The organism is Collinsella tanakaei, from assembly GCF_030373545.1.
Lineage (GTDB): Bacteria > Actinomycetota > Coriobacteriia > Coriobacteriales > Coriobacteriaceae > Collinsella > Collinsella tanakaei_C.
Genome location: NZ_JAUDCO010000001.1, coordinates 1 through 230,686, shown reverse-complemented (window position 1 = coordinate 230,686; position 230,686 = coordinate 1). Strand labels below are relative to the sequence as shown.

The following is a 230,686-nucleotide window of genomic DNA, read 5'->3' as shown; positions in this document are numbered from 1 at the left end:
CGCGCACAAAGCACGTGCACATCAAGCGCTCTTGCGCACGGGTATCCGGAACGCATCCTCCTGTGATCTCGTCCTTTTCGAGCACGGCTCGACCGGCGGGCTAACCGAGACGGCAATCTCATGACCGACCTCCTTCATCGCGATGGGAAGGAGATGATAGATGGTCAAATTGGACAGAAATTCAAAGGTATCCAACAGGGCACAAGACGGCGGTCCCGCGATTATCCAAAGCAACCCAACAACGGCTGGTGAAGGCAGGGCTCAAAGTTCATGGATAAAGACCTATCGGTACGGACATGCCGTCAAAACCGCGCCATATCAGCACAAATCTGAACCGTTGGGGCGAACTTGGCCCACGTCGATGGTGCCGCTGAGGTGTTCGTATGGGACAGCAGCAATTTTCCTGCGGTTCAAGGCTGTTTGCGGCACCCGCCTTGTCCGGCGAAAACCGGCACGCTATACTACACCGTACGCCGACGTCATCGGCACACATACGCGGGCATCGCCAAGTGGTAAGGCATCAGCTTCCCAAGCTGACACTCGCGGGTTCGAGTCCCGTTGCCCGCTCCAGAGCTTTTACGGCACCGACCGCGGTGCCGTTTCTTTTTCGGAGCCTCTTCCAGGGACTCGAACCCGTTGGGGTCGCGGAGCGTGGGAACGCGTGAGCGTTCCCCGCGCAGCGCGCAAGGCGCGAAGCGCCGCAGCGGGGGAGCCGGCGCAGCCGGCTCGAGTCCCGTTGCCCGCTCCAGAGCTTTTACGGCACCGACCACGGTGCCGTTTCCTTTTCCGAGCCCCTTTCGGGGACTCGAGCCCGTTGGAGTCGCGAGGCGACACATTTGTGCCCGGTTCCATCTTGTCGCGCTCATGCCTGGGGAAATGGTGCTTGCCCCTATTTTCCCATGCGAGCGCGTACAATATGTGCGTACCGTCAGCGTGCCAATACACAAAAAGGAGCCGCAATGATCGATCGCTACACCCGTCCTGAGATGGGCCACATCTTCTCGCTGGAGAACAAGTACGCCATCTGGCAGGAGATCGAGGTGCTTGCCTGCGAGGCTCAGGCAGAGCTCGGCAAGATCGGCATCACCAAGGAGGAGGCCGCTTGGATTCGCGAGCACGCCGCCTTCAACAAGGACGAGGTCGACGCTATCGAGGCCGTCACCAACCACGACGTCATCTCCTTCCTCACCAACATGGGTGAGTACATCGATAAGGAGGTCCCCGAGGGCGAGCCCAAGCCCAGCCGCTGGGTGCACTTTGGCATGACGTCCTCCGACCTCGGCGACACGGCCCTGTGCTACCAGCTTGTCCAGGCGACCGACATCATCATCGAGGACTGCCGCAAGCTCGGCGAGATCTGCAAGCGTCGTGCCTTCGAGGAGCGCGAGACCCTGTGCGTCGGCCGCACCCACGGCATCCATGCTGAGCCCATGACGTTCGGCATGAAGTTCGGCAGCTGGGCTTGGGAGCTCAAGCGCGACCTCGACCGTCTGATCGATGCCCGCGCCAATGTGGCGTTCGGCGCCATTTCCGGCGCGGTGGGCACCTACTCCTCCATCGACCCGTTTGTCGAGGAGTACGTCTGCGAGCATCTGGGCCTGGTCCACGATCCGCTGTCCACGCAGGTCATCTCCCGCGATCACCACGCCTACCTCGCCGGCGTGCTCGCCACCACGGCTGCCACCTGCGAGCGCATCGCCACCGAGATCCGCAACCTGCAGAAGACTGATACCCTTGAGGCCGAGGAGCCCTTCAAGAAGGGGCAGAAGGGCTCGAGCGCGATGCCGCACAAGCGCAACCCCATCACCATGGAGAAGGTCTGCGGCCTCTCCCGCGTGGTGAAGGCCAACGCGCAGGTCGCCTTTGACAATGTCGCCCTGTGGCACGAGCGCGACATCTCGCATTCCTCCGCCGAGCGCGTGGCGCAGGCCGACAGCTTCATCGCGCTCGACCACATGTTCCAGTGCCTTACCCGCGTGGTCGACGGCCTCATCCTGTATCCCGAGCAGATGAAGGCCAACCTCAACAAGACCCGCGGCCTCATCTTCTCGTCCAAGGTACTGCTCGCCCTCGTCGAGACGGGCATCACGCGCGAGGAGGCCTACGCCATCGTGCAGGAGAACGCCATGGCCACGTGGCGCGAGGTGCAGCAGTGCGCCGGCGGCACCACGTTCCGCGAGAAGCTCGAGGCCGATCCGCGCTGCACGGTCGCATCCGAGAAGCTCGACGAGATTTTCGATCCGTGGGACTTCCTGACCCGCATCGATCGCGTCTTCGACCGCCTGGATGAGCTGGAGTTTTAAGCTCGTAACGTCACCGCGAGGCGAGCGGTCCTGCCGACATCGGCGGGGCCGCTCGTTTTTGTAGGCGGCTCATCCTGTATACCACGTGTCGCCTGAAACCCATTACGTTTCTGTTCGAATGCGGACAGGCGAGGGGCCGCTGCTTGCCACGACCGCCTGCCACGACCGCCTGCCACGTCGGAATACCTATGGGGTTCGTGCGGGGTGGACGTCCCGACGGAGCGCCGCGTCTATAATGGCCAGCAGGAAACAGCGATAGGAGTCCATCATGATCGAGACCGACTACATCCCTCGCGGCGTCTGCTCGCGCCTGATCCACGTCGAGCTGTCCGACGACGGCAAGACCGTCGAGAACGTCGCGTTCACGGGCGGTTGCAACGGTAACCTCAAGGCCATCTCCAAGCTCGTCGCCGGCATGCCGGTCGAGCAGGTCGTCAAGATCCTCGCCGGCAACACGTGCGGCCCGCGTCCCACCTCCTGCGCCGATCAGCTCACGCGCGCGCTCACGGAGGCGGCTGCTAAGGCGACCGCATGAAGCTCTTCGGCAAGGACGGCATAACCCGCCGCCGCTTCGTGGCGGGAAGCGCTGCGGCCACCGCCGCGGCGGCCGCAGCGGTTTCGCTTGCCGGCTGCTCGGGAGACTCCAACGGAAACGAGACGACGGGCGAGCCCCAGGTCATCGAGGACGACTCGCTGATCATCGACGCGCTCGACGAGTACAAGGGCGTCGACAACACGCTCAAGGCGGTCAACACCTGGACGCTCCCGCTGGGCACGCAGCTGTTCCACAGCGACGGCGTCTGGAGCGCCGCCATGATGACGCCCGAGTCCGCGGTGTCCATCAACACCATCGGCGTCCTGTCCCTTACTTCGGGCAACCTCATCACGCTGGTGGAGACTCCCACGAAAGGCAGTCGCTACAGCTTCTTCGAGGTCCGCTGCGGCTCCGGCGTCTTCGCGTGGACCGAGATCGACTACGCCACGCTTTCGTGGTCGCTGCTCGCCGCCACCTATGCCGACGGGCAGATCGTGGGAGAGCCGATTGAGCTCGATAGCGGCGACGCCGATTGGGACCCCGCTCCCTTCACCGCGATCGGGTCGACCGTCTACTGGCTCAAGATGCCGAGTCTGTCGGGTTCGCACACCTCCGACGCGAGCCACTGCTATCGTCGCTCGATCGAGGACGACGCCCATCAGGAAATCTACGAGTCCCCCGGGCGTTTTGCCACGCATCCGCGCGTGTGCAACGGGATCCTCACCATCGCGCCGCGCGTGCGTGCCGACGAGGGAACCTACTACGGCATGACGGCGATCGACATCACGGACACCAACTTCCGTCGCGTCGACCAGCTCGTGCTGCCCGCCGGCGTCCGCCCCTTCGAGGCGGTCTACATGGGCGATTCGTTTGCCTTCGCCATCGAGGCGAGCTACAGCGGCAGCGGCAGCCTGGGCAACATGGGCACGTTCATCGGCCGCGAGGGCGGCCCCTTCATCTACGTGGGGCGCGAGCCCGCCGCCTGTCCTGCGGGCAAGGGTTCGGTCTATCTGGTCAAGACGCGCTCTTCGCACTTCGTGATCGACACCGAGGAGCAGACCTACGCCACGCTCTCGTGTCCGGACCGCTCGTTGGACTACGGCGACTATCCGGCCAGCGAGGGGACGTGCGACCAGTTCGTGACCTTCGCGACCATCAAGAACCGGGAAGGCATCCCGACTGACGTCATCGCCCGCGTCTTCGCGCTGTAGGCCGTCGGCCGCCGGGTGCGCTGCGCTGCCGGCGTGCGCTTCAGGCGGCGCAGGCGCGATCTGCGCCCCGCACGGTCGCCCTACGCGGTCAGGTCCTTTTCCATCCAGGTGACCGAAAGCCACTGCCCGAGCTTGTAGCCGCAGGTATGGTGCTCGCCGCAGATGCGGTACCCATGGCGTTCGTGGAAGGCGATCGAACCGGCATTGTCCGAGGTGATGCATGCCTCGCTCATGCGCATGCCCTGTTCGCGCATGCGGTGCTCGAGCTCGTCGAGCAGCTGGGAACCAAGTCCATGCCGCTGATGTGCAGGAGCGAGGTAGATCGATATCTCCGACGCGTAGCCGTACGCGGGGCGCGAGCGAAACGAGCTGTTGTAGGCGTATCCGGCAACCTCGCCGGTCTCGGCATCCTCAGCGACCAGGTAGGCATAGCGCGCGGCGGTCCGCTCAACCCGGTGCGTGAACTCCTCGAGGCTCGGGACCTCGAGCTCGAAACTGACGGTCGTGCCGGTGACGAAAGGCGCGTAGATGGCCAGCAGGTCGGCCGCGTCTTCGGGTCGCGCGTCGCGGATTGTGTAGCGCATGGAGCCCTCTCGATTCATACGGAAGAAAACGGTGTGCCTGGGAATAATGTACAGCAACGAGGCACACTCGTCGCCTTGTCGTGCGCATCCGTCGAGCGCCCGGAGCTCATAGGACGAAATGTGCGCTAGAATGAGCAGTTAGGTTTTGTACGTAAGAAGAAGGAGGCCTGGTATGGCTTCGGATGCACGAAAGATTCTGCTGGTCGAAGATGAAAAGGCGATCCGCGATGCCGTGGCCGCCTACCTTGAGCGTGAAGGATATTGGGTTGTCGGCGTCGGCGACGGTCAATCGGCTGTTGAGGAGTTCGAAAAGCATCAGTTCGACCTCATCGTGCTCGACCTCATGCTGCCCAAGCTGTCGGGCGAGCGCGTCTGCCGCGCCATCCGCGATACCTCCGACGTGCCTATCATCATGTTGACCGCCAAGGGCGAGGTCGAGGATCGCATCATCGGTCTGGAGCTCGGCGCCGACGACTACCTCATCAAGCCGTTCTCGCCGCGCGAGCTCGTCGCCCGCGTGCGCGCGCTGTTCCGCCGCACGCATCTTGCCGATGAGCCGCAGGTCGAGGTCCTGGACTTCGGCGACCTGGTCATCGACATCTCGGGTCACAAGATCCTGGTCGAGGGCAAGGAAGTCGACCTCACGGCTTCCGAGTTCAAGCTCCTGACCACGCTGGCGCGTCACCCCGGTCGCGTGTACAACCGCATGGAGCTCGTCGAGAAGGTGCTCGGCTACGACTTCGAGGGCTACGAGCGCACGATCGACAGCCACGTGAAGAACCTGCGAGCCAAGCTGGGCGACGACCCCAAGCATCCCAAGTGGCTCTTCACGGTGCACGGCGTCGGCTACCGCTTCGAGGCTCCCCAGCAGCCCAAGGCTGACGAGGGCAGCGCCAAGTAATGATGCCCGCCCGCATGGTGATCGGACAAAAGAATAAGCCGGAAAACGAGGCGAGTTCCCGCGCGAGCTGGAACACGCCTCGTTCCGATTCGCGTACGCGCATGTCGTACGGGTCGCGCATGGCGCTGTCCTTCGCACTGACTTCGCTCATGACCGTGGGTATTCTGGTGTGCGTGATCTCGGTGGTGTGGGGCGGCGTGTTCAGCGAGTACACGCGCGCCAACGTGACCGAGCTCGCCAGGCTCACGAGCGAGAAGCTCGCCAGCATCTATGAGACGAGCGGGGAGTGGACCCTGTCCGATCTCGCATCCCTTTCCGACTCCACCATGGTTTCGGACGATATCGGCTTGCAGATCATGGCGGCCGACGGCACGGTGCTCTACGACGACACGTGGCCCGCGGCTCCGGTCGCAGCTGAGCTCAAGCGCCTGCGCGAGCAAGAGGAAGCAGCTCAGCGGCGCGCCGAGCAGGCGGAGCAGGCTGCTGATTCCGCGGAGAACGAACAGGACGCCGAAGACGCGGCAGCCGCAGCAGCCGCGGCCGATGCGGCTGCCGCCGCAGCACGGGCGGACGCCAAGGCGGGCGAGGAGGAATGGATCGCCCAGGCGCACAGCTTGACCTCGTCGGCGCCGACGGATGCCGAGGGGGCGGTGACCGAGCCGGTCGTGACCTCCGACGGCGAGACCGTCGGGTCGGTCCGCCTGTGGGTCATGGGCAGCGACGTGCTGCTCACCAAGGCCGACGCGGCGTTTCGCGACCGCACCTTCAACGCCATCGTCATCGCGGCGGTCGTCGCGGTGACCATCTCGCTGCTCATCGGCCTTCTTGTCTCCCGCATGCTCGTGAAACCCATCGGGCGCATCACCAGCACGGCCAAGCAGATTCGCGACGGCGACCTGTCCGCGCGCACCAATCTGCGCGGCGAGGACGAGATCGACCAGCTCGGCGAGACGTTCGATGAGATGGCGACCTCGCTCGAGAAGGACCTCAAGCACGAGCGCCGCCTGACCTCGGACGTCGCCCATGAGCTGCGCACGCCGCTCATGGCCATGCTCGCCACGGTGGAGGCCATGCAAGACGGCGTGTACCCGACGGACGCGGAGCATCTCGAGACAGTCGCCTCCGAGACCCGGCGCCTTGCGCGCCTGGTCCAGCAGATGCTCGATCTCTCGCGCATGGAGAATCGCACCGCTCCGCTCAACCTGGAGCCGGTCGACGTGGTCTCGCTCACGCGCAACATCGTGAACGCGCAGGAACAGCTCTTCATCTCCCGCGATCTGCGCCTGCGCTTCTCCGACGAGACGGACGGGCGCTCGGCCACCATCGAGATCGACCCCGATATGATCACGCAGGCCATCATCAACCTCATGAGCAACGCGATGCGCTACACCCCCGAGGGCGGCTGGGTGGTCGTGTCGGTGATGCTCGACCGCAAAAACGTGCTCGTCTCGGTGGCCGACACGGGCATCGGCATCGCCAAGGAGGACCTGTCGCGCATCTTCGGGCGCTTCTGGCGCGCTGACTCCAGCCGCGCGCGCGAGGCGGGCGGCCTGGGCGTGGGCCTCGCGGTGACCAAGCAGATCATCGAGCGCCACCACGGGTTCATCTCGGTTGAATCCGAGCTCGGGAAGGGCACGACGTTCACGATCCACCTGCCGCGCGAGCACGTCTCCGAGTAGCAGCCGATGCGGCGACGGACGCGCGGCGATGCGTGCCCGTGACCCGGGGATCGGTCTTACTATTTTATGATTCAGGGAGCGCGCGCCTGCGCATGCGGCGCGCGTTCCACTACAATGAGGGGCTAGTTTGCACTTTGCCGGTCAAGGAGGGTCGCGTCCCTGCCGCTCCGCGCATGGTGCGGACAGCGTGCCGGTGCGCCGGTGCGATCGATTCAGCGTTTGTGTGAGGAGTTGACCAACGTGACTCAGATGGAGCGTCGTCCGGATTCCCGTGGCAAGGTTCGTGATATCTACGATGCCGGTGACAACCTGCTGATGGTCGCCACCGACCGCCTGTCGGCGTTTGACTACATCCTGCCCGACGAGATTCCCTATAAGGGCGAGGTCCTGAACCGTATCTCCGCGTTCTGGTTTGATAAGTTCGCCGACATCGTCCCCAATCACATGGTGACGATCGATGCCGAGCAGTTCCCCGAGGAGTTCGCCGAGTACCGCAGCTACCTGTCGGGCCGCGCGATGCTGGTCAAGAAGGCCGAGCCGATCATGATCGAGTGCATCGTTCGCGGCTACCTCACCGGCAGCGGCAAGAAGACCTACGATCAGGACGGCACCGTGTGCGGCATCAAGCTGCCCGCCGGTCTGGTCGAGGCGTCCAAGCTGCCCGAGCCGCTGTTCACCCCGTCCACCAAGGCGGCCATCGGCGACCATGACGAGAACATCTCCTATGAGCGCTGCGTCGAGATCGTCGGCGAGGATATCGCTTCGCAGATCCGCGACCTTTCGCTCAAGATCTACACCGCCGCAGCCGACTACGCGGCGACCCGCGGCATCATCATCGCCGACACGAAGTTCGAGTTCGGCATCATCGATGGCAAGGTGACGCTGATCGACGAGTGCCTGACTCCCGATTCGAGCCGTTTCTGGCCTGCCGCCGAGTACGAGGAGGGCAAGGTCCAGGGCAGCTACGACAAGCAGTACGTGCGCGATTGGCTGAAGGCCAACTGGGATATGACCGGCGACGCGCCGCACCTGCCCGCCGAGGTCATCGAGGGCACGTCCGCCCGTTACCGTGAGGCCTACGAGCTTCTCACCGGTACCGCATTTGAGTCCATGAAGGAGAACGACTAAGTGAGTACCCGCAACCCCCTGAACAAGCGCAGCCAGGCGCAGCAGACCGGCGAGGCCACCGGCTTTACGCGCAAGTCCGCCGCGTCCGCCAAGCCCGCCCGCAACGCCGGCTCGTCCGTGCGCGTTGTCCCCGCTTCCGCTAAGGACAAGCGTCGCCAGGCTCAGCGCGGCGAGTCGCTGGTGGGCCTCTCCAAGGAGGAGAAGCGCGCCCGCAAGAAGGAGGAGCGCCTGCGCGAGGACCGTCTTTACGCGGTGTCCAACGAGCTGCTGCGCGCCGACCCCGACTACAGGTCGAGGCGCAGGGTGTTCTGGGCGTTGCTCGCTGTCGGTATCGTGGCCACGCTGTTCGTGTGGATCATGATGGTCGCCGCGCCCACCACCGAGGTTGGCACCATGCAGATCGCGCAGATCGTAGGCCTGGTCGTGGCGTATGCGGCCATCATCGGCTCGTTCATCTTTGACATCGTGCGCGTCCGTCCGCTGCGCAACGACGCGCGCAGCCGCGCCGAGGGCATGTCTGAGGCCAAGCAGCTCGCGCTGCTCGAGGAGGTTGCTGCCAAGAGCAACAAGAAGCGCGATGCCAAGAAGGACGAGGCCGAGCAGGAGGCTGAGCCTGCCGCAGCTGCCAAACAGGGAAAGAAGCGCTCCAAGAAGAAGTAGCGCTGTCACATTATCGATGCTGGTACGGGGTGTGCGCCAAGGGCGTGCGCCCCGTTTTTGGCTGTCGGCCCTGAGGTGGCGGAGGTGCGCCGCGTTGCAGGGCCGCCCTGCGCCCGTTATCCGTTCGTCCACGCGTGCCGCCGGGCGAACCGGTCCCTTGCCGCCTGCCTGCTCGTTGGCCGGGGCGCCATCAAATCATGCGATAATGAAAGATGGACTGAAAGACGTACCGTTATCCGATGTTGGGAGCGCCCATGATCAAATCCGAGCTGACCGCCGAAGACGCCCGCATGGGCATGAGGACGCTCGACCCGCAGATTGATCGCTACGCCAGCCTGGTTGTCCGCACCGGCGTGAACGTCAAACCCGGACAGGAGCTGGTAATCCAGGCTCCCGTCGAGACGCAGGACTTTGTCCGCAAGCTCGTGAAGCACGGCTACGAGGCCGGTGCCGGCCACGTCACGGTCATCTGGGGTGACGACGTGGTGACACGCCTGACCTACGAGCATATGGACGTGTCGTACTTCGAGCAGACGCCCGAGTGGCAGCGCATCCAGCTGGAGTCTCTGGCCGAGATGGGCGCCTGCTTCATCTTCGTCGAGGGATCCGACCCGCAGGCGCTTGCCGGCATCGATCCCGCCAAGCCCGCGACCGCTTCCAAGGCGCGCAATACGCAGTGTCGCGCGTTTCGTCGTGGTCTCGACTTCAACATCAATCCGTGGTGCATCGCCGGCGCGCCGGTGGCCGCCTGGGCCAAGCAGGTCTTTCCCGACCTGTGCGAGGAAGCGGCGATCTACCGCCTGTGGTGCGCCATCCTGTCCGTCGCTCGCGCCGACGGCGACGACCCCGAGAGCGACTGGGAGCTGCACGACGCGACGTTCGAGAAGAACCTGCGGTTCCTGAACGAGCGCCACTTCGACTCGCTGCACTTCACTTCCGAAAACGGCACGGATCTGACGGTCGGCCTGACCGACAAGCACCTGTGGGCGGGCGGCTGCGGCGAGACGCCCGACGGCCATCCGTTCTTCCCCAACATCCCGACGGAGGAGGTCTTCACCTCGCCCGACTGCGAACGCGTGAACGGCATCGTGCACTCCGCGCTGCCGTTGATCCGCTACGGGAGCAAGGTCGATGGGTTCTGGCTGCGCTTTGAAAACGGCGTGGTGGTCGACTACGACGCCGTCGTCGGTCGCGACGTGCTGACGGCCATCCTGGATACCGACGAGGGCGCGCGCCGCCTGGGCGAGGTCGCGCTCATCTCAAAGAACACGCCGATCAGCGAGAGCGGCATCCTGTTCTACGACACGCTGTACGACGAGAACGCGAGCTGCCACTTGGCGCTCGGCATCGGGTTTGCCGAGTGCTACGAGGGCGGCTACGAGATGACGCCCGAGGAGCTGCGCGCGCACGGCGTGAACACGTCGAGCACGCACGTCGACTTCATGATCGGCACCGATGACATGGACATCATGGGTATCTGCGCTGACGGCACGGAGGTGCCGGTGTTCGTGAACGGCCAGTGGAGCTGGGAGTAGCGCGAGCGCCCCGCGTTCCGTTGTCCGCGCGGCGTGTGGCCCGCACCCGCGGTGCGTGGTACAATGCCTGTCGCGGGCCGTTAGCTCAGCTGGCAGAGCAGGGGACTTTTAATCCCAAGGTCTAGGGTTCGAACCCCTAACGGCCCACCCTTTGCATGATGAAAGCCCCGGCAACGGGGCTTTTTCGTACCGCAGGATGGCGCCAGGGCACGTCGCCGGCCGCCTGCGTTTTGTTGGAGGTGGAGGCATGACGCGCGACGAGGCGCTCAACGTGCTCGGGCTCGCTGCGGGTGCGAGCCGCGAGGAGATCTCTGCGGCGTATCGCGAGCTTGCCCAGATGCTTCACCCCGATAAATACGGCGACAACAAGCGCCTGCGCGCCCGTGCCGAGCAGCAGATGCGCACCATCAACGAGGCGCGCGACGTGCTGCTCAAGGGTGCGCGGAGCTCGCGGCGCACGGCGGGGGGAAGGACCTCCTCCGCGACGGCGAGCTCGCCCGCGTCCATCGCCTTCGAGGCCACCGCACGTGCCAACGCTGCCGAGACGGCGCGCCTGTCTGTCGTGGCCGACCTGCGCACCATGCGCGAACGGCGCCGGTCCATGCTCATGATGGCGGGGGTGGCGGCTGTGATCGCGTTTTTCTTCTCGCGGATGCGGGGAGGCATCGGTCTCACCATCTTTTCGGTCGCCTCGATGGTGGCGGTGTGGGGCGTCATCGATGCGGTGCTGCTCTCGAGTCAGGTTGACGCCCTGCAGAAGCGCTCGCGGGAGCTCCTGCAGACGCGGGACGCTGCGCGCAAGATCGCCGAGGAGGCCTCGCAGCTCGGTGCTTGATGGGGGCGCCGAGCGCGGATGGGGTCCGACGAGGGGCGCTCCGCCTGCCGCCCTCCCTCGTCAGGCGTCCTGCATCTGGCTATGCGCGTCGAGGGGTGCTGTGCGCTACAATGTTTCGTTAGCCCATGAGAGGGGAGTCTGGGATATGACCGACAATCAGCAGACAGCCGGCGCCGTATCGCCGGAACTCGACGCCATGACGTGCGACATGATCGGTCTGTTCCTCGACGCACTCGCCGAGGGCGAGAACCCCGGCGTCGTCATCTGCGTGGAAGATGCCCAGGGGAACCGCTACGAAGCGGCCTTTTCCGAGGACGGCGAGGAAGCCTGTCTCGCCGCCGCGCAGCAGTTCATCTCCTCCCACGCCGCCCACGGTGTGACCGACGAAGGTGTGGGCAAGATCGAGCGCTATGCGGTCGCCTACGCGGGCTGCGTGGATATCGATGGCGATTACGAGAACGCCGTACTCGTGAGTTTCTGCGAGCGCGGGCTGCCCTGCGGCTATTCGGCCTACGTGCTGTTCGACAACATGGGCGCAGGCGATAACTTTATGTGGAGCGACCCTGAACCTGCAGGTGAAGAGCCCCAGCTCTTCTAAGGTCCGCTACTATATAAGCGCTTTTTAAACCGGTTACCGATATTATCGCGCGCCTGCCGATTGAGGCTGGCGCGCGCTGCAGTGAGGAAGAGGGTACATGCGCGTCGAGAACCTGAGGAACATCGCCATCATCGCCCACGTCGACCACGGCAAGACCACGCTGGTCGACAAGCTGCTGCGCGCCACGGATGCCTTCCGTGCCAACCAGCAGGTTGAGGAGCGCGTGCTCGACTCCAACGATCAGGAGCGCGAGCGCGGCATCACCATTCTGGCCAAGAACATCTCCATCGAGTACAAGGGCGTCAAGATCAACGTCATCGACACCCCTGGCCACGCCGACTTCGGCGGCGAGGTCGAGCGCGTGCTGCGCATGGCCGACGGCGCGCTGCTGCTCGTCGACGCCTTCGAGGGCCCCATGCCCCAGACGCGCTTCGTATTGCGCCACGCCATCGACACCGGCCTGCGCATCATGATCGTCATCAACAAGATCGACCGCCCGGGCGCCGACCCCGAGCGCGCCTACAACGACTGCCTCGATCTCATGGCCGACCTGGGCGCCTCCGACGAGCAGCTTGAGTTCGCCATGGAGCACGTGGTGTACGCGAGCGCGGTGAACGGTTTTGCCCGCCTCGATCCCGAGGACGGCAACGACAACATGTACCCGCTGCTCGACATGATCCTCGACGACATGCCCGCGCCCGAGGTCGACGTCGACGGTCCGCTTGCCATGCAGTGCGTGACGGTCGACCACTCCAGCTACGTCGGCCGTATCGGCATCGGCCGCGTGTACTCCGGCACCATCCACGCCGGCGACCGCATCCTCGTGGTCAAGAACGACGGCGAGCGCGCGATCGCCACGGTCAAGCAGCTGTTCACCTTCGACTATCTGGGTCGCACGGAGTGCACCGAGGTCGGTGCGGGCGATATCGCCGCCGTCGTGGGCGTCGACTCCACCGACATCGGCGATGTGTACACCGATCCCGACAACCCCGTCGAGCTCGACCCGATCGAGATCGATCCGCCGACCCTGTCCGTCGTCTTCGAGGCCTCGACCTCGCCGCTCGTCGGTCGCGACGGCGACATCGTGGGCGCCCGTCAGCTCAAGGAGCGCTTGTTCAACGAGCGCGAGAACAACGTGACCATGCGCATCGAGGAGCTGCCCGACAAGAGCGGTGTCGAGGTGTCCGGCCGCGGCATCCTGCACCTGTCCGTCCTTATGGAGACCATGCGCCGCGAGGGCTACGAGTTCCAGGTCGGCCGTCCGCGCGTCCTGTTCAAGAAGGACGAGAACGGCAACCGCGTGGAGCCCATCGAGCAGGCGGTCGTGGAGTGCCCCGACGAGTACGCCGGCAAGGTCATCGAGCTGTTCGGCAACGCCGGCGGCACCATGACCAACATGCAGGCGGGCTCGACCGTCACCCACATCGAGTTCCGCATCCCCACGCGCGGCATCATGGGCCTCAAGAACCGCATCATGAACGTGAGCCACGGCGAGGGCGTGTTCTACCACACCTTCCTGGAGTACGGTCCGTACGCTGGTGAGATCGGCAACCGCAACAACGGCGCCATGATCTCCATGACGACCGAGAAGGCCGTGGCCTACGCGCTCGGCACGCTGCAGGAGCGCGGCCAGCTGTTCGTCGAGCCCGGTACCGAGTGCTACGAGGGCATGCTCGTGGGCGAGCGCTCCAAGCCCGGCGACATGGTGGTCAACATCGCACGCACGAAGAACCTGGGCAACCAGCGCTCCTCGACGGCCGATATCGCCGTGCAGCTGGTGCCGCCCCGCACCTTCTCGCTCGAGGAGGCCCTCGAGTACATTGCCGACGACGAGCTCGTCGAGATCACGCCCAAGAACATCCGTCTGCGCAAGCGCCTGCTGAACGCCACCGACCGCAAGAAGGCGGCCGCTCGCGCCATGAACGGCAAGTAAGGGCTTTTCTTAGAGACGCTCGGATTCGCGCCGCCGCATCGCACGATGTGGCGGCGTTTCGCGTTAAGGGGGTCGACAAGTTTGTACCTGGCACCATCTTGTCGCGACAAGATGGTGCCAGGTACAAACTTGTCGCTTAGCCGCTTTAGAGGTCGAGCTTTCGGTGGGCGCGCGCCTTGCGGTGGCGCTGCAGGCGGTCGAGCGCGGCCTTGCGGCGCTCGCGGTGGCGCCGGCGCTCGATATCGGCCTGCACGCGCTCGCGGCGGCCCTCAAGCTCCTCGGGGGAGCGGGTCGTCGTCTCGGGGCGCGTGGCGCGCATCTTGCGGCGCGAGCGATGGATCGCCTCGGCGATGTCCATGTCGGCAGGGCTTTTGATGTCGTAGGCAAGCGAGATGAAGCGCAAAAGCATCGTGGTGGCAACGCAGACGATGACGGCGATGATGTGGTCGATGCCCATGTCGGCAAGCAGCACGTACGCGATGGCGCCGGCGATTGCCGCGACGGCGTAGAGATTGCTGCGCTGGAAGATGCCGGGCGTGCGACCCAGGCAGATGTCGCGCAGCATGCCGCCGCCGACCGCTGTGAAGAAGCCCATGGTCACGCAGATGATGGGCTCGAAGCCGTAGACATAGGCCTTGTCGGCGCCAGTCGCGGCAAACAGGCCGACCGAGAAGATGTCGAGCACCGCGATGAGGCGGTCTTGCTTCTCGATGAGCGAGGGGATCATGAACGTGACGGCCGCGGTGATGACCGCGGACGGCAGCGCGAGGGGCTGGTCGAGGAAGTAGACGCTGCCGACCTGCAGGATGACATCACGGATCAGACCGCCGCCCAGGCTGCAGAAGACCGCGAGGGCGATGGCACCGACCAGGTCGAGCTTCTGCTTGCGTGCAGTGAGCGCACCGGTGACCGATGCGATGACGACGGCTGCCATCTCGAAGCCGATAGGGATGGGGACCATCTGGTAGTCGGCACCGCCTCCGGCGAACACGGTCGCTACGGCGGGAGCGGTGATGGCGAGCAGAGCGGGCATGGGCATCTTTCCGGTTGCGATACGGGGATAGACCATCGCTATCTTACACGCTTTATGGGGGATGGGGGATGTTGGTGCCCGGCGGTTGAGAAGGGGCGCGGAGCGGGCTTTCGCCGTCGGCCGGCGGCGGCGGAGAGAGAGGGATGTCGGCCGCCTGCTGCGCAGGCGACCTCCCGCTGCAGAGGCCCTGCGGGCCTCCTTGCGACTCATGCTGGCAAAGAGGCTCGCGCGCTTTGCGCAGCATGAGGCCCTACGGGTTCGAATCCCTCTGCCCGTGGCGGTAAAGGGCTCCGGTTTCAAACCTGTTGGGATGGAGCAGGTAGGCTGCTATGTTCCAATGCCGTGTCCTGATCGGGGCGGAGAGAGAGGGATGTCGGCCGCCTGCTGCGCAGGCCCTGCGGGCCTCCTTGCGCGCTTCGCTGGAAAATGCTCAACGCATTTTCTCAGCTTCGCGCCCTGCGGGTTCGAATCCCTCTCGCCCTCAGTTGAGAAGGGCTTCGGGCCTCGGGCTATTTCATTATCGTAAAGGTAACTGGCGGAGAGAGAGGGATTCGAACCCTCGGAACGCTCGCGCGCTCAACGGTTTTCAAGACCGCCGCATTCAACCGCTCTGCCATCTCTCCGTGAGTTGTAATGATAGCATCGAATCAATGCGGCTAAAGTCGGGAGGATTCGTGGACACAATCGAGATGGCCGAGCTTGATGAGCGCTTCATGCGCGAGGCGCTTGCCGAGGCGCGTGTTGCGGCGCAGATGGGGGAGGTCCCTATCGGTGCGGTGGTGGTCCACGAGGGAAAGATCATCGCCCGTGCCCACAACCTGCGCGAACACGACGAGGACCCCTCGGCGCATGCGGAGTTTTCGGCCATGGTCGCCGCGTCGCGCGCCCTCGGTCGCTGGCGCCTGACAGGTTGCACGGTCTACGTCACTCTCGAGCCCTGCACCATGTGCGCGGGCCTCATGGTCAACGCCCGCATCGACCGCTGCGTCTACGGTGCAGCCGATCCGAAAGGCGGCGCGCTGGGATCGCTGTACGACCTCAACGAAGACGACCGCCTAAACCATGCGTTCGAGGTCACCGCGGGTGTCCTGGAAGATGAATGCGCCGCGGAGCTTACGGCCTTTTTCTCGGACCTGCGGCGGCATGGCGTCACGGCTGCACGGCGGGATGCGTGCGCCGACGAGTGCTCTGCGGGTGCTGCGGTTTCGCCTGCGCGCCCGACCGCTGCCCGCAGGCGCGCGGCGTCCCGGCCCGGGCGCCCTGTTAAAAACGTCCTCCTCGCTCTGGACGCCTTCAAGGGCAGCGCCTCGAGCGCGCAGGTGGAGCAATGGGCCGCGGAGGGCATCGCCCGCGCCGACAAGGCGATTCAGGTCCAATGCGTCCCCGTCGCCGATGGCGGCGAGGGCACACTCGACGCCGTGCTGTCCATACCCGGCGCAGCCGAACGGCGCATGGAGGTGCGCGACGCCTTCGGCATCACCTGCTCGGCGCGGTATGCGTGGCTCGACGCAGGGAAGGCGGGCGCGCCTGAAGTCCCTGGCGAGCGGGGGCCGCGTTCAGCCGCGCCGGAAGGACTGCTTGCCGCTGCATCGGGCGGCGCGATCGCGGTTATCGAAATGGCGCAGGCGGCGGGCCTCGACCTTTCCCGGCGCTCCCACGAGGCGGCGCTTGCGGCGTCGACATACGGCGTGGGCCAGCTGGTGCGCGCTGCGGCGCAGGAAGGTGCCCGGACGATTTACCTGGGGCTGGGAGGTAGCGCGACCTGCGATGGCGGCTCGGGCTTCCTGCGCGCCCTCGGCGCCCGCCTGCTTGACGATGCGGGCCGTGAGGTCCGTGACGGCCTCGTGGGATTGCAGGACGTCGCGTATATCGACCTCTCGCCGGCGCTCGATGCCTTGGGCGGCACTCGCGTGGTGGCGCTTGCCGATGTGAAGAGTCCGCTGGTGGGGCCCCGTGGATCTATCGCGGTGTTCGGGCCGCAGAAGGGCTTGCCGGACGATGCGGACACGCTGCGTGCATACGATCGCTGGATGATTGCATACGGCGCGCTTCTGGACGAGGCGAGCAGACGTCTGGAGGACCGCGCGTTCCGCTCGCTGGGCGGCGTGCCTGGCGCGGGCGCTGCCGGCGGTCTGGGTGCCGCCGTCCTCGCTCTCGGCGGCGAGCTTGTCTCCGGAGTCGATGCCGTTTTGGATCTTGTCGGCTTTGACGCCAAGCTTGCGGACGCCGACCTCGTCATCACGGGCGAGGGGATGATGGACGAGCAGTCCGCGGCGGGCAAGGCACCGGTTGGCGTCGCGCGCCGGGCGCAGGCGGCGGGCGTTCCCGTCGTGGCGCTGGTCGGTGGCAGGGCCGACGAGCTCGACGCGCTCTACCGGGCGGGTATCAAGGCCGTCATCCCAGTCGTGCGACGTCCCATGTCGCTCGACGAGGCACTGCGTCCCGAGGAAGCGCGGCGCAATCTTACTTGCGCGGCGGAGACGCTCATGCGCCTGTACGGTTAGGAGCCTCTGCGTGGTACGATGCCTATCGTTTACCGGAAAACGATAGGAGCGCGTATGTCCGAGCACGTCACCTACAACTTCGACCAGGTTATCGACCGTCGCCACGACCGGTGGAGCTATTCGGAGAAATGGAGCGATTCCGTCGCGACGGCGGAGCACTGCGGCGTGCCGGCCATCACCGACGACCATATCGCCCTCTTTACCGCAGACATGGATTTCCGCTGTGCGCGGCCCATCCTCGACGCGCTCCACGCAACCGTCGACCACGGTATCTTCGGCTATTCGGGCATCGGGGGCAACGACCGCTACTTCTCCGCGGTGCGCGATTGGTTCGCACGGCGCGACGGCTGGGAGATCGACACGTCGCTCGTGGCGTACTCCGCCGGAACGGTTGCGGCGCTCAACGCCTGTGTGCGCGCGTTTACCGAGCCGGGCGACGCCATCATCATCCAGCGCCCCGTCTACCCGCCGTTTGCCAAGGCGGTGGAGGGCAACGGACGCACCCTGCTCGACAACCATCTGGTGCGCCATACCGCCGCCGACGAGCAGGGCGACCTGTACTACACGATGGATTTCGAGGGGCTGGAGGAGCTGGCGGCGCGCCCCGAGGCCCGCATGCTCATCCTGTGCAACCCGCACAACCCGGTCGGCCGCGTGTGGACGGAGGAGGAGATCGCGCGGCTCGCGGACATCTGCAGCCGTCATGACGCGCTGATCGTTGCCGACGAGATTCACGGCGACCTGCTGGCGCCGGGCGTGCGCATGCGCCACGTGGCCCAGGTTGCACCCGAGGCGCGCGTCGTCACCTGCACGGCCACCAACAAGACGTTCAACCTCGCCGGGCTTCCCGCCACCAATGTGGTCTTCAGCGATGCCGCCGACAAGGAATGCTTCGAGAGCGCCTTAGGACATGCGAACCCCTCGCCGTTTGCCATCAGCGCAGCGATTGCCGCCTACGAGGAGGGCGAGGACTGGCTCGAGCAGTGCCTGGCGTATCTGGACGGCAACATCCGCACGGTCGTCGCCTATATGGCCGAGCATCTGCCCGACGTGGGCGTGCGCGCGCCGGAGGGCACCTACATCCTGTGGCTCGACTTCACCGAGCGCTGCCGTGCCCTGGGTATCGATGGGGCTGAGCTGCACCGTCGCATCTACGAGGACGCCCGCGTGCTGCTGCAGGACGGTGTGAACTTCGACCCGCAAGGCGGCGAGTTCTTCCAGCGCATGGTGGTGCCGAGCCCGCGCCGCGTGCTGCTCGACGCCTGCGAGCGCATCGCCCGCGTCCTCTCGTAGCAGCATATGGGTTGGTTGGGGACGTGTTCCATCCAACCCATTCTGACCGGCGTCACCCGACAGGTTTGTACCTGGCACCATCTTGTCGCTCAACCCATTATGGGTTGGATGGAACACGTCCCCAACCAACCCATGTGCAGATGCGTGGGAGAATGGTCGTTGCTTCCATTTTCCGGTTCGAGTCGGGTATCATGTCGCTTACAGCGCTTGCGCGTTCGATGGGTTCGGGTGACGATATGTTCCGAACCTGGTCAGGTCCGGGAGGAAGCAGCCATAAGGAGCCTCTGCCGGGCACCCGTTCCCATCGAGTGCACAGGCGCTTCTTGCTGCGCCGACATCATGCGGGATTCGGCCAGGCGTTTTCACCCCCGCCCCTGTACCCTGCCGCCTTCAACGCTCGGTGAAATTACCTTCGCATTACCTGCGCGCAACCTCGATATCGTATGATTGAACCTCGGATTGTCTCCGCTGCAAGGTAAGGGTTCCCGCATGCTAGAGCTGCTCAGGCGTTTCTCCGGCGGATTCCGTCGCTACTTTATCATCGGTCCGGCGTGCAAGCTGCTCGAGGTCTTCTTCGACCTTCTGACGCCGCTGGTCATCGCCCGCATGATCGACGAGGGTGTCGGCACGCACGATGCCGGTCTTGTGCTGCGCTACGGCGCCCTGCTCATCGGCATGGCGGTCGTCGGCATGTGCTTCACCCTGGTCTGTCAGAAGATGGCGGCGCTCGCCTCGCAGGGCATGGGCACCCAGATCCGCTCGGCGCTCTTCCGCCGTATCAACGAGTTCTCCTATGCCGAGCTCGACCGCTTCGGCACGCCGTCGCTCATCACGCGCATCACCAACGACATCAACCAGGTGCAGCTCGCTGTGGCGCTCGGCGTGCGCCAGCTCATCCGCTGGCCCTTCCTGGCGGTGGGCTCCATGTGCGCCGCCCTGCTCATCGATCTGAAGCTCGGGCTCGTGTTCCTCATCTCCACGCCGCTGATCGGCCTGGTGTTCTGGCTGGTCATGGCGAGGTGCGTGCCGTACTTCAAGCAGATGCAGGCAAAACTCGACCGCATCGGCCTGATCACGCGCGAGGGCCTGTCGGGCATGCGCGTCGTGCGCGCCTTCGTGCGCGAGGACCACGAGCGCGAGCGCTTCCGCGCGGCGGCGTACGAGCAGTCGGCCGTGGCCATCGCGGTCGGCAAGCTCTCGAGCGTGCTGAACCCCGTCACCTTCCTGGTCATGAATCTCGGCGTATGCGCCATCCTGTGGATGGGCGGCATCCAGGTCGACACGGGCGTGCTCACGCAGGGCCAGGTCATGGCGTTCGTGAACTACATGACCCAGACCCTGCTCTCCATCGTCTACGTGGCGAACCTCGTGGTGGTGTTCACCAAGGCGAGCGCCTCCGCCTCGCGCGTCAACGACGTGCTGGACTGCGAGCCGAGCATCACCGATGACGGCAACGAGCCGGTCACCCTGCCGAGCGCCTCCGATGTGGAGCGCGGTACCGCACCGGCCGCGCTGCGCATGGACGGCGCCTGCTTCGCTTTCGGCGACGCCGAGGTCAACACCCTCGATCGCGTGAGCCTCACGCTGCAGCTGGGGCAGACGCTCGGCGTCATCGGCGGCACGGGCTCGGGCAAGTCGACGCTCGTCTCGCTCATCCCGCGCCTGTACGACGTGCGCTCCGGTTCGGTGGAGGTCATGGGCACCGATGTGCGCCGCTGGCCGCTCGACCAGCTCCGCCACGTGGTGGGCATCGTGCCGCAGCGGGCGTCGCTGCTCTCGGGCACCATCCGCTCCAACCTGACGTGGCGCGATGCCAAGGCGACCGACGATGAGCTGTGGGCCGCGCTTGCGATCGCGCAGGCCGAGGACTTCGTGCGCAAGCTGCCGCAGGGCCTGGACGCGCCGGTCGAGGCGGGCGGCAAGAACTTCTCGGGCGGTCAGCGCCAGCGTCTCACCATCGCGCGTGCGCTGGTGGGCAACCCGCTGCTGCTGATCCTGGACGATTCCGCCTCCGCGCTCGACTTCAAGACCGACGCGGCGCTGCGCCGTGCAATTCACCAGCGCTCCGTCGAGGGCGCTGCGGGCGGCGCGCTGCCGCTCACCACGGTCATCGTGAGCCAGCGCGTCTCGTCGGTGCGCGACGCGGACCTCATCTGCGTCATGTCGCACGGCAGCGTGGCCGGGCTCGGCACGCATGACGAGCTGCTGGCCAGCTGCCCGCTGTACGAGGAGATCTGTCTGTCCCAGCTCAAGCGCGAGGAGCTCGAGGGGGCTGGCGCCGCCACGCCCGGCCAGGCCGCGGATAAGGAGGCTGCCGAATGAATCCGTATGCATCCGCCGGTTCCGTCTCGACGGTCACGGCCAGCGTTTCCGGTAACGACAACCTGAACGGCGACGGCAAGGGTGCGCCGCGCGGCGACATCGGTGGCCGTCGCCTCACGACCGCCGAGGTCACGCGCCGTCTGCTGACCTACGTCCGACCGCACGCGGCGTCGTTCTCCATCTCGTTCATCTCCGCTGCCATCTCGGTGGTGCTACAGCTGTATACGCCGATCCTCATCGGCCGTGGCATCGACCTCATCATCGATACCGGCCGCGTGGACTTCGATGCGCTCATGCCGCTCGTGCAGACGCTGGCGCTCGTCGTCGTGGGTGCGGCCGCCTTCCAATGGCTGCAGGGCTACTGCGTGAACCGTCTGTGCTACGAGACGGTGCGCGACATGCGCATCGAGGCGAGCGAGAAGCTCAGCCGCATGCCGTTGTCGTTTATCGACGCGCATCCGCACGGCGACCTGATCTCGCGCGTGGTGAACGACGTCGACCAGGTGGGCGACGGCCTGCTCCAGGGATTCACCCAGCTGTTCACCGGTGTCGTGACCATTGTGGGCACGCTCGTGTTCATGTTGACCATCTCGGTGCCCATGGCTATCGTCGTGGTGCTCGTGACGCCGCTGTCCGTGCTCGCCGCGTCGCTCATCGCCAAGTTCTCCAACCGCAGCTTCAACGACCAGCAGCGCATTCAGGGCCAGCTGGGCGGCTATATCGAGGAGTACGTGGGCAACCAGAAGCTCGTGGAGGCCTTCGCGCACGGGGCTGAGGCCCGCGAGGGGTTTGACGGCATCAACGACGAGCTGTATACCGCCGGCGAGCGCGCGCAGTTCTTGAGTTCGCTTTCCAATCCCGGTACGCGTTTCATCAACAACATCATCTACGCGGTCGTGGCCATCATCGGCTGCGTCGGCGTGATCACGGGCGTGCCCGCCGCGCTGACGGTGGGCGAGGTCCAGACGTTTCTTTCCTACGCCAACCAGTACACCAAGCCCTTCAACGAGATCACGAGCGTCATCACGCAGATCCAGACGGCCTACGCCTCGGCGCGTCGCCTGTTTGCCCTGCTCGACGCTACCGAGGAGGTGCCCGACGCGCCGGATGCCGTAGAGCTTGCAGACGCCCGCGGCGACGTGTCGCTGTCGCACGTGGACTTCTCCTACGTGAAGGATCGCAAGCTGCTGCAGGATATCTGCATCGATGCCGCCGCCGGCAAGCGCTTTGCGCTCGTGGGTCCCACGGGCTGCGGCAAGACGACCCTCATCAACCTGCTGCTGCGCTTCTACGATGTGGATGCGGGCACGATCACGCTCGACGGCGTCGACACCGCCAGCATCACGCGTGCCAGCCTGCGCCGGAGCTTCGGCATGGTGCTGCAGGACACATGGCTGTTCGAGGGCACGGTGCACGACAATATCGCCTATGGCAAGCCCGATGCCACGCGCGAGGAGGTTATCGAGGCGGCGCGCCGGGCGCATGCCGACAAGTTCATCGCGGCGTTGCCCGACGGCTACGACACCGTGATCGGCGAGGACGGCGGTTCGTTCTCCGCCGGCCAGAAGCAGCTTATGTGCATCGCCCGCGTCATGCTTACCGACCCTGCGATCCTGCTGTTGGACGAGGCGACGTCGAGTATCGATACCCGTACCGAGCTGCAGGTCCAGGCGGCATTCGACGAGCTCATGGCCGGGCGCACGAGCTTTGTGGTGGCCCATCGCCTGAGTACGATTCGCAACTCGGATTGCATCCTGTACATGCGCGACGGCGTGATCGAGGAGCGCGGCACGCACGACGAGCTGCTCGCGCTGGGCGGTGCCTACGCGGAGCTGTACAATTCCCAGTTCGCCGAAGTCTAACCGACAAAAGCGACAAGAAGGGGCCGGGTGCAAACGCGTCGCGACACGTTTGCACCCGACCCCTTCTTGTCGGTCTACAGGACCTCGACGCCGTTGTTGGCGCAGGCCTGGAGGAAGTCGGCGGGCAGGTTGCCGTCGCTCACGACGATGTCGACGCGGTCGAGTCCGCAGACCGAAAACGTGCTGCGCACGCCCACCTTGCTGGAATCCATCAGCGCGATGACCTCGTCGGCGTGCTCGATGCAGGCGCGCTTCAGGCCCGCCTCCTCGCTTGCGCCGCAGGCAAAGCCGGTCTTGGGCGAGTATCCCGTGACGCCCATGAAGTACTGGTCGAAGGCAAGCCCTTGGATGGCGTCGACGCTCTGGCTGCCGTTGACACTCATGCTGTAGCGGTTGAGCTTTCCGCCGACCAGGTAGGCCGACGGGCGCTCGAGGCGCGCAAGCTCGGCGGCGCAGGTGAGGCCTGACGTGAAGATGAGCAGGTTCTCGTCGGGAAGCGCGGCGGCAAACGACGTCGTCGTGCTGCCGGAATCCAGGAAGACCGTCGTGTTGGGACGGATGAGCGACAGGGCCTTGCGGGCGATGAGGTTCTTGGCGTCGGTGTTTTTGGCGGTTCGCGTGCTGAGCAGGCCGTCGGTGCCGATGATCTGCTCGACGGAGCGCGCGCCGCCGTGTATGCGGACGATGCGGCCCTCGGCGTCGAGCGCCTTGAGGTCGGTGCGCAGCGTCATATCGGAGACGTTGGGGAAGACTTCCTTGAGCTGTCGGAACGAAACGGTTCCTTGCGCATTAACCAGATCGACGATGGCGTTGCGACGTTCCTCCATGGAAACCCCCTGTTGAAGCAGCTCGTAGAGCGCATGATCTCCTCATAGCATCATAGCAGCTTTTCGAAACGACAGTATGGTTGCCAGCAAGGGCAACGTTGCTGCAAACGGGTCGGTTGGGGACGTGTTCCGTTCAACCCATTTGCGGGCCTCCTTCGCCCGCGCTCCCTGGCCCCGTCTTCGCAGAGGGGGCGGCGCGCCTTGCCGCAGATGGGTTGAACGGAACACGTCCCCAACCGACCCGTTTGCGGTACCCCCGTTTAGGGGACGGTTTTGGAGGGACCCTTCGAGTAGGCGGCGCCTTCGCCCCGTGAAACCCGCAGGTAGACGGGGTGCGCGTTTTCGGTCTACTCGGGGCCCCGCCGCAAAACCGTCCCCTAAACGGGGGTATGCGTTCCGGGGGGTGCCGATGGGGCTCATCTGGTCGCGTCCGGAGGCGCGGACGGGGCAAACGGAGGTCCTTTGTGACGGAGTGGCGGCGGGCGATGGGGTTGCATGCCATCGCCCGCCGCCACGGTTCAAGAAGGTCAACAGGAGGGGGTGTGCTTAGGCCTCGGTCCAGTGCTCGAGCAGGTAGCGCTCGGCGGCGGGGCACCACAGGCCGCGGTTGGCCTCGACGATGTCGGCCAGGCCGGCGAAGCGCTCGTCCTCGGCGGCGCGATCGCGCAGCTCATCGAGGGCGGTCAGCGGCATGCTCACATGCGTGTAGATGAGCTTCTTACCGCCAGGGATCTTTGGCAGGTTGAGCGTCGTCTCGGCGACGGCGTCCAGGCCGCCCACGTGCGTCACCATGACGGAGGGGTCGACGCGGTCGGCCGCGGTGAGCTCGAGCGACTCGACCATGTCGGCGGTGTTGCCACCGGTGGTGCCCATGACGTGGTGGCTGCCGTAGTGCACCTCGTAGAAGTTGATCGGTGCGCTGAACTGCTTGTCGGTGGGGCCGGCGAAGAAGTTCAGGCAGCCGTCGCGTCCCATGATGGCAGAAGACAGCGTGACGACGGGCGCCACAGGCGCATAGCACAACACGTCGTCGAAGCCCTCGCCGCCGGCGATGGCGCGCAGCTCGGCTGCGGGGTCGGCCATCGTGCCATTGTTGGCAAACACGAGCTCGATGCCCGTCTGCTCCTTGATCTCCGCGGGCGGGAATAGCTCGGCGGCGCGGTCCAGACGGTCCTGATTGATGTCGGCGACGCACACGAGCGACGGGCGACGGTCGCAGTGCAGCGCGTAGGTGAGCGCGCCCAGGCCCATCGGGCCGGCGCCGGCCACGATGGCGAGCTTGCCGCCCTCGCGGATGCCCATCTCATGGGTGTAGACGCCCATCTGCGTGTGATACGCCGCATGGAACGCACCGATCGAGCAGCTCATGGGCTCGGCAAGAGAGGCCTGGTAGTAGGCCTCGCCGGTGTACTCGAGCAGGCAGTCGCACTCCATGACCTCTGCGGGCAGGATGCAGTAGGTGGCGTCGCCACCGCAGAACTCGTAGGAGTAGCCGGGGCTCCACATGGTGCCCTTGTAGTTCAAAGCGGGCTGGATCGTGAACTTCATGCCGGGCTTAAAGCGGTCGGCCCACTTGGCGCCGACCTCGACGATGTCGCCGGCGAACTCGTGACCCATGATGGCGGGGTGCTCGGCCACGTCCTCGTGGACGCGCTTGTGGTCGACACCCAGGGTGGCGCACTTGTAGGTGGACATGCAGATGCTGTCGGAGACGACGCGCACGAGCACCTCGTCGTCTTTGATCTGCGGAAGCTCGAACTCCTCGAGACGCAGGTCGTTGGCTGCGTGGAGACGCACTGCCTTGGCTTTCATGATGACTCCTTTCTCTCGCGCCCCGGCCGGGGCGCGCTCGTACCTGATTGGGTGGTCGCTCAAAATCGCGCCGGCGCGCAGGCGGGAATACGCCGTGCTGGCACGTACGACCTACAACTCCTCGACGTCTACCTGCGGCAGCAGCGCGTCGATATCCTCGCGGCGCGCCGGCTCGGTGCCGGGGCGCATGACGGTGGCAGCGCCCGTCGCCATGGCGAGCCGCGCTGCGTCGATCGGCTCCATGCCGGCGTCGAGCGCGTAGGCCAGCGCCGCCACGACGGAGTCGCCCGCGCCGACGGTCGAGACGACCTCGACTGCGGGCTGGCGCAGACGCCAGGCTCCCGCGGCGGTCACATACACCGCGCCCTCGCCGCCCATGGAGACCATGACCTGAGAAATCCCCTGGTCCTGCAGCTCGCGTGCCGCCTCGACGATCTTGTCGGTCGTGTCCAGCTCGCGCCCGAGCATGCGTCCGAGCTCGACTTCGTTGGGCTTGACGAGCTCGGGCTTGGCGGCAAGGCCCGCCTTGAGCACCTCGCCGTCGGCGTCGAGAAACACGCGCGCGCCCGCCTTGCGGCATGCCCGCGCCCAGGTGGCGTAGGTGTTGGTGGGGGCGCCCACCGGCAGGCTGCCCGAGAGCACGACGATGTCGCCGGGGGAGACCTGCAGGGCGAGGATGGCGAGCGCGTCGTCGAGCAGCGACTGGGTGACCGATGCGCCCGGCTCGTTGACGTCGGTGTAGGTTCCGAGTGCGAGATCGACGATCTTCGTGTTGGTGCGGGTGGACCCCAACCCCTCGAACACCTGCTTGGAAATGCCGAGCTTGTCGAGGGAGCTGGCGATTAGCGCACCGGTGGCGCCGCCGACGATGGCAAACGCCGTGCTCGTGCCCCCGAGCGCGCGGATGGTCTTGGAGACGTTGATGCCCTTGCCGCCGGGGTCCTGGCGGACCTTCGTGGCGCGGTTCACCGCGTCGATGGTGAAGCGGTCGACGTAGACCGTCTTGTCGATGGCCGGGTTGAGCGTGACGGTGTAGATCATGGCGGGTCCCTCTCTGTCGGGATCGCGTTCGCAGGCGGTTGTCCGCGGTCATGTCCGCCGCCCGCGTGCCGCTTGCGAAACGCACTCCGAAAGCGCCGATGGCTTTCGTAACAAAACTAAGCACATAGTAAATCGCAAAGAATCATTGTCAATACAACAGTCAAAAACTTTGAAAACAACGGCGAAATCGACCATCCACCGAGCGAAACATACCGCTCACAGCAGAAAATCCTCGATAATCACGATACTGTCGAAACAACAATCTACTATGCCAGCTATCGAACCGATAGCAACTATCGAAAGGGAGGACACGATGGCGATTAAAGACAAGGTGTCGTCATTCGGAAAGTTCCTGAGCGGTATGGTGATGCCGAACATCGGTGCCTTTATCGCATGGGGCTTTTTGACGGCGCTGTTCATCGAGACGGGATGGCTACCCAACGAGCAGTTCGCCAGCATCACGGGTCCGATGCTGAGCTATCTCATCCCGGTGCTCATCGCGGCCCAGGGCGGATTCCTCACGGGCGGGGACCGCGGACGCATCGTCGGCGCCATCGCGGTCATCGGCTGCATCGCGGGCGCGCCGGATACGACGATGCTCATGGGCGCCATGGTGATGGGTCCGTTTGCGGGCTGGATCATCAAGATGTTCGACAAGCTCATGGAGGGCAAGACGCCGGCGGGCTTCGAGATGCTGATCGATAACTTCTCGGTCGGTATCATCGGCATGCTGCTTGCCATGCTGGGCTACCTGGCGATTGGCCCGATCATGACGGCCATCCTCGCCGTGCTCATGGGCGGCGTCCAGATCCTCATCCAGTACGGCCTCATGCCGCTGCTCGCCATCTTCATCGAGCCGGCCAAGGTGCTGTTCCTCAACAACGCGATCAACCACGGCATCTTTACGCCAATCGGCATCGCGCAGGCCGAGGAGACGGGCCGCTCCATCATGTACATGCTCGAGGCCAACCCCGGCCCGGGCGTGGGTGTGCTGCTTGCGTACTGCTTCTTCTGCAAGGACGCCAAGACCCGCCAGTCCGCCCCTGGTGCGGTCATCATCCACTTCTTCGGCGGCATCCACGAGATCTACTTCCCGTATGTCCTCATGAACCCCAAGGTCATCATCGCCCCCATCGTGGGCAACATGTGCGCCATCGCGTGGTTCAGCTTCACGGGCACTGGTCTGACCTCGGCCGCCTCGCCCGGTTCGATCATCGCCTTCCTGTCGATGACGCCGCCTGAGTTCATGGTGACCAACATCATCGGCGTAGCCATCGCCGCGGGCGTCTCGTTTGCCATCGCCGTGCCGCTCGTGCGCTCTATGGCGGCAGCGGACCTGGACGCGGCGAGCGAGCAGATGCGCGAGATGAAGGGCACGACCGAGGCTGCGGTCATCTCCGACACGCAGGGCGGCAAGATCGTCTTCGCCTGCGACGCCGGCATGGGCTCCTCGGCCATGGGCGCCACGCGCTTCCGCAACCGCATCAAGGCGGAGCGCCCCGACCTCACCGTAGAGCACTCGAGTGTGGACACGGTGCCCGCCGACGCCGCCATCGTGGTCTGCCAGCGCGTGCTGTCCGAGCGCGCCCGCAAGAGCGCCCCGACCGCGCAGATCGTGACCATCGATAACTTCCTGGACGACCCCGCGCTCGATGCGCTCTACAAGGCGCTGACCGAGCTTGCCCGCGCCCATGAGCTGAAGGCCGGCGACGTCGCGGCTCCGGCGCTCAAGGAGGAGCCCGCGCCCGAGCTCGCACTCGAGGAGGCCCCTGTGCTGAGCGTGACCGTCGACGACATCCAGGTGGGCTGCGCGAGCCTGCCGCGCGAGGACGCCATTCGCGCCTCCGGCGAGCTGCTCGTCAAGAAGGGCTGCGTGGACGAGGCGTACGTCGACGCCATGGTTGAGCGCGACCGCCTGACGAGCGTCTACATGGGCATGGGCGTCGCCATCCCGCACGGGACCAACGAGGCCAAGGACGCGGTGAAGCAGACGGGCGTGGTGCTCCAGCAGTATCCCGACGGCATCGACTTCGACGGCGAGAAGGCATATCTGCTCTTCGGTATCGCCGGCAAGGGCAACGAGCACCTGGAGGTCCTGGCGGCCGTGTGCAAGGCCATCGAGGACGTGGCCGTGCTCGAGAAGATGAAGACCACCGATGACGTGGCGTGGATCGCCGAGGTGCTGAACGGGTAACGGCAGGGTCCCGTTACGGCGAGGGACAGGCGCGTTTTGTCGACACGATGTCGGCGGGGCGCGCCTGCTCCTTTGTTGTCGGCAAAGTGGGTACAACAGGGGTGCTTTGATGCCGAAGAAGATGGGAGCACACCATGAACGATACCGCTCGCAAAGCTATCGCCATCGCCTATAACAGCAACAGCGGCAACACGCGCACGGTCGCGGAGGCCCTCGAGCGCGCGCTCGCTGCCGACGGGGCGCAGGTGACATCGATTCAGGTCACGCCGGAGTCGGTCAAGCGCGCGTCGGTGCTCACCGAGGCCGCCGATACGGTTCTCGTTGGCTTTTGGTGCGACAAAGGGTCGTGCACCGATGAGGTGGCCGAGGTTTTGGCCGGGCTGTCGGGCAAGTGCGTGTTCCTGTTCGGAACGGCGGGCTTCGGCGGCGAGGCGGCCTACTTCGACCGCATCCTGTCGTCGGTGCGCGCCAAGCTGCCCGCCGACGCCGTCTATCTGGGCGGAGCCATGTGCCAGGGGCGCATGGGCGGCGGGGTGCTCGCGCGCTACGAGGCGATGCTTGCCGAGAAGCCGGGCGACGCGCGCATCATGTCGATGATCGACAACTTCCACGCCGCGGAGAGCCACCCTGACGATGCCGATCTGGCGGCTATCGTCGCCGCGGCCCGCGCCGCGCTCTAGCGCAAAAGAGGGCAGGTTACCGTTCGCGCTGAAGGTAACCTGCCCTCTTTTTGAGCCGCTTTGGTTGCGGCTCCCACGCATCGGGGCGAAGCGGCCCGTCCGCTCCGCCCCGTTTTGCCTTACTTGATCTTGGTGGTGCCCGGTGTCAGGTTGGGATCCGTCTCGTTGGCCGCCGACTGGTACCGCTTGGTGTAGATCTCCTTGCCGTCGTAGAACATCTCGTAGTACTGCATGACGGCATAGTCGGCCCGCGCCTGCTCGACGGGGCTCGTGTCTTCATCGTCGGACACGCTGCCCGTGAGGAACCAGGTGCCGGCGGCGTCCTCGTAGCCGGAGGAGTTGATCGCGGGCATGGCCTCACGCAGCACGATCTGGGCCTTCTGGTAGTCGCTCATCGGCGCGCCGATGAGGTTCATGAGCTCGGCTGCCAGGTAGTTGGTCGACAGGTCGTCGACCTCGCTTACCTGGTCGTTGCCGGCGACGTCGTAGTTGGCCCAGATGATGTAGTCGGTCTGCCACAGGCGCATCTGGTGGGCCGCCGGGTCATCGTCGGTAAACCACAGGTCGTTGTAGGTCGACGGGAAGAACGGCTGGTGGTCGCCGAAGAACACCACGACCACCTTGCGGTCGAGTTGGCTCAGCTGGTCGATGAAGTACTCGAGCGCGCGGTCGGACTCCTGGATGAGCGACACGTACTCGTTGACCTCGCCGTCGTACATGCCGTCGATGGACAGGTTGAGCTGCTTGTCGGCGGGGACGAGCCCGGTGTTGTAGCCGGAGTGGTTCTGCATCGTCACGTCGAAGATGAACTGCGGGTTCTCGTTCTCATCGAGCAGATCGAGGATCTTGTCGTAGGTGGCGCGGTCCGTCACCATGCCGCGCAGGGTCTCGGCGTCCTGGAAATCCTCGATGGCGAGGAACTGGTCGAAGCCGAAGTCCTCGTAGACGTTCTCGCGGTTCCAGTTGGTGGCGTGGTTAGGGTGCATGGCGGTCGTGTCGTAGCCCAGGCTCTTGAACTGCGCAGCGAGGTTCTCGGTGTCCATAAGGTTGTAGATGGTGTAGGGGTATACGCCGGAGCCGAGGTTGGCCATGGAGTTGCCGGTGAGGAACTCGAACTCGGTGTTGGCGGTGCCGCCGCCGTAGGCCGAGACGTACAGGCGGCCGCGCGACACGCAGTCCGAGATGCTCTTGAAGTACTCGGGGCCCTCATAGTTCGCGTGCATCTGCTGGTAGATGGACAGATCGGAGAACGTCTCGTTCATGATGGCGATGACGGTGGGCTGCTCCTCGTCAAACTGCGCGGCCGCGGCGGTGCGCTCGTCGGAGGTGCCGGCGCCCGCGTCGTAGCGATCGACATAGTCCGCGATCAGTGCCTCGGCGTCCTCGGTGGAGTAGTCGTCGGGACGCGGCGGCTTGATGGTCTGCGCGCCCGAGATGAAGGCCGGCAGGAAGCCCTGACGGTAATAGCTCTCGAGCGGGCGCCACGTGTACACCTGGATGGTAAGGGTGTGGTAGTAGTCGATGAGCGTCACGTGCGCGGTCAGGCCGCCGAGGCACACGAGGGCGACGACCAGGTTGGTCACGAGCGCACGGCGGCCGTGGCGCGCGGCCTCGGGGCAGATGAGGGCCGCGGTCTGCAGGCAGACCAGGGAGATGCCCATAAGCGCCATGCCCACCAGGCAGTAGGCCGATAGCGTATAGGTGTAGCCGGTGCCGGCAACCGCGGCCGCCGTGGAGATGGCGGTAAGGTCGCCCGGGGTGATCGGCATGGACTTGAAGGTGATGACGAAGTACTCCGCGATGCCCACGAGGAAAAGGGCGAACGCGAAGATGCCGGCAAGGCCGGCGCGGCGCTGCAGCAAGAAGAAGGTGCCGGCGAGCAGGGCGGTAACGAGTGAGATCTCGAGCAGCAGGCACAGCGGGTACATCCACAGCAGGTTGTGGTTGGACGGCACCTCGAGGCCGAGCGTGGCGAAGATGCCGGCAAGCACGAGCGCGATGACCGTCGCCACGACGGGGTGGGGGAAGGTGCCCTGCGGGCCCGCGAGTGCGCGGATGCGCTCCTGCAGGGTGGGCCGATGGAAGCTCGCGTACGCGCAGGCGCACGTCACGATGTTGAACACGATGGCGGAGGCGGGCTCGTTCTCGACCAGCCCGATGCCGGACCACACGACGATGAACAGCTGGAACAGGGCGAAGATGACGCCCCAGGCAATCGTGGCGGGTGCAAGCGGGGAGCCTGCGGCGCGCGACGCGTGCTGCGCGCGGGCGCCGATCAGCAGCGTGGCGACAAGGCCCGCGCAGGTGATGATGGTGACGAGCATCGATGAACTCCTCTTGCCGCGTCGGCTGCACGGTGGTGCCGAGGGCGGCTGGATGTATCCTTAACAAAAGCTGACAGGTGCTTGACAGTGCGAACGATATGGTACCGTGCGATTGTCGAGAATCCGTCAATAAGCAGGGCATCTGAGCAAAATTCCAAGAATCCTAAGAATGGTGGGAAGCCATGGACAACACAGCGGCGATACAGGAGAACGCGACGCTTCGGCTTATCGATCAGCGGAGTTCCACGCGGCGGTTCGCCGACGGCGTTGAGGTGAGCGCAACACAGCGCGAAGCGGTGCTCCATGCGGCGACGCGCGCCCCGTCGGCGGGCGCGATGATGATGTACTCCATCATCGACGTGCGCGAACAGGCGACGCGCGACCGCTTGGCGGTCCTGTGCGACAACCAGCCGATGATCGCGCAGGCCCCCTGGGCGCTCGTGTTCGTGGTCGACTACTGCAAGTGGATCGACCTGTTCGAGCATGTGGGCTGCTTCGATGAGGACTACGTTGCGCGCACCGGCAGGCAGCCCCGCCGCACGCCGGGTCTTGGCGAGTTTGCCATCGCGGCGCAGGACGCAGTGATCGCGGCGCAAAATGCGGTGATCGCCGCAGAGGCGGTCGGCCTGGGCAGCTGCTATATCGGCGACATCGTGGAGAATGCCGAGGCGGTGCGCGACCTGCTCGACCTGCCGGAGCACACGGTTCCCCTGTCCATGCTCATCCTGGGCGTCCCGGCAAAGGAGCGTCCCGCGACGCCGCATCCTACCGTGAACCTGGTCATGCCCGAGCGCTATCGCCGCGCCGACGCCGCGACGCTCGACGCGCAGGTGGCCGAGATGGACGCGATGTTCCGCCCGCATGCGAAGACGGCGGGCGAGCGCGTGCTCGACATCTACGAGCGCAAGCACACCTCGGATTTCATGGCCGAGATGGGGCGCTCCATGGAGCTGTGGCTCAAGAACTGGTAGAGCGACGAGGGAAAATAGGGACAGTCGCCCTTTTCCCGATGACGACATGTTTGTGCTCATTACCATCTTGCCGGTAGCCATTGGGAAAAAAGGTGCCTGTCCCTATTTTCCCATGCCGCTGCAAACGAAAAACCTGCCGCCCCGGTGACTTCCGGGACGGCGGGTTTACTCGACGATATGCGGTGCGCTACTTCGTGTTCGGGTAGATGCGCGTCAGATGGTCGACAGCCTTGAACTTGGTGAACAGCGGCACGTACTCGTAGATGACGTTGGAGTTCTCCAGGCCGTACCACTGGACCGGCGAGCCGGCGTGACGACGGATCGCGTACTTGAGGGCGATGGCGGAGCGCTCGCGCGGGTCGACATCGGACTCGGGCGCCAGCGTCTTGTACACCATGCAGAAGCGGAACGAGCCGATGGGGCCCGGCGTCTTATAGACGGAGTAGTCGCTGCGCTGCGGGGGCAGCTCGCCGGAGGCAGACAGCTCGCCGACGATCTGGCGCAGATAGGCGTTGACGCGCTGGTTGACCTTGTAGCCCAGATACAGGTGGACACGGAAGACGTAGTCGGTCCCGAAGTTCTCCACCGAGTACTCAAACGTGTGCGGCTGGTCGGTAACCTTGACGTTGACGAACCAGTAGGCGTTGGCGCGCTTGGGATGCTTGTCAAAGATCGAGTACAGGATGTCGCGATCCAGGTAGTTGGTGCGCCCGTTGTTGGTGAGGTAGACCAGGTTGTCGCAGAGCTTGTCGTAGGTGGAGTCGTGGCGCAGGCGATCGAGCTGGGCGAGGTAGTCGCGCACGGGCAGCAGGTTGGCCTGACGGCGCTCGACGGCGCTGCCGTAGTACCAGCTCACCATGATGCTGGCGATGAGCAGGGCCAGGATGATGGTGAAGTAGCCGCCGTGGAAGAACTTGGTGAGCGACGAGATGAAGAAGAAGCCCTCGAGCGCGACGAAGAACACCACGAAGATCCACGGGGTGAGCTTGACCTTGCGGATGACGTGCAGGAAGTAGAACAGAAGCAGCGTCGTGCACAGCATCGTGATGGTGATGGCCAGACCGTAGGCGGCCTCCATGTGCGCGGAGGACTGGAACAGCAGCACGACGATGATGCAGCCCGCCCACATGACGTAGTTGACCATGGGGATGTAGAGCTGGCCGCGGGTCTCGGCGGGGTAGAACACCTGCATGTGCGGCATGAGGTCGAGGCGGCTGGCCTCGGACACCAGCGAGAAGGCGCCGGTGATGAGGGCCTGAGACGCGATGATGGCCGCGCAGGTGGACAGCACGACGCCGAAGGGACGGATGACATCGGGCAGCATCTGGAAGAACGGGTTCAGGTCCTCGATGCTCAGCAGGTCGGCGTTGCCGGCGTTGGCGAGCAGCCACGCGCCCTGGCCCAGGTAGGACAGGACCAGGCAGATCTTGACGAACGGCCAGGTGGCGTAGATGTTGCCGCGGCCGACGTGACCCATGTCGGAGTAGAGGGCCTCGGCGCCGGTGGTGGCCAGGAAGCAGCTGCCGAGGATCATGATGCCTGCGTGGTTGTTGGGCGAGAACAGGAACATGATGCCGCGGATGGGGTTGAATGCCTTGATGACCACGGGGTTGCCCAGCACGTGGAGCAGGCCGGACACGCCGAGGAACAGGAACCAAAACGTCATGACCGGGCCGAACGCACGGCCGATCTTGGACGTGCCGGCGCGCTGCACCAAGAACAGGAGGCACACGATGATGAGGGTGATGACGACGACGTTGGTCTGGTTATCGCCCATGATCGCATGGACCTCGGGGATGGTGCGCAAGCCCTCGATGGCGGTGGTGATCGTCACCGCAGGGGTGAGGACGCCGTCGGCCAGCAGCGCGGAGCCGCCGAGCATGGCGGGGATGATGAGCCACTTGGCGCCGCGGCGCACGATGCTGTAGAGCGCGAAGATGCCGCCTTCGCCGTGGTTGTCGGCGCGCAGCGAGATGAGCACGTACTTGACCGTGGTCAGCAGCGTGACCGTCCAGATGACGAGCGAGAGCGCGCCGAGGATGAACTCCTCGTTGACGGACATGATGCCGCCGTTTCCGGCGAGCAGCGCCTTGGTGACGTACATGGGCGACGTTCCGATGTCGCCGTACACCACGCCGAGGGTGACGAGCATCGCTCCGATGCTGATGGGGATGTTGCCCGAAGAGTGCGATGACGAGGAAGTATCCCCGGCTACGGCTTGGGCGGAATCTTTCATGGTGGACGTATCCTCCCGATTCGACTGACAGGTTAAGAGGTAATTATCTAAGGCTTTGCCCTTGGATGCAATGGTCGTGAGGGGGGGTTGCTTCGGCTGACAGGTGCACGACAACAGGAAGCGGCCGCCCGAACATGGCGACAAGGCCTGACGCGCGGCGCGTCTCTTGTTCAGCTGCTCCACCGATGTCCCCTCATCGGGTTCCGCTGTCATCGCCTTCTCGCTCTGGGCCGCCATCCTTCTTGTCGGCGCCTTATCGCCCTGAGGGCCGCTTTCCTTGTCGCTGCTTTCTGTCGTCCGCTCAGGTGGGCCACAATCAGCGCGCACGCACGAGGTAGCAGCGATGGATGCGCGGATTGCGGGCGAAATCCTCGGGTATGGTCTGTGCGCTGATATCCTCGAGGGCAACCTCCGCGCGCTCGAGCGCGGCGGTATCCGGCTTAAAGGTGCGCAGGTTGCATGAGAAGATGGCACATCCGCCGGGTGTGAGCAGGCGGGCGAGCGCAGAGAGCAGCTCGACATGGTCGCGTTGCACGTCCCAGGTGCGCTGCCCCATCTTGGACGAGTTGGAAAACGTCGGCGGGTCGCAGAAGATGAGGTCCCAGCGGTGCCCGGCGCGCACTTCGCGATCGATCCAGGTGAGCACGTCGGCGCGCACGAAGCGGTGCGCGGGGCCGGTAAAGCCGTTGCGCGCCATGTTGCGCCGCGCCCACTCGAGGTAGGTGTTCGACAGGTCCACCGTCGTCGTCTGCTGTGCGCCTCCGTCGGCCGCGTAGCAGGTCGCGGTGCCGGTGTAGGCAAACAGGTTGAGGAAGCGCCGGCAGCCCTGCGCGCGTTGGCGCACCAGGTCGCGCGTCACGCGATGGTCGAGGAAGATGCCGGTGTCCAGATAGCTCTCGAAGTCGACCTCAAACGTCAGGCCCCCTTCGCGTATGAGCAGGTTTTCTCTGCCGCTGTGTTCGGGCGACGCCCCCTCACGCACCGAGCGCGCCTCGGTGCGTGCGCCGCCTGCGTGGGCGTACTGGGAGCCGCCGCGCGAGCGCGTGCGCGAGCGGGCGATGACGCGCTCGGGTGCGACGTCGAGCACGCGCGGGGCGATCGCGAGCATATCGAGCAGGCGCGCTTGGGCGAGCTCGGGGTCTACCGAACGGGGCGCGGCGTATTCGGCGAGGACCATCCAGCGCTGCGGACGGTCGCCGCAGGTCTCGTACAGGTCGATGGCCGCGGAATAGTCCGGCAGGTCGGCGTCGTAGACGCGGTAGCAGGTGACACCGGTGCGCTTGGCCCATTTGCGCCGCTGTCGGGCGACCTTGCGCAGGCGGGCGGCAAACTGATCGGACTCGGGGACGAGCACGCCGACCGGCTTGCCGTCACCTACGTCCACGGTCGCCCGGGCGGAGCCCGTGCGGCCTTCATCGCCCGCCGTGTCGCGATCCTGCGCAGGGGCGAAGGCGACGATGCGTGCGGGCTTGCTGTCGAGCCGGATGTCAACCGAGCGGGACGTCGCGCCTGCGACCGCGCGGGCGACGAGCCCGTCGCGGGCGAGGGCGACGACGGGGAAGGAGGCGAGCTCCGGCGTGCCGTAGAGGTCCTCGACCAGCTCGAGCGTGCGGTTCATGTGCCCGAACGGGGCGTCTGCCACATTGAGCACGATGGCGCCGGCGCTCGGTGCCAGGTCATCGCGCCCCGCATCACCTGCGGGGTGGGGAAGCTTCTGCATAATCTTCTCGACGTCGGGTTGGACGAAGATCACGTTGCGCGTCAGGCCGGCGCGCTTGAGGGCGCGCCGCGCAAGCGCCGCCGCCTGGCCGTCGATGTCGGTCGCCAGGATGCGTGCCGGGCTGTCAGCCCCCTGCTCGGCACGTCGATCGGCCTCATCGACCAGCTCGTGCCAGGCGGCGGCATCGTGCCCCGTCCACGCGGTAAAGCCCCAGCGCTCGCGCAGCAGCCCGGGCGCGCGTCCAGCCGCCATGGCGGATGCCTCGAGCAACAGGCCGGCGTCGCCGCAGCTGGCGTCGATAAGCACCGGCGCGCCGGCGCCCTGGCCCGCATCGCCTGTAGCGCCCGCGCCATCGCACAGCTCGTTCCAGCCCGCCTGCATGAGGGCGAGTGCCGCGTAGTCCGCCCGAAGCCCGCGCGTGCGCTCCGCGCCGTGCACGGCGTCGATACCGCGGCGGAACAGCGGCTCGCCGGACAGGTCAAGATGCACACTCACCCGCTCTCCGCGCAGCGAGACGGCGATGCGGGCGTCGGGGTGAGCGGTGTCCACGTCGGCGCGCGTTCCGGCCTCGTCGGCCAAGCGGTCGCACAGGGCGTCTTTGACCCGCAGCGCGACGTAGTGTGAGTTGCGCAGACGGTCGTTCGTGCCGCGCGCCGACACGGCGACGGTGGCGCGCGGCGCGAGGATATCCTCCCAGGGCATGGCGTAGATGCCGTCGTAGAGCTCGTCGGCGTCCCGGCAATCAAAACGGGCGAGCACGACGAGCACGCGGCTCGCCAGGCGGGACCACAGACACACGCGCTGGGCGTCGCGCGCCTCGCCCGCAAAGGCAACGCGGCCCTTGAGCTTGCGGACCTGTCGCGCGCCGAGCGCGTGCAGCTCGTCGGCGAGCGCGTCTTCGAAGCCCTCGGGGCAGCTGGCAAAGAATTCCATGGATGACCTCTCAAGAAGGGGTTCAACATGCGAGGTCCATTATATGATGGGTTGCGGCGCGGCCGGCCCCATGTGCCCCGCGCCGTTGCGAAAGGAGTAGGGGATATGCCTGCAACCGTGTTTTTCGATGTGGACGGAACGCTGATCTGGCACGACCCGTCGAGCAACGCTGCCAAAAACGTCGCGCACGCGCGCCCGACCGCCGGGATCATCGAGGCCTTTGCGCGCTTGCATGCCCGCGGCCACCGCACCTTCATCTGCACCGGGCGTCCCTTATGCCTGCTGCAGCGCGAGCTGCTCGACCTCAAGCCCACGGGGCTCGTGCTGTCCGCCGGCGCCTGCCTGTATATGGACGGCGCCATGGTGTCGGAGAAAACCATCGACGTGCCGCTGCTCGAGCAGACCGTCCGGCATTTTGAAGAGCTGGGCATCGAGGTGATCTTCGAGGGCAGCGATACCGTCGCCGCCCTGCTGCCCCGCGGCGGCGACTACACCGACATCCCGGGTACCGTCGTGACGCATTCCCTGGCCGAGCTGCGCGCCAAGACGCCCATGCGCTTCAGCAAGTTTTCCTACACCAACGAGATGCTGCCCCGCCTGGCGCACATGAAGGAGTTTATCGACGCGCACTACGGGACCTACGATCTGGGGCTGGGAACCGGCGAGTGCACGTTGCGCGGCGTGGACAAGGGCGTCGGCGTGCGCGCCGCGCTTGCGGCGCTCGGCCTGGACGCGCAGGGCACCTACGCGTTCGGCGACTCGGAGAACGACCTGCCGATGCTGCGCGCCGTCGAGACCCCGGTCGCCATGGGCAACGCCCTTGCCAGCGTGAAGGCCGCATCCGCCTACGTGACGGACTCCGCTGAGCACGACGGCGTCGTCACCGGCTTGGAGCATTTCGGCCTCATCTAGCCCGGATGCCGCACCTCGAAGCGCGGCATCCCTCCCATTTCTCGCCCGCGCATGTCCCGACGTCGCAAAGTGAGTGCTTTCTTTCGGAACCGCTTTGTATACCGAAGCGGTCGCAATTTGCGTACCAGCGGTTTTGCGCATTGACCGAGTGCGTCTACTCGGCCATTCCGAATCGAAGCACTCACTTCGCGACCTGTGGGGCAAGACATGCGTCCTATCGCGGCCTGCCGCGTCCTGTAGCCTGAATCGCAGCACGAAAAACGGCCTCCCCGGAATTCCGGGAAGGCCGTCGTCATGCCTAAGGCGTATGCGCTCAGACAGCGTTACTCCAGCTCAAACGCGCCGGTGTAGAGCTGGTAATAGGTGCCGCGCTTGGCGATCAGCTCGTCGTGGCTGCCGCGCTCGATGATGCGGCCGTGGTCGAGCACGATGATCGCGTCGGAGTTGCGTACGGTGGACAGGCGGTGGGCAATCACGAACGTCGTGCGGCCGTTCATGAGGGCGTCCATGCCGCGCTGCACGATGGCCTCGGTGCGCGTGTCGATCGACGAGGTCGCCTCGTCCAGGATCATGACGGGCGGGTCGGCGACCGCGGCGCGCGAGATGGACAGCAGCTGGCGCTGGCCCTGCGACAGGTTGGAGCCGTTGTCGGAAAGCATCGTCTGGTAGCCCTCCGGCAGGCGCTCGATGAAGCCGTGCGCGCCGGCCAGCTTGGCCGCGGCGATGCATTCCTCGTCGGTGGCATCCAGGCGTCCGTAGCGGATGTTGTCCATAACGGTGCCGGTGAACAGGTTCACGTCCTGCAGGACCATGCCGAGCGAGCGACGCAGGTCGTCCTTACGGATCTTCTCGATGTTGATGCCGTCGTAGCGGATCTTGCCCTTGTTGATGTCGTAGAAGCGGTTGATCAGGTTCGTGATCGTGGTCTTGCCGGCGCCGGTCGCGCCCACGAAGGCGATCTTCTGGCCGGGCTTGGCCCACACGCTCACGTCGTGCAGCACCGTGTGGCCGGGCTTGTAGCCAAAGTCCACGTCGACCAGGCGCACGTCGCCCTGAAGCGGCACGAGCTCCACGGTGCCGTCCTGGTGCGGGTGCTTCCAGGCCCAGCGGCCGGTGTGCTTGCCGGCGGCCTCGACGAGCTGGCCGTTCTCCATCTTGGTGTTGACCAGCGTGACGTAGCCCTCGTCGTGCTCGGGCTCCTCGTCCATGAGCTCAAAGATGCGCTCAGCGCCCGCAAGGCCCATGACCACGGCGTTGATCTGCTGCGAGATCTGGCCGATCTGGCCGGCGAACTGCTTGGTCATGTTGAGGAACGGCACGGTCACGGCGACGGAGAACGCCAGACCGGACACGGACACGTTGGGCACGCCGGTGGCGATGAAGATGCCGCCCACGAGCGCCACGATGACGTACATGAGGTTGCCGAGGTTCATGAGGATCGGGCCAAGCGTGTTGGTGTACATGTTCGCGGCGCGGGCAGCGCGGAACAGGCGCTCGTTGCGGACGTCGAAGTCCTCCTGGGCGGCGTCCTCATGGCAGAACACCTTGACGACGCGCTGGCCGTTCATGATCTCCTCGACATGGCCCTCGACGACCGAGATCTCGTGCTGCTGCGCCACGAAGTTGCGGGCGGAGCGGCCGCCGAGCTGCTTGGTCATGTAGGCCATGAAGCCCACGCCGGCGATGACCACGAGCGCCATCCAGACGCTGTAGTACATCATGACGCAGATGACCGAGCAGCAGGTGATGACCGTCAGGCAGATGTTGGGCATGGACTGCGAGATCATCTGGCGCAGCGTGTCGATATCGTTGGTGTAGTAGCTCATGATGTCGCCGCGCTGGTGCTGATCGAAGTAGCTGATCGGCAGGTCCTGCATGTGGTCGAACAGCTTCTCGCGGAACTTCTCGAGCGAGCCCTGGGTGATGATGGCCATGAGGCGCGTCTGGGTGAAGTTGGCGATGAGCGTGACGGCATACACGCAGATGAGCGTGAGGGTGAGCGACGTGATGCGGCCCGAGACCGACGCCCAGTCGCCGGACTGCCAGGTGGCGGTCACGATCTCGAGGGCGCGCTGGATGAAGGTCGCCGGCATGGCCGACAGGATCGCCTGCACGACGATGCAGACGGCCACGATCGGCAGGAGCTTGGGATAGAACGAGAACAGGGTGCGGATGAGGCGTCCGAGCGTGCGGCCGCGTCCCGGGCGGCGGTTTCCGTCGTCGGTCTGACGGCCCGCGACGTTTTGGCGCTTGGCCTCGTATTCCTTGCGAGCTTCGGCATTAATGCTCATCGGCGACACCTCCCTTCGGGGTCTCGGCATCTGCGGCGGTCACCTCGGCGGGCGCGGCCTCGACGGGCTCGGCGGCGCTCACGTCGTCATCGTCGGTGCGATTCTGCTGGATGTAGGTGTCGCGGTAGATGTCGCAGGTCTTCATGAGCTCGTCGTGCGTGCCCAGGCCGGCGATGTGGCCGTTGTCGAGCACGAGGATGCGGTCGGCGTGCTCCACCGAGCTCGTGCGCTGCGCGATGATGATCTTGGTGGTCTCGGGCAGGTAAGCGCTGAGGCCCTCGCGGATGAGCGCGTCGGTCTTGGTGTCGACGGCGGAGGTGGAGTCGTCCAGGATCAGCACCTTGGGGTGCTTGAGCAGCGCGCGGGCGATGCACAGGCGCTGCTTCTGGCCGCCGGACACGTTGGTGCCGCCCTGCTCGATGTAGGTGTCATACTTCTGCGGGAAGCCCTGGATGAACTCGTCGGCCTGCGCGAGCTTGCAGACCTCCACGAGCTCGTCGTAGGAGGCGTCCGGGTCGCCCCAGCGCAGGTTCTCCTTGATGGTGCCGGAGAACAGCACGTTTTTCTGGAGCACGACGGCCACGTTGTTGCGGAGGAACTCGAGGTCGTAGTCGCGCACGTCCACGCCGCCGACCTTGACGGAGCCCTCGGTCACGTCGTATAGGCGGCTGATCAGGTTGATCAGCGACGTCTTGGCCGAGCCGGTGCCGCCCATGATGCCCAGGGTCTCGCCGCTGGCGATGTGCAGGTCGATCTCGGCGAGGGCGCGGTGCTCTGCCTTCTCGGAGTACTTGAAGGTCACGTTGTCGAAGTCGATGGAGCCGTCCTTCATCTCGGTGACGGGGTGCTCCGGGTTCTTGATGGTGGGCTCGGTCTCGATGACCTCGACGATACGCTCGGCGGACTCCTGCGCCATGGTGATCATGGCGAAGACCATCGACACCATCATGAGCGCCATGAGGATCATGAAGCCGTAGGTGGTCAGCGCGGAGAACTGGCCGACGTTGAGCATGGTGCCGCGGCTCGAGATGATCAGGTAGGAGCCGAACTGGATGATGACCGTGAACACCGTGAACACGGCGAGGTTCATCATCGGCGAGTTGAAGGCGAGGATCTTCTCGGCGCGCGTGAAGTCGGCGCAGACGTCCTGCGCGGCGCGGCCGAACTTCTCTTTCTCATAGTTCTGGCGCACGTAGCTCTTGACGTCGCGCATGCCGGTGACGTTCTCCTCGATCGACTCGTTGAGCGCGTCGTATTTGCGGAAGACGGAGCGGAAGATCGGGTGCACAGTACGCACGACCTTGAACAGGCCGAAGCCCAGGATGGGCACGACGATTACGAAGACGATGGCCATGGGGCCGCCCATGACGAAGGCCATGATGATGCCGCAGACAAGGATCAGCGGGCAGCGGATGGCCGTGCGGATGACCATCATGTAGGCGAGCTGCACGTTGGTGATGTCCGTCGTGAGACGCGTCACCAGCGACGAGCTGGAGAACTGGTCGATGTTGGCGAAGCTGAAGCGCTGCACCGCGGCGAACACGTCGTGGCGCAGGTTCTTGGCGAAGCCGCAGGAAGCCTGGCTGCAGGTGAGGCCGGCGCCGATGCCGAAGGCGAGCGACGCGAGCGCCATGGCCACGAGCAGGCCGGCGTACGGCAGCATCTCGGGTACGCTAGCACCCTGCTGGATGACGTTGATGAGCTGGGCGGTGACAAACGGGATGGCGACTTCCATCACCACCTCGCCCGACACGATGATGGGGGTCGCGATGGCCGCTTTGCGGTACTCGCGGATGCTCCCCATGAGCGTTTTAATCATGCAATCCCTCCCAATGCGTTCGAATCTTATCGAGCATGTCGAGCAGCTGCTCTTGCTCCGTCTCGCTCAGGCACGCGAACGCCTGGCGACGGAATTGGTTGCGCCCCTCCTGCTCGCGCGCCGCCTCCTCGATTCCCTTTTCGGTGAGGCGGATGGTGAGCTGGCGCCGGTCCTCGGGGTTGCGCGTGCGCTCGATCAAGCCGGCGTTCTCGATCTTTGCGAGAATCTCCGACAGCGAGCCCGGCTTGAGCTCGAAGAAGGAGCCGAGCTCCTGTTGCGACATCTGACCCCCGTTTTTGGCGAGCAGGCAGATGATGGCCGCGCGGCCCGACCTACCACCGCTGTGAAAGTGCAGGTACTGGCCGCAAAAGCCGATATCCCACAAGAGACGGCGGGCGCGCGCCTCCTCGGGGGAGTCCGAAGGCTGCGGCTCATCCGGCGCTGGACGGGCATGCCGCTCATCGGGCCGCGACGACGTGTCGTCGGCGGGCATACACATGCGTTACTCCTCTCTCTGTATGCGATTCGTTCGGTTTGACGAAAGAAGATTACTACCGATAAGGATAAAGTCAAGGTACCGAATAATTAGGTACATGAAATAATCGTTCAGGTCCGGGCGGAGTGTTGCGGCTTGCCGGGAACGGCGAGGTGCGTCGCGTTGCCGAGGCGGTGGGCCATGTGCCGCGGCGCTTTCAATCGATGATCAAGCTGCAGTTTGGCACCGGGAAACCAAAACATGCGTTTAGAAGACGGTTTTGGCGGCGCACCGCGCGTATAAGGAGCTTGTGCTGCATAGAAACCGCAGGTGGGAGCCTTGGCGGTTTTAGCGCTACTTGGCAGGCCGCCGCAAAACCGTCTTCTAAACGGGGGTAGTGTCCCGGCGGCTCAGATGTGGCGCCGAAACGGGGTCGTGTGGACGCGTGAGCACGCCGCAAAGCGCTTCGAGGACTCGCGTGCAGCGGTGTGCTGGTTTTGTTTGGTGCGCAGCCCGCTAGTTGCGCAGGTCCTTTTCCACGCGGAGCATGTTGTCGACGTTTTGCTGCTCGGTGGCGTTGAGCGGGCTGGCCATGGCGTCAAACTCCTCCGGGCTGTACTTGCGCGTGTACCACGCTTGGGAATCAAAGTATGCCTGCAGGTAGTCAGTGCTGAACCCGCGTCCGTAGCGGGCGTAGATCTCGTTGCGCGCCAGCTCGAGCTCGTCGGCTGACATAGCGTAGAGCTCGTTGTCGCTGTACACGTGCGTGGCCGAATCGGGGCATACGTAATAGTTGTTGGGAGCGGAGGGCTGCTGTGCTTGCGGCTCTTCCTGCTGCACCGGGGCCTCGCTTTGCTCGGCGGGCGCGGGTTCTGCGGGCTCCTCTGCCGGTTCGACCTGCTTTTCCACGATCTCGATATCGTCGTCGGCCTCATCTTTGGCTTCGGGCTCGATGACGCGGATCTCGGTCGCTTCCTGCTGGGTGGCCTGATTGGCGCCCAAGGGGTGGAGCGCCAGTACCGCAAGGACGACGCCGCATACCGCGACGACGGATGCCATCATGACGACGAGGGCGTAGACGGGCACGGTCCTGCGATGGGGTCCGGGCGCATCGCTGCTTGCGGCGGGCGCGGGGCTCGGCATGGGCGCCGTCGTCGGCGATTGAGGCTCGGCGGTAATCTGCTCGGCGCCAGCGGTCGCGTTGCCCTGCTCGCCGGCCGCGGTCGGCTGGCTGCCGAGTTGCGCGCCGCAGCGGGTGCAAAACGCTGTCTGGTCGTCTACGGGAGCTCCGCACGAGGTGCAAAAACGTGTCATGTCAGGTTCCAATCGCAGGTAGGTAGCGGGCGTGAGCGGGATTCGTTCGGCGTTGTCGGATCTGCCGGGAATTACAGCGGCGTGAGCACGGCGCCGGAGGAATACGGGTTGTCGGGTGTTTGGAACACGCCGGCGCCCGCCTCGCTTGCCGAGATTATATAGCCCTCTGAGGTCGTACCGAGATTCGTGGTCGAGCCGGTGTGCGGTTCGTTGCCCACATAGACCATGGCACCGCCGGCAGATCCGTTGGCCGAGGTGCGTCCGAACTGGTAGGTCATGAAGCCTCCCTCTTCATGGCCGGCGTCGATAACCTCAAGCGTGCCTGCCCCTTCGGGCATGTCGATGTAGAAATACTCGCAGGAGAACGCGTGGGTCGGTTCAGGCTCCTGTGCGGCCTCGGCGGTATCGGCGGGCTCGGTTTCCTGCGCATCGTTGGACGCCGCTGCGGCGTCCTTGTCGCTGTCTGCTGCAGCTTCGGTGTCCGACGTGGTGTCGTCGGCGCTTTCGTCATCCTTGGAATCCGTGGACGCATCTGCAGCATCCTCGTCGTCCGTGATCGCTTCGCCGTCTGCCTGCTCGGCGGCCTGTGAGGACTGCGAAGGAGCAATGACCTGTGCGTAGATGCCGTACGTGGCGCCGGCGGCGACGATGCAGAACAGCACCGAGATAACGATGAAGGTGGAGAGGGGGATGCGCTTGCCCATTATTCGGACCCTTTCGACTGGCAGGGTTTCCAACGCCCCCATTGTAGTGAATCGCCAGGCGAGGCGTTTGACGAAGCGGCGCGCTTTCGCTTCTGGTTGCGGAGGCGAGGGGAGGAAAACCCCGTTTAGGGGACGGATTTGCGCGCGCCTCCCGAGTAGACCGATTTTGGGCATCACGTCTACCTGCGGGTTTAATGGCGCCGGAAGGCCGTCTACGCGACGTCCCCTATAAAAACCGTCCCCTAAACGGGGGTATTGCGATAGGTTGGTTGGGGACGTGTTCGAGGGGTTGGTTGGGGACGTGTTCCGCCCAACCCATCTTGCCCCGGGTTGGATGGGGGGTTGGGGGCGTGTTCCATCCAACCTATCCTGCCCGGCGCCTCCGCTGGGGGCATGCCCCCGTTTACGGTTCGGTTTTGTGGAAGGGGTCTGAGTAGGCGAGCCTCACAATCCGGCAAAACTGCAGGTAACGATATTGCGCCTTTTCGCGCTATACGGCGAACCCCGTTAAAGCCGAACCGTAAACGGGGGCTTCGATTTTGGATGAGGGGCAAGCGCGTCGGTCGCGGCCGCTCCGCGCGTCGCCCCTGTCAGGAGAGGCGGTCGAGCAGAGCGGTGCAGCCAGCGAGGACATCGCGGTAGGTCGCGTCAAAATTCCCGGTGTACCAGGGGTCGGCCACGTCGCCGGGGCGATCGGTCCAGTCGAGCAGACGGCTCACCTTGCCCTCGGGGTCGCTGCCCAAGATGCGCTTGAGGCCGCGGCGGTTCTCGGCATCCATATATATGATGTGGTCCCACCTGTCGTATTCGCTGCGCATGATGATGCGCGCGCGGTGCGGGACGAGCGGTATGCCGACCTCGCGCAGCTTGGTCTCGGTTCCCCAGTGCGGCGGGTTGCCGATCTCCTCGTAGCTGGTGGCGGCGGAGTCAATCGCAAACTCGTCTTCGCGCCCCGCGCGCCGGACAAGCTCGGTCATGACCGACTCAGCCATCGTGGAGCGGCAGATGTTGCCGTGACAGATAAACAGTATGCGCTGCATGGGCGTCCTTTCGTGGTCGACGCACCCCATCATACGGTATGTGCGGGCTTCGCGGGCAACGGGGCGCAGCCCGCCGCTCGCCGTCAGCCGTCTTTCGTTGCGCAATGTGGTGCTTCGACGGTGGGCGTACAATGACAGCGGGCACCCTGTGCCCCCGTTTTTCGTTCATACAAGATGAGGAGAGACGATGATCTGCCCGACCTGTCACTCCGAGAACCCCGAGGGTTCGCTGTTCTGTACAACCTGCGGCTCGTCATTGGTGAGCGCAGACGTCGCGCCCAAAGCCGACGCACCGTCTGCCGTCTGCCCGGCATGCGGCGCCGCCGTCGAGGAAGGGTTCGCCTTCTGCACGGCCTGCGGGGCGTCCCTCGCGAGCGGCGCCTCGAACGACGCCGATCCGCAAGCGGACTCCGCTGTGCCTGTGTCCGAGCCTGATGACGCCGCGACGACGCTGCTGGCCGAGAATGCGGTGTCCTTTGCGGCGCCGGAACCCGACGATGCGGCCACCACGCTGCTAGCGGAAAACGCGGTGTCGTTCACCGCGGCGGAGCCCAACGATGCCGCGACGACGCTGCTTGCCGAAGATGCCCCGGCTGCAGGCGCGCCGACGCCGGACTGCCCGTCGCCGTTTGAGACCTACAACGTGATGGGCGACGCGCCCGCCGCCGCGCCGGCTGCCGGTTTCTGCTCCTCTTGCGGCGCGCCGGTTCAACCGGACGAGGCGTTTTGCTCCTCTTGCGGCGCGCGCATAGGTGCCCCCGCCCCTGCTGCGGACGCCGCCGCTTCGGCCGTCGCGGCAGGACAGCTCGACGTCACCGTTCCCGACATGGCGCGTGCCTCGGCCTATGGTCCCGCCGCGACGACGCCCGGGGCTGCACCTGCTGCGGCAGGCGTGGCGCCCTATGCGCCCATGCCCGCGGCAGCGCCGACGCCCGAGCCGCCGGCCAAGCGCGGCGGCAAGGGCAAGATCGTCGCCATCGTCGTCGGTGTGCTCGCCGTGCTCGCGCTCATCGGCGGCGGCATCGGCTGGTACTTGCACGATCAGCACGAACAGGAAGTCGCTGCCCAGCAGGCTGCGGAGGAGGCGGCGCACGCGCCGCGCAAGGTGACCATCGATATCATCGCCGAGGGATGGGATACCAAGGCGGGTGCCTCGCGTCTTCCCGTGCGCATCGTGGGCGAGGACCTGGACGGCGAGGCGGTCGACGAGATCCAGTACGTCGCCTCTGACGGTACGGGTATCGAGATTCGCCAAGGCGAATACGAGTTCGCGTTCCCCGGCTCGCCGATCGCTGCGGACGGAACGATCTACACGCCGCCCTCCGGCGCGATCGAGGTAAGCGTTTCGTCCGAAGACGCCGACGCTGTGATCGACGCCACGGGCGACACGTCGCTCACCTTGGCGCCCATCGACGCCCTCGAGGTGACCGATGAGCAGATCGAGGCTGCCTACCAGCTTGCCTTGGCCGATGAGGACGAGGGCGCTCCCGACGCGGACAGCCTGAGGAGCGCGGCCGTGGCGCGTCATGACGAGGCGATTGCCGCCGAGGAGGAGGCCGAGGCTGCGGCCGCCGAGGAGGCCGCGCGCGAGGCGCGCCATGTAGTCGCCGCAAACTATGAGCTTTACCTGCCTGAATACTGGGATGGCCGCGTGACGGTCGAAGTTGACGGCAACACCGTCACCATCCGCTCCAAGGCCTATCCGCGCCTCGACGTCTGCACCATCCAGGTGCAGCGCGGCGCAACGATCGATCGGGGCGATTACCTCACGAGCTGTATGGGCGATGTCGATCTCGGGCAGGGCCACTACGCGAGCGTCTGGGCGACGCGTTGGGGGCCGAAGATCGCCGAGCTGTACTCGATGGCCACTTCCGACCCCGATGACTACTACAGCCTGGAGGAGGCGACCGAGATCGTCGACCTGCAGACGGGCGGCGCCATCGCGTATACGACGGTGCGCGACGACTTCGTCGAAACCGGTAACGCTCACAGCCAGCTGGTCGACGACTACCTGCGCGCGAACGTCGTCAACGCCATCACCCCGCGATAGCGCGGCCTTGCGGCCCGTCGCCCGCGGTCTCAGATGGATCTTTTGCGCCGCTGCCGGGTTGCGCTCCGGCAGCGGCGCGCGTCGTTATGCGGGGATGTCGCCGGCTTCGCCCGCCGCCCGCTCGCGCGCATCGACGCGCTTGAGCGCCTCGATGGCGCACTCGAGCATGCCGTCGTCAGCGCGGCGCGTGGTCAGGCGCTGCATCTGCAGACCGGGCCATAGGGCGATCTTCACGAGCGGGTTGTCCGGATGGGCGCCCGCCCACTTGACGGTGACCTCGTAGGAAAGCCCGGCGACGATGGGCAGCATGATCAGGCGCGAGGCGAACACGAACAGCGTGCGCACGATGCCGGTGAGCCCAAGCGCCTCTGCCCAGGCGCCGACCGGGACCACCGCGTGCAGAATCAGCGCCACGGCGACGGTCATGACCAGAAACGCGGTGCCGCAGCGCACGTGCAGGCGCGAGAACTTCGCGGCGTTTTCCGGCGTGAGCGGTAGGCCGTGCTCAAAGCAGTGGATGGACTGGTGCTCGGCGCCGTGGTAGCCGTACAGGCGCGCCATGTCGGGCATGAGGCCCACGCCGCCGATATAGGCGACGAGCACGACCATGCGCAGGCAGGCCTCGACGACGTTCCAGGTGAGCGCGTTGTCGGCGGAAAGCTCGCCGACGAGCAGGTTGGTGAGGACGAGCGGCACGCCCATGAACAGGACCACGCCCAAAGCGATGCCGATGGCGACCGCGAGGCCCATGCCGGCGCCCGAGCCTGACGGGGATGCGTCGTCGGCGGAGGCTTCGTCGCCCGCGACCTGTTGGGTCGCGGTATCGGGCGAGCTGTCCGCCTTCGTGCCGCCGCTCGCACCTTCGGCCGCATCCTGGTCACCAGCCGCCTCGTCGACCTCGTCGGGAAACGCATGGATTGCCGCGATGTCCATCGCGCGGTACGAGAGGATCATGGATTCGGCAAACGACAGGCAGCCGCGCACGATGGGCCAACGGGCCCACGCGCCGCGGCCCGAGCGATCGGGCAGATCGTGTTCCTCCACGTAGATGCTGCCGTCGTCACAGCGCACAGCGACGGCCCAGTTGAGCTTTCCGCGCATCATGACGCCCTCGAGCGTGGCGGACCCGCCGATATGCGTGCAGAACAGCTCGCCTTCCTCGGCGATTCCCTCGTGCCTGTCTCGCGCCATGCGACCTCCTTCGAGCTGCGGCCGGCCTCGTCGGGCCCGTCGCCGCGCAGTGCGCACAAGCTTACCGTAAACGCACCTCCGACGGCGTATAGTTATAGCCGTGCATAGATGCGTCAAGGGTAAGGAGCGCGCATGTCCACCATCACCACCATCTCGCGCGGCGGGCTCACCGCCTCGATCGACAGCATGGGTGCCCAGCTCACCAGCCTGAATCTCGACGGGCGCGAGTATCTGTGGCAGGCCGATCCGGCATTTTGGGGCAAGCACGCCCCCGTGCTCTTTCCCATCGTGGGCAACCTGCGCGACAACGCGGCCCAGTCCGCGGCCGGCCCGTGCCGGATGGAGCGCCACGGCCTGGCGCGCATCAACGAGCACGCGCTGGTCGGCGTGAGCGATGACGGTTCGTCGGTGACCTACGAGTTCTCGAGCTCGCCGGAGACCCGCGCGGCGTATCCGTATGACTTCACGCTCAACATGACCTACGCGCTCACCGGGCCGGCGTCGCTCACGCAGACGTTTGCCGTGACCAACACCGGTGAGGTCGACCTGCCGTTCTCGGTGGGCGGCCATCCCGCATTCAACATTCCGGCGCCGGGCGACGAGCAGGCGGACGAGACGTTTGAGGACTACGGGTTCCGCTTCGCCGCGCCCTGGACGGCCGCGTGCCCCAAGATCGTGGCGGGCGGTTTGGCCGATCCGGCCGACACCTTCCTGACGGTCGAGAACTCCGACGTGCTGCCGCTGTCGCGTTCGCTGTTCGACTACGACACGATGATCTGGGACCACGTGCCGGGCAACACCGTGTCGCTCGTGGGGACGCGCAGCGGACACGGCATCCGCATGGATTTCCCGGGCTTCGACTTTTTGGGCGTGTGGTCCGCGCCGGGTGCGCCGTTCGTGGCGCTCGAGCCCTGGACGGGGCATGCGACCTACACGAACGAGGATGACGTGCTCGAGCACAAGGAGAACATCACGCTGCTCGCGCCCGGCGCCACCGACGAGCGCTCCTTCACCATCACCCTGCTCTAGCGTTCCGCGGGACGTTTCAAAAGGAATCGGGAAAAGAGACGTGTTTCCGGGGCTTTGCGCCCGGCAAAGCGGTGTCGCACCCTTTGTCGCGAGCCGGCGTGAAGCGCATCGATAGCAAGGCCGACGAGGGCGCTGTCCCTCCTTTGTCGGAGGGCTGACGGAGCAATCCGCCCTCGCCATCCGGAGGACCTTATCGCCGGTTGCCGGCATCTGCTGCCGCGCCGCTTGCCCGTTTGCGGCGGATATTCGGTTACGTGCGTGTTTCCGGGTCTTTTTCGCTGGCCTTTCGTATACCTGCGCAGTATGCTGGCAACTTGTACGCGTAACTTTCTCGCATTAAGTTGCAAGGGGGAGGGGAATGGGTCCCCTCCGGTTGCGTCGTACGGAAGGGGTTTTACACAACATACCGGAAGGAACCATCATGACTAAGAACCTCTCTGCGGATGTGCAGCTCGCATCGAGCCGCCTGACCCGTCGCAATTTCCTCAAGCTCTCCGGCCTTTCGGCCTTTAGCGTGGGAGGCATGATGTTCCTCGCCGGTTGCGGCCCCGCCGCCCAGGATTCCGGCACCGACGACACCGATGCCGCCGACGACACCGATGCCGCCGAGGCCACGCTGGGTGACGGCGTTACCCTGCGTGTCGGCATGGAGGCCGCCTACGCTCCCTACAACTGGCAGGTCTCCGAGGCCTCCGACTACACCATTCCCATCGACAACGTCGACGGCGCCTTCGCCGACGGTTACGACGTGCAGGTCGCCAAGATCATCGCCGACGGTCTGGGCATGGAGGCCGTTGCGGTCAAGCTCGACTTCGCCGCACTCATCGACTCACTCAACAACGGCCAGATCGATATCGTCTGCGCCGGCATGTCCGTCACCCCGGAGCGCGAGGAGTCCGCGGACTTCACCGATTCCTACGTTGACGACGATATCGTCATGATCACCAAGAAGGATTCCGCCTACGCTGGCGCCACCACCTTCGCCGAGCTCGCGGGTGCGTCCATCCTGGGCCAGGCCGCCACGATGTACGACGACGTCATCGAGCAGATCCCCGACATCAACCACATGACGCCTGCCGAGACCGTGCCGCTCGTGGTCGAGAACCTGTCCAGCGGCACCTGTGACATCATCACCTACTCCATGCTGTCGGTGCCCAAGCTGCTCGAGACCTATCCCGATTTCGTCCAGCTCGAGATGACTGACAAGTTCGAGGGTTCCGTCATGCCCGATAACGCGGCCATCGCCAAGGGCAACGACGCCGTGCTCGAGCAGATTAACGAGATCATCGCCGGCATCTCCGAGGAGGATCGCCAGACGATGTGGAACGAGTGCATGGATCGCCAGCCTGCCTAATGCGGAAGGGCGGTCACCGCGTCTGCCGCAGCGGGCTTACCGCATAGGCTGCCGGCCAGCACCCGCACGATTCCGCCCGCCATCGACGTTCGGGGCGCGCACCTGGGCCATGTGGCCGGTGCGCGCCTTACCCATCTCAGGACTAAAGGAGAAACCATGGGTACCAAAGGGCGTGGCCGCCTGGCCTCGTTCATCCTCGACGACCATCGCTACGTGCTGCTCGGCACGAGCACGGTGGCCGGTGTCGGCATGCTGCTGTCCAGCCAGCCGAGACCCGCGCTGAGCTTTTTGGCCCGCGCCTTCACGGTCGAGCTCGTGATGTACTACCTGCTCGCGGCGTGGCTCGTCGTGAGCGCCGTCGCGCTTGTGTTCAAGCTCACGCACTGGAAGACCTACGACGCGAGCGCGCCGTTTACCAAGCCGGCAGTCGCCCGCGCGCTGCGCTACGCGTCCTACGTCGTGTGGGCCATGACGTTTGTGCTCGTCGTCGACCGTGTGGTGATGGGTGTCGCCTCGGCGTGGCAGGTTGCCGTGGCGGCCGAGTCGCGCCCGGCCGACGATATGCTCCAGAGCATGTGCTACATCCTGTGGAACGGACGCGGCACGTTTGCCACCGGCCTGGCGACCACCATCGAGCTCGCCGTGTTCGGCACCATCATCGCGTTTTTCCTGGCACTGCTGCTGGTGTTCTGCCGCATCCAGACCATCGACCGCCCCGACAACGATTTCGTGCGCTTCCTCAAGGTTGTGGGCTCGGGCTTCGCCAAGGTCTATTCGACCGTCGTGCGCGGCACGCCGATGATGGTCCAGGCCATGATCATCTACTTCGGCGTCTTCGGTATCCTGCGCACCACCGACCTCACCACCACGCAGATCAACGGCATCTGGTCGGCGTTTGTGGCAGGCCTCGTCACCATCACGCTCAACTCCACCGCCTACATGATGGAGGTCCTGCGCGGCGGCATCGAGTCTGTCGATCCCGGCCAGGCCGAGGCGGCGCGCTCGCTCGGCCTGTCGCAGTGGCAGGCCATGAGCAAGGTCGTGTTCCCCCAGGGCGTGAAGTACGCCATCCCGGGCCTGTCCAACGAGCTCATCATCAACATCAAGGACTCGTCGGTGCTGTCGGTCATCGGCACGTTTGACCTCATGTTTGCCAACACGACCGTGTCGGGCATCTACTACAAGCAGTTCGAGACGAGCCTGATCGTCACGGTGATGTACCTCATCCTGACGCTTGCGGCGTCGTGGCTGCTCGGCCGTTTCGCACACCACTTCGACGTCACGCCCGAGCCGTTCGGCAGCACGTCGGACCAGACCATTTTGGGAGAGGAGTAGGCCATGGCGACCGCAAACGCACCTGAATCGCGCGAACCCATGGTTCGCATCGAGGGCCTGCGCAAGTCGTTTGGTAGCCTCGAGGTCCTGCGCGACATCAACCTTGACATCATGCCCGGGCAGGTCGTGACGATTATCGGCGCATCCGGCTCCGGCAAGTCGACGCTGCTGCGCTGCATCAACCTGCTCGAGACGCCCGACGCCGGGCACGTGTGGTTCCACGGCGCCGACCTGGCCGCCGAGCACGTGGACGTCAACCGCCTGCGCGAGAAGATCGGCATGGTGTTTCAGGGCTTCAACCTGTTCAACAACATGGATGTGCTGGACAACTGCACGCTGGCGCCCGTGACCCTGAAGAAGATGAAAAAGGCCGAGGCCGAGCAGGTTGCCATGAAGCACCTCGAGTCCGTGGGGCTCGCCGACTTTGCCCATGCCAACGTCTCCAACCTCTCCGGCGGTCAGAAGCAGCGTGTGGCCATCGCGCGCGCCCTGTGCATGCAGCCCGACCTCATGCTGTTCGACGAGCCGACCTCCGCGCTCGACCCCGAGATCGTGGGCGAGGTGCTCGAGGTCATGCGCGGCCTTGCGGCCGACGGCATGACCATGGTGGTGGTCACGCACGAGATGGCGTTTGCCAAGACGGTATCGGACCGCGTGGTGTTCATGGACAAGGGCGTCATCGCCGAGGAGGGCACGCCCGCCGAGATCTTCGGCGCGCCCAAGCACGCCCGCACCCGCGAGTTCCTCGCACGCTACCTCGACGACTAGCCGACAACTTGGCGCCAGGTACAAGCTTGTCGCTCTGAGGCGGTCCGCTCCCGTTTGGAAGCGGACCGCTTTCGCGACAAGGTTGAACCCGGCGCTTTCTCGTCGGCGACAAGATTGCACCTGCCGCCAAGTTGTCGCGGCTCCCTCTTGTCGCTCGTCAGCAAGGCTAGATTCGCTGCGTTTCCCCACTGTTCGCTTCGAAACTGGACAATTTGTTCAGATATGAAGGTCTACGGACCTGGAATATAGGGGAATCCGGCCCGTCCTCGGATAGTGGCAGTGAGTGCGCATCATAAGAATATGCGTACATGTCGTTTAGTAAATGTACAGTTATCGGGTTTCATTTCTTGAAGCATGCTGCGGTACGGTTGCGGTCCGTTTTCGGCCTCCCAAACCTTCATATCTGAACAAATTGTCCAGATTTGGGTTGCGGTGCCGTAGGAAGCACTTCCAAAGCAAGGGGCGCGCGCCGCTTCTGCTCGTGAACGGGCGTGGCGACAAGATTGAACCGAGCATCTTCTCGTCGGCGACAAGATTGCACCTGCCACCAAGTTGTCGCTAACTTGCCGCTGTGAACATTTTGCGCAGCTAGAGATGGTATGCGGCGCCCAGAGCCCGCCGCCGCTTGCCCTCGCGCGCCAGCCGGGTATGATAGATGGCCGAGAGAAAGGATTCGCGCGTGTACCTCAGATTCGACATGTTCTAGCTGGGCCTGCAGAGCGCTCGCCCGCCGAGCGACCCGCAATCCCGCTCCATGTCCATGCGCGGACACATGCCCGCCGACCGTAAAGGAATCCATCATGCGCGACAAGCTGGAAAAACTCATCATCGCCTACGAGGAGCTCGAGAAGAAGCTCTCCGATCCCTCGGTGGCATCCAATATCAAGGAATTCACGCGCCTCAACAAGGAGTACGCGCATCAGACGCCGCTGGTGACGGCCGCGCGCGAGTACATCGGCGCCCTCGACGACATCGACGCCGCCAAGGAGATGCAGCGCGAGACCACCGACCCGGACGAGAAAGCCCTGCTGCAGGAGGACATCGCCGCCAACGAGGCCAAGCTTCCGCAGCTCGAGGAAGACATCAAGTTCATGCTCATCCCGGGCGACCCCAACGACGAGAAGAACACCATCGTCGAGATCCGCTCCGCCGCCGGCGGCGACGAGGCCGCCATCTTCGCGGGCGACCTGTTCAAGATGTACCAGCGCTTCTGCGAGCATCAGGGATGGAAGCTCGAGGTGCTCGACTCCAGCCCCAGCGACGCGGGCGGCTTCAAGTCCATCGAGTTCAAGGTCAACGGCGACAAGGTGTACTCGGTCATGAAGTACGAGTCCGGCGTGCACCGCGTGCAGCGCGTCCCCAAGACCGAGAGCCAGGGTCGCATCCAGACCTCCACGGCCACGGTTGCCGTGCTGCCCGAGGCCGACGAGATCGACGTCCAGATCAACCAGGCCGACCTGCGCATCGACACCTACTGCGCGTCGGGCCCCGGCGGCCAGTGCGTCAACACCACGTACTCCGCGGTGCGCATTACGCACCTGCCCACCAACACCGTGGTGCAGTCGCAGGAGCAGCGCTCCCAGATCCAGAACCGCGAGGTCTGCATGCAGATGCTGCGCGCCCGCCTGTACGAGATGGAGCTCGAGAAGCAGCAGGCCGAGCTGGGCGCCGAGCGTTCGGCGCAGATCGGCCACGGCAACCGTTCGGAGAAGATCCGCACGTACAACCAGCCGCAGGACCGCGTGACCGACCACCGCATCGGCTTCAACTCCACCTACAACGGCGTGCTGCTGGGCGACCAGCTCAGCACCGTGATCGAAGCGCTCGCCGCCGCCGACCGCGCCGAGAAGCTCGCGCAGGCGGTCTAAGCCGCACGGCTTCGCCCGCACGAAGAATCGCATGCTCCGAAGGGGCGCTCGCAGGCCGCGGGCGCCCCTTCGCGCATGCGGCGCTCTGTGGTAATAGGCGGTATTCGGCCGCGCGCGCTGGCGGCCCTTCGCGCTCTATGCAAGAATACGGAAGAATATGCATCGATTCGTCGGCACGCGCCGACATGCCAATACCTTTCGGAAAGGATGGCTAGCCATGAACAAGTCCCCGCGCATCAAGCGCGATCCGGCGCCGGAGGGCCCCAAGAGCAAGGCGCAGCAGAAGCACGAGCGCAAGGAGCAGGCGCACAAGGGCCTGAAGATCGTGCTCGTGGCCATCGGCTGCCTCGCCATGGTCCTGTCGGTCACCACGATGGCGTGCTCGGGCTTCCTGAACGAGACCACCAAGGAAGAGGGCTACCACCTGACCGGCGGCGTGGCCGCGACGGTCAAGGGCGTCAACATCACCGAGGACACCGTCACCAACCAGATCATGAGCCTGCGCAGCGCCTACGGCTACGACAGCGATGCGGACTGGGCGCAGTACCTGGCCGATAACAACCTGACGCCCGAGAGCTACCGCGAGCAGGTCATCAACAGCTACGCCCAGCAGTACCTGCTGACCGCCGCGCAGAACGAGTACAACATCACCGTCTCGGATGACGAGGTCGAGCAGGCGTGGGACGAGGCCACAGCAAGCTATGACAGCGAGGACGCCTTCGTCCAGCAGCTCGCGACGTTCGGCTACACCGAGGACAGCTACAAGGAGAGCCTGCGCAACAACCTCGCGCAGGAGAAGCTGCTCGATGCCGTCGCGCCGGTCGAGGACCCCACCGACGACGAGATTGTCGCCTACTTCAACGAGAACACCGACAAGTTCAACAACGCCCGCCGTTCCTCCAACCTGCTGATCTCGGTGGCAAGCGACGCGACCGACGAGGAGAAGGAGCAGGCCTACGCAACTGCGCAGGAGGCCCTCGACAAGATCGAGTCGGGCGAGCTGACCTTTGAGGAGGCGGTCGAGCAGTACTCGGATGACACGGCGTCGGCCAAGGACGGCGGCGACGTGGGCTGGGACAAGCTCACGACGTTTGTGACCGAGTACCAAGACGCGCTTTCCGGCCTGGGTGCCGACGAGGTCAGCGGCATCGTCGAGACGACCTACGGCTACCACATCATCAAGTGCACGGACGTGTTCAACGTGGACGGCGAGGCCACCAAGGCCGATCAGATCCCCGAGGAGATCCGCACCTACATCTCGGACGCCATCAAGTCCGACGAGCAGGGAAGCGCCTACACGGAGTGGTGGAACACCTATCTGGACGAGGCCGACCTGCAGATCAACCCCATGCCCGAGGATGTCCCCTACAACGTCGACATGAGCGCCGCGGGCTCCGGCTCCGCCGGATCGGCCGAGTAGCCGGTATCCGAACGGCGCGGGCGGCACGGGCCGCCCCACGAGGAAAGAGGAAGAACCATGACGAGCGAACAGCTCCACAACGAGATGGTCCAGGCCATGAAGGCCAAGGACAAGACCCGGCTGTCCATCCTTCGCCAGGTTATCGGCGAGGTCAAAAACGTCGAGGTCAACGAGCGCCGCGAAGCGACTGAGGAGGACGTCAACAAGCAGATCCGCCGTCTCATCAAGCAGACCGGCGAGACGCTCGAGATGTCCATCAAGGCAGGCAACAACCAGGAGCGCACCGACACCCTGACCGAGCAGGTCAAGATCCTGGAGAGCCTGCTGCCCGCGCAGGTGGGCGGCGACGAGCTCGTCGCGCTCATCGAGAAGACCATCGCCGAGCTGGGCGCGACCACCAAGAAGGACATGGGTCGCGTCATGGGCGCGCTGGGCGCCGCGACGGGTGGCAACTTTGACAAGCCCGCGGCGGCCAAGGAGGTCGGCGCGCGTTTGGCATAAAGCGATACGCGCATTGCCCGCACGATTCGGCTCGGTAACCAATGTGTTTCCAGTTTTGCCCTGCAAATGCTGCAGCAGGGTGGTGTGTATAATGGAGCCGCGTTCGGGTAAAAGTATTCGCACCTGACGCCCGGGTGTCACCGTTTTCAAACGATGCGCTTGCAGCGTCAGTTGCTGTCTATACAGCATTATCACGCGCGCAGACAGATTTCACGCACACGTCGCGGAGCGCGCAGAACCGTATAATAGGATCGCTCGGTCGCATGATTCCCGACAGGGAAGCCGGCGGCCGAGATGTGGCAGAAACAGAGAGGAACCGCGCCCATGGCCGACATGATCGAGATCCGGAACCTGAACAAGTACTTCGGCGACCTGCACGTCCTCAAGGACATCAACCTGACCGTCAAGGCCGGCGAGAAGGTCGTCGTGATCGGTCCCTCCGGTTCCGGCAAGTCCACGCTCATCCGCTGCGTCGACTTCCTCGAGGAGCCCACGAGCGGCGACGTCATCATCGACGGCACGCCGCTGACCAAGAAGAACCACCTCGAGATGGCCCGCAAGTACTCGTCGATGGTGTTCCAGCAGTTCAACCTGTACCCGAACATGACGGTGCTCGGCAATCTCACCTTGGCCCCCATCAAGCTGCAGAAGAAGAGCAAGGAGGAGGCCAACAAGATCGCCATGGCCGCGCTCGAGCGCGTCGGTCTGGCCCAGAAGGCCGGCGAGTACCCGCAGAACCTCTCCGGCGGCCAGCAGCAGCGCGTGGCCATCGCCCGCGCCATGTGCACCAAGCAGCCTATCATCCTGTTCGACGAGCCGACCTCCGCGCTCGACCCCGAGATGATCCAGGAAGTGCTCGACGTCATGATCGAGCTCGCGCAGGACAACATCACCATGATCTGCGTGACGCACGAGATGAACTTCGCCAAGCAGGTGGCCGACCGCGTCCTGTTCATGGACGACGGCCAGATCCTGGAAGAGGGCACGCCCGAGCACTTCTTCACCAATCCGCAGAATCCGCGCTGCAAGGACTTCCTCAACAAGATCCTGCACTAGCGCTTGATTCATCGGCGGACCTCCGTTCGCCGGGCGGGCGCGGGCCCGCCAGCCGAGGGCTCAACGCCCTTTGGCACACTTGCCGCGGCCCTGTGCCGCGGGCATCGTACCAGGGAAAGGGGTACCGATCATGAAGATGTCACGTCGTCAGTTCCTGCAGGTTTGCGGCCTCGGCGTCGCTTCGGTCGCGGGCGTGAGCGCGCTCGCCGGTTGCGGCGGTGGCGAGAGCGGCAACGGCTCGTCCGGCGCTTCCGAGTCCAAGCTCCAGGCTATCAAGGATCGCGGCAAGCTGGCCGCCGGCGTCAAGGCCGACGTCCTTGGCTACGGCTATCTCAACACCGAGACCAACGAGTACGAGGGCCTCGAGATCGACCTGTGCTATCAGATCGCCGCGGCTGCGCTCGGCGTCTCCTACGAGGAGGCCAAGGAGCAGAAGCTTGTCGAGTTCACGACCGTGACGCCCAAGACGCGCGGCCCGCTCATCGACAACGACACCCTCGATATCGTCTGCGCCACCTACACCATCACCGACGAGCGTCTCGAGGACTGGGACTTCTCCGATCCGTACCGCACCGACCATGTCGGCATCATGGTCATGAAGTCCTCCGGCATGTCCTCCATGGCCGACCTTGACGGCAAGCTCATCGGTGTGTCCCAGGGCTCCACGACCCGCGACGCGATCCTGACCATGCTCGAGGACGAGGGCATCGACGCCACGCCCGACTTCAACGAGTACGCGGACTACCCCTCGATCAACTCCGCGCTCGAGAGCGGCAACATTGACGCCTTCGCCATGGACCGCTCGACGCTCAACACCTACATGAACGACCAGAAGGAGCTGCTGCAGCCCGAGATTGAGTTCGGCGAGCAGAACTACGGCGTCGCCACCAAGAAGGGCTCCGACCTCTCCGAGCTCGTCAACGAGACGGTCAACGAGCTGCTCGACAACGGCTGGCTCGATGAGGAAGCCACGACCTGGAACCTCCTCTAAGGATTTGAGAGCGCCGCGCGCATCCGGGCCGGAAGGCTCCAGGCGCGCGGCCGGTCGCCCGGGCGGCACGTCCCGCTCGGGCGATTTGTACGTATTGGCATAGGAAGGAGCGCTATGCTCGAAGGTCTCTTCGACCCCAGGCGCTGGGAAATCACCATGAACGAGATGGGGAGCCTCTGGGAGGGCTTCGCCTTCACGCTGCAGGTGGTTGTCGCCGGCCTGCTGCTCTCCCTGGTGCTCGGCACCATCTTGGGCGTGTTCTCCACGACGCGCTCGCGCGTGCTGCGTCTGATCAGCCGCATCTACGTCGAGTTCTTCCAGAACACGCCGCTGCCCGTCCAGGTGTTCTTCTACTACATGGCCGGTCCGCGCGTGCTGCAGATGATCACGGGCGCCGACAGCCCCGTGCGCATCTCGGCCTTCGCGATCGGCGCGCTGGGCGTCGGCCTGTACCACGCGGCGTATATCTCCGAGGTCATCCGCACCGGTATCGAGAGCGTCCCGCGCGGCCAGATGGAGGCTGCGCTGTCCCAGGGCTTCACGCGCACGCAGTCCTATGCCTACATCATCTTGCCGCAGACGTTCAAGGTGATCCTGCCCCCGCTGTGCAACCAGGCGCTCAACTTGGTCAAGAACACCTCGGTGCTCGCGCTCATCGCCGGCGGCGACCTCATGTACAACGCCGACAACTTCGTGTCGACCTACGGCTACCTGCAGGGCTACATCATGGCCTGCGTGCTGTACTTCATCATCTGCTTCCCGCTGGCGATGCTCGTCCAGTGGCTTGAGCGCCGCTCCAAGCTCCGTCCGCGCGCGAAGAGCATTCCCGGCATCACCCCCGAGCCCGCGAAGGAGGCGTAAGGCATGGAGATCTTTACCCCGGCAAACGTCTCGTTCATCATGGCGGGCTTCCTCAAGACGATCGAGATCTCGCTTCTGGCCATCATCTGCTCGGTCGTCCTGGGCACGGTGCTGGCGCTCGTCAAGCAGTTCTGCACCGGCAAGCTTTCTGTTTTCAAGTGGCTGGTAAGCGCCTACATCGAGCTGTTCCGCTGCACGCCGAACCTCCTGTGGATCCTGTTCATCTACTTCACGGTCAAGGGTGACGACGTGTTCATCTCGGTGCTCGCGTTCACGGTCTTCACGTCCGCCGTCATGGCCGAGATCATCCGCGGCGGCCTGAACTCCATTCCCAAGAGCCAATTCGAGGCGGCCAAGTCCCAGGGCTTCGGGTTCTTCTCATCCATGAGGCTCATCATCTTGCCCCAGACGTTCCGAACGATCATCCCCGCGCTGTTCAGCCAGTGCACGACGGTGATCAAGGACTCGTCGTATCTGGCGGGCATCAACGTGATGGAGTTCATGTTCAGCGCCAAGGTTGTCATGGGCTACACGAGCGACCTGTCGCAGGTGCTGCTCCTGTACGGCTTCGTCTTCGCGCTATACTTCATCTTGAACTTCGGTATCTCGTTGGTCGTGCGTCTCTACCAGCGTCGCCTGGTGGCTGCGTAAGGTACGGGCAGCTCGGGCCGCGCACGTGCGGTCCGGCGGATTGGATGGCATCTCATGGCTAAGAAACCTGACAAGAAGGTGGACGTGTCCCAGCTCCTCGCCCAGGACATGTACGCCAACGATGCGCTGGGCGCCCCGACCGAGGAGGGCGATCCCGAGTACCCGGTGGTCATCACCATCGCGCGCGAGTACGGCACCGATGCCCACGAGATCGGCATCGCCCTGCAGGAGCGCCTGGGGATTCCCCTGTACGACAACGAGCTGCTCATCCGCGCCGCCCGCCGTGCCGACACGGTCGTCGACAAGGTTGCTCCCTACGACGAGGCGGTCGCTGCCGAGATGATGGCGTTTCTGCCCGACCGCTTCGACTCGCGCACGATGGCGGACAAGCTGTTCGAGAACCTGCGCCAGGTCATCCTGGACGTCGGCTCGAGCGAGTCCTGCATCATCATCGGACGTCTGTCCGACTACATCCTGCGCGACAACCCCAACCTCATCAACGTGTTCGTGACGGCGCCGCTGGCCGAGCGCATCGAGATCGTGCAGGCACGCCGCGGCGTGTCCGAGCAGAAGGCGCTCAAGCTGATCAAGCGCATGCAGCGCAACCGCGAGCTGTTCTACAAGCGCTACTCCGCCGGCAAGACCAAGCTGCGCCTGGGCAAGGACCTGATGGTCAACCGCGCGCTGTTCGGAGTCGAGGGCTGCTGCGAGATCATCGCGAAGGCCTACGAGGTCAAGATGCGCGAGCTCGGACGCATGTAGCGCTCAGTTCCGTATAGCATGCATGAGAGCCCGCCTCGACGTGTATCCACGCCGAGGCGGGCTTCGTTGTGGTTGGGGAGCGCTGCGCGGAATGGGAGACGTGCGCGAATCTGTAGGTCGGGATGTGAGGCCGGGTGCCGGTGCGTGATTTCACCCTAGGGATTTTGTTACACCGGGCAGCCCAAGGGCTGCCCGGTGTAACAAAATCCCTAGGGTGAAATCACGCACCGGCACCCGTGTCACGCGGACATGAGGTTGACAACAAGGATGGCAACCTGGGGCATGAGGGCCGACGCGTAGATGACGCGGAAGATCTGCAGCACGGCGATCTTTGCCAGGTCGGCGCCCAGGTCGCCGGCGATGAGCGCCATGTCGCTCGCGCCGCCGGGTGAGGAGGCGAACAGCGCGCTCTTCATGTCGAGCATGCCGGTCTTGGTGGCGATGACGGAGAACGTGAAGTTCACGACCATGTACATCGCCATCATGATGATGACCGGTCCGATGATGGTGTTCAGATGCGACACCGTCTCGGGCGTCACCGAGGAGCCCACCAGGCTGCCGGCGAGGACCTGTGCGACGCGCTTGATGGTCATGGGCATCTTGCAGGCGTCGGTAAAGATGTTGAGCGTCGCGACCACCACGAGCGAGCACACGAGCGATCCGGCGGGGATGCCGCTGGCGTAGCCCACCGCACCGCAGATAAGCGCCACCACGAGCGTGAAGACGGTCCGACGCTGCGGGGTGTTGATGAAGCGGTCGAGCACGGTCGGGTTGGCGGTCTGCGTCATGTCGAGCGCGGGGCCGCTGTCCTCGCCATCGCCGATGTTGCGCGTCATGAACGAGACCCAGCTCGGCAAGAACGCCAGGACGGTGGCCAGGCGCAGCGTCTGCATGATGGCGACGGTGCTCGCGTCGGCGTCGAGGTCCATCGCGATGAGCGAGACGTCGGCGATGCCGCCCGCCACGCACGAGAGTAGGCCGGTCATGAGGTCCCAGCCGAAGACCGCGTGAAACACGATGCCGAGCGTGATGGTGTTGACGGTGAGCAGGGTGATCAGCAGGATGAGCGGCTTGATCATATGCGGCACGTTGCGCACGTCGCGCTTGCTGATGGACAGGCCGATGAAGGCGCCGGAGATGCCCTGCGAGATGGCTTTGATGGGCGCAGGCATCTCGGCGAAGCCCGTAAACGCGCTGACGATGCCCACGGCGAGCATGGACCCGATCATGGCGGGAACGGGGATGCCGATGCGGCGCGCGACAAAGAATCCGACGATGGCGACGACCAGTGTCACCAGGATATGCAGGAGTTCCACGGGACCTCACGATGGGCGAAAGAATTACTTGATATGTCAAGTATTCTATGGGAACTCCAAGGCCCCCGCGCGACGCGGGCAAAAAAGAACACTGTGAGCACAATCAGGGTGCGAGATTGAGCCGGCCGCCGTCATCTCGACGGCAGGTCATAGGGCGCTAGTAGTGGACGACGTTGCCGGCTTTGTGGATGCGCGCGAGCACGGGCGCGGCCTCGTCGCTTGCGAAGTAGTCATAGGTGCTGGCGGGAACGAGCGCGCGGACAGTCTCCATGTCGCCTGCCTGCAGGGCACGGCGCACGGTGGAGGCGCTCACCGGGGCGCCACCGGTCTCAAGGCGCGGTACCACGTGCACCTCGATCCCGACACGCGGCAGCTCCTCGCACATGACGCGGTTGTACACGCCGGTCACCTGGCTCGTGGGCTCCTCGCCCACGAAGCGCTGAGTGACGCCAAGTTCGGCGGCGATGCGGGTGAACACGGCGATGTCCAGGCGCGCGTGTCCTTCGTTGACCGCGACGTCATCTTTCAGGAAATAGCTCGGGAAGGTGGCCGACGAGATGATGTAGGGGCCGGACTCGTGCACCACGACGTTGTCCAGATCGGCGACACCCGCTTCGACCAGGCGCTTGCGCACGGCAAACGGCACGAGGCTGGCGTCTTCGCTCACCACGAACAGATGGAGCGTATCGACGGCTGCCGCGGCGACCTCGACCAGATGGCGATGGCCCAAAGTGAACGGGTTGGCATTCATGACCACCGCGCCTGCGGTGCCCGGGCGACGAGTTGCGGCAAGGCGACGCAGATAGCCCGCAAAGCCGTCGGCGCGATTCTCCAAAAACACGAGCGTGCCGTCGACGCGGGCGATTTCCTTAAAGCCCAGGTCGCAGAAGAACTTGGCGGAATTCACCTTCGTGTACACGAAGAGATGGACGTTGCCGCGCTCGTACTGCACGTCGATCAGGTGGGTGATGAGCTTGTTCATGAGCCCTTCGCCCTGGTAGCGGCTGTCGACGGCGAGACAGCGCAGCGTGTTGCCGAAGCAGCTGCCCGTGGCGATCACATTCAGGTCGTCATCCTGGATGGCGCACGTGTAGTCAAGATTGCCGTCGCGCTGGATGCCCTCCTTTTCGAGCAGGGCATCCACCTGCCCCATCGTGAAGGAGTCGGTGGGCCAGACCTTGGATACGGTGTACTCGTCGAGCATGGGTTCCTCCGGGGCGTCGGTGCGTTAAGCGTTCTCGGTGTGAGCGTACTGCGCCTTGATGATGTCGATGAGGGCCTGGACCTGAGGCAGGCGCTCCGATTCCTTCTGGCAATCGATATACATGCGGCGGATGAACGGCTCGCCGTTGGCAAAGGTGCAGGGGCGGATGCAGCCGTCGAAGCCGTCGAGCACGATCTCGGGAAGCAGGGCCCAGCCGATGCCGCGCTTGACGAGCTCCTGGCAGGTCATGAGGTCGGTGACGTTGATGCGGTTCGCATCGTTGGCAAGGTTGTTCTCGTGCAGCCAGCGCGTCATGAGCGCGGTCTGCGCAAGGTCGGTGGTGTGGTTGATGTAGGTGAGCTCGGAGAGGGGGAGCTGCTCGAGCTCATGGGTGCACACGGCGCACAGACGCTCCTGCGCAAGCAGGTACTGCATGCCGTCCCAGGGCAGCTCGCCGCGCAGGACAGCCAGGTCGAGTGCGCCGCTCTGCAGGCGACCGTGCAGGTCGCTGCTCTTGCCGATGGAGATGTCCAGGTGCACGAGCGGATAGCGCTCATGGTACTCGGCGATGACGTCGGCAAGGTGAACGAACGCGTAGTTGGTGGAGAAGCCCGCGCGCAGCGTACCGCAGACCTCGCCCTGTGTAGCCCCGAGCTCCCGGCGCAACAGGTCGAGCTCGTGGCGCACCTGGGCGGTGCGGCCGAGGACAAGCTCGCCTTCTGGAGTGAATCGGACGCCCTTACGCGTGCGGATGATGATCTCGCAGCCCAGTTCGCGCTCGATGGCCTTGATGCGCTTGGAAAGGGCGGACTGGGTCAGATAGAGGCGGTCGGCGGCATGGGTGATGTTGCCGCATTCTTTGAGCATGTGCAGGAGGGCGAAATCTTTTTCGTCCACGGCGAACCTCCAACGTCCAACGCATACGTGTTTCTGAGATGTTCTTAAGCTATGAGGTGATAAGCATTCCGGGCATTCATAGGTGATAGTAGCGGCCCCGTGTGAAGAGCTTATGCACCCATCGCGCGAAAGAGCCTTCAAAACAGGGCAAATAGCAGGAAGAACAGCGAAAGAACAAGCCAGGGGAAACGAGGAGGCGCGCGTGCGTTAGGGGGACTGGACCCGTCGCCGGCCAATAAGCAAGTAGCAAAAGGAATGGAAATAATGAACAAGGAGGAAAGATTCTTCTACATTGCGCGGTGCCGCGCAGGGTGCCCGCCTTGCAGCGGACAGGATTGTCCGGCGAACATGGATGCACATCTGCTTGCAAAGGGGGCGGTATTTCGCGCAGCGCACGAGCCCGATGCCGCGCGGATCGATTTCTTTCAGGCGGACAAAACGGCATGCGACACGTGGGGGAGAGGCATCGGCCGAACTGCTCTATCATTCCATATAGTATTAGAAAACGGATATTACGATAGCTCTGATTCAGTAAACAGGAGATGACCGTCATCGGGTCGGCGGATAGGGTGCAACCTGATGTCCGTACCCGCCCTGTACGATGAACCAGATGATTTAGGACTGATTGGTGACGGTAAGCTGTAATTGAGCATCAAATGTGCAGCCAGATAGCCCAATACCATGAAAAGACGTAATGGAAAAACACGAATCTGGGGAATGCCTCTCAGGAAAGACAGCAGAAAAACAAGCAAACGGATGCAAATCAGGGACAAACGGCATAAAAACACCTGAGGAACAGTTTGAATACACGGCATTACTAATGTGAATGCAAAAGTATGAACAAGAAGAAAATAAGTTATTGAAGATTCTTTTATGATGGGACTGCGTAAGATTCGATAGACCGTCGGGAGCCCGGGTAATCGCCCGCGGCACCGTCGGGCGCAACAGAGAGGAGCGCGGATGGTTATCGAAAAGACCGCAATGGCCGGCACGCTCGAGTCGAGCGATGCCCAGGTGACCGTATCGCCCGCCGATGCGCTGGAGATCGTCATCGAGAGCAGCGTCATCAACCAGTACGGCCGCCAGATCAAGGCTACCGTCGAGGAGACCCTCGACCGCCTGGGCGTCACGACCGGTCTGGTGTCCGTCGTGGACAAGGGCGCGCTGGATTGCACGCTCAAGGCCCGCGTCGAGTGCGCGGTGTTCCGCAGCTGCGATGCTTCGATGTCCAACATCCCCTGGGGAGGTGCGATTCAGTAATGGCTAAGATCACTCGTCCGAAGCCCAACAAGGACCGCCTGCGCCGCACCATGATGTTCATGAACGCGCAGCGCCCGGGCCTTATCAAGGATGCCTACATCTACGGCTGCGACTCCATCATGCTCGACCTTGAGGACGCGGTCGCCGTCAACCAGAAGGACGCCGCCCGCTTCTCGCTGTATCACGCCCTGACCACGATCGACTACGGCGATACCGAGGTCATCGTGCGTATCAACGGCACCGATACCGAGTACTGGCAGGAGGACGTGCGCGTCTGCGTCGCCGGTGGCGCTGACGGCATCCGTATCCCCAAGTGCGAGACCGCCGCTCAGGTCCAGGAAGTCGAGGCTGCCGTCGAGGCTGCCGAGAAGGAGTTTGGCGTCGAGGTCGGCCGCACCCTACTCATGGCCGCGCTCGAGAGCCCGCTGGGCATCATGAACGCCTACGAGATCTGCACCGCGTCCGACCGCATGCTCGGCTGCGCCATCTCCGGCGGCGACTTCCGCACCTCCATGCACGTGCAGATCGAGCCCGACGGCATCGAGATCAACACCGCTCGCGCCATGATGCTGCTGGCCGCTCGCGCCGCCGGCGTGCAGTGCCTCGACACCATGTATCCCAACCTGGATGACGAGGAAGGCTACCGCCAGGAGGTCGACCTCATCGTCCGCATGGGCTTCGACGGCAAGTCGCTCATCAACCCCAAGCAGATCGCGTACGTGCACGAGCGCCTCGCGCCCACGCCCAAGCAGATCGCCCATTCCGAGAAGATCGTGCGCAGCTGCCGCGAGCAGGCTGACGCCGGCGTCGGCGTGTATGTCGTCGACGGCAAGATGGTCGATCCCCCGTTCTTCAAGGAGGCCGAGCGCATCATCGAGCTCGCCAAGAAGTGCGGCGTTTACCACGGCGATCTGTAAGAGAGGAGCCAAGATATGATTAACGCAGTCGGAAGGGACATTCCCGACTACCTGCTCGAGAACGGCAAGGAAGTCTATCAGGGCCGCTTCGCCAAGGACGGCCAAGTGCTCAAGCGCGACGCGCCGACCTGTGTCATGAACGAGAAGCCGGTTGCCGACAAGCTGTGCGCGTCCATCCGCGAGGCCTGCGAGAAGTGCGGCGCCCACGACGGTATGACCATCAGCTTCCACCATGCGTTCCGCAACGGCGACTACACCGCCTCCATGGTGTGCAAGGTGCTCGTCGAGGAGATGGGCATCAAGGACCTGCGCGTGGCCGCCACCTCGCTCGGTGACGCCCACAACCTGCTGGCCGACTACATCGAGCAGGGCATCATCGTCCAGGTCCAGGCCTCCGGCGTCCGTGGCCGCATCGGCGACGTCATCTCCGCCGGCAAACTCAAGGAGCCCGCGATCATCCGCTCCCACGGCGGCCGTCCCCGCGCCCTCATGGCCGGCGAGCTGCACATCGACATCGCCTTCCTCGCTGCCGCGTCCTGCGACAAGGTGGGCAACGCCTCCGGCAACGGCGGCAAGAACAACTGCGGTTCCATGGGCTACGCCATCCCCGACTCCAAGTACGCCGACCGCGTCGTCGTGCTGACCGACACCCTGGCTCCGTTCCCCAACGTGCCGGCGTCCATCAAGTGCGAGGACGTTGACTGCGTCGTCGTCGTCGATGAGATCGGCGACCCCAAGCGCATCGGCACCAAGGAGGCGCGCGTCACCCAGGATCCGCGCAACCTCATGATGGCCGAGCGCGCTGCCGACATCATCGCCTGCACCCCGTGGTTCGTCGACGGCTTCTCCTATCAGACCGGCGCTGGCGGCCCGTCTCTGGCCGTGACCCGCTTCCTCGAGGAGCGCATGGACGCCAAGCAGATAAAGATGGGCGTCGCCTTCGGTGGCATCACCGGCAACATGTGCGACCTGCAGGATCGCGGTTACGTCCGCAAGATCGTGGACACCCAGGACTTCGATACGAAGGCCATCGCCCACCTGCATGATTGCCCCGATCACGTCGAGATGACCGTGAGCGACTACGCGAACCCCGCCAACAAGGGCGCGTACGTCAACTACCTCGATTACATGATCCTTGCGGCCCTCGAGGTCGACACCAAGTTCCACGTCAACGTCATCACCGGTTCCGACGGTGTCGTGCGTGGCGCGCCCGGTGGTCACCCCGACACCGCGGCCGGCTCCAAGTGCTGCATCATCGTCACGCCGCTCGTGCGCGGCCGCATGCCGACCATTTGCAAGGACGTCACCACGGTGACGACCCCTGGCGAGTGCGTCGACGTCGTCGTGACTGATTACGGCACCGCGGTGAACCCGGCCCGTCAGGACATCATCGACTGCATGGACGCCGCGGGCATCCCGCACGTGTCCATCGAGTGGCTGCAGGAGAAGGCCTACTCCATCGTGGGCGAGCCCGACCCGCTGCAGTGGGAGGACAAGGTCGTCGCCATCGTCGAGGCGCGCGACGGCAGCATCCTCGACGTCATCCGTCAGGTCAAGCCCTACACCTTCGAGTAAGCAGGGCTGATGGCCTCGCGCCATCGACGTGATAAGAACCCCGGCAGCGCTTCGCGCCGCCGGGGTTCTTTGCGTATCGCGGTGTCCCGAACGTACGCAAACGGGCTACAAGTCCGCGCACGTGCGCGAAGTGAGTGTGTCGATTTAGATATGCGGAGTAGACGGCGATTATCTCGATACGCGTCGCAGGTCAGAAAATGGCACCATGCAGGTATACAAAAGGTTCGCGAAATGAAGCACTCACTTCGTGAGGTTCGGGTGCCCAGCGGGTTGGCGCACATGGGCTACCAGAGTGCTTTATGTCTCAGTAGGCGAGAGCTTCGGGGCCAAACAGGCCCTCGATGAGTCCGAAGAACACGGCAAGCGACAGCAGGTCGGCGGCGCCGCCGGGGCTCACGTTTAGGCACGTGAGCTCGGCATCGTAGGCGGCAAGCGTATCGACCAGGTCATCCGCGGACAGGCGGGCGGCGTCGAGTGCATGGCAGCGCGCCTGGTGGTCGATGAGCGCTTGGGGTCCTCCGCGGTGCACGACGTTGGTATCCTCGAGCACCGACATGATTTTGACCAGGCACCGCAGCAGCGCGATGCGGGCGGAGTCCACACTTTGCATCTGGGGTGCAGCGTCGTGCAGGTAGGGAAGCGCGATGGACCTGAGCTGCGGATAGCCTTGCGCCGCCTCGCCGCGCACGCCCTTCATGCCGCGTTCGAGCAGCAGACGCTCTCCGTGGGAGAGTTGCGTCTCGCCTTGAGAGGCGCGCTCGCGCAGGTCGCGGACATCATGGTCGAGCAGCCCCTCGCCCATGCGTGCGACGAGCCGGAACAGCGCTGTGGTGTCCTGAGGCGCAAAGGGCAGCGTGCGTCCGTTCGCCAGCAGGGCGCCGACAGCTCCCAGAACGAGCGCAAAGGTGAAGTTCGCCCCTTTATGCGTGTTCACGCCGTCAGTGGCGGCAAACATGGTCGCTTCGGCGCGTACGCCGATTCGGCGCACCGTATCGGCAAGCTTGTCGGGATCGTCCGAACCCATCTGAAAGCCGGCGTCAACGTATTCAGAAAACAGGGGTTCCAGCGCATCGGCACTCGCCATGAACGTCGATAGATCCATATCGGTGTGGGCGCCGTTGGTTGCAGCGTCAACCAGGCCGGGCTTAGGAGTAAGACGCGCCTCGGCGATCAGCGAGGCGCGTGCGAATGCGGCGATCTGTGTGCAGAGAGCGGCACGGCCGTCAGTGGACGCCAATGTTTGTCATCTCTCCGTTCACCAGGCTGTAGGAGTTGCGCAGATGTGCGCGAACGACCTGCTCGATCTTTTTCTCGGGTCCGAAGCGCATGGCAAGGTAGATTCCCCAGTGCTCCTCGAGTGCCTGGTTGCGGCGCTCCTCGGGACTGGCGGAGATGTTGCGGAAGTAGCGCGTGTAGGCCTGCAGCGGCTCGATGATGCTCTGCAGGCGCGGGCTGTTGGCCTTGGCGAAGATGAAGCGGTTAAAGTCATCCCAGTTGTCGACGACGCCCTCGACATCGTCGTTGGCATTGAGGCGCTGGCCGCGCTCGAGCAGCTCGCGAAGCTCCTCGAAGTCCTCATCGGTCATGTTGCGCGCGGCCTTGGTGGTAGCGAGCGTCTCGAGGACGACGCGGATTTCGAAAACCTCCTCGGCATCGCGCTTGCTGATGCCGCGGACGATGACGCCGCTGCCCGCCTTGCGCTCAACCAGACGTTCAGCTGCGAGCTGATCGAGGGCTGCACGGATGGGCGTGCGGCTGATGTGCAGCGACTGGGCGAGCTGCTTTTCGTTGATCATGGTTTCCGCGGGGATGCGCCCCAGCGTAATCGCCTGCTTGAAGGCAGAGAAAAGAACGTCCTTGAGCGGCGCATTCTTTGAAAGGTCGAGGAACTCGCACAAGGTCAGCATCAACGATTCTGTGTCCATGCATTACCTCCTACCTCGTTATTGCTCCTCAGCTGTAGCAATTGTAAAGGATGGGCTTACCATCGTTTTTCAAGAACGGTTCTAAATATGGCCAGGAGGTATTCCATTTTGGAAAAGAAGAGACGCTGCAGCGCGCTTTGATGTGTGCGCAGAAGGAATGGCGAGAGAGGGGGCGGGTAGGGGGTTGCCTTGATTGAGCGAGCGAGGGAGCGGAGAGCCGCTTTGACGGAGGGAGCGGGTAGAGGGAGTCGCCCTGACGGGGGCGGCGCCTACCAGAGGGGGTGCGCCACCTCGTTAAATCGCTCACCCGGGCCCGCCCGCGGCAATGCGCTATCCCAAGTCCCCTGTCGTCTGGTGGGCTGCAGCGTACCCATTGCAGTCCGCCGTCCAGGCGTCCAAGCTCCGTGTCGCCAAATAAAAAACCGCGGCCGCCGGGATGGCGACCGCGGTTTGGAAAGAGGGAGCCAAATAACGGTCCCCCTGCAGAGCCTGAACGATTAGGCCTGCGGGACGTACAGCGGGATGGCGCCCGTGGCCATGATCGTGACGACGAAGATCACGAAGATGCACAGGGCCCACTTGCCCGCGGCGCGCTGCCACTCGCCCAGATCCTGGCCGGTGAGACGCAGGAGCAGGTAGATGAAGGCAGTCAGCGGGGACAGCAGGTGGAAGGCCTGGCCCATGAGGGAGGCGAGAGCCATCTGCAGGTTGGTGAAGCCGTACGCATAGCCGGCCTCGGCGATGGCGGGCATAACGCCGAAGTAGAAGCCATCGTTGGAGATGAAGAACGTGCCGGGCGCGGAGATGAGGCAGACGATGAGGCCCCAGAAGCCAGCGAGCTGCTTCGGGATGATGGTGATCAGCGACTGCGCAACCGCGTCGGACATGGACAGACCGAGCTCGGAGTCACCCTGGAACAGGCCCATGAAGATACCGGCGCCGAAGATCAGGATGACGACCTGCACCGCGTCGCCGCCGTTGGCGCCGATGCGAGCGGACTGGTCCTTGATCTTGGGGTAGTTCACGAGCAGCGCGATGATGGTGCCGAGCATGAAGAGCATCTGGTTCGGGAGCGAGATGGCCTCGATGAAGGAGCCGGCCACCAGCCACGCGATGAGGACAACGGTCATGATGGCGTTGAACAGCCAGTTCTGGGGACGACGGAGCTCGAGGGTCTCGGGATCGTCGATAGCGCAGAGCTCGTCGATCTCAGCCTGCGTGAACTCGGTCACGCCGAGACGCTTGCGCTCCTGCTTGCCCATGAAGCGGGCGACGACCACGATGTTGAAGATCACGGAGATGATCATGCCGGGCATGAGGTAGGACAGGATGTCGCCGCCGACCTCGCAGACGGCCATCGCACGAGCGGTGGGGCCGCCCCAGGGCAGCAGGTTCATAACCGTGTTCTGAAGGATGACCAGGACGGCCAGGTTCATCTTCTTCATGCCGAGCTTCTCGTAGATGGGGAGGAACGCGGCGCAGCAGACAAGCGTCGTGGTGGTTCCGTCACCGTTGAGCGAGATGCATGCGGCGACGACCGAGGTGGCGATGAGGACCTTCATGGGGTCGCCCTTCGCGAACTCGATCATCTTCTTGGTGATGGGGTCGAACAGGCCCGCATCGAGCATGATGGAGAAGTACAGAATAGCGAACAGCAGCAGGATACCGGTGTTAGCGGTAGTGCCGAGGCCGTTCATGACCCAGTCGCCGATGAGCGTCCACTGGGAGATGTTGCCGGTGACGATGAGCACCAAGAACGCGAAAACCATAGGAATCGTGCACAGTGCCACGAGCGGCGACAGCTTCTTGGTCATGACGCAGAACATGAAGACTGCGATCATGAGCCAACCGAGGATGGTTATAGCCATAACTTCACCCTTCCCTTTCCCTTTTCCCTTTTCCAACCGAACCGATAAAAAGTGGCGGCCTGTGTCCCATGCGTTTGATACAGGCAGCCGATGCTCGCGAAAAAGAATAGGGCGCATTCCTGCGAGGAATATCGAAGAGACACCAATCGGAACACCAGAAAAACAACATCTATGTGGGGAAACAGTAAAACCGCAGGTCAGAGCTAGAAGCAAATGACTATTGGAGGCATAGGAATAAACAATCGCCGTTCGCCAGTCGATACCGACCGTTCACCGGCACTGAAGCGGCGTTCAACAGGCCCGATTTTGGATGCCAGACCGCCAAAACTAGAATGGATTTCGGAAAACATCGAGCTAGCGATGGGTGAGACAGCAGAAGTACACGGCGGTGCACACGTGAACAACAAAAGTGCATGCAGTCCATTCTGTACGCCTATAAAGTAGTAGCCATGAATCGCTGGCACGATTGCGGAGGCAATCGCCGCGTGATTGCCACGGATAACCGAGGGGAAGTGAGTACATGGGCTTCTTTGATTGGTTGCGGCGCAAGGACGCCGAGCCCGAGGCGAAGGCAGCGACGGCACCGGCCGCCGCGCCGGCTCCTGCGGCGCCTGCGCAGCCGGAGGAGGAGTGGGAGAAGATTCCCGCCTTCCTGCCGGTCGATGCCTCCGAGCATCGAGCGGTCGTGATCGCGGCAACGGCGATCGCGGCGGGCGACCGACCCGAGAGCCAGCTGGTGGTGCGCCGCGTGAACGCGGTCAATCCAGAGCACCGGCTCGTCTCATGCATCGCATCGGCGCTCGCCGCCGGGGCGATGGAAACCAGCCAGTTCGTAGTCAAAAACGTCTACAAGAGAAAGTGATGGAGGAGGACCATGCTTCGTAAGTTCAAGATCTCGATCGACGGGACCCAGTACATGGTGGAGATGGAGGAGATCGGCGCGCCGACCCCGACGCCCGCCGACGCCGTCGCCGCTCCGGCTCCCGCCGCTGCCACGTCCGCCGCTCCTGCCGGTGCGACCTCCCAGACCGCTCCCATGCCTGGCAAGATCATCGACGTTCAGGTGAACGTCGGCGACACCGTCAACGTGGGCGATCCGGTCATGGTGCTCGAGGCCATGAAGATGGAGAACCAGATCATCGCCGAGTCCGCCGGCACCATCGCCTCCATCGCGGTGGCCAAGGGCGACATGGTGAACCCGGGCGACGAGCTGTTCAGCATCGCCTAGCGCTTAGCACTTTGCGCGCACCCGTGCGGTGCATCTATATAAGGAGAGACCATTGGAAGTACTGAATCAAGCCGCTGACGTGCTTACCGCGGGCGTGCTCGGCCTCGGCGCCGAGCCGGGCCGCATCGTGATGATGCTCGTCGGCATCGTCCTTATGTACCTGGGCATCAAGAAGGAGTACGAGCCCACGCTGCTCGTGCCCATGGGCCTCGGCACCATTCTGGTGAACATCCCCGACTCCGGCGTGCTGCTGACCGGCGGCGAGCCCGGCCCGTTCCAGATCCTGTTCGATATGGGCATCGACACCGAGCTCTTCCCGCTGCTGCTGTTCATCGGCATCGGCGCGATGATCGACTTCGGCCCGCTGCTGGCGAATCCCTTCCTGCTGCTGTTCGGCGCTGCCGCCCAGTTCGGCATCTTCTTCGTCATCATCGTGGCCGGCCTGCTCGGCTTCAACCTGGCCGACTCCGCTTCCGCGGGCATCATCGCCGCGGCCGACGGCCCCACGTCGATCTTCGTGGCGAACTCGTTGCAGTCCAAGTACCTGGGCGCCATCATGGTCGCCGCCTACTCCTACATGGCTCTCGTGCCCATCATCCAGCCGATCGCCATCAAGGCCGTGACCACCAAGAAAGAGCGCATGATCCGCATGGTGTACAAGCCCGGCTCCGTGTCGCAGACGGCTAAGATCATCTTCCCGATCGTCATCTGCATCGTCGCCGGCCTCATCGCGCCCGCGTCCCTGCCGCTCGTCGGCTTCCTGATGTTCGGCAACCTGCTGCGTGAGTGCGGCGTGCTCGACAACCTGTCGATGTCCGCCCAGAACGAGCTCGTGAACCTCATCTCCATCCTGCTGGGCCTGTGCGTGTCCGTCCGTATGCAGGCCGGTGAGTTCCTGCAGGTCGATACCCTCATCATCATGGGCCTGGGCCTGCTCGGCTTCGTGATGGACACCGTCGGGGGCATCATGTTCGCCAAGGTCCTGAACATCTTCCGCAAGGAGAAGATCAACCCCATGATCGGTGCGTCGGGCATCTCGGCGTTCCCCATGAGCTCCCGTGTTATCCAGCGTCTGGCCACCGAGGAGGATCCGGGTAACTTCATCCTCATGCAGGCGGCGGGCTCCAACGTCGCGGGCCAGATCGCTTCGGTCGTCGCCGGCGGTCTGATCCTCGGCATCGTTCCCGGCATGCTCTAAGAGAGGGGGATGTGAACGATGATTACCACTGAGATTCTGAGCGAGTCCCTGATCATTCTGGCCCTTGGCTGGGGCGGCATCTTCGTCGTCATGATCATCATCTACCTCGTGTCCATGGCGCTCATGCGCCTGTTCCCCGCGGACAAGGACAACTAGGTTTAGCGCTTACGCCGAGGGTGCGGCCGGGCCAGGGTCCGCCGCACCCTCGAGCTTCACGGCACGGTGGTTGCCGTTTCATCGTACGAGCAGGAAGGGAGGAGCCGTGAGCAAGTCGATCGACGCGCTGGTCGCGATGGTGTTCGACGGGCCCGAGGCACAGCTCCCCGATATGCTCGACGCGCGCGAGCGCCGCGCCGCTTGCCAGCGCGAGATGCTCGCGGATGCGCGCGACGACGAATCGCTGCTGTGCATCACCCTGTCCATCCCCGGCCCGCACAAGACCTCCGACGCGCTCGAGCACGTCTTCGATGTGCTGGCGGCGCAGGCCGAGGCGGCGCTCGACGGGGCCACGGTTCGCGAGCGGCGTTCGCTCGGCGGAGTCTCCGGCCCTGAGCTGCTCATGCTCGTCGAGCTGCCGGCGCGCGAGCTCAAGCGTCGCGTGGTGCAGGTTGAGCAGACGCATCCGTTGGGTCGCCTGGCCGACCTCGATGTGCTCGGGCGAACGGGCGATACGCTGTTTTCGGTCCAGCGAACCGAACTGGGGCTGCCGCTTCGCAGATGCCTGATCTGCGACGGCGAGGCCAAGGCGTGTGCTCGTTCGCGCGCGCACACCGTGTACGAAATGCAAGAAACAATTGCCCAGATGATTGAGCAAGGGGGTTATATCTAACCATGAGCAAGCAGATCAAGTTCACCGAGACCGCTCTGCGCGACGGTCAGCAGAGCCAGATCGCGACCCGCATGCCCATCGAGGACATGCTGCCGATCCTGGAGACGATGGACCAGGCCGGTTACTACTCCATGGAGGTCTGGGGCGGCGCCACGTTCGACTCCTGCCTGCGCTACCTCAACGAGGACCCGTGGGAGCGCCTGCGCACCTTCCGCGCTCACGTCAAGAACACCAAGCTCCAGATGCTGCTGCGCGGCCAGAACCTGCTCGGCTACCGCAACTACGCCGACGACATCGTCGAGAGCATGGTCAAGAAGTCCGTCGAGAACGGCATCGACGTCATCCGCATCTTCGACGCGCTGAACGACGTCCGCAACCTGCAGACCTCTATCCGCGCTGCCAAGGAGGCCGGCGGCGAGGTCCAGGCTGCCATCTGCTACACCACGAGCGACGTTCACACCGTGCCCTACTTCGTGAACCTCGCCAAGGAGATGGCCAAGGCCGGCGCTGACACCATCTGCATCAAGGATATGGCCGGCGTGCTCGAGCCCGGTGTCGCCACCGAGCTCGTGGGCGAGATCAAGGCCGCCGTCGACCTGCCGCTCGAGGTCCACACCCACTGCACCGCAGGCATCGCCGAGATGACGCTGCTGAACTCCGTTGCCGCCGGCGCCGACATCATCGACACCGCCATCTCCGCTTTCGCGGGCGGCACCTCGCAGCCCTGCACCGAGTCCATGGCCATCGCGCTCGAGGGCATGGGCTACTCGACCGGCCTGAACATGGACAAGCTCGAGGCCATCGCTCAGCACTTCGCGCCCGTGCGCACCAAGTTCAAGGAGAACGGCACCCTGAACCCCAAGGTCATGGAGGTCGAGCCCAAGGCGCTGCTGTACAAGGTGCCCGGCGGCATGCTGTCCAACCTCATCTCCAACCTCAAGGACCTCGGTGTGTCCGACAAGTACAACGAGGTTCTGGCCGAGGTTCCGCGTGTCCGTGCCGACCTTGGTTACCCGCCGCTGGTGACCCCGCTGTCCCAGATGGTCGGCTCCCAGGCCATGATGAACGTCGTGACCGGCGAGCGCTACAAGGTCGTCCCCAAGGAGATCAAGGACTACGTCCACGGCCAGTACGGCAAGTCCCCGGCGCCGATCGACCCCGAGGTCCAGAAGCTGATCATCGGCGACGACGAGCCCATCACCTGCCGTCCGGCCGACCTGATCGAGCCCGCGATGCCCAAGCTGCGCGAGGAGATCGCCCAGTACGCCAAGACCGAGGAGGACGTGCTCGATTACGCCCTGTTCCCCGAGCAGGCGCGCGACTTCCTGGGCCGTCGCGAGGATCCCTTCTACGACGTCCCCGTCCAGGAGGTCGAGGTCTCCATCGAGGCCTAACCGACGAGGCGGCGCCAGGTACAAACTTGTCGCTTGCGGGCGGCATCCGGGGCAACCCGGGTGCCGCCCGTTTTCATGTGGGACCTCAGCGGGCCTTATAAGCACGACGGTGCTGATTTCCTGACGATGAGGAGTCAGCGCGCGCCTCTTTTGGCTTATAGGACAAAAGGTGTGTCTGATTACGGGGCATCGGCGCAGGTCGATGCCCTTTTTTACTTTTTAAAATTAGCGTCCGTCCCTTTTCCTGCCGTAGAGAGAAAGCAAGCGCACTCCGTTGGTCTCACCCGACGCGCAGCGCCCGCCCCTTTTTCCTGCTGCAGAAAGAAAGCGCCCGCCGACGGGATGCCGACGGGCGCTTCGTGCGCGACGATGTGTGCACTACGAGCGGTTACTCGCCGAGAATCGTCTTCTTGATGGACGCAGCGGCCTTCTTGCCGGCGCCCATGGCGAGAATGACGGTTGCGGCACCGGTCACGATGTCGCCGCCGGCCCAGACCTTCGGGTTGCTCGTGCGGCCGTCCTCATCGGTCTCGATGAGGCCCCAGCGGTTGAGCTCGACGTCGGCGCAGAGCTTGGCGAACGGGTTCGCGCGCGTGCCGATGGCGGTGATGGCCACGTCGCAGGGGATGGCGAAGTCGCTGCCCTGGACGGGGACCGGACGACGGCGGCCGGAGGCGTCCGCCTCACCGAGCTCCATGCGCTGGAGCTCGATGGTGGACACGAAGCCGTCGGGGCCGGGCAGGAACTTCAGCGGGCTGCAGAGCTCGAGGATCTCGACGCCCTCTTCCTTGGCGTGGTGGATCTCGGCGCGACGCGCGGGCATCTCGGCCTCGGTACGACGGTAGGCCAGGGTGACCTTCTCGGCGCCCAGGCGCAGCGCGGTGCGCGCGGCGTCCATGGCGACGTTGCCGCCGCCGAAGACCACGACGTTCTTGCCGTGCTTGACGGGGGTGTCGTACTCGGGGAACTGGTAGGCCTTCATGAGGTTCGTACGGGTGAGGTACTCGTTGGCGCAGTAGACGCCGGGGAGGTTCTCGCCGGGAACGTGCAGGAAGCGCGGCAGACCAGCGCCGACGGCAAGGTACAGCGCGTCGAAGCCGTCCTCCTCGAACAGCTCGTCGGCGGTGAACAGGCGGCCGGCCACCGAGTTGTACTCAAAGTGGACGCCGAGCTGCTCCAGGCCGTCGATCTCGCGCTTGACGATGTCCTTGGGCAGACGGAACTCGGGGATGCCGTAGGTCAGCACGCCGCCGCCGGTGAAGAACGCCTCGAACACGGTGACGTCGAAGCCCTCGCGCGCGAGCTCGCCCGCGCAGGCGATGCCGGAGGGGCCGGAGCCCACGATGGCGACCTTGTGACCGTTAGACGGCTTGCACTCAGGCGCGGTGCCGACTTCCTCGGACATGTCGCCGAGCATGCGCTCGAGCTGGCCGATGGCGACGGGGTCGCCCTTCTTGCCGAGGATGCACTTGCCCTCGCACTGGTTCTCCTGCGGGCAGACGCGACCGCAGACGGAGGGCAGCAGGTTGTCGGCCTTGATGGTGGACAGAGCGCCGGCCCAGTCCTCCTCGCGGATCTTCTCGATGAACTGCGGGATGTGGACGCCGACCGGACAGCCCTCCATGCACAGGGGCTTCTTGCAGTCGAGGCAGCGGTTGGCCTCGGCGATGGCGTCAGCCTTGGTGAAGCCCTTGTCGACGGGGCGGAAATCGTGGGCGCGCTCGTCCGCGGGCTCCTCGTTGGCAGGGGTGCGCGGAGCTCCGATGTTGGGACGGTACTTTACTTCTGACATGCGCAGGCCTCCTCGTAGCGCGTGATGGACTGAGCCTCTTCGGTCTTGTACGTCGCCTGACGGTGCGCCAGGTCGTCCCAGTCGACCAGGTTGGCGTCAAAGTCCGGGCCATCGACGCAGGCGAACTGGGTCTCGCCGCCGACCTCGACGCGGCAGCAGCCGCACATGCCGGTGCCGTCGACCATGATCGGGTTCAGGCTGGCAACGATAGGAATCTTGTGCTCGCGGCAGGTGAGGGTGGAGAACTTCATCATCGGGACGGGGCCGACGCAGAACGCGGCGTCGATGGTGTCGGTCTCGCACAGGCGCGCGAGCGGCAGGGTGACGACGCCCTTCTCGCCCATGGAGCCGTCGTCAGTGGTGACGAAGAGCTCCTCGAGCGGCAGCGCTGCGAACTGCTCAAAGAGGATGAGCAGGTCCTTGGTGCGGGCGCCCATGATGACGTAGACCTTCTTGCCCTGCTCGCACAGCATGCGCGCGACAGGGTAGGCGATGGCCAGACCAACGCCGCCGCCGATGACGGCGACGCTGTCGCCCTCGATCTCGGTCGGCTTGCCCAAAGGACCGGTGATGTCGCGAATCTCCTCGCCCTCCTCGAGCTTGGAGAGGCACTCGGTCGTCTTGCCGACGACCATGAAGATGAACTCGACCCAGCCTTCCTCGGGATTCCAGTTGGCGAAGGTGAACGGCACGCGCTCGCCCGTCTCGTCGACACGCACCATGAGGAACTGGCCTGCATGAGCGTGCTTGGCCATCCTCGGCGCATGGACACGGAACTCGAAGACCTTCTCCGAGAACTGCGTCTTTTTAAGGATCTTGTACATAAAACCCCTCTCTTATCAGGCGGGGGCGCCGATGCCGGCGAAGGCGGGCGTCCCGTTTGCAACCCAGCACGCGCGGTGTGCGCATACAGCATTCAGTATACTATCGCGCGCGCCGCTGCACGCGACGGCTCGGTAGGTGGATGGATGAGGATGCGCCCCGTTCATCCTGCCGAAGCGGCATGAACGGGGCGCATTCCTGTCCGTGTCATGCTGTACTGTGCTTAGTGCTTGCCGTTGCTGGCGGCGCTGCCGTTCACGTGATCGCGGGCAAAGATGACGCCGCGGGTGAGGGCAAGCGCAGCTGCCTCGGCGGCGCGGAAGGCCGTGTCGTCGAATTCCTCCGCCTCGCGGGCCCGCAGCTGCTTGAGCACGAAGTCGGCTACGGCCATGCGTCCCGGGGGATCGCCGATTCCGACGCGGATACGGCTGAAATCGCGGCTTCCGAGTTTGTCGATGATGGAGCGAAGGCCGTTGTGGCCGGCGTGTCCACCGCCGACCTTGACGCGCACGTCGCCTGCGGGGATGTCGAGCTCGTCGTGGATGACGAGCAGCTCTTCCGGGGAAATCTTATGCGCGGCGCACAGCTTGGAGATAGGACCGCCGCTGGTGTTCATATAGGACTGCGGCTTGACGAGCAGGACCTCGCGTTTGCCGCCCTCGGCGTCCGCATCGTTGACCTGGATGCTTGCCACCTCGGCACCCGACTGGTTTTTCCAATACGTGACGTTTGCCTGGCGCGCCAGCGCGTCGACGGCGCAGAAGCCGGCGTTGTGCCTTGTGCGCGCGTATTCGTCGCCGGGGTTGCCCAGGCCGGCGACCATGCGGATCTTCTTGGGCTGAGCCGCTGCCATGCGGTCTCCTTTCGCGTGCGTTTTGACGTCCAACATGGTGACGAGGGTGCGCCGGATTGTCAATTTTGAGGGCGCTTCACCTTAAGGTGGACAATTTGTTCAGATATGAAGGTCTCGGAGCCGCCGGGCGCCCTAGGATTCAGCTGTTCTTGCCGTATCGGGGCGTTGCCGCCAGAAGCGACCGCCGCGCTGCTGTTGACTGATAAACTGATGTATTGCGTTATAAACGACTATCTCTTGAGTAAGCCCCCTGCAACCTTCATATCTGAACAAATTGTCCAAGATGGGTACGGGGATACGTGACGGCGCGCTCGGAGGCGTCTGGACGGGAGCCTGTGCGCCCCATCTGAGCGTTCGAGCAAGGACAGCGGCGCGCATGCTGCAACTCGTGCGCGCCCGCAGCAAAAACAGGGGCTCGCGGCGAATGCCGCGAGCCCCTGCCCTAGTGGCGTTGTGTCGGCGTGTGCTGCCCTACAGCGCGAAGTCGCCGCCCACGAGCTTGGAAACGGACTGCTCAACGTAGACGGCCTCGATGGCGTCGGCGAACTCATCGGCGACGGTGATGGTCTTGATCTTGCCGCCGACCTCGACGGGGATGGAGTCGGAGACGACGCACTCGACGATCGGCGCCTCGTTCAGGCGCTCGATGGCCGGGCCGGAGAAGATGCCGTGCGTGGCGCAGACATAGATGTCGCCGGCGCCGAGCTTCTTGAGCTCGCGCACGTTGGCGCACAGGGTGCCCGCGGTGTCGATCATGTCGTCGTTGATGATGCAGGTCTTGCCCTCGATGTTGCCAATGATGCCCATGACCTCGGCGGCGTTGTGACGCGGACGGCCCTTGTGAGCGATGGCAAGGTCGCAGCCGAGCATGTCGGAAAGCTTCTTGGCGGCCTTTGCGCGGCCGACGTCGGGGGACACGACGACGAGCTTCTCGGTGTCGAAGCCCTTGGCGTTGTAGTAGTCGCCGAACAGCGGGAGGGCGGACAGATGGTTCACCGGGATGTCGAAGAAGCCCTGAATCTGGCCCTGGTGCAGGTCAAGGGTGATGATGCGGTCGACGCCCGCGCGCTCGAGCAGGTTGGCGACGAGGCGTGCGGTGATGGGCTCGCGCGGTGCGGCCTTGCGGTCCTGGCGCGCGTAGGCGTAGTGCGTGATGACCGCGGTGATGGTGCGGGCGGAGGCGCGCTTGGCGGCATCGGTGGCCACGAGCAGCTCCATGAGCATGTCGTTGACGTTGGGTCCGGCGATGGACTGAACCAAGAAGACGTCGGCGCCGCGGACCGACTCGTCAAAGCGAGCGTAGATCTCGCCGTTCGCAAACTTCTCGAGAGCGAGACCCGAGAGCTCGACATCCAGGATGTCTGCGATCTTCTGCGCGAGCGGTCGGTTGCATGAGCCCGAATACAGGCGCAGCGTCTTGAACATCTGCTGGGTCAATTTGTGGTCCTGTGCTGGCATTTGCCGATTCTCCTTAGCTCTTGGACTCCCATGCCCTTCCCGAACGGCTACAGACGGGCGCGCCTGCGCTCGGTGTAGCCCTCTATGATGCGCTGCTCGGAACGCTCGAGGGCGAGCGCTCCGTCAGGAACATCCTTGGTGATCGTGCCGCCGGCTCCGGTGATCGCGTCGGAGCCGATGTGCACGGGGGCGACCATCATGGTGTCGGAACCGATGAACGTACGGTCGCCGATCGTGGTCGCGTGCTTGTTCTTGCCGTCGTAGTTGCAGGTGATGGAGCCCGCGCCGATGTTGACGCCGGCGCCCATCTGCGTGTCGCCAATATAGGAGAGGTGGGGGACCTTGGACCCCTCGCCGATTGTGGACTTCTTGATCTCCACGTGCGTGCCCACGTGCGCGCCGTCGAGCAGGTGCGTGCCGGGGCGCAGGTAGCAGCGCGGTCCGCACGTAACGCCGTTTTCGACGACGGCCTCGATGGCCACGGTCTCGTCGAGCGAGCAGCCGTCACCCACGCGCGTGTCGGTCAGGCGGGTGTTGGGCCCGATCTGGCAGTCCTCGCCCACGGCGCTGTGGCCGATCAGGTGGGTCTGCGGCCACACGACCGTGTCGCGGCCGACGGTGGCGTCCGGTCCGATCCAGGCCTGCGCGGGGTCGATGAAGGTGACGCCCTCGGCCATGAGGCGCGCATTGATGCGGTCGCGCGCGATGGCGGTGAGCTCGGCGAGCTGGGCGCGGCTGTTGACGCCCAAGCCGTCGCGGTAGTCCTCGCAGTGGTAGATGGTGTTGGCGTGCCCGGCCGCCTTGAGGATCTCGAGCATATCGGGCAGGTAGTACTCGCCCTGCGCGTTGTCGTTGGTGACGTCGCCGATATGGGCGGCGAGCAGCGCGCCGTCAAAGGCGTAGCAGCCGGCGTTGCACTCGAGTAGGGACGCCGCCTGCTCGGGCGTGCAGTCCTTCTGCTCGACGATGCGCGCGACGGAGCCGGACTCGTCAAGCTCGATGCGGCCGTAGCCGAAGGGATCGGGCGGCGTCATGGTAAGCACTGCTGCCGCATGGGTGCCGTCGGCGACGGTCGCCGCGAAGGTGCGGATCGTGTCGGCCTGGATGAGGGGGAGGTCACCGTTCAGGACCACCACGGGACCGGCGTCGATGCCGGTGGCCTCGAGCGCGACGCGCACGGCGTGGGCCGTACCCAGGCGCTCGGTCTGCTCGACGCATTCGATGCGCGCGGCGTCCTCGCCGTCGTAGGTGGCCGAAAGCAGGTCGCGGACCTCGTCGGCGTGGCTGCCGACGACCACGATGACGCGGTTGACGCCCGCGGAGAGTGCGGCGTCGGTGACCCAGCAGATCATCGGCTTGCCGAGAATCTTATGCGAGACCTTGGCATGGTTGGACTTCATGCGCGTGCCTTCGCCGGCAGCCATGATGATTGCGGTGACATCCATCGGAGAGCCTTCCCGGTTGTGGTGCAGGTCGTGCGGGCGAATCTGCGGTCCGCGGCGCACATACACCGATGATACCGCAGCTTGTGCGATATGCGGTTTTCATCAAATACAAACCACGCGCAAACCGCGTGCGCCGGTGCGCAACAATGGGACAAAGGGGACGTTTGGCGACGGGCGCGGTGCCCGATGCGGGGACGCGCTGCGTTGCCATAGCGCTGGGCGTACGAAGCGCATCGTCCGCGCTCCAACGCGACGGCGCGTCTCCCTTGCCGGGACTGGCGTGTCCCGCCGGATCGGCGAAGCTGTGGGATGATGAGGTGCCAAGGAGGTGGGCGATGAGCCAAAGGTGCGTTTCGCGCGCTGCGCATACGGCGTTTTCCGCCATGCATCCGTCGGTTCCCGCCTGCTACTTGGTGATAACGCTCGTCCTCACCATGGCCGCCATGCAGCCGGCGCTCATCGCCCTGTCGCTTGCGGGCGGCCTGGCGTACGGATGCTGCGCTCACGGCGTGCGCGAAACCCTGCACGGTCTGCGCTGGCAGCTGCCGTTCGTCGCCCTCGTGGCGCTCGTGAACCCGCTGTTCTCCGCATCGGGTTCGACGGAGCTGTTCCGTATTGGCACCCGCGCGGTCTATCTGGAGAGCCTGGCGTTCGGCTGCGCCATGGGCGGCTTGTTCGTGGCGGCGGCCCTGTGGTTTTCCGCCGGGACGCGGCTGTGCCCCTTCGATAAGGTCATGGCGCTCGCGGGCAACGCATCGCCCGTGGTGGCGCTCATGGTCTCGATGACCATGCGTCTCATTCCGCGCTTCGTGCGCCGCGGTCGCCAGATCGCGACCGCTCAGACGGTCAATGCTCGCGCCCTGCGCGCGAGCGATGCCTTGCGCGACCGTCTGCAGCTGACGACCACCCTCATGGACTGGGGGATGGAGGATTCCCTCGAAACCGCCGACGCCATGCGGGCGCGCGGGTGGGGGGCAGCGCGGCGCACGACCTATACGCGCTATCGTTTTTGCCCATCGGACGCCCTGGCGCTGACGGGGCTTATCTCCGCGGGCGTCATTCTGGGCGTCCTCGCGTGGAGCGCGACGGCGCAGTATGCGTTCTATCCGACCATGAGCGAGCTGGTTGCATGGTGGGGCTATGCGCCCTATGCTGCTTGGATGCTCATGCCGGCGGCACTTCACGTGCGCGAGGAGAGGAGGTTCAGATGACGGGCGACCGCGTTGCGGACAGGACCGCGCCGCCTTCGTGCGCCCTGTCGATCAAGAACCTCTCCTTTGCGTATCCCGGCTCGGACGAGCCGGTCTTGCGCGACGTCTCGCTCGAGCTCGAGCGGGGGGCGTTCTGCCTGCTCGTAGGCGATACCGGATCGGGGAAGTCGACTTTGCTGTCGCTGATCAAGCCTCAGATCGCGCCCGCGGGCGAGCGCTCGGGCAGCGTGGCCGTGCACGGCCACCCGGTCGAGAAGCTCGATGATGCGCAGTCCGCGCGCACGGTGGGCTTCGTCTTTCAGAATCCCGACAACCAGATCGTGTGCGAGAGCGTGTGGCACGAGATGGCCTTCGGTTTGGAGAACCTGGGTACGCCGCCCGGCGAGATGCGTCGGCTGATCGCGGAGACCAGCTACTTCTTCGGCATCGACGACTGGTTCCGCCGCGAGACCGACACGCTCTCCGGTGGGCGCAAGCAGCTGCTGGCGCTCGCCTCGACGCTCGTCATGCAGCCGGACATCCTGCTGCTCGACGAACCGACCGCGCAGCTCGACCCCATCGCCGAGAAGAACTTCCTCCATGCGCTGTTCCGCGTGAACCGCGAGTTGGGGTGCACCGTGGTGGTCGCCACGCATCGCCCGCATGCCATGGTGGACTATGCGACGTGCGCCTATCGGCTGGCCGCAGGGCGGCTCGAGCCCGTGGAGGACATGGACGAGCTGCGCGCCCATCCGGCCCTGCCCCTCGCATCCGATCCCGCCCCTGCCGACGCGCCGACGGGCGAGACGCTTACGGCGTCGCGCGTGTGGTTGCGCTACGGGCGCGACGACGACTGGATCTTGCGCGGCCTTGACATGGTGGCGAGGCGCGGGCGAATCCACGCCCTGGTCGGCGGCAATGGCTGCGGCAAGTCGACGCTCCTGTCGGCGCTCGGCGGCGCGCTGCGCCTCCAGCGGGGCTCGGTGCGGACGGACGCGGCGGTAACGGTACTGCTGCCGCAGGATCCGCGCGCGCTGTTCACGCAGGAGAGCGCAGGTGAGGAGCTCATGGCGTGGTCCGGGCGGCTCGGCTATGGGAAAAAGGAAGCCCGGGCCATGTTGGAGCGCCTGGGGCTCGGCGCGTGCGTCGCGCGCCATCCGTACGACCTGTCGGGCGGACAGCAACAGCTGCTCGCCTTGGGCAAGCTGTTGCTGGCCAAGCCCGATCTGCTGCTGCTCGACGAGCCCACCAAAGGCCTTGACCAGGCGGCGCGCGCCGAGGTGGCCCGCGTGCTTGCCGGCCTGCGCGATCGGGGCGCCACGGCGGTGATGGCCACGCATGACCTCGATTTCGTCGCCCAGGTGGCCGACGACGTGTCCATGATGTTTGACGGACAGCTTGCCTGCACCGATACGAGCGAGGAGTTCTTCCGTGGCAACGTGTACTACCGCCCCTAAAGACGGGCGTTCCCGCGGGCGCGCGCGCCACGCGGCGGCCATTGAGGCCGCGCTGCTCGCCGTCGTGCCGCTCGTCATGGGGGCGTGCCTCGCGGTGCGGGCGGTCTCGTCGGCGATCCTGATGCTCGGCGTGGTGGCTGCGGTCATCGTGCTGTTTTTCATGCGCTACGAGGCGGACAGACCGGCGCTGCGCCAGATCATGCCCACGCTCGTGCTGGCGGCCGCGGCCGCGGCGGGGCGCCTGCTGTTTGCGCCCGTCGCCGACTTCAAGCCGGTGTCCGCTATCGCGATCATCGCCGGCGCCACCTTGGGCCGGCAAAACGGGTTCATGGTCGGGGCGCTGGCGGCGCTCACGAGCAACTTCATGCTGGGCCAGGGGATGTGGACGCCCTGGCAGATGTATGCGTGGGGCCTCGTCGGGTACCTGGGAGGCGTCGCGGCCGACGCCGGCGCGTTTACGCGGGCGGACGGCTCGGCGCGCATGGGCGCGCTCATCGCCGCCGGCATCGGCTCTGCCATCGTGTACGGCGCGGTTATCAACGCATACGACATCATCGGCTTCGTACAGCCGCTCACCTGGGCGGGAGCCGTTGCGCGCGTGCTGTCGGCCTTGCCGTTCGACCTCATGCACGCGTTTGCGACCTGCGTGTTCCTGGCCCCGCTCTACGCGCCTTGGACGCGCCGCATCGCGCGCGTCGTCCGCAAGTACGATCTGCGCTGAGCCGCCGCGCCCCGGGCAGCGCGGAGCGCGGCGCTCCCGTTGCCGTCCCGTCCCGCCGCGTCAGCTTTTGTCGAGTTGCGCGGTCGGGGACTAGAGACAAAGCCGCTCGGGTACGGTAGGCTTTAGCTGCTCTTTCAATCGATTCCGGAGGTGCCATGCACGGAGACACCATCCTGCTCATGACATTTGTCCTCGCCCTGGTCGCCGCGTTCGCCGGCGGCATGGTGGCGCGCGCCCTGCGGCTCCCGCCCATCGTCGGCTACCTGGTCGGCGGCCTGGTCGTGGGGCCCTTTACCCCGGGCTTCTCGGGGGACTCCCACGCCATGAACCAGCTCGCCGAGGTCGGCGTCATGTTCATGATGTTCGGCACGGGCCTGCATTTCTCGTTCAAGGACCTGCTCGAGGTCAAGGGCATCGCCGTGCCCGGCGCCATCCTGCAGATCGCCCTCGGCACGCTCGCCGGCTACGCGCTCGCGCAGGCGTTTGGCTGGGAGAGCGCCGCGGGCGTCATGCTCGGCCTGTCGGTCAGCATCGCCTCGACGGTCGTGCTGATCAAGAACCTCACCGACGCCGGCTTGTACCAGAGCCGCGGCGGACGCATCGCCACCGGATGGCTCATCGTCGAGGACCTCGCCACGGTCGTCATCCTGGTGGTGCTGCCGGTGGTGTTCGGTCCGGGCGAGACGAGCGCGTCCCAGGTGGTGTCCGAGCTCGCGATCGCTCTGCTCAAGACCGTCGCCTTCGTCGCCCTCATGCTCGCGGTGGGGTCCCGTGTGCTCCCGCGCCTGCTCGCGCGGATCGCCCGCTTCTGCCCGCGCGAGCTCTTCCAGCTCGCCGTGGTCGTCACGGCGCTCGGCACCGCGCTGGCGGCCTCGGTGCTGTTCGACCTGTCCTTCGCGCTCGGAGCGTTTCTGGCCGGCGTGGTCGTGGGCACGTCCAAGCTCTCGCACCGGGTCGCCGCCGAGGCGATTCCGTTCCAGGACCTGTTCTCAATCATCTTCTTCGCCAGCGTCGGCATGATGGTGAACCCGGCGACCCTGACAGACCATCTCGGTGAGCTCGTGGCCCTCGTCCTGCTCATCATGCTGGGGAAGTGGATCATCAACATGGCGCTCGGCGCCCTGTTCTCGGCGGGCGTGCGCACGTCGCTCACCATCGCCGCCGGCCTGTCGCAGATCGGCGAGTTCTCCTTCATCATCGGCCAGACCGGCATGGCGCTCGGCGTGCTCACCGCCGACCAGTACAGCCTCATCCTGGGTGGCGCGGTCGTGTCCATCGCCCTTAACTCGTTCGTCTTCAAGCTGGTCGACCCGCTGTGCTCCCGCATGGAGCGCGCAGGCGGTCTCGTGCGCCTGTACGAGCGGCGGACGCGCACGATCGAGCCGCCTCGCGAGGGACTCGACGGCCACGTGGTCGTGGTTGGCTACGGACACGCGGGCACCTACGTCGCTGAGGTGCTCAAGGATCTTGACGTGCCGTGCCTGGTGGTGGAACGCGACCTGCCCGCCGCCGAGGAGGCGGAGGCCGCTGGCCTGCCCGTGCTGGTGGGCGACGCGGCGAACTCCGAGATCTTGGCCCACGCGCACCTGGAGTGCGCCCGCGTGCTCGTCATCGCGCTGGCGGCGGAGGGTGCCGCCGAGATGATCGCCCGCGAGGCGCGCGAGGTGGCCCCGCGGCTGCGCATCGTCGCGCGCGCCGACAGCCAGGACGGGGTCTGCGCCCTCGTGGACGCGGGCGTGGACGACTTGGTCCGCCCCGAGCTCGAGGGCGGTATCGAGCTTATGCGCCATACCCTGCTCGACCTGGGCTACCGTCCGCGACAGATTCAAAACTATGCCGACGACCTGCGCGCGAGCGGCTACGAGGCCTTGGGCGACGACGGCCGCGCAGAGCGTCAGCGCGCCTTCGAGCACCTGGTCGCCTCCCTGTCCGAGCTTGAGCTCCACTGGATCACGGTGGGGGAGGGCTGCCCCATGGCAGGCTGCAGCCTGGCCGGGCTCGACCTGCGCGCCCGCACCGGGGCGAGCGCCGTCGCGCTGCGTCGCGCGGGCGAGCTCGAGGTGTTCTTGGATGCGACGACGGTTTTGCTGCCGGGTGACACGGTGGGCCTGATGGGCACGGCCGAGCAGCTCGAGGCGGCCGAGGCGCTGCTGGGCGGCGCTTCGGCCTAAGGCGCGCCGCCGTTTGCGGCGGGTCCCGCGGGTCTTACAGCTCGATGGCGAGCTCGACCGGGCAGTGGTCCGATCCGAAGATGTCGCTGCGTATGCCGGCCGCGCGCACCCGGTCGGCGATCGCGTCGCTCACCAGGAAGTAGTCGATGCGCCAGCCGGCGTTGTTCTTGCGTGCGTTGAAGCGGTAGCTCCACCAGCTGTAGGCGCCTGTCTCGTCGGGGTGCAGCAGGCGGAACGTGTCGGTGTAACCCGCCGCGAGCAGCTCGCCGAACTTGCCGCGCTCCTCATCTGAGAAGCCGGCGTTGCCGCGGTTGCTCTTGGGGTTCTTGAGGTCGATCTCCTCGTGGGCCACGTTGAAGTCTCCGCAGGTGACGACCGGCTTGCCGGTCTCGTCCTCAAGGCCGCGCAGAAACGCGCGGTAGGCGTCGTCCCACGCCATGCGCACGTCGATGCGCGCCAGCCCGTCCTGGGCGTTGGGCGTGTAGACGTCCACGAACCAGAAGCTGTCAAACTCCAGCGCGCACACGCGGCCCTCGTCGATCGCCGCGGCGACCAGGTCGCCCTCGGCGTAGGGCAGCAGGCTGTCCGCGCGCCGCACCGACAGCGGCTCCTCGCGCGAGAACACCGCGGTGCCCGAGTAGCCCTTGCGCGCAGCGTAGCTCCAGGTCTGGTGGTAGCCGGGAAGATCGAGTTCGACCTGGCCCTCCTGCAGCTTGGTCTCCTGCAGCGCAAGGATGTCGGCGTCGAGCTCGCGGGCGATCTCGATGAAGCTCGGGTCCTTCTTGAGGACGGCGCGCAGGCCGTTGACGTTCCAGGATGCGAATGTGTACGTGCGGGTGGCGCCCATGGCAGCTCCTCGGTCGCGTGCGGTGGTCGATCGTGCGCGCCGCAAGCCGCCTGACGGCGGGGGCGCGTCCACCCATGGTAGTACATTCGAGCGGTCTTTTTTGCACCGGCGATTCGCCCGGTATTCAACATGCGGTTGAGCCGATGGGGCGCCGGAGCGGGCAAGGCGGACATCCTGTTGTGCAACAGTGCGGGCGCATGCGCCGGCTCGCTAAAGAACCTGCAGGAAAACAGGGGGGTGTCGCTCAAGCTGTCCACATGCTGTTTCCGCTGCACATCCGGGCTGAATCGCGTGCCTAAGGACCGCTCGACCTCGTATAATATGAGGGCTTGCGAAATGGTTTCGTTGCGGCGCGCGGCTGGACTGCCCGATGGCGCCACTGCATGGGAAAAGGACAGATAGCATGCCGGATAGAGAAGGTGGCCAGAACCGTTGGTCGGACGGATGCCTCACGCTTCTGAAAGTGGCCTCGGGCATCCTGTTGGTGGCGAGCCTCATCTACCTCGCGGTCGCGGGGGCCAATTACGCCGTGCTGGGCGCGGTGTTCTTCGAGCGCGAGCAGATGGGAACCGTGGTGACCATCGTCTACGCGCTCGTCATGTTCGTGCTTGCGCTCGCCGCGGGCCTGTTGGGCATGCGCGCGACGTACGACCCCTCCAAGATCATAAGCTTCTGCATCGCCGCCATCGTCATGGTGATCGGTGTTCTCGCAGGCATGGCCAGCGGCAACTTCGGGTACCCCGACAGCGCCTTCGGCGGCGGTATCGTGGGCGGCCTCAACCTGTTCTTCGGTGTCCTCGCCCTGGTGAGCGCCGGCATCGGCGTCTTCGTCGTCAAGCCCGAGGTGCTGGGGTCCTCGACCGCAGGTGCGCGCACGGCAGCTTCCGCTGCGGGCGCCGACGACGAGAAGGCCGACGAGGCGGACGCCGCGGATGACGAGGCGGATGACGAGGGCGCTGCCGATACCGGCGAGCTTGCCGATCGGGACTTCGATGAGACCACGGATGCCGACGACGCTGCGGACGATGCCGACGCTGCGAGCGACGAGCCTGCGGATGCCGCCGATGAGGACGAGCCGCCCTTCCAGCCGGCGCCCGAGCCGAGCCCCCGCGGCGATGTGGGGTCCACGCCGCTGCCCAAGGTCGCGCGCACCGCGATGCCGCGCGCTGAAGAGGACGCGCCTACCGAGGACGCCGCTTCCGATTCCGAGGGCGTTGCCGACGATGACAACGCTGTCGATGACGCCCCGGCCCGTACCGCGGCCGTCGAGATCGAGGCCGACGACGCCGTCGACCTGGGTCCCATCACCTCGTTTGCCTGGGAGGACGCCGAGCCCGAAGACGCACTCGATGCCCTTGAGCTCGACGAGCCCGACGAAGATGCTGGCGACGCCGAGACGTCCGAGGTCGATGCGGAGCCTGAGGACGCGGACGAGCCGGCCGGTACGCAGGCTGACGGCGCCGACGATGAGCAGGAGGCCGCAGACCAGCCCCCCGCACCCGACGCCGAGGTCGCCGAGATCGAGTGGGTCGATTTCGGCGCCGGCCGCGATACCCTCGACGACTTGGACGACGAGGGGTCCGCGGGGCTGTTCGGCAAGCATCGCCGTCGATAGATTCAACACCAAGCATCTTCGCTTGCAGACATGAAGCGCGGTCGCCGATGCGGCCGCGCTCGCATATGCAGGGCAGGAAAGGAGCAGATATGGCCGCATCATCGCCCATCACCGAACCGCACGAGGCGTCCCGTGTGCTGTCCGAGCTGTTCGCAAACCATAAGCGCGTCGTCTTCTTCGGCGGCGCAGGCGTGTCGACCGCCAGCGGCATCCCCGACTTCCGCAGCGAGGACGGTTTGTACCGCCAGCAGTTCGACTATCCGCCCGAGGTCATGCTCTCGCACAGCTTCTACCGCAGCCACCCGGCGGAGTTCTTCGAGTTCTATCGCAAGAAGATGATCGCGCCCTCCGCGCGCCCCAACCAGGCGCACATCAAGCTCGCCGAGCTCGAGCGCGCAGGCTCGCTGCTCTCGGTGGTCACGCAGAACATCGACGGCCTTCACCAGATGGCCGGCTCCCAGCGCGTATGGGAGCTGCACGGATCGGTTCACCGCAACATCTGCCAGTCCTGCGGAGCCGTCTACGACGCGGCGTGGATCTGCGCGCGCGAGCACGAGGACGAGCGCGGCGTTCCGGTGTGCCCCGTGTGCGGTGGCGCCATCAAACCCGACGTGGTGCTGTACGAGGAGCCGCTCAGCGAAAGCGTGATCGCCGGTGCGGTCGAGGATATCGCGAGCGCCGACGTGCTCATCATCGGCGGCACGTCGCTCGTCGTGTTCCCCGCTGCCGGCCTGACGCAGTACTTCACCGGGGAGCGCCTGGTCATCATCAACCGCGACCCGACGCCCCAGGATGCCCATGCCGACGTGCTCATCTCCTGCGACATCGCCGAGGCGTTCCGGTTCTGAGCCGCGCGCTGCATCTGGCCGCCCAGGCCCGTCGCGCGGACTCTTGTCTTTTTGTCCCCGTCGCGTGACGGGTGGGTGAGGTCGTGCACGAGTGGATACAATAGATGGACTTGCACGTCGTCGGCTCAGCGAAAGGATCCCCATGGCTCACGAATCCAAAACCTGGCGCTGCGGGAAGTTCGAGCTCAAATTTGACCGCCCGCGCATCATGGGCGTGCTCAACGTGACGCCCGATTCGTTCAGCGACGGCGGTGAGCACCTGGATGTCGATGCGGCGGTCGCGCACGGCGTAGCCATGCTCGACGCCGGCGCCGACATCATCGACGTGGGCGGCGAGTCGACGCGCCCCGGGTTCACCCCGGTCACGCCCGACGAGGAGGCCAAGCGCGTGCTTCCGGTCATCCGCGCGCTCGCTCAGCGCGGCGCCATCGTGTCGATCGACACGCGCCATGTCGAGGTGGCCAAGGCGGCGGTCCGCGTGGGTGCCTCGATCGTCAACGACGTGACGGGCTTCACCGATCCCAAGATGGTCGAGTTCGTGAAGAACAGTACGTGCGGCGTCATCGTCGTGCACGCAGGTGAGCTCACCGAGCCTGCGCGCGCACACAAGGCCGTGCAGCTCGATACCTCCGCCGCGGCGTTCGTGGCCGAGAAGGCCCGCGCGGCTGCCGCGGCGGCCGCCGAGAGCGCTGCGGGCACAAAGCGCCGGGGCCGTGCTCAGGGCGCGCTGCGTCTGGGTGGCGGGCTGATCCAGCCCCAGCTGCCGTTTGGCGACCTGCCGACCGGCTCGGCTGCGGCGGGGTCCGAGCCCCGCGCGACGAAGGACGAGGATACCGACGCCGCGAAGGTCGACGCGGACCTGTCCGAGGACGCGCGCACCGAGGCGCCGGCCGCGGATGCGGCCTCCGAGGGCACGGTGGAGCTCACCCAGCAGGACAACCTGGCCGCCATCATGGCGCGCTCGGCCAAGCGCGAGGAAGCCTATGTGAGCACCTCGCAGCTGCGCCGCTTCACCCTGCCCGATTCCGCCCCCATCATGCGCCGCGTCATGGGGTTCCTTTCCGACCAGGCGCGTGCCCTCATGCACGCGGGTGTCGCGCGCGAGCGTATCTGCATCGACCCGGGTGCCGGTTTCGGCAAGACGGCGAACGAGGACATCGTCATCCAGCGCGAGACCGCCAAGATGGCCTCGCTGGGCTATCCGCTCATGTGCGCGGTGTCGCGCAAGCGCTTTGTCGGCGCCATCTCCGGCGTGGAGGAGGCGCCCGATCGCGACGCGGCGACGTTCGGTGTGTGCCTGGGCGCCATTCAGGCCGGCGCCAACGTGGTGCGCGTGCACGATGTCGCCGGGTTCGCCCAGTTCCTCAATGCGTACTGGGCCGTCGCGCGCCCGCAGCCGCGCCGCGCCTTCGTGGCACTCGGCTCCAACCTCGGCCGCCGCATGGACAACATCCGCGCGGCCAAGGACCTGATCGCCGAGATTCCCCTCACCTGCGTGTCCAACTGCTCGCGCATCTACGAGAGCGAGCCGGCCTACGAGGAGCGCCAGGAGCCCTTCGCCAACGCGGTGATCGAGATCCGCACCGAGCTCGCCCCGCTCATCCTGCTCGATGAGCTCATGAAGATCGAGGGCAAGCTCGGCCGCAATCGCACCAAGAGCGCCCGTCCCAACGGGCCGCGCACGCTCGACTGCGATCTTTTGTGGATGGATGGCGAGGTGCACGGCGGCGACAAGCTGCGCCTGCCCCATCCCAAGCTGGGCGAGCGCGACTTCGTGCTCGTTCCGCTCGAGGACCTCATGCACGACCCGGCGCGCTTCCTCCGCTACGAGGGCGTCGACGTGCGCGAGCCGGAGGACCGTGTCGGACATGTGACCCGAGAGCTGGGGGCGCTGTAATGGAGGACATGGCGATGAGCGCCGGCGCGCTTGATTCCGTGCGCTTTGTGCCGGAGGTCGGATCGACCAACGATGCGGCGATCGATGCCGCGCGCGAAGGGGCTGCGCACGGCTGGGCGATCAGCGCCGGCCGACAGACCGCGGGCCGCGGCCGTCGCGGGCATGCGTGGGCCTCGCCGACGGGAAGCCTGTATCTATCGGTGGTGCTCCGCCCCGGCGTTCCCATGCAGAACATGATCGCCCTGCCCGCGGTGTGCGCCATGGGCGTCATGGATGCCCTGCACGAGCTCGGGCTTGCCGGGCACGTGGGCATCAAGTGGCCCAACGACATCGTGGCGCGCATCGACGCGCGGGACGGTGCGTTCGACCGCAAGCTCGTGGGCATCCTCGTGGAGGCGCGCTCCAGCGCCGAGGGGCCGTTCGCGGCGGTCGGCATGGGCGTCAACGTGCAGCCCGTGCAGGTGGAGAAGCATGTTGCGGCTGACGCGATGTCGCCGCAGGCGTTGGGCCCCATCTCGCTCGAGGAGCTGCTGGATGCCGACGTGCCCGGCCTGCCTGCGCTGGCCGAGCGCCTGCGCGACGCCGTCATCGCCCGCGTGGACGCGTGGGCCGAGGCCGTGCGCGCCGGATCGGCGGCGGCAGGACCCTTGGCGCCGATTCTTGCGGAGTATTTCGACATGGTGCCCATGCTCGGCCATCAGGTGGCGGTGCTGTCGCCCACGGGGCAGGTGATGAACACCGGCGTGTTCGCGGGTCTGGACATGTGGGGACGCGCCTGCGTCATGACGCCCGCCGGCGAGCAGGCCTATCCGTCGGAGGCCGTGAGCCTGCGCGACCTGTAGCTCCTCGGGAAACGGGGAAAATGGGGACAGGCACTTTTTTCCCGCGCGTGCCGTCCGCTACTGCGCGTTGTGCTGGAGCCGGCGGTAGATCTCGTTGATGCCGCGCAGGGTGAGCTGCCCGTCGATCACATCGAAGACATCGGTCGCTTCCGCCACGATGCCCGCGAGGCCGCCCGTGGCGATCACGCGCGCGTCGGGGTCCTGCAGCTCGGCTTTGATACGGGCGACCAAGCCCTCGGCCATGGCGGCGGTTCCCGTGACCATGCCGTTTTGGACCGCTTCCACCGTGTTGCGGCCGATGGCGTGCGCCGGCGCCTCGAGCGGCACGCTGGCAAGGCGCGCGGCGCGAGCGATGAGCGCGTCCATGGAGATGCGGATACCCGGCGCGATGGCGCCGCCGATGTAGTAGCCCTCGGCATCGACGACATCGATGTTGGTGGCAGTGCCGAAATCGACCACGATGGACGGGGAACCGTAGAACGTGGCGGCAGCGACCGCGTTGGCGATGCGGTCCGCGCCGACCTCGGCGGGATTCTGCGCGCGAACGGGAGTGACATCCGCCGTATCGCGCCCGACGATCACGAGCTCGGCTTGGAGCTGGTCGGCCACGCCGTTCCACTCGCGTGTGAGCTGCGGGACCACGCCGGCGAAGACGATGGCGTCCACGCAGGAGAGGTCGAGTCCGTACATGCGGAAGTAGCCCTGCAGGCGTACGTTGATTTCGTCTTTGGTGAACGTGCAGTCGGTGGGCATGCGCCACGAGCGGACGAGCTCGGCGCCATCAAACAGGCCGAGGGCGGTCTGCGTGTTTCCCATATCCACGGCGAGGATCATGTCGGGCCCCCTGTATGGTGTCGGAACAGCTGCCCTTCATTGTAAACACCCCGGCGGCCTGTCGATTGTGTCTCAAATGTGGAATCATGCGCATAGCTCACGCCGGTCTTGCAATCGCAGCCGTCGGTTCGTAATATGTCTTCTTGCGCAAAGGCGCATCCAGACATTGCGGGGTGGAGCAGTCTGGTAGCTCGCCGGGCTCATAACCCGGAGGTCGTAGGTTCAAATCCTGCCCCCGCGACCAAGTAACTCAAATACCTGCGGAAACGCAGGTATTTTTATGTAGCTACCCATCCGGCTGAGCGTCCCCCTAATTAGCCCTCCTTTGATTGTCAAAGCTCGGTTCATCCGAGCTTTTTTGTATCTCGTGTTTGGCATGCTCAGTACGGCAGGATGCTCTTCCGAATAGGCAAGGTGAGGGCGATCGTGCGGCAGCGAATCACCTGTACGTCACGAAGTGAGTGCTTTGTTTTGCAAACCCTTTGTATACGCCCCAAGTAGCAATTTAGCTACCTGGGGTTTTGCTGTCTAGACAAGGCGACATACTCATCGATTCGCAATCGAAGCACTCGCTTCGCGAATGTGATGCGGCACGGACCGGAAAATCCGGCGCATCCGCCCCGATCGTCCCCCTCGTGCGGCCCCGTGCGCCCTCCCGAGTACAATCGTGTCGAGTTGTGCGCGCATGAAAGGCGGTTGGCAGCCATGAAGATCACGGTGCTTCTTGAAAACTCGACGCCCTCGAGCCGGCTTATCGCCAAGCACGGCCTGAGCCTGTTTCTCGAGGCCGCCGGATCGCGCATTCTATTTGATATGGGGCCCGACGCCAGCTTTATCGCCAACGCCCGCGCGCTCGGCGTGAATGTCGTTTCGGCCGATGCGGCGATCATCTCGCACGGTCACGATGACCACGGCGGCGGCCTGCGCGCCTACCTGGACATGACGCGCGGCGTGCGCGACGAGGCGCCCGTATACGTCCACGCGCACGCGTTTGACCGGCATGTTTCCGGCACAGCCGAGCAGCATCGCGACATCAGCCTCGATCAGACGCTGGCCGACGAGGAGCGCATCATAACCGTCGAGGGCACCTGGGCGCTCGACCAGGGCCTGCTGCTGTTTTCCACGACGGAGCGTCCGCATCCGCAGCCTGCGGGCAACGGGCGCCTGCTGGAGGAGCGTGACGGCGCGCTTGCGCCCGACTCCTTTGCTCATGAGCAGGGCCTGCTGGTGAGCGAGGGCGACCGGCATATCTTGGTGTCGGGCTGCTCGCACGCCGGAATCCTGAACATCATGGACACCGCGGAACGGCTGGCGGGCGCCCCGCTCGATGCGGTCGTAGGCGGCTTCCATACGACGAGCCCCTCGGCGGGCGATGTCGAGTCCGAGCAGGTCGTGTGCGACCTGGCACGCGAACTTGCCACGCGACGGGCGCGCTACTTCACCTGCCACTGCACGGGCCTCGAGACCTTCAGCCTGCTTCGCGATGCGTTGGGCGACCGGATCCAATACCTGCATACCGGCAGCGTCGTCATCGTGTAGCGGCGCACCGACGGGGCGGCCGATACCTGCGGGGCCGATATGGTTTCGAGGATGCCGGGCCGATCTTCCTACGCGCCTGATGCCGGCAGCTGCGAGCGTGCCTCGTCCACATAGAGTTGCGCGTTGGCCCTATTGTGCTCGAGCTCTTCCGTTGTGACCTGCCTCACGATGCGCGCGGGGCTTCCCAACACGACCGATCCGTCGGGCACGACGGTCCCTTGCGTCACGAGCGCGCCGGCGCCCACGATGCATTCTGCACCGATGTGCGCGCCGTTGAGCACGATGGCTCCCATACCGATCAACGTGTCGTCGCCGATCGTGCAGCCGTGAAGAATCGCGCCGTGTCCCACGGTTACCCGGCGTCCGATGCGCGCCGGGTACCCGAAGTCCTCGTGCACGATGCAGCCATCCTGGATGTTGGTGTCGTTGCCTACCTCGATGGCGTCGACATCGCCGCGCAGGACCGCGTTGTACCAGACGCTCACGTTTTCGCCGAGCGCCACACGTCCGCGCACCACGGCGCCTTCGGCGATACGGGCCGTGGGGTGGATGGTGGGCGAGGGGGTCATATCTAGTTGCATGGCGGCGCCTCCACTATGCATAACGGGTTGGTTTCGGGGGTCAATCAATGACGGCGTACGCCTCAGACTGAGGCGTGTAGCAGGGATTATTAACAGTCAACGCCCTGTTGAACAAATTAGGTACCCAAGCTATCGAATGCAGAAAGAGTGTACTACAATGCACTTTAACATAATAAAGAGGCGCGTTCGCGCGCCTACGGATGCCGTCGCAGCGACGCACGGCATCTCGATGGAAAGGGGAGGGACTTATGGCTGCAGCCAACGCTGCGCCCGCAACCGCGCATGCGGCTTCGGGCGACAAGGGCACCAAGCACAAGTTCAAGGTGCCGCACACCTTTGTCATCATCATGATCATCATCTTGGCGGTCACGGCGCTCACGTGGATCGTACCGGCCGGCGAGTACGCTCGTTACGAGAACGCGAGCGGCCAGATGGTCGTCGACCCCGAGCAGTTCACCTACGTCGAGCAGACGCCGGTCAACCCGCTGCTCATCCCGCTGTACATCGTCAACGCCATGTGCAGCCGCATCGACCTGATGCTGCTCATCATGTTCTCGGGCGGCGCCTTCATCTTCATCACCAAGTCCGGCGCGCTGCATTCGCTCGTCGCACGCATCGCCAAGGTGTTCCAGAACCGCCTGTACCTGTTCATCCCCATCATGACCACGGTGTTCGCGCTCATCTGCACCACGCAGGGCGTCAACCAGTTCATCGCGTTCGCGCCGATCCTCGTCATGATCTCGATGGCCATGGGCTTGGACTCCATCACGGGCGTCGCCATCATCCTGCTGGGTGGCTCGGTCGGCTTCTCCACCGGTACGTTCAACCCGTCCACGACGCTCATCGCTCAGGGCATCGCCGAGCTGGCACCGTATTCGGGCCTGACGTTCCGCGTCATCAACCTGGTGGTGTTCCTCGTCATCGTCAACGTGTACCTCGTGCACTACGCCAACAAGATCCGCAAGGACCCCACCAAGAGCCCCATGTACGAGCTCGATAAGACCAACGAGTACAAGAACCTCGACATCGACTCCTTCGGTCCCATGGACGCGCGCAAGGCCCTCATCATCCTGGCGCTCGTCGTGGCGCTCGCGGCGATGGTCATCGGCAGCGTGAACTTCGGCTGGGATACGCCTGAGCTCGCGGCCGTCTTCCTGGCGCTCGCCATCGTCGAGGGCTTCCTGTCCGGCGAGACCCCTTCGTCCATGTCCTCCGAGTTTTTGACCGGCTGCAAGGGCATGCTGTCCGCCGCGATGGTCATCGGCCTTGCGACCTCCATCTCCGACATCATGACCGCCGGCAACATCGTCGACACGGTCATCCACGCCATGGCAACGCTTATGGCGGGCACGCCGGCGTTCCTGATCGGCCCGGTCATGTATCTCGCCAACGTGCTGGTGAGTTTCGTCATCGTGTCCGGCTCCGGCATGGCGTCGGCCATCATCCCCATCACCGCTCCGTTGGGCGACCTGCTGGGCCTCACCCGTCAGTCGACCGTTTTGGCGTTCAACTTCGCCGACGGCTTCTCCAACTACGTGCAGCCCCACTCCACGGCGCTCATGGGCATGCTCGGCGCGGTCAACATCCCGTATGATCGCTGGATGAGCTTCATGTGGAAGCTCTTCCTCATCATCATGCTCGCGTGCTGCGTGATGATGGGTATCGCGCAGGCGATCGGCTACATGTAAGACGCACGGATCGGGGCGGTCGCGGGAGGAGTTTCGCGGCCGCCCGCCGTTTTGCGCACCGACCGGATGTAAAGGAGCTCATCATGGCAATCGATAAGGAAACTCTGTTCTCGTACGTGGACGATCTGCGCCCCGATCTTACGGACATGGCCGATCGCATCTTTGACAACCCCGAGTACGACGGCAAGGAGTACGACGCGCAGGCGCTGCTCACCGCGGCGCTCGAGGCCCATGGCTTTGCGGTCGAGCGCGGCGTGGGCGGCTACGAGACGTCGTTTCGCGCGGAGTATGCGGTGGGCGAGGGCGGCCCGACCATCGGTTTTTTGTGCGAGTACGACGCCCTCGTGGGCCTCGGCCATGGCTGCGGGCACCACATGCAGGGCCCGGCGATCCTGGGAGCGGCGTTTGCCGTCCAGCGCGCGCTCGCTGGTCCTGCGCAGCCCTACAAGCTCGTGGTGTACGGCACGCCCGCCGAGGAGACCCAAGGTGCCAAGGCGTCCATGATCAAGAACGGCTGCTTCCACGAGTTGGACGTAGCGCTCATGATGCACGGATCCCCGACGACCTGTACCGATGTCCGCTGCCTGGCGGACCAGACGTTCAAGGTGCACTTCCATGGCCATCGCGCCCACGCCGCGCTTGCCCCCGATCAGGGGCGCAGCGCCTTTGATGCCCTGCTCGTCGCGTTCAACGGCATCGAGTTTCTACGCGAGCACGTGTCCGACGACACGCGCATGCACTACACCGTGAGCGCGCTGCCCGGACCGTCCAACGTCGTTCCGGCGGAGGCGGAGGGCGTCTTCTCGCTGCGCTCGTTTTCCAAGGAGAACCTCGAGGGCGTGGTCGCGCGCTTCAAGGACATCATCAAGGGCGCGGCGCTCATCGCGGGCGTTGACTACGATATCGAGCTCAAGCACGACTTCTACAACAAGATCCCTGTGCTCAAGCTCAACGAGCTGCTCATGAAGAACGCCGAGCTCGCGGGCGCGCCGCGCCTGTCTGCCCCGCGCGAGAAGACCGGGTCGACCGACTTCGGCAACGTCATGTACGAGATTCCGGGCTCGTGCATTCGCGTGGCGTTTGTGCCCGTGGGGACCTCGTCGCATTCGCAGGAGTTCGTAGATGCGGGCAAGAGCGACGATGCGCACAACGCGGTGATTTACGGCGCCAAGACGCTTGCCGGCGCGGCCTGCGATCTGATCTGCGACCCCGCGCTCATGCAGGCGGTAAAAGACGAGTTCGCCGAGAACAAGAAGGCAAACGCCTAGCTGTGCCACGGTTTGCCCGAGTCGCGCCCATGCGGCGAGGACGCCATGGCGCGATGTGAAGCGGGCTGGCAGGCCATGCGGCCTGCCAGCCCGCTTTTCTGCCGAGGGGCTGCTTTCGACAAATGCGAGCGGGCCGCGAGCTGCGGGTCGGACGGCTGCGCGAGGAGCCTTCGGGGCCAATGGAGTGCCGGGCGGACGGCCATCGTGCTCCGCCTCGAGCCGGTATGCAGACTATGTGGCGAATAGACGCGCTTTATGCAGCCTTTGCGCGTGCTGGCCGTGCGTCATCCGTTCATTTCCGGACGGGTGGTCACGAGCGAACGATTACTGATCGTCGCTCGAGCAGACATTTGCTCCAAAGGGCTCTCGGCCGCGCTTGGAGGACGTCGGCGTCCGCCCGTCGTTCGCGGGGATGGCTCAGAATTCGCTGTTTGACGTGTCTCGGGGTGCATTTTGCAGCTTCACCGCGAGGCGGGGTGCCCATCTGGCGGAACTGTGCCGCTGTGCATAAGCTTCCGAGCAGTCGAGATCGTCAGTAATCGTTCGCTCGTGACCATTTTCGCGAGCGTAAGCGCCCGTGTGCCCATAAGGAGGCGCGGCCACAAGGGAGTCGCTGCGGACATGTCCACAGGACCGCCTCTTTTGGAGTGGCCCGCAGGCTGCAGGACTCGAATGCGTCGCCGCAAGAGGCGCGACTAGCCCCACAGCCCCATGCGCTTGAAGATCCACGCGGCGATCGCGCAGGCGATGGCGGCGAGTAGCGTCGGGAACATCCAGCTGTCTATGAGCGGTATGCCTTCGAAGGGCAAGTGCACGTTCATGCCGTAGAAGCCAAAGACGATGTTGGGGATCGCCATGACGATCGTGATGACCGTCAGCACCTTCATGACGATGTTCAGGTTGTTGGAGATGACGCTCGCGTAGGCGTCCATGGTGCCCGACAGGATGTTGTTGTAGATGTTGCACATCTCCTGCGCCTGATGGACCTCGATCATCACGTCATCCATGAGTTCCTGATCCTCCTCGTAGAGGGTGATCATATGGCCTTGCATGATCTTATTGAGCGTGACCTCGGCGCTTTTGAGCGACGTGGAGAAATAGACGAGCGATTTCTCGAGCGAGAGCATCTGCAGCAGCTCCTCGTTGCGCTTGGAGCCGTAGAGGCGCTGCTCGGTCTTGGTGGACAGGCGGTCGATGCGCCGCAGGCACACCAGATAGCTCTGCGAGATGCGCAGGAGCATCTGCAGCAAGAAGCGCGTGCGCATGCGCGTGTTGACCTGGCGCACGCGCCCGTTGGTCATGTCCTGCACGATCGGGCTCTCCTGCAGGCTCACGGTGACGATGATGCTGCGGTTGCGCAGGAAGATGATGGAGATGGGCAGCGTGGTGTACTGCAGCATCGAGGGATCCTGCATGTCCTCGACGTCCTCGGCGCTCGGATAGTCCACGATCACGAGGGTCTGGTTGACGTCCTCGTCGTAGTCGATATGCGAGGTCTCTTCCTCGTCGAGGGCGGAGCGCACGAACTCGGGCGCGATGCCGACTTCCTGCTCGAGCCATGTTGCCTCTTGGGGCGAAGGGTTGACGACGTTGATCCAGCACCCGGGCTGCGGCGTCTCGATTTTGTTGGTGGCGGTGCCGTCCTCCGTGGTCATGAAGCATTCGACCATGGTGCCCCCTTTCGCGTTCGAGGGTGTGAGCGGGATTGTCCAGCTTCGCCCACGATACCGTATGCAGCTGGAGAACTGGCTTCGGATGTCCGATTATCAGGAACTCCTTACTTGCCCTCCACAGCCTGCGGGCCGCTTCGCCGCGCCCGCGGGCTGGCGGTGTCAGCCGTTCATGCTGCCGCGGCGATACGGGCGGGCGAGGGGCTCGACGCGCACGGCGCCCGCGGTGCGCAGTGCGCGCAACACGGCGTCGGGCAACATCACCGAGCCGTCCACGTGCCGCGTTGCGCCGTAGCCGGCCAGCGCATCGAGGTCATCCGCGGATGCCTCCACCCGCATTGCGCCATCGACAAGACGGCACCGGATCTGAGCGAGGCCGAGCTCATGCAGAGTGTCCTCGCAGGCGCGGACAAGCTCGAGCTTGCCTGCGGACAGCGGCTCACCGGTGGGGATGCGCGTTGCCAGGCAGGCGCCTGCGGGCATGTTCCACACCGGGTGGCCCCAAGCGCGCAGCAGCTCGCGCTCTTCGGCCTTGGTCCAACCCGTTTCCATGAGCGGCGAGCGCACGCCCAGTTCGCGCAGGGCGCGCATGCCGGGGCGATAATCGCCCGCGTCGTCGGCGTTGCTGCCTTCGACAACGGTATCGCACCCGAGGCTGCACGCTTCCTCAATCAGGTGCGTAAAGGCAGCGCGCTTGCATAGGTAGCAGCGGTCGGGCGGATTTGCAGCGATGGCGGGATCGTCCAGCGGGTCGAGGGTGACGACGGCAACCGGCAGGCCGTATCGGCGCGTCTCGCGCTCAAACGAGATCCGCTCGGGCGTGCTTACAAACGGGGTCGCCACATGGATGAGCACGGTGCGATCGGGGATTGCCCGGGCACAGACTGCGGCGAGAAACGAGCTGTCGACGCCGCCGGAAAACCCGACGGCCACGCGTCCCAGCGAGGCAAGAAGACTTTCGAGCTTCTCGAGCTTTTCGTCCATGCGCGGGACCTCCCTTCTGCATACGTCGCCGCAGCCGCGGCGCCCGCTGCGCCGCACCTACAGGAACGTACCCAGATTGAGGCCGGTGGCGTCGGATGCCTGCATGGTCGTGCGCCCGACGGTGCTAGCACGCGTGAGCATAAAGGGACGGACGAGCTCCTGGTGGTTCTCGGAGGCATCCTCGGTGCCCGTGCGGCGCGCCTCGATCTGGTCGATCAGGCTGCGGACGCCGCGGCGCCCGAGTTCGTAGCCGGTGGGCGAGCACGTCGTCAGCGGCACCGAGCAGCTCCAGGCGAGCGGGTTGCCGTCGCAGCCGGCAATGGCGATGTCGTCCGGGACGCGAAGTCCCGCGGCGCGCACGCCCTCCAGGGCACCGCAGGCGAGTACGTCGGTGAGGCCGATGATGAAGTCGGGTCGCGCCGCGCCCTGCTGGGTCGCCAGGTGCCGGCCGATCATGAAGCCGTCAGGCGCCTGGGTGATCTCGCCGTGGTCGACGATATCGAGCGCCACGTCGGGATGGAGCTCCATGTATGCACGGATACCCTCGAGGCGGCGCGTCGTCTGGGGGGTCATGGTCCTGCCGATGACCGCGATGCGCGTGGCGCCGAGCGACACGGCGTGCTCGGCGATAAGGGATCCCTGGGCGGCGCAGTCGACCGAGACGTAGTGCCCCGCGCCGTCGCATACCGCGTCCAGCACGGCGAGGGGGACGCGCGACGCCGTGGGGGCGATGCGCGTGAGGTCGGCCGACGAGGCTTGGACCAGAACGCCGGACATTTGGGTGCCGGCGAAGTAGCGCGTATAGCTCGACTCGAGCGCCTCGTCGCCGTTGGCGGTCGCGATGAGCAGGCTGTATCCCTGGCGCTGCGCCTCGGTGCTGGCGCCGCTTGCGATCTGCAGGCTCAGGCCGTGGTTGAGCTGGGGGAGCACCAGGCCGAAGGTCTTGCTGTGGCCGCCCGCGAGCAGACGGGCACTCTGGTTGGGCGCGTAGCCCAGGCGGCGGATGGCGTCGTTGACGATGGCGAGGGTCTCGGGCCGGACGCGCTCGGGATGGTTGAGCGCGTTCGAGACGGTTCCGAGCGCGACGCCCGCCTCGCGGGCGACGTCGCCTATCGTCACCTTTGCCATACATCCTCCTGCCATCGGTTCCAGGCGACGATTGTACCACCCCGCACGCGTCAATTAGAGCGCTTCAATCGATCGGGCGCAAACGCCGTCGTGTGGACATCATGTGGTATCTCAATACGCATACCAGTAGAGGGAAGGGAAAGAGGTCTACTCCAGTACAATGAGCACCCGACATGCGATTTGACGCCGGCTCACGGCGAGACGAGGGGATATATCTATGTGCGGCATCGTTGCCTATACCGGCGAGGATACGGCGAAGGACATTCTTCTGGCGGGCCTGAAGCGCCTCGAGTACCGTGGGTATGACTCCGCGGGCGTGGCGCTCGAGGGCATCGCTCCCGACGGGTCGACAACCCTTGACGTGACGTGCCGGGTCGGCAAGGTCATGGGCTTGGCGTCCGAGCTCGAAGGCCACGACGCGGCGAGCACGTGCGGCATCGGGCATACGCGCTGGGCCACGCACGGCAAGCCGTCAGTCGCCAACGCGCATCCCCACACCAGCTGCGACGGGCGCATCGCGGTGGTCCACAACGGCATCATCGAGAACTTCGCCGAGCTGCGCGACGAGCTCGCCTCGCGCGGGCACGTGTTCACGAGCGAGACGGACACCGAGGTGCTCGCGCACCTTGTCGAGGAGGCCTACGCCCGTCACGCCGACCTCATGGCCGCCGTGCGCGAGGCCTGCACCCATGTGGTGGGCGCCTACGGCATGGCGGCGGTGTCCGCCGACGAGCCGGGCGTCATCGCCGTCGCGCGCAAGGACAGCCCCATCGTGGTGGGCCGCGGGGAGCGCGGCAGCTACGTCGCCTCCGACGTCATCGCCCTCATCGACGCCACGCGCGACGTGGTGGTGCTCGAGGACGGCCAGTTCGCCCGCCTGACGCCGACGGGCATCGAGTACACCGACGACGCGGGCGAGCCGATCGAGCCCGCTGTGACCCACATCGATTGGGATGTCGACACGGCGGAGAAGGGCGGCTACCCCGACTTCATGCTCAAGGAGATCTGCGAGCAGCCGCGCGTCGTGCGCGACACGCTCGTGGGTCGTCTGTCCGCGACTGGCGAGCTCGACATCGACGAGCTTGGGCTCACCTTCGAGGAGCTCGACCTCATCGACCGCGTCTACGTGATCGCATGCGGCACGAGCTATCACGCCGGCCTGGTCGCCAAGAACCTCATCGAGGCCTGGGCACGCATCCCCTGCGAGGTCGAGGCGGCTAGCGAGTTCCGCTACCGCAACCCCATCATCACCCCGTCCACGCTCGTCGTAGCGGTGTCGCAGTCGGGCGAGACGGCCGATACGCTGGCGGCCATCCGCGACGCGCGCATCAAGGGGGCCAAGGTCTTCGGTATCACCAACGTCGTGGGCTCTCCGGTTGCGCGCGAGTCCGATGGCGTCATCTACACCAAGGCCAACAAGGAGATCGCCGTCGCCTCGACCAAGAGCTTCATCGGTCAGATCGTGAGCCTGACGCTGCTCGCCATGCTGCTCGGGCAGGTCAAGGGCAAGCTCACCACCGGCCAGGTCCGCATGCTCTTCCGCGAGCTGGGAGACACGGCGGCTCAGATCCAGTGGATTTTGGACTCGCAGCGCACGGCGGTGCACGAGGCGGCGCTCGCCTGCAAGGACGCCCAGTCGGCTCTGTTCGTGGGCCGCGGCATGGGCGCGGCGATCAGCTACGAGGGCGCGCTCAAGCTCAAGGAGGTCAGCTACCTGCACGCCGAGGCCTACGCCGCCGGCGAGATGAAGCACGGCCCCATCGCCCTCATCGACCCGGGGTTCCCGGTCATCGCGGTGACCACCAAGAGCCCGACCTACGACAAGGTGGTGTCCAACCTGAAAGAGTGCGAGGCTCGCGGGGCAAAGATCATCGCGCTCGCCACGCAGGGGGACGAGGACATCAAACAGATTGCCGACCACGTCATATATATACCGCCGGTGCGCGACGCCTTCTCGGCCATCACGGCGAGCGTGCCCTTGCAGCTGCTGGCGCGCGAGGTCGCCGTCATGCGCGGGTGCGATGTGGACCAGCCGCGCAACCTGGCCAAGAGCGTGACGGTGGAGTAACGCGCCGCGCGCGGCGGCGTCGGTCTTTCAGGCAAAAACCAGGAGCTTCCTGGCATGTGCATAAGGCGCGGGAGGATTGCAACCCCTCCCGCGCCTGCGTTTTTGAATGGGCTGGGACGCACCGGGCGCCCCGCTGCGCGCCAAGCGCATCAGATCAGGGCGCGGACGCTGTCGCGCTCCACGAACGTCGTGCTCATGTGGGTGACGCAGGTGTAGGGCGTGGGATGCTCGACCTGCTCGATGAGCTTGCGTACGGCGATGCGGCCCAAGTCGGCGCGCGCCACGTGGACCGTGGTGAGCCCGGGGTGCACCACGCCGGCGAACTCGACGTCATCGAAGCCGACCATGGAGATGTCGCCGGGGATGTCGTAGCCGCACTCGGTGAGCGCCTTCATGGCGCCGACCGCCAGCGCGTCGTTCTCGGCGAAAAACGCGGTGGGCATCTCGGGATCGGTCTTGAGCCAAGCGAGCATGTCGCGGTAGGCGCTCTCCATCTTGTCGGTTCCCAGCGAAACGCGGAACTTTGCCTGCGGCGTGGCGCCGGCCTCGGCGAGCGCGCGCTCGTAGCCGCGCTCGCGCAGCGGAAAGTTGCGGATGCGCAGCTTGCCGGCAAGGTAGCCGATCTCGCGATGGCCCTTCTGCACGAGGTAGCGCACGGCGCGATAGGCCGAGCCCTCGTTGGAGAAGAGGATGGACTCGAAGAAATGGTTGTCGCTCTGGCCGTCGACGAGCACGAGCGGTACCGGCGCGTTGGCGAACAAGTCGTAGTCGCGCTGGGTCATCTCGGTGCCGAGCAGGATGATGCCGGCGGAGGGGTCGGACATGATGGCGCCGAGCTCGCGCTCGCGCGTCTCGCTGTCGGAGAGCTCGACGGTGGTGTACGAGACGGTGAGCCCGTGGACGCGCGCCTCCTCCTCGATGCCGTTGACCACGGCCATGCGGAACGAGCCCTCGTCGAGCATGCGGCCGGAGTTGCGGCCCATGACGAACTGGACCTGGCGCAGCTTGCCGTTGCGGCGGTAGCCCAGATCGGCGGCGACGCGGCGGATATGCACGGCGGTCTCGTCACTCACGCCGCGCTTATTGTTCAGTGCGTTGGACACGGTCGCCGGGGAGTAACCCGTGAGACGGCTGATTTCGCGAACGCTGACTTTTCCGGTAGGCATGATGCCCTCCCGTAACTAAACATTTGCTAAACATTGACACTGTACTCCTATTTTGACGAGGGTCGACCAAAAGGAGCCAAACATCCCGCGAACGGTAGCTGAACAGATGCGAAACGGTTTGTGGGTGCATGTCGAGAAAAGAATAGGTGAAAGGCACTGAACATCAGTGCTGCTAAATGACACTTATCAGATAGGAAAAATCAATACCGTTCGCCAACGGATAGATACCGTTCGCAGGTTGCACGCCAGCGCAGGCGTCATGTCGGCATATAAATGTTTTGTCGATGTTTGGCGAAGCGTTTAGTTAATGTTCAGTAGCTCAACGACCACTCGCCAAACGCTTTCCGGGGACGCGAAAGCGTCCGCAAGCACGAGGGCCTGTCGGCCCGAGGTTTTCCGGCGTGCGGGAGAGCGCGCCGGGATGTATGGAAGGGGTATTCCATGAAAGACGTTTCGAGGCGCAACTTTGTCAAGCTCAGCGCTGCTACGGCCGGTCTCGGCCTGACCGCCGGCGCGCTTGCCGGTTGCGGCGGCGAGTCCGGCAACGGCTCCGGTGCCGCCAGCGGTTCGGGCGAGAAGATCAAGATCGGCGTCTCCATCTGGAGCTCCACCGACGCGCTCGGCTCCCTGTCCAAGAACATCCTGGACAAGGCCGCCGGCATCCTGGGCATCGAGCTCTCCTACGTCGACCAGGGCCACGTCTCCGAGCAGGTTACCGCCTCCATCGAGACCCTTTGCGCCGCTGGCTGCCAGGGCATCGTCGTCTGCAACTCCGCTGACTCCGAGATGCAGGCCGCTATCTCCACCTGCGACCAGAACCAGGTCTACCTCGCTCAGTTCTACCGCATCATCAGCCAGGAGAACAGCCCCGAGGTCTACGCCACCGCTGAGAACTCCCAGTACTACGTCGGTGCTGTCCACGAGGACGAGGTCGGCAACGGTGAGAAGCTCATCGAGCTGCTCACCATGGACAACCCCGATGCCTACGAGGGCATCCAGAAGGGCGCCCGCAACATCTGCCTCGAGGGTTGGACGGTCGGCGACGCCACGTTCCAGCAGCGCTGGATCGGCTACCAGAACGGCGTCGAGAAGTGGAACAAGGAGCACGCTGACGACCCGGTGACCATGACTGAGCCGGTTTACGCCAACACCTCCTCCTCCGAGGGCGCCAAGGTTACCCAGCAGTTCGTCAACAACAACCCCGACATGGACGCCCTGATCGTCGCCGGCGGCGGCGGCGACCCGCTGGTCGGCTCCATCGGCCAGCTCGCCAACATGGGCCTCACCGGCACCATCCGCGTCGCCTCCACCGACTTCCTTGAGGACCTCAAGGAGCAGCTCGAGACCGGCGGTATGTACTGCGAGTCCGGCGGCCACTTCTGCGACCCGCTGTACGCGCTGCTGCTCGTCTACAACGCCGTCCGCGGCAAGGAGGGCTACGTCCCCGTCCAGGGCGAGTTCGGCAAGGACATCCAGTTCCCGTACGTGTTCGTGTCCTCCGTCGAGGAGTACGAGAACTACGAGAAGTACTTCGTCGACGACGACCCGTACAACGACGACGAGATCGCCGCTCTGGCCGAGCTGAGCTATGACGAGCTCAATGAGGCCGCGACCTCCCTGTCCATCGAGGACGTTATGGAGCGTCACGCGTAAATCCTCGTTTAGCCATCCTGGAGACGGGGGCAAGTACCCTTGCCGGGGCTTGCTCCCGTCTCCATCGGTATCCATCACCATTGGAAGGAGAGGTGGATGGACGCAATCAAGAAACTCCAGCAGAGCCAGTGGTTCGGCGTGGGCTTCCTCGTCGTGCTGACGCTCATCTGCTGGGCCATCTTCAAGGTGCTGCGCCCCGAGACGTTCGGTTCCCCCGCGCAGATCATGACTTACCTGCAGAGCGCGCTGATCTACGCGGTCGGCGGCTGCGGTATGTACTTCATCGTCACCCAGGGTCTGTGGGACTTCTCGATCGGCTCGGTGCTGGTCCTGTCCTGCCTGCTGTCGATCGGCTTCAGCCAGATGTTCGGCGTCGTGGGCCTCGTCGTGGCCCCGATCGTGTGCGGCATCATGCTCGGCTTCTTCAACGGCCTGGCCTACACGGTCCTGCGCATCCCGTCGCTGATCGTCACCGTCGGCCTGTCGCTGATCTACGAGAGCTTCAGCGTGTTCGCGTCCAACTGGGCCGGTACCCGCCTGGACGCCCAGTACAACATGTTCGGCTCCTACCCGTATAACGTGATCCTCGCGCTCATCGCGTTCTTCCTGTGCGGGTTCATCCTCAAGTACACCAAGGTCGGCACCTACATCAACGCCATCGGCACCAACGAGCTCACCGCCAAGAACATGGGCGTGAACGTCGACAAGTACAAGTTCATCGCGTTCATCCTGTGCGCCGGCTTCGTCGGCATCATGGCCGTCCTGTACATCGGCTACGGCACCGCCCAGACCCCGATGACCGGCATGCTCTCCCAGTCGCTGAACTTCACGCCGCTCATGGGCGCGTTCTTCGGCCTGGCCTTCAAGAAGTACGGCCACCCGGTCGTCGCCATCGTGATCGGCGAGCTGATCATCTCCATGATGTTCGCCGGCTTCGTGGCCCTCGGCATGCCCACCACCATCAATAACGTCGTCACCGGCGCTACGCTGCTGATCGTCGTGACCCTGACCGTCAAGCGCGTCAAGGGCGCTGTCGTCAAGTAAAGGAGGGATGCACCATGTCAGATAAGCTGTTGCTTCACGCTGAGAAGATCGATAAGAAGTTCGGCCCCACGCACGCCGTCAAAGAGGTGTCCCTCGACTTCAACGCCGGCGAGATCCACGCCTTGATCGGCGAGAACGGCTCCGGCAAGTCCACGTTCACCAACATGCTCACGGGCATCCTGCCCATCGGCGGCGGCACGTTCACCCTGGACGGCGAGCAGATCGCTCCCAAAAACCAGGTCGACGGCAACCACCACGGCGTGGCCGTCATCGTCCAGGAGCTGGGCACCCTGAACGGCCTCACGGTCGCCGAGAACCTCTTCCTGGGTGACGAGGACCGCTTCATGAAGTACGGCATCAAGAACACCGCCGCCATGAACAAGAAGGCCCAGGAGCTGCTCGACGGCTTCGGCCTGTCCAAGATCCGCGCCACCGCGCCCATCGAGAACTACAACTTCGAGGAGCGCAAGATCATCGAGATCTTGAAGTCCACGTGGTTCGATCCCAAGATCCTCGTCGTCGACGAGACCACCACGGCCCTGTCCCAGGACGGCCGCGAGAAGCTGTTCGAGGTCATGCTCGACGTGCGCGCCAAGGGCCACTGCGTGATCTTCATCAGCCACGACATGGCCGAGGTCCTGCGCATGTCCGACCGCATCTCCATCCTGCGCGACGGTGACTACATCACCACCATCAACGCCAAGGACGTCGACGAGGACAAGCTCAAGACCCTCATGGTCGGCCGCGAGATGGACGATCACTACTATCGTACCGACTACCCCGACTACACGCTCGAGCCACAGGGCGAGATCGCGATCATGATGCAGAACGTGAGCGTTCCCGGGTCGCTCGACAACGTGTCGCTCGAGTTGCACAAAGGCGAGATCCTGGGCATCGGCGGCCTGTCCGAGTGCGGCATGCACGAGGTGGGCAAGGCCATGTTCGGCGCCTCCTACGACCGCGAGGGCATCGTGCAGCTGGGCGACGGCACGCCGATCAACGACATCAACGCCGCCATCGACCACTCCATCGCCTACGCCTCCAAGGACCGCGATAACGAGAGCCTGCTGATCAACGACACCATCCAGGACAACATCACGCTGCCCTCGATGCGCGACATGGGCCTTATCCTCAAGCAGAAGGATCTCAAGGCCTTCGCCCAGAAGTACGCCGACATCATGTCCACCAAGATGGTCGGTGTCGACCAGTACGTGTCCGCCCTGTCCGGCGGCAACAAGCAGAAGGTCGTTCTCGCCCGCTGGCTGGGCAAGCAGTCCGACATCCTGCTGCTCGACTCCCCGACGCGCGGCATCGACATCGGCGTCAAGGCCGACATCTACGCGCTGCTCGAGGAGATGCGCAACCAGGGCAAGGCGATCCTCATCATCTCCGAGGAGATCATGGAGCTCATCGGTATGTGCGACCGCATTCTGGTCATGAAGGACGGCAAGATCAACGGGCAGCTGTTCCGCAGCCCTGAGCTTACCGAGCAAGACATCATCGCGAAGATGATTTAAGGAGGCGAAACAGATGGCTTCTACTAATACGAAGGCTGCGGCCGAGACCCAGGAGAAGAAATTCGACTGGCATCAGATCAAGAGCTTCTTGCCCATCATCAGCTTCGTGGCGATCGTGGCGATCTTCGCCATCCTGACGGGCGGTGCGCTGGTCACGCCGCGCAACATCACCCTGATCATCTCTGGCGGCTTCACGCTTATGATCGCGACCGTCGGCGTGTACATGATCATGTCCATGGGCTGCCTGGACTTCTCCCAGGGCTCCATGATGGGCCTGTCCTGCGCCGTGGTGTGCTTCCTGTCGCAGTACAACCCGATCCTCGCCATCCTCGGCGGCATGGCGACCGGCGCTGTCATCGGCCTGATCAACGCCCTGTTCCACGTGAAGGGCCAGGTCCAGTCATTCGTGGTTACGATGTGCATGATGTTCCTGCTCCGCGGCGTCATTGCCTACATCACCACCTCGAGCCCGGTGTACGCCGCCACCTACCTGACGGCGCTCGCCACCAACACGCCGCTTCTGATCGGCATCGTCGTCGCCGTGCTCGTCCTCGCCTACCTGGTGCTGCACTTCACGGCCCTCGGTTCCAACCTCAAGGCGATCGGCGCTTCCGAGAGCGGCGCCCGCTTTGCCGGCATCAACGTCCAGCGCACCAAGATCATCATCTACGTCGTCGCTGGCGCTATCACCGGCTTCGCCGCGCTCATCAACGCGATCCGCATCGGCTCGGTTACCTCGCAGGCCGGCAACATGCTCGAGACCCAGATCCTCATCGCCCTGGTTCTCGGCGGCATGCCCATCAACGGCGGCGCCCGCTCCCGCTTCTCCAGCGTCGTGACCGGCGTCCTGTCCTACCTCGTGCTCCAGCGCGGCTTGGTCATGCTCGGCTTCACCACCGAGATCCAGCAGCTGATTCTCGGTATCGTGTTCGTCGTCATGGTCGCGATCTTCTCCGAGCGCGCGGCCAACCAGGTCATCAAATAGCGACTCGCGGGGGTCGGTCATCCGGCCCCCGCTTTCCGCGCGGACGGATGGGTATATGTCCGTCTGTCCACTGGGGTCCGCGAGCTCGTCTTGCGCCCCGTCCCGTTCATCTCTAGAGCAAGGAGAACAACGCTATGCTCGAGATCAAGAAGTACAAGTTCTATTTCTGCCCGTGCACCCAGGACCTGTACGGCGACGAGGTGCTCCAGCACGTCGCCGAGCACTCCGCCGAGGTCGTGGCTGCACTCAACGCGTCCGATAAGGTCCCGTTCGAGGTCGTGCTCAAGCCCAACCTGCTGACCGCCGATGTCATCCAGGCCACGTTCAACGAGGCCAACAACGACCCCGAGTGCGCCGGTATCATCACCTGGGCCCACACCTTCTCGCCCTCCAAGAACTACATCGCCGGCCTGCGCGACCTCCGCAAGCCGCTGTGCCAGTTCGCGACGCAGTACAACGAGGAGATCCCGTACGACACCATCGACATGGACTTCATGAACGAGAATCAGGCGGCCCATGGCGAGCGTGAGTTCGGCCACATCTTTGCCCGTATGCGCTGGAACCACAAGGTGGTCTTCGGTTACTGGAAGGACGAGGCGGCCCTGGCCGAGCTCGGCCAGTGGCAGCGCGTCGCGGTCGGCATTAACGAGAGCCGCAACATTCGCGTGTGCCGCTTCGCCGACACCATGCGCAACGTCGCGGTGACCGACGGCGACAAGATCGAGGCCCAGCAGGTCTTCGGCTGGACGGTCGACGCCTGGCCGATCAACGACCTCACCCCCTATGTCGACGCCGTCACTCCCGCCGAGGTCAAGGCGCTCGCCGACGAGTACTACGACACCTATGAGCTCGTGCTCGACGGCCGTGACCCCGAGGAGTTCCGTCGTCACGTCGAGGTCCAGGCCCAGCAGGAGATCGGTATCGAGCGCTTCCTCACTGATCACAACTACAACGCCTTCTCCGATCACTTCGGCGACCTGGGCGGCCTGAAGCAGCTGCCGTCGCTGGCCATCCAGCGCCTCATGCAGAAGGGTTACGGCTTCGGCCCCGAGGGCGACTGGAAGACCCCTGCCATGGTGCGCCTGATGAAGGTCATGACTGCCGGCGATCCCAACGCCAAGGGTTCCGCCCTCATGGAGGACTACACCTACAACCTGGTCCCGGGCAAGGAGGGCATCCTCGAGTCCCACATGTCCGAGGTCGATCCGTCCGTGGCCGAGGGTCCCATCGCCATCCGCGCCACGCCGCTGTCCATGGGCGACCGCGAGGATCCGGCGCGCCTGATCTTCACCGCCAAGACCGGTTCGGCCATCGCCACCTCCCTCATCGACCTGGGCAATCGTTTCCGTCTGATCATCCAGGACGTCGACTGCAAGAAGGTCGAGAAGCCCATGCCGATGCTGCCCACCGGCACCGTGTTCTGGACCCCGCGCCCCAACCTCAAGGTTGGTACCGAGGCCTGGATCTACGCGGGCGGCGCGCACCACACCGCGTTCTCCTATGACCTCACCGCCGACCAGATGGTCGACTGGGCTGACGCCATGGGCATCGAGAGCGTGGTCATCGACGCCAACACCAACATCCGCGACTTCAAGCGCGACCTGAAGCTCGGCGAGGTGTACTACCGCTAATGCGCGATAGGGGATCGGGAAAATAGGGACAGGCACCTTTTCCAGTGGTCCCCGTCTGAAGCTCTGCAAGATTCGGCCGCGTCCCGCCCCGTCGGGGCGCGGCCTTCTTCCTTCTAAGGAGAGGCTCATGGCCATGACGAAAGAACAGATCATCGCCGATATCGAGTCCGGTGCGACCGCGCTGGGCATCGAGTACGGCTCGACCCGCATCAAGGCGGTGCTTGTCGCCTCCGACAGCGAGCCGATCGCCATCGGCGCCTTCGACTGGGAGAACTCGCTGGTCGACGGCTACTGGACCTACAGCGACGAGGAGATCTTCGCCGGTCTCGCCGCCGCGTACGCAAGCATGAAGGCCGACGTCGCCGAGAAGTACGGCGTCACCCTCAAGAAGGTCGGCGCGCTGGGCATCTCCGCCATGATGCACGGCTACCTGCCCTTCGACGCTGAGGGCAACCCGCTCGTGCCGTTCCGCACCTGGCGCAACACCACCACGACGCAGGCGGCCCACGAGCTGTCCGATCTCTTCGCCTTCCACACCCCCGAGCGCTGGAGCGTGTCCCACATCTACCAGGCCGTGCTGAACGGCGAGGAGCACGTGGACAAGATCGACTTCTTCACGACGCTTGCGGGCTATGCGCACTGGAAGCTCACCGGCGAGAAGGTCCTGTCCATCGGCGACGCGTCGGGCATGTTCCCCATCGATTCCGAGACGCACGACTACGATGCCGCCATGGTGGCCAAGTTCGACGAGCTCGTGGCGAGCAAGGGCGTGGCGTGGAAGGTCGAGGACCTGCTGCCCAAGATCATGGTCGCGGGCGAGTGCGCCGGCCACCTGACCGCCGAGGGCGCGCGTCTGCTCGACCCGGATGGCGATCTCGAGCCCGGCTGCCCCGTCTGCCCGCCCGAGGGCGACGCCGGCACCGGCATGATCGCCACCAACTCCATCGCGCCGCGCACCGGCAACGTGTCGGCTGGCACCTCGGTGTTCTCGAATATCGTGCTCGAGCACGGCCTGAAGGACGCCACCATCCCCGAGATCGACCTCGTGACCACGCCGGTCGGCGATCCGGTCGCCATGGTGCACTGCAACAACTGCACCTCCGACATCAACGGCTGGGTCAACCTGCTGTGCGACTTCGCGTCCCTCATGGGCGCCGACGTGAACAAGGGCGAGGCGTTCACCAAGCTGTTCACCGCCGCGCTCGACGGCGACAAGGACGCGGGCGGCCTTGTGTCCATCCCGTTCATCTCGGGCGAGACCGTCATGGGCGTCCAGACCGGCTACCCGATGGTCCTTCGCGGCCAGAACTCCACGTTCAGCATCGCCAACTTCATGCGCATGAACATCATGGCCGCCTTCGGTGCGCTTGCCGCCGGCAACGAGGCCCTGCGCGCAGAGGACGTCAAGATCGACAAACTGTACGGCCACGGCGGCATCTTCAAGACGCCCGTCGTCGCCCAGAGCCTGCTCGCCGCGGCGCTCGAGGCCCCGGTGACCGTCATGGCCACCGCGGGCGAGGGCGGCGCTTGGGGCCAGGCCGTCGCCGCCGCCTACATGGCGTGGCGCGAGGATGGCGAGTCGCTCGCCGACTACCTCAACAACAAGGTGTTTGCCGACATGGAGGGCACGACCATCGAGCCCGATCCGGCAGACGTCGAAGGGTACCGTGCGTTCCTGGCCACCTTCAAGAAGGCCAACGAGGCCGAGAAGGCCGCGGAGCGCGCGTTCGCCTAAGGAGCTGTCGAGCGGGGCATCGCTGCGCGCCGGCGCGGGTGCCCCGCTTCACGCGAACGAGAGAATGCATAAACCGAAAAGGAGCTGAACGTTTAGTGAACGTTCAGCTCCTTTTGTGTACGGCGGGTTACCAGCTGGTCTGCTCGGAGCCGGGGAATGCGCGAGCGGATCGGAAGGCGACGCGGGGCGTCAGATTCCTTCTTATATGAATAGAATGCCAGCTACATGCATGAATGTAATCACTGGTAGAAGCGGATTTGAGGCACCTGCCGTTCACCAACCAGTTTTGACCGTTTAGGGTATGCGACAATCATTTCTCCATAATTCGCCTTATAACTACTATATGCGTGTTTGGCTGGTGTTCGTATGTGTTTAGGCGAGCCGAGCTGGGCCGCATGTTTTTCCAAGGGTGACAGGACCCGTACGGCATCCGGGTTCGTCTGCCTGTCGTTTATCCGGTGCGCGATGGAGCGCGCCGGAGTGTATGGAAGGGGATTTCCATGAAAGAGGTTTCGAGGCGCAATTTCGTCAAGCTGGGCGTCGGCGCGGGTCTTGGCCTGGGCGCGCTCTCCCTTGCCGGTTGCGGTGGCGGCGGCGAGACCGCTGGCAGCACCTCCGAGGGCGGCTCTTCTTCCGAGCTCATCACGGTCGGCGTCATCAACAACGACCCGAACGAGTCCGGTTACCGCACCGCTAACGACAACGACATGAAGAACACCTTCAACGAGGAGAACGGCTTCGACGCGTCCTTTGCCTACAGCATGAAGAACGAGGAGCAGATCACCTCCGCGAACCAGTTCATCCAGAACGGTGTCAAGTACCTGCTGCTCTCTGCCGCCGACACCGCCGGCTGGGACACCACCCTGCAGGACGCCAAGGACGCCGGCACCCAGGTCATCCTGTTCGACCGTGTCGTCGACGCCCCCGAGGACCTCTACGTGGCCGCCGTCGTGTCCGACATGGACGCCGAGGGCCAGACCGCTGTCGACTGGCTCGAGTCGCAGGCTCTCGATGAGTACAACATCATCCACATCCAGGGCGCCATGGGCTCCGCTGCCCAGGTCGGCCGCACCGGCGCGCTCGACAAGGCTGTCGAGGAGAAGGGCTGGAACCTCGTCGTTCAGCAGACCGCTGACTGGGACGCCGAGACCGCTCAGCAGATCACCCAGTCCGTCATCGACTCCGGCGAGTCCTTCAACGTCATCTACGCCGAGAACGACGACATGGCCCGTGGCGCCGTGGCCGCCCTCGACGCCTCCAACATCACCCACGGCGTTGACGGCGACGTCATCATCATGGGCTTCGACCACAACAAGTGGGCGCTCGAGGAGGTCATGAACGGCAACTGGAACTACGACGGCCAGTGCAACCCCTACCAGGCCTCCACGATCCTCGAGATCATCGAGCAGCTCGAGGCTGGCGAGGAGCCCGGCGAGAAGACCGTCATCATGGAAGAGGGCTACGCCGACGCTACGAACTGCACGCAGGAGTACATCGACGAGAACGGCATCTAATTCCCGTCTGCCAGTCGCTTAAGAACTGAGGGGAAGGGGCGCGGCGTCAACCCATAAGCGTCGCGCCCTTCCTTCCATCTACCGAGGAGGTGATATACCGGTGAGCGATTCCACCTTGCTTCGCATGAGGGATATCTGCAAGAACTTCCCTGGCGTGCGCGCCCTGCAAAACGTTGACTTCAACCTCAACAAGGGCGAGATCCACGCGCTGATGGGTGAGAACGGCGCAGGCAAGTCCACCCTGATCAAGGTACTGACCGGTGTATACGAGAAAGACGGGGGCGATATCTTCCTGGAGGGCAACGACAAGCCCGTCATCATCCGTTCTCCGCAGGACGCCCAGGACGTGGGCATCGCTACGGTGTACCAGGAGATCACCCTCTGCCCCAATCTGACCGTCGCCGAGAACATCTACATCGGCCGCGGTCACACCAAGATCGAGAACTGGCGCAAGATGAACGCCGATGCCGACAAGATCCTCCAGAATCTGGGCATCCCGGTGCGCGCCAAGCAGCAGCTCGGCAGCTGCTCGATCGCCATGCAGCAGATGGTCGCCATCGCGCGCGCGGTCGACATGGACTGCAAGGTCCTGATCCTCGACGAGCCGACCTCGTCACTCGATGAGCAGGAGGTCGAGAAGCTGTTCCAGATGATGCGCCAGCTCAAGGAGCGCGGCGTCGGCATCATCTTCGTCACTCACTTCCTGGACCAGGTCTACGAGGTCTGCGACAAGATCACGGTCATGCGCGACGGCAAGCTCGTCGGCGAGTACGAGATCGAGGACCTGCCGCGCGTGAAGCTGGTTGCCGCCATGCTCGGCAAGCAGATGAACGACATGGACGACATCAAGGGCGACTACCCCGAGTATGCGGGCGAGGGCGCCGGCTCCGCCGTGTTCTCGGTCGAGGGCCTGTCCAGCAACACCGGCATCGCGCCGTTTGACTTCGAGACCCGCAAGGGCGAGGTCAACGGCTTCACCGGCCTGCTCGGCTCGGGCCGCTCCGAGAGCGTCCGCGCCATCTTCGGCGCCGACCATGTGACGGGCGGCACCGTGAAGAAGAACGGCGAGACCATCAAGATCTCCAAGCCGCTTGACGCCATGAAGAACGGCATCGCCTACCTGCCTGAGGACCGCAAGGGCGACGGCATCATCGGCGCGCTGTCCGTGCGCGAGAACATCATCCTGGCCAACCAGGTTCTGCGCGGCTTCTTCAAGCCCTACAGCAAGGCCGAGACCTACAAGATTGCCGACGAGTACATCAAGCTGCTCGACATCAAGACGGCTTCGGCCGACACGCCGATCGAGTCGCTGTCCGGCGGCAACCAGCAGAAGGTCATCCTGGCGCGCTGGCTGTTCACCCACCCGGACTACCTGATCCTCGACGAGCCGACCCGCGGCATCGACATCGGCACCAAGGTCGACATCCAGAAGCTCGTGCTGCAGCTGGCGAGCGAGGGCATGAGCTGCACGTTCATCTCCTCGGAGCTCGACGAGATGCTGCGCACCTGCTCGCGCCTCGCCGTCATGCGCGACCGCAAGAAGGTCGGCGAGCTCACGGGTGACGACCTGAACCAGGACACCATCATGAGCACCATCGCAGGAGGTGAGGAATAGTGGCTGAGACGAAAAGCAAGGGAGGCGCCCTCGCGCATATCCTGCACAGCCAGATCATTATCCCGATCGCTGCGCTTTTGCTGCTGGTTGTGTTCAACCTGATCGCCGACCCGTCCTTCTTCGAGATTTCGATGGGCACGGACAACGCGGGCAACCCGGTTCTTTCCGGCTACATCATTTCCATTCTTAACAACGGTTCCGAGCTGGCGATTCTCGCCATCGGCATGACGCTGGTCACCGCGGCCACGGGCGGACAGGACATCTCCGTCGGCGCGACGATCGCCGTGGCGGGCTCCGCCATGCTCGCCGTGCTGTGCGGCGGCAACATGCGTCCCGACACCCTGGCGGCGCCCATCATCGTCGCCTTTTTGGTCGGATGCGCTGCCGGCATGCTGTGCGGCGCGTTCAACGGCATCATGGTCGCCGGCTTCAAGGTGCAGCCGATGGTTGCGACCCTGATCCTGTACACCGCCGGCCGCTCCATCGCCGCGTGGATCAACAACAACCAGCTGCCGATCATCTCCGACGAGACCTTCTCGTACTTCGGCGGCTTCATCCCGGGTATCCCCATCCCGACGCCCTGCTTCATCGCGATCATCTGCATCGTCGTGACGTTTTTGGCGCTCAAGTTCACGAACCTCGGTCTGTACGTCCAGTCGGTCGGCATCAACGAGAAGGCCGCCCGTCTGAACGGCCTGAACCCGGTGTTCATCAAGTTCATCACGTTCGTGATCCTGGGCCTGTGCGTCGCGGTCGCCGCGCTGATCAAGGTGAGCCGCATCTCCACCATCAACTACAACAACATCGCTGCCGACATCGAGATGGACGCCATCCTGGCGGTCGCTCTCGGCGGCAACGCGCTGTCCGGTGGTAAGTTCAACATGGGCGCTTCGATCATGGGCGCCTACATCATCCAGTTCCTGACCACGACGCTGTACAAGTTCAACGTGGCCTCCGCGGCTCTGCCTGCGTACAAGGCCATCGTCGTCATCCTGCTCGTCGTGCTCAGCGCCCCCGTGGTGCGTCAGAAGCTGTCGGCGCTGTGGAACAAGATGCGCAGCCCCAAGCAGACTGAAGTGGAGGCGGCATAAATGGCTCTTCTCGCAAAGCTCGCCAAAGGCGGCTCCAAAGAGGGTAAGCGCAGCCTCACCGACACCAACCTGTTGCTGATCATCACGGTTGTCGTCTTTATCCTCATGTACCTGTTTGCCATGGTCGTCCTGGGCAAGGGCTTCCTCAAGTGGCAGACGTTCTTCAACATCCTGAACGCCAACGCCCCGCTGCTCATCACCGCATGCGGCCTTACGATCGTCATGATATGCGGCAGCATCGACATCTCCGTCGGCGGCGTCGTCGGCCTCGTTACCATGTGCTGTGCCGTGAACCTTGACTATCAGGGCGGAAGCCCGCTGACCGCGCTGCTCATCGCGCTCGGCATCGGTCTTGCCTTCGGCCTGATCCAAGGTTTCCTCGTGGCGTACTTGGACATCCAGCCGTTCATCGTGACGCTTGCCGGCATGTTCTTCGCGCGCGGCATGACCACCATCGTGCACACCGAGCCCTTCAACGTCGAGAACGAGGCGTTCGGCGCCCTTATGCGCACGCGCATCTACATCCCGTTCTTGGGCTCGCCCAACAACTCCGGTGTGTTCATGCCCGCCTATATGGAGATCGGCGTGGCCGTCGCCCTTATCATCGTCGTGCTGCTGTTCGTCGGCCTGCGCTGGACGAGCCTGGGCCGTAGCTTCTACGCGCTGGGCGGCAACCGCCAGAGCGCCCTCATGCTCGGCATCAACACCAAGCGCTCGCTGTTCCTGGCGCACCTCATCAGCGGCCTGCTCGCTGGTATCGCCGGCTTCGTGTACATCATGCACTCCGGCTCCGGCGCCGTCACCAACGCGAGCGGCATGGAGATGAACGCGATCGCGGCCTCCATCATCGGCGGCACCATGCTCACCGGTGGCGTGGGTAACATCGCGGGCACGTTCTTCGGCGTGCTCTCGCTGTCCACGATCCAGAACATCGTCTCCTCCGCCGGCTTCGACGAGGCCTGGTGGTCCAAGATCACCGTCGCCGCGATGATCTGCCTGTTCCTGGTTATCCAGAGCGTCGTTCTGGCGCGTAAGAAGCAAGTCGAGTGACGCCGGCTGCCGAAACCCGATACCCCTTCGCCGCAAGGGCCGAGCTCAAATAACTCGGCCCTTGCGGCGTGCCGTGGGGTATCTTTGGTAGTGGGGCTCCAACGCGGGGCTCCGTATCGCCAACGATTGCGAGAAGGGATCTAGCTCATGATGCTCAAAGAATTGCGCGAGAAGGTCTACGAGGCCAACATGGACCTTCCCAAGCACGGATTGGTCGTATTCACCTGGGGCAATGCCTCTGAGCTCGACCGCGAGAGCGGCCTGTTCGTGATCAAGCCCTCCGGCGTGGATTACGAGGACCTGTCGCCTGAGTCCATGGTCGTGTGCGACCTGGACGGCAAGGTGGTCGAGGGCAACCTCAATCCGTCCTCCGATACCGCGACGCATGCGTACATCTATCGCGAGTGGGGCGACAAGGTCGGCGGCGTGGTGCACACGCACTCCGCTTGGGCGGTGTCCTGGGCGCAGGCCGGCCGCGACGTGCCCGCCTACGGCACGACGCACGCCGACTACTTCTACGGCCCGATTCCGTGCATGCGTGGCCTGACCGAGGCCGAGATCGAGGAGGCCTACGAGCTCAACACCGGCAAGGTCATCGTCGAGGGCTTCACCGAGCGCGATATCGATCCGGTCGCCGTGCCGGCGGTGCTCGTGCGCAACCATGGCCCCTTCAGCTGGGGCAAGGATGCCGCGCAGGCCGTTTACCATGCCGTGGTGCTCGACGAGGTCTGCAAGATGGCGGCCCGCACCGAGATGCTGCAGGCCGGCGTCGGTCCTGCTCCGCAGTATCTGCAGGACAAGCACTATATGCGCAAGCATGGTCCCAACGCCTACTACGGCCAGGGCGGTGCGCACTAGCGCGTGCGCTCGCATCATCTGCATGCTGGAACCCCGCCTCTGCGCGGGGTTCTTTTTTGACGCGCGGCCGACAAGATGGGGACGGGTTCAACCCCGTCGCGACGGGGTTGAACCCGTCCCCATCTTGTCGCTTGAATCTCTTTTCGTGAAGTGAGTGCTTAGATTCGGAATCGCTTTGTATACCGCAGCGATAGCAATTACTGTACCTGCTGATTTGTGCTTTGGGCGCGCGGTTCTACTCGGGAGATTCGATTTGAAGCACTCACTTCGCGCGCGTTACTGCCAGGAGCGGATGAGGGCGCGGTAGCGGGCGGCGTAACGGCTGCCGCGTTGCCAGATGAGGGCGAAGTCGTGTTCGATCGATACGTCACCGGGCGTGGCATCGTACAGCTCCCCGCAGCGCAGCTCCTCCTCGACGGCAACGCGGTACAAAAACGAGATGCCTGCGCCCGCTCGCACGCATGCCTTGATGGCGGGAATGCTCGCCACCTCGATAGCGCCTGCGAAGTTATCGACCGAGAAGTTGCGTACAGCGAGATAGCGTTCCAGGATCTCGCGCGTGCCCGATCCCGGTTCGCGCAGGATGAGGCGGCAGCCAAGCAGGTCCTCAAGCCGTGCCGGCGCAATCGGTTCGCTCGCAACGGCGATATAGGGCTCATGGGAGAAGACGGCGCTGTCGAAGGTTTTTCGGTCAAACGATCCCTCGACCAGCGCGAAGTCGATATCGCCCTGGTCGATGAGGGCAACGAGCTCGGATGTGTTGCCCGTGCGCATGAGGATGCGCTCGTCGGGATGGCGGGTCAGGTGCTCGGCGAGCAGGCGCGGGGCGACAAAGTCGGCGACGGTGCGCGTGCAGCCGAAGCGTAGCGGCGGTCGTACAACGTCAACGGATGCGAGCACATCAAGTTCGCTCCGCAGGCGCGCGTCGTCGTTTTGCATCACGTCGAGCGCGTGGTAGAGCAGCTCGCCGGCTTGCGTCGGTTCGATCCCGCGCCCCGCCTTGGTGAACAGAATGCAGCCGTAGTGGTGCTCGAGCTGCCGAATATGCTGCGAGACCGCCGGCTGCGTGATATGGAGCGCGGCCGCTGCATGCGTGTAACTGCGCAGGCGATACACCTCAAGAAATGTGCGAGCTCGGTAATCCAGCATCGCGCTCCTCCTTCGCGCCGCATCGTTCCTCATATCATCAGAAACTCTTATAAGAAGATAAGCAAAAGAACGGTATTCATTATAGCTGCAGGTCATAGCATGGTATCGAAACAATCGATACCAAGGAAAGGCGTGCACATGGAGCTGCTGAAGGATTTCAAAGGTATGTGGCGCGGCGTGCTTTTCGCGCTGGTCGTCGCTGTGCCGGCATGGCTGCTCGGCAAACAGTTCGAGGTGATCGGGGGCCCGGTGTTCGCCATTCTCATCGGCATGGTGTTGGCGCTTGTGGTACCCGAGGCGGCTGGCGAGCCGCTGCAGAAGGGCATCAAGTTCACGTCGAAGAAGATCCTGCAGTACGCGGTGATTCTGCTCGGCTTCGGCCTGAACCTGGCACAGATTGCGCAGGTCGGCGCCACGTCGCTGCCCATTATCGTGTCGACCATCGCAACGTCGCTCATCGTGGCCTTCATCCTGTGCCGCGCCCTCAAGATTCCGAGCAAGATCTCGACGCTCATCGGCGTGGGCTCGTCCATCTGCGGCGGCTCGGCCATCGCGGCGACCGCGCCGGTAATCGACGCCGATGACGAGGAGATCGCTCAGTCCATCAGTGTGATCTTCCTGTTCAACGTCATCGCTGCGCTCGTGTTTCCCACGCTCGGCGGCATGCTCGGTCTGACCAACGAGGGCTTCGGCCTCTTCGCCGGCACGGCGGTAAACGATACGTCGTCGGTGACAGCTGCGGCCGCCGCGTGGGACGGCATGCATCCGGGTGCGAATACGTTGGATGCAGCCACCATCGTCAAGCTCACGCGTACGCTCGCCATCATCCCTATCACGCTTGCGCTGGCATTTTGGCAAGTGCGCCAGGCCAAGCGCGCCGCGGCAGCGGGCGAGGGGAGCGGTCAGGCTGCGGGCACCTTCGACCTCAAGAAGATCTTCCCGTTCTTCATCGTCTTTTTCGTGCTCGCGAGCGTAATTACCACGGTGTTCGCCCTGCCGACGGACATCACGGCGCCCATCAAGGAGCTCTCCAAGTTCTTCATCATCATGGCGATGGCTGCTATCGGCTTCAACACCAACATCGTCAAGCTCGTGCGCACCGGCGGCAAGCCGATCCTCATGGGTCTCGCCTGCTGGATCGCCATCGCGGCGGTGTCCCTGGGCATGCAGCACGTGCTCGGGATTTGGTAACCAAAGCCGAATCCGAGCTTATTGAGGAAAACAACACTATCTACCAGCGAAAAGCAACCGCCAGGCGCCTGGCGGTTGCCTGCATTTCGTCCCAAAATGCAGCCCAGCGGTTGGTAGAATGGGCTTCGCGGCGCCTGCATACTGGAGATGCCGGCAAGCATTGCAGCCCCAATCGAAAGGCCGACCATGAGCTTTCGCGACAACCTCCAGCACCTGCGTGCCACGCGCAACATGACCCAAGAGCAGCTCGCCATGCTGCTCGGCGTATCCCGTCAATCGGTAACCAAATGGGAGGCAGAAAAGAGCTATCCCGAGATGGACAAGCTCCTCAAGCTCTGCCAGATTTTCGAATGCACACTCGACGACCTCGTACAGGGCGACCTGACCGGCCGTGCGCCAGAGCCCAAGACGGCATCTATCCCCGTCGGTCCGCCGACCGACATCTGCGGCTACGACGAGCATCAACGCATGATGGCTTGGAAGGTCCCCACGGGCGTTGCGACCATCCTGGTCGGCATCGCCATCGGGCTGTTCTTTGAAGGCGCGGTCGACTTGGCTTCGGTGGGAGCGCGCGACGGCCTCTTCGTCATCATTGTTCTTGCGGGTATCCTCGTCGGCCTTGCGTTCCTTGTCCCCGCCGGTATGGACCACACTGCGTTCATCAAGGCGCACCCTTTCGTCGAGGACTTCTACACCGAGGATGATCGCCTGGGCGCACGTAAAGCGTTTACGGTCGGTCTCATCATGGGCATCGCCCTCATTTTTGTGGGTATCGGCTGCCTGGTCATGCTCGAGGAGATGGCCACCGAAAACGTTGCCCTGTTCTTCCTGCTGTTCTTCATCGCGCTGGGCGTGTGGAACATCATCCATTACGGCATGCTGCTCGGCCGCACCGATGTCGCAGAATACAACCGTTCCGTTGCGGAGGACCTCGAGGTCGAGGACATCGTCAGCGCGCAGCTGGACGACGAGCGCCGCGAGGCTTTGCTGGCGAGCAAGCGTGCCGACCAAAAGATCGGCGCTGTATGCGGCGCCATCATGATCGTGGCCACTATCATCGCGTTTGTGCTGCTGTTCGCGCCGGTGCTGTCTTCTCCCGACCCCGACGCCTTCGAGCCACTCGGCACCTCGTCTGCATGGTTTTGGGTCGCCTGGCCCATCGGCGGCATGCTGTGTGGCATCGTTACCATCCTTATGAAGGCTTTCGGCAAGCAAGAGTAACAAGATGGACAAGATGGGGGCGGGTCAATTTGTGTCGCTGCGGACAACGCTAACGGTCACTGCACGCCGCTAAAGTGACCAAATCGGCCGCTGCTCCAAAGTTATCCACCGCCTACCAATTTCAGCGTATAGACAGCGCCGCTTACGGGTTTACTGGAATTGTCAGTAAGGCCACCGCGCCGCAAGGCGCCCGACAGCTAGGAGACCATTATGGGACTGAAGGCTGACGAGACGATACCCCTGAGCTTCGAGGAGCTCCTCAACTACCTGCGCTCCAAGACTCGCGTGTTTATGGACATCGATGATGATCAGTACTACATCACGCATACCGATGGGTACTGGCGCGTCCAGGACTGCTCGAAGCTGAACGACAAGGGTCGCTTCACCGATTGCTCCGAGCTGGTCACGACGCTTTCCGAGATGGCCGAGCTTCCGTGGCGCGACGGCAAGAGCCTGCACGACTTGTGCGATTCCGCTACGTTCTACGAGTCCATCCAGGAGGGCTGGGAGAAGTAAACGGCATTTGCCGAGCTCCTTGCGACAAGCCTTTCCCCCGGCGCCCGCCGATGCTTCCGTTCGCATCGGCGGGCGTTCTTTGTGCGCCTCGGGCATGTGGAAAGCCTATGCCGAGTGCTTGCGCATGCACCGGGGGATGACGGGAGTCGTTGAAGCCGTTGGGCCAGAAGTGAGCTAAGCGACGCAGAGAAATCTCGCCTTGCGCGCTCGGACCCAGACCGTTTGTTTGGTTCGGAAACACGTCAGGATGGTGCGCCTGCCGGGGCAAGAGGTGCGTGTCGCACGCACGAGGCCCCATCATTCTTGAAGAGCTGCCGCACGAGCATTGTTGACGATAATCCGGTATCGGACTACAATGCCCCGAGGAAATCCGAAATCGGACAGAATGCTGACCCACGAGGAGCGATGGTATGGAGCACGACGCGATGCCCGCCCCGCACGCCAAGGCACCCACGGACCCGAGGGAACTCGACTGCCTGTACAAAGAGGCGGATCGCATCTATTACGGGTTCGCGCGACGATGCGGCCTTTCCACCTGCGCGTACTGGATGATGTACGACATCGAGCGGGGAGAGGGCTCGATCGCGCTGCGCAGCCTGACCGACTCATGGGCGTTCAGCAAGCAGACCATCAACTCGGCGATCAAATCGCTCGAGGCAAAAGGCCTGATCGAGCTGGCGTTCGAAGAGGGGAGCCGCAAGAACAAGGTGGCATCCTTCACCGACGAGGGCCGCGCATTTGCCGCGCGCTACATCGTTCCCGCTCAGCAGGCGGAGCGCCGCGCGTTCTGCGCGCTTCCTCCCGAGGACCGCATCGCGTTGCTCGCCCTTGCGCGCGAGTACACCCAAGCGCTCGCCGCCGAGTTTGAACGCACCGAGTTCGCGGCGGGCGAGTGAGCGTGCCCCATGCGCACGCGCATAACATCGGCAGGTAAAACGGTACGAACGGAAAGGATTCCCGCATGAAGCTGCTCATGCGATTCTTGAAGCCCTATAAGAAGCTCGTGGCCATCACGCTCATCGTATTGTTGCTCGACAACACGGGCACCTTGCTGGTGCCCACGATGCTGGCCAACATGGTCAACACCGGTATCGCCAACGGCGACCTCGACCACCTCATCAGCGGCGGCGCGTTCATGCTCGGCGCCTCCATGCTGGCGAGCGGCGGCGCGCTCACCGGCGCCTATCTCGCCGCGCGCCTGTCGTCCAACGTCGGTCGCGACATCCGTAACGCCATCTACGACAGCTCGCTGGCGTTTTCGAGCAGCGACTTCGAGCGGTTCGGCACCGGCTCGATGATCACGCGCACCTTAAACGACATCAACGTCATTCAGCAGTCCATCATCGCGACGATCCAGATGGTGCTGCCGCTGCCGTTTCTGTGCGTCGTCGGCATCACGATGGCCTGCCTGATCGATTGGCAGATGGGCCTTTTGCTCGCCGTGGTGACGGCGGTCGTGCTCGTGATCGCCGCGCTGACCATTGCCAACGCGGCACCGATCTTCATGCGCCTGCAAAAGCTCATCGACCGAATGAACATCGTGCTGCGCGAGAGCATCATCGGTGTGCGCGTCATCCGTGCCTTCACCAAGGAGCGGCACGAGGAGCGTCGTCTGGACGAGGTGTTCTCGGATTACGCGTCGTCGGCCATCAAGGTGAATATGATGTTCGCCGGCGTGGATGCGGCAAGCTTCTTCCTCATGAATATCACCGAGGTCGCGGTGCTGTGGCTGGGTGGCGACCGTGTGGGCGCGCATGCCATGGAGATCGCGAGCATCTCGGCGGTGCTCGAGTACGCCATGCTCATCCTGTTCTACATCATGGCGGCCCAGATGGTCGCGCTCACGCTGCCGCGTGCCATCGCCTGCTTGAATCGCGCCGACGAGGTCATCAGCCTGACGCCCGAGATCCTAGATGGCCAAGCGGCCTCGGACGCGGCCGCGGACGCCGGCGATACGGCAGGGTCCGACGTCGTGGCGGCGTTTGACCACGCGACGTTCCGCTTCTCGGATGCGGATGAGGACACCCTGCACGACCTCGACTTCGTATGCCGTCGCGGGCAGACGACCGCGATCATCGGCTCGACGGGGTCGGGCAAGTCGACTGTGGCCAAGCTCCTGCTGCGCTTCCACGACGTGACGGACGGTGCGGTGAGGTTCTGCGGCCGCGACATCCGCGAGATGGCCCAAAGCGAGCTGCACGAGCGCATCGCCTACGTGCCGCAGAAGGCATGGCTGTTCAGCGGCACGATCGCCAGCAACTTGCGTTTCGGCAACGAGGAGGCCTCTGAGACGCAGATGCGCCACGCGATCGAGGTCGCACAGGCCGAGTTCGTCTACGAGCAGCCCGGGCGCCTGGAGGCGCGCGTGGCGCAGGGCGGTACGAACTTCTCGGGCGGCCAGCGCCAGCGCCTGTCCATCGCGCGCGCCCTCATGAAGCGCGCCGACCTGTACATCTTTGACGACAGCTTCTCAGCGCTCGACTTCAAGACCGATGCCGCCCTGCGTCGCGCGCTCAAGCCCGAGACGCGCCACGCCGCGGTGCTCATCATCGCGCAGCGCATTTCAACGATCCTACATGCCGATCAGATCATCGTGCTCAAGGACGGTACGGTTGCCGGCAAGGGCACGCACGAGGAGCTCATGGAGAGCTGCGAGGTGTACCGCGCCATCGCGGAATCGCAGATGAAGGGAGGTGAGCGCCATGGCGCGTAAGGACGAGCTCAAGCAGGACGAGCGCGAGCAGGACAAGGTCCCGCTGGACGAGCAGCTTGTCACGACCGGTGCGGCATCTGAGGAGGACGCCCCCGAGGTCCCGCGCGATACCTGGGGCACCGTGCGTCGCCTGTGGGCGGAGTCGCGCGGCCAGCACTGGCGCTTCGTCGTCGTCATCGTCTCCATCGTGTTCTACACCGGTTTCAGCGTTGCGGCGCCGGCGTACAGCGCGCACGTTATCGACCTGCTGTGGACCGAGATCCAGGCCGCTTTCGCCCAGGGCCGCGACTTTGTCGTCACCTGGGAGCACGGCGGTCGCGATATCGCAATCTACCTGGGCATCTGGACCCTCGCGTTTGCGTTTTATTCCGCGCAGACCTTCACCATGGCGAGTTTCGCCGAGCGCCTGAACCTCATGCTGCGCAACCGTATCGCGCGCAAACTCAACCGCCTGCCGCTCGCGTTTTTCGACTCGCACAAGCCCGGCGAGGTGGTGAGTCGCGCTACCAACGACCTCGACAAGATGTCCGAGGTGCTGCAGACCGGCCTGCTGCGCCTGCTCATGTCCATCGGCAGCGTGTGCGGCGCCATCGTGATGATGTTCGTGTACAGCCCGCTTCTGGCCTGCATCTTCCTTGTGTTCTCGGCGCTCGCGATCCTCCTTACCAAGATCGCCGCCAAGCGCACGCTCGCGCTTGCGGCCGAGCGCCAGTCGTGGGTGGGGCATCTCACCGGCGCGGTCGAGGAGGCCTACAGCGGCCGTGTGATCATCCGCGCGTTCAACCGCGAGCGCGCGAGCTCGGCCGACATCCACCGGCTCTCGCAGGAGCTGGCCGACGCGAGCCGGCGCGCGGACTTTCTGACCAACGCTGCCGCGCCCGCGATCCGCTTCGTGGGACGCCTGTGCCAGGTGGTCATCGCGGTCATCGGCTGCGCCATGCTGGTCGCCGGACGTTTGACCGTCGGTACGTTCCAGGCGTTCTTCCAGTACATCATGCAGGCGTCCGAGCCGCTCACGCAGATGTCCATGACCATCAACACGCTGCAGAGCGCGCTGGCGAGCGTGGAGCGCGTGTTCGACGTGCTCGACGAGGCCGAGATCGAACCCGATCCGGCGCCCGAGCTCGCGGCGCACGTGGAGCAGCCGGTCTGCGGCCGCGTGGCGTTCGAGCACGTCCGCTTCGGCTACGATCCGGAGCGCCCGCTCATGCGCGACGTGTCGTTCACCGCTGAGCCGGGTCGCAAGATCGCCATCGTCGGCGCGACGGGCGCGGGCAAGACGACCCTCATCAACCTGCTCATGCGCTTCTACGAGATCGACGGCGGCCGCATCACGCTCGACGGCGTGGACACGCATGCCATGAGCCGCGCCGAGCTGCGGCAGAACTTTGGCATGGTGCTTCAGGACGCATGGCTGTTCGAGGGGACGATTGCCGAGAACATCGCGTACGGCCGCCCCGACGCCACGCGCGAGGAGATCGTGCGCGCCGCCAAGATGGCGCACGTCGACTTCTTCGTCCGCACGATGCCCGATGGCTACGACACGCGGGTCGAAAACGACGCCGAGAACATCAGCCAGGGTCAGCGGCAGCTGCTGACGATCGCGCGCGTGATTCTGACCGACCCCAAGATCCTCATCCTGGACGAGGCAACTTCGAGCGTGGACACGCGTACCGAGCACGCCATCGTGCACGCGATGGAAAACCTCATGGCCGGGCGTACGAGCTTTGTGATCGCGCATCGCCTATCGACCATCGTGGACGCCGATCTCATCTTGGTCATGAGCGCGGGCACGATCATCGAGCAGGGCACGCACGAGGAGCTGCTCGAAGCTGGCGGCGCCTACGCGGCGCTGTATAACTCCCAGTTCATGTAGGGGACGCAGCCCGAGCGCCCGATGTGGGAAACGTCCGACGTATTTCACATCGGGCGTCAGACAAGATGGTGACAGATACAAACTCGTCGGCCACCTTGTCGAAAAAAGCGCGCGGTCCCGCCGTGGGGCCGCGCGCCTTGTGTTACTCCTCGCCCTTGAGTTCGAACTTGCCTTCGTTGGGCGGGCGCAGGGTGGTGAGCCCCGAGTAGTCGACCTCCGCCGAGCTCGGCTTCATCTCGCCGGGTGCGTACCAGTCGAGCGCGCAGTCGATCCACGCGTTCCAGAACGGCCATTCGTGGGAGCCGATCTCGGGCTCCCAGTAGGTCACGTCAAAGCCGGCGTCCTCGAGCAGGTGCACGACCTCGCGGTTGTTCTCGCACAGGTTGTCGTGCTCACCGCACGCGCCGTAGAACTTAGGTCTAGGCAGGTCGGGGTCCTGCTTGAAGCGGTCGATGAGCGCGACGTAATCCTTCTCGCTGCCGATGACCGTGTCCAGATCGCCGAACCAGCGCTCGTAGGAGCGGCGCTTGCGCGGGCTGTGCGACTCGACCGCCTCCAGCACACGGTCGCGCATGAACGCACCGGACAGCGCGACGATGCTGCCGAAGCGGTCGGGGCGCAGCAGGCCGTTGATGAGCGCGGTGTAGGCACCGATCGAGATGCCCGCCAGGCAGGTGTCCTCGCGTTTGCGCGACAGCGGGAACAGATGGCGCGTCACGTCGACAAGCTCCTCGCTGATGAACTTGCCGTGCCATTCGTTGATCTCGGGCTTGTCGAGGTACAGCCCGTCTTCGCCCGACGGCATGATGACCACGACGTCGCGCGCCTCGGCGGTCTCGACCACATGGGTCTTGTCGATCCAGTCGTAGTCGCGCCCGAACAGGCCGTGCAGCAGGTACATGGTGCGATACGGGCCCTGGCGGCGCTTGGCGCGCTTGGCGCCGTCCATCTTGTCGACGGGGACGACAGCGGTCAGTATGACGTTGCGCTGGAGATAATTGGAGTAAAAGTCGACCTTGAGCAATGCCATAGCGAATCTCTCCCTCGAGAAGCCGCGTTCGTGTTTCGGTCGTAGGGGGTTATACCCCTTCCATGATACGTGCTGCGCGCCCGTCACGTGCGCTTGTCGGTGCGATTAACGCGACGGAAGCCAATCGAGCGCCTGCGGCAGCGCCTCGTTCCAGAAGTCCCAGTCGTGGCCGCCGGCGAGCTCGCGCTGCTCGACCTCGATACCGGTGCCGCGTAGACGCGCCGCGAGCACGCGGTTGGGCTGTGCGAGCGGGTCGGAGCTGCCCCATGCCATGAACACGCGCGGGCGCGGACGGTCGCAGTACACGACGTCCGCCGCCAGGCGCGCGGGGTCCTTGTCGGAGTCGATCACGTGATCGAGGTCGCCGAACGTGGACTCCAGGAAGGGGCGCGACAGGAAGAACGGCTCGTCGCGGATGAGCGCGTCGAAGTTGTCGATGATCATGGCGGAGGACAGGGCGATGATGCCGCCGAAGTTCTCGGCGTACTTGAAGCCGTTGCGCAGCGCGCCGTAGGCACCCATGGAGATGCCACCGATGAACATGTCCTCGCGGCGCTCGGACAGCGGGAACATGCGGCGCACGACGTGGGGAAGCTCCAGGCCCACGAAGCGGCCGAAGTAGTTGTGCGTCTCGGGGTTGTCCACGTAAAAGGCGTTGTAGCCCGACGGCATCACGATGGCGAGCTCGCGCTCGGCCGCCCATTTGGCGATGCGGGTCTCCGAGATGATGTCGGTGTGGTTGCCGTTGATGCCGTGCAGCAGGATGAGCGTTCGAAACGGCGCCTTGCGCGGGGGATAGGGGGCGGCGTCCCAGGTATGCGGGTCGCGGCGCAGGGCGGCGTCGACCGCCCAGGCGTCGTTGGGGTTGTCGAACGGCAGGATGACGTTGAGCGTCGTCGTGCGCATGAGCGATGAGGAGTAGTAATCGACACTGATGCTGGCCATGGAGGCTCCTTCGGGTTGCGAAATCATACCCTGCCAGTATACCGGTACCAGCTCGCGGGGAGGTGCGACAGGGGTCCGACAAAAGGGGTGCGCTCGCACGACAAGGGCGCATCGTCGTGTCATGCGTTCTCGTTGCCTCGTCAGATTTGCGTTCTCATCTCGTGGGTTTCCGGTGCATGGCAAGACGGGGATGTGCGGTGCCGCTATCATGGAGCGGCATTGCGTGCAGATCAGAAGGGTGTCTATGGAAGACGCATTCTTTTCGTTTATCAGCCAGTTCGGCTATCTTGCCGTGTTCGGCCTCATCTTCTTCGAAAACGTGTTTCCGCCCATCCCCAGCGAGCTCATCCTGCCGCTGTCGGGTTTCCTGGTCATTCAGACCAGCATGGAGCTGCCGCTCGTGATCGTCGCGGCGACCGCCGGTTCCGTCGTGGGCGCGTTCGTGCTCTACGGCATCGGTCGCCTGCTCTCACAGGATCGCCTCGAGGGCTTTTTCGACACGAAGCCCATGCGCCTGCTCGGATTCAAGTCCGATGACGTCTCCAAGGCCATCGGCTGGTTCGACCGTCGCGGGCAGATCACGGTGCTGCTGTGCCGCTGCATTCCCGTGGTGCGCAGCCTGATTTCGATCCCCGCGGGCACGGCGAAGATGAACGTCGTGCGCTTCAGTCTGTACACCCTGGTGGGATCCGCCGTGTGGAACACCGTCCTGTGCAGCCTCGGCTATGCTGCGGGCGGTGCCTGGGAGAGCGTGACCGCGCAGGTCGAGGGCTTCTCGGATATCGTGAAGATCATCCTCATCATCGTCGCCGTCATCGTCGTGGCCTTCTGGGTCGTCAAACGCATCATCCCTAACCTGCGCGAAGACAACAAATAGCTCAAGGGGACGGGGCTGATATGGGCTTCGCCCTTGGACATCTTGTGCTGTACGAGGGGGCGGCCACCAGGGGCGGCGCCACGGGGCGCACCCGGACGCACATCAAAACAGACATCAGGCGGGCCAGGCGGTCCGCCTTCTTTATGCGCCGTTTTCGTCGTGCTTGCCGGCGAGTTCGTTGACGAGTGCCGTGAGCTCCGCCACCTGCTGCTCGAGCTCGTGGATGCGCCGGGCGTTGCCGGCGATGCCCTCGCGGTTCAGGCGCGATGCCTCCTCGACGGGGTCGGGCAGGCTCTCGCGGTGCAGCTTGGCGTCAAAGCTCTCGGCCATCACGCGGCATCCGTTGCGGCGAACCACGCGCCCGGGCACGCCGACCACGGTGGAGTCCGACGGAACGTCCTTGACCACGACGGAGTTGCCGCCGATGCGGACGTTGTCTCCGATCGTGATGTTGCCGAGCACCTTGGCGCCACTGCCCACGGTGACGTTGTTGCCGAGCGTGGGGTGGCGCTTGCCCACCTCGTTGCCCGTGCCGCCAAGCGTGACGCCCTGGTAGAGAGTGCAGTCGTCGCCCACAATCGTCGTCTCGCCGATCACGACGCCCATGGCGTGGTCGATGAACAGGCGGCGTCCGAGCTGCGCTGCCGGATGGATTTCGACGCCGGTGAAGAAGCGGGTGACCTGCGAGACGATGCGCGCGAGGCTGCGCGCGCCATGGTTCCACAGCCAGTGCTCAGGCGTGTGCATCCACTTGGCGTGAAGGCCCGGATACGACAGAAAGATGACGAATCCGTTTTGCGCCGCCGGATCGTTGTGCTTGACGGCAGCGATGTCCTCTTTGATGGTGGTGATGAAGCCCATGGCGGCTCCCCTCGTCTCGCGAATGGGCTAAGTATAACGAATCTATAGCGAATTGCTAGGATTAAAGTTGTCGCCACCCTTGTCAGCCGGGTGCTGTTATACGAATGTAAAAAACTTCGCTCACTCCACCCAAGGGGAGTAGAATCGTGCAATACGCCGCATGCTCGCTCAGCACGGCAGCACGAAACAACAAAGGAGATCAACATGGCGGTCGAAAAGAAGGATATCGATTGGGGCAACATCGGCTTCGCGTATCGTCCCACGGACTATAGCTACGTCTGCAACTACAAGGATGGTGCCTGGGAGGAGGGCGGCCTGACCGCCGACCACACGCTCACGCTTTCCGAGTGCGCCGGTATCTTCCATTACTGTCAGGAGGTCTTCGAGGGCCTTAAGGCCTACACCACCAAGGACGGCAAGATCGTCTGCTTCCGTCCCGACCTCAACGCCAGCCGCATGGCCGACTCTGCACGCCGTATCGTGATGCCGCCGTTCCCCGAGGACAAGTTCCTCGAGGCTGTGAAGATGGTCGTCAAGGCCAACGAGGCATGGGTGCCGCCGTTCGGCTCGGGCGCCACCCTCTATATCCGCCCGTTCATGGTGGCGACCGGCGAGGTCATCGGTGTCAAGCCGGCCGACGAGTACCAGTTCCGCATCCTCGTGACGCCCGTGGGCCCGTACTACTCGGGTGGCGTCAAGCCCGTGGCCGTCAAGGTTCCCGAGTACGACCGCGCCGCGCCCCACGGTACCGGCGCCATCAAGGCGGGCCTCAACTACGCGATGTCGCTGTACCCGAGCGTTCAGGCGCACGCCGAGGGCTTCGCGGACAACATGTTCCTCGATCCTCAGACCCACACCTATGTCGAGGAGTCCGGCGGCGCGAACTTCCTGTTCGTCGACCGCGACGGCAAGCTCGTGGTGCCGCAGTCCGCGACCGACTCGATTCTGCCCTCCATTACGCGTCGCTCGCTGGTGCAGGTCGCCACCGACATGCTCGGCATGGAGGTCGTCGAGCGCCCGGTCAAGTTCTCCGAGGTCGAGGCCGGCGAGTTCGTGGAGTGCGGCATGTGCGGTACCGCGGCTGTGATCAGCCCGGTGGGCAAGGTCGTCAACGGCGCCGACGAGATCGTGTTCGCAAGCGGTATGGAGCAGGTCGGCCCCGTCATGGCCAAGCTCCGTGAGACCCTGACCGCCATTCAGGCCGGTGAGCTCGAGGGGCCCGAGGGCTGGGTCGTCGAGATCTGCTAACGCCAAACGCACCCATAGGGTATCGAGGCCCGGGAGCGCGCACATGCGGCTCCCGGGCCTTTGCGTTAAAACCGCAGCTCGATGGTCATGCGCGAAAAGGGCGTGCGCTCCGTGGCGCGCGGTTGTCGGCAGGATGTGAGCGCCGATTGACCCACGTTGTAAGAGTGCTGCGCGTTGGGCATAATAGCGTCACCTCTGTGCGCTCTGTCGCAAACACACCTTTACCGCACCATCTCCGCCAGGAGACGCAGAACCAAGGAGGAGCAATGAAGTCTCAGCACCAGGCTATCGCTGCCGGTCTCGCCCTAACGCTGGCGTTTGGCACGGCGGCAACCCCGTCCACGTTGTTTGCTAATACCGATACCGACTCCGAGGACGCGCTTGTCGCGGCCGAGGGTACATCCGCCGACGGCACCGGCACCGGAGAGGACGAGGCGTCCGAGGAGCTCCCGGCGCCCGGCGACTTCGACCGCGCCGACGCGTACGTCGATGATCCTGCGGCCAGGGCCGAGGCCCAGGGCATGCCCTCGATCATGATGCTGTCGGTCAACTCGCTCATGGCGAGCCGCGCCATGAACATCTCGCCGAACTCGCTGTCGAGCGAGATGAAGTATTTCGCCGAGAACGAGAGCGGGAGCAACTACGATCAGGGCTTCAGCTATTACGACGGCTACAACGCCATGGGGTTCTACCAGTTTGACCGCCGCTATTCGCTGGTCGAGTTCATGGAGGCGTGCTACGCCTACGACCCCGACACCTATGCGATGTTCGAGCCGGTCATCGAGCGCGGCGATGAGCTCCGCTCGGGTGACATCTACGATTCATCGACCAAGCGCCTGACCGAGATCGGCCAGCTCGCGCAGGATGCTTGGCACGCGGCATATGCGGCCAACCCGAGCGAGTTCTCCGCGCTGCAGGACGATTTCGCGTATCAGGAGTATTACCTGCCGGTCGAGCGCATCCTGCGCAACACGTTCGGCGTGGACATCTCCGGGCGCGCCGACTGCGTGAAGGGCTTGGCCTGGGGCATGTGCAACCTGTTCGGTTCGGGCGGCTGCCAGAAGTACTTTAAGCTGGCCAAGCTGACCGACGACATGACCGACCGCGAGTTCGTGAACGCGCTGTGCGACGCGGTCGTCGAGAACGTCGGTGGACAGTGGGCTGCCAGCTATCGCGCCCGCTACGAGCGCGAGCGCGCGACCTGCCTGGAGTACATCGCCGAGGATGAGGCCCAGGCCGATAAGCCCGAAGAGGGCGGCGAGCAGCCGGGTGACGGCAACCAGGATGCTGACGTCGGCGACCAGAAGCCCGGGGACGGCAACCAGAATGCTGATGACGGCAACCAGAAGCCCGGCGACGAGGGCGAACAACCCGGAGACGGGGACGGCGAGCAGCCGGATGGCTCGGAGAGCGACGAGCCCGCGGGTAACGGTCCCTCGTCGGACGACGGGAGCGCGCCCAAGCCCGTGCCGCCCGCGAACGATGCGGTAACCGGTGGCACGACCGACAACGGCGCCGGCTCCGATAACGAGTCGGGCGACAACGCCGACAACGGTTCTGGCGGCAACGCCGATAACGGCTCCGGCTCGAACAGCGACAACGGCTCTGACAGCGGATCTGGCAACGATTCCGACAACGGTGACGACAGCGGTGCCGAGGGCAATACCGGCAACAGCGGCCCCGGCTCCGAGGGCGGTTCCGGCGCCGGGAACGGCGCGAGCAACAACGGCTCTGGCGCTGGCGGCGATTCCGACGGCGGCAGCGGTTCCGATAACGCCGCCGACTCCACCGACGACAGCTCCGACAGCGATGCCGGCTCGGCCGACGGCGCCTCGACGGAGGGCTCGCCGTCTGCCGACGACGAGGACGCCTCGGCGAGCACCCAGGAAAAGACCGAGACCGACGATTCCACTGCGAACGACACGTTGACGTCTGACGAGCAGGGCAAGAACCCCGGCAACGACACCTCGACGTCCGAGGAGCAGAAGGGCGAAGACGCCGGGCGCGCCAAGAAGGATGAGCACGCGGCGACCGCCGACGAGCGCGAGAAACTGCCCGCGACCGCCGACGCTGCAAGCATCGGCCTTGCGGTCTCCGCCGGCCTGTCCGCCATCGGCGCCGGCGCCGTGGTCGCCGGCAAGAAGGGCCGCGGGACGCGCGTGCCTTTCGAGGATGGATTCCGCGAGTAGGAGCTTCGCTCGGACAGCATGATTCGCTATGAAAACCCGCCCGCGCGCGAGCGCGCGGGCGGGTTTTCGCTGTAGGCCCTCGGATCTGCGCGAAGTGAGTGCTTAAATTCGAGACCCCTTCGTATACCCTGACAGTAGCAATTTATCTACCTGCGCCGTTGTCGGTCTTATGTCTCGGTATACTCACAGGTTTCTAAATGAAGCACTCACTTCGCGAAGATCGGCAAAAGACATCGGACCGGAAGGGCGGTTCGGGACGTGGCGTCCTGGCTGTCCTGGGCTCCTGCACCTGTTGCGCCGACGAAAAAGAAAGTCCTTGCTTGAAGCACTCCATCATAGTAAAGTGATTGCCGTTGCATTGCAGCGCCGGTCCATGTGGGCTGGCGAATACACCGAAGGGGTTTCACCATGAAAAGCAAGCGCTTCCCGTCGCTCGTCGCCGCCGTCGCGGCGTTCGCCCTCGCGTTCGCGCTGTCGGCGTGCGGCGGCTCTCCCGCGTCCAACGAGAGCGCCGGCTCGTCCGCGCCGGCCGAGGACACCTCCGCGGACATCTCGACCCTCGTCGTGGGCTTCGACCAGTCGTATCCGCCCTACGGCTACGTGGGCGATGACGGCGAGTTCACCGGCTTCGACCTCGATCTGGCCGCCGAGGTCGCCGAGCGCAACGGCTGGGAGGTCCAGTACGAGCCCATCGACTGGGATGCCAAGGACACGCTGCTCGACTCGGGCGCCATCACGTGCATCTGGAACGGCTTCACCATGGAGGGCCGCGAGGACGACTACACCTTCTCGGCGCCCTATATGCTCAACGGCCAGGTCATCGTAGTCAAAGCCGATAGCGGTATCGAGAGCTTCGACGACCTTGCCGGCAAGACGGTGATCACGCAGGTCGACTCCGCGGCGCTCGACGTGCTCGAGGGCGATCAGGCGAGCCTTGCCGCCACGTTTGCCTCGCTCGACCAGATCGGCGAGTACAACACGGCCTTCATGCAGCTCGAGTCCGGTGCGGTCGACGCGGTGGCCTGCGACCTGTCGATCGCCGAGTACCAGATGTCCGCCAAGCCCGACGCCTACGTGCAGCTGCCCGAGATGCTGTCCGAGGAGCACTACGCCGTGGGCTTCAAGCAGGGCAGCGAGGCGCTCGCCGAGCAGGTCACCCAGACCCTGCGCGAGATGGACGAGGACGGCACGGTTGCCGAGCTGTGCGACAAGTACGCCGAGTACGGCCTGTCCTATGAGAACTGGGTGCTCGAGTAACGCACCTCGCATACGCATGGATTACCCGGTGGGAAAATAGGGACTGTCCCTGTTTTCCCACCATTTCGCTGAAGGGATGCGCATGGATATCACGACGATGGCAGGCATGCTGCTGGAGGGCTTCGGCACCACCGTGCAGATCTTCGTGCTCACGCTCGTGGGCTCCATACCGCTCGCGGTACCGGTGGCGCTTGCGCGCATGAGCCGCTTCGCGCCGCTGCGCGCCGTCGCCCGCGTCTACATCTCCATCATGCGCGGCACCCCGCTCATGCTGCAGATGTTCGCCATCTACTTCGCCCCGTACTACGTCTTCGGCATCGAGCTCACGCCCGACTCCAAATGGCAGGCGTGCATCGTGGCGTTCATCATCAACTACGCGGCGTACTTCGCCGAGATCTACCGGAGCGGCATCCAGTCCATCCCGCGCGGCCAGTACGAGGCCGCCGAGGTCCTGGGCTATACGCGCGTGCAGACCTTCGTGCGCATCGTGTTGCCCCAGGTGGTCAAGCGCATCCTGCCCGCCATGGGCAACGAGATCATCACCCTGGTCAAGGACACGTCGCTCGCCTTCGCCATCGGCGTGGCCGAGATGTTCTCGACCGCCAAGGCGCTCGTCGCCTCGCAGGTGAGCATGGTGCCGTTTGCCATCTCGGCGGCGTTTTACTGGGTGTTCAACTTCCTGGTCGAGACGCTTATCGGCATCGCCGAGAAGCGCCTGGACTACTATCACGACTGACGCGCGCGGCGAGACGCAAAAACCGGCGAGGACGAGGAGATAAGATGGCAGAGCCGATCTTTTCCATGGAGCACGTGGGCAAGGCCTTTGGCGACCACGTCGTGCTGCGCGATATCACGCTGGACGTGCGGCCCGGCGAGGTCGTGGCGATCATCGGCCCCTCGGGCGGTGGCAAGTCCACGCTGCTGCGCTGCGCGACCATGCTCGAGCGCATCGACGCGGGCTCGTTGCGCTACGGCGACGTCACGGTTGCGAGCACGGGGTCAACAGGGCAGGTTGCCTACGTCAAGGGCGACGAGCTGCGTCGCGCCAAGAGTCGCTTCGGTCTGGTCTTCCAGAGCTATAACCTGTTTCCGCATATGACGGTCATGCGCAACATCATGGACGCGCCGATTGCGGTGCAGAAGCGCGATCGAGCGGAGGCGGAGCGCCAGGCCCGCTCGCTTATCGAGAAGATGGGCCTTGTCGGCACCGAGGACAAAGTGCCCTGCCAGCTCTCGGGTGGCCAGCAGCAGCGCGCAAGCATCGCGCGGGCCCTTGCCCTGAATCCCGACATTCTCTTTTTTGACGAGCCGACCTCCGCGCTCGACCCCGAGCTCACCGGCGAGGTGCTGAAGGTCATCCGTCAGCTTGCGGCCGAGGACATCACCATGATCATCGTGACGCACGAGATGGCGTTTGCCCGCGACGTCGCCGACCGTGTGGTCTTCATGGACGGCGGGACCATCGTGGAGCAGGGCGCGCCCGATCAGGTGCTGGGCAACCCGCAGCAGGAGCGCACGCGCGCGTTCCTCGCCCGTTACAACGCGTGATAAACGTCGGGTGCGATCGCGTGCGGTCGGCTAGTTTTCGTCCTTGATGAGGTCGATGGCCTCGCGGATCTTGTGAAGCGACTCGGCGCCGTCGCTCAGGCGGAACATCATGGCCGTGTAGAGCGAATCGATGATGGCGAGCTGCGCGTAGCGACAGGAGAGGGACTCGGGGCGGTAGCGCGTCTCGTCGGAGGTCGAGACGAACGTGATGTCCGCGAACTCGGAGATCTTCTGCGACGGGTAGCTCGTGATGAGGATGACGCGCGCGCCGGCGTTGTGCGCCAGCTGGGCCACCGCGTACATCTCGCGCGTGGCGCCGGTGTGGGTGATCACGACGGCGCAGTCGTCGGGCGTGAGCATGGCGGCCTGCATGAGCTGCATGTGCGAATCCATGACGGCGTGGCAGGGGATGGGCGAGCGCAGGAACTTCTGGTAGGCGTCCATCGCAATGACGCCCGACTCGCCGCATCCGTAAAACGAAATGCGCGCGCTGCCGAGCAGAAAGTCGAGCGCGAGCTCCAGATCCTCGCGCTTGAGCAGCGCCAGGGTGTCGTTGAGCGACTTGGCGCTCGAGTGGATGATCTTGTGGGCGACCGTGAGGGGGTCGTCCTCGGGGGTCACGTTCTCGTGGATCGAGATCTGCGGGTCGAACTCCTCGGCAAGCAGATCGGTGCGGAAATCGCGGAATCCGCGGTACCCGAGCTTCTTGGTAAATTTGAACACCGTCGAGTCCGCAACGCCGAGCTGCGCGGCCATCTCGTTGATGGTCATGCGCGAGGCGAAGCGCGGGTCGTCGAGGATGAAGTCGGCGATGCGCTGCTCCTTGGTGGAAAGCGAGGGGGAGAGCGCCTTGATCTTAAGGAGAACGGTGTTTCGTGCCATCGTGGGATTCCCGGATTGTAGAGCGACAGGTACAGGGCGCATCGCGGCGAATATAGCGTGATGCGACGCGCTTTGTATTCAATATAGCGGCGTCCGCACCGCAGGACGAAAAAATATCGCGAACGGAAGTAGAAAAAAATAATTTTCTAGTACGAAGACGCGGCCAAGCGACCGGGGACGGTGCCGCGAGAAGCGTGAACGGTAAAATGCGAGCGATAATAAATCATTCTAACGACCGCGAGATAAAAACCTACAAAATGAAGTACATTTTGCCGTACGCACAGAACAGATATCTACCAGCAGAAACTATTAAAGGTGACTTCGCATGTAAGCGGTATCACATTTCGGCGCTGTATGTGTACTAAATTCGGCAGACGATAACTTACACACCGTTCACCAATTAGGAAAATTTTTTCTTTCGAGACACTATAAAAACACATAGAATCTTCGTCATAGGGGCTCTGTGCCCAAAGGCTGCCTTGGCGTGGAGGGCCCGCGCCCAGGCGAAGGGGGAAATGGAGCGGACGCACTCCATCGCTTCCGGAAAAGAGGAGAGAAAGGAAAGGCATAATGACACTATTGCAAGCATTGCTGATTGCCCTGTTTGTTGCGGCAATCGAATCGCGCGCACTCGGTTATGCAACCCTCACCATGCGTTTCTCGCCGCTTATGGCGGGCTTCTGGGTCGGTCTGATCCTCGGCGACATGCACCAGGCCATGATCGTCACCGCGACCATCCAGCTGATCTACATGGGCGTCGTCGCCCCCGGTGGCGCTATGCCCTCCGAGCCCGCGGTGGCTTCCGCCATCGCCGTGTCCGTCGCCTGCATCGGTGACCTGGACCCCGAGGCCGCAGTCGCCATCGCCGTGCCTGTCGGTCTCATGGGCAGCTACCTCTACCAGCTCCGCTTCTTCCTGAACACGATCTGCGTGAGCCGCATGGACGCCTGCGCCCTCAAGGCTGACACCCGCAACCTGCAGCTGTGGATCGGCCTCGTGCCCTCCCTCATCGGCTTCGCGCTGTTCGTCCCGACCATCACCATCGCCCTGTACCTGGGCGCCCCGGTCATCTCCGACTTCATGAACATGATCAGCGACGGCCCCGTGCTGCACGCGCTCGACGTCGTCTCCGGTGGTCTTGCCGCCCTCGGTATCGCCATCACCATGCACGTCATCGGCTCCCGCAAGCTGCTCGTGTTCTTCTTCCTGGCCTACTTCCTGGTCGTGCTCACCACCCAGGCCGGCATGAGCATCACGATGATCACCTGGGCCGTCTTCGGCGTCATCATCGCCTTCTGCTACAACATGTTCACCACGAAGGCCGACGCCTAGTCGCGCCCGAGCCCTGCTATCCATAGAAAGGAAGGGATTTTACGATGAGTGAAGCTGTCGAGAAGCTTTCCCAGGATATCAACGATTATCTAGACGAAGACGGCATGATTCACGCCGATCCCCGTTTGATGCTCGGTGAGGCCAACAAGCCCGACGAGATCACCAACAAGGACATCCTCAAGACGTGGTTCCGCTTCTGGTGGGCCAACGAGGTCCCGCACACCTTCGACCGCATGATCGCCCCCGCGTTCTGCTTCGGCCTGATCCCCGTGCTCAAGAAGCTCTACAAGAACAAGGTCTTCCTGGCCGAGGCCCTTCAGCGCCACCTGCAGTTCTTCAACACCCAGGCTGTCTGGGGCGGCGGCATCATCTCCGGCATCACCGTCTCGCTCGAGGAGGAGCGCGCCAAGGCGCTCAACGCCGGCGAGGAGGCGCTTGACGCCACGATGATCCAGAACACCAAGATCGGCCTGATGGGCCCGCTGGCTGGTGTCGGCGACTCCATCGACTCCGGTACCGTTCAGTACATCTGCATCTCGCTGTTCCTGGGCCTGTGCCAGGAGGGCAACCCGCTCGGTGCCGTCATGCCGTTCGTGTGCTTCGCCACCGCGACCTTCATCTACGGCTACCTGTTCACCCGCATGGGCTACACCATGGGCCGTCGCGCCGCGCTCGAGGTCATGAAGGGCGGCCGCATCAAGTCCATCATCGACGCGCTCGGCGTGCTCGGTCTGTTCATGATGGGCGCCATGGCGGCCAGCTACGTCAAGCTGACCACCCCGATCCAGGCCGACCTGTCCGGCAAGCCCTTCGTGCTCCAGGAGACCCTGGATGGCATCATCCCCGGCATCCTGCCCCTGATCGCCGTTATGGCCCTGTTCTTCTTCTTCCAGAAGAAGGGCATGAAGGTCACCCAGGCCATGCTCGGCTTCACGGTCATCCTGATCGTGCTCGCGGTCATCGGCATCCTCTAATCGGATTTGAGCTGTAAGGAGCGATACGCATGAACAAGGTCCTCATCATCACCCACGGTCTGTTCGGCATCGAGCTCAAGAAGAGCGCCGAGATGATCATGGGCGAGCAGGAGAACGTCGACGCCCTGGGCCTCGTGCCCGGCCAGTCCGTCGATGACCTGCGCGAGAAGGCGTTCGAGATCGTCGAGAAGAACGACGCCGAGGGCGCGCACACCATCATCATGTGCGACCTCATGGGCGGCAGCCCCTCCAACGTGGCGCTCGCCTGCGTCGCCAAGGTCGACTGCGACGTCATCCTGGGCGTGAACATGCCCATGCTGATCGAGACGATCCAGCAGCTCGAGATCGCCGAGGACGGCCACGAGCTTGCCAACACCGCGCTCGAGGCCGGCAAGATGGGTGCCCGTCTCATCAATCGCGCCAACCTCAAGGGCTAATTCGCCGCAACGGGGTACATATCTCTTAATGGGGAGATATGTGCCCCTTTTTAGTCACCCTCTAGGGATAGGAGTAACACCATGTCTGAGATCACCCTCGCGCGCATCGACGACCGTCTGGTCCACGGCCAGGTCATGCAGGTCTGGACCAAGGGCAAGGGCACCAACACCGCCTATGTCATCGACGATGCCACCGCCAACGATGAGTTCATGAAGGAGATCTACGAGTCCACCCAGTCCACCGGCGGCCTCAAGATCAAGGTCTACTCCGCCCAGGGTCTTGTCGACCGTTGGAACGAGGACCAGTTCGGCGACGACAAGGTAGCCCTGATCTTCAAGTCGCTGGCCTACGCCAAGGTCGCCGTTGACGGCGGCGTGCCCATCAAGGAGCTCAACGTCGGCGGCATCGCCATCAAGCCCGGCTCCACCAAGGTCATCGAGTCCGTCGGTCTGACCGACGACGACGCCGACATCGCCAAGGCCATCGGCGACGCGGGCGTCACCGTCTACTTCCAGAAGATTCCGTCCTCCGAGAACGTCGGCCTGGCCGCCGCCCTCGCCAAGTGCGGCAAGTAGTTGAGCCTTCGCGGTTCACGCAGAAAGGGATAGGGTAGTTCCACCTATGGAATACAAGATCGCTATCGTGAACTCCTCGTCGTTCGGAACCCGCTTCCCCGACCAGATGGAGCGCCTTGAGAAGATCGGCACGGTCGAGCGCGTGCGCGTTGCGGGCGATGCCCACGGCGCCGAGCTCGCCGAGTCCCTCAAGGACTACAACATCATCATCTCCTCGGTGACGCCGTTTTTCGATGCGGAGTTCTTTGAGCACAAGACCGACCTGCTGCTGCTTTCGCGTCACGGCATCGGCTACAACAACGTCGACGTCAAGGCCTGCAACGCGACCGGCTGCATCCTTACCACGGTCTCGCCGCTCGTCGAGCGCGACGCGGTGGCCGAGGGCGCTGTCGCCATCCTGCTTGACGCCATGCGTCAGGTGAGCGACTCGCACGTGGCGGCCAACGAGGGCCGTTGGGCCGAGCGCGCCAAGTTCGTGGGCAACGGCGTGTCGGGCAAGACGCTCGGCATCATCGGCTGCGGCAACATCGGTTCCCGTGTCGTCGAGATCCTGGCTCGCGGCTACGACCTCAAGGTTCTGGCCTGCGACCCGGTGCATCACGACGATTGGGCCGACAAGCTGCGCGCCCAGGGCGTCGACTTCGAGTACACCGATCTGGATACCGTGGTTTCCAACTGCGACATCCTGACCCTCAACGCCGACCTCAACCCGACGTCGTTCCACATCCTGAACGCCGAGTGCTTCGCCAAGATGAAGAAGGGCGTCTATGTGGTCAACAACGCGCGTGCCGATCTTATCGATCAGCCCGCGATGCTCGATGCGCTTGCGGACGGCACCATCAAGGCCCTGGCAATCGACGTCATGCACGACGAGCCGCCTGCGGCCGACGACCCCTACTTCAACCATCCCAAGGTTCTCGTGTGCCCGCACATCTCCGCCTACACGGAGGAGTGCCTGCGCGGCATGGGCGAGAAGTGTGTGGGAGACGTTGAGCGTTTCGTCGCCGGCGAGGAGCCGGTGAACGAGATCCGGGCGTAACAGCTCGCTCCACCCCCAGGCCCGCACTCCTTCGGCACCCGCAGGAGGGTGCGGGCCTTTCTTATGGACATATCGACCGCAAAGGAGCACCCGTGGGTCCGTTTCAGGCTGTGCTGTTCGACATGGACGGCCTCATCTTCGACAGCGAGCGCATGTGCTACCGCGCGTATCTGCGCACGGCGCGCGCATTCGGCTTCCAGATGAACCCCGCTTTGTACATGAGCCTTTGCGGCAAGATCGAACGCGAGGTCGTCGCCGACCTCAAGCACGCGTTCGGTGAGGACAAGGACGTCGTCACCTGGCGCGAGTACATCAAGAAGCAGAAGACGGCCGTGCGCATGGAGCAAAACGGCCGTGTGGGCAAGAAGAAGGGCCTGCTGGAGCTGTTGAGCTACCTGCAGGAGCGCAACATTCCCTACGCGCTCGCCAGCTCGTCGGTCCGCTCGCTGATCGACGAGTATCTCGAGGCCGAATACCTCACCCATGCGTTCCCCTATATCGTGGACGGAACGCAGGTGGAAAACGGCAAGCCCGACCCCGAGATCTTCCTCAAGGCGGCGGGGCTCATCGGAGCCGATCCCGCCAACACACTCGTGCTCGAGGACAGCTATGCGGGCATCTGCGCCGCCAACGCAGGCGGCTTCACGTCGGCGTTCATCTTCGACGACCTGACGAATATGGATTCGGTCACCGAGGGCTATCCGATTCTGGACCAGCCCGTGGGTAATCGCGAGAAGATTCGCAGCGAAGCGGTCCTCTCGTTCGATAGCCTGGCCGATGTCGTGGGCTTCATGGAAGTCCTGCGCTAACGTTGGAATCTCTGCGAGGTTTATCCCATGGACAGACTCGTTGTCTATAACGACGCGCGGCGGCTGGTCGCCATCTGCCTGTCGTATGTTGTCATTGCCGTGTGCGTCGTCGCGCTCGGCTTCACCCAGGGCGGCGGCAATATCGTGTGGCCGATTCTTGCGGTCATCGTCGCGGCGTGCTTTGTCGTGGCCACGGCCTTTTGCGTGCGCAAGCTGCTCGACCGCAGGCCCCTGTTCGAGTTCACCGCCGACGAGGTGACCGACCTCACCAAGCCCGAAGACGTCATCTCGCTGCCGTGGAGCCAGGTGCTGAGCGTCGACCTCAAGGCGGCGAGCAACAACGACCTCATGCTCGAGATCATGGGCTACAAAGCGGCCGATCAGTTTGACGAGATTACGCCCGACATGCAGGCGCAGATGGACGCCAGCGGGTCGGACAAGGTGTATTACGTGCTGCAGCTCTCCGGCCTGTGGGTCCGCAGCTCCCGCATGCGCGAGACGTATGCGTGGGTGCGCGACCATGTGGCCGAGCGCTTCCCGGATATCCGGTTCGGCGAGTTCAAGGACCCGCTGTCCCAGGTAGGGAAAGAGGAGGGCTAGGAGCGATGGAAAGCAAGGCCCCCTCGACAAAGCGCGCGCTCATCATGGATCCGATCGACGACGTCGCAACCGTCATCGATGCGGTCGCCGCCGGCGACACCGTGTCGGTGCGGACGAAGTCGGGCGATACGGTCGACGAGCTCGTCGCGCTCGAGGACATCCCGCGCTTTCACAAGATCTGCCTCGCGCCGCTTGCCACAGGCCAGCTTGCGCATAAGTACGGCGAGGTCATCGGCATCATGACGGCTGACGTCGCCCGTGGCGGCTACGTCCATGTCCATGTCATCGAGAGCGTCAAGACGGGGGTGAGCGCATGAGGGGCTATCGTCGACCGGATGGTCGCATAGGTATCCGCAACCATGTGCTCGTGCTCTCGACGTGCGGGTGCGCCAACGTCGTTGCGCGCCGCATCGCCGCAGCGGTGCCGGGAGCGGTAGCGGTCCCCTGTGCCAAGGGATGCGGCCAGGTGGGTTCGGGCATCGAGATCATGCGTCGCTGCCTTGTGAACCTGGCGCTCAATCCCAACGTGTTCGCGACCCTGCTCGTGGGCCTGGGATGCGAGACCACCAAGCCCTACGAGCTTGCCGAGCGCATCCGCGAGGTGAGCAAAAAGCCCCTCGAGGTGATGACGATTCAGGACTGCGGCGGCTCTGAGCGCGCGGTCGCGCACGGCGTCGAGCTTGCGCGCGCCCTTGTGGAACAGGCTGCCGCTGTCGAGCGCTGCGAGATGGGCCTGGACGACCTGGTCTTGGGGACCAACTGCGGCGGCTCGGACGCCACGAGCGGTCTTGCCGCCAACCCGGTGGTCGGCGCGGTGAGCGATGCGGTCGTCGCCGCCGGCGGCACGGTGATGCTCGGCGAGACGACCGAGCTCATCGGCACCGAGGATATCCTCGCGGCCCGCGCGGCCACGCCCGAGGTTTCCGACGACGTCTACCGTATCGTGCATGGGCTCGAGAAGAGCTTCGCCGCGGCGGGCGTGGACGTGCGCGGCGCCAACCCGTCGCCGGGCAATATGGCCGGCGGCCTGTCCACACTCGAGGAAAAGGCGCTGGGCGGCATCTCGAAGGGCGGCACCTCGCAGATCGCGGAGGTCGTCCCTTATGGCGCTGTGCCGACGAAGCCCGGTCTGGTCGTTATGGACACGCCGGGCTACGACATCGAGTCGGTGTCCGGCATGACGGCAGGCGGTGCGCAGGTGCTTATCTTCACGACGGGCCGCGGCACGCCGATCGGCAACCCGCTCATCCCCGTCATCAAGGTCACGGGCAACGCTGAGACCTATGCGCGCATGGCGGACAATATGGATTTCGACGCCTCCGGCGTCATCGAGGGGACGCAGACGATCGACGAGCTCGGGTCGAGCCTGCTCGAGCTGCTCGAGCACGTATGCGACGGCGAGCAGCCCGCTGCGGAGCGTTTGGGCTTTGACGATTTTGCCATCTACCACAATCAGGAGGTGTGGTGCACCTGCCTGCCGTAAGCGCAGGCCTGCGCCGACCCTGTGGTGCATATAACGGGAAGTAAGCTCGACAAGAGAGAGGAAGCAAGATGTCGACTGAGTACATGAAGAACAATGGTTTCTACGAGCAGGTCGAGAAGACGGGCGTCGTGCCGGTCGTCGTGCTCGAGAAGGTCGAGGACGCCGTCCCCATGGCCAGCGCGCTGGTTGCCGGCGGGCTTCCCGCGGCTGAGGTGACCTTCCGCACCGCGGCTGCCGCCGACTGCATCCACGAGATGGCCGAGAAGTGCCCCGACATCCTGGTCGGTGCCGGTACGGTGGTGAACCTCGAGCAGTGCAAGAAGGCCGTCGATGCGGGCGCGAAGTTCATCGTGTCCCCGGGCTACGACATGGCCATCATCGACTGGTGCCTTGAGCATGAGATCAACCTCATCCCCGGCGGCGTGACTCCCGCCGAGCTGACGACCCTCATCAACCTGGGCTTCGATATCACCAAGTTCTTCCCCGCCAACCTCTACGGTGGCCTGAAGGCCATCGAGGCGCTTGCCGCCGTGTTCGTCGGCCACCGCTTCATGCCCACCGGCGGCGTGAGCCCCGACAACGTGCGTGACTTCCTGGGATCCAAGGCGATCCTCGCCGCGGGCGGCACCTGGATGGTCAAGCCCAACCTGTTCGCCGACGGCGACTTCTCGCGCGTCGAGGCCCTGACGGCCGAGGCCGCGGCTGCCGTCCGCGAGATCCGCGGCTAAGCCGCCGGACCGTTACGGTCTTTCCGGCGCACGGTGGGCTGCAGGGGCATCGCGCCCGCCGTGCGTCGAAAGATACCCTGTTCACGAGCATCGAAAAAGGGAGAAAGAGGGAACTATGGCAGTGGAACTGGATACCGCGATCAAGTTTGGCGCCGGTCGCGTGCGCTGTGAGCGCGGTCTTTTGGAGCAGATGGGCGATGAGCTCAAGCGTTTCGGCAACAAGATGCTGATCGTCGCCGGTCCGCGCTCCTGGGACGCGGTCAAGGACCGTCTGGTCCCGAGCATGGAGGCCGCGGGCGTCGAGTGGCAGCTTGAGATCTGGACGGGCTGGTGCTGCTACGAGGGCGCCGAGGAGCTGGCCGCCAAGGCGCACGAGGCCGGCTGCGACGAGATCGTCGGCGTCGGCGGCGGCAAGATCACCGACCTTGCCAAGGCCGTGGGCGAGGTGGCGCATCTGGGCGCCATCAACGTCCCCACGTCCGCATCCACCTGCGCGCCGTTCACCTGCATGAGCGTCATGTACACCGCCGAGGGCGGCAAGCTGCGCTCCTGGCGTTTTGACCACGAGATCGACGGCGTGTACATGGATCTCGACGTGATCGCCGCCTGCCCGCACCGCTACAACGCCGCCGGCATCATGGACGCCATGGCCAAGAAGATCGAGATGCTGAACGGCCAGCCCGAGATGCATCTCGAGGATACGCCGATCGACGTCTTCACGGCTTTCAACATGGCTGCCTACGTCTACGATGTGCTCGAGAAGATCGCGCTTCCCGCCATCGAGGACAACCGCGCCGGCGAGGTCACCAAGAACCTCACCGACATGGCCTTCCTGAACGTGATCACCACCGGCGTGATCGCCAACACCACCAAGAGCTTCCGTCAGTCGGAGCTCGCCCACGTGATCTACGACGGCGTGCGCACGCACTTCACGCACGAGGCCGCCGAGGCCATTCACGGCGAGATCGTCGCCGTGGGCCTGTTCTGCCAGCTGTACTTCAACGGCCTGAAAGACAAGGAGGACGAGCTGCGCGAGTTCATGCGCAAGATGGATCTTCCGCTGACTCTGGGCGAGCTCGGCATCGAGCCCACCGAGGAGAACCTCAACACCATCGAGGAGTACATCGTCAACTCCCGCCACTACAACAGCGACGACCCGGCTGACCGTCAGCGCCTGCACGAGGCCGTTCGCGAGATGGTGTAGCGACCCTTCGCCGTGGTACGGTAAACTGTAGGATCAACATGTGCGGGCGCGATGCGCCTGCGCGGGATACCGAGCCTTCGGCTCGCGGAGAAAAGGAGAACGTCCCATGTATTCTGAGGAGACCACGATCGTCAACGCCACCGGTCTGCACGCCCGCCCGGCGTCGCTGTTCTGCAAGACGGCTTCCGGTTTCAAGTCCAACGTCACCGTCAAGAAGGCCGATGCTGAGGGCGACGGCGTGAATGCCAAGAGCATGCTCGCGCTGATGACCCAGGGCCTGGCCTGCGGCACCACGATCTGCATCGCCGCCGACGGCGAGGACGAGCAGGAGGCCGTGAAGGCGCTCGTCGAGCTCATCAACAGCGGCTGCGGCGAGTAAGCTACCCGCACATACGCGTTGCGCGCCCCGATTGGCCCTGTGCCGATCGGGGTGTTTTAACCCCTCCCGGCCCGTCCCCTCCCGTCCCGGCGATTCCGTGCACGGAGCGGCAGAAAAAGACCCGGTTGGCGGGGAGCCAACCGGGTCTTAAGTCGCTGCGCTGTGAGCGAGACGTGCGATTACGCGCCGAGCAGAGCGCCGTCCTTGGCGGGGCCGACCTCCTTGAGGTAGCGCGCGAGGACCTTGCCCTTGAAGTCATGGACGACCGGAGTCCAGTTCTGGCGACGCGCCTCGAGCTCCTCGTCGGTGATGTCGAAGGAGATCGCGTTGTCGGCCAGGTTGATGTGGACCATGTCGCCGTCCTGGATCAGCGCGATGGGGCCGCCCTCAGCAGCCTCGGGGCACAGATAGCCGACGGACAGGCCGCCGGAGGCGCCGGAGAAGCGGCCGTCGGTGATGACAGCGGAGCCCGGGATGCCCTTCATGATCTCGGTGACGCGGTGCAGCTCCTTCATGCCCGGGCCGCCCTTGGGGCCCTCGTAGCGGATGATGACTGCGGTGCCAGCGGGGATCTTGTGCGCGTTGTAGGCGGCGAAGCACTCCTCCTCGCTGTTGAAGCACATGGCCGGGCCGTCGAAGGTGTGCTGATCGTCGGGCACCGCGGAGGTCTTGACGAGCGTGCCCTCGGGAGCGAGGTTGCCGTAGAGGACCTGGATGCCGTTGGCGACGGAGGCGGGGTCATCCTGCGTGCGGATGACGGAGCGGTCGATCTTGATGTCGGCCTCGAGGTTCTCGCCGAGCGTCTTGCCGTTGATGGTCATGACGGAGGTGTCGAGATCCTTCTCGATGGTCTTGAGGACCGCGGGCACGCCGCCGGCCTTGTAGAGGTTGATGCAGGACATATCACCATTGGGCGTGATGTTGGTGACCAGCGGCACGCGGCTCGTGGTCTCGGCGACCTGCGCCCAGGTGACCTCGAGACCGAGCTCGGCGGCGATGGCCGGCAGGTGCAGCAGGGCGTTGAGCGAGCCGCCGATGGAGGCGAGCAGCGTCACGGCGTTCTGGAAGGCGGCCTCGGTCATGATGTCGCTCGGCTTGATGCCCTTACGGACCAGGTCGACGACGGCGGCGCCGGTGCGGCGGGCCAGGAAGCGGCGCATGGCGGTGGGGGCGGGCTGCAGCGCGCCGCCGGGGACCATCATGCCCAGGCCCTCGGCCAGGCAGCACATGGTGTTGGCGGTACCCAGGAACGGGCAGATGCCAGGGCCGGTGTAGTACTTGAGCGTGCCCTCGATGACGTCGAGCTCGGTGGCCTCGCCGCGCAGGAAGGACGCGCGCAGGGCCTTGGAGTCGCTCGGCTTGATCTCGTCCCAGCAGGGACCGGCGGACACAAGGGCGCCGGGCAGGTTGATACGGCCGGCGGCCATGAGCATGGCCGGGACGATCTTGTCGCAGCTGGCCATGTAGACGACGCCGTCGAAGACGTTCAGGCCGAGGATCTGGGCCTCGCAGGAGTCGGCGATGATCTCGCGGTGCGGGAGGCTGTAGTGCATGCCGGCATGGCCCTGGGCGATGCCGTCGCAGATGGCGATGGTGTTGAACTCGATGGGCTCGCCACCGGCCTCGAGGATGCCCTTCTTGACCTCGGACGCGAGCTGGCGCAGCGGCTCGTGGCCGGGGCACATCTCGTTCCAGCTGTTGGCGATCGCGATCAGGGGCTTGTCGGGATTCTCGAGAGAATCGACGGCAACGCCGGTGGAGGCGAGGTGCGCCTTGGTGATTGCCCGCTGGAAGGGCTCAAGCTTGTCGATTGCGCGTTCCACGAAAAACTCCTTTCCTTGCGGCTCCCCCTCTGCGGAGCCTGTTTCGTCCTGCGGACGATGTCAGATAAGGGTTCGGGCGCCTCCCGCCCGTGCTGCGGGTAGAAGACGTCGACACAGCTTAATACTGCAGGAAAGCGAAGCTGTTTTGCAAGGGTTTTTCGCCGACCGTAGAAAATTTTTTTCCAAACGGAAATACCTGCGTAGAGGTAGTAAATAGTCAGCTCGTATACCCGAGCTTCGCCCCTGTTTTCCCGGCATCTATCGAAAGAATTTTCTTATCGCGCGCGACGTGCTGCGGATTTGTTCACCGCGCCGCATCGCTTCTGTGCGCCGTGCGCACCGCGCACTGGTCGCTGGTATGATAGCGGTGCGCATATAGGAATCGCGACGGCTTCGCGCGTCGAGGTTGGAAGGACTGATATGGAAGACTACAAGCGGGAATTCATCGAGTTCATGGTCGAGTCCGACGTGCTCAAGTTCGGAGAGTTCACGCTCAAGAGCGGGCGCACCTCGCCGTTCTACATGAACGCCGGCGCCTACGTTACCGGCGAGCAGCTCAAGCGTCTGGGCGAGTACTACGCCCGCGCGATCCACGACAACTTCGGCCTCGATTTCGACGTCGTCTTCGGGCCTGCGTACAAGGGCATCCCCCTGTCCGTCGTTACCACCATCGCCCTGCACGAGCTCTACGGCAAGGAGGTCAAGTACTGCTCTGATCGCAAGGAGGTCAAGGACCACGGCGCCGACAAGGGCGGTATGCTCGGCTATGAGCTCAAGGACGGCGACCGCGTGGTCATGGTCGAGGACGTCACCACCTCGGGCAAGTCGATCGACGAGACCTATCCCAAGCTCAAGGCGGCTGCCGACGTTGAGGTCAAGGGCCTGATCGTGTCGCTCAACCGCATGGAGGTCGGCAAGGGCGGCGTGCACACCGCGCAGGCCGAGATCCAGGAGAAGTACGGGTTCCCCGTCGCGTCCATCGTGAGCATGGCCGAGGTCGCCGAGCACCTCTACAACCGTGAGGTTGCGGGCCGCGTCGTGATCGACGATGCGATCAAGGCCGCTATCGACGCCTATTACGAGAAGTACGGCGCGCAGGAGTAAGCGCCGCACGGATACGCGCTTCGTCGCCGCGGATCGCCGGCCCAAGGGCTGCGGCCCGCGGTGACATCCGTTTATGGGGACGGCGCGCGCCGCCGAGCGATGGGGTGCCGGGCGAACGCGTGCGGCGGCCTATACTTAAACGACGGCTTGCACAGGGAAGGCGAGCATGCGCCCGCGCGCCGCGTCGGGCGCGCAGTGGGAAGGAGACGACTATGTTTTGTCCGTTTTGCGGCAAAGAGAACCCCGACGGGTCGAAGTTCTGCGTCGGCTGCGGCAGCGCCCTGGAGGCGGGCGGCACCGCGAGCAGGTCGACGGGCACGACCTTGCTCATGCCCGATGACCAGCAGGTTCAGCCGACCGAGACCACGGTGCTGACCCCTGAGCAGCCCGAGCCCGCACCTGCGCCGGCACCCGCGCCCGAGCCCGCGCCGACGCCCGAGCCCCAGCCTCAGCCCGCACCGCAGGTTCCGCCTGCGCAGACCGCATCCGTTCCTCCCCAGCAGCCTCCTGTCTATGCCGGGCAGACCGAGACCAAGAAGGGCGGCAAGGGGCCGATCATCGCCATCGTCGTCGCGGCGGTCGCCATCATCGCCCTGCTCGCAGTGTTCGTGCTGCCGGGGCTTGGCGGCAAGTCCGATGAAGAGATCATCCGCGAGGGCATCTCGGCGGAGTTCGACGCCATCATGGATAAGAACTCCGAGGAGTATCAGGAGATCGTCGAGGAGGTCGACGCGAGCGCCGGCATGGATGAGTTCGGCGTCACGGGCGAGGAGTTCGTGGGCTCGCTGCTCGACGGGTTCGATTACGAGATCACGTCCATCGAGGTCGACGATGCAAACGATACCGCGGTGTGCTACGTCACGGTGACCAGCAAGACCTTCGCCGACATCCTGCCTGACCTTGAACAGCGCATCACTGAGTTCATGAGCGACCCGTCCGTCTACAACAAGAGCACGGACGAGCTGTACACCATGATGGGCGAGGTCGTGATGGAGAGCGTCGACTCCGCCGAGCCGCGCCCGGTCGACCTCGAGCTTCTGTGCAACCGCGACGAGGACGGCAATTGGTCCGAGGACGACAGCGTCGAAGACGAGATCTCCCGCCTGCTGATGGAGTAACCCTTCCTCAGGGCGATGCGCCCGTCGATGCGAGGACGAAACGGACACGTAACAAATACCATACAGGTTGACTTTGCCTTGCTAAAGCGTAGACTGGTCACTGCTTCATAGGAATGCGCGGCGTTGCGTTCGCGCAGCAACAAGAAGAGAGATGTCGAGACAATGCGTGCATGCCCCCAGCTATCCATCATTCGTCAGATTATTTGATGCGGGTTGGCTTGCACGGCAGCCGGCCCGCACGATAGCGGGCGGCTGATAGACGAGGGCCGTCGGAACGGATACGACGGCCCTCGTTTTTTGTTCGATATCTTTCGGGGGAAAGGACCGACTATGAACGGAATCGTCGTTGTCGTCGTAGCGGCGGTCGTGCTGGCCGCAGGCTACCTGGGCTACGGTAGGTGGCTGGCGGCCAAGTGGGGCATCGACCGCGATGCCGTCACGCCCGCGCGCCGCATGGAGGACGGGAAGAACTTCTCGCCCGCATCGTGCTTTACCGCGTTCTCGCACCAGTTCAGCTCCATCTGCGGAGCGGGCCCGGTGACGGGCACCATCGCGGCCATGATGTTCGGCTGGCTGCCGGTGCTTCTGTGGGTGCTCGTGGGCGGCATCTTCTTCGGTGCCGTGCACGATTTCGGCGCGCTGTACGCGAGCGTCAAGAACAACGGTAAGTCGCTCGCCCAGCTGATCGAGAAGTACATCGGCCGCACGGGCCGTCGCCTGTTCCTGCTGTTCAGCTGGCTGTTCACCATCATCGTGATCGCGGCGTTCGTCGACATGGTTGCCGGTACGTTCCAGGCGACCTATGACGCGGCGGGTGCCGTGGACGTCGCCAAGTCCTATGCCGGCGGCACGGCGGGCACGATCTCCATCCTGTTCACCTTCGTTGCCATCGCCTTCGGTTGGCTCAACCGCCGCTTCCAGCTGTCCGGCGTGCGTGAGCTGGCGCTCGCCGTGGTGCTGTTCGTCGCCATGTTCGCCGTGGGCATGCAGTTCCCGGTCTACCTGCCCAAGCTCGGCTGGTTTGCCGTCATCGCCGTGTACCTGCTGTTCGCGGCCGCCATGCCCATCCAGACGCTCAAGCAGCCGCGCGATTACCTCACGAGCATCATGATGCTCGTCATGATCGCTTGCGCCGTGGTGGGCATCTTCGTGCTCGGTGCTAACGGCCAGGCCACGATGACCGCGCCGATGGTCGTCGACTTCGGCGAGATGGCCGCCAACGGCAGCTTCGTGTTCCCGCTGCTGTTCGTGTCCGTCGCGTGCGGCGCCCTGTCCGGCTTCCACAGCCTCGTGTCCACCAACACCTCCTCCAAGCAGGTCGAGAAGGAATCCGACATGCTGCCCGTGGGTTATGGTGCGATGGTGGTCGAGTCCTTCGTGGGCGTGCTGGCCATCGTGTTCGCCGCCATCATGTTCTCTGACCTCAACACTGCCGGCACCGGCGCGCTCAACAACGGCGTCGCGGCCACTCCGTTCTCGATCTTCTCGCAGGGCATCGCCCGCGGCATGACCGCCTTCGGTGTCGATCAGACGCTTGCGACCGTGTTCATGACCATGTGCGTGTCGGCGCTTGCGCTCACCTCGGTCGACGCCGTTGCGCGCATCGGCCGCCTTTCGTTCCAGGAGTTCTTCGCCCGGACCAACGACGCGCTCGAGGACGAGCAGGCCGAGCTCACCGGCGCCGCCAAGGTCGCGTCCAACACCTGGGTCGCCACGGTGCTCACGCTGGCTCTTGGCTTTGCGCTGGCATTCGGTGGTTATAGCAACATCTGGCCGCTGTTCGGCGCCTCCAATCAGCTGCTCGGCGGCATGACCATGATCACGCTCGCCGTCTTCTGCAAGTGCACCGGCCGCCGCGGCTTCATGCTTTACGTGCCTGTCGCCTTCCTGCTGTGCTGCACCTTCACCTCGCTCGTGCAGAGCGCGATCGGCTGCGTGAACGCGCTTGCCGCTTCCGGCGCCGCGGTCATCGCCACCTCCGGCCTGCAGCTCGTCTTTGCGATCCTGCTCATGGTGCTCGGCGTCATCGTGGCCTACAACTGCCTGAAGGAGCTCTTCACCAAGGAGGCCGGCTCGCTTCCCGACGAGGAGCCCGAGTGGACCGAGATGGGTCGCGCCCACGTGCGCGAGCAGGCTGCCGAGGCGTCCGCCGACCGCGCAAGCGTCGAGGCGTAGCTGCGTGAGATAGCATCGGACGTCTTTGCACATACTTCCATGCATGAAACGGGGCGCTCCATGGCGGGGCGCCCCGTTTGGCGTGAAATGAGGCCTGATGCTTTTTCCGGCGGGCAAGCGGTGTGAGCCCGGTGCATATGAAGGCGCGCCGGGCGTTGTTCACATCGGGCGGCGGCAGGGGTCTCGCGTGCCCGATGCCTCAGCTGCCGCAACGCCGCATGTGCTACGATGCAAGGCGCTGAATGAACGTCCGAGGTGCCCGCTTGCGATGCGGGCACCCTGCTGTGGAGGTGCCCGCGTTGAGGCGTGTCCTGATATCCGATAGTCCCGAAACCGTAGGCGCGCTGGCGTCGTGGCTCAATGAGCGACTGGGCGTCAACGAGAAACAGTGCTCGGTGTTGGCGCTCGCCCTGCTTGAGCGCAAGGAGCTCAAGATCAAGCGCGGGGCGCTCGATCGGGTGCTGAAATCGCTGCACGGGGCAGAGCGGATCGACGAGATGCGCGAAGCTCTGGTGAGCGGGGGCCTTATCGTGCAGCTCGGGCGCGACGAGTTCGGGCCGTACCGCATTCGCCTCGATGCTGCCGGCATCGACGCGGACGCGGTGCTTGCGGCGTTGCGCGCCGAGCAGGCAGATGGGGACGCCGCAGAAGATGCCGTTCCGTCGAGCGAGCAGGACGCGCCTGCTGCCGAGGGTGCTCGCGTCGCTGAGGAGGAGGCCGCCTGCCGGGATTCCGGCGGTGATGCTCCTGCATCCAACAAGAACGACGGCCGCGTGCGCGAGCGCCGCGAGCGCAGGCGTCGCTCGGTTCGCAAGGGGGCCGAGCGGCGCGAAGCCGAGCCCCTGGCCAAGCGCGCGCCGCGCGGTGCTGTTGCCAGCGAGCGCGCTCCGAAGGCGGCTGCGCCTCGTGAGGAGCGTCGTTCGCGCGGCCTTGCCGTCGTCAAGCGCGGCTTGAATGCAGTGATCTCGCTTCGCAAGCGCGCGGCGGCGGTTTCCACGACGAAGGATGCCGCGAAGACCGAGACGCCGAGAAAGCCTGCTGGACAGCCGAGTGTGCCCGACGACGTCGCACGTGTGCAGGCGTGGCTCGACGCCCATGCGGGCGAGCAGGTTTCCTATGCCTCGCGGCGGCAGCGCGCCTACCAGATCTTCGATGACGAGAAGGCGCTTGAGGGCAAACGCGGCGACCGGCTGATGCGCCAGCTCACCTCCAAGGGCATCAATCCGAATGCCCTGCGGATCGCCTCGTGCCAGATGTCTCCGCTGCAGGGCTTTTATGGGCTCGGCGCCGACCAGCCGTTTATTGTGGTGGAGAACATCGATACCTACGAGGAGATCGTGACGCTGCTGAAAGGCCGCAAGAGCGTGCGCCTGTTTGGCAGGCGCATCGGCGGTGTGATCTTCGGCGCGGGCCACAACGCGTGCGTTGCACATGCTTTGGATGACTATCTGAACGACATTGGGTACGGCTTTTCGTACGTGTACTATGCGGGCGACATCGACCGTGAGGGCGCGCGCCTGGTCGAGCGCGCACGCGAGGTGAACGTGATGGAGATCCGCTTGCACGTGGGCATGTATCGCGCGATGTTCGCGGCGAACCGGGCGCACGTGCAGCAGCTCGGCAACGAGCGCGAAAGCGCGGCGAACAACCAGGAAAGCCCGCGCGATTTCGCGCGGCTCGTGAAGGATTTGCCCCTGTCGCTGCGCATTCCGTTTAAGCGGGCACTGAGCGACAACATCAGAATCCCGCAGGAAGTGCTGACCGGCGAGGATTTCCGTCGTGCAAGCCATGGTGCCGTCGACCGGATGCTGAACAGCTAGGTGTCGGCTCGCCCCGCCTCATGGGGTAGAACTGTCGGGCGTGCCCGTCTCGCGCACGCCCGACTTTGGGGTGCCGCGCGCTAAGTGGGGACCGTCGGGCGGGATGATGCGTTCGTTTTCGCGCTGATGGTCACGAGGACACGTTTCCTGTCAGATTGAGCGAGAAGCGGCCTCCGCTTGAGCCCGAATGGGGTGCCATTGGGGGATTGTTGAGGAGTCAGCCGGGGCTGCGATGCCCAGCCGTTGACGTTTCCGCAGGATTGATGAGCGCACACACGACGGCGGGACGCCCTTCGGGGATCCGACCTTTCAGTAATCGTCATCTCGTGACCACAGCGCGGATCACGAACGATCGCTGGGCGCTCGATGGGGCGGATGCCGGAGATTATTCCACGTGCATCGCGCCCATGCTCGCGAAGAGGGGTGTCGGTCGCTCACCTGCGGCGAGTGACCTCCCGCTAAGGGCGGCTGCGCCGCCCTTGCGACTCATGCTGGCAAAGGCGCTCACGCGCTTTGCGCAGCATGAGGCCCTTCGGGTTCGAATCCCTCTGCCCCAGCCATAGGCGATAAAAGAAGGCCAGCGGATTTTTCCGCTGGCCTTCTTTTATCGCCTATGGCTGGGGCAGAGGGATTCGAACCCCCGTAACCGGCACCAAAAACCGGGGTCCTGCCGCTGGACGATGCCCCAAAACATGACCGTGGCGAGGCTCGTCGGCCCCGCACGGCGCAATCAGTGTACCTAATCGCTCAATGCCGCGCAAACGCCGTCGAGCATGCGAACGGCCAGTGTCTGGGCATCGCTCGAGGTGAACATGCCGTTGTATCCGGTAATGCCGGAAAGCTCGATACGGATATGCGCCGGCTTGCTCTTGGCCGCGGCGAACGCCGTGCTGATGCGCTGCGTCAGGCTGTTGCACTCGGCAAGCACAATGGTGGGCGTGGGCTCCGCGTCCTCGGGGAGGCTGTCGCTGGCCAGCTCGAGGACAAGGTCGACATCATCGGGATAGCCGGCGTCGCACAGGACCATGCCGCTCGACTCGGTCGTCGCCTGAGCGATGTTCCACATGCGCGACGCCACAGCGCGCGAGATGGGGTCGTCGCCGCACACGGCGATGCGGTAGTTCTCGAGCACTTCGGCGGCGCGGGCAAACCCGATGCGCTCCTCCGCCTCGACGATGGACGGCTTGCCCTCCCACACGTGGCGCAGGCGCGCGATATAGGCGAAGGTGTCCTGGAACGCCATGCCGTCGGCAAACAGGCCGACGTTTTCCTGGAACTGCTGAAGAGCCGCTTCGGTATGCGGGCCAAAGTATCCGTCATCGGTGCCGCAGGCGAAGCCCAACACGTTGAGCGCCTGCTGCAGCGCGCGCACATCGGCACCGTGGAAATTGGGGAGACGCAGGTACAGCGTGCGGTCGCCCAGACGGTAGGAAGCGTCGACCAGCGCCGACCAGCATGCCGTGTCGACCTCGTCGCCGGGTATCAGATCGTTGTCGGCGCGAAACGCCTTCACGGCCTGAGCGGTGCTGTCGCCAAACGTCTTACCGTCGACCTCGGTGGAGTCGATGGCAAAGCCGAGTCGGACAAGCCTGGACTGAACGTCCTCGACGGCGGGACCCTGCATGCCCTTGACGATAGGATCCATGAGAACCCCTTTCCAAAGCTGTGGGAAAAGCCCGGCCGGGGCGCGGGCGGAGCGGGTGTGAATGTATCAAACAAATAGTGTATCAAGTTCTTACCAGCGTTGCTCAACATGCCGCGTGCGTGGCGATGACTTCAACAAAGAATCGATGTTCGCACGCACCGGCGGGATTGCCGCATGGTCCCAAGGGGTATCCGAGCAAAAGACGGCGCGGACGACGGGTTGCTGCGCTCACGCGTGCGAGGCAATCGTCCGCGCCGGTGTAGACCGATTTTTGCGCGCGTAGGCAGATTGTTGACAGGGGGCTGGCATCATGAGGCCAACGAGCACGCGAACGGAGGGCCCTATGGGATTTGAACGCAGGCCGCGCCTGCTGATCGTGGACGACGAGCAGGCGATCGCCTCCATGCTGGAGGATTACTTTCAGATGGAAGGCTATGCCACCGCAACCGCGACGAGCGGAGCTGCCGCTCTCGAGGCGGTGGAGGAAAGCGAGCGCACGACGCAGGCCGCCTTCGACCTTGTTCTGCTGGACGTCAATATGCCCGGCATGGATGGCTTCGAGGTCTGCCGTCATATTCGGCGGCGCCTGTCCTGTCCCATCATCTTTTTGACGGCGCGCGTGGAGGACGCCGACCAGCTGGACGGATTCGCGTCGGGGGGAGACGACTACGTGCTCAAGCCGTTTTCGCTGCAGGTGCTCGGCAGCCGTGTGCGAGCGCATCTCGCCCGCGAGTCGCGCCGGAGCGAGGACGCGTCGGCGCGCGTATGGTTTGCGGGCAGGCTGGCGATCGATTATGCCCAGCGCACCGTCGAGGTTTTCACGGAAGACGGGCAGGATGCGCCGGCATCCATTCGGTTGGATCTGACGCGCACGGAGTTCGATATCGTCGCTCTGCTGAGCAAGAAGCCGGGGCGCGTGTACGACCGCGCCTTCATCTATGAGCAGGTCTGGGGCTGGAACGCCGCGGGCGACCCCGCCATCGTGCGCGAGCACATCCGCCGCATCCGCAAGAAGTTCCTCGAGGCCTCGGGTGGCCTCGATCCCATCGAGACCGTGTGGGGTGTCGGATACCGTTGGAGCGCGCGATGAGGGCGCGGCGGGCGGCACGCGACGGCCGCGTGCGGACGTTTTGGGACGACATGCCGCTCATGCGGTCGTTTTTCCTCTACGCGGCGGGATGCGTGCTGACGTCCATCGTCGTGTCGATCGCGCTCATGATCGGCATCATGTCGGTATACGACACGTTTCAGCGCTCCGTGTGGGAGGGTCGCGTCGACGTCGGGGGCGGGCCGTATGTGTACGATGCCGAGACCGATGAAATCGTTCCCGCCGTGGCGATCGAGCTGGCATCGGCGGGCGAGGCGCCCGATCGCATCGCGTTTCTGGGCATGCGCGACCAGGCGGACGGCGGTTTGCTCGTGGGCGACAGTTCCGGGGGCGTGATCAACGCCGATACCGGGGCGCCCGTTGGATACGCCACGCTCAAGATGGTCCGCACCGATCCGTCGCTTACGGTCTACGACTGGGGCGGCAACTATACCATGGCCGATTACGAGGAAAGCGACGGCTCCCCATACGACCTGGCCTCGATTGACGCTTCGAACCTTGCTGCATACGACGCGCGCGAGCGGGCGGAGCGTATGCCGGTCACCGGTCCGATCGCTCGGCTCGGCGATGGCGACGAGGCGTTCGTGGTGTCCAATATCGGCTACTATGTCTCGCAGGACGCCATGGCATACGAGACGCCCCTTATGGTCGCGCTGCGCATCGCCGCGGGCCTGACGCCCTTCGTGGTGCTCGGTGTCACCTCGTATCTGTTCTTCCGCCGCTTCTACCGCAAGCGCTTGGCGGGCCCTCTCGATGTGATCTGCACCTGTGCGGACCGCGTGGGCCGGCAGGACCTTGATTTCGTGACACCGGAGGTGCCGGGACGCGAGTTTACCAAGCTCGGCGACGCGTTCGAGAAGATGCGCGTGTCGCTGGAGTCGTCCCAGCGCGAGCTGTGGCGCATCGTGGAGGACCGCCGCCGGCTGAACGCGGCGTTTGCCCACGACCTGCGCACGCCCATCACGGTGCTCAAGGGGACGGTCGAGATGGCCGAGCTGCGCGAGGAGCACGGCGAGCCGGTCGATGGGCAGACGGTCGCCACGATTGCGGAGCAGGTGGAGCGGCTCGAGTCGTACACGATGGCCATGAGCGGCATCGCCAAGCTCGACGACCGCCCGGTCGTGCGCACGTCGGTTCCTGCTGGCGATTTTTCGCGCGAGATGGTGCGCTACGTGCAGGAGTACGTCGGCGCCAAGCGGCCTGCGCTCGCCCTCGCCGTCGATGCGGCGGCCTTGCCGCGCACGGGGACGATTGACGTGGATCGGGCGCTGATCGAGGAGGTGCTCGGCAACGTGCTCGGCAACGCATGCGAGCACGCGCGGTCGCGCGTCGCGGTTGCGATGTCGTGCGACGAGAGCGAGGGGCACCTGAGCGTGCGCGTGGTCGACGACGGGCCCGGTTTTACGCCGGAGGCGCTGCATCGGGGATGCGATCCGTTTTACGGCGAGGCGAAAAGCGTCAAGCATTTCGGGCTGGGGCTGAACATCGTGCAGACGCTCGCTCGCCTGCACGGGGGAGACGTCAGCCTGGCGAACGACGCGGCCGGCGGGGCATGTGTGACCGTGACGTTCAACGTCGCGGCGTAGGCATGCCCGGTCGGGAGGGCGTGCTCGGCAGGGGTGCACCCTGCCGAGCACGCCCCCTTTCACGATCCTGTCATCAGGCTTACCGCGCCCTTTCAATGCGCCACTAGCATCGAAAGGACAGACGGGCGACGGAAAGGGTGATTGCGATGCTGAAGCTTCTGGGCGAGGTCCTGGTGTTGGAGGACGGCACGGAAGCGCAGGTCACGCCGCTCCGTGAGGACCGGGGCGCGCTGGCGTCGCTCGCCTTGTTCGCCGTGATCGCGGTGCTGCTGATCGCGGGGAGCGTTTTGGCATAATAGCGGGCTCGAGCAGCCGCGCGCGGGCGCTCCGCCGCTCGGGCCCGGCGGGCGCGTCAGTGCAGCCGCTCCACGAAGAAGTCGGCCATCGCCAGCAGCAATGCGCGGCAGTCCTCGTCGAGCTCGATGCCGGCGAGCGTCTGCTTGGCCCGGTCGATCAGCGCCAGGGCATGCGCGCGCGCGAACTCGATGGACCCGCTCGCCTCGAAGATCTCGACGGCGCGCGCGAGCGCTGCCGGGTCGTCGGTCTCGCGGGATAGGATGTCCACAAGCTCATCGCGGTCGCAGGAGTGCTCCAGCGCATGGACGGCCACGAGCGTGCGCTTGCCCTCGGTGATGTCGCTGCGGAAGTCCTTCTCGCGCGCCTCGCGCTCGCCGATCAGGTTGAGCAGGTCATCTTGGATCTGGAAGGCCAGGCCCGTGTCCAAACCGAAGGAGCGCAGGGCCTCTACCTGCTCCTCCGTACCGCCGCCGATGATGGCGCCGCAGGCCAGCGGCACCGCACCGCTGTAGTGCGCCGTCTTGAGCGTGGCCATGGCGAGGTAGTCGTCCACCCCCAGATCGAAGCGCTCGTCGCGCACCCAGCCCAAATCGAGTGCTTGCCCCTCGACCGTGCGCTGCATCATGTCCGTGAGCTCGCGCAGGACGCGCAGCTTGACCGCATCGCCGAGCGACGCGTCGCGCAGGATGGCGTCGGTGACCAAGGTGAGCGCGTAGTCGCCGCAGTTGATGGCGATACCGACGCCTTCGGTGACGTGCACGCAGGGTTTACCGCGCCGCAGGTGCCCGTTGTCAGCGATGTCGTCGTGGATGAGGGCGGCGGACTGGAAGTGCTCGATTGCCGCCGCTGCGCTCAGCGCGGCGTGGAAGTCGCCGCCCACCGCGGCGCAGGCGAGCATGCAGATGAGCGGACGGTGGCGCTTGCCGGCGTTTGCCGAAAACGCGCCCAAGGGAGCGTACAGGTAGCGCTCGATGTCGGCCCGGTCGGTCTGATCGCAGAAGAAAGCGGCAAGATAGTCGTTGACCTCGCCGACATGGCTGCCGAGGAATTCGGTGAACGAATGGGACATGCGTGACCTCGCTTGGGACGAGCCGACAAAAAACGGTGCCCGCGCATCTGCGGGCACCGTCCATTGTACGTTGATTGCACGATCTATTTCGTGGCGAATCCGTCGGGGTTGTGGGACTGCCAGTTCCAGGAGTCGCGGCACATGTCGTCGATATCAAACTCGGCGGTCCAGCCCATCTCCTCGCGGGCGCGGGTCGCGTCGCACCAGTTGGCCGCGATGTCGCCGTCGCGGCGCGGGCAGATCTTGTAGGGGAGCTCCTTGCCGCACGCCTTCTCGAACGCGTGGATCACGTCGAGCACGGAGGAGCCGGTGCCGGTGCCCAGGTTGAAGATGCCGACCTCGGTGCGGCCGTTCATCCACTCGAGCGCCGCGACGTGGCCGCGGGCGAGGTCGACCACGTGGATGTAGTCGCGCACGCCGGTGCCGTCGGGCGTGGGGTAGTCGTCGCCGAAGACGTTGATGCACTCGCGCTTGCCCACGGCGACCTGCGCCACATAGGGCACGAGGTTGTTGGGAATGCCCTTGGGATCCTCGCCGATCAGGCCGCTCGGATGCGCGCCGATGGGGTTGAAGTAGCGCAGGAGCACGACGTCCCACTCGGGATCGGCAGTGTGCAGGTCCATGAGGATCTGCTCGATCATCCACTTGGTCCAGCCATAGGGGTTGGTGGCCGGCTTCTTGGGGTCGGCCTCGGTCACGGGCGGGTTGTCCGGATCGCCGTAGACCGTGGAGGAGCTGGAGAAGATGATGGACTTGCAGCCGTGCGCGCGCATGACGTCGCACAGGGCGAGCGTGTTGCCGATGTTGTTGTGGTAGTACTCGAGCGGCTTGTGGACCGACTCGCCGACGGCCTTGTAGCCGGCGAAGTGGATGACGCGGTCGATGCGATGCGTGTCGAAGATGCGGTTCAGGGCCTCGCGGTCGAGCACGTCGGCCTCGTAGAAGGTGAGGTTCTTTGCGGCGTCGTCGCCCACGATCTGCTTGATGCGGTCGATGGCGACGGGGCTGGAGTTGGACAGGTCGTCCACGATCACGACCTGGTAGTCACGCTCGAGCAGCTCGACGACGGTGTGGGAGCCGATAAAGCCGGCGCCGCCGGTTACCAGCACGCAGGTGTCAGCAGGATTGAGCTTGGCAGACATGGCATCTCCTTTCGACGCGCGAACGCGGGCGCGCCGCGCGGATACGGGCTTCAGTATAGCTTAGGGTGCGGATGCTCCTTTTGGCACGCTTCGTGCAGGATATACCAAAGGACGAGCACATATGCACAGCGCGCGGCACGGGAATTGTGCGGTTTGCCTGACAAAGGGCACCTTCCTGCTGGGAGGCCCCTCTTGTCGGGGCGCCTTACAGCGATGCGCGGCGGACCAGCTCCATATGGAGGACGTTGGTGGTCGGCTCGGTGCCGTCGATCATCTGGAGCGCGATGTCGGCCGCCAGGGCTCCCTCCTGGTGCAGGGGCTGGCGGACCGTGGTGAGCTGCGGCGTGACTTTCGTCGCGATGGGGTGGTCGTCGAAGCCGATCACCGAGACGTCGTCGGGTATGCGCATGCCGTGGTCGCGCAGGACCTCGATGACGCCCGACGCGATGCGGTCCGAGCCGGCGAGCACGCCCTCGATGGACATGTTGCGATCGAGCAGATGGCGCATGGCGAGGAAGCCGTCGCTGGCGCTCCAGCCCGTATAGAGGATGCGATCGGGGGACAGCGCGTCGCCGAGGACGTTTTTGTAGCCGCGCACGCGGTCCGCGACGGCGGGGTTGTCCTGCGGTCCCAGGATCGCCACGCAGGCGGTGCGGCCGCGCTCGAGCATGGCGCGGGCGGCAAGCTCGGCGCCTTCGATATCGTCCGAGTAGACGGTGGAGAACACGTCACGATAGGGGTGGCCCTCGAGCTGTCCGCACAGCACTGTGGGGATGCCCAGCGAGCGCAGGACCTCGAGCAGGTCGCTTCCGCGGTACGGTGAGATGTCGATGACGGCATCGAACGAGCGGCGCTCAAAGTGGCGCACTACGCGCTCGCGCTCGTGCGGGCTCGAAGCCTGAAGCAGCACGGGGAGGTAGGCGGATTCCGAGAGCTCCTCGGTGATGCCGCTCAGAAACGCGCCGTAGGTGGGGTCGGCGAACAGTTCGCTCAAAGGCTCGGTGACCAACATCGCGATGGCTTCCGAGCGGCCGACCGCGAGTGCACGGCCGCGCGCATTGGGCACGAAGTTGATATCGCTGGCGATCTGGCGGATGCGCGCTTTGGTGGCCTCGCTGATGCGGGGCGAGTCGTTGAGCGCGCGCGAGGCGGTGGAGCGCGACACGCCTGCCGCCGCGGCGACGTCCGCCAGCGTCGATGTCGTGCTCTTGGATACGGTCATGTCGGCTCTTCCCGCCTTCGGGTCGTCAGTATCGATTCCGGCATCTAACTCTACTACAAGCGTGTGGAGCCGAAGTGCCCGGGTCCCACGCGCCCAGCGGGACACGGGAAGCCCCGGCGCGACACGGAAGGCCCCAGGGCGACATGGAAAACCCTAGCGCGACACAAGATGCCGATGGAACCGGTTGCGCTGTCACGCTGGGGTTTTCGGTGTCGCCCTGGGGCCTTCCGTGTCGCGCCGGGGCCTCGCCTGTCGCCCTAGGGTTTCCGCTCGCCTGTCGGGCGAGGTTTCGGCCGCTCGTTGTCGGGTGCGCCCCGCTTGCCCCGTACCGCCCGCAGCGAGATGCGCTCCGGAGGGCATTCTGTCCGGTTGGCGGGGCGAGCGGTTTGATTCGACGGGCAAGCGGTCGGAAGGGGTGTCAATATAGGACAACCGGTTGCACAAACGAGAGCGCTGCCGTATGGTGTGCACAACCGGTTGCACAAATAAAAGTTGACCCGGAGTCCCCGTCGTTCCCGCCGGCTTGCGCGCAAGCGCGCCGCACGCGAACCGGCCGCAAACGACGGCGCGTCAAGGGGGTCAAAGGAGCAAGAGAAAGGAGACGGAACATGGATGTCATCAACGATTGGGAGAACCCGGCGCTGACGAACAGGAACCGTCTTGCCGCCCGCGCGTACTTCATGGGGTATGCGTCGAGCGAGCTGGCGGCCACGTATAGCCGCGAGCTCTCGCGCGGATTCGTGCAGCTGAGCGGCCCGTGGCGTTTTCGCCTGTTCGACAGCCCCCGGTCCGTTCCCGCCGTCGCGCTGACGACGTATGCGGACGATTGGGATGAGGTCGAGGTTCCCCACATGTGGCAGGTGGACGGCTACGGCAAGCTCGCCTACACCGACGAGGGCTTCCCCTTCCCGGTGGACCAGCCGTTCGTCCCCGGCGACGATCCCACGGGCATCTACCAGCGCATCGTCAAGCTGCCCGAGCTCGCTTCCGGCAGCCGCGAGATCATGCGCTTCGACGGCGTGGAGAGCTACGCCGAGCTCTACGTCAACGGCGCGTACGTCGGCATGACCAAGGGCTCGCGTCTGTCCGCCGAGTTCGACGTCACGGACTTCATCCACGCGGGCGACAACCTCTTTACCGTCAAGGTACTGCAGTACAGCGACGGCACCTACATCGAGGACCAGGACATGTGGTGGGCGTCGGGCATCTTCCGCGACGTGTACCTCATGGAGCGCCCCGCCGCGCGCCTCGATGACTTCTACGTGCGCACCCATCGCGCCGGCGATGCCGCCGAGCTCGCGATCGACGTCAAGACGACGGCCGCCGAGCGCATCGTGTGGCGCCTTGCCGCCGCGGGCGCGACGGTCGCCGAGACCGAGATCGACCCTGCGACCGGCCACGCCGCGCTGACCGTCGCGGACGCGCGCTTCTGGAATCCCGAGGACCCCTTCCTCTACGACATGACCATCGAGGTCTACGGCGCCGACGGTCTGTCCGAGGTCGTGCCGCGCCGCCAGGGTCTGGCCGAGGTGACCATCGAGAACGGCCGCATCCTGCTCAACGGCACCTACTTCAAGATGCACGGCGTGAACCGCCACGACGGCGACGACCACAAGTGCCGCGCCGTGGGACTCGAGCGCATGCGCCGCGACCTCGAGCTCATGAAGCGCCACAACATCAACGCCGTGCGCACCTCGCACTACGCCAACGACCCGCGCTTCTACGAGCTGTGCGACGAGTACGGCATCATGGTGCTCGCCGAGACCGATATGGAGAGCCACGGTTTCGAGAACATCGGCAACATCGCCACCGTCACCGACGACCCGGCATGGGAGGCCGCCTACGTCGACCGCATCGAGCGCCTCGTCATGCAGGAGCGCAACCACGCCGCCATCGTGGCCTGGTCGCTCGGCAACGAGAGCGGCTACGGCTGCAACATCCGCGCCATGTACGCCAAGGCCAAGGAGCTCGACAGCCGTCCGGTCCACTACGAGGAGGACCGCAACGCCGACACCGTCGACATCATCTCGACCATGTACTCGCGCGTCTCGCAGATGAACGACTTCGGCGAGCATCCCGGCCCCAAGCCGCGTATCAACTGCGAGTACGGTCACTCCATGGGCAACGGCCCTGGAGGCCTGTCCGAGTACCAGCAGATCTTCGATCGCTGGGACAACCTGCAGGGTCAGTTCATCTGGGAGTGGTGCGACCACGGCATCGCCGCGGTCGATGAGAACGGTCGTGCCTACCATATCTACGGCGGCGACAACGGCGACTACCCCAACAACGGCAACTTCTGCATCGACGGCATGGTGTTCCCTTGGCAGGAGCCGAGCCCGGGCCTGACCGAGTACAAGCACGTCATCTGCCCGGTCCGCGTGGCCTTCGACGCCGCGACCGGTGAGCTCACCGTGACCAACAAGCGTTGGTTCACCACGCTTGCCGACATCCGCATCGTGCTCGAGACGCTCGTCGACGGCGACCCGGTCGCCAGCCGCGAGGTCGTCCCCGGCGAGGTCGCCCCGGGCGAGAGCGCGACCATCCCCGTGACGGTGGACGCCGCCGCCTGCGGCGAGACCCTGCTCACGGCGCGCGTGTTCACCACGCAGGCCAAGCCCTGGTGCGAGCCCATGTACCAGATCGGCGTCTACCAGTTTGCCGTCGCCAACACCGGTCGCGCCGCGATCGAGGTCCCCGCGGCCGCCGCGCCGACGGTCGATGAGGCCGAGTGCCTGCTCACCGTGACCACCCGCGACGCCTCCATCGCCTTCGACCTCGCCTCCGGCGAGATCCGCGACTGGCGCTCCTGCGGCCGCACGGTCGTCGCCGCGCCCATCAAGGTCGGCTTCTGGCATCCGCTGGTCGACAACCACCAGCAGGAGTTCGACTCCATCTGGCAGGAGAACTTCATCAACGTCATGCAGACGTCCACGCGCTCGGTCACGTGGCATCGCGAGGGTCCGGCCGTGGTGGTCGAGGTCGCCCAGCGCATCGCCCCGCCCGTGCACGCCTTCGGCATGCGCTGCACGCTCGTGTACACCATCTGGCCGTCCGGTCGCGTCGACCTCGCGGTGAGCGGCGAGCCCTACGGCGACTTCTGCGATATCATCCCGCGCATCGGCATCTCCTTCGAGGTCCCCGGCGAGGATCGCGCCGTCGAGTGGTACGGCCACGGCCCGGGCGAGAACTATCCCGACTCGCTCAAGGCCAATCCCGTCGGCCACTACCGCGCCAAGGTCGACGACATGTTCACCCCCTACGTGTTCCCGCAGGACTGCGCGAACCGCGAGGGCGTGCGCTGGGTCGCCCTGCGCTCGTCCCACGGCGACGGCCTGCTCGTCACGCGCCCTGTCGGCACGGATGCCGCCGATGATCCGTTCTCGTTCTCGGCGTGGCCTTACACCTGCGAGGACATCGACGCCGCGCGCCACGTGTGCGACCTGGTGCCGCGCGACACGGTCACGGTGAACATCAACGACCGGGTGCTCGGCTTGGGCTCCAACTCGTGGGGCTCTGAGGTGCTCGATTCGTATCGTATCCGCTTTGAGCGCTTCAGCTTTGCGTTCTCCCTGCGTCCGCTGGCCTCTGCCGACCTTGCGGCCGCGCTTGCCCCGATCAAGGAGGTCTAAGCATGCATGTATATGAGAGCCGCGCGCAGTTTGACGCGGAGCTGAGTTCGGTTAAGAAGTGGATGCGCGTGGGCCAGGCGCTCGACATCGCGCCGACGCTGCTGCAGGACGTCGCGTATTCCATCGGCGACTCGCTCACCTACTGGTGGGATCGCACGCCCGCGCTGTCTACGCCCGATATGGTGGGAACCCGTCGCTATCTGAGCGTGGTCGCCCCCATCGACGGCGAGGCGCACGTCGCGGTGGCGTCCAAGGCCGACCTGGCGCTCACCCGCGCCTACAGCGACCTGGACGACCGTGAGCGCTTCGAGGCTGCCGATGTCGAGCCGGTCGTCGTGCCGGCGGGCGGCATCCTCGTGGTGGATGAGCAGGAAGCTTTCCGCGTCCTGCCCGACCCCGATGTCGCCGCCGTCATGGTGCGCGTCACCATCGAGGGCTACAGCTTCCCCAACAAATAAGGTATCTGGGCGCCTGCGCTCCGACGATTGAGCCCGCACGGGCGCAGGCGCTTGCGGATGCTGGATAACGCATCCAGCGCGATTATAAGGAGGAGAGACATGAGTTCAGAGAAACGAGCGAAAATCGGCTCGCTTGCCCTGTTGGGCATGACGATTTCCGCGGTGTTCGGTCTCAAGAACATCATCAACAACAATGCGGAGATCGGCTTGGCCGCCGCGCCGGCGTTCTTCATCGCCACCATTCTGTACTTCGTGCCCTACACCCTGGTCACGGCTGAGTTCGTAGCCCTCAACAAGGACTCCGAGTCCGGCGTGTACGCTTGGGTCAAGACGTCGATGGGCGGCCGCTGGGCCTTCATGACGGCGTTTTGCTACTGGTTCGTCAACCTGTTCTACTTCGCGTCGATCCTGCCGAACATCATCATCTACGCCAGCTACGTGTTCTTCGGCATGAACGTCGAAATGTCCCCGTTCCTGACCACGACGATCGAGATCGTCATCTTCGCCATCGGCACCTGGGCCTCCACCAAGGGCGCCAAGTGGATCGGCAACATCTCGTCCATCGGCTCCGCCGCCGCCATGGGCATGGCCGCCATCTTCGTGCTGCTGTCCGTCGGCGCCATCTTTGGCGGCGTCGAGTTCGCGACCGCTCCGACCGCCCAGACCATGGCTCCGGATACCACGAGCTTCGCGACCATCTGGGGCTTCTGCGGTACGCTCGCCTGGATCATCCAGGGCGTGGGTGGCGCTGAGTCCGTCGGCGTGTTCCTGAACGACCTCAAGGGCGGCGTCACCGCCTTCGTGCGCACCGTCGTCGCTGCCGGCCTGGTCATCGGTCTGCTGTACGCCGGCTCTTCGCTCCTCGTCAATCTGTTCATCCCCATGGGCGAGGTCAGCCTGTCCACCGGTATCTTCGACGTGTACGGCGCCCTGTTCGCGCACTTCGGCATCCCGATGGAGGTCTCGACCCGCATCCTCGGCCTCATCCTGCTCGCCGCTCAGGTCGGCGGCCTCATGATGTGGACCTCCGCGCCCATCAAGGTCTTCTTCACCGAGATCCCCAAGGGCGTCTTCGGCGGCAAGATCGTCGAGATGAACGACCAGGGCATCCCCTGGCGCGCCGCGTGGGTGCAGTTCCTCATCGTGCTCCCCATCGTGATCATCCCGGCCATGGGCGCCAGCGGCCTGAACGACCTGCTGAACATCGTCATCAACATGACCGCCGCCACCGCGCTGCTCCCGCCGCTGCTGATCCTGCTGGCCTACTTCGTGCTGCGCGTCAAGTACGACAACGCCCCGCGCTCCTTCCGCATGGGCCATCGCACCTTCGGCGTCGCGATCTCCGTGTTCCTGCTGTGCGTCTTCGCCTTCGTGTTCGTCGCCGGCACCTTCCCGCTGGGCCAGGAGCTGTGGCTCACTCTCGTGTACAACGTCGGCGGCGTGGTCGTCTTCATCGGCGCCGCCCTGCTGTGGTACCAGCGCTACATCAACCGTCTGCGTGCCACCGATCCGGAGGCCGCCGAGGAGGAGCTGCGTCCGTCCGTGCTCGACATGATGGAGTAATCGCGGTCCGATACCGCCCTCTCCTTCCAAGCGCCCTTGTGCTCGCTCGCACGGGGGCGCTTTTCATGTGAAGCCATAGGTGTCGCTTCTGCACGAAAGACCCGCCTGCGCACAGGCGCGGGCGGGTCCGGTCGTCTGGCCGCTATGTTGTCGAGCCGCTGTTAGCCCTCGAGGTTGATGCCGAGCGCCCAGCCCCAGCGCGGAGTCGTGGTGAGGCCGTAGTAGGCGATCCAGGAGTCGACGTTGATGTCGCGGATGTAGCCGATGTTGTCGCGCACCGTGTTGTTGCCCACGTAGATGCCCACGTGGCCGTAGATGGCGCCCGCCGAGGTGTGCGGGTGCGACGGCACGGCGATGATCATGCCCACCTTGAGGTTGGCCTTGTTAGAGCTCGTGCAGTACGCCGCGTACATGTCGTCGGCGTTGCCCGGCACGGTGCCGAAGCCCGCGTTGATGAACACGTCGGCGACCCACCAGGCGCACAGGCCCGCGCCCGGCGAGGGGGTGCTGTAGGCGGAGTCGACGATGCGCTGCTGGGCGCCAGCGCCTGCGGACGCCTGGCCGCTGCCGGGGATGGAGGTGGTGCCGCCACCGCCACCGCCGCTGCTGGAGTTGGCGGCCTCCTGGCGCGCCGCCTCCTCGGCCGCCTGGCGCGCGAGTTCCTCTTGGCGCGCGGCCTCGAGGATCTCGGCGTCGCGCTTGGCCATGAGGTCCTTGACGTCGTCGCTCAGGCCGTCGAGCAGGGTCTGGACCTCGTCCTTCTTGGCCTTCATGGCGTCGAGCTGCTGGACCTGCTGCTCTTTGAGCTCCTCGAGGTCGGCCTGCTGCTGCTCTAGATCGGCTTTGTGCTGGGCGAGCTCGTCTTGGATGCGGTGGATGTCCTCGATGGTCTGCTGGTCGTTGGCGTTGACCTTGTCGATGTAGTAGACGTTGGAGATGAGCTCGTCAAACGACGTCGAGGAGAGGAGCAGCGAGATCGCGCTGTTGCCGCCCTCCTTGTAGCTTGTCGACACGCGGTCGGCGAGAATCTCCTGCTTTTTCTCGAGCTCAAGCTGCTGCTCGTCGATCTGCGCCTGCGTTTCGTCGATCTGCTCCTGGACGACCTCGATCTGGCCGAGCGTGTCGTCGAGCTGTTGGGAGAGGTCCTCAAACTGAGCGGAGATGGAATCGAGCTGCGCCTGGGCCTCATCGAGCTGCGCCTGAGCTTTCTCGAGGGCCTCGGTGGTCTCCTTGGTCGCCGTGGCAGCGCGCGCCTGACGCGGCAGGCCGAACAGCACCGCAGCGCCTGCGGCGGCGAAGGCGGCCTTGATGGCTGCACGCCGCGACAGGGCGGCGCCATTTCGCTGTACGTCGAGTGCCCCCGATGGGGTGTTTGAAAGATGTTGAGACATATGGGCTCCTGTTGTGCTGCGTGTATATGTCGGTCAACTATGCTCAATATAGGATACCTCAGTTGCGGGCGATGCAATCGAACTTCATAAGCGCGTGAAGGGTTTCGAAGGCCTGCGGGGAATGGGGTATAGTTCATAGGCGAACGAAGTGCGATACGAGAGGGCGGTGCTGCTCATGCACGAATACGACCGCATATCCGACGAGGTGCTCTGTGCGCTGGGCGCAGCGGTCGGAGACGACAACCTGCAGCTGTTCGAACCCATGAGCCAGCACACCACCTTTCAGATCGGCGGGCCCGCCGACGTCGTGGTGACGCCCACGGACGCCGATGCCGTCGTGCGTGCGCTCGACGTCTGCGCGATCGCCGGCGCTCCGGTGATGGTGGTGGGCAACGGGTCCGATCTGCTCGTGGGCGACCGCGGCATCCGCGGCGTCGTCGTGCTGCTGCGCGACAGGTTCGCCGACATCGCGGTCGATGGCACGCGCATCCGTGCGGCCGCCGGCGCGCTGCTGCACGACGTGGCGCTTGCCGCCGCCGATGCGGAGCTTTCCGGCCTCGAGCCGCTGTGGGGCATCCCCGCCACCGTGGGCGGGGCCTGCCATATGAACGCGGGCGCCTACGACGCCTGCACGGCCGACGTGCTGGAGTCGGTGCGCGCCTACGTTCCGGGCCCCGTGCTGTCCGATGGCACGCGCGCCCGCGGGTCGGTCCGCACCTTTGCGGTGTCCGAGCTTGCCATGGGGTACCGCAAGAGCCGTATTCACGACGAGGGCCTTATCGTGCTCGAGGCCACGTTTGCGCTCGCGCCGGGAAACGGCCGCATGATTCGCGTCGAGATGGATGACTACCAGCGCCGTCGCGAGGAGAAGCAGCCGCTCGACATGGCGAGCGCGGGATCTACGTTCAAGCGTCCCGAGGGGTACTTCGCCGGCAAGCTCATCATGGATGCCGGCCTGCGCGGGGCGAGTGTAGGCGCCGCTCAGGTGTCCGAGAAGCACTGCGGGTTCGTGGTCAACACCGGCGGCGCGACCGCGGCCGATGTGAACGCGCTCATCGAGCATGTGCGCGACGAGGTTCGCGCTCAGTTTGGCGTCGAGCTCGAGCCGGAGGTCAAGCGGATCGGCGAGTTCTAACGAGCTGTGCGCGCATCGCGGCATCGTACATGGGTTGAAAGGAACACGTCCCCAATCAACCCATGGGATGGTTGGGGACGTGTTCCTTTCAACCCATTTACCAATAGGGGCCCGCGTATGAAGCGGGCCCCTTCGCGTGTCGGTTATCCGATGTGGCGTGCGCCGGTGCTCTCGGTCGTCTCGCCGGTATCGGTCGACTCGCCGCTATCGGCGACATCCCACGCCACGACGATGTGGATCGTCGTGCCCGGGGCCGCAGATCCGCTCGGATCCCAGCTGATCACGTGGTCGGGGTCGACGCCTGCGCTCTGGCCGTCGGCGTAGCTGACGTCCGCCACGAAGCCGGCGCTCTCGAGGGCGTCTTCTGCCGCGGCCTTGCTCATGCCGGTCAGATCCGGAACGGGGGTCTCCTGCGTGGTCATGTCGGGACCCCGGGAGATGACGACGGTGATGGTCGTGCCGGGCTCCTGCTTGCCGCTCGGGTTCCAGCTGATGACGTAGCCCTCCTGGACGGTATCGCTGTACTCGCGCGTGACGCTCATGCCGAAATCGGCGCTGTCGAGCGCGTCGCGCGCCTCGCTTTCGCTGCAGCCGGTCAGGTCGGGCACGCTGGTGGTGTTGGGGCCGGTCGAGACGGTGAAGCTCACCTTGCTGCCGACCTCGACCTCCTCGCCGGCCTTGGGGTTCTGATCAAGAATGGTGCCGGCCTCGGCCTCGTCGGACTTCTCGGTGGCGTCGGGCTCAAGGCCCGCGGCGCGAATCAGGCGCTCGGCCTCATCGCGGCTCGTGGCCTCGGACAGATCGGGGACCTCGGTGGTCTCGGCGGGCTCCTCGCCCTGCGACACGACGATGTCGATCTCGCTGCCCTCGGCAGCGGTGGCGGTGCCGTCGTCGTTTTGGGTCGGGTGCTGCTCCATGACCTGGCCCTCGGGGTACTCGTGGCTGTAGCCGGGCGTGATCTCGCCGGGCTCGAAGCCCGCTTGGCGGATCGCGTCGACAGCCGTCTGCTGGTCAAGGCCCACGACGTTGGGGACCTTGACCATCTTGGCGGGCGCAAGCAGGCCGGACACGGCGAAGATGGCGATGGCGACCACGGCGATGACCGCGACGGCGATGCCGGCGATCTTACCCTTGCTCATGCCGTCGCGCTTGTTCTCGTACGCGCTCGAGTCGATCTGGCCGACCGCCGTGCGCGCGGTGGTGTTGACCGCCGCGGCGCCGCCCACGGGGCGCGCCATGGCTTGCGTCTGGTCGCTCATCGCCCGCGTCGCGGTCGCGCCCGACGTGGCGATGACGCGCGTGGGCTCGGGGACGTCGACCGTGCGGCCGGCGAGGTAGCTGCTGAGCACGCGGCGCAGCTCTTCGGCGGTCTGGAAGCGGTTGGCCGGGTCCTTCTCCATGCACTTGAGGATGATGCGCTCGAGGTCGCCGTCGACGTTGGGGTTGATCTGCGAGGGAGGTACCGGCAGCTCGTTGACCTGCTTCAGGGCGACGGAGATGGCGTCCTCGCCGTCGAAGGGAACCTGGCCGGTCGCGCACTCGTACATGACCACGCCGAGCGAGTAGATATCGGAGGTGGGGCCGAGCTCCTGGCCGCGCGTCTGCTCCGGGCTTACGTAGTGGGCCGTGCCCAGCACGTTGTTGTCCTGTGTGAGCTGGCTGTTCTTGGCGCGCGCGATACCGAAGTCCATCACCTTGATGTTGCCGTCGGGCTGCACCATGATGTTTTGCGGCTTGATGTCGCGGTGGACGATCTCGTGCTTGTGCGCGACGGACAGCGCGCCGCAGATCTGCGAGCCGATCTGGGCGACCTTCTTGGGGTCGAGGGCGCCGTGGCTGCGGATGCCGCTCTTGAGGTCGGTGCCGCGCAGGTACTCCATGACGATGTAATAGGTGTCGCCATCCTTGCCCCAGTCGTACACGCCGACGATGTAGGGGCTCTGGAGGCCAGCTGCGGCCTGGGCTTCCTGCTTGAAGCGCGCGGCGAAGGTCGGGTCGCCCGCGTACTGGGGCAGCATGATCTTGATCGCCACGGTGCGGTCGAGCACCTGGTCGATCGCGCGGTAGACGGACGCCATGCCGCCGGCACCGACCTTGTCCTTGAGGAGGTATCGTCCTCCCAGCAGTTGTTGTTGCTCAGCCATCTCTTATATCTCCTCACGCATCATACGTACGCTGTAAACATCTTCGTGCCGTCCGGGCAGGCCGTCGGTGTGGCGCCCGTCAGGAGCGCTTGCCGTCTGGTTGCCATCCGGAGGGGCGAGGGGGCGCATCGCCGCCATGCCCATCACGCTCCCTGCGCGGCAAGCGCGACGGCGAGGACCTCGCCTGCGGCCGCTGCCGCCGAGGTGGACTCTTCGCCGTCCCAGTCCTCGATCATGACCGAGATGGCCACGGTCGGGGTGTCATAGGGCGCGAAGCCGACGAACGCGGTGTTGGTCTGCGAGTCGGACACCTCTGCGGAGCCGGTCTTGCCGGCCACCTGCACGCCGTACACCGAGGCGTACGAGCCGCTGCCCTCTTCGACGACCGCGAGCATGGATTCCTTGACCTTGTCGGCGGTGGCGGCGCTCACGGCCTGGCCGAGCGAACGGGCCTGCGTGGTGCTGACCACCGTGCCGGTGGGGGAGAGGATCTGCGAGACGACGTAGGGCTGCATGGCCAGGCCGTTGTTGGCGATCGCGGCGACCATGACCGCGTTCTGCATGACGGTGGTCTGCGGACCCGCGGTGTGTCCCTGGCCGACCGGCTGGCCGGCGCCCGCCCATGCGAGCTCCCACTCGGTCATCTGGGCGGGGTCGGCCATGACGGACTCGGCCGTGGAGAAGTCCTGGCCGAGCGACTGGCCGTAGCCGAAGGCGCGCGCGTACTGCACGAGGCGCTCGGCGCCGATCTCGTTGGCGAGCTGGCCGAAGACGACGTTGGACGAGTAGGCGAACGCCATCTCGAGGCTGATCGTGCCGAAGTCGGTCTCGTTGATGTTGACGACGTCGGCGTTGCCGATCTCCATGGACGAGGGCGACTCGTAGTAGTCGTCGAGATCGGCGATGCCCGCATCGAGCGCCGCGGCGAGGGTGATGGTCTTGAAGGTCGAGCCGGGCGTGTAGAGCACCTGCGTGGCGCGGTCGAGCAGCGGGGCATCCTCGTCATCGTCGGCACCCATGAGCGAGCCCACGTCGGCGTTGTCGTAGGTGGGCGCGCTCGCCTTGGCGAGCACCGCGCCCGTGCGGGGGTCGAGCACCACGATGGCGCCCTTGCGCCCGTCGAGCACCTGCTCGGCCGCGGCCTGGATGCGCGAGTTGATGGTGAGCTGCACCGAGTTGCCGGGCTGCGTCATGCCCGCGAGCGAGTTGATGGCGTTCTGCCAGCTCGAGTAGTCCTGCGAGCCGGTGAGTGTCTCGTTTTGCGACGCCTCGACGCCCGTGGCGCCGTACTGCGACGAGAAGTAGCCCACGGTGTGCGCCGCCAGGTTGCCGTTGGGGTAGGAGCGCGCGTAGGTGCCGTCCTCCTGCTGCAGCGACTCGGCGAGGGTCACGCCGTCGGAGGTGATGATCGAGCCGCGCTGGATGTAGGCGGCCTTGGCGATGGTGTGGTTGTTGTTGGGCATCTCCTGGTAATCCTTGGCCTTGATGACCTGGATGTAGGTGATGTTGCCGATCAGGATGGCGAACAGGCCGGTGAACAGCACGACCTCGCGGGTGAGGCGCTTGGCCAGCGCGACGCGGCCCAGCACGCCGGATTCGGGCGTGTCGAGCAGGCGACGGCGGACGCGCGAGCCGGGGCGGGCATGGCTGCCCACGGTGTCGGCGGCCGAGGCGCCGAAGATGCGCGTGCCGGCCTTGCTGCGTCCGGTGGCGCCGGCGTTCTCGTCGAGCACCGGCAGGTTGGTTCCCGTGCCGGCGAGCTCGACGGCACGTCCGGTGGCCTCGTCGCCGGCGCGCATGAGCAGCGCCACGATGATGAAGCTCGCGAGCAGCGACGAGCCGCCCTGGCTCATGAAGGGCAGGGTCACGCCGGTCAGCGGGATGAGGCGCGTGACGCCGCCGACGATGAGGAACGCCTGGAACGAGATGGAGGCGGTGAGGCCGCTGGCCACGAAGGCCGCCAGATCGGACTTGGCGCGCGCGGCGACGGTGAGGCCACGCACGGCGAACAGCATGAAGCCGAGCAGGACGGCCGCGCCGCCGAGCAGGCCGAGCTCCTCGCCGATGGCCGAGAAGATGAAGTCGGACTCGACGACCGGGATCATGGTGGCCATGCCGCGGCCGATGCCCACGCCGACCAGGCCGCCGTCGGCGAGCGAGAACAGCGACTGCACGAGCTGGTAGCCGCCGCCCTGCGGGTCGGCGAACGGGTCGAGCCAGGTGTTGAAGCGCACCTGCACGTGGCCCATGATCTGGTACATCGCAAAGCCGCCCAAAAGCAGCAGGACCATGCCGATGATGACGTAGGAGACGCGGCCCGTGGCCACGTAGAGCATCATGAGGAAGACGGTGTAGAACAGAAGCGCGCTGCCCAGGTCGGTCTCGAAGGCGACGATGGCCATGCAGATGCCCCAGACCACGAACAGGGGCATGAGCAGGCGCAGGCGTGGGATCTTCAGGCCAAGGATGCTGTGGTTGGAGATGGAGAGCAGCTCGCGGTTCTCGGACAGGTAGCCTGCCAGGAACAGCACGAGGAAGACCTTGGCGAACTCGCCGGGCTGGAAGCTGCCGACGCCGGGGATCTCGATCCACAGCTTGGAGCCGTAGACCTCGGTGCCGATGAACATCGGCAGGATGAGCAGCACGATGCCGATGATGCCGAAGGTGTACTTATAGCGCCTGACCATGTCAAGGTTCTTCACGAGCGCGAGCGTCACGGCCATGAGCACGATCGAGGCGAACAGGATCATGAGCTGGTTGATGGCAAGGCTCGGCGCCAAGCGGGTGACGAAGGTGATGCCTATGCCCGAAAGCAAAAACACGACGGGCAGAATGGCGGGGTCGGCGCCCGGGGCGAAGATGCGCGTGGCGATGTGCGCTGCCGTGAAGGCGGCGAACAGGCCCAGCGGCACCGCGAGCGTGGTGAAGCTCAGCTCGGCACCGGTGTTGACGACATACATCGCATAGAGCAGGACCACCGGGAACGCGGCGGCGACGAGCAAGAAGAGCTCGGTGTTGCGGCGACTGCCCATCATGCGCCTCCTTCTTGGGTCTGGGGTTGCGGGGTCTCGGCGGGTTCAGCGTCGGCGTTGTCACCGGCCTTTTCACCCTGGGTTTCTGCCTGCGCGGTGGCGCTCTCGCGAATCGCCTCGGCGTTCGCGCGCTGCGCTTCCCGCGCGTCGTTGATCTGCTTGCGGTAGTCGGACAGGGTGTCCCAGGCCTCGTCGAGGCTCGACTGGGAAATGCCCTCGGCAAGGCGGTTGCGGGTGTCCTCCGGCAGGTCGGAGAGCTTGATGGAGGACTCTTCCACGAGCGTGTTGAGGTCGATGCCCAGCACGCGTGCGGGGATGCCGCGATACACGGCGACGGTATCGCCGTGCACGCCCAGGTAGATGGAGTTGCCGATGGTGAAGGCGACGAAGGCGACGGCGAGCACGAGCGCCACGACGATAGCGGCCAGCGCGATCGCGAGGTTGCGCCGGTGCGTGCGCACGACCTGCTGGACGCGGCCGTCGACGACCAGATCCACGACGACGACGGACACGTTGTCCGCGCCGCCGGCGGCGAGCGCGGCGTCGACCAGGTTGTCCGTGCACATCTGCGCGGTGGACGACTGGACGGCGATCCGCTCGATCTCGCTGTCGGGAATCATGGAGGACAGGCCGTCGGAACACAGGATGAGGCGGTCGCCCTCGTCGATGTTGAGCTGGAAATGGTCGGCGTACATCGCGGGGTCCGAGCCCAGCGCGCGCGTGATGACGGAGCGGTTGGGATGGATGCGCGCCTCGTCGGCGGTGATCTCGCCGGCGTCCACGAGCTCCTCGACATAGGAGTGGTCGTGGGTGACGCGCGTGAGGACGCCATCGTGCAGCAGGTAGGCGCGGGAATCGCCCACGTGCGCGATGGCGACGGTGTTGTCCTGGATGTAGGCCACGGTGGCGGTGCAACCCATGCCGGGACGGCCGATGCCGGAGGCAGCGGCCTCGATGATGGCGGCGTTGGCGGCCTCGACGGCGGCTGCGAGCCCGGCGGCGTCAGCCGTGGAGGGAGCGGCCTTGGCGATGGTCTCGACGGCGATGGAGCTCGCCACCTCGCCGGCAGCGTGGCCGCCCATGCCGTCGCAGACGGCGAACAGCGGCGAGGCCACCAGGTAGGAGTCCTCGTTGTGCGGGCGCACGCAGCCCACGTCGGAGCGGGCGCCCCACATGAGCGACGTGGTGGTTCCCGCGTCGTAGGTGGAGTCCGTGGCGATGCGGTCGTCGGTGATCGGCGCGAAGCTCTGCGTGGTCCCGGGGTCCTTAAGCTTGGCCTCGATATGGTCGACATCGATCTCGGCGGTGTCGCCGGGGGATGCGGTCCGCGTGGCCTGGGCGGCTTGTGCGGCCTCGAGCTCGGCCGGTGCGGGCAGCGGGCCGGTCGCCTGATCGTCGGGCAGATCGTCGGGCAGATCGTCGGGCAGATCGTCGGGCAGATCGTCGGGCAGATCGTCGGGATTGGGCAGGGGGCCCGTATCCTGCTCGCTGGAAGCGGCGTCGACGTCGGCGATCGCAGTGCCGGAGTCGACGGGGAGCGCGTCCGCCTCGGCCGCGACCGCCTCGGGAGAGGCCGTCTCGGCGTCGTGCGCGGTCAGGTCGGCGAACAGGGGGTCCGCGGCGGGGTCTGCCGGCGCGGCGAAGTCCTGCGAGCCGCCGAATCGCTGCGGCGCGCCGAGGTCGCCGTCATCGAGCTCGAAGGCGTCCTCGGTTGCTCCCGGCCTGTCGGAGACGGCAGCATGCGCGGGCTCGGCGAAGTGCGCCGGAGCGGCCGTCGCGGGGACATCGTCGAGGGCGACGTCCATGACGGGCTGCGGCGTGAGCTCCGAAATCGACGAAGCGCCCGAGGCCTCGTCGGTCTCGGGCGAGTATGAGAAGGTGTGCTTCTCCTCGGTCATCGGCGATTCACTTTCATGACGACGTCACCGATCTGCACCTCGTCGCCTTCGCGCAGCGTGGCGGGCTCGGCCAGGGGCCGCCCGTTGACGAGCGTGCCGTTGAGCGAGTTGAGGTCCTCGATCACGAGCGCGGGCCCCTGAAGCGAGAAGCGCGCGTGGGAGGCGGAGACGAACGGCTCGTTGATGCAGATGTCGGAGCTCGGTGAGCGGCCGACGATGACCGGGCCGAGCATGTCCACGTGGATGCCGCGGATGCCACGCGGGCCCTTGTCGACGTCGATGGTCCAGATGGCCGAGTCGCGACGCTGGCCGCGGACAAGGCCCACGCCGGTCTTCATGACGGCGAACAGGAAGATGTAGAGCAGGACGACGAGAACGATGCGGCCTGCGAACAGGATGAGGTCAATCATGTGCGGATCAGCCCCTGAACTCGAATGTGGAGAGCCCGAACGTCAGCAGGTCGCCGTCGCGCAGCGGGCAGCGCGTGATGCGGCGGTTGTTGACGAGCGTTCCGTTGGTGGAGTTGAGGTCCTCGATAGACCAGTCCGAGCCCGTGTAGGTGAACTCGGCGTGACGACGCGAGACGTTGGGATCGCGCAGGACCAGGTCGGCGGCGGCGCGCTCGCGTCCCACGACGCAGCGCGGCTTGGTGATGTCGAGCAGCTCGCCGGTAACGACGTCGAGCAGCTGGGCGAGGGGAGCGGCGGGCTGGGACGCGCGCGGGGCGGCTGCCGCAGCCGCGCCGGCACCCATGGCGGTCATGGCCGCGCGCGACACCGTCTTGGGGACGGCGACGGGGTTTGCGGCTGCCGCGAAGGGGTCCGCTGCCGCCGCGATGTCCGGGACGCCCGCCGCGCGCGAGGTCGCAAGCGGCGCCGGCGCGCCGGCGCGCTGGCGCGAAGCCGAGCCGGGACGAGGCCCGACGACGTTCATCTGGCCCGAGAGGCCCTTCTGGTAGGCGCGCTCCTCTTCGAACAGGCGGCCGAGGGTGGGCGCGTCGACGTTCTCGGCGAAGACGGAGAACTTGCCGCCCTTCAGCGACGGATCGATCATGAAGCGGACGAGCGGCTCGCCCACGAAGACGTAGCCCTTCTTCTCGGCGCTTGCCTTGACGAACTCGCTCACCTCACGCGTGAGCTGCGGATAGTACGGCGCCATGAGCGGGTCGTCGTCGTTGGCGATGAGGATGGTGTACAGGGCGGGCGCGGTGTTGACGCCGTCGACGACAAGCGTTTGGTCCTCCATCTCGCGCGCAGCCTGCTTGGCGAGCTTCTTAAACGAGAACGGGGCGCGCGCGGCGCCGAAGATACCCGCCACGTGGTCCTCAAAGGTGCTCAGGAAGTTCACGAACGATCACACTCCGGTCGAACTTTTGCGATAACCGAACAGATACACATAGATGCTGACAATTATAGAGGAAGCTATGCCCATGCCCGCCGCGGTAGCAATGAGCTGCGGGGGCAGAGCGGTAATTTCCATAGGGTGAGCAAGACACGGCAGGGCGAGCGATGCCGGTATGGGCGCCAGGGCGGCGACGACATACAGGCCGTTCCCCTTGGCGTCGAGGTAGCGCTCCCATCCGAGTTCCATGAGGGCGCACATGCCCGCCGCGACGAGCGACCAGCCCAGAAGGGCGACCCAAAACGGCAGGTCAGCAAGGGTAGCGAGGGTCGCATCGAGGGGCAGGGCGCCGGATGCGGCGACCGCTGCGCGCACGAGGCGTCCGAGCAGCACGCCGACGCCCACCGACGTGGCGGCGCCCGTCCTCGTGGCGGTGCAGGCGGCGAGCGCGGCGGCCGCGGGGGCGGCGAGCGCGGCGTCGCCCGTCGCGGCGGACAGCGCGCAAGCGAGCGTAAGGCAGGCAGAGGCGTTCGCGTCGGCGCGTCCCCAAACGAGCCACCAGGCGCAGCCGATAGCGCACGACAGCATGGCGACGGGCAGGACGGGAATGAGCGCGGTCGATCCCAGAATCGTCACCAAGAAACCTGTGAACACCAGGGCGCTTCCCAGCTGTGGGGCCGCGAGCGCGGCGCCGCCGATGGCGACCGATGCCGCGATGCGCGCCGGTGCCTCGACGAGGCCCGTCGCGCCGAGCAGCATCCAGCAGCATGCGGCGACCGATGCCGCGGCAACACCCGAGGCGAGCGTGCGGCGCGACCGCTCGAAGCGGCTTCCCAGATATCCTTCGGCCGGATCGAGCTCCCAGGTGCGGGCGGCGCGCGAGGGCTCCTCCTCGACATCGTCGCGCTCGTCGGAGGTGAGCCGCGCGATGATGCGCGCGAGGCTGCGGCGCCCCTCGCGGGGGTTGCCCAGCTGCGCGCAGAAGCGCTCGCCGAACTCTATGACGCTGCCGGTGCGCGCGTCGGGGTCCGCGGCGAGGGCGGCGAGCAGCGCGCTTTCGGTTTGCGCGGGGATGCTGGGGAGCAGGTCGCTCGGGTAGAGGACACCCTGCTCGATGCGGGCCTCGGAGTCCGCCGGGGTGCCGGCGCGGAAGGGGGCAGCGCCGCAGAGGGCCTCGTACATGACGCTGGCGAGGGCGAAGACGTCGGTGCGCTCGTCGACCAGATCGCCGCGCAGCTGCTCGGGAGGCATGTAGCCGATGGTTCCGCCGCGCGCCCCGCCGAAGCCCGCGGCGCTCGTGAGCGTCGCCATGCCGAAGTCGGCGAGTTTGACGTGGCCGTTGCGATCGATGAGCACGTTGGCCGGCTTGATGTCCAAGTGCAGCACACCGTTCTCGTGGGCGAAGGCAAGGGCCTGTACGAGCGCGTCAGCGATGGTCGCCGCCTCGTCAAACGTGAGCGAATGCCCCTCGACGCCCGCGAGGAACTCCGCGAGGTTCATGCCGTCGACATATTCCATGACCAGGTAGGCGTAGGAGGCGTCGTAGGTGAAGTCGATGACGGACACGATGTTGGGGTGCGCGAGCATGCTCGCCGTGCGCGCCTCCGCGAGCGCCGCGGCCGTGGTGTCGACGGGCATGACGCCGTCCGCGTCGGGCGAGACGAGCGGGATGCGTTTGATGGCGACGCGTCGCTGAAGCCGGGCGTCCAGGCAGATCTCGACCACGCCGAAAGCGCCGCTCGTGTTGGTCTCCAGCGGGCGATACCGCTTGAGCAGCGCGGCGGCGGTGGCACCCGTATCCGCCGCGCGCCCGGCTCCGGGCGTGCGGTCGGTGGGCCCTATGACCCGCGTGCGCATCTGTGACGGAAAAAGCGGCATGGATATCCTGTACGTTTGAGCTGTGTTTCATGAATGCCTGCACGCATTTTAGCACGGCGCCCCGCGTCATGCCCTTTGCCGGACTCGTCAGACGTGACAAGATGGTGCCAGGTTCAATCTTGTCGCGACAAGATGGCGACAAGATGATGCCGGGTTTAAACTCGTCGGTCCGATCTTGTTGTTACCGGGGAAGGTGGTCGTATGACCGATCAGGAGCGTTTGGCCGCCTACGAGGCGTTCGCCCGCGACACGCGTGACGAGCTCGCCGACATCACGGCGCGCATGGACGAGCTTAAGGTTCAAAACAAGGTGAAGACCGCAACCTATCGCCAGCTGTTCGCCGCGCGCATCACGCTCAAGGACATCGACCGTCGACTTGCAGACCACGGGCTGTAGCCGCAGCCGCCTTGGTCGCCGCCAGCGGGTATCATAGGCTCATTCAAAACGCCGCGAGGAGAGTTGCCCCATGGAGTCTTTGTACAGAAAGTACCGTCCGCTGACGTTTGACAGCGTGGTCGGCCAGCAGCATATCGTTTCGACGCTCGAGCATGCGGTCGCGGAAGGCCGCCTGTCGCACGCGTACCTGTTCTGCGGTCCGCGCGGCACGGGCAAGACCACCATGGCGCGCATTCTTGCCAAGGCCCTGCTGTGCGAGCACGCCGATGCCGCCCGCGCCCAGGGCGCCTCGGGCTGCATGCCCGATGGCACTTGCGCCGAGTGCGAGGCCATCGCCGAGGGCACGCATCCGGACGTCTACGAACTCGACGCCGCGTCGCGCACGGGCGTGGACAACGTGCGCGAGGAGATCATCAGCTCGGTGAGCTTCGCCCCGGTGCGCGGCGCCTACAAGGTCTACATCATCGACGAGGTTCACATGCTCACGGCGGCGGCGTTCAACGCACTGCTCAAGACGCTCGAGGAGCCGCCGAGCCACGTGGTCTTCATCCTGTGCACCACCGACCCGCAGAAGATTCTCGAGACCATCCTGTCGCGCTGCCAGCGCTTCGACTTCCACCGCATCTCCAACGATGACATCGTGGGCCGCCTGCGCTATATCTGCGAACAGGAGCATTTCGACGCCGACGACGAGGCGCTCGAGATCGTGGCGCGCCATGCCCGCGGCGGCATGCGCGACGCGCTGTCGACCCTCGAGCAGCTCTCGGTGTTCGGCGACGGTGCGATCCGTGTGGACGACGCCCGGGCGCTTCTGGGCGAGGTCTCGAGCACGGTGCTCGAGCAGTTCGCGCGCGCCATCGCCGCACGCGACGTCGTGGCGCTGTTCACCGCCATTCGCGAGCAGGTGGACGAGGGCAACGACCTGCTCGAGCTCACGCGCGACCTGGTGGCGCACGTGCGCGATGTCTATACGGCGCGCGTTGCCGGCGGCAACCCCGATCTGGTCGACGGCACGCCCGACGAGGTGGCGGCACTCGTCGACGAGGCGTCCGCCTTCGAGGGGCCCGAGCGCCTGGCGCGCGTGCTCACCGTGCTCGACGATGCGGTCATCGAGATGCGCGGGGCCTCCGACCCACGTCTTGTGCTCGAAATCGCTTGCACGCGCCTGGCGCGGCCGGAGTCCGACCTGACGCTCGAGGCGCTCGCCGAACGCCTGGACCGTCTGGAGGCCCAGATCGCCTCGGGCATTCCGAGCGCGCCGCTCGGGGCGGCAGGTGTGGCTGCGTTGACGGGTACGACGTCCTCGTCCGGTGCGTCGCGCCCAGCGCCGAAGGCTCCCGCTACCCCTGCGCCCGCGACGGTTTCCGCCGCTGCCCATGATGACGATCTGCCGTGGAACGTGCCGGCTTCCGAGTGCGCGGACGCGCGCGCGGTGCCGCCCGCCGGCGCGGTGCCCGTGCCCGCGGCGACGGCTGCCAAGAGCGAGAACAAGGTGGCTTCGGCTGCTCCTGCTGCGGCGTCTGCCGATGCAGCGCCTGCTGATGCGGCGGCCCCTCGCGATGCGGCTCCCGCCCCTGCGGCGGCTCCCGTGGAGACGCCGGTCGCCGACCGCCGTCCTGCTGCGCCCGCGTCGCTGGCGAAGCGGGCCGCGGCTGAGAAACCCCCTGTGTCCACCTCGCAGCCGACGGCTGCCCCGTCGCCTGAGGTCCCCGCGCCGGCGCCCGTCCGCCGCGATGCGCCCAGCGCCGTCGAGGTCGCCGCGGCCGCCGCGCCGGCGACGCCCGCCGTTTCCGATGCGGGCGAGCTGCAGCGCAAGTGGTCCGAGGTCATCAAGCGGGTCACGGCCGCCCAGGCCTCGCGCGGCGCCCTGCTGCAGGCCTCGCGCGCCCAGTCCGACGACGGCATGCGCCTTACGGTTTGCTTCCCCAAGGGGTCGAATTTCGCCATCAAGATGCTCGGCCGTCCCGATTCGCACGAGCTGATCATGCCGATCGTCTGCGCAGTGTTCGGTTCGCGTACGGTCGATTACGTCATGGACGGCGCCGCGCCTGCGCCCGCGCCGACGGCGGCTCCGGCTCCGGTGTCCGCGCCGGCGCAGGAGGCGCCTGCGGCCCCCGCACCGTCGCCGCAGCAGGAGCCTGCAGCCCCCGCACCCGCTGAGCCGGTGGCCGCGGCAGCTCCTGCCGAGCCGGCTTCCGTCCCGGAGGCACCCGCTTCCGAGGCCGCACCTGCCCCTCAGGTCGACCAGGTGAGCAGCCCGACGATCGTGCCCGAGCCCGACGTCGACGCCGACCGCCGCGCGTGGGAGGACGAGCAGGTTCCCTACGACGACACGACGATCGCCGACCTGACGGGGGAGGACCTGCCTCCGCTTGACATCCCCCAAGGCGTGTCGCCTGCGGCGCCTGCACCCGCGCCTGCATCCACGCCTAAAGCGACCGAGCCTGTTCAGGCGTCCGCGCCGACGACCGCTCCTGCGGCTCCGCATCCGTCAGCGCCCGCCCCATCTCCGGCGACCGCGCAGAAGCCCGCCGCGGCGACTCCCGCCGGCACCGCTCCTTGGGTGGGGGCGCCGACGCCCGCGGCCGACGAGGCGCAGGTTCCGCATAACGAGGAAGAGGCCAAGGCGATGCTCAACAGCATCTTCGGCAACGTCGTCTTCAAAGATGCGTAGACGGCCCAGCGGGCGCCCGCAGCTCATGTCTTGAGCTTTTGCCGATGACTTGAAGGCGGCCGCGCTGAGGCTTTTCGAGTCGACGGCAAAGCCCGCGGTGCCGTGCGGGCGACGCTAAGGTTTTCGGGAGCCAGTTGCCGCTGGCCCCCATATTTACATTCAGCCTTCGTATGCCTCATGGGTACGGCGTCCGCTCTCGTCCGGATCCCCGCCGTGCCCGCTGGCTTTTCCGTGGGAGCACGATGCGCGATGCGTGCCGGCGATGTCTGTCATGGTACGATGCCGTGTGGAAAATGGACGCCCCGCGTCACCGGTGTGGCGCAGCTACGTAAAGGAGAGGCCCATGGCCGGCATGAATATGCAGCAGATGATGAAGCAGGCCCGCAAGATGCAGGAGCAGCTGGCGGTCGCCCAGGAGAACCTCGCCCAGACCTCGGTCGAGGCCAGCGCCGGCGGCGGTATGGTCAAGGTGAAGGTCAACGGCGGCATGCAGCTCGAGTCCATCACCATCGATCCCGATGCGGTCGATCCCGAGGACGTCGAGATGCTCCAGGATATGATCGTGGCCGCCGTCAACGAGGGCATTCGCCAGGTGACCGAGCTTGCCAACAAGCAGATGGGCGCCATCACCGGCGGGCTGAACATCCCCGGCATGCCGTTCTAGGCGCCTCGCCGATAAGGACGCTGCGGGCGGCTGGCGCATGCCGGTCGCCCGTTTTTGGTTGGATACGCGGTGGCCGTCGGTTGGACGGCGGCGGATGACAGGTGGAACATGAGCGCGGATCGCAGTTTGCAGATTCTTCTGGACGAGTTGGGGCGGCTGCCGAGCATCGGGCCCAAGTCGGCTCAGCGCATAGCGTACTACCTGCTTGAATCCGATGCCGAGGAGGCGCACCGTCTGGCCGACGCCATCGTGGCGGTCAAGGACCAGGTGCATTTTTGCAGCCGGTGCTTCAACTATGCGACCGAGGACGAGTGCGCCATCTGCCAAGACGGCTCGCGCGACCATACGCGCATCTGCGTGGTCTCTGAGCCGCGCGATGTGTCGGCGATCGAGCGCACGGGCAGCTATCGCGGTCTCTACCATGTGCTCGGCGGCGTGATCAGCCCGATCGACAAGATCGGTCCGGAGCAGCTCCACGTGCGCGAGCTGCTGGCGCGTCTGGGTGCCGAGGATATCCAGGAGGTCATCATCGCCACGAACCCCAACATCGAGGGCGAGACGACGGCGAGCTACCTGGCGCGGACCATCAAGCCGCTCGGCGTGACCGTGAGCCGCCTGGCGAGCGGCCTGCCGGTGGGCGGCGACCTGGAATACGCCGACGAGCTGACCCTCGGCCGCGCCATCGAGGCCCGCCGCGCGCTGTAGGGACAGCGGGCGACCGTCCGCGCTTCGCGCGCCAGCCGATGGGTTGAAACGAACCCGTCCCCGATGATTCCCCTCGCGCTGCGCACCGTTGGGTGCCGGCCGTTGACGATGGGCTACAATCTTGTCGGTGTCGGGACGATGAGATTGATAGCGCTATGCCGAAAAAGAGACCAAATATCGTGCGCCGTCGGTTCAAACGCGGTGCGTTGCCATCCGCCCTCATGGGGCTGGTCGCTTTTTCGTTTACGCTTGTCGTGTTCGGTGCAGCGGTCTACACCATGGTCATCCCCTCCTTGGTGGCGGCAAACCAGCATGGCATATCCGATAGCCTGCTCTTTTCGATGCTCGAGGCCATCGCGGGCGGCGATGGGACGACGACGGGCTGGGAGGATGCTGGGTCTGGGGGGCAATCCGACGGAAAGGGAACGGACGATGCGGTCGTCGAATCCGATGCCGAGGCATCGGGCTCGGAGACGTCGCGTCGGCCGTCGATTTCGCTCAACGGCATGTCGCTGCTGGGCATCGCCCAGACTGCCACGAGCGAAAAGCCCGGATCGGGACAGGCGGATTCGGAGCAGCCCGATGATGAACAGGGGTCCCAGCAGGACCCGGGTGCGGGAAGCGGCGACCAGCAAGGTGGCTCCGATGATGTTGACGACGAGGGCCAATCGGATGAGCCCGCTCCCAATCCCGAGCCCGACCCCGTCAAAGAGCAGGCCTTCTATGAGTTTTTAGTCGGCAAGGCGCAGCTGATCGAGGGGTATCTTGCCGAGGTGAACGCCTGCGTCGATGCGTTCAACACCGATTGCACGAACGCCTCGCTCGATGTTCGCATCGCCCACCAAAAGCAGTGCGAAGCTCTCGAAGTCCGCCTGTTCAACGAGTATCTTGAAGTCAGGGATCGTCCGCTCAGCGAGATTCCGGAGCACACGCAGTATCGCGATGAGCAGGGCAGCTTGACGGGCATGTTCCGGTGTCTGTGCGGCTATGTGGGAACGATACGCAATGCGTGGGCCCTGAACGTGGCTTTCGAGGATCCCGCTGCGCATGTGGACGAATTCATGTCGGCGATCTATGCCGATGAGAGCAACGGCGTGAACAAGTATCTTGCCGAATTCCAACAGATTGCGAACGGGTTCGAGCTGTGAGTACCAAGAAGCTTGCGCGCGCGGATGTCCAGACAGCCGCACCGGCGCACGAATCGTTTCCGGTCGACGGCATGCGCATGGTCCGTATCGGATCGTTCGAGGAGCCCTACACCATGACTGCCGAGCAGCGCGATGCCTATCGCCGCCGCTTCCTTGCGCTGTTTGCCGATGATTCCACGGCAAGGCGCGGAGGGCTCGGTACGGTCGTGCGCGTGGCGAATGCGTTCGGCGAGACATATGCGCTCAAGCTCGTGACCGAGCCGGAGCGGTTTGTGTGCGAGCGCGATGAGGACTATGCGAAGCGCGTCGAGAGGGCGCGAGCGGCCTTTCGCGAGGAGTACGAGACGCATCGGGTCTTCTCGAACTTCAAGGGATTTCCGCGGCTTTACGGGTACGGGTTCGTGGACGGCACTCCCGCTATCGTCATGGAGTGGATCGAAGGCGTCACGCTCGCGCAGGCCCGACGCATGCTGGCGGTGGACGACGCGGGAAGACTTGCTCCGCTGACGGCGGCGCGTATCGGGCGCGATCTGTTCGACGTGCTGACGCGTCTGTCGCTCGTGGGCAATGGCTTTGTTCACCGAGACATCTCGCCGGCCAACATCATGGTGCGCACCTCCCATCTGTCGCTTGCCGCGCAGGTCGAAGAGGGCGCATTCGACCTGTGCCTCATCGATTTCGGCTCGTCGTCGGTTGCCGACTCCGACCAAGGCCGCTCGTTCACGGCTGCGCATGCGTTTTTTCGCCACGCGACGCAGGACTACGCGTCGCCCGAGATGCTTTCCGATGACCTCCCTGACGTTCGGCGCCTGCGTTCGTCGTCGGCGATCGACGTGTACAGCGCGGCGAGCGTGCTGTACGAGCTTATCGACGGCGGCTTGCCTTACGATCTGTCGGAGCACAGCGGTGAGGTCCGCTCCCCGTATCGGATCAAGATGGATACGGCGCCCCGTCATCCGAACACCGCGCATGGCCATGGCGCGGATATCGCCTCCGTTTTGATTGACGAGCCGAGCGTGGCCATCACCGCCGGTCAGGCTGCGCGCGAGTTGGGGCTTGAGCCGAATTCAATCGAGCTGCAGCGCGCGTTGGAGCTCGTGGACGGCCAGCTTGTCGATATCGTGCTCTCCTGTCTGGAAAGCGACCAGGGCGCGCGTCCGAGTGTCGAGGCGGTTCGCGACGGCATCGGCGCCTTTTGCGAAAACTACACGCGAAACGTCGACCGCGCAATCCACGGTGAGTCGTTGATTCCCTGCACCGATCATCGGTCCTGGCTGTCGTCTGTCTCGCCGTATACCGTCCATCGCATCGTGTACACGGTGGGCAAAGCCTTTGCGCTCGGTGTGCTGGCGGTCGTCGTATTCACTACGGCGATCGTGCTGGGCGGTGCGCGGACGTCGCTGTTATGCGGCCCGATCGGCTGGGAAGGACGCCTTGCCGCGCCGCTGCTTGCGCTTGTGCTCGCGTTGCCCTGGCTTGCCGGCGTGGTGTCGTGCGGCAGGCTGCGGGGAACGCGTCAGGGGTTCGTGCGCGGATCGGCCGGTCTTGTTGCGGCGGCGGCCATCATCGCCGTTGCAGCCCTGTGCACGACGGTGGGTCCCGCGCGACAGCAGGCGTTGCTCCTCGCGCCCCTGTTTGCGGCAGCGGCGGCAGGGTGGTGCCCGCTGGTGCTGGACTACGCCATGACGGTGCTGCCCGCGCTGGTCGCCGAGTCGAGGCGGAAGCCGCCTGCGCTCTGCGAGCAGGCGCGGTCGGCGCTCGCGTGGGGAGCTGGAGTGGCTTTGCCCGAATCGGATGACGATACGCAGAGGGAGGAACTTCATGCCGTTGACGATTGCAGCTGATCAGACGCCTTGCGGCGTGCTGTTCGATGTGTTCAAGCGCCAGGGAGGCATCAGCCACAAGGAGCTGGCCTCGCTCATCTTGTCGGAGCGCCCGTTGGCCGACGGCCGCAGCCCGGTCAATCGCGCTTCGGATCGCACGTGGTTGTCGCACTTCGTGGTCCGCGCCCCGATCGGGTCGCTGCAGCCTCGCTATTTCAAAGATCATGGTCTTGCCGCCCAACGTGTGCTCAGCCGTCTGCGTTCGCGTGTCGGCTTCACGATGACGTACGAGAAGGTTATCGATCTGATCTGCGGTGAGGCGGGCGAGGCCATGGACCGTGCGCTCTCGCTGTGTCATCAGGATGTGGCTCTGTACCGCAACGCGCTGACCCGCTTTCAGCTGGGCTCGGGCTACACGACCGGCGAGCGTGCCGAGGCGCTGATGGTGCTGTTCGTTGCGGTCGGTTGCTCGGCGAACGTGCCGTATGCCGTTCGCTACACCATCGAGTACGTCGAGCGCTCCTTTGGCGGGCGGGCGGGAACGCCGGAGTCGAGCTCGTTTGCTCCGGAGGCGACGGTGGCATCGGGTGTCGCTTGCGAGCCGCGCCCGATCGGCCTGATGCGAATCGAAGACGGCTATCTTGTCGGGGTGCCGCATTGGATTGCGGCGGATTCTGAGGGCGTGCGCATCGGTGCGCTGGCGTGTGGTGAAAACGACATCACCGATGTCGAGCCCGATGTGTCAGCGGAGCATGTGCTCGTCCGATGGGGCGGCGAGGATGCCGGCTGGACGGTGCGCGACCTCGGCTCGACGAACGGCACCGAGCTTTTGCGCGCCTCCGACGGGGCCTGCGTGGAGCTCGCTTTCGATGAGGACGTGGAGCTTCATGCGGGCGACGAGCTGCGGCTGGGGGCGTCGACTGCGTTCGTGGTCCTTGGGGGCGTGGCAGGCCGATAGGCGCCAAGGGTATCGCCTCGGACCGTCGGGGACGGGGCGGACCGGACCTGCGCCCGACGGCCGCGGCGTGTCACCGAACTTCGAAATCGCGCAGATCGATGCCCATATCCTCGGCTTTGCGGCACAGTTCGAGGCCATCCATGTCCTCGATATCCATGGTGTCGAGCAGCGCGGCGGGAAATCCGCCGAACGCCGCGGTGCCGGTGCGGTCGATCAGGTAGTCGCGCAACTTGTCGACGTCGATCGTAGCCATAAAACCTCCCATCGAAGCGGGCGGATGGGGCCGGGCGGAACCGTGCTGCGGCGCCGTCCGGCCCGAGCGCGCCCTTACAGCCCCAGCGCTTTGCGGGCGGCGGCGACGGCGTTGCCGGTCTCGTAGAACTCGGCGCTCACCGATCCGATGAGCTCCGGCGCGATGTTCTGCAGATCGGAAATAGAGCTCATGGGCAGCAGGATGCGATGCGCCCCCGCGTTCTTGGCCACGCGCATGACGTCCTCTAGGTTGGCGACCGCTTCGAGCGTGCCTGAGATGCGCAGGATGCCCGGGATGGCAAGACCCGTCATGACGGGGCGGTTTGCCGCGGCGGAGCACAGTCCCACGAACTCTGCGAGCGAGAGCTCGGCCGAGAGGCCCTTACCCTGGATGTCGTTGTAGTACAGCAGGTAGTCTTTGGTATTGATACGCATGCCGGTGGCGAGTTTGGCGGCGTTTTGCTTGAATTGCTGGAACGCCGCGTCCAGCGAGTCGTTCACCGGTTTGTTGTAGCCGATGCCCTCGGTGCGGAACTTCATCTCGCCCGCGATCGCCTTGTTCTCGAGCTTGTACACGGCGGTTTCGTCGCTAAACGACGTGCCGATGGCAAAGACGTGGCCCGGCGGCAGCGGCGCGTCGGGGATGAGCGTGTCGTCTGCCTGCTCGGGCACAGTGACAGTCGTGGTCTCGGCAGGGTTCTCGGCGTCCACGTACCCCAAGGCGACGTCGATGAACTCGATGCCCGCCATGATCTTGAGCTGCTCCTTGACGCGTCGACGCCCCTCGATGGCATACTCGAGCAGCATACGCACGTCCTCCTTGTCCATCTGCCCGTCGGGGAAGACGAGCTTGGCCAGGCCGGAGAACGTCTTGCGGATGCCGATCTCGTCGCGGCGGTTGCATTCGCCGTTGAGACGGAAGTACTGGTCGATGTAGTGCGTGAAGTCGCGCCGGCGCATCTCGTGGCAGAACTCCGACAGGCAGTCGGTGATTAGGCTGTAGCGGCCTGTGAGCAATTCCGAGCGCATCTTGGGAACCTCCCAGCCGGGCAGGTAGCAGTGGATGCGGTCAAAGAAGGCGCTGTCGTTGTTGAACTCCGGCGGGAACGGCTCGAACAGGTGCGTGGTCTTGAGGACGTTGGCCACCGAGTCGTTGATGTTGCCCTCGAACACCATGGACGCCTCGGCGTTGAACTGCTCGCGCCCGCGTCCGAACGTGCCGTTGGCCATGTAGCCCTTCATGATCTGGATGGCGTTCATATCCTTGTAGTGCATGCCCGCGACCTCGTCGAAGGCGATGCAGTCCCAGTGGCCCACCAGGCCGATGCCGCCGGTGCGCGCGGTGTTGTTGGCAAACAGCATGGCCGTGGTGATCTGTCCGCCTGATACGAGGTAGGAGTATGGTGAGACCTCGGTGTAGATATGCGACTTGCCCGTGCCGCGTGGCCCCAGCTCGCACAGGTTGTAGTTGAGCTCCACGAGCGGCACCATGCGCGTGAGGAAATGCAGGCGCTCGCGCGGGGTGAGCGCCTCAGGTTCGTAGCCGGCCGAGCGCAGGATGAGGGCGATCCATTCGTCGGTCGTAAAGCTCGAACGATGGGAGACCAGCTCGTCGATGTCGAGGTTGGGCATCTGGATGGGTGTCAGGCTCGCGATGTGGAACGGCGAGTTCTCCGGCCCCTTGCCGTTCTTCTGGGGCTTGGGCTTGATGGTGGCCGCCGGGTCGTCGCCGAACACGTCGGACAGCGGGTCCTCGGCGATGTCCTCGGGGCGCAGGTGCTGGATGCGCGCGATGCACCAGATGCCGCCCGTGAGCATCTTGGTGTACTGCCGCACGTATTCGTCGGGCATCACGAACGGCTCGATGGCCAGGTTGGAGAGGTTGGCGACGTAGATGTCGCGCCGCTCGTCCAGGTAGGCGCTCACCTTGTCGATGATGGTGTACTGGCCGAGCTCGCGGATGCGCGACTTGATGACCTCGCTGTCCTCGGTGCGCACGTAGTTGTCGGCCAGGATCTTGCGGATGCGGTCGAGGCCGGCCTCCAGGGCGTCGGGGTCATCGGTGGCGCAGTACATGCCGAGCAGGTATTCAAGGACGAAGGTCGGGATGCCCGCGCCGCGCTTCATGAGGGCGGTAAGGTCCTTGCGCACGATCTTGCCGGGGAAGTTGGCGATGATCTTGCGGTCGAGGTCGTCTTTCACATAGGGCGGGGCCGCCTGCCCCATGGGGGCGGTGGGGCTGGAATCAGGCGTTGCGGCAACAGGCGCGCCGGCGGTGTCTTCATTGATCATGGTTACCATCCAAAGTCGATCGAAGGGGCAAAGGAGACGCGGATGCGCAGATCACGCAGGGAGCGGACCTCACCGGTATCGGCGTTGCGCGCGAACAGGTGGTACAGCTCGTGTTCGGAGGTCTGAACGCCGGGTTTCAGGCTCATGGACACCCGGAACACGCGGGCCGTGGCATCCGAATCGGTGCGGTCGGCGACGATGCGCGCGGTGTCCGATACGGGCATGCGTGCGGTATCGCCCACGAAGATCTCGTAGGTGGCGGGCAGCATCTTGCCGCTGGCGGGCTCGTCCTGCAAAAACTCCAGGTTGAACAGGGTGTTGGAGATCACATCCAGCTGCGAGACGAGCGAGATGCCCACCGGCGTGCTCTCCACGTAGCCACGCGTGCCGGCGCGTTTGTTGGTAAAGCGCAGCACCGGTACGCAGAGTTCTTGTAGCGAGATGCCGCCATGTACGTAGTTCTCGCCACCGCCGGACATGCGGATGCGCACGCATTCGCGCGGTGCGAAGCCGGTGAGGGCGACCGTACCGCTGTCGGCAGTCGGCGTATTCGGTGTCGGCAGCGCGATGTTCACGAGCGGGTCGGACGTCGCGCCGCCGCGTGCGATCACGTAGCGACGGCCCGCCTCCACCACGGTACCGCGCACGTCCAACACGGTGGCGTGCTCGGATTCGGCGAGTGCCTCGGCGGTGTACAGAAAGCCGTGGTCGGCGGTGATGACGATACGCGCCGCCTTGAAGTCGCGCACGATGGTTTGAACGCAGGCGACGAGCTCCTCGATCGCCTCGCGGCATCCGGTGAACACCTTGCGCTCGGTTGCCCGCTTATCACCGTAGGCGTCGATCGTGTCGTGGTAGACGTAGACGACCTGCGCATCGCCGATGCGCGCCAACCGCTGGGCGCGATCCATGTTGTTGATGAAGTCGTCGTACCGGATGGCCACGCCATCAGGGTAGTGCTTGCGGATGGCCTCCTGCCGAGCGGCGCACGTGACCGCTTCGGTGCCGTCGGCGTATACCGCGAGCGTCGGCCTGCCGTTCGCATGTCCTTCGCCCATGGCAAAGGAACTTGCCGGCAGCAGCGCCGTCATGCCGCACTTGGTGATGCTGGGGAAGGACGCCTGCGCAGCGTCGAGTTCGCACACGCCGCGCGTCTCGCGCTCCAGACGCTCGGCAAGCTCGGTCGCGACCTCGTAGCGCAAGGCATCCGATACGATGACCCAGGCGCGCTTGTTGGCGCGCATCATGGGTTCGACCTCCGCCATGCCAAAGTCGACTTGGCGTGGGATGCCGTTGGCGTATCCCAGACGCGCGAAGTCGTCGGCGCAGGCATGGGTCCAACGGCGCGCGAGCCTTCGTAGATACCAGTTCTTGTAGAAGTCCTCCATCGCGGCGCAGCAGTCGCGGAAGTCCTCGTCCAACTCGTATTCACCGCGAGTGATCGCCCGCGCGAGGGCGCCGTGCAGATCGCGGTACCAGCGATCCATGCAGTACCATGCGCGCGTGTAATCGCGCCACACCTGCGTGGGATTGCCGTCTGCGGGGTCGCCTTCGTGATCGCGGAAAAAGCGCCGCATGTTGGCGGCGGCCGTTACACCCTCGTAGAAAAACGAGAGGTTCGCGTACCACGTTGAGCTGTGGCGTGCTGCGGCGAGCGCCAGAACCTCGTCGACACCATCCGCGCCGGCGGTCAGCGTGGCAAAGAGGCGACGAAGGATGATGGCGTCGATGCAGGGGAAGATGTCGGCTTGGGTAAGCACGGAGGGCTCGACGTCCGTGAGGATACGCTCCACCCCCAGGCTGTCCTCGACGACGCCGCACAGCGCGAGCAGGTCGCCGCGCTGCTCGCCGCGTGCCCACTCGTGTACGAGCGCATGGCTAAACGACGCATGCTCTGCGGAGCAGCAGCGCTCAAGGGGCCCGAGCGCATCGATGGGCGCCTGCATGGCAAGAGCGCTCACCAGTACGTGCTGGGCGAGTGCTATGGTGTCGGTCACGTCGCCGGTAAAGCCCGTCCACGCTGTCGTCGCCGCTTTGAACGACTCGGCGGCACCGACTGCGGCGAGCATGTCGAGTGCTTCTGCACCACCTTCGGCCGCGGCTGCGATCAGGTAGGCGCGCAACACCGCTTGGGCGGTTGCCTCCTCGGCACCCAGGGCCGCGGCCATGACGGCAACCTCAAGGTGGGCGGGTGCTTCGTAGCTCTCTGCAAGACGCGCGATCTTTTTGATGTTGGTCTTCTTGGCGAAAAACGCCTTGTGGGCGCGAAGCGCCTCGCGCATATCTGCCGTGTCCGCCGCCCCCAGCTCACGCAGCTGGATCGATGCGTAATCGGCGGCAAACGACGCCGCACGCGCCTCGATATCGGCCAGCCAGTCGCCATCCAAACGGCGGCTGCGCTGGCGATAGAGCAGGATGCGCCTGCCGGATAGGTTGTCGTTCAGCAGGCGCTTGAGTGCAAAGAGCCTGTTGTGCTCCTCGTGCACGACCTCGACGCCGGGCAGCTCAAGTGCATCGACCGTCTCGGCAAATTCCCCATCGGGGTCGTGCCAGACCACGATGGTGCCGCCCTGGGCGGGGTCGCCCGCGCCAAAGAGCCGCTGCAGCTCGGATTGGATATCGGTGGTTCTCACGTTGTTGCTCCTCAAGGTGGAATCGGTATAGTCAGGTAGGGAGATCGGCGTCAGTGTTCAAGGGAGCTGACGTGCACGTTGGCGACCAATTGGTCTACGTCCATATTGCCGAGCAGATAGCATTTCCAATCGGATTTGGCCGCCCTATCACAATCGTCCGACCCGGCGATATCGAAGAGCGCGACATGAGCATGCTCCCAGGTGAGGAGCGGGGAGATAAGGTCGCTGTCACCCTGGAGAGCGAGTTTCGCTCCGAGTAGTGGGTGCTCATAAGCGCTGCCGCGCATTGCATCTTTCAGCTGCTTAAGCGCTTGAGATTCCACGTTTGAAGCATGTGATGCCATAAGCTCTTTCCAGAGACGGAAGAACTGTCCTTCATGCTGAGTTCCTCGGTCAACGATGGCCATAGTGGAGCCAAGGAAAAGTTCGGTAGATCCACGGTACTTCACTTTCGTCTCTACCGGCTCAGTGTTTTTAGTTTCAATTCCAAGGGTCTCGGCGACTTTTTCATCGTTGCCAAGAAAGTATTCCTCTATGAGATCCCAACGAGCGGCATCGGTCATTTCCTTATTGAAGAATCTGGTTATGACTTCTGAGGCATACCTGTGGCGTTCGGTCATCTCGCGTAGCACGCGATTTTTAAACCTATCATCGGAAGCAAGCGCATGGAGCTTTTTGGGATCGTTAAGACGAATGAAGATTTCCGGTTCGTCACCGCCGTGCGCCTCATAGTTCGCAAGGTCTAGCACTTCGAGAAGTTCGGCGGTTTCATAAATCCTTCCTGCGCTTCGCGCATTGATATAACGAGAGAATGCTTTATTTGAATTTGGTCTAACTGCCGAGAATCGCTTCATCAAATCAGCTTCGAGATTCAAGACGTCGCCGTATTTCAGCTTATACGTTGTCGTTTGAATCATACCGGTCTGCTTGCCAGAGGAACGCTTGCAAACGACTTTCATGGAAGAACGGCTTTTGCCATTGAACGTGTGGTCTGTTGGATGAATAAAGAGCCTTAAGAGAAGCTCAGCATGAGGAAGGGCCGGAGCGTTCGTCCCGAGTTCTTGTTCAAAGATCGATTTGAACTGTTTGGTATCGAAGAAACCCTCACGTGCAAGCTTCTTGAACGTTGAATCGAGTGCGTGCGCATAGGTCGAGAAGAACGCTTCTGTTCGCTCTTCGCTTTCTTTATACGTGATTTCGAGCTTTACGCGAGATGAGATTGAACCCTCTCCGACAAAGTCTAGTAGTTCGCCCGTGAATAGGCGTCGTTTGAAATCTGCAAACGTATATTGGGGGAATTGCTCCTCCCACATCTTTGCGGCTTCGAGTTCGAAAATAGCTCCAGCATCGGCAATGTGTACGCTCTGTTGTCCTGGATGGTTTTCGATACGTTTCTTTCCCTCGCTTATCCGACGGACATATAGACCGTATCTAGAGAGGAAGGTATGCTCTATGTCTCGCTCAATGCAGATGAAGCATTTTGTGAACGTTGGCTTGGGTCGTACGATGAGTACGGGGAATCCGTAACGCTCTTCCAGGTCTTTTGAAATCATCATGAGGGCTGACTTTGTTCGATTTACCCTCGCCGTATCATCCTTTTCATCGGGGAAAAGATATGAGAACGAGTTAGGCGACACTAGAAGATTTTGAGAGCGTTTGTCTCGAGGTTTGCTCGAGTAGACCTCGTATAGCTTCTCCATGATGTCGCGAAGCTGCCAGTCGTAGAATCGAGAAAGATGGTAGAGCTGATTGGCGTAGGATGAATCGGAATGGAAGAAGTCGATAGACGCAGTGGCCTTAAGAGAAGTTTTTCGGGCGCCGCGACCGATTTCCTGGACGTAATCGCAGAGATTTCCTGTCGGTGCATAGTGGTAAACATCGGTAATGTCGTCGACGTCTACGCCCATGCCAAAAGCTTTGGTGCTGACAAGAACCAAGCAGTTGCGTTGCTTGAATGCAGTCTCGACCATCTTTTTGTACTCTTTATCCATTCCACCATGGAATCCGAGAACCTTGCTACTTCCTGGAAAGATTGCTGTAGCTGCTTCAGTAACTGCTTCAACATGCGATCTGTATGGACAATAGATAATCGAGTGAGAGTCTTGCTCTACAAACCGTCTTGTCGCCTCAACGGCAAGCTCGGTTTTAACTTCATCGATGCGGCCGACGTATCTGCTCTTGAGGACGCGTCGTATATCGAACGAGATATCGTCGCGTCGAGGATTTCCGAGCAGGATATACGGCGAGATAAGTTCGAGATCCCGGACGGTTTGAAGAACCATATCGTCCTTGCCGCCATAGACTGCTGTTGCCGTCATGCAGAAGATGGGAAAATTCATACCTTGTTTTCTTATTTTGGCGAGGTAGGAACCCAAATACCAGTAATCAGGTCGGAAGTCCTTTCCCCACGAGGTGACAGTATGGACCTCATCTATAACCACGAGCGCCAAGCGTCTGCCACCAAGGATGTCGTCGAGCGAAGAGCCGAGGAGCAGCTCGGGAGATAGATAGACAATCGAGGCGGACCCATTGCGGATTCTCTCGTAGGTAGACTGGCGCTCGCCGTAAGTGAGGTCAGAATTGATGGCAACCACGTTGGTTACCCCACGAGATCGCAATGATTTCACCTGGTCGCGCATAAGGGCTTTAAGCGGCTCGATTACCAGGGTGATGGCATGGTGAGCTTCTGCGAGATATAGCGCGGGCAGTTGGAAGAGCAGGGATTTGCCTGCACCGGTAGGTGCTGTGATGAACATGTCTCGATAATCATTAGAGCCTTTAAGCGCTCGCTCTGCTTGCTCCACGGCGAAGTCTGAGATTTCACCCTGAGAGAATTCGCGCATCTTATTATCAATGTCCGGATTTTCATACATTTGCAGCTTTCGGTATCGCGCGTCGGCTCCCCAGTATTTTCTGAGCAGGGAAAGCAGGCGTTCGCCGTCGCCCGTCGGTTGGATATCAGTTTCGCTGATGAATTCAATGGAGGCTTTTACATGGAAAGCAATGCTAGCAATGCACTTCAGAACAGAAGCGGTTGCCGTTGCCAGTTCAGTACCTCCGGAAACTACAATTGATGCATTTGGAATAACCCCGCAGGAGAGTTCGAGGCAGAGACCGATGAGGTCGTTACTGTCAGCTTTTATCTGCTCGTATGATGGGTGGGTGCGCGAAGGCTCGAAGGCGGATGACGGGAATAAGGGTTTCTCGACATATTGGATGGCTGACCGATCGAGCTCAATCGGCGTAACGAGCCAGCTGTCTTTGCAGGGAGTTGCGCTTGCATAGAACTTGCCGAGGACGCAATCATCGTCGGTTTTAGAATCTTCTATTGCTTCTGCAAGATGCGAGAGTTCTTGTTGAGAGACGGCGCTTGGGATCGGAGAACCATCAGGAAATAGGTTGTTCTTAATGATGACGATATCACCAGAGAACACGTCTCCCAATGAGGCGCGAATAGGAATGACCTGCTCATATAGAAGGATTAATGGTTGGTCAAGAGTCAAGAGGGAGACGATAAGATCCTTTCTGTTTTCCTCGATGCGTGAAACGTCGAGCTCGTCCTGCCCATTCAGCAGCGATGAAACGCTCGGGGAAATATGGTTCGCCTTAAGTGCCGCGCTGATTTGGAAAGACGTGAAGCCCTTAAGAAGTAGCAGCGTCGGGGACTCTTCGTGCTGCCGAGAGATCTCGTCGATTCGTGAAGAGATGAAATGGAAAAGGTTGCTGCGAATCTGATCGTCGGGTGTCATGTCGTTCCCCTTACTTGATTTTCGCGAGCACGTCGCCGAATTTCGGGTAGTTGACCTTCACGCCGTCGTCGAGGTCGATGGCGATCATCTGGTCGGCGAGGCGATGGATCTTCTCCTCGAACTTCGTGAGCTCGGCGGCCTGGTCGGTGACGCGCTTCTGCTCCTTGACGAGGGCGGCGCGGCGGCGTCCCTCGACGGTTTCCAGCTCGTTTTGGATGTTGTCGAGCATGCTCGCGTAGCGCTGCTGCAGCGGCAGCACGTAGTCCGTGCGGATGCGCGCCATGAGGTCGGGTTGGTGGCGGTGCATGTAGATGAGGGCGCGGAAGCTGCCCTTCTTGCCGGCGTCCAGCAGCCAGTAGATGGGGCGCTTTTTGTACGTCTTGCAGTGGTCGGCGAAGAACTCCTTCTGGAAGTACGCGCGCACGGTCTCGCGCGGGGTGCCCTTGGCGGCGGGGGAGAGGGCATCGGCTACGAAGCGCAGGTTCTCCTCGAGCGTCTCCGCACCGTAGGCCGCCACGAGGAAGCGCTCGAAGAGCGTGCAGATGTCGTTTTCGAAGTAGGTGTCGTCCGTGATGGGCAGGACGTTGTCTGCCACGGGCATGAAGCTCACGTGCGCGGGGTCGGGCATTTTGGCGAGGTATTCGTTCACGGTGTCGCCCTGGTTGGCGAGCACTAGGCCGTCCACATCGAGTGAGTAGCGGCCGAACATGCAGCCCACGGCATAGGAGATGAGCGAGACGATCTCGTCGCGCATGGTGCGGACGTAGTTGTTGCCTTTGAAGCTCTCGGGGATCTCGTCGGCCGTGTCGAAGATCCGCGCGACCGAGACGTACTTGTCCTCGACCTCGATGGGTACCTCGCCCACCATGTTGTAGATCTCCGCAAAGATGCGATTGAGCTCTTCTTCGTTGGCTTTAAGCTGGTCGAAGCGCGCATTGACCTCGGCCTTGTGCGCCTCGTACTTGTCACGGATGAGGGTTGCCATGGGTTCTCCTAGCAGTTTGTTTTTGCGCTTTGATCTGAAAGATCAACGCTCGGCTGTTCGCGTACATTGAGCAAGTTCGGGCAGTCTTGGACGCCGATTACGGGCTCATCAACATCACCCAAGAAGGCGTCCGCATCAAAATTGCGCGTCCTGAAGAACATGATGTCGAACGAATCTTCTGACATGAGAAATTGGTCACGAATATCCCAGATCAGTCGTGCCACGAGGCTGAAGAACTGCGGTATACCTTTCTCAAGTCGTGGGTCGAAATAAACCTGATAGCAGTTTTCTGTGCCCCTCCAAGAGAATGCGCCAAGACATCCGATGAGGTAGCAGAGTGTGATGCCGGTAAGGTCGCCTTCGGGAAGCGCCTGCTCGATTCCGCTCGCAATTCTACTGCGTGGAACAAACAGCAATTCGTCCTTCTCGATTTCTGTTAGCACAACCCCGAAGGTATTGGCCGTTTCGTTCATCAAGGTGTTGAGTGCATCGTCGCTGAGGTTTTCAGCTTGGGAAGCGTTAACGTTGACGTTGGTAATCGTATGGTGCCTGCCGTCCCACGCAATGTCTTCCGAATCGAAGAAGAACGTTCTTTGAGCCAAAAGGTTACATATTACCGTGGGCGAATCGTACTGATCGGGGGCGATTTGACCCGCAAGAATCTTTCGAGCGCGCGCGCTCATTGAAGACTGTTGTTCAGCAGGCTCGAGCCTTCCTTCGAGCCCCTCTGCTTGGTCGCCGTCCTCGGTCACAACGTGACTTTGAAGCTCTGAATCACTCTGGCTCGCGAAGTGGTTGATAGCGTCCCGAATGATTCCGCTTGCATCAACTTCAATCACTGTTTCGTTTTTCTTTTCTGTGCCGTATTCGTCGAAGCCAAGCAAAACAAGGGCATGCGAAATCCTCTCAAGTAGTCCTCGCTGCCTCGGTGAGGGAACGCACAGCTTTTCGAGCTCTTCGGCGGAGAGGGCGGAGTCGTAGAACATATCGCTGGAGATAATAAACTTGTCGCCGATTTCTTCCAGCATGCTTTTGCAGGTAAATCGGTTGAAAATCTCTTTCGAACGGTCAACGCGCGCCCATTCTTCTATAACATCGACGAAGCGAACGGCGATGGGAACGCAGGCGTCAAAAAACTGCGACAGAGCGATTATTCCAGAGATGTTCCGCGCCCGACTTCCCGCCGCGGGATTGAGAGCCTCGCAGAAACGCGCTCCGGCGCCCAATACCGAATTCCTTAAGTAAGCTAGTTGATCCATTACGGTCATGAAGACTTCACGATACGAAAATGAAAAGTCATTCGAGCGGGCAAGGAATCTCTCCTCCAGCTGATCGAGACAGGTTGGCACCGTGGATCCGCTAGCCTCTACCGTACGCGCCAAATTGTCAACAAAGGTTCGAGCCTGCTCGTACGTAACGTCTCCCGGGTCATAGAACGTGACGCGGGCGTAATCCTGCCCGATGAGCGAGTAGGGGTAGATGTAGAACTCAGAGCACTCCTCATCGGCTGTTGGAACCTGCACAACGGCACAACGACAATTTCGGGCCTGGACCTCGTGCATCTCAAGAGTAAAGTCGGAACGGCAGCTTCGCGCTTCATAATTGAGCGACCATAGGGCTGGATCCACGCCGATTTTCTGCATATTAGAGGCGTAATCGTCGGGAACCGGCGCATCGCCGTACAGGATCGCGATGTTCGAATCCACCCCCTCGCCAGCATGCTCCTCCGGCACCAGGACGAATGCGCGGCCGCTGGTATCTTTCTCGCTTACCCAACCGTCGGGAATGGCGAGGGAGAAGGTGCTGCCCTGGGCGCGCGGTGCGTCCGCGCGAACGGAGTACTTCGATTTCGCGTTGAAGGCCGGGGCGTCCTCCGCGGGCGGAAACATCATGGTGAGGCCTTCGAACTTCTGGTAGAACGTCCTCGTCTGCTCGAGAAGGTCTGCGCCGGCCTTCTGCTGCGCAACCGGACGGGGAGCTTCATGGGGCTCACGGGTGTCGACGGATTCTGCGGTATTACGCTTGGATTTTGCACGCTCCGCCTCTACCGCCGGAGCAGCTTCCGGCTGCCCCGCCCCCACGCTCGCCGGCTCTTGCTCCGGCTGCACCAGAGCCTCGGGAGCAAGTTGCTCGATAACCTCATAGAACGCGTCTGGCCTCTTCTCGAAATCTTTCCAGGCCTTGCTCGAGGAAACCAGCTCGTCTTCGAGCTTCTTGATTTTGGAGCCGCGCGACAGCGAAAGCAGCCACGCGCCGTCCTTGGTGTCGAGGTATGCGCGCGCGGCGTCCATGGCGCCGGAGGCCGCTTGCACGTGATCGTCGTCGGTAAGCAGCCAGTCGATATCATCGGTCGCGAACAGCAGGTCGTCCGTCTGCTGTGCAGACAACGCGTCTTGCCCCGCCAGCGCCTCCTGAGCCTTATCGAGAAGCTTGCCCAGCTCGATATGCGCCCCCACGGTGCGGACGAGCCTCGTGGCGGCCTCGCCCTGCTCGCGAGCGGAAAGGTGCAGGCTCCAGCAGCTGCGCGCTTCAGCGACGATCGGATCCAAATACTTCTCGATGGCGCTGCGGGTCTTCGCACCCACGCCGGGCAGCTCACCGCGTTCCGGCGCGTTGAGACGCTCATACAGATCTGCAAGCGTGTGGACACCCGCGTCCCGCAGCTTCTTAATCTGCGCACCCGTCTTTGCCTCCGCCAGCTCCTCGATGGGGTGCTGCGCGAGCTTCGCGAGAACGTCGCTCTCCTTCAACTCCTCTATCGCTGCGGGAATGGAGTCCGCCACAGCCTGCTGGGCTGCAGAGACGCCGCGCCGCACGCCGGAGATGCCTTCGAGCTCGTCCAGCACCTGCTGCACCGCATCCGAGTAGAACGGCCTGCGAATGCCGCCGTTAAGCTCGAAATCCCCGAGCTGCGCATGCAAGCAGCGCAGGACGTCGTTCCGCGTGGTTTCGCTGTGCCGGAAACTATAGAGAACGTCCTCTTTGATGAAGTACGTCTGCGTTGATTTCTCATGCCAGAACTCCAAATCGAAGACGATGCCCGCCACGTTGATGCTCTTCAGCTCGTCAAGGGCGTCGAATGCCTCCTGCTTGGCCTGGGCGTTCATAAAGAGGCGCGACAGCCCGCCCTGCAGCGCGGGCTCGGCTGCCTTTGCGTCGCGCTCAATGGTGGCTTTCAAGGCCTTCCACTCGGATAGGGGCTTGTCGAGAATCTCTTCGTGAAGCCAACGCTTGTACCCCGCAAAGATGAGGTCTTCGAAGGCGTCGTCAAACTCGTCGATCCCGGCCGCTGCGCGCACCCGCTTATAGCATTCCTGGACATTATATGTTCCGGAGCGCGTCTCGATCACCGCATCCGTACCGGATGTCGCCGCGAGGTAGAGGTTCGAAGCGGTGCCGCCCTTCTTCCCCGCCGCGGGCGTGCGGTACTTGCCCGGACCCGTGCGTACGAGCGAAATGCACCTGGGAAGCTCATTGCCGCCCTGGTCGAGCAGCTTTTTATAGAGATCTGCTATCTCCAGTTCATACTCCAGGCGCTCGCGAATGATCCCGCCGATAGCGACTGCGGCCGCGTTCGCAGACGCGATGATCTCCTGCGCTTCGATGTTCGAGTACGAGCTTGCCATTCTATGCCGCCTTTCTGTATGGAGAACATATGTTCGTATCTATCATGGAGAACATGTGTTCGTATTTTGGTATGATTGAATTGCCGAACCGGCGTGTGGTATAAAGTAGATGGTTCTCTTTTCGGAGAGGCCTCCAAGTGCCGGGGACGTTTTCCCCGGCTTTTTTCTTGGAGTGGTTTATATGGCAGAGCTGAGTATTTTTGTCGATGAATCCGGCAGCGATGACTTGCGAGAGCCCTATTACCTGCTTACTCTGGTATTCCACAACCAAGATGCGAGCGTCCGAGAATCGATCGGCCTTTATGAGCAGAGTTTGATAGCTCGAGATATGCCGAATATCCCTTTCCATGCAACGCCCCTCATGACCGGGCATTGCGAGTATGAGGGACTTGCGCTCGAAACCCGAAGTAGGTTGTTGAATGCATTTAGAGTATTCGTGAGACATCTGCCTATTCGCTATAAGTTGTTTGAATTCAGAATGAAAGAGTTTGGATCGAAAGACGACATGTCTCGCGCTATGCGAAAACGGTTCGTAGAGTTCTTCTTTGACAATCTCAGCAGTTTTCAGGCATTTGACGAAATCAAGATTTATTACGATGGCGGACAGGGCTCCATTACAGATGCCCTGCATAAAGCGGTAGACCTTGTTTTCTTTAAGAGTGCAGTCGTATACCGATCCGCAACGGCTTCTGAATACAGGCTCTCTCAGGTTGCCGACTACATTTGCACTCTCGAGCTCGCTGCAAGAAAGTATCGTGATCATCGGCTTACGCCTACATACGAAAAGTTCTTTGGAGGTTGGCAGAAATTCAAAAAGGGACCATACAAAGAACTTCTCAAACTCCGGATGGAATAAGCGGAGTGTAGAGACACGTTGGATAAATCCATCGCTTGCCCATTTCTGGTGCTCATGCTCGCGTTCGGGATAAGAACTCAAACGTATGGGGATGAAAAGAATGGCTCCTATTGCAGGGTGCAATTCAGTTTTTTGTACACTGACTTTACGGGCTTGCTGCCGACGGGTAGTAAGGTCGAGATGCCGTACGCGCAGATGTGCTGGCATGGTCTGACCGTAAGGGCGGGCTTCCAAGGGCTGGGGGATCCCCCCGGTACGGGGCAACGCGCTACAACCCCCTAGTGGAAAAGGCGACGAAGCGCGCAACTCGCCTTTTCTGCGACTTGCTTTCGGGCTTCTCCGTTCATTCAACTTGCAGATCAAATCACCGTGACAATCAAGGTTGAGATGGAAGATGGCATCGGCAAAATAAGGCATCATAATTACCGCTTACCGCTCTTTGATGGTACGAGTTTCTTCTTTTTGCTGCGTAGATCGTTAATCAATTTTGCCCAGCTGAGCAGTGTTGATTCTTTTAAAATTGCTCGTCCTCTAATTGAGCCATTCTTTCGGTTTTCTAGGACAAAGTAGTGTTCTCCTTTGTAGGTTGAGATACGAAATCCCCCATGAGCAAAGGCGTTTCTGATGAAATAAAAAAGAGCTTCTGTTTTGCCCAGCCCGTTTTTTACTGTATGAATGGCGAATTCAAATGAACAATCGTATCTATCCAGACGATCAAGGCTCTTCAAATCTTTTTCAATGGATTTAATGGTTGTCTTTTTCCAGTCATGGCCATCGGCCGCGGGAAACCCGCTATGTTTTCGCATTTCAGCCTGAAGCGTTTTGTACTTAGATTTTTCAATCCCCATCAAGGCAAACGGCACGCCCTTTTCTGATGTGTTCGGAACAGGTGTTTCCCAGAGGTAGAATTGGACGATCTTTTGCAAGCTACTATTTGTTTCTCCGGACAGTTTTACACTGCATTTAAAAGACCATTTATTAGACATAGTAATCACACCAGCGGATTGCGCTTGAAGTCCCAAGAGGTTTCTTGAGAGTCCCAGTCGGATCGAGCAATCTGAATGCATCGGGATACGAGCTCGTTATAAAACTTGGCGTGCCCCAGATGCGGCACGGGAAAGGATCCAACAACTCCACTGCTCCAGTTCAGTGTAGGATTAATCATTTTTGAAAGAGATCGTATGGAGCTGGAATTAAGCAGCCCTAATAAAACGAGTGAATCTTCGCCTCTGGGATAGCAAGCAGGACCAGCATCTCCCATTACAAAGTCATTGGTGTCGATAATACGAAAACTAATGTCGCCGGAAGTAACTAGAGACCAAAAGATGCATGGCTTAAAGTAGTCGGCCACATTTACATTGCCCGCTCGCCGTGATTCACGGATTTCTTTGCCATTTGAATGCCACCGAATAACATAGTCGCGATTCCCGTACCACCTGCGGAAAGCGCCGCCCTTGCAATAGGGCTTGAAGCTAGTCCCGATTTTGCAATGGCTTATCTCAAACCACCGCTTAAGGAAATAATCATTGTTTCCGGTAAACATGCCTTTTCTTGTGGGGGCTATTTTTTTGAGAGGTTCAAGGCTTTTGAATACTTGCATCGCAGCTTCGCTCGCCCAATAGGCGATGGGGGAGCCAGGGATGTCGTGGAAGGTGGTGGCGTCGGCTCGGTAGAACCAGCCGCAGGTGGGGTTGTGGATGGCTTCGAGGAGCTTCTCGCGCTTGGGTTCGCTGCCGTTGATGTCAACCAGTCGCGCATAGGCACCCTTTACCGGAGTTTTGCCGTTGAAGAGGACGTCTGCCGTGACGGAGACGACCTCACCGCCGATGGCGTCGAACGCGCGCGGCCCCAGGTGCGCCATGGTGAGGATCGTCTTCTCGTCGATGATGCGCTTGCGCATCTTCTCGAAGCTGCCGAGGAACATCCACGACTGCATCGTGACCATGGCGGCGTAGCCGTTGTCGTGTGCAAGTGAATAGCCGCGTTCGATAAACGCCGTGCACAGATCCTTGCAGCTGTCGGGGTACCGTTTCTTCATCCACTTGCTCATGAACGGGTTGAAGCTGCTGCTGCCCATGTAGGGCGGGTTGGCGACGACTACGTCGAAGTGGCGGGAAAGTGTCTCGCAGACGCTCTGCGCGCAAGCGAGCCTTTTTGCGTTGTTGGCAAGAAGCACGTCGCCGGTTTCTGTCGCCACGTGTGCGCAGACCTTAGCGTCGTCTCGCAGACATCCCAGTTCGCCTTCATCGATGGCAAGCAGGCTGCCGATCTCGCCCAGGTGCGTCAGGCTTTCCAGCAGGCCGGTATGCTTGTGACTCACGAGCGCGCTTGTCTCGGGCAGCTCGTCGGCGCTGAGCTCGATGTTCGACAGCGTGCGCACGTCGGCCACGATCCCGCGCCCGAAGAAGCGCCGATCGTGCTCGCGAGCGCACAGGGCCAGCGCCAGCTGGGCGATCTGCGCGGCGCGCTCGTCGATCTCCATGCCGGAGAGATTCTTGGTCAAGATGAGTTCGGGAATCTCGCGCTCGCGGTAGCCGCGCTCCTCGTACATTGCCATGAGCATCTTGAACGCGTACACGAGGATATGACCCGATCCGCACGCCGGGTCGCAGAACGTGATGTCCTCGGGGCCGGAGATGCGAATGAAGTCCTCGTGCTCCTGGTCGGGTTCGATGTAATACTCCATGAGCCGATCAGCGGGGTTCTCGGCGCTGGCCCGTTCGCGCAGGCGGCTATCGGGGAAGTTCAGCATCCACAGGCGACCGAGCGAATTGTCCACCATGTAGCGCACGATCCAGTCGGGCGTGAAGAGCTGGGTTGCCGGCGCGATGTCCTCCGGTGCGGCCTTGCGCTTGGACTTGAAGAAGTCGGCCTTGAGGTCGGCGTTGTAGAATTGGTACATCCAGCCCAGCGCCTCGACGTCGTCCCACGCCCGCTCGGGGATGTCGGCCACCAAATGGTGCAGCACGTTGTGTTCGCCCGGGATGAGCAGGCCGTCCGGCAGCATGAGGGCGTCGGTATCGTCCACGTGGTCAAACACGGCGGGAAGAGCATCGGCTAGCTGGTTGCACTGGGCGATAAGGATTATGCGGAACAGCTCGGCATCTTTGCCCTCGGCGGCAAGGTCGAGCGCGCGATCGCGGTCGAGTTCGGGCAGGTCGAGCTCACCTACGGCGCGCAGGCACTCAGGGTCAAATGAGCCGTCGACTGCCGAGAACATGCGTACGCGGCTGGGCAGGTAGCCGTGGAGCTCCATGTACCTGATGCCGGCAAAGCGATTGAACCACGTGTATGCCTCGCGCTCAAGGAAGGCCTCGTAGCCCAGCTCGTCGATGAGGGCGATGAGGTTGTCGCGTTGTGTAAGCTCATCGTCTGTGAGCACCACGTTGTTGACGATGCGCGAACCGCGCGGGGCGCTGGCGCGGCCGACCCCGTCCAGACCGCAGGCGATGCAGCGGTTGCGGACAGCGTCGACCAGCTCATCGCGCGCCCATGGGCAGAACTTCTCAAGAACCTTGGTGTCCATCTGCGCTCCTTAGTTAAGCTTGACGGAGTCGTTGCCCGCAAGGGCGTTGAGCAGCTGTTTACGTGCGGTCTCGAGGTACTCGTCGATCTCCTGCTCGCTGCGCAGACGACGCGGCTTGAATATCCGCGTGCGCTCGATGGTGGCGATCTTGGGTGCGGGGACAGGCGGAGTTTGTTTGGTGGGCGGATTTTCGGTTGGCGGCGTGACTGCGTCGTCGGGATACCCGTCGTCAGGACGCGAAGTCTGCGTCTTGCCGTGCTCGGTCGTCACCGTCACGCCTGTCGTCGCAGGCCGTGGACGATTGATACGGTCGTATTCGCGGTCGATCTCGTCACTCAGACGGCGTTGGTCCTTTTCCAGGCGTGTTCTGAGCGCATCGAGTTCCGTGAGCGTCGCGGCGTTATTTGCGGCGTCGCGACGGGTCAGGCGGGTCTTCTCGATGTCTGACAGCTTGACGTCGCGCTCCTGCGCGTATGCAGCGAGCTCGTCGATCGTCGTGTCGATCTGCTCGAGCAGGTCGACACGCTTGGCCTTGAGCATGCGGTCGCGTACGGTCCTGACCTGCTGGACCGCGGACGGCAACTCGGAGATTCGCCGGTAGATGTTCTTGTCCGCGAGAATGCCCTCGATGGTGGTAAGGGCTGCAGCGGCCTCGGCATCCGTCTCCAGATCCTCGCGGTCGGTGCCGACCTGCTTGAGCAGCTCGGTCGCGCTGTCAAAGATGCGCTGTCGGTCGGGGAAGAAGCCGTCGATGTCCTCCAGATCCTCTGCCGCATCGAGCAGGTCGTCCTCGCGGTGCACGATGGCGCCGAGCAGCTCCGCAGGATCGGGATCGACCTTCAACAGCTCGTCGAGCATCGCGACCGTGTCTGCCACCGTGCCGTAGCCGGGGTAGTTGCGGTTGCGCCGGTATTCCACGTCGAGCAGGCGCTGCAGGCCGTCGCGGCGCTCCTGCAGCTCCTCGCGGATGCGTCGTGCCAGGCCTTCCTCGTCGACCGGCAGATCGTGGACGCGGCACAAATCTTCGATGGTGCGGCGGGCGGTCGCGCGCTCGGCGTCGCTCGTGGTGCGGCGCATCTCGATCTGCACCTTGTCGATCATGCTGCGCATGCGCAGGTAGTTCACGCACTTGGAATCCTGCAGGTCCACGGTCTTGCCGGCGTACGTGAGCTTGGCGCGGTGGCTTGCCAGCAGCTCGGCCGCCACGGCGGCAATGTCCGCCTCGCGCCAGCCGTACGGGGCCGCCTGGTACTGGCGCTGGATGTCGCCCATGGTCACGGTGCGATGGCGCGCAGCCTCGGTCTTGAGCTTGCGCTCGAGTTCCTCGATGGCTCGGGCGTTGGGCTGCTGACCGGGCAGGGCCTGTTCGGCGCCGTTGAGGATGCGCTTGATGCTCGCGTCGTCCGTGTAGTTCCGGTCGATATACGAGAGCTTGGGGTAGACCGTGTCCACCAGGCGCGCCAGCACCTCCTCGATGCGCTTTTTGGCCGACGAGGTCTTTGTCGGCGTGACGGCGTTGCCCTGCACGTACAGCTCGCCACGGCGAACGGCCTCCTCGATGAGGCGGCTCGTTTCCTTTTCCAGGCGCGTCTTTTCCTGCTGCTTGCTGCGCACGATGTCGCGCTGGTTGGGCTCGAGGTTGGCCGTCACTACGGTCGAGACGTACTTTTCGATGCGCGCGGCCTCCATGAGCTGGTTGTAGTAGTCGACCTCCGGGCACAGCACGACGATGGCCTCGCTGCGGCTCGACTGCAAGATAAGCTCCTCGTGGGTGGGCGGTTCGCTACCGTCCATGCCGGCGATAACGCGTAGGGTCAAGCCGCCGGGGGCGCCCACGAGCATCTGGTCCAGGTACTCCTCCACGGGGAACTGGTTGACGCCGACGGTGAGCTTGGGCGTGTCGAAGATATCCTTGAACACGATGTCCGCCGCCTTCTTGGTGACGGTCTCGCTATCCACATGCGTGCGGGCGATCTGGCTGGCGATCTCCTGCTCGTCATCGGTCAGGAACTGGTAGCGGTCGCCGTTGCGCGTGATGAAGCTCTCCTTGAGCAGGCGGTCGAGCGAAGCCTGTACCTGCTCGCGGAGTTCCAGGCGGTTCTGGCGCACATCGTCGGTCATGAGGGTCACGATGTTGTCGATCGTCGCGGCAACGTCGCGGTCGACCCAACGGATGAGGAACAGCAGCTTGAGCACGTGGACGTCGTAGTCCTCGAGGTTTTGCCCGGCCTCCGCCTGACGCGCGGCGCGGTTGATGACCTGGCGGTGGTAGTGCTCCAAGAACGATTCCGTCGCATCGTAGAAACGCCAGAACGGCACGAGGGCATGCTCGTCCAGCGTTTCGACGGCTTGCGCCGCCTCCTGGAAGCCTGAGAGCATGGAGCGCTCGCCGCTCGACAGGTGCTTGCCGGAATGGCCCTGGTTACGTAAGGCGTTCATGACGTTTTGCAGCAGCGTGAACTGGTAGTTCACAAACGGGAAGGTCTGCGCGAAGTCGATTGCGTTACGGTAGCCCGTGAGGTCGGCCTTGGCGTCGCCGAAGGTAAAGAGGTTTCGCAGCACGGTCTCGTCCTGCCCGTACTGCAGCTCGAGCAGCTGGGTGGCGTCGGGCGTCTTGGACAGCACGCGGCGCTTGATGACCTCGTTGGCATCGGAGCTCGACAGCGACAGGCGCGTGTTAAAGCGGCCTTGGATTTTGGAAAAATCGCTGCCCGCGACGGTGGTGATCTCGTCGATCGCCTCCTGGCCGGTCACGACGACCCATACACGGCCGGCGCACTTGGTGCCGAGTCCTTCCACGATGTTCTGCAGGTCGTTCATGCGGTCGGTGTCCTCGCCTACGTACTGGCTCACCTCGTCCACCATGAATAGCAGGCGGAACTGCCCGCCGCACTCGGTGGCGCGGCGCTCCACATAGTCGCGAACCTCGTCGGTAAAGGTGTCGGCCGAGATGTCGAGGTCGTCGCTGGCGTACCAGCGCTCGGCCTCCTCGCGGGTCTGGAAGCCGCATGCCACGAGGGCCTCGATGACCGGGGCGGATTTGGACTGGTAGGTCTTGCGCCATTCTAGCCAGGGGTGGCCGCTTGCCTGCTCGTACGCCTGACGGAAGGCGTCGGTGAGGCCTTCGGCGTCGATGAGCGCCTCGAGGCGTGCCAGCTTGGGGCTCGCGCCGTAGAAGCCTTGGTTTTCGTAGAACACGCGATAGAAGGTGCGGATGACCGCCGAGGCGTCGTTGCGGTCCGAGCTCTTGCTGCCGATGTTGAACAGGATGGTCTCGGTGGGGATGCCCGCGGCGCGGCGTGCCTTGGCGGCGATCATGGGATCCTCGAAGCGCGGCTCGATGTAGTCGAGCGCGTGCTTGCCGCCCGCCTCGCGATTGGACAGCAGATACGAGAGCATCTTGAGGAAGTGCGACTTACCGGATCCGAAGAAACCCGAGATCCAGACGCCGATCTTGCCCGTCGGCTCGTCGATGGCGCGCTCGTAGGCGTCGAAGAACGTGGAGAAGTGTCCGCGCAGCTCACGCGTGACGACGTATTCCGCGAGCTCCTGCTCGATGACCTGCTCGTCGGCTTGGTCGATCTTGATGACGCCGTTGATGTCGCGGTCGATATCGCGCTCGAACATGTCGCGGATCTGCATCTCGTGTTCCTTTCGTTGGGCAGTCGGTTGGGGACGGGTTCGTTTCATCCGCTTTGGTGCGGGCAGAGGCTGGTCGCGTTAGAGCAGCGTGAACGCTCGGTAGTAGTTGCCGTCGGCGATGGAGTTGAACAGGCGCAGCGTCTGCTGGTCGTATTGACCGGGATAGAACAGCACGAATGGGATGCTGTCGAACACCGGCTGCGCGTTCTCCAAGATGTCGTGCGCGCGCACGAACGGGTAGACCTTGCCCACGCCGGTGACCAGCACGACGTCGCGGCCAGGCTGGGGCTTGCCGAATTCGGCTTCGAACTGCTCGGCCATGGTGGTAACGAAATCCTCGGGCATGGCGATCTCGCGGATATGGGCGAGCAGGGCATCGGAGCCTTTCTGGGATTCCAGGCGCTCAAGGTCGCCCACGATGTCGTAGTACGCGCAGATCTCGCGGAAGATCTCCCACAGGTCAAAGTGGACGATGTGTGCCGGGATGAGACCTGCGGCGGCATCGGCGAGCAACTGGTCGGTGCGTGCGCGGACCTCGTCCTCTTGGGCGGCGTCGTAGGCAAAGATGTAGAATGGCACCTCGTTGCTGATGCCGCGGCCCTCCAAAAACTCGGGGTCGGACAGGCGCGAGCGGATGAGCTCGAAGCTCATGGCGAGCGTGGGGGATTCCGAAGCGGTCATGCGCGCCTCCTATTCCGTTATGCCGAAGGCGGGCAGGATGTCCGCGTCGCCGTTGGCTCGGATATCGTGTTCGAGGTCGAAGTCGAGCAGCAGGGGAGCGAGCTGCTCGGTTTTGCGGTCGTACATGCCGCACTGCTCCAGGCAGGCGGTGAGCACCTGGCGGATTTTGTTCGCCGTCGCCGCGCTCCATCGGGCGGCCTTTTCGTCTTGGGCGCGTAGACCCTCGATAAAGTCGACGATTTCGTGTTTGCGTAGGGTGAGGTCGAGCGCGGTGAACTTGCGGGCGACCACGCAGGCCATGAAGTCCCACACGATGCGGTTGTCGCGCATCATGGCGTAGAGATTCGTCTGCATGAGTTGATCGGGCGTGCCGTGAGCGATCAGGTCCGTGAGACGGGCGCGCAGGTCGGGGTCGTCCGAGAGCGCGGTAAGCCGCCGGTAGCACGCGCGCGTGATCGATTTGATCTCACGCTCCGTTGGATATTGGAAGGGGTTGGTGGCAACGACCGCTTGGATTAGGCCGGCTTGTTCGGCGAGGCCCTCGTCCAAGATCAGGCGGGCTACAGTGCGCGTCTCGTTAACCAGCCATTGTTCGCGCGTGATGGATCCGCGGTAGACGCTCGGGGCGCTCATCGTGCACCTGCCTGCGCGATGCGGCGTTTATGCTGCTCCATGGGCCGATCTCCTTGGATGCATGCGGAATACATTACTTCCGTTGATACATCAATAACATCGTATTTTGTTGAGCAACAATTTGGTATATACCAGTTGATTTTGCGGCTGACGGCTGGCTCGACGTGATGTAGAGCGCTCTTACAGGGTGCTACTGTATAGATATATGTAAGGGGCGCATGAGGCCCGCGAGGATGTGACGTAGCAGACGGAATGCTACGTCTCGCTATGCTATCGGTCGTTCGGGTGAGAGCGGATTTTTCCGCCCCCCTCCCTGCACTCAAATGCAGGGAAAACCACGCGAGGCTCCTTTACAGGTTCGGCCTGATTCCAACCATTGTATACCGTTGTGTGTCGAAACACTGCGGCCTAGTGCGTGGCAGGTCGCCTATCCCGCTCCACGATGGAATTGGCGGCGGTTTCGTAGGCGCGCATGTTCCATGTTGCCTAGTCCCTTTGGAGCGGTCACCGCTAAGCGGTAGGCGGCCCCGCCAAAAAAGCTCCGCCGCCTTGGATCCCCGTCGCGGGCAGCCGCTGGCCTTATTGCAGCAAGGTTCAGCTATGAGCTGCGGCTCTATGGACAAGTTTGAACCTGGCACCATCTTGGCGCCTGCGTTCGCCACGCCCGGCGGCAGGCGGATGGCCGCTTTTTGCAGGCTTTTACAAGTTGTGTACCGCTTGATTTCGATACCCGGGGAAACGGCACAAACGGACAGGTGATCCGACGCGTCCGAGCTACGGAAACGTCGGCAGAACAGCCCGTCTGCGGTGCCGAAACCGCCGGGGCGGAAAAGGGGCGGTACATAACTTGCAAAAATCTGCAGAAACGCGCCTCGGGTCTGCCTTAGCTCACCCGCCAGGGCGGCACAGACGGCATCGCCTGCAACGCCAAGACATCCGCAGGCCGCAAATTGGTATTCATCGGCGAAAGCCGCAGGATCGCCCGTGGAGCAATCCCCGGCTCCGCCCCAAGCAGAACGGCGACCCTGCGCAGGATGGGCGCGCCGCGGGTCGGATAGCAGCAAGGCCCCCGGCTATGCCGGGGGCCTTGCTGCTTCAGCGGGGCATGCCGGCCGACCCGTTACGCGCGCAGCTCCTCGGTGTCCTCGGCCGTCTCGCGGACGATGCGGTGCAGCTCGCGGTCGTGCTTGAGCGCATCGGCGGCGCGTTCGGGCAGGTAGACCGAGATACGCCCGCCGAGCGTGCGGAACGTGGCCCAGCCATCGCCGTCCACCACGACGTCGTCCTGCTCGCCGACAACGCAGCTCCAGGTCTCGCCGGCGTGGCCCGCGCCCACGAACATGCGCTTCTCGCCGCCGTCGCGGTCGGTGATCACCACGGCCAGGCCGCTGTCCTTGTACTCGGCGTCGCCCTCGCGCGTCCAGCCGATCACGTCCGGCGCGTCGAGGTAGTCGTGCTGCACGCCGTAGGCAAAGTGCCGACGGATCTCCATGAGCAGCGGCAGCTCGCGCACCGCCGGGATGTTGCCATCGTTGGGCATGCCGTAGAGGTCGCCGTAGAAGACGCAGGGATAGCCTGCCTCGCGCAGCAGGATCAGCGCGTAGGCGGCGGGCTTGAACCACGTCTGCACGAACGACTGCAGCGCCTGGCCGGGTTGCGTGTCGTGGTTCTCGGCAAAGGTCACGGCGTGTACGGGATCGCGCTCGACAAGCGTACCGGCGAAGATCTGGGACAGGTCGACGTTGCCGTTCGAGCACGATGCTGCTTGGAGGTTGTAGTGAAGCGGTACGTCGAACAGCGACATGGCCCGCTCGCCGCCCAGGTAGCCATCGAGCTCGTCGGACGTTCGGCCCCAGTACTCACCCACGCAGAACAGCTCACGTCCCGCGTGCTTGCGCACGTCGGCGAGCCAGCGCAGGTAGAAGCCGCGATCGATGTGTTTGAGCGCATCCAGACGGAAGCCGTCGAGCCCGCACGCGTCCACGTACCAGCAGCCCCAGCGCACGAGCTCGCCGTACACGCGGGGGTCGTTCACGCCGACGTCGGCGCCCATGAGGTAGTCGTAGTTGGCGTTCTCGCTGCGGTCGACGGCGTCGTCCCAGTCCTTGCCGTCGAACAAAAAGATCGCCTTGCGCTTAGCCCGATCATCCCAGTCGACGCCGTGAAAACACGTCCAGTCCCACGTGAAGTCCGAATAGGCGCCCGCGCGCCCGGGGAAGGCGAAGCGCGTCCACGCCGAGATGGTCTGCAGATCGCCGGACACCGCCTCGCGGTTGGAGTCCCTGCACCTCGCGCGCCTGGACGTCCTCGGCATCATCGGCGCCGAGGCGCTGTTGAGGACGATGCCGGCCAGAACCTGGATGCCGCTCTCATGGAGGGCGTCGATGGCGGTCTGATACTCGGCGCGCGTGCCGTACTTGGTGCACACGGTGCCCTTCTGGTAGAACTCGCCGAGGTCGTACAGGTCGTAGACGCCGTAGCCCACGTCGTTGATGCCCTGCTCGGCCTTGTAGGCGGGCGGCAGCCACACCGCCGTGATCCCCTCGTAGGCGAAGGTCGGCGCCTGCTCGGCAAGACGGCGCCAGTGCGACCCGTCCGCCGGCAGGTACCACGAGAATCCTTGCAGAATCATTCCGTTCATGGGTGCCCTTTCGATATGGAGCAGCCCATTGTAGTGCAGTGCGGCTCCGTGCCGCCCGCCTTGAACCGACGGTTGCGCCTGCGGTTGCCGGCATTTTGCGACAAGTTTGAACCCGGCGTCATCTTGTCGCGACAAGTTTGTACCTGGCACCTTCTTGTCGCTTTTTGGGTTCGCGGCGTGTCCCGTCGCTGTTCTTTTTGGCCTGCACGGCGGCCCCATCCCATGCCTAAGCCGAGAGAAGTCGCTGGTATCCATACCAATCCATCATGCTAAATTAAGCTGCAGATTTCGCCTGCCGCCCTGTCCGTTCGGAGTACAATAATCGTGCATGTGGATTTTCACGATCCATCGATGCCAGCCAATCGCCGGTGGGCATCCATGCGCGGTAATCCCCGGGGGCACAGGTCCTCGGAACATGTACACCCAATTTGAGAGGAGAGGGGTATATGGCGCGTAAGTTCAAGTCTATGGACGGCAACGAGGCGGCCGCATACGTATCGTATGCGTTCACCGAAGTTGCGGGTATCTACCCGATTACGCCGTCCAGCCCGATGGCCGACCATGTCGACCAGTGGGCCGCGCAGGGCAAGAAGAACATCTTCGGTACGCCCGTCAACGTCATCGAGATGGAGTCCGAGGCCGGTGCCGCCGGTACCGTCCACGGTTCGCTCGGTGCCGGTGCTCTGACCACGACCTACACGGCGTCTCAGGGCCTGCTGCTCATGATCCCGAACATGTACAAGATCGCGGGCGAGGGCCTGCCGGGCGTCTTCCACGTGTCCGCCCGTTGCGTCGCCTCCCACGCTCTGAACATCTTCGGTGATCACTCCGACGTCATGGCCTGCCGCCAGACCGGTTTCGCCATGCTCGCCGAGGGCAACGTCCAGGAGGTCATGGACCTCGCTCCCGTGGCGCACCTCGCCGCCATCGAGGGCAAGGTTCCGTTCCTGAACTTCTTCGACGGCTTCCGCACCTCCCACGAGATCCAGAAGGTCGCCATCTGGGACTACAACGATCTCGCCGAGATGGTCGACATGGACGCTGTCCAGGCCTTCCGCGATCACGCGCTCAACCCCGAGCACCCCTCCGCGCGCGGCTCCCACGAGGACGGCGACGTCTTCTTCCAGCACCGCGAGGCCTGCAACAAGGCCTACGACGAGCTCCCCGCCGTCGTCGAGGACTACATGGGCAAGATCAATGCCAAGCTCGGCACTGATTACGGCCTGTTCAACTACTACGGCGCCGCCGACGCCGACCGCGTCGTGGTCTGCATGGGTTCCTTCTGCGACACGCTCGAGGAGGTCATCGACTACCTGAACGCTCATGGCGAGAAGGTCGGCCTCGTGAAGGTCCGCCTGTTCCGCCCGTTCTCGATCAAGCACTTCGTCGACGTGCTGCCCGAGACCTGCACCAAGATCGCCGTCATGGACCGCACCAAGGAGCCCGGCTCCATCGGTGAGCCCCTGTACCAGGATGTCGTCTCCGCCCTCTTCGAGGCTGGCAAGACCGGCATCACCGTGGTCGGCGGCCGTTACGGCCTCGGCTCCAAGGACACCACCCCGGCGTCCGCCTTCGCGATCTACGAGGAGCTCAAGAAGGACGCTCCCGCTCGCGAGTTCACCGTCGGCATCGTGGACGACGTCACCAACCTCAGCCTGCCCGAGATGGACGACGCTCCCAACACCGCTGCCGAGGGCACGATCGAGTGCAAGTTCTGGGGTCTCGGCGGCGACGGTACCGTCGGTGCCAACAAGAACTCCATCAAGATCATCGGCGACCACACCGACAAGTACGTCCAGGCCTACTTCCAGTACGACTCCAAGAAGACCGGCGGCGTCACCATCTCGCACCTGCGCTTCGGTGATTCCCCGATCCGTTCGCCGTACTACATCTCCAAGGCCGACTTCGTGGCGTGCCACAACCCCTCCTACATCGTCAAGGGCTTCAAGATGGTCCGCGACGTCAAGCCCGGCGGCACCTTCCTGGTGAACTGCCAGTGGAATGACGAGGAGTTCTCCGCGCACATGCCCGCCGAGGCCAAGCGCTTCATCGCCAAGAACAACATCAACGTCTACCTGATCGACGCCATCGACCTGGCCGAGAAGGTCGGCATGGGCAAGCGCACCAACACGGTGCTGCAGTCCGCGTTCTTCGCGCTGGCGCAGGTCCTGCCCGCGGCTGACGCCATCGAGTACATGAAGGCCGCCGCCGAGAAGTCCTACGCCAAGAAGGGCCAGGCCATCGTCGAGGCCAACTGGAAGGCCATCGACGCCGGCGCCACCGCGTTCCGCAAGTTCGAGGTTCCCGCCGACTGGGCTGACGCCACCGACGAGGCCGCCGAGCTCACCGACGCCGAGTGCTCCGCCATCGCCAAGCAGGTCAAGGAGATCATGGACCCGATCTCCCGCATGCAGGGCGACGAGCTGCCCGTCTCCGCCTTCGCTGGCCACGAGGACGGTCAGTTCCTCACCGGCGCCTCCGCGTTCGAGAAGCGCGGCGTCGCCGTCATGGTCCCGCACTGGGATGAGACCAAGTGCATCCAGTGCAACCAGTGCGCGTACGTGTGCCCGCACGCCACCATCCGTCCGTTCGGCCTGACCGAGGACGAGATCGCCAACGCCCCCGAGAACCTGCGCACCCTCGACATCAAGATGCCGAAGGACACCGGTCTCAAGTTCACGATGGCCATCTCCCCGCTCGACTGCATGGGCTGCACCAACTGCGTCAAGGTCTGCCCGAAGGGCGCCCTCACCATGGTTCCGCAGGAGCAGGAGGCTGCCGAGCAGGCCGTCTTCGACTACTGCGTCGCCGAGGTCGAGCCCAAGCCGGTCCTCGAGACCAACAACCTCAAGGGCTCCCAGTTCAAGCAGCCGCTGCTTGAGTTCTCCGGTTCCTGCGCTGGCTGCGCCGAGACTGCCTATGCTCGCCTGGTGACCCAGGTCTGCGGCGACCGCATGTTCATCTCCAACGCCACCGGCTGCTCCTCCATTTGGGGCAACCCCGCGGCCCGCTGCCCGTACACCACCAACAAGGACGGTCACGGCCCGGCGTGGAACAACTCCCTGTTCGAGGACAACGCCGAGCACGGTCTGGGCCTGGCTCTCGGTTACGAGGCCGTCCAGAACAAGCTCGTCGCCGACACCGAGGCGCTCATCGCCGCGGACGGCACGCCCGAGGACGTGAAGGCCGCTGGTCAGGCATGGCTCGACTCCCGCAAGGACGCCGAGGCCTCCAAGACCGCTGCCGCTGCGTACGTCGCTGCCCTCGAGGCCTGCGGCTGCGACAAGGCCAAGGAGATCCTGGCCGACAAGTCCTACCTCACCAAGAAGTCCTTCTGGATCTTCGGCGGCGACGGCTGGGCGTATGACATCGGCTTCGGCGGCCTGGACCACGTCCTGGCTTCCGGCCACGACATCAACGTGTTCGTCTTCGACACCGAGGTCTACTCCAACACCGGCGGTCAGGCTTCCAAGTCCTCCAACCTGGGCCAGGTCGCTCAGTTCGCCGCTGCTGGTAAGGCCACCAAGAAGAAGAGCCTCGCCGAGATCGCTATGAGCTACGGCTACGTCTACGTGGCGCAGATCGCCATGGGCGCCAACCCGGCTCAGACGCTCAAGGCCATCCAGGAGGCCGAGGCCTACGATGGTCCGTCGATCATCATCGGCTACAGCCCCTGCGAGATGCACTCCATCAAGAAGGGCGGCATGCAGAACTGCCAGATGGAGATGAAGAAGGCTGTTGAGTGCGGTTACTGGAACCTCTTCCGCTTCAACCCGGCTGCCGAGGTCGGCAAGAAGTTCACCCTCGACTCCAAGGAGCCGAAGGGCGGCTATCAGGACTTCCTGATGAACGAGGCCCGTTACGCGTCCCTGCTCCGCTCCTTCCCCGAGCGCGCGCAGGAGCTCTTCGCCGAGAACGAGCAGGCCGCTATGGATCGCTATCAGCACCTGCTGAAGCTCAAGGATCTCTACGCTGAGGTCTAAGGCTTGCGGTAGCCCTCGCTGATTAGATTCGGCACAAGGACCCCGGGGTTCGCCTCGGGGTCCTTTTCTATGAAACGAGGGCGGGGCGGCGTTTGGGTGAGGCGTGTCGGGCGCGCCCCCAGCGTTCACGGGTGACGACGCGAGGACAACCCTGACGAGAACGGCCTGCGCGATTAAAAACCCACTAAATATGTAGGGTATATGGTTCCGGCGTGACTTTTCGGCACGCTGATTAGCGGGGCAGGGGCGGGTAGAAGAGGGAGTATCAAAGACCTTTCGCCATGCGAGGCGAAAGCCCGACAGCTTGAGGTGAGCTGGCATGCAGATATTCGACTCTGACTTCGATTACCGAAACGACTTCATAGACCGCTGGAACGAGCGCATCAAGCAGGCAAAGGTGTGGATGATCGTACTCGGCGCCCTGCTGATCATCACCGGCGTGCTCAGCGTGGCCGCACCGTTCAGCTTCTATGCATTCATCCAGATCGCGATCGGCGTGGCGCTGCTGTTCCATGGCGTCGGACAGATCGCGTCGTACTTTGGAACGCCTGAGTTCTTCCGCAACTCGACGCTCGCGGTTTCCGGCGTGCTCAACGCCCTTCTGGGCGTGTTGCTGCTCACGCTGCCCGCCTATCTGACGGCCGCCACGCTCGTGTATCCGCTCGCGTTCCTGTTCATCGTCACCGGCTTCGAGCGTCTGTCGTTTGCCCGTCAGATGAAATACTTCCAGATTCCCAACGCCACGGTCGGCACCGTGACGGGCGTGATCAACATCATCTTGGGAATCGTGTTCATCCTCATGCCGGTGTTCTCGAGCCTGCTTTTGTCCTACGCGATTGCGGCGTATCTCGTGGTCGCGGGCGTAACACTGCTCATCGAGGCGCTGTCGCTGAAGCGCATCGAGCGCTAGGGCGCGCCGGGCGGCTTGCTGCCATGCGAGCGAGCCGCCTCCCCATAAGCCCCCCCTTTCTGTCCGGCCCTGCATGCCCGCGCGTGCAGGGCCGCATCATGCGCCGACAAGATGGTGCCAGGTACAAACTTGTCGGCAGGGGATTGATTTTTACATGCCGCTGCCCATGCGCCAGGCGCGCACCGTGCGTGCGGAGCCGCTCAGCGCGACCGTAAGTTCGTCGCGGACCGGGAACCAGCGGGTCGCCAGGGCTGCGCGGCCATCGTTGGCGAACACCTCGATCGCCGAGTTGTCGATGAGCAGGCGCAGGTTGTCGAGGCGGTCGACAGGCCAGGTGCGCTGCGTGCGCCCCGCGCCAACGCCCAGAGTATCGTCGAAGCGCGCCGACAGCGTCGTGCCATCAAAACTGAGCGTGAAGGCGTCATCGAGCGTGATCGAGAACGGGCCTTCGATGCCGTCGATCTCGATATCGCCACGGTGCTCGGGCAGGTGCAGCATGCCATCGTCCACTTGTTCGACCGCGCCCTGCCGCAGCGCCTTCAGCTCGGGCACAGGCTGCTGCGCGATGCGCCCGTCGGGGCAGCGCGTGAGCAGGCGGGGAACCGTCAGGCAGTGGCACCAGGTCATGTTGCCGGGCGCGCTGGTGTAGGGGGCGCGGGGAACGCCCATCCAGCCGATGAACAAGGTGCGGCCAGCGTCGTCCACGAAGGTCTGCGGAGCGTAGAAGTCAAACCCGAGGTCCCAGCGGTGTGCGCGGTCCGTTTGCACGGGCGTCGTCCCGCGTCCCAAGTCCACGCCGTCGGCGAGCTCGAAGTAGCATGCCTGATCGTCAACGCCGTTCGCCCACGGGCGCTCGCCCATGCCCTGCGGGCAACAGGAAAGATACACATGGCCGTCGAGCACGATGCGGTCGGGGCACTCCCACATGAAGCCGAAGGGCATATCGGCACGGGCCTCGCCCGCATACGTCCAAGAGATGCCGTCGTCCGAGTGCATCACGAGCACAAAGCCATGGTCGTCGACGTCGCGCGCCCCGAGGAGCATCCACCACGAGCCATCCGGATCGCGCCAGACTTTCGGGTCGCGAACATGGCGCGTGCAGCAGGCGGGGTAATCGTCCTCGCGCAGCAGGGGACGCTTGGGCCCGAGCGCAAGGCCGTCATCGCTTTCGACAAGAATCTGGGTGGCGCGCCGGCCTTCGGTGACGTAATCGAAGTCGCCCGGCTCCTTGACGTTGCCGGTGTAGTACAGGCGCAGCAGGTCGCCGCCGTCGGCCGCGGCGCCGGGAACGACCGCTGCGCACCCGGAGTACGAGCCGGACGTCTCATCCACCGTGTCGGGGCGTATCACCATGCCGTGATGCGTCCACCGGACAAGGTCGACAGACGTCGCGTGACCCCATCCGCGAGGGGCGTCCGGATTGGGCCAATCGGGGCTGTACTGGTAGAACACATGGTAGACGCCCCTAAATTGGCACAGGCCGTTGGGGTCGTTGAGCCAGCCGGTGGGCGGCATGAGGTGGAAGCCCATTCTCATGCGATCGCTCTCCATGGAAACCTCCTCGTCGGGGCGCGCAAAGCGTGCCGTTTTGCAGGCCGCGCGGCGTGCACGCGGGCGTCTTTGCGGCAGTGGCGCCGCATACGGATAGATGTCGGCGAGCCGCCGGCGCATATCGCGCGGGCAGCTCGCCAAGAAGGGTTGTCAGCGTACGTGGACGATAGGATCGCCGACGGCGACCGGTCCGCTTGCGCAGGGCTCGACCGCATCGTAGGCGGCGGTGTTGGTGATGATCACAGGCGTGACGGTGTCGAATCCCTGGGCGACGATGTAGTCGAGGTCGATGTCCATGAGCAGCTGACCTGCGGTCACGTGCTCGCCGACCTTGACGTGCGGGGTGAAGGGCTTGCCCTCCAGCCCGACGGTGTCGATGCCGATGTGCATGAGGATCTCGGTGCCGTCGTCGGTGTTCATGCCCACGGCGTGGCCGGTCTCGGCGAGCACGATGACGGTGCCGCCGGCAGGCGCGTAGAGCTTGCCCTCGTCGGGGATGATGGCGATGCCGCCGCCCATGGCCTCGCTGGCAAAGACCGGGTCGGATACCTGGTTCATGGGAATGGCGGTGCCGCGGATGGGGGAGACGATGGTTGCCGGTGTTGCCTTGGCGGCAGGCTCACTGGTGACGACGGCGAGCGCGGCGTCTGCGGCGGCTGCCGAGACCGCGGCGGCTTCGGCCTCGTCGCGTGCGGGGGCGCTTACGGCTGCCTGCGCGACGGCGGCCTCAGGCTGCTCGGCCTCGGCCTGCACGTCCGCGGCGTCGCGGTAGAGGACGAAGGACAACCCGAAGCTCACGGCAGCTGCGATGGCGAACATGATGATGTACTGGACAGGCTGGTTCAGGCACAGCAGGATGCCGAAGATGCCGGTGACGCCCGTGCCCGCGGCGGCGAGCCCCACGATGGAGGCGAACATGGCGCCCAGGCCGCCACCGATGCAGCCGGCGACGAACGGCTTGAAGAAACGCAGGTTGACGCCGAAGATGGCCGGCTCGGTGATGCCCATGAACGCGGAGAGGGAGGAGGGCAGCGCCAGCGAGCGGATCTTGACGTCGCGGGTCTTGACGGCGACGGCGAGCGCGGCGCCGGCCTGGCCGATGTTGGCGGCGCTGGCGAGCGGCAGCCAGTAGGTGACGCCGTAGCTGGCGATCTGGCCAAGATCGATGGTGGTGTACATCTGGTGGATGCCGGTGACGACGGTCGGGGCGTACAGCGCGCCCATGATGAGGGAGCCCAGGCCGAGCGGCAGGGTCAGCAGAAGCTGGATGGCGCCGAGGATGGCGTTTTCGGCCCACACAAAGATGGGGCCGACGGCGAGCATCACGATGTAGGCCGTGGCGGCGACGGATACGAGCGGGGTCACGAACAGGTCGAAGGCCTCGGGCACGACGCGGTGCAGGCGCTTCTCGATAAACGCGAGGATGCCTGCCGCGATGACGATGGGGATGACGTGTCCCTGGTAGCCGGTCCACTCGATGGAATACAGCCCGGGGATGACGGTGAAGGTCTGCTGCACGCCTTCTGTGGCGACGGTGTTGGCGTTTTGCAGGCCCGGGTTGATGAGCAGCATACCCATGACGGCGCCGAGGTACGGGCTGGCACCAAACGCCTTGGCGGCGGAGAAGCCGATAAGGATCTGCAGGAACGTGAACGCGGTGTTGGAGACGAGGTTGAAGATCTGATACCAGGCGTTATCGGTCTCAAGTGAGATGAAGCCGTTGGAGTCCATGAACGACAGGGCGCTCATGATGCCCAGCAGCAGACCGGAGGCGACGATGGCGGGGATGATGGGGACGAAGACATCGCCCAGAAGCTTGATGGCGCGAAGGAACGGGTTCTTCTGCTGCTCGGCAGCGGCGGCCTTGGCCTCGGCCTTGGAGGCGGCGCTGATGTGGCCCAAGGCGATGAACTCATCGTAGACCTTGTTGACGGTGCCGGTTCCGTAGATGACCTGCAGCTGGCCGGATGCCTTGAAGTTGCCTTTCGCGCCGGAGGCGTTGTCGACGGCCTGCTGGTTCACCTTGCTGTCATCGGCGAGCACGAGGCGCAGGCGCGTCGCGCAGTGCGCGGCCGAGACGACGTTGTCGGCACCGCCGATGGCGTCGAGAATCTCTTGGGCCGCCTGGGTGTAATCGAGTGCCATTGAAACCCCTTTCTTCGATGGCTGCTCGTGAGCGGGAACGTTCTCATGTGTAATCGTTCTCACATATGAGTGATACAGCAATCAACGCTGGCAGCAGTATGTGAAATCGATTCCAGTCATGAACGGTATCAAACAATCGGTGGACGGCAATTTGTTCAACTTGCGACAGGATGGGGCCAGGTTCAAACTTGTCGCGACAAGCTTGAACCCGGCCCCATCCTGTCGGTTGTTCCTTTAGCGGGTGGATTCGCGCTCGACGAGCTCGTAGCCCATCTTGATCTCGCGGGGGATGGAGTCGTCGCCGGACATGAGGCCGAGCAGCATCCGGGCCGCCTCGACGCCCGAGGTCTTGTAGTGGTGGTGCACTGTGGTGAGCCGCGGCGTCACGATCTGCGAGAGCTCGCCGTCTCCCACGCCGCTCACCTGGACCGTGCCCGGCACATCGATGTCATGTTCGCGCAGGTAGGTAAGGGCGCCGTAGGCGATGGAGTCCGTCGCGCACACGAGGGCGTCGGTCTCGGGATGCGCCTGCATGATGGCCTCGGCGCACGAGTAGCCCGAGTCGACGGTGAACTCGGCGCGGGTCTGCGCGTCGTCGGGCACGTCGACACCGTGCTGGGCGCAGGCGTCCACAAAGCCGCGATGGCGCATCTCGCCGGCCGAGACGTCCTCTTCGAGCACGCCGATGTATCCGGGATGCTGCGCGTGCTTGAGCACGAGCTCGGCGATATCGCGCATGGCGCGGTAATCGTCCTGGTGCACGCAGGAGTATCCCGGCAGATTCTGATCGAGCACGACGACGGGGACGCGCAGGTCCTCGATGGCCGCGTGATGTTCTGCCGTGAAGACGGTGGCGATGAGGATGATGCCGTCGACCTGCCGGCGCTCGGTGAACAGCCGCATGAAGTCGACCTCGCGTGCGGCATCGTTGTCGGTGTTGGCGAGCAGGATCTGATAGCCGGCATCGTTCAGAACCGAGGAGATGCCGGCGACCATGCGCGAGATGGAGGCGGAGTTGATCTTGGGGATGATGACGCCCACGACGTCGGTCTTGCCGGTGCGTAGCGTCTTCGCCTGACGGGAGGGGACGTAGCCGGTTCGGTCGATCACACGCTTGATGGCGGCGCGCTTCTCCTGGGAGACATAGCCGTCGTTCAGGTAGCGCGAAACCGTCGCCCGCGATACCCCTGCCATCTGCGCGATCTGGTTGATGTCCATGCTCCATCCTCCTTTCAGGCTGTGAGGATTGTAACGCAAGGCACGCATGCGCTCGGATGGCTCCCTTAAGCGGCGGGTCCGGGGGTTGGTTGGGGACGTGGGGGGTTTGTAACCAGTTG

General features: G+C 64.3%; 175 protein-coding genes, 5 tRNA genes and 1 other RNA gene (1 of these 181 cut by a window edge). 113 read left to right on the top strand and 68 right to left on the bottom strand.

Annotated elements, in window-relative coordinates; genetic code table 11:
- Window positions 1-20: the start of a SpaA isopeptide-forming pilin-related protein gene (locus QUW00_RS00905; RefSeq protein WP_289612524.1), read on the bottom strand. It extends 3,790 nt beyond the left edge of the window; 20 of the gene's 3,810 nt are visible here — the first part of the coding sequence; it begins with the start codon at window positions 18-20; its stop codon lies beyond the left edge, outside the window.
- Window positions 21-495: 475 nt separating this feature from the next.
- Between QUW00_RS00905 and QUW00_RS00900 the strand changes: the two genes are divergently transcribed.
- The 4 genes from QUW00_RS00900 to QUW00_RS00885 all read left to right on the top strand — a co-directional run bounded on the left by QUW00_RS00900 (window position 496) and on the right by QUW00_RS00885 (window position 4,049).
- A tRNA-Gly gene (locus QUW00_RS00900) sits at window positions 496-570 on the top strand.
- A gap of 389 nt (window positions 571-959) precedes the next feature.
- A complete protein-coding gene (gene purB / locus QUW00_RS00895; protein WP_289612523.1) occupies window positions 960-2,303 on the top strand; it encodes an adenylosuccinate lyase in 1,344 nt (447 codons plus the stop codon).
- 268 nt (window positions 2,304-2,571) lie between these two features.
- Window positions 2,572-2,838: a TIGR03905 family TSCPD domain-containing protein gene (locus QUW00_RS00890; RefSeq protein ID WP_289612522.1), complete on the top strand. Its 267-nt coding sequence runs from the start codon at window positions 2,572-2,574 to the stop codon at window positions 2,836-2,838.
- Entirely contained in the window at window positions 2,835-4,049 is a 1,215-nt protein-coding gene (locus QUW00_RS00885; protein ID WP_289612521.1) for a hypothetical protein, read from the top strand. Before QUW00_RS00890 ends, QUW00_RS00885 begins: the two co-directional genes overlap by 4 nt.
- An 80-nt stretch (window positions 4,050-4,129) precedes the next feature.
- On the opposite strand, the gene QUW00_RS00880 is transcribed toward QUW00_RS00885, so the two are convergent.
- Window positions 4,130-4,633, bottom strand: coding sequence for a GNAT family N-acetyltransferase (locus QUW00_RS00880; protein WP_289612520.1), 504 nt, complete (start codon window positions 4,631-4,633; stop codon window positions 4,130-4,132).
- Window positions 4,634-4,805: 172 nt separating this feature from the next.
- Here QUW00_RS00880 and QUW00_RS00875 point away from each other — a divergent pair, with 172 nt between their 5' ends.
- From QUW00_RS00875 to typA, 9 genes are all read left to right on the top strand, one after another.
- Window positions 4,806-5,534 carry a response regulator transcription factor gene (locus QUW00_RS00875; RefSeq protein ID WP_289612519.1) on the top strand — a complete coding sequence of 243 codons (729 nt, stop codon included), beginning with the start codon at window positions 4,806-4,808 and terminating at the stop codon, window positions 5,532-5,534.
- A 14-nt stretch (window positions 5,535-5,548) separates the two neighbouring features.
- The gene (locus QUW00_RS00870) at window positions 5,549-7,213 is read left to right on the top strand and encodes a sensor histidine kinase (RefSeq protein WP_289612518.1); all 1,665 of its coding nucleotides are present in this window, start codon (window positions 5,549-5,551) and stop codon (window positions 7,211-7,213) included.
- A 249-nt stretch (window positions 7,214-7,462) separates the two neighbouring features.
- Entirely contained in the window at window positions 7,463-8,341 is an 879-nt protein-coding gene (locus tag QUW00_RS00865; RefSeq protein ID WP_289612621.1) for a phosphoribosylaminoimidazolesuccinocarboxamide synthase, read from the top strand.
- On the top strand, window positions 8,342-9,001 hold the full coding sequence (locus QUW00_RS00860) for a hypothetical protein (RefSeq protein ID WP_289612517.1): 660 nt from the start codon (window positions 8,342-8,344) through the stop codon (window positions 8,999-9,001).
- 254 nt (window positions 9,002-9,255) lie between these two features.
- Entirely contained in the window at window positions 9,256-10,536 is a 1,281-nt protein-coding gene (locus tag QUW00_RS00855) for an aminopeptidase (RefSeq protein ID WP_289612516.1), read from the top strand.
- A gap of 74 nt (window positions 10,537-10,610) precedes the next feature.
- Window positions 10,611-10,683 (top strand) — tRNA-Lys (locus tag QUW00_RS00850).
- A gap of 100 nt (window positions 10,684-10,783) precedes the next feature.
- Complete coding sequence (locus tag QUW00_RS00845; protein WP_289612515.1) at window positions 10,784-11,371, top strand: J domain-containing protein; 588 nt, start codon at window positions 10,784-10,786, stop codon at window positions 11,369-11,371.
- 145 nt (window positions 11,372-11,516) lie between these two features.
- Complete coding sequence (locus QUW00_RS00840; RefSeq protein WP_289612514.1) at window positions 11,517-11,969, top strand: hypothetical protein; 453 nt, start codon at window positions 11,517-11,519, stop codon at window positions 11,967-11,969.
- A 97-nt stretch (window positions 11,970-12,066) separates the two neighbouring features.
- Entirely contained in the window at window positions 12,067-13,902 is a 1,836-nt protein-coding gene (typA, locus tag QUW00_RS00835) for a translational GTPase TypA (RefSeq protein WP_289612513.1), read from the top strand.
- A 145-nt stretch (window positions 13,903-14,047) separates the two neighbouring features.
- Here the strand turns inward: typA and QUW00_RS00830 are convergent, their stop codons facing one another.
- Window positions 14,048-14,935 carry a trimeric intracellular cation channel family protein gene (locus QUW00_RS00830; RefSeq protein ID WP_289612512.1) on the bottom strand — a complete coding sequence of 296 codons (888 nt, stop codon included), beginning with the start codon at window positions 14,933-14,935 and terminating at the stop codon, window positions 14,048-14,050.
- Between the two features lie 533 nt (window positions 14,936-15,468).
- Window positions 15,469-15,558, bottom strand: a tRNA-Ser gene (locus QUW00_RS00825).
- 51 nt (window positions 15,559-15,609) lie between these two features.
- On the opposite strand from QUW00_RS00825, the gene tadA reads away from it, so the two are divergent.
- From tadA to QUW00_RS00800, 5 genes are all read left to right on the top strand, one after another.
- Window positions 15,610-17,439, top strand: a complete 1,830-nt coding sequence (tadA, locus tag QUW00_RS00820) for a tRNA adenosine(34) deaminase TadA (protein WP_289612511.1) — start codon at window positions 15,610-15,612, stop codon at window positions 17,437-17,439.
- Window positions 17,440-17,493: 54 nt separating this feature from the next.
- Window positions 17,494-18,732: a MalY/PatB family protein gene (locus tag QUW00_RS00815; RefSeq protein ID WP_289612510.1), complete on the top strand. Its 1,239-nt coding sequence runs from the start codon at window positions 17,494-17,496 to the stop codon at window positions 18,730-18,732.
- A 215-nt stretch (window positions 18,733-18,947) separates the two neighbouring features.
- Window positions 18,948-19,043: signal recognition particle sRNA small type (gene ffs / locus QUW00_RS00810), an RNA gene on the top strand.
- 178 nt (window positions 19,044-19,221) lie between these two features.
- Complete coding sequence (locus QUW00_RS00805) at window positions 19,222-21,054, top strand: ABC transporter ATP-binding protein (protein WP_289612509.1); 1,833 nt, start codon at window positions 19,222-19,224, stop codon at window positions 21,052-21,054.
- Window positions 21,051-22,916, top strand: a complete 1,866-nt coding sequence (locus QUW00_RS00800) for an ABC transporter ATP-binding protein (RefSeq protein WP_289612508.1) — start codon at window positions 21,051-21,053, stop codon at window positions 22,914-22,916. The genes QUW00_RS00805 and QUW00_RS00800 overlap by 4 nt, the downstream gene beginning before the upstream one ends.
- 74 nt (window positions 22,917-22,990) lie before the next feature.
- Here the strand turns inward: QUW00_RS00800 and QUW00_RS00795 are convergent, their stop codons facing one another.
- From QUW00_RS00795 to pfkB, 3 genes are all read right to left on the bottom strand, one after another.
- Window positions 22,991-23,743: a DeoR/GlpR family DNA-binding transcription regulator gene (locus QUW00_RS00795; protein ID WP_289612507.1), complete on the bottom strand. Its 753-nt coding sequence runs from the start codon at window positions 23,741-23,743 to the stop codon at window positions 22,991-22,993.
- A 546-nt stretch (window positions 23,744-24,289) separates the two neighbouring features.
- Window positions 24,290-25,555, bottom strand: a complete 1,266-nt coding sequence (locus QUW00_RS00790; RefSeq protein ID WP_289612506.1) for a zinc-binding dehydrogenase — start codon at window positions 25,553-25,555, stop codon at window positions 24,290-24,292.
- Between the two features lie 111 nt (window positions 25,556-25,666).
- Window positions 25,667-26,596, bottom strand: a complete 930-nt coding sequence (gene pfkB, locus QUW00_RS00785) for a 1-phosphofructokinase (RefSeq protein ID WP_289612505.1) — start codon at window positions 26,594-26,596, stop codon at window positions 25,667-25,669.
- 313 nt (window positions 26,597-26,909) lie between these two features.
- Between pfkB and QUW00_RS00780 the strand changes: the two genes are divergently transcribed.
- Window positions 26,910-28,790, top strand: a complete 1,881-nt coding sequence (locus tag QUW00_RS00780) for a PTS mannitol transporter subunit IICBA (RefSeq protein ID WP_289612504.1) — start codon at window positions 26,910-26,912, stop codon at window positions 28,788-28,790.
- Between the two features lie 134 nt (window positions 28,791-28,924).
- Window positions 28,925-29,470, top strand: coding sequence for a flavodoxin family protein BilS (gene bilS, locus QUW00_RS00775; protein ID WP_289612503.1), 546 nt, complete (start codon window positions 28,925-28,927; stop codon window positions 29,468-29,470).
- 119 nt (window positions 29,471-29,589) lie between these two features.
- Here the strand turns inward: bilS and QUW00_RS00770 are convergent, their stop codons facing one another.
- A complete protein-coding gene (locus QUW00_RS00770) occupies window positions 29,590-31,794 on the bottom strand; it encodes an LTA synthase family protein (RefSeq protein ID WP_289612502.1) in 2,205 nt (734 codons plus the stop codon).
- A 182-nt stretch (window positions 31,795-31,976) separates the two neighbouring features.
- Here QUW00_RS00770 and QUW00_RS00765 point away from each other — a divergent pair, with 182 nt between their 5' ends.
- Window positions 31,977-32,765, top strand: a complete 789-nt coding sequence (locus tag QUW00_RS00765; protein ID WP_289612501.1) for a nitroreductase family protein — start codon at window positions 31,977-31,979, stop codon at window positions 32,763-32,765.
- A gap of 187 nt (window positions 32,766-32,952) precedes the next feature.
- Here QUW00_RS00765 and QUW00_RS00760 read toward each other — a convergent pair whose 3' ends face one another.
- Together QUW00_RS00760 and rlmKL are read right to left on the bottom strand one after the other, a co-directional pair.
- Entirely contained in the window at window positions 32,953-35,001 is a 2,049-nt protein-coding gene (locus tag QUW00_RS00760; protein ID WP_289612500.1) for a KUP/HAK/KT family potassium transporter, read from the bottom strand.
- Between the two features lie 316 nt (window positions 35,002-35,317).
- Window positions 35,318-37,654, bottom strand: coding sequence for a bifunctional 23S rRNA (guanine(2069)-N(7))-methyltransferase RlmK/23S rRNA (guanine(2445)-N(2))-methyltransferase RlmL (gene rlmKL / locus QUW00_RS00755; RefSeq protein WP_289612499.1), 2,337 nt, complete (start codon window positions 37,652-37,654; stop codon window positions 35,318-35,320).
- A gap of 105 nt (window positions 37,655-37,759) precedes the next feature.
- Between rlmKL and QUW00_RS00750 the strand changes: the two genes are divergently transcribed.
- On the top strand, window positions 37,760-38,566 hold the full coding sequence (locus tag QUW00_RS00750; protein WP_289612498.1) for an HAD family hydrolase: 807 nt from the start codon (window positions 37,760-37,762) through the stop codon (window positions 38,564-38,566).
- A gap of 323 nt (window positions 38,567-38,889) precedes the next feature.
- Here the strand turns inward: QUW00_RS00750 and QUW00_RS00745 are convergent, their stop codons facing one another.
- The 6 genes from QUW00_RS00745 to QUW00_RS00720 all read right to left on the bottom strand — a co-directional run bounded on the left by QUW00_RS00745 (window position 38,890) and on the right by QUW00_RS00720 (window position 46,209).
- Window positions 38,890-40,857, bottom strand: coding sequence for an ABC transporter ATP-binding protein (locus QUW00_RS00745; protein WP_289612497.1), 1,968 nt, complete (start codon window positions 40,855-40,857; stop codon window positions 38,890-38,892).
- Complete coding sequence (locus QUW00_RS00740) at window positions 40,847-42,676, bottom strand: ABC transporter ATP-binding protein (protein WP_289612496.1); 1,830 nt, start codon at window positions 42,674-42,676, stop codon at window positions 40,847-40,849. Before QUW00_RS00740 ends, QUW00_RS00745 begins: the two co-directional genes overlap by 11 nt.
- Window positions 42,669-43,175: a MarR family winged helix-turn-helix transcriptional regulator gene (locus QUW00_RS00735; protein ID WP_289612495.1), complete on the bottom strand. Its 507-nt coding sequence runs from the start codon at window positions 43,173-43,175 to the stop codon at window positions 42,669-42,671. Before QUW00_RS00735 ends, QUW00_RS00740 begins: the two co-directional genes overlap by 8 nt.
- A 492-nt stretch (window positions 43,176-43,667) precedes the next feature.
- The gene (locus QUW00_RS00730) at window positions 43,668-44,465 is read right to left on the bottom strand and encodes a YARHG domain-containing protein (protein ID WP_289612494.1); all 798 of its coding nucleotides are present in this window, start codon (window positions 44,463-44,465) and stop codon (window positions 43,668-43,670) included.
- A 71-nt stretch (window positions 44,466-44,536) separates the two neighbouring features.
- Window positions 44,537-45,169, bottom strand: coding sequence for a hypothetical protein (locus QUW00_RS00725; RefSeq protein WP_289612493.1), 633 nt, complete (start codon window positions 45,167-45,169; stop codon window positions 44,537-44,539).
- Window positions 45,170-45,759: 590 nt separating this feature from the next.
- Entirely contained in the window at window positions 45,760-46,209 is a 450-nt protein-coding gene (locus QUW00_RS00720; RefSeq protein ID WP_289612492.1) for a low molecular weight protein-tyrosine-phosphatase, read from the bottom strand.
- A gap of 187 nt (window positions 46,210-46,396) precedes the next feature.
- On the opposite strand from QUW00_RS00720, the gene QUW00_RS00715 reads away from it, so the two are divergent.
- The gene (locus QUW00_RS00715) at window positions 46,397-48,259 is read left to right on the top strand and encodes a zinc-ribbon domain-containing protein (RefSeq protein ID WP_289612491.1); all 1,863 of its coding nucleotides are present in this window, start codon (window positions 46,397-46,399) and stop codon (window positions 48,257-48,259) included.
- An 84-nt stretch (window positions 48,260-48,343) separates the two neighbouring features.
- On the opposite strand, the gene QUW00_RS00710 is transcribed toward QUW00_RS00715, so the two are convergent.
- On the bottom strand, window positions 48,344-49,450 hold the full coding sequence (locus QUW00_RS00710) for a DUF1385 domain-containing protein (RefSeq protein WP_289612490.1): 1,107 nt from the start codon (window positions 49,448-49,450) through the stop codon (window positions 48,344-48,346).
- A 132-nt stretch (window positions 49,451-49,582) separates the two neighbouring features.
- On the opposite strand from QUW00_RS00710, the gene QUW00_RS00705 reads away from it, so the two are divergent.
- The 12 genes from QUW00_RS00705 to QUW00_RS00650 all read left to right on the top strand — a co-directional run bounded on the left by QUW00_RS00705 (window position 49,583) and on the right by QUW00_RS00650 (window position 62,046).
- Window positions 49,583-50,479, top strand: a complete 897-nt coding sequence (locus QUW00_RS00705) for an aldose 1-epimerase family protein (protein WP_289612489.1) — start codon at window positions 49,583-49,585, stop codon at window positions 50,477-50,479.
- 421 nt (window positions 50,480-50,900) lie between these two features.
- The gene (locus QUW00_RS00700) at window positions 50,901-51,833 is read left to right on the top strand and encodes a transporter substrate-binding domain-containing protein (RefSeq protein ID WP_289612488.1); all 933 of its coding nucleotides are present in this window, start codon (window positions 50,901-50,903) and stop codon (window positions 51,831-51,833) included.
- A 156-nt stretch (window positions 51,834-51,989) separates the two neighbouring features.
- The gene (locus QUW00_RS00695; RefSeq protein ID WP_289612487.1) at window positions 51,990-53,168 is read left to right on the top strand and encodes an amino acid ABC transporter permease; all 1,179 of its coding nucleotides are present in this window, start codon (window positions 51,990-51,992) and stop codon (window positions 53,166-53,168) included.
- A 3-nt stretch (window positions 53,169-53,171) separates the two neighbouring features.
- A complete protein-coding gene (locus QUW00_RS00690) occupies window positions 53,172-53,936 on the top strand; it encodes an amino acid ABC transporter ATP-binding protein (protein WP_289612486.1) in 765 nt (254 codons plus the stop codon).
- An 800-nt stretch (window positions 53,937-54,736) separates the two neighbouring features.
- Complete coding sequence (gene prfA / locus QUW00_RS00685; protein ID WP_289612485.1) at window positions 54,737-55,804, top strand: peptide chain release factor 1; 1,068 nt, start codon at window positions 54,737-54,739, stop codon at window positions 55,802-55,804.
- A 217-nt stretch (window positions 55,805-56,021) separates the two neighbouring features.
- On the top strand, window positions 56,022-57,224 hold the full coding sequence (locus tag QUW00_RS00680) for a peptidylprolyl isomerase (protein ID WP_289612484.1): 1,203 nt from the start codon (window positions 56,022-56,024) through the stop codon (window positions 57,222-57,224).
- A gap of 57 nt (window positions 57,225-57,281) precedes the next feature.
- Window positions 57,282-57,725 carry a GatB/YqeY domain-containing protein gene (locus QUW00_RS00675; RefSeq protein WP_289612483.1) on the top strand — a complete coding sequence of 148 codons (444 nt, stop codon included), beginning with the start codon at window positions 57,282-57,284 and terminating at the stop codon, window positions 57,723-57,725.
- Between the two features lie 324 nt (window positions 57,726-58,049).
- On the top strand, window positions 58,050-58,781 hold the full coding sequence (locus QUW00_RS00670) for an amino acid ABC transporter ATP-binding protein (protein WP_289612482.1): 732 nt from the start codon (window positions 58,050-58,052) through the stop codon (window positions 58,779-58,781).
- Between the two features lie 130 nt (window positions 58,782-58,911).
- Entirely contained in the window at window positions 58,912-59,772 is an 861-nt protein-coding gene (locus QUW00_RS00665; RefSeq protein ID WP_289612481.1) for a transporter substrate-binding domain-containing protein, read from the top strand.
- 114 nt (window positions 59,773-59,886) lie between these two features.
- Window positions 59,887-60,633: an amino acid ABC transporter permease gene (locus QUW00_RS00660; RefSeq protein ID WP_289612480.1), complete on the top strand. Its 747-nt coding sequence runs from the start codon at window positions 59,887-59,889 to the stop codon at window positions 60,631-60,633.
- Window positions 60,634-60,636: 3 nt separating this feature from the next.
- A complete protein-coding gene (locus QUW00_RS00655; RefSeq protein WP_289612479.1) occupies window positions 60,637-61,284 on the top strand; it encodes an amino acid ABC transporter permease in 648 nt (215 codons plus the stop codon).
- Between the two features lie 54 nt (window positions 61,285-61,338).
- Window positions 61,339-62,046 carry an AAA family ATPase gene (locus tag QUW00_RS00650; RefSeq protein WP_289612478.1) on the top strand — a complete coding sequence of 236 codons (708 nt, stop codon included), beginning with the start codon at window positions 61,339-61,341 and terminating at the stop codon, window positions 62,044-62,046.
- Window positions 62,047-62,285: 239 nt separating this feature from the next.
- Here the strand turns inward: QUW00_RS00650 and QUW00_RS00645 are convergent, their stop codons facing one another.
- The 3 genes from QUW00_RS00645 to QUW00_RS00635 all read right to left on the bottom strand — a co-directional run bounded on the left by QUW00_RS00645 (window position 62,286) and on the right by QUW00_RS00635 (window position 65,463).
- A complete protein-coding gene (locus QUW00_RS00645; RefSeq protein ID WP_289612477.1) occupies window positions 62,286-63,362 on the bottom strand; it encodes an AbrB family transcriptional regulator in 1,077 nt (358 codons plus the stop codon).
- 157 nt (window positions 63,363-63,519) lie between these two features.
- Window positions 63,520-64,566: a [citrate (pro-3S)-lyase] ligase gene (gene citC, locus QUW00_RS00640; protein ID WP_289612476.1), complete on the bottom strand. Its 1,047-nt coding sequence runs from the start codon at window positions 64,564-64,566 to the stop codon at window positions 63,520-63,522.
- Window positions 64,567-64,590: 24 nt separating this feature from the next.
- Window positions 64,591-65,463 carry a LysR family transcriptional regulator gene (locus QUW00_RS00635; protein WP_289612475.1) on the bottom strand — a complete coding sequence of 291 codons (873 nt, stop codon included), beginning with the start codon at window positions 65,461-65,463 and terminating at the stop codon, window positions 64,591-64,593.
- Window positions 65,464-66,423: 960 nt separating this feature from the next.
- On the opposite strand from QUW00_RS00635, the gene citD reads away from it, so the two are divergent.
- Genes citD through citF form a run of 3 tightly spaced genes read left to right on the top strand, consistent with a single transcriptional unit; the run spans window position 66,424 to window position 69,215 of the window.
- Window positions 66,424-66,723, top strand: a complete 300-nt coding sequence (gene citD, locus QUW00_RS00630) for a citrate lyase acyl carrier protein (protein WP_235422986.1) — start codon at window positions 66,424-66,426, stop codon at window positions 66,721-66,723.
- Window positions 66,723-67,640 carry an aldolase/citrate lyase family protein gene (locus tag QUW00_RS00625; RefSeq protein WP_289612474.1) on the top strand — a complete coding sequence of 306 codons (918 nt, stop codon included), beginning with the start codon at window positions 66,723-66,725 and terminating at the stop codon, window positions 67,638-67,640. The genes citD and QUW00_RS00625 overlap by 1 nt, the downstream gene beginning before the upstream one ends.
- A 15-nt stretch (window positions 67,641-67,655) precedes the next feature.
- Window positions 67,656-69,215: a citrate lyase subunit alpha gene (gene citF, locus QUW00_RS00620; RefSeq protein ID WP_289612473.1), complete on the top strand. Its 1,560-nt coding sequence runs from the start codon at window positions 67,656-67,658 to the stop codon at window positions 69,213-69,215.
- Window positions 69,216-69,519: 304 nt separating this feature from the next.
- Here citF and QUW00_RS00615 read toward each other — a convergent pair whose 3' ends face one another.
- From QUW00_RS00615 to QUW00_RS00605, 3 genes are all read right to left on the bottom strand, one after another.
- Complete coding sequence (locus QUW00_RS00615; protein ID WP_289612472.1) at window positions 69,520-70,452, bottom strand: triphosphoribosyl-dephospho-CoA synthase; 933 nt, start codon at window positions 70,450-70,452, stop codon at window positions 69,520-69,522.
- The gene (locus tag QUW00_RS00610; RefSeq protein ID WP_289612471.1) at window positions 70,439-71,140 is read right to left on the bottom strand and encodes a GntR family transcriptional regulator; all 702 of its coding nucleotides are present in this window, start codon (window positions 71,138-71,140) and stop codon (window positions 70,439-70,441) included. The genes QUW00_RS00615 and QUW00_RS00610 overlap by 14 nt, the downstream gene beginning before the upstream one ends.
- Before the next feature lie 497 nt (window positions 71,141-71,637).
- Entirely contained in the window at window positions 71,638-73,008 is a 1,371-nt protein-coding gene (locus QUW00_RS00605; protein WP_289612470.1) for a CitMHS family transporter, read from the bottom strand.
- Window positions 73,009-73,528: 520 nt separating this feature from the next.
- Between QUW00_RS00605 and QUW00_RS00600 the strand changes: the two genes are divergently transcribed.
- The 6 genes from QUW00_RS00600 (at window position 73,529) to QUW00_RS00575 (ending at window position 77,657) form a co-directional block, all read left to right on the top strand.
- Window positions 73,529-73,870, top strand: a complete 342-nt coding sequence (locus QUW00_RS00600) for a hypothetical protein (protein WP_289612469.1) — start codon at window positions 73,529-73,531, stop codon at window positions 73,868-73,870.
- 12 nt (window positions 73,871-73,882) lie between these two features.
- Window positions 73,883-74,236, top strand: a complete 354-nt coding sequence (locus tag QUW00_RS00595) for a biotin/lipoyl-containing protein (RefSeq protein ID WP_289612468.1) — start codon at window positions 73,883-73,885, stop codon at window positions 74,234-74,236.
- A gap of 52 nt (window positions 74,237-74,288) precedes the next feature.
- On the top strand, window positions 74,289-75,434 hold the full coding sequence (locus tag QUW00_RS00590; RefSeq protein ID WP_289612467.1) for a sodium ion-translocating decarboxylase subunit beta: 1,146 nt from the start codon (window positions 74,289-74,291) through the stop codon (window positions 75,432-75,434).
- Between the two features lie 18 nt (window positions 75,435-75,452).
- Window positions 75,453-75,590: an OadG-related small transporter subunit gene (locus tag QUW00_RS00585; protein ID WP_289612466.1), complete on the top strand. Its 138-nt coding sequence runs from the start codon at window positions 75,453-75,455 to the stop codon at window positions 75,588-75,590.
- Window positions 75,591-75,696: 106 nt separating this feature from the next.
- Window positions 75,697-76,263: a citrate lyase holo-[acyl-carrier protein] synthase gene (citX, locus tag QUW00_RS00580; protein ID WP_289612465.1), complete on the top strand. Its 567-nt coding sequence runs from the start codon at window positions 75,697-75,699 to the stop codon at window positions 76,261-76,263.
- A 2-nt stretch (window positions 76,264-76,265) separates the two neighbouring features.
- On the top strand, window positions 76,266-77,657 hold the full coding sequence (locus tag QUW00_RS00575) for an oxaloacetate decarboxylase subunit alpha (RefSeq protein ID WP_289612464.1): 1,392 nt from the start codon (window positions 76,266-76,268) through the stop codon (window positions 77,655-77,657).
- Window positions 77,658-78,045: 388 nt separating this feature from the next.
- Here QUW00_RS00575 and gltA read toward each other — a convergent pair whose 3' ends face one another.
- The 5 genes from gltA to glmU all read right to left on the bottom strand — a co-directional run bounded on the left by gltA (window position 78,046) and on the right by glmU (window position 84,027).
- Window positions 78,046-79,449, bottom strand: a complete 1,404-nt coding sequence (gene gltA / locus QUW00_RS00570) for an NADPH-dependent glutamate synthase (protein WP_289612463.1) — start codon at window positions 79,447-79,449, stop codon at window positions 78,046-78,048.
- On the bottom strand, window positions 79,437-80,273 hold the full coding sequence (locus QUW00_RS00565; protein ID WP_289612462.1) for a sulfide/dihydroorotate dehydrogenase-like FAD/NAD-binding protein: 837 nt from the start codon (window positions 80,271-80,273) through the stop codon (window positions 79,437-79,439). Before QUW00_RS00565 ends, gltA begins: the two co-directional genes overlap by 13 nt.
- A gap of 221 nt (window positions 80,274-80,494) precedes the next feature.
- Window positions 80,495-81,124, bottom strand: coding sequence for an aminoacyl-tRNA hydrolase (gene pth, locus QUW00_RS00560; RefSeq protein WP_289612461.1), 630 nt, complete (start codon window positions 81,122-81,124; stop codon window positions 80,495-80,497).
- A 471-nt stretch (window positions 81,125-81,595) separates the two neighbouring features.
- On the bottom strand, window positions 81,596-82,582 hold the full coding sequence (locus QUW00_RS00555; RefSeq protein WP_289612460.1) for a ribose-phosphate diphosphokinase: 987 nt from the start codon (window positions 82,580-82,582) through the stop codon (window positions 81,596-81,598).
- Between the two features lie 47 nt (window positions 82,583-82,629).
- Window positions 82,630-84,027, bottom strand: coding sequence for a bifunctional UDP-N-acetylglucosamine diphosphorylase/glucosamine-1-phosphate N-acetyltransferase GlmU (gene glmU, locus QUW00_RS00550; protein WP_289612459.1), 1,398 nt, complete (start codon window positions 84,025-84,027; stop codon window positions 82,630-82,632).
- A 335-nt stretch (window positions 84,028-84,362) separates the two neighbouring features.
- Between glmU and QUW00_RS00545 the strand changes: the two genes are divergently transcribed.
- The 4 genes from QUW00_RS00545 (at window position 84,363) to QUW00_RS00530 (ending at window position 89,566) form a co-directional block, all read left to right on the top strand.
- On the top strand, window positions 84,363-85,238 hold the full coding sequence (locus QUW00_RS00545; RefSeq protein ID WP_289612458.1) for an energy-coupling factor transporter transmembrane component T: 876 nt from the start codon (window positions 84,363-84,365) through the stop codon (window positions 85,236-85,238).
- Window positions 85,235-86,674, top strand: coding sequence for an ABC transporter ATP-binding protein (locus tag QUW00_RS00540; protein ID WP_289612457.1), 1,440 nt, complete (start codon window positions 85,235-85,237; stop codon window positions 86,672-86,674). Before QUW00_RS00545 ends, QUW00_RS00540 begins: the two co-directional genes overlap by 4 nt.
- Window positions 86,649-87,395: a DUF6580 family putative transport protein gene (locus QUW00_RS00535; protein ID WP_289612456.1), complete on the top strand. Its 747-nt coding sequence runs from the start codon at window positions 86,649-86,651 to the stop codon at window positions 87,393-87,395. Before QUW00_RS00540 ends, QUW00_RS00535 begins: the two co-directional genes overlap by 26 nt.
- Window positions 87,396-87,550: 155 nt before the next feature.
- On the top strand, window positions 87,551-89,566 hold the full coding sequence (locus tag QUW00_RS00530) for a cation:proton antiporter domain-containing protein (RefSeq protein ID WP_289612455.1): 2,016 nt from the start codon (window positions 87,551-87,553) through the stop codon (window positions 89,564-89,566).
- Between the two features lie 34 nt (window positions 89,567-89,600).
- Here the strand turns inward: QUW00_RS00530 and QUW00_RS00525 are convergent, their stop codons facing one another.
- On the bottom strand, window positions 89,601-90,413 hold the full coding sequence (locus QUW00_RS00525; protein WP_289612454.1) for an exodeoxyribonuclease III: 813 nt from the start codon (window positions 90,411-90,413) through the stop codon (window positions 89,601-89,603).
- 403 nt (window positions 90,414-90,816) lie between these two features.
- On the opposite strand from QUW00_RS00525, the gene QUW00_RS00520 reads away from it, so the two are divergent.
- The 4 genes from QUW00_RS00520 (at window position 90,817) to QUW00_RS00505 (ending at window position 95,615) form a co-directional block, all read left to right on the top strand.
- Entirely contained in the window at window positions 90,817-92,028 is a 1,212-nt protein-coding gene (locus QUW00_RS00520; RefSeq protein ID WP_289612453.1) for a hypothetical protein, read from the top strand.
- An 89-nt stretch (window positions 92,029-92,117) separates the two neighbouring features.
- Entirely contained in the window at window positions 92,118-92,876 is a 759-nt protein-coding gene (locus tag QUW00_RS00515) for an NAD-dependent protein deacylase (protein WP_289612452.1), read from the top strand.
- A gap of 142 nt (window positions 92,877-93,018) precedes the next feature.
- Window positions 93,019-94,773, top strand: a complete 1,755-nt coding sequence (gene folP, locus QUW00_RS00510; protein ID WP_289612451.1) for a dihydropteroate synthase — start codon at window positions 93,019-93,021, stop codon at window positions 94,771-94,773.
- Window positions 94,773-95,615, top strand: coding sequence for a biotin--[acetyl-CoA-carboxylase] ligase (locus QUW00_RS00505; RefSeq protein WP_289612450.1), 843 nt, complete (start codon window positions 94,773-94,775; stop codon window positions 95,613-95,615). The genes folP and QUW00_RS00505 overlap by 1 nt, the downstream gene beginning before the upstream one ends.
- Before the next feature lie 57 nt (window positions 95,616-95,672).
- Here the strand turns inward: QUW00_RS00505 and QUW00_RS00500 are convergent, their stop codons facing one another.
- The gene (locus QUW00_RS00500; RefSeq protein ID WP_289612449.1) at window positions 95,673-96,449 is read right to left on the bottom strand and encodes a type III pantothenate kinase; all 777 of its coding nucleotides are present in this window, start codon (window positions 96,447-96,449) and stop codon (window positions 95,673-95,675) included.
- 167 nt (window positions 96,450-96,616) lie between these two features.
- On the opposite strand from QUW00_RS00500, the gene QUW00_RS00495 reads away from it, so the two are divergent.
- Together QUW00_RS00495 and QUW00_RS00490 are read left to right on the top strand one after the other, a co-directional pair.
- A tRNA-Met gene (locus QUW00_RS00495) sits at window positions 96,617-96,693 on the top strand.
- A 461-nt stretch (window positions 96,694-97,154) separates the two neighbouring features.
- A complete protein-coding gene (locus QUW00_RS00490) occupies window positions 97,155-97,988 on the top strand; it encodes an MBL fold metallo-hydrolase (protein WP_289612448.1) in 834 nt (277 codons plus the stop codon).
- Window positions 97,989-98,056: 68 nt separating this feature from the next.
- On the opposite strand, the gene QUW00_RS00485 is transcribed toward QUW00_RS00490, so the two are convergent.
- Window positions 98,057-98,569, bottom strand: coding sequence for a gamma carbonic anhydrase family protein (locus tag QUW00_RS00485; protein ID WP_289612447.1), 513 nt, complete (start codon window positions 98,567-98,569; stop codon window positions 98,057-98,059).
- Between the two features lie 248 nt (window positions 98,570-98,817).
- Here QUW00_RS00485 and QUW00_RS00480 point away from each other — a divergent pair, with 248 nt between their 5' ends.
- Window positions 98,818-100,257 (top strand): YfcC family protein, encoded by a 1,440-nt coding sequence (locus QUW00_RS00480; RefSeq protein WP_289612446.1) that lies wholly within the window; start codon window positions 98,818-98,820, stop codon window positions 100,255-100,257.
- An 83-nt stretch (window positions 100,258-100,340) separates the two neighbouring features.
- Entirely contained in the window at window positions 100,341-101,525 is a 1,185-nt protein-coding gene (locus QUW00_RS00475) for a M20 family metallopeptidase (RefSeq protein ID WP_289612445.1), read from the top strand.
- Between the two features lie 695 nt (window positions 101,526-102,220).
- Here QUW00_RS00475 and QUW00_RS00470 read toward each other — a convergent pair.
- The 3 genes from QUW00_RS00470 to QUW00_RS00460 all read right to left on the bottom strand — a co-directional run bounded on the left by QUW00_RS00470 (window position 102,221) and on the right by QUW00_RS00460 (window position 105,307).
- Window positions 102,221-103,195, bottom strand: a complete 975-nt coding sequence (locus QUW00_RS00470) for a magnesium transporter CorA family protein (RefSeq protein WP_289612444.1) — start codon at window positions 103,193-103,195, stop codon at window positions 102,221-102,223.
- Window positions 103,196-103,357: 162 nt separating this feature from the next.
- Complete coding sequence (gene larE, locus QUW00_RS00465; protein WP_289612443.1) at window positions 103,358-104,179, bottom strand: ATP-dependent sacrificial sulfur transferase LarE; 822 nt, start codon at window positions 104,177-104,179, stop codon at window positions 103,358-103,360.
- A 57-nt stretch (window positions 104,180-104,236) separates the two neighbouring features.
- On the bottom strand, window positions 104,237-105,307 hold the full coding sequence (locus tag QUW00_RS00460; RefSeq protein ID WP_289612442.1) for a LacI family DNA-binding transcriptional regulator: 1,071 nt from the start codon (window positions 105,305-105,307) through the stop codon (window positions 104,237-104,239).
- 217 nt (window positions 105,308-105,524) lie between these two features.
- Between QUW00_RS00460 and glmS the strand changes: the two genes are divergently transcribed.
- Window positions 105,525-107,375 (top strand): glutamine--fructose-6-phosphate transaminase (isomerizing), encoded by a 1,851-nt coding sequence (gene glmS / locus QUW00_RS00455; RefSeq protein ID WP_289612441.1) that lies wholly within the window; start codon window positions 105,525-105,527, stop codon window positions 107,373-107,375.
- Window positions 107,376-107,524: 149 nt separating this feature from the next.
- Here glmS and QUW00_RS00450 read toward each other — a convergent pair whose 3' ends face one another.
- The gene (locus tag QUW00_RS00450) at window positions 107,525-108,541 is read right to left on the bottom strand and encodes a LacI family DNA-binding transcriptional regulator (RefSeq protein ID WP_289612440.1); all 1,017 of its coding nucleotides are present in this window, start codon (window positions 108,539-108,541) and stop codon (window positions 107,525-107,527) included.
- A gap of 441 nt (window positions 108,542-108,982) precedes the next feature.
- Here QUW00_RS00450 and QUW00_RS00445 point away from each other — a divergent pair, with 441 nt between their 5' ends.
- The 11 genes from QUW00_RS00445 to QUW00_RS00395 all read left to right on the top strand — a co-directional run bounded on the left by QUW00_RS00445 (window position 108,983) and on the right by QUW00_RS00395 (window position 123,234).
- The gene (locus QUW00_RS00445) at window positions 108,983-110,194 is read left to right on the top strand and encodes a sugar ABC transporter substrate-binding protein (protein ID WP_289612439.1); all 1,212 of its coding nucleotides are present in this window, start codon (window positions 108,983-108,985) and stop codon (window positions 110,192-110,194) included.
- Window positions 110,195-110,290: 96 nt separating this feature from the next.
- Window positions 110,291-111,238, top strand: coding sequence for an ABC transporter permease (locus tag QUW00_RS00440; RefSeq protein WP_235422858.1), 948 nt, complete (start codon window positions 110,291-110,293; stop codon window positions 111,236-111,238).
- Between the two features lie 14 nt (window positions 111,239-111,252).
- Complete coding sequence (locus QUW00_RS00435) at window positions 111,253-112,755, top strand: sugar ABC transporter ATP-binding protein (RefSeq protein ID WP_289612438.1); 1,503 nt, start codon at window positions 111,253-111,255, stop codon at window positions 112,753-112,755.
- Between the two features lie 13 nt (window positions 112,756-112,768).
- Complete coding sequence (locus tag QUW00_RS00430) at window positions 112,769-113,740, top strand: ABC transporter permease (RefSeq protein ID WP_289612437.1); 972 nt, start codon at window positions 112,769-112,771, stop codon at window positions 113,738-113,740.
- A gap of 134 nt (window positions 113,741-113,874) precedes the next feature.
- Window positions 113,875-115,371, top strand: a complete 1,497-nt coding sequence (gene araA / locus QUW00_RS00425) for an L-arabinose isomerase (RefSeq protein WP_289612436.1) — start codon at window positions 113,875-113,877, stop codon at window positions 115,369-115,371.
- Window positions 115,372-115,498: 127 nt separating this feature from the next.
- Window positions 115,499-117,106, top strand: coding sequence for a xylulokinase (locus QUW00_RS00420; RefSeq protein ID WP_289612435.1), 1,608 nt, complete (start codon window positions 115,499-115,501; stop codon window positions 117,104-117,106).
- A 500-nt stretch (window positions 117,107-117,606) separates the two neighbouring features.
- The gene (locus tag QUW00_RS00415; protein WP_289612434.1) at window positions 117,607-118,620 is read left to right on the top strand and encodes a substrate-binding domain-containing protein; all 1,014 of its coding nucleotides are present in this window, start codon (window positions 117,607-117,609) and stop codon (window positions 118,618-118,620) included.
- Between the two features lie 100 nt (window positions 118,621-118,720).
- Window positions 118,721-120,235 carry a sugar ABC transporter ATP-binding protein gene (locus QUW00_RS00410; RefSeq protein WP_289612433.1) on the top strand — a complete coding sequence of 505 codons (1,515 nt, stop codon included), beginning with the start codon at window positions 118,721-118,723 and terminating at the stop codon, window positions 120,233-120,235.
- Entirely contained in the window at window positions 120,235-121,326 is a 1,092-nt protein-coding gene (locus QUW00_RS00405; protein WP_289612432.1) for an ABC transporter permease, read from the top strand. The genes QUW00_RS00410 and QUW00_RS00405 overlap by 1 nt, the downstream gene beginning before the upstream one ends.
- A complete protein-coding gene (locus QUW00_RS00400; RefSeq protein WP_235422850.1) occupies window positions 121,327-122,376 on the top strand; it encodes an ABC transporter permease in 1,050 nt (349 codons plus the stop codon).
- 147 nt (window positions 122,377-122,523) lie between these two features.
- Complete coding sequence (locus QUW00_RS00395; protein WP_289612431.1) at window positions 122,524-123,234, top strand: L-ribulose-5-phosphate 4-epimerase; 711 nt, start codon at window positions 122,524-122,526, stop codon at window positions 123,232-123,234.
- A gap of 276 nt (window positions 123,235-123,510) precedes the next feature.
- On the opposite strand, the gene QUW00_RS00390 is transcribed toward QUW00_RS00395, so the two are convergent.
- Window positions 123,511-124,383 (bottom strand): LysR family transcriptional regulator, encoded by an 873-nt coding sequence (locus QUW00_RS00390; RefSeq protein ID WP_289612430.1) that lies wholly within the window; start codon window positions 124,381-124,383, stop codon window positions 123,511-123,513.
- A 138-nt stretch (window positions 124,384-124,521) separates the two neighbouring features.
- Between QUW00_RS00390 and QUW00_RS00385 the strand changes: the two genes are divergently transcribed.
- The 6 genes from QUW00_RS00385 (at window position 124,522) to QUW00_RS00360 (ending at window position 131,900) form a co-directional block, all read left to right on the top strand.
- The gene (locus QUW00_RS00385) at window positions 124,522-125,574 is read left to right on the top strand and encodes a YeiH family protein (protein WP_289612429.1); all 1,053 of its coding nucleotides are present in this window, start codon (window positions 124,522-124,524) and stop codon (window positions 125,572-125,574) included.
- A gap of 186 nt (window positions 125,575-125,760) precedes the next feature.
- Window positions 125,761-126,795: a helix-turn-helix transcriptional regulator gene (locus QUW00_RS00380; protein ID WP_289612428.1), complete on the top strand. Its 1,035-nt coding sequence runs from the start codon at window positions 125,761-125,763 to the stop codon at window positions 126,793-126,795.
- Between the two features lie 210 nt (window positions 126,796-127,005).
- Window positions 127,006-127,311, top strand: a complete 306-nt coding sequence (locus QUW00_RS00375; RefSeq protein WP_289612427.1) for a CDP-alcohol phosphatidyltransferase — start codon at window positions 127,006-127,008, stop codon at window positions 127,309-127,311.
- A gap of 410 nt (window positions 127,312-127,721) precedes the next feature.
- On the top strand, window positions 127,722-128,207 hold the full coding sequence (locus QUW00_RS00370; protein ID WP_289612426.1) for a MarR family winged helix-turn-helix transcriptional regulator: 486 nt from the start codon (window positions 127,722-127,724) through the stop codon (window positions 128,205-128,207).
- 65 nt (window positions 128,208-128,272) lie between these two features.
- Window positions 128,273-130,024, top strand: coding sequence for an ABC transporter ATP-binding protein (locus QUW00_RS00365; RefSeq protein ID WP_289612425.1), 1,752 nt, complete (start codon window positions 128,273-128,275; stop codon window positions 130,022-130,024).
- A complete protein-coding gene (locus QUW00_RS00360) occupies window positions 130,014-131,900 on the top strand; it encodes an ABC transporter ATP-binding protein (RefSeq protein WP_289612424.1) in 1,887 nt (628 codons plus the stop codon). Before QUW00_RS00365 ends, QUW00_RS00360 begins: the two co-directional genes overlap by 11 nt.
- 142 nt (window positions 131,901-132,042) lie before the next feature.
- On the opposite strand, the gene QUW00_RS00355 is transcribed toward QUW00_RS00360, so the two are convergent.
- Together QUW00_RS00355 and QUW00_RS00350 are read right to left on the bottom strand one after the other, a co-directional pair.
- Window positions 132,043-132,930, bottom strand: a complete 888-nt coding sequence (locus QUW00_RS00355; protein WP_289612423.1) for an alpha/beta hydrolase — start codon at window positions 132,928-132,930, stop codon at window positions 132,043-132,045.
- Window positions 132,931-133,035: 105 nt separating this feature from the next.
- Window positions 133,036-133,875: an alpha/beta hydrolase gene (locus tag QUW00_RS00350; protein WP_289612422.1), complete on the bottom strand. Its 840-nt coding sequence runs from the start codon at window positions 133,873-133,875 to the stop codon at window positions 133,036-133,038.
- Window positions 133,876-134,119: 244 nt separating this feature from the next.
- Between QUW00_RS00350 and QUW00_RS00345 the strand changes: the two genes are divergently transcribed.
- Complete coding sequence (locus QUW00_RS00345; RefSeq protein WP_289612421.1) at window positions 134,120-134,752, top strand: DedA family protein; 633 nt, start codon at window positions 134,120-134,122, stop codon at window positions 134,750-134,752.
- A 141-nt stretch (window positions 134,753-134,893) separates the two neighbouring features.
- Here the strand turns inward: QUW00_RS00345 and cysE are convergent, their stop codons facing one another.
- Window positions 134,894-135,613, bottom strand: a complete 720-nt coding sequence (cysE, locus tag QUW00_RS00340) for a serine O-acetyltransferase (protein WP_289612420.1) — start codon at window positions 135,611-135,613, stop codon at window positions 134,894-134,896.
- A 198-nt stretch (window positions 135,614-135,811) separates the two neighbouring features.
- Here cysE and QUW00_RS00335 point away from each other — a divergent pair, with 198 nt between their 5' ends.
- The 5 genes from QUW00_RS00335 (at window position 135,812) to QUW00_RS00315 (ending at window position 141,855) form a co-directional block, all read left to right on the top strand.
- Window positions 135,812-136,861 carry a branched-chain amino acid aminotransferase gene (locus tag QUW00_RS00335; protein ID WP_289612620.1) on the top strand — a complete coding sequence of 350 codons (1,050 nt, stop codon included), beginning with the start codon at window positions 135,812-135,814 and terminating at the stop codon, window positions 136,859-136,861.
- Between the two features lie 266 nt (window positions 136,862-137,127).
- On the top strand, window positions 137,128-139,050 hold the full coding sequence (locus QUW00_RS00330; RefSeq protein ID WP_289612419.1) for a fibronectin-binding protein FnbA: 1,923 nt from the start codon (window positions 137,128-137,130) through the stop codon (window positions 139,048-139,050).
- A 408-nt stretch (window positions 139,051-139,458) separates the two neighbouring features.
- Complete coding sequence (locus QUW00_RS00325) at window positions 139,459-140,307, top strand: amino acid ABC transporter substrate-binding protein (protein ID WP_289612418.1); 849 nt, start codon at window positions 139,459-139,461, stop codon at window positions 140,305-140,307.
- Window positions 140,308-140,389: 82 nt separating this feature from the next.
- Window positions 140,390-141,043 carry an amino acid ABC transporter permease gene (locus QUW00_RS00320; RefSeq protein ID WP_289612417.1) on the top strand — a complete coding sequence of 218 codons (654 nt, stop codon included), beginning with the start codon at window positions 140,390-140,392 and terminating at the stop codon, window positions 141,041-141,043.
- A gap of 44 nt (window positions 141,044-141,087) precedes the next feature.
- Window positions 141,088-141,855 (top strand): amino acid ABC transporter ATP-binding protein, encoded by a 768-nt coding sequence (locus QUW00_RS00315; RefSeq protein ID WP_289612416.1) that lies wholly within the window; start codon window positions 141,088-141,090, stop codon window positions 141,853-141,855.
- Between the two features lie 30 nt (window positions 141,856-141,885).
- On the opposite strand, the gene QUW00_RS00310 is transcribed toward QUW00_RS00315, so the two are convergent.
- Window positions 141,886-142,737 carry a MurR/RpiR family transcriptional regulator gene (locus tag QUW00_RS00310; protein ID WP_289612415.1) on the bottom strand — a complete coding sequence of 284 codons (852 nt, stop codon included), beginning with the start codon at window positions 142,735-142,737 and terminating at the stop codon, window positions 141,886-141,888.
- Between the two features lie 570 nt (window positions 142,738-143,307).
- On the opposite strand from QUW00_RS00310, the gene QUW00_RS00305 reads away from it, so the two are divergent.
- From QUW00_RS00305 to QUW00_RS00250, 12 genes are all read left to right on the top strand, one after another.
- Window positions 143,308-144,069 (top strand): PTS mannose/fructose/sorbose/N-acetylgalactosamine transporter subunit IIC, encoded by a 762-nt coding sequence (locus tag QUW00_RS00305; RefSeq protein WP_235422832.1) that lies wholly within the window; start codon window positions 143,308-143,310, stop codon window positions 144,067-144,069.
- A 44-nt stretch (window positions 144,070-144,113) separates the two neighbouring features.
- A complete protein-coding gene (locus tag QUW00_RS00300; RefSeq protein WP_289612414.1) occupies window positions 144,114-145,043 on the top strand; it encodes a PTS system mannose/fructose/sorbose family transporter subunit IID in 930 nt (309 codons plus the stop codon).
- Between the two features lie 29 nt (window positions 145,044-145,072).
- Entirely contained in the window at window positions 145,073-145,480 is a 408-nt protein-coding gene (locus QUW00_RS00295) for a PTS sugar transporter subunit IIA (RefSeq protein WP_235422830.1), read from the top strand.
- Between the two features lie 81 nt (window positions 145,481-145,561).
- A complete protein-coding gene (locus QUW00_RS00290) occupies window positions 145,562-146,056 on the top strand; it encodes a PTS sugar transporter subunit IIB (RefSeq protein WP_289612413.1) in 495 nt (164 codons plus the stop codon).
- Window positions 146,057-146,102: 46 nt separating this feature from the next.
- Window positions 146,103-147,095 (top strand): NAD(P)-dependent oxidoreductase, encoded by a 993-nt coding sequence (locus QUW00_RS00285; RefSeq protein ID WP_289612412.1) that lies wholly within the window; start codon window positions 146,103-146,105, stop codon window positions 147,093-147,095.
- A 92-nt stretch (window positions 147,096-147,187) separates the two neighbouring features.
- On the top strand, window positions 147,188-147,904 hold the full coding sequence (locus tag QUW00_RS00280; RefSeq protein WP_289612411.1) for an HAD family hydrolase: 717 nt from the start codon (window positions 147,188-147,190) through the stop codon (window positions 147,902-147,904).
- Window positions 147,905-147,931: 27 nt separating this feature from the next.
- The gene (locus QUW00_RS00275; RefSeq protein WP_289612410.1) at window positions 147,932-148,504 is read left to right on the top strand and encodes a hypothetical protein; all 573 of its coding nucleotides are present in this window, start codon (window positions 147,932-147,934) and stop codon (window positions 148,502-148,504) included.
- A gap of 5 nt (window positions 148,505-148,509) precedes the next feature.
- Window positions 148,510-148,821: a UxaA family hydrolase gene (locus QUW00_RS00270; RefSeq protein WP_289612409.1), complete on the top strand. Its 312-nt coding sequence runs from the start codon at window positions 148,510-148,512 to the stop codon at window positions 148,819-148,821.
- Window positions 148,818-149,987 (top strand): UxaA family hydrolase, encoded by a 1,170-nt coding sequence (locus tag QUW00_RS00265; protein WP_289612408.1) that lies wholly within the window; start codon window positions 148,818-148,820, stop codon window positions 149,985-149,987. Before QUW00_RS00270 ends, QUW00_RS00265 begins: the two co-directional genes overlap by 4 nt.
- 68 nt (window positions 149,988-150,055) lie before the next feature.
- On the top strand, window positions 150,056-150,715 hold the full coding sequence (gene eda, locus QUW00_RS00260; RefSeq protein ID WP_289612407.1) for a bifunctional 4-hydroxy-2-oxoglutarate aldolase/2-dehydro-3-deoxy-phosphogluconate aldolase: 660 nt from the start codon (window positions 150,056-150,058) through the stop codon (window positions 150,713-150,715).
- Between the two features lie 115 nt (window positions 150,716-150,830).
- Complete coding sequence (locus QUW00_RS00255; RefSeq protein WP_289612406.1) at window positions 150,831-151,919, top strand: iron-containing alcohol dehydrogenase family protein; 1,089 nt, start codon at window positions 150,831-150,833, stop codon at window positions 151,917-151,919.
- Between the two features lie 106 nt (window positions 151,920-152,025).
- Complete coding sequence (locus tag QUW00_RS00250) at window positions 152,026-152,298, top strand: HPr family phosphocarrier protein (protein ID WP_289612405.1); 273 nt, start codon at window positions 152,026-152,028, stop codon at window positions 152,296-152,298.
- 179 nt (window positions 152,299-152,477) lie between these two features.
- Here the strand turns inward: QUW00_RS00250 and ilvD are convergent, their stop codons facing one another.
- Window positions 152,478-154,121 (bottom strand): dihydroxy-acid dehydratase, encoded by a 1,644-nt coding sequence (gene ilvD / locus QUW00_RS00245; RefSeq protein ID WP_289612404.1) that lies wholly within the window; start codon window positions 154,119-154,121, stop codon window positions 152,478-152,480.
- A gap of 420 nt (window positions 154,122-154,541) precedes the next feature.
- Between ilvD and pyrE the strand changes: the two genes are divergently transcribed.
- The 4 genes from pyrE to QUW00_RS00225 all read left to right on the top strand — a co-directional run bounded on the left by pyrE (window position 154,542) and on the right by QUW00_RS00225 (window position 160,338).
- Entirely contained in the window at window positions 154,542-155,225 is a 684-nt protein-coding gene (gene pyrE, locus QUW00_RS00240; RefSeq protein WP_289612403.1) for an orotate phosphoribosyltransferase, read from the top strand.
- Between the two features lie 212 nt (window positions 155,226-155,437).
- The gene (locus tag QUW00_RS00235; RefSeq protein ID WP_289612402.1) at window positions 155,438-156,343 is read left to right on the top strand and encodes a zinc ribbon domain-containing protein; all 906 of its coding nucleotides are present in this window, start codon (window positions 155,438-155,440) and stop codon (window positions 156,341-156,343) included.
- Window positions 156,344-156,673: 330 nt separating this feature from the next.
- Window positions 156,674-158,518 carry a carbon starvation CstA family protein gene (locus QUW00_RS00230; protein WP_289612401.1) on the top strand — a complete coding sequence of 615 codons (1,845 nt, stop codon included), beginning with the start codon at window positions 156,674-156,676 and terminating at the stop codon, window positions 158,516-158,518.
- Between the two features lie 299 nt (window positions 158,519-158,817).
- Window positions 158,818-160,338 carry a hypothetical protein gene (locus QUW00_RS00225; protein WP_289612400.1) on the top strand — a complete coding sequence of 507 codons (1,521 nt, stop codon included), beginning with the start codon at window positions 158,818-158,820 and terminating at the stop codon, window positions 160,336-160,338.
- Between the two features lie 614 nt (window positions 160,339-160,952).
- On the opposite strand, the gene QUW00_RS00220 is transcribed toward QUW00_RS00225, so the two are convergent.
- Both QUW00_RS00220 and QUW00_RS00215 read right to left on the bottom strand, forming a co-directional pair.
- A tRNA-Gln gene (locus QUW00_RS00220) sits at window positions 160,953-161,026 on the bottom strand.
- Window positions 161,027-161,077: 51 nt separating this feature from the next.
- Complete coding sequence (locus QUW00_RS00215) at window positions 161,078-161,983, bottom strand: peptidoglycan-binding domain-containing protein (protein WP_289612399.1); 906 nt, start codon at window positions 161,981-161,983, stop codon at window positions 161,078-161,080.
- 343 nt (window positions 161,984-162,326) lie between these two features.
- Between QUW00_RS00215 and QUW00_RS00210 the strand changes: the two genes are divergently transcribed.
- From QUW00_RS00210 to QUW00_RS00200, 3 genes are all read left to right on the top strand, one after another.
- Window positions 162,327-163,073 (top strand): response regulator transcription factor, encoded by a 747-nt coding sequence (locus QUW00_RS00210; protein WP_289612398.1) that lies wholly within the window; start codon window positions 162,327-162,329, stop codon window positions 163,071-163,073.
- Window positions 163,070-164,677 (top strand): HAMP domain-containing sensor histidine kinase, encoded by a 1,608-nt coding sequence (locus QUW00_RS00205; RefSeq protein ID WP_289612397.1) that lies wholly within the window; start codon window positions 163,070-163,072, stop codon window positions 164,675-164,677. The genes QUW00_RS00210 and QUW00_RS00205 overlap by 4 nt, the downstream gene beginning before the upstream one ends.
- Before the next feature lie 146 nt (window positions 164,678-164,823).
- Window positions 164,824-164,973 carry a hypothetical protein gene (locus QUW00_RS00200; protein WP_289612396.1) on the top strand — a complete coding sequence of 50 codons (150 nt, stop codon included), beginning with the start codon at window positions 164,824-164,826 and terminating at the stop codon, window positions 164,971-164,973.
- Between the two features lie 56 nt (window positions 164,974-165,029).
- On the opposite strand, the gene QUW00_RS00195 is transcribed toward QUW00_RS00200, so the two are convergent.
- The 3 genes from QUW00_RS00195 to QUW00_RS00185 form a co-directional block, all read right to left on the bottom strand.
- On the bottom strand, window positions 165,030-166,043 hold the full coding sequence (locus tag QUW00_RS00195; RefSeq protein ID WP_289612395.1) for a polyprenyl synthetase family protein: 1,014 nt from the start codon (window positions 166,041-166,043) through the stop codon (window positions 165,030-165,032).
- A gap of 83 nt (window positions 166,044-166,126) precedes the next feature.
- The gene (gene galE / locus QUW00_RS00190; protein ID WP_289612394.1) at window positions 166,127-167,185 is read right to left on the bottom strand and encodes a UDP-glucose 4-epimerase GalE; all 1,059 of its coding nucleotides are present in this window, start codon (window positions 167,183-167,185) and stop codon (window positions 166,127-166,129) included.
- 205 nt (window positions 167,186-167,390) lie between these two features.
- Window positions 167,391-168,407, bottom strand: a complete 1,017-nt coding sequence (locus QUW00_RS00185) for a LacI family DNA-binding transcriptional regulator (protein ID WP_289612393.1) — start codon at window positions 168,405-168,407, stop codon at window positions 167,391-167,393.
- Between the two features lie 608 nt (window positions 168,408-169,015).
- Here QUW00_RS00185 and QUW00_RS00180 point away from each other — a divergent pair.
- The 3 genes from QUW00_RS00180 (at window position 169,016) to QUW00_RS00170 (ending at window position 174,057) form a co-directional block, all read left to right on the top strand.
- Window positions 169,016-172,036, top strand: a complete 3,021-nt coding sequence (locus QUW00_RS00180; protein WP_289612392.1) for a glycoside hydrolase family 2 TIM barrel-domain containing protein — start codon at window positions 169,016-169,018, stop codon at window positions 172,034-172,036.
- Window positions 172,037-172,038: 2 nt separating this feature from the next.
- Entirely contained in the window at window positions 172,039-172,494 is a 456-nt protein-coding gene (locus QUW00_RS00175) for a hypothetical protein (protein ID WP_289612391.1), read from the top strand.
- A 99-nt stretch (window positions 172,495-172,593) separates the two neighbouring features.
- Entirely contained in the window at window positions 172,594-174,057 is a 1,464-nt protein-coding gene (locus QUW00_RS00170) for an amino acid permease (protein ID WP_235422803.1), read from the top strand.
- A gap of 161 nt (window positions 174,058-174,218) precedes the next feature.
- On the opposite strand, the gene QUW00_RS00165 is transcribed toward QUW00_RS00170, so the two are convergent.
- Window positions 174,219-175,448, bottom strand: a complete 1,230-nt coding sequence (locus QUW00_RS00165) for a coiled-coil domain-containing protein (RefSeq protein ID WP_289612390.1) — start codon at window positions 175,446-175,448, stop codon at window positions 174,219-174,221.
- A gap of 175 nt (window positions 175,449-175,623) precedes the next feature.
- Here QUW00_RS00165 and murB point away from each other — a divergent pair, with 175 nt between their 5' ends.
- Window positions 175,624-176,583, top strand: coding sequence for a UDP-N-acetylmuramate dehydrogenase (gene murB, locus QUW00_RS00160; protein WP_289612619.1), 960 nt, complete (start codon window positions 175,624-175,626; stop codon window positions 176,581-176,583).
- Window positions 176,584-176,726: 143 nt separating this feature from the next.
- On the opposite strand, the gene pknB is transcribed toward murB, so the two are convergent.
- From pknB to QUW00_RS00130, 6 genes are all read right to left on the bottom strand, one after another.
- Window positions 176,727-178,727, bottom strand: a complete 2,001-nt coding sequence (gene pknB, locus QUW00_RS00155; RefSeq protein WP_289612389.1) for a Stk1 family PASTA domain-containing Ser/Thr kinase — start codon at window positions 178,725-178,727, stop codon at window positions 176,727-176,729.
- A 143-nt stretch (window positions 178,728-178,870) separates the two neighbouring features.
- On the bottom strand, window positions 178,871-181,759 hold the full coding sequence (locus tag QUW00_RS00150; protein WP_289612618.1) for an FtsW/RodA/SpoVE family cell cycle protein: 2,889 nt from the start codon (window positions 181,757-181,759) through the stop codon (window positions 178,871-178,873).
- Window positions 181,759-183,657 (bottom strand): Stp1/IreP family PP2C-type Ser/Thr phosphatase, encoded by a 1,899-nt coding sequence (locus tag QUW00_RS00145; protein ID WP_289612388.1) that lies wholly within the window; start codon window positions 183,655-183,657, stop codon window positions 181,759-181,761. Before QUW00_RS00145 ends, QUW00_RS00150 begins: the two co-directional genes overlap by 1 nt.
- A complete protein-coding gene (locus QUW00_RS00140; protein WP_204559800.1) occupies window positions 183,654-184,067 on the bottom strand; it encodes an FHA domain-containing protein in 414 nt (137 codons plus the stop codon). Before QUW00_RS00140 ends, QUW00_RS00145 begins: the two co-directional genes overlap by 4 nt.
- 7 nt (window positions 184,068-184,074) lie before the next feature.
- Window positions 184,075-185,004 carry an FhaA domain-containing protein gene (locus QUW00_RS00135; RefSeq protein WP_289612387.1) on the bottom strand — a complete coding sequence of 310 codons (930 nt, stop codon included), beginning with the start codon at window positions 185,002-185,004 and terminating at the stop codon, window positions 184,075-184,077.
- Between the two features lie 6 nt (window positions 185,005-185,010).
- Window positions 185,011-186,876: a serine/threonine-protein kinase gene (locus tag QUW00_RS00130; protein WP_289612386.1), complete on the bottom strand. Its 1,866-nt coding sequence runs from the start codon at window positions 186,874-186,876 to the stop codon at window positions 185,011-185,013.
- A gap of 201 nt (window positions 186,877-187,077) precedes the next feature.
- On the opposite strand from QUW00_RS00130, the gene QUW00_RS00125 reads away from it, so the two are divergent.
- From QUW00_RS00125 to QUW00_RS00095, 7 genes are all read left to right on the top strand, one after another.
- Window positions 187,078-187,272, top strand: a complete 195-nt coding sequence (locus QUW00_RS00125) for a hypothetical protein (protein ID WP_289612385.1) — start codon at window positions 187,078-187,080, stop codon at window positions 187,270-187,272.
- A gap of 70 nt (window positions 187,273-187,342) precedes the next feature.
- The gene (dnaX, locus tag QUW00_RS00120; protein ID WP_289612384.1) at window positions 187,343-189,946 is read left to right on the top strand and encodes a DNA polymerase III subunit gamma/tau; all 2,604 of its coding nucleotides are present in this window, start codon (window positions 187,343-187,345) and stop codon (window positions 189,944-189,946) included.
- 343 nt (window positions 189,947-190,289) lie between these two features.
- Entirely contained in the window at window positions 190,290-190,610 is a 321-nt protein-coding gene (locus tag QUW00_RS00115; RefSeq protein ID WP_289612383.1) for a YbaB/EbfC family nucleoid-associated protein, read from the top strand.
- A 108-nt stretch (window positions 190,611-190,718) separates the two neighbouring features.
- Window positions 190,719-191,315, top strand: a complete 597-nt coding sequence (recR, locus tag QUW00_RS00110) for a recombination mediator RecR (protein WP_289612382.1) — start codon at window positions 190,719-190,721, stop codon at window positions 191,313-191,315.
- Between the two features lie 179 nt (window positions 191,316-191,494).
- Window positions 191,495-192,463, top strand: a complete 969-nt coding sequence (locus tag QUW00_RS00105; RefSeq protein WP_289612381.1) for a hypothetical protein — start codon at window positions 191,495-191,497, stop codon at window positions 192,461-192,463.
- On the top strand, window positions 192,460-194,307 hold the full coding sequence (locus QUW00_RS00100; protein WP_289612380.1) for a serine/threonine-protein kinase: 1,848 nt from the start codon (window positions 192,460-192,462) through the stop codon (window positions 194,305-194,307). The genes QUW00_RS00105 and QUW00_RS00100 overlap by 4 nt, the downstream gene beginning before the upstream one ends.
- Window positions 194,285-195,244, top strand: a complete 960-nt coding sequence (locus tag QUW00_RS00095; RefSeq protein WP_289612379.1) for an FHA domain-containing protein — start codon at window positions 194,285-194,287, stop codon at window positions 195,242-195,244. The genes QUW00_RS00100 and QUW00_RS00095 overlap by 23 nt, the downstream gene beginning before the upstream one ends.
- 70 nt (window positions 195,245-195,314) lie before the next feature.
- On the opposite strand, the gene QUW00_RS00090 is transcribed toward QUW00_RS00095, so the two are convergent.
- The 6 genes from QUW00_RS00090 to QUW00_RS00065 all read right to left on the bottom strand — a co-directional run bounded on the left by QUW00_RS00090 (window position 195,315) and on the right by QUW00_RS00065 (window position 208,781).
- Window positions 195,315-195,497: a hypothetical protein gene (locus QUW00_RS00090; protein ID WP_289612378.1), complete on the bottom strand. Its 183-nt coding sequence runs from the start codon at window positions 195,495-195,497 to the stop codon at window positions 195,315-195,317.
- Between the two features lie 74 nt (window positions 195,498-195,571).
- Window positions 195,572-197,788 carry a BREX system Lon protease-like protein BrxL gene (gene brxL, locus QUW00_RS00085; RefSeq protein ID WP_289612377.1) on the bottom strand — a complete coding sequence of 739 codons (2,217 nt, stop codon included), beginning with the start codon at window positions 197,786-197,788 and terminating at the stop codon, window positions 195,572-195,574.
- Window positions 197,789-197,790: 2 nt separating this feature from the next.
- A complete protein-coding gene (pglZ, locus tag QUW00_RS00080; protein WP_289612376.1) occupies window positions 197,791-200,421 on the bottom strand; it encodes a BREX-1 system phosphatase PglZ type A in 2,631 nt (876 codons plus the stop codon).
- Between the two features lie 50 nt (window positions 200,422-200,471).
- The gene (locus tag QUW00_RS00075; protein ID WP_289612375.1) at window positions 200,472-204,170 is read right to left on the bottom strand and encodes a DEAD/DEAH box helicase; all 3,699 of its coding nucleotides are present in this window, start codon (window positions 204,168-204,170) and stop codon (window positions 200,472-200,474) included.
- 10 nt (window positions 204,171-204,180) lie between these two features.
- Window positions 204,181-205,155: a hypothetical protein gene (locus tag QUW00_RS00070; RefSeq protein ID WP_289612374.1), complete on the bottom strand. Its 975-nt coding sequence runs from the start codon at window positions 205,153-205,155 to the stop codon at window positions 204,181-204,183.
- Window positions 205,156-205,163: 8 nt separating this feature from the next.
- Window positions 205,164-208,781, bottom strand: coding sequence for a hypothetical protein (locus QUW00_RS00065; protein ID WP_289612373.1), 3,618 nt, complete (start codon window positions 208,779-208,781; stop codon window positions 205,164-205,166).
- A gap of 181 nt (window positions 208,782-208,962) precedes the next feature.
- On the opposite strand from QUW00_RS00065, the gene QUW00_RS00060 reads away from it, so the two are divergent.
- The gene (locus QUW00_RS00060) at window positions 208,963-209,637 is read left to right on the top strand and encodes a DUF3800 domain-containing protein (protein ID WP_289612372.1); all 675 of its coding nucleotides are present in this window, start codon (window positions 208,963-208,965) and stop codon (window positions 209,635-209,637) included.
- A gap of 422 nt (window positions 209,638-210,059) precedes the next feature.
- Here QUW00_RS00060 and QUW00_RS00055 read toward each other — a convergent pair whose 3' ends face one another.
- The 6 genes from QUW00_RS00055 to QUW00_RS00030 form a co-directional block, all read right to left on the bottom strand.
- Complete coding sequence (locus QUW00_RS00055) at window positions 210,060-210,659, bottom strand: hypothetical protein (RefSeq protein WP_289612371.1); 600 nt, start codon at window positions 210,657-210,659, stop codon at window positions 210,060-210,062.
- Window positions 210,629-213,163, bottom strand: a complete 2,535-nt coding sequence (gene pglX / locus QUW00_RS00050) for a BREX-1 system adenine-specific DNA-methyltransferase PglX (protein WP_289612370.1) — start codon at window positions 213,161-213,163, stop codon at window positions 210,629-210,631. Before pglX ends, QUW00_RS00055 begins: the two co-directional genes overlap by 31 nt.
- A gap of 9 nt (window positions 213,164-213,172) precedes the next feature.
- Window positions 213,173-216,805: a BREX system P-loop protein BrxC gene (gene brxC, locus QUW00_RS00045; RefSeq protein ID WP_289612369.1), complete on the bottom strand. Its 3,633-nt coding sequence runs from the start codon at window positions 216,803-216,805 to the stop codon at window positions 213,173-213,175.
- A 78-nt stretch (window positions 216,806-216,883) separates the two neighbouring features.
- Window positions 216,884-217,486, bottom strand: coding sequence for a DUF1788 domain-containing protein (locus QUW00_RS00040; RefSeq protein WP_289612368.1), 603 nt, complete (start codon window positions 217,484-217,486; stop codon window positions 216,884-216,886).
- A gap of 9 nt (window positions 217,487-217,495) precedes the next feature.
- Window positions 217,496-218,119 carry a DUF1819 family protein gene (locus QUW00_RS00035; RefSeq protein WP_289612367.1) on the bottom strand — a complete coding sequence of 208 codons (624 nt, stop codon included), beginning with the start codon at window positions 218,117-218,119 and terminating at the stop codon, window positions 217,496-217,498.
- 1,120 nt (window positions 218,120-219,239) lie between these two features.
- The gene (locus QUW00_RS00030) at window positions 219,240-220,760 is read right to left on the bottom strand and encodes an alpha-amylase (protein WP_289612366.1); all 1,521 of its coding nucleotides are present in this window, start codon (window positions 220,758-220,760) and stop codon (window positions 219,240-219,242) included.
- Between the two features lie 446 nt (window positions 220,761-221,206).
- Between QUW00_RS00030 and nifJ the strand changes: the two genes are divergently transcribed.
- Window positions 221,207-224,743, top strand: coding sequence for a pyruvate:ferredoxin (flavodoxin) oxidoreductase (gene nifJ / locus QUW00_RS00025; RefSeq protein WP_289612365.1), 3,537 nt, complete (start codon window positions 221,207-221,209; stop codon window positions 224,741-224,743).
- 319 nt (window positions 224,744-225,062) lie between these two features.
- Window positions 225,063-225,653 (top strand): HdeD family acid-resistance protein, encoded by a 591-nt coding sequence (locus QUW00_RS00020; protein ID WP_289612364.1) that lies wholly within the window; start codon window positions 225,063-225,065, stop codon window positions 225,651-225,653.
- A 150-nt stretch (window positions 225,654-225,803) separates the two neighbouring features.
- Here the strand turns inward: QUW00_RS00020 and QUW00_RS00015 are convergent, their stop codons facing one another.
- The 3 genes from QUW00_RS00015 to QUW00_RS00005 form a co-directional block, all read right to left on the bottom strand.
- Entirely contained in the window at window positions 225,804-227,204 is a 1,401-nt protein-coding gene (locus QUW00_RS00015) for a glycoside hydrolase family 32 protein (RefSeq protein ID WP_289612363.1), read from the bottom strand.
- 150 nt (window positions 227,205-227,354) lie between these two features.
- Window positions 227,355-229,349 (bottom strand): PTS beta-glucoside transporter subunit IIBCA, encoded by a 1,995-nt coding sequence (locus tag QUW00_RS00010; protein WP_289612362.1) that lies wholly within the window; start codon window positions 229,347-229,349, stop codon window positions 227,355-227,357.
- A 234-nt stretch (window positions 229,350-229,583) separates the two neighbouring features.
- Window positions 229,584-230,567, bottom strand: a complete 984-nt coding sequence (locus QUW00_RS00005; RefSeq protein WP_289612361.1) for a LacI family DNA-binding transcriptional regulator — start codon at window positions 230,565-230,567, stop codon at window positions 229,584-229,586.
- Between the last annotated feature and the right edge of the window lie 119 nt (window positions 230,568-230,686).

Excerpts from the sequence above, each read along its gene's own strand:
- QUW00_RS00715 (WP_289612491.1), top strand. The coding sequence starts at position 46,397 with ATGATCTGCCCGACCTGTCACTCCGAGAACCCCGAGGGTTCGCTGTTC.
- rlmKL (WP_289612499.1), bottom strand. The coding sequence starts at position 37,654 with ATGGAATTCTTTGCCAGCTGCCCCGAGGGCTTCGAAGACGCGCTCGCC.
- QUW00_RS00230 (WP_289612401.1), top strand. The coding sequence starts at position 156,674 with ATGAACGGAATCGTCGTTGTCGTCGTAGCGGCGGTCGTGCTGGCCGCA.
- QUW00_RS00395 (WP_289612431.1), top strand. The coding sequence starts at position 122,524 with ATGATGCTCAAAGAATTGCGCGAGAAGGTCTACGAGGCCAACATGGAC.
- QUW00_RS00650 (WP_289612478.1), top strand. The coding sequence starts at position 61,339 with ATGGCTAAGAAACCTGACAAGAAGGTGGACGTGTCCCAGCTCCTCGCC.
- QUW00_RS00885 (WP_289612521.1), top strand. The coding sequence starts at position 2,835 with ATGAAGCTCTTCGGCAAGGACGGCATAACCCGCCGCCGCTTCGTGGCG.
- QUW00_RS00200 (WP_289612396.1), top strand. The coding sequence starts at position 164,824 with ATGCTGAAGCTTCTGGGCGAGGTCCTGGTGTTGGAGGACGGCACGGAA.
- pfkB (WP_289612505.1), bottom strand. The coding sequence starts at position 26,596 with ATGATCTACACCGTCACGCTCAACCCGGCCATCGACAAGACGGTCTAC.
- recR (WP_289612382.1), top strand. The coding sequence starts at position 190,719 with ATGAGCGCGGATCGCAGTTTGCAGATTCTTCTGGACGAGTTGGGGCGG.
- QUW00_RS00695 (WP_289612487.1), top strand. The coding sequence starts at position 51,990 with ATGGGTACCAAAGGGCGTGGCCGCCTGGCCTCGTTCATCCTCGACGAC.
- citC (WP_289612476.1), bottom strand. The coding sequence starts at position 64,566 with ATGCTCGACGAGTACACCGTATCCAAGGTCTGGCCCACCGACTCCTTC.
- QUW00_RS00515 (WP_289612452.1), top strand. The coding sequence starts at position 92,118 with ATGGCCGCATCATCGCCCATCACCGAACCGCACGAGGCGTCCCGTGTG.
- QUW00_RS00315 (WP_289612416.1), top strand. The coding sequence starts at position 141,088 with ATGGCAGAGCCGATCTTTTCCATGGAGCACGTGGGCAAGGCCTTTGGC.
- QUW00_RS00250 (WP_289612405.1), top strand. The coding sequence starts at position 152,026 with ATGTATTCTGAGGAGACCACGATCGTCAACGCCACCGGTCTGCACGCC.
- QUW00_RS00830 (WP_289612512.1), bottom strand. The coding sequence starts at position 14,935 with ATGCCCGCTCTGCTCGCCATCACCGCTCCCGCCGTAGCGACCGTGTTC.
- QUW00_RS00070 (WP_289612374.1), bottom strand. The coding sequence starts at position 205,155 with ATGGCAACCCTCATCCGTGACAAGTACGAGGCGCACAAGGCCGAGGTC.
- QUW00_RS00310 (WP_289612415.1), bottom strand. The coding sequence starts at position 142,737 with ATGGCACGAAACACCGTTCTCCTTAAGATCAAGGCGCTCTCCCCCTCG.
- QUW00_RS00875 (WP_289612519.1), top strand. The coding sequence starts at position 4,806 with ATGGCTTCGGATGCACGAAAGATTCTGCTGGTCGAAGATGAAAAGGCG.
- QUW00_RS00660 (WP_289612480.1), top strand. The coding sequence starts at position 59,887 with ATGCTCGAAGGTCTCTTCGACCCCAGGCGCTGGGAAATCACCATGAAC.
- QUW00_RS00565 (WP_289612462.1), bottom strand. The coding sequence starts at position 80,273 with ATGTACAAGATCCTTAAAAAGACGCAGTTCTCGGAGAAGGTCTTCGAG.
- QUW00_RS00295 (WP_235422830.1), top strand. The coding sequence starts at position 145,073 with ATGAACAAGGTCCTCATCATCACCCACGGTCTGTTCGGCATCGAGCTC.
- QUW00_RS00015 (WP_289612363.1), bottom strand. The coding sequence starts at position 227,204 with ATGGAGAGCGATCGCATGAGAATGGGCTTCCACCTCATGCCGCCCACC.
- QUW00_RS00760 (WP_289612500.1), bottom strand. The coding sequence starts at position 35,001 with ATGAAAGATTCCGCCCAAGCCGTAGCCGGGGATACTTCCTCGTCATCG.
- QUW00_RS00855 (WP_289612516.1), top strand. The coding sequence starts at position 9,256 with ATGATCAAATCCGAGCTGACCGCCGAAGACGCCCGCATGGGCATGAGG.
- pth (WP_289612461.1), bottom strand. The coding sequence starts at position 81,124 with ATGGCAGCGGCTCAGCCCAAGAAGATCCGCATGGTCGCCGGCCTGGGC.
- QUW00_RS00800 (WP_289612508.1), top strand. The coding sequence starts at position 21,051 with ATGAATCCGTATGCATCCGCCGGTTCCGTCTCGACGGTCACGGCCAGC.
- QUW00_RS00360 (WP_289612424.1), top strand. The coding sequence starts at position 130,014 with ATGGCGCGTAAGGACGAGCTCAAGCAGGACGAGCGCGAGCAGGACAAG.
- QUW00_RS00005 (WP_289612361.1), bottom strand. The coding sequence starts at position 230,567 with ATGGACATCAACCAGATCGCGCAGATGGCAGGGGTATCGCGGGCGACG.
- QUW00_RS00270 (WP_289612409.1), top strand. The coding sequence starts at position 148,510 with ATGGAAAGCAAGGCCCCCTCGACAAAGCGCGCGCTCATCATGGATCCG.
- QUW00_RS00300 (WP_289612414.1), top strand. The coding sequence starts at position 144,114 with ATGAGTGAAGCTGTCGAGAAGCTTTCCCAGGATATCAACGATTATCTA.
- QUW00_RS00625 (WP_289612474.1), top strand. The coding sequence starts at position 66,723 with ATGGCTAAGATCACTCGTCCGAAGCCCAACAAGGACCGCCTGCGCCGC.
- QUW00_RS00205 (WP_289612397.1), top strand. The coding sequence starts at position 163,070 with ATGAGGGCGCGGCGGGCGGCACGCGACGGCCGCGTGCGGACGTTTTGG.
- glmU (WP_289612459.1), bottom strand. The coding sequence starts at position 84,027 with ATGGATGTCACCGCAATCATCATGGCTGCCGGCGAAGGCACGCGCATG.
- QUW00_RS00375 (WP_289612427.1), top strand. The coding sequence starts at position 127,006 with ATGGGACTGAAGGCTGACGAGACGATACCCCTGAGCTTCGAGGAGCTC.
- QUW00_RS00705 (WP_289612489.1), top strand. The coding sequence starts at position 49,583 with ATGTCCACCATCACCACCATCTCGCGCGGCGGGCTCACCGCCTCGATC.
- QUW00_RS00445 (WP_289612439.1), top strand. The coding sequence starts at position 108,983 with ATGAAAGACGTTTCGAGGCGCAACTTTGTCAAGCTCAGCGCTGCTACG.
- galE (WP_289612394.1), bottom strand. The coding sequence starts at position 167,185 with ATGTCTGCCAAGCTCAATCCTGCTGACACCTGCGTGCTGGTAACCGGC.
- QUW00_RS00355 (WP_289612423.1), bottom strand. The coding sequence starts at position 132,930 with ATGGCATTGCTCAAGGTCGACTTTTACTCCAATTATCTCCAGCGCAAC.
- QUW00_RS00675 (WP_289612483.1), top strand. The coding sequence starts at position 57,282 with ATGACGAGCGAACAGCTCCACAACGAGATGGTCCAGGCCATGAAGGCC.
- QUW00_RS00890 (WP_289612522.1), top strand. The coding sequence starts at position 2,572 with ATGATCGAGACCGACTACATCCCTCGCGGCGTCTGCTCGCGCCTGATC.
- QUW00_RS00575 (WP_289612464.1), top strand. The coding sequence starts at position 76,266 with ATGAGCAAGCAGATCAAGTTCACCGAGACCGCTCTGCGCGACGGTCAG.
- QUW00_RS00075 (WP_289612375.1), bottom strand. The coding sequence starts at position 204,170 with ATGACACCCGACGATCAGATTCGCAGCAACCTTTTCCATTTCATCTCT.
- pknB (WP_289612389.1), bottom strand. The coding sequence starts at position 178,727 with ATGGCTGAGCAACAACAACTGCTGGGAGGACGATACCTCCTCAAGGAC.
- bilS (WP_289612503.1), top strand. The coding sequence starts at position 28,925 with ATGAACGATACCGCTCGCAAAGCTATCGCCATCGCCTATAACAGCAAC.
- QUW00_RS00670 (WP_289612482.1), top strand. The coding sequence starts at position 58,050 with ATGGCCGACATGATCGAGATCCGGAACCTGAACAAGTACTTCGGCGAC.
- gltA (WP_289612463.1), bottom strand. The coding sequence starts at position 79,449 with ATGTCAGAAGTAAAGTACCGTCCCAACATCGGAGCTCCGCGCACCCCT.
- QUW00_RS00130 (WP_289612386.1), bottom strand. The coding sequence starts at position 186,876 with ATGCCGCTTTTTCCGTCACAGATGCGCACGCGGGTCATAGGGCCCACC.
- citF (WP_289612473.1), top strand. The coding sequence starts at position 67,656 with ATGATTAACGCAGTCGGAAGGGACATTCCCGACTACCTGCTCGAGAAC.
- QUW00_RS00060 (WP_289612372.1), top strand. The coding sequence starts at position 208,963 with ATGGCAGAGCTGAGTATTTTTGTCGATGAATCCGGCAGCGATGACTTG.
- QUW00_RS00555 (WP_289612460.1), bottom strand. The coding sequence starts at position 82,582 with ATGCCAGCACAGGACCACAAATTGACCCAGCAGATGTTCAAGACGCTG.
- eda (WP_289612407.1), top strand. The coding sequence starts at position 150,056 with ATGTCGACTGAGTACATGAAGAACAATGGTTTCTACGAGCAGGTCGAG.
- glmS (WP_289612441.1), top strand. The coding sequence starts at position 105,525 with ATGTGCGGCATCGTTGCCTATACCGGCGAGGATACGGCGAAGGACATT.
- QUW00_RS00265 (WP_289612408.1), top strand. The coding sequence starts at position 148,818 with ATGAGGGGCTATCGTCGACCGGATGGTCGCATAGGTATCCGCAACCAT.
- QUW00_RS00470 (WP_289612444.1), bottom strand. The coding sequence starts at position 103,195 with ATGGTCGAATGCTTCATGACCACGGAGGACGGCACCGCCACCAACAAA.
- QUW00_RS00840 (WP_289612514.1), top strand. The coding sequence starts at position 11,517 with ATGACCGACAATCAGCAGACAGCCGGCGCCGTATCGCCGGAACTCGAC.
- QUW00_RS00420 (WP_289612435.1), top strand. The coding sequence starts at position 115,499 with ATGGCCATGACGAAAGAACAGATCATCGCCGATATCGAGTCCGGTGCG.
- QUW00_RS00725 (WP_289612493.1), bottom strand. The coding sequence starts at position 45,169 with ATGGGCAAGCGCATCCCCCTCTCCACCTTCATCGTTATCTCGGTGCTG.
- QUW00_RS00065 (WP_289612373.1), bottom strand. The coding sequence starts at position 208,781 with ATGGCAAGCTCGTACTCGAACATCGAAGCGCAGGAGATCATCGCGTCT.
- QUW00_RS00215 (WP_289612399.1), bottom strand. The coding sequence starts at position 161,983 with ATGGATCCTATCGTCAAGGGCATGCAGGGTCCCGCCGTCGAGGACGTT.
- dnaX (WP_289612384.1), top strand. The coding sequence starts at position 187,343 with ATGGAGTCTTTGTACAGAAAGTACCGTCCGCTGACGTTTGACAGCGTG.
- QUW00_RS00380 (WP_289612428.1), top strand. The coding sequence starts at position 125,761 with ATGAGCTTTCGCGACAACCTCCAGCACCTGCGTGCCACGCGCAACATG.
- murB (WP_289612619.1), top strand. The coding sequence starts at position 175,624 with ATGCACGAATACGACCGCATATCCGACGAGGTGCTCTGTGCGCTGGGC.
- QUW00_RS00730 (WP_289612494.1), bottom strand. The coding sequence starts at position 44,465 with ATGACACGTTTTTGCACCTCGTGCGGAGCTCCCGTAGACGACCAGACA.
- typA (WP_289612513.1), top strand. The coding sequence starts at position 12,067 with ATGCGCGTCGAGAACCTGAGGAACATCGCCATCATCGCCCACGTCGAC.
- QUW00_RS00585 (WP_289612466.1), top strand. The coding sequence starts at position 75,453 with ATGATTACCACTGAGATTCTGAGCGAGTCCCTGATCATTCTGGCCCTT.
- citD (WP_235422986.1), top strand. The coding sequence starts at position 66,424 with ATGGTTATCGAAAAGACCGCAATGGCCGGCACGCTCGAGTCGAGCGAT.
- QUW00_RS00610 (WP_289612471.1), bottom strand. The coding sequence starts at position 71,140 with ATGGACACAGAATCGTTGATGCTGACCTTGTGCGAGTTCCTCGACCTT.
- QUW00_RS00165 (WP_289612390.1), bottom strand. The coding sequence starts at position 175,448 with ATGTCTCAACATCTTTCAAACACCCCATCGGGGGCACTCGACGTACAG.
- QUW00_RS00865 (WP_289612621.1), top strand. The coding sequence starts at position 7,463 with ATGGAGCGTCGTCCGGATTCCCGTGGCAAGGTTCGTGATATCTACGAT.
- QUW00_RS00505 (WP_289612450.1), top strand. The coding sequence starts at position 94,773 with ATGGAGGACATGGCGATGAGCGCCGGCGCGCTTGATTCCGTGCGCTTT.
- QUW00_RS00345 (WP_289612421.1), top strand. The coding sequence starts at position 134,120 with ATGGAAGACGCATTCTTTTCGTTTATCAGCCAGTTCGGCTATCTTGCC.
- QUW00_RS00655 (WP_289612479.1), top strand. The coding sequence starts at position 60,637 with ATGGAGATCTTTACCCCGGCAAACGTCTCGTTCATCATGGCGGGCTTC.
- QUW00_RS00745 (WP_289612497.1), bottom strand. The coding sequence starts at position 40,857 with ATGAGCATTAATGCCGAAGCTCGCAAGGAATACGAGGCCAAGCGCCAA.
- QUW00_RS00790 (WP_289612506.1), bottom strand. The coding sequence starts at position 25,555 with ATGAAAGCCAAGGCAGTGCGTCTCCACGCAGCCAACGACCTGCGTCTC.
- QUW00_RS00150 (WP_289612618.1), bottom strand. The coding sequence starts at position 181,759 with ATGGGCAGTCGCCGCAACACCGAGCTCTTCTTGCTCGTCGCCGCCGCG.
- QUW00_RS00545 (WP_289612458.1), top strand. The coding sequence starts at position 84,363 with ATGAGCCAAAGGTGCGTTTCGCGCGCTGCGCATACGGCGTTTTCCGCC.
- QUW00_RS00185 (WP_289612393.1), bottom strand. The coding sequence starts at position 168,407 with ATGACCGTATCCAAGAGCACGACATCGACGCTGGCGGACGTCGCCGCG.
- QUW00_RS00320 (WP_289612417.1), top strand. The coding sequence starts at position 140,390 with ATGGATATCACGACGATGGCAGGCATGCTGCTGGAGGGCTTCGGCACC.
- QUW00_RS00815 (WP_289612510.1), top strand. The coding sequence starts at position 17,494 with ATGTCCGAGCACGTCACCTACAACTTCGACCAGGTTATCGACCGTCGC.
- QUW00_RS00700 (WP_289612488.1), top strand. The coding sequence starts at position 50,901 with ATGACTAAGAACCTCTCTGCGGATGTGCAGCTCGCATCGAGCCGCCTG.
- QUW00_RS00870 (WP_289612518.1), top strand. The coding sequence starts at position 5,549 with ATGGTGATCGGACAAAAGAATAAGCCGGAAAACGAGGCGAGTTCCCGC.
- QUW00_RS00400 (WP_235422850.1), top strand. The coding sequence starts at position 121,327 with ATGGCTCTTCTCGCAAAGCTCGCCAAAGGCGGCTCCAAAGAGGGTAAG.
- QUW00_RS00390 (WP_289612430.1), bottom strand. The coding sequence starts at position 124,383 with ATGCTGGATTACCGAGCTCGCACATTTCTTGAGGTGTATCGCCTGCGC.
- QUW00_RS00805 (WP_289612509.1), top strand. The coding sequence starts at position 19,222 with ATGCTAGAGCTGCTCAGGCGTTTCTCCGGCGGATTCCGTCGCTACTTT.
- QUW00_RS00170 (WP_235422803.1), top strand. The coding sequence starts at position 172,594 with ATGAGTTCAGAGAAACGAGCGAAAATCGGCTCGCTTGCCCTGTTGGGC.
- brxC (WP_289612369.1), bottom strand. The coding sequence starts at position 216,805 with ATGCAGATCCGCGACATGTTCGAGCGCGATATCGACCGCGACATCAAC.
- nifJ (WP_289612365.1), top strand. The coding sequence starts at position 221,207 with ATGGCGCGTAAGTTCAAGTCTATGGACGGCAACGAGGCGGCCGCATAC.
- QUW00_RS00385 (WP_289612429.1), top strand. The coding sequence starts at position 124,522 with ATGGAGCTGCTGAAGGATTTCAAAGGTATGTGGCGCGGCGTGCTTTTC.
- purB (WP_289612523.1), top strand. The coding sequence starts at position 960 with ATGATCGATCGCTACACCCGTCCTGAGATGGGCCACATCTTCTCGCTG.
- QUW00_RS00325 (WP_289612418.1), top strand. The coding sequence starts at position 139,459 with ATGAAAAGCAAGCGCTTCCCGTCGCTCGTCGCCGCCGTCGCGGCGTTC.
- QUW00_RS00795 (WP_289612507.1), bottom strand. The coding sequence starts at position 23,743 with ATGGAGGAACGTCGCAACGCCATCGTCGATCTGGTTAATGCGCAAGGA.
- QUW00_RS00180 (WP_289612392.1), top strand. The coding sequence starts at position 169,016 with ATGGATGTCATCAACGATTGGGAGAACCCGGCGCTGACGAACAGGAAC.
- QUW00_RS00020 (WP_289612364.1), top strand. The coding sequence starts at position 225,063 with ATGCAGATATTCGACTCTGACTTCGATTACCGAAACGACTTCATAGAC.
- QUW00_RS00210 (WP_289612398.1), top strand. The coding sequence starts at position 162,327 with ATGGGATTTGAACGCAGGCCGCGCCTGCTGATCGTGGACGACGAGCAG.
- QUW00_RS00125 (WP_289612385.1), top strand. The coding sequence starts at position 187,078 with ATGACCGATCAGGAGCGTTTGGCCGCCTACGAGGCGTTCGCCCGCGAC.
- prfA (WP_289612485.1), top strand. The coding sequence starts at position 54,737 with ATGCGCGACAAGCTGGAAAAACTCATCATCGCCTACGAGGAGCTCGAG.
- QUW00_RS00115 (WP_289612383.1), top strand. The coding sequence starts at position 190,290 with ATGGCCGGCATGAATATGCAGCAGATGATGAAGCAGGCCCGCAAGATG.
- QUW00_RS00595 (WP_289612468.1), top strand. The coding sequence starts at position 73,883 with ATGCTTCGTAAGTTCAAGATCTCGATCGACGGGACCCAGTACATGGTG.
- QUW00_RS00305 (WP_235422832.1), top strand. The coding sequence starts at position 143,308 with ATGACACTATTGCAAGCATTGCTGATTGCCCTGTTTGTTGCGGCAATC.
- pglX (WP_289612370.1), bottom strand. The coding sequence starts at position 213,163 with ATGGACACCAAGGTTCTTGAGAAGTTCTGCCCATGGGCGCGCGATGAG.
- QUW00_RS00035 (WP_289612367.1), bottom strand. The coding sequence starts at position 218,119 with ATGAGCGCCCCGAGCGTCTACCGCGGATCCATCACGCGCGAACAATGG.
- QUW00_RS00255 (WP_289612406.1), top strand. The coding sequence starts at position 150,831 with ATGGCAGTGGAACTGGATACCGCGATCAAGTTTGGCGCCGGTCGCGTG.
- QUW00_RS00525 (WP_289612454.1), bottom strand. The coding sequence starts at position 90,413 with ATGGGCGCCACCCGCACGTACACATTCGCATCCTGGAACGTCAACGGC.
- QUW00_RS00235 (WP_289612402.1), top strand. The coding sequence starts at position 155,438 with ATGTTTTGTCCGTTTTGCGGCAAAGAGAACCCCGACGGGTCGAAGTTC.
- QUW00_RS00090 (WP_289612378.1), bottom strand. The coding sequence starts at position 195,497 with ATGGCTACGATCGACGTCGACAAGTTGCGCGACTACCTGATCGACCGC.
- QUW00_RS00520 (WP_289612453.1), top strand. The coding sequence starts at position 90,817 with ATGCCGGATAGAGAAGGTGGCCAGAACCGTTGGTCGGACGGATGCCTC.
- QUW00_RS00605 (WP_289612470.1), bottom strand. The coding sequence starts at position 73,008 with ATGGCTATAACCATCCTCGGTTGGCTCATGATCGCAGTCTTCATGTTC.
- QUW00_RS00665 (WP_289612481.1), top strand. The coding sequence starts at position 58,912 with ATGAAGATGTCACGTCGTCAGTTCCTGCAGGTTTGCGGCCTCGGCGTC.
- QUW00_RS00175 (WP_289612391.1), top strand. The coding sequence starts at position 172,039 with ATGCATGTATATGAGAGCCGCGCGCAGTTTGACGCGGAGCTGAGTTCG.
- QUW00_RS00750 (WP_289612498.1), top strand. The coding sequence starts at position 37,760 with ATGCCTGCAACCGTGTTTTTCGATGTGGACGGAACGCTGATCTGGCAC.
- QUW00_RS00460 (WP_289612442.1), bottom strand. The coding sequence starts at position 105,307 with ATGGCAAAGGTGACGATAGGCGACGTCGCCCGCGAGGCGGGCGTCGCG.
- QUW00_RS00740 (WP_289612496.1), bottom strand. The coding sequence starts at position 42,676 with ATGATTAAAACGCTCATGGGGAGCATCCGCGAGTACCGCAAAGCGGCC.
- QUW00_RS00275 (WP_289612410.1), top strand. The coding sequence starts at position 147,932 with ATGGACAGACTCGTTGTCTATAACGACGCGCGGCGGCTGGTCGCCATC.
- araA (WP_289612436.1), top strand. The coding sequence starts at position 113,875 with ATGCTCGAGATCAAGAAGTACAAGTTCTATTTCTGCCCGTGCACCCAG.
- QUW00_RS00010 (WP_289612362.1), bottom strand. The coding sequence starts at position 229,349 with ATGGCACTCGATTACACCCAGGCGGCCCAAGAGATTCTCGACGCCATC.
- QUW00_RS00435 (WP_289612438.1), top strand. The coding sequence starts at position 111,253 with ATGTCAGATAAGCTGTTGCTTCACGCTGAGAAGATCGATAAGAAGTTC.
- QUW00_RS00370 (WP_289612426.1), top strand. The coding sequence starts at position 127,722 with ATGGAGCACGACGCGATGCCCGCCCCGCACGCCAAGGCACCCACGGAC.
- QUW00_RS00195 (WP_289612395.1), bottom strand. The coding sequence starts at position 166,043 with ATGTCCCATTCGTTCACCGAATTCCTCGGCAGCCATGTCGGCGAGGTC.
- QUW00_RS00490 (WP_289612448.1), top strand. The coding sequence starts at position 97,155 with ATGAAGATCACGGTGCTTCTTGAAAACTCGACGCCCTCGAGCCGGCTT.
- larE (WP_289612443.1), bottom strand. The coding sequence starts at position 104,179 with ATGGACGAAAAGCTCGAGAAGCTCGAAAGTCTTCTTGCCTCGCTGGGA.
- pyrE (WP_289612403.1), top strand. The coding sequence starts at position 154,542 with ATGGAAGACTACAAGCGGGAATTCATCGAGTTCATGGTCGAGTCCGAC.
- QUW00_RS00145 (WP_289612388.1), bottom strand. The coding sequence starts at position 183,657 with ATGACCGAGGAGAAGCACACCTTCTCATACTCGCCCGAGACCGACGAG.
- QUW00_RS00440 (WP_235422858.1), top strand. The coding sequence starts at position 110,291 with ATGGACGCAATCAAGAAACTCCAGCAGAGCCAGTGGTTCGGCGTGGGC.
- QUW00_RS00430 (WP_289612437.1), top strand. The coding sequence starts at position 112,769 with ATGGCTTCTACTAATACGAAGGCTGCGGCCGAGACCCAGGAGAAGAAA.
- QUW00_RS00350 (WP_289612422.1), bottom strand. The coding sequence starts at position 133,875 with ATGGCCAGCATCAGTGTCGATTACTACTCCTCATCGCTCATGCGCACG.
- QUW00_RS00095 (WP_289612379.1), top strand. The coding sequence starts at position 194,285 with ATGCCGTTGACGATTGCAGCTGATCAGACGCCTTGCGGCGTGCTGTTC.
- QUW00_RS00770 (WP_289612502.1), bottom strand. The coding sequence starts at position 31,794 with ATGCTCGTCACCATCATCACCTGCGCGGGCCTTGTCGCCACGCTGCTG.
- QUW00_RS00030 (WP_289612366.1), bottom strand. The coding sequence starts at position 220,760 with ATGAACGGAATGATTCTGCAAGGATTCTCGTGGTACCTGCCGGCGGAC.
- QUW00_RS00600 (WP_289612469.1), top strand. The coding sequence starts at position 73,529 with ATGGGCTTCTTTGATTGGTTGCGGCGCAAGGACGCCGAGCCCGAGGCG.
- QUW00_RS00485 (WP_289612447.1), bottom strand. The coding sequence starts at position 98,569 with ATGCAACTAGATATGACCCCCTCGCCCACCATCCACCCCACGGCCCGT.
- QUW00_RS00285 (WP_289612412.1), top strand. The coding sequence starts at position 146,103 with ATGGAATACAAGATCGCTATCGTGAACTCCTCGTCGTTCGGAACCCGC.
- QUW00_RS00475 (WP_289612445.1), top strand. The coding sequence starts at position 100,341 with ATGGCAATCGATAAGGAAACTCTGTTCTCGTACGTGGACGATCTGCGC.
- QUW00_RS00140 (WP_204559800.1), bottom strand. The coding sequence starts at position 184,067 with ATGATTGACCTCATCCTGTTCGCAGGCCGCATCGTTCTCGTCGTCCTG.
- QUW00_RS00040 (WP_289612368.1), bottom strand. The coding sequence starts at position 217,486 with ATGACCGCTTCGGAATCCCCCACGCTCGCCATGAGCTTCGAGCTCATC.
- QUW00_RS00500 (WP_289612449.1), bottom strand. The coding sequence starts at position 96,449 with ATGATCCTCGCCGTGGATATGGGAAACACGCAGACCGCCCTCGGCCTG.
- cysE (WP_289612420.1), bottom strand. The coding sequence starts at position 135,613 with ATGGGCTTCATCACCACCATCAAAGAGGACATCGCTGCCGTCAAGCAC.
- QUW00_RS00540 (WP_289612457.1), top strand. The coding sequence starts at position 85,235 with ATGACGGGCGACCGCGTTGCGGACAGGACCGCGCCGCCTTCGTGCGCC.
- QUW00_RS00365 (WP_289612425.1), top strand. The coding sequence starts at position 128,273 with ATGAAGCTGCTCATGCGATTCTTGAAGCCCTATAAGAAGCTCGTGGCC.
- QUW00_RS00680 (WP_289612484.1), top strand. The coding sequence starts at position 56,022 with ATGAACAAGTCCCCGCGCATCAAGCGCGATCCGGCGCCGGAGGGCCCC.
- QUW00_RS00290 (WP_289612413.1), top strand. The coding sequence starts at position 145,562 with ATGTCTGAGATCACCCTCGCGCGCATCGACGACCGTCTGGTCCACGGC.
- QUW00_RS00480 (WP_289612446.1), top strand. The coding sequence starts at position 98,818 with ATGGCTGCAGCCAACGCTGCGCCCGCAACCGCGCATGCGGCTTCGGGC.
- QUW00_RS00780 (WP_289612504.1), top strand. The coding sequence starts at position 26,910 with ATGGCGATTAAAGACAAGGTGTCGTCATTCGGAAAGTTCCTGAGCGGT.
- QUW00_RS00735 (WP_289612495.1), bottom strand. The coding sequence starts at position 43,175 with ATGTGTATGCCCGCCGACGACACGTCGTCGCGGCCCGATGAGCGGCAT.
- QUW00_RS00720 (WP_289612492.1), bottom strand. The coding sequence starts at position 46,209 with ATGCAGCGCATACTGTTTATCTGTCACGGCAACATCTGCCGCTCCACG.
- QUW00_RS00845 (WP_289612515.1), top strand. The coding sequence starts at position 10,784 with ATGACGCGCGACGAGGCGCTCAACGTGCTCGGGCTCGCTGCGGGTGCG.
- QUW00_RS00765 (WP_289612501.1), top strand. The coding sequence starts at position 31,977 with ATGGACAACACAGCGGCGATACAGGAGAACGCGACGCTTCGGCTTATC.
- QUW00_RS00530 (WP_289612455.1), top strand. The coding sequence starts at position 87,551 with ATGCACGGAGACACCATCCTGCTCATGACATTTGTCCTCGCCCTGGTC.
- QUW00_RS00450 (WP_289612440.1), bottom strand. The coding sequence starts at position 108,541 with ATGCCTACCGGAAAAGTCAGCGTTCGCGAAATCAGCCGTCTCACGGGT.
- QUW00_RS00710 (WP_289612490.1), bottom strand. The coding sequence starts at position 49,450 with ATGGCGCGAGACAGGCACGAGGGAATCGCCGAGGAAGGCGAGCTGTTC.
- QUW00_RS00415 (WP_289612434.1), top strand. The coding sequence starts at position 117,607 with ATGAAAGAGGTTTCGAGGCGCAATTTCGTCAAGCTGGGCGTCGGCGCG.
- QUW00_RS00880 (WP_289612520.1), bottom strand. The coding sequence starts at position 4,633 with ATGCGCTACACAATCCGCGACGCGCGACCCGAAGACGCGGCCGACCTG.
- folP (WP_289612451.1), top strand. The coding sequence starts at position 93,019 with ATGGCTCACGAATCCAAAACCTGGCGCTGCGGGAAGTTCGAGCTCAAA.
- QUW00_RS00690 (WP_289612486.1), top strand. The coding sequence starts at position 53,172 with ATGGCGACCGCAAACGCACCTGAATCGCGCGAACCCATGGTTCGCATC.
- QUW00_RS00330 (WP_289612419.1), top strand. The coding sequence starts at position 137,128 with ATGAAGTCTCAGCACCAGGCTATCGCTGCCGGTCTCGCCCTAACGCTG.
- brxL (WP_289612377.1), bottom strand. The coding sequence starts at position 197,788 with ATGATCAATGAAGACACCGCCGGCGCGCCTGTTGCCGCAACGCCTGAT.